This window comes from Streptomyces sp. NPDC041200, from assembly GCF_055591805.1.
In genome coordinates this window covers 57,672-221,551 of sequence record NZ_JBVIZF010000013.1, presented here as the reverse complement: position 1 = coordinate 221,551, position 163,880 = coordinate 57,672, and the positions used below count along the sequence as shown (strand labels likewise).

Here is a 163,880-nt window from a genome sequence, read left to right as displayed (position 1 = left end):
CCTTGGGGGTGGGGAAAGAACATTAGTTCTTCTTGGTTGGAGAGCTTTCCCATAGATCTTTGTCGCGGGGGGGTGTCTTGTGGGTAGGGCGGGCCCCAAACCGCTTGCGGCTCTGCCCGAACCGCCGAGACACCCCCTAGCCCCCGAGAGTCTAATGCTGCCCCACCGGAAGCCCTGGTTCGCCTCCGGGGCGCCTCCCCCTTTTTGTGTGCTCGGCTCGCCCGCACACAAAGACGCCCCCGGCGGCGGTCAGGTTGCTATCCGCGGCCCGCCGATCGCTGTGTCCTCCGCGACACCGAGTCGATGACCACGGCGGCCAGCAGCACCCCGCCTGTGATCATGTACTGCACGGAGTTCGCGACGCCCAGCAGGTTCATCCCCGACGAGATCGAGCCGATGACCAGCATGCCGAGCATCGCCGACCACACCGAGCCGCGCCCGCCGAAGAGGCTGGTACCGCCGATGACGGCGGCCGCGATGGCCTCCATGAGCAGGTTGCCGGTACCGGCCTGCTGGCTCGCGGAGCCGATCCGGGACGCGATCATGAGACCGCCGAACGCGGCCATGAGCCCGGACAGCGCGAACACCGAGATCCGTACGGCGACCACGTTGATGCCCGCGCGGCGGGCCGCCTCGACGCTGCCGCCCAGCGCGATCACCTTGCGTCCGTACGGGGTGCGGCGCACCACGAAGTCGAGGGTGACCAGCACCACCACGAAGATCACCAGGGCGAGCGGCAGGCCCATGTACTCGTTCAGCCGCCAGGCCGCCGCGTAGACGATCACCGCGAGCACGGCGGTGCGCACCAGGATCTCGCTCAGCGGCCGCGAGGGTATGCCGACCGCCTTGCGGCGCCGGCTGTCCAGGAACTGGGCCAGGAAGAACCCGGCCACCGCGACCGTGGCCGCGCCGTAGGCGGCGATGAGCTGGCTGAAGTAGTGATCGGTGAGCATGCGCACAAAGCTGTCGTCGTCGATGCCGAGGGTGCCGGTGGTGCCGAGCACCTGGAGCATCAGTCCGTTCCAGGCCAGCAGACCGGCGAGGGTGACGACGAACGCGGGGACGCCGATCCTGGCGAAGAAGAAGCCGTGCAGCGCGCCCAGCGCCGCACCGGTGGCCAGCGCCGCGAGCACGGCGATGCCCTCGGGCACGCCCTCACGGATGTTGAGCACCGCGAGGGTGGCAGCGGCCAGACCGCTGAGCGAGCCGACCGACAGATCGATCTCGCCGAGCAGCAGCACGAAGACGATCCCGACCGAGATCATGCCGGTGCCGCCGATGAGGATCGACAGGTCGGAGAGGTTCTTGGGCGAGAGGAAGGCGCTGTCCTTCCACTGGAAGACCGCCCAGATCACGGCGATGCCGACGATCACCGGGACCGCGCCCAGGTCGCCGCTGCGCATCTTGCGGGCGAACTCGTTGAGGTAGCCCTTGAACCCCTCCTGGCGCACCAGCAGCCGCGGATCGACCACGGTGACCGCGTCCTTGGCGACCGGGCTGGCGTCGGCCGGTCCGGCCGGGGCCTTGTTTCCGCCTTCACCACCGCTGGTCTTGTCGAGACGGGTGCTCACTTGGCGGCCTCCCCGCTGCGCGCCTTGCGGCGGGTCACGGCGTTGTCCGTGGCGCCGGTGATGGCGGAAATGATCTCTTCTTGAGAGGTGGTACGGACGTCGAACGTGCCGTTGTTACGGCCCAGTCGCAGCACCGCGACCCGGTCCGCGACCGCCTTGACGTCGGCCATGTTGTGGCTGATGAGGATCACGGCGAGGCCGCGCTCGCGCAGCCGCTCGACCAGGTCGAGGACCTGAGCCGTCTGCTCGACGCCCAGGGCGGCGGTCGGCTCGTCCAGGATGACGAGCCGGGGCTCGCCCAGCATCGAGCGGGCGATGGCGACGGTCTGCCGCTGGCCGCCGGAGAGCGAGGCGATCGGGATCCGCACACTGGGGATACGGATCGACAGGGTGCTCAGCAGCTCGCGGGCGCGGCGCTCCATCTCGACCTCGTCCAGCACCCCGGCGCGCAGGACCTCGCGGCCGAGGAAGAGGTTGCCGACGACGTCGATGTTGTCGCACAGGGCGAGGTCCTGATACACCGTCGCGATGCCCAGGTCCTGGGCGTCGTGCGGCCGGGCGATCGTGACGGGCTTGCCCTGCCATTCGAGGACGCCCTCGTCGGCGGGGCCGACTCCGGCGATCGCCTTGACGAGGGTCGACTTACCGGCGCCGTTGTCGCCCACCAGGGCGACCACTTCACCGGCGCGGACCTCCAGTTCGATGTCGGTGAGCGCCTGGACAGCGCCGAACCGCTTGGAGATCCCGCGCAACGCCAACACGGGTTCGTTTGGCACGATGGCCATCTCCGTTCCGGGCAGGGGCGGCCCCTGCTGTGTGACGGAGGGGAGAGAACTCTCCCCTCGGGTGGGGGTGTTGGGGATCGGCGGACGGGCCGCCGGCGAACGTCACGGCGGCCCGCTCCGGTCCGGCAGGGGGCTACTTGAGCCCGGCCGCGTCGCAGGCGGCCTTCAGCTTCGCCGTGCAGATCTGGCCGACCGTGTACAGACCGTCCTTGACGACGGTGCTCTTGATCTTGTCCTTGGTCAGCGAGACCGGGGGGATGAGCGTGGCCGGGATGTCCTTGGTGGTCGGACTGTCGACCGTGCTGGTCCCGGCGGCCTTCTCGCCGCGGCCGAGGGCGATGGCCATCTTCGCGGCCGCGGTCGCCTCTTCCACGTAGGACTTGTAGACGCTCATGTACTGCTCGCCGCTCACCACCCGCTGCACACCGGCGAGTTCGGCGTCCTGGCCGGTGACCGGCGGCAGCGGCTTGACGCCGCCGCTCTTGAGCGCGGTGATCGCGCCGCCCGCCATGCTGTCGTTGGCGGAGTAGACGCCGACGATGTTGCTCTTGCCGACGGACGAAATGGCGCCCGTCATGGCCTTGTTGGCCTCCTCGGCCAGCCAGCGGTCGATGTCGTACGACTTGGCGATGTCCACCTTGCCCTTGAGGACCGAGAGCGCGCCCTTCTTGAACATGGCGGCGTTGGGGTCGGCCTCCCAGCCGTTGAGCATGACGATCTTGCCGCCCTTGGCCTTGCCGCCCAGGGCCTTCAGCAGCGCCTCGCCCTGGACCTTGCCGACCGTCTCGTTGTCGAAGGAGGTGTAGGCGGAGATCGGTCCCTCGGCCAGCCGGTCGTAGGCGACGACCGGGATATTCGCCTCGGCGGCCTTCTTGACCGAACCGCCGATGGACTTGGAGTCCACCGAATCCAGAATGATGACGTCGACCTTTTTGGTGATCATGGAGTCGACCTGCTGCTGCTGTACCGACGGGTCCGACTTGGCGTTGGCATACTGGATCTTGCAATCGGAGCAGTCGGCCAGGATCTTTTCCTTGATCAGCGGCCGGTCGAAGTTCTCGTATCTCGCCGTCTGATCCTCGGGCAGAAGGAGCCCGATGGTCAGCGGACCGGTCTTCTTCTCTTTCTCGTCTTTGTTATCCGCTTCCTTCGCCGAACCACAGGCGGCGAGCGAGGCGGCCATCGATACGACAGCGGTGGCAATGGCGACGCGACGCATCGTTGCGTTCATAACGGGGGTGACCTCCCTGACGAGGCCGCGTCATTGCGGCCGAGGTGGCGTGAAGTCAACTCGGCCGCCGTCATGGCGTCAAGAAGTAAATCCTTAACGAGATGGCAACGGTGCCATTCGTTATCTGAGTGAACGCAGCCGGACATGCCCGAAGAGACACGGTGCGGCCGGACAAAAGCGGCTAAAGGCGGCGGGACTCAAGGCGCGGCAGTCAGGCGAGCGGAGGGATTCAGGCGAGCGCCGGAGTGCCCGCCGACAGCGCGCCCTCCAGCAGCGTCGAGTCGCCCATCTCGCTCAGCACCAGCGCGAGGGCGCCCAGCACCTCGGCCCGGCCGCCGAGCGCCCCGGGCATCACGGCCAGCTGACGGGCGGCGCTCGGGATGGCGTACCGCGCGACCGACTCACGGATCGGGCCCAGCACCAGCTCCCCCGCCTCGGCGAGGTGGCCCCCCAGCACCATGCGGCTGGGGTTGATCAGGTTGCACAGGTTCGCCACGCCGCTGCCGATGTGCCGGCCGACGTCCGCGATCACCCGGCGGCAGCCGGGGTCGCCGTCCCGGGCGAGCTGCACCATGCGCTCGATGGTGAGGTCGGCGCCATGGCTGGAACGCAGCAGCGGCAGGACGTACCGGGCCGCGGCGAACGTCTCCAGACAGCCGCGGTTGCCGCAGCGGCACACCGGGCCCGACTCGTCGAGGGTGATGTGGCCGATTTCGCCCGCCGTGCCGCCCGGGCCGCGGTAGATCTGGCCGCTGATGACCAGCCCCGCGCCGACACCGTCGGCGACCTTGATGTACGCGAGGTCGCCGACCCCGCGCCCGGAGCCCCACACCAGCTCGCCGAGCGCGCCCAGGTTGGCGTCGTTGTCCACGTGCACCGGCACCCCGAGCCGCTCGGCCAGGTCGTCGCGCGGATTGGTGCCCGCCCAGCCCGGCAGGATCGCGGTCGAGCCGAGCGTGCCGGTCTCCACGTCTATCGGAGCCGGGACACCGAGGCCCACGCCGACGACCTTGTCCCGGCTCAGCCCGGCGCTCGCGATCAGCCTGCTGACCAGCTGCTCCGCGCGGTCGAGGCCCTGCGCGGAGGAGGCGTCCACATCCAGCGGCTCGGCCTCCTCGGCCAGCACCTGGTGGGCGAGGTTCCCGACCGCGACCCTGAGGTGCGTATGGCCGAAATCCACGCCCACGACGATGCCCGCGTCCCCGCTGAGCGAGACGCTGCGCGCCCGGCGGCCACCCGCCGAGGTGGGCGTGACCTCGACCGTTCCGCCGTCCTTCAGCTCGCGCACGATGTTGGAGACGGTGGCCGCGGACAGCCCGGTGGACCGGGCGATCTCCGCCTGGGTGAGCGAGCCCGCCATACGCACCGCGCGGACCACCCGTTCGAGGTTGGCCCGGTGCAGCGACGACTGCGATCCCGGAGTCTCCACGCCCATCCACTCCCGCCTTGTCTCCAATATGTGAACTCTAAGCTGAGCCGCCTCGCTTGTGCCACGTCAAGACCTTGACATGACATTCGTTTCGTTCACATAAAAGACAGTATGCGGAATTTTATTTGAGCGCTCCCGCGGTCAGTCCGGTCTGGACCTGGCGCTGGAAGACGATGTAGGCCGCGAGCACCGGAAGCATCGCCAGCACCAGCCCGGCGAAGAGCGCCGACCAGTCGCCCTTGTATTGCTGGCTGGCCGCGAGCTGCACCAGCCCCTGGGTGAGCACCCGCTTGTCCTCGTCCGTGTTGAGCACCGTGGGCAGCATGTACTGGTTCCACTGGCCGAGGAAATTGAAGATGCCGACGCTGATCAGCCCGGGCTTCGCCATCGGCAGCATGACCTGGAAGAACGTCCGGGTCTGGGACGCGCCGTCGATCAGTGCCGCCTCCGCCACCGAGGTGGGCAAGGTCTTGAAGAAGGAGGTGAGGAAGAAGACCGTGAACGGCAGCGAATAGCCGATATAGACCAGAATCAGCCCGTGGAAGGTGTTGAGCAGGCTCATGTTCTTCATGACGAAGAACAGCGGCACCAGCGCCAGGATGACGGGAAAGCTCATCCCGCCGACGAACATGAAGTAGATGACGCGCTTCCCGGGGAACTCGAAGCGGGCCAGCACATACGCCGCCATCGCCCCCAGCAGCATGGTGCCGACCAGCGAACAGCCCACCACCAGAACGGTGTTGAAGAAGAAGTCGCCGATGTTGGACTTGCTCCAGGCGCGCGACCAGTTGTCGAAATGCAGCGCGGAGGGCAGCCCCCAGGGCGAGGTGAAGATCTCCTTGTCGGTCTTGAGACTGCTCATCACCGCCCACAGCAGCGGCATGGTGACGAGCAGCCCCCAGATCACCAGCATGCCGTGCGAGAAGACGTTGAGGACCTTGCCCTCGCTGCCGATCCGCCCCTCGGGGGTGAAGCGCGGCGGCTGCTTGCCGGCGGGGGCGGCGAGCGGCGGCTCGTCGTCCTTGGTGACGCGGGGGAGTTCCGAGGGCTCTGCTTGCGAGGTCACTGTGGTCCCCCCAGGTCGGCGGTCGAGCGGTGGTTCGCGGGTGCGGTCACGGTCCCCGGCATCAGTACTCCAGCCGTTCGCGCCGCCCGATCCTGCCCACGACGAGCGCGAAGACGAGGGTGACGATCAGCATCGCGACGCCGATCGTGGTCGCCCGTCCGGCCTGTCCGTCGCTGAACGTCTTGGTGTAGACGTAGAAGCCCAGGACCTGGGTGGAGTCGGCGGGCCCGCCCGGACCGATCGTCATGATCTGCACGACGGCGAACGCGTCGAGCGCGATGATGCCCATGTAGATCCAGCCGGTCTGGACCGTGTCCCACAGCAGCGGGATGGTGATCCGGAAGAAGGTGTGCACGCGGTTGGCGCCGTCGAGCAGCGCGGCCTCGTAGTAGTCCCTCGGGATGGCGCTCATCCCGGCGGAGAAGAGCACGACGTAGAAGCCGACGTTGCTCCAGATCATCACGACCATGAGGCCCCACAGCGCGAACGTCGGATCGGCCAGCCACTCCTGCTGCAGCGAGTCCAGGCCGATACCCCCGAGGAAGGCGTTGAGCGCGCCGTTGCGCGGGTTGTAGATGAACTGGAACAGCAGGGCGACGATCGCGATCGACAGCACCTGCGGGAAGAAATAGATCACCTTGTAAACACTCGACCCGCGCACGCCCGTGACGGCCGCGTTCTTCCTGCCGCGGCCGCCGACATTGAGCATGAAGGCGAAGAAGAGTCCGAGACCGAGCGTCACCAGCGGCACGACCAGCAGCAGCAGAACATTGTGGCCGACCGCTTTCCAGAAGAGGTCGTCCTGCAGCAGCCAGCTGTAGTTCCTGAACCCGACCATCTTGAAGTCGGAACTCAGGCCGGTCCAGTCCGTGAACGAATAGTAGATGGCCTGGACGAACGGCGAGATCACGAAGACCGCGTAAAGAATCACCGGCAGGGCCAGGAACCCCGCGATGAACCGGTACTTACCATGCTGCATTTCTACCGACCTCGGACTTCCCTCGCGGATAATGCCGCCGGTGACGCATCGAATCCCATCAGATGTGCCTCGGTCAGACGTGCTTGTACTTCTTGACGGCGTCATCCTTCGCGGTGTCGTCGGCAGCCTTCTGACACTTCTTGACCGCCTCGGCCGGGGTCATCCGGCCCGCCATCATCTCGCCCAGCACACCCACGCCGATCTTCTGCTTCTGCAGCGTCCCGTACCAGTCCTGCATCCGCGGGTTGACGACGTTCTTGCCCGCCTTCTCCAGCGCCTCCTGAGCGGACGCCAGACCGGACGGCAGGGTGAGGCCTTCGGTACCGCCGTTGAGGGAGGAGAGCGAGGAGACCTGCTTGATGAAGTTCTTGGTGGACTTCTCGCCGAGCATGATCCGCAGCAGCTCCATGCCGCCCTCGGGGTTCTTCGCCGACTTCGGCACGATGAAGGGCTCACCGCCGGAGGCCCAGAGGGTGCCGAACGGCATCTTGTCGCTCTTGTCGAGGCTGGAGGGCGCGCCCACGGCCATCTGGAAGTCCTTCGGCGTGGTCTTCGACGCCTCGTTCTCCACCCAGGAGCCGTTCGGGAGGAACAGCGCCTTCCCCTCGTTCCAGGCGGTCTGCGACTCGATGTGGGTCAGCCCGGGGGTGCCCTTGAGGATGTAGCCCTTCTTGTACAGCTCGTAGTACGCCTCGAAGGCGGCCTTGACGGCCGGGTCCTTCCAGGCGTTCGGCTCCAGGTTGTCGATGGCGTTCAGGACGTCGTTGCCACCGATCTTGCCGATGAACGGGTAGAGGCTGAACGGCACGTAGTACGGGTACTTGCCCGCGTACGTCCAGCCCGCGACGCCCTTCTTCTTGGCCTTCTCGCAGACCTTGAGCATGTCGTCCCAGGTCTCCGGGTACTCCTCGTCGAGCTTGCCGAGGTTGGTCTTGGAGTACCAGACGCCGTAGACGGTGTACGCGTAGTAGAGAACCCACACCGGCTTGCCGTCGAACTGGCCCATCTCCGCCACACCGGGGCGCAGCGTCTCGCGCACCGTCTTGTTCGGATCGTCCACGGACGGCGCGTCGAGCAGCGGAGTCAGATCGGTGAGCTGGTTCTTGCCGACCAGGGTGCCCATGTCCATCTGCTCGGCACCGTTGTTGTCCACGAGGTCCGGTGGGGTGCCACCGTTGAACCGCGGCTGAAGGACAGTCTGGATCTTCTGGGTCGCCGAGTGCTTGACCTTCCCCTTGACCTTCGGGAAGGCCGCGGCATACTCGGCCTCGGCGTCCTTGGCGTACTGCTGCCCGAAGCCGCCGTCGAAGATCATGACGTCGAGCGCGGCGCTCTCGTTGACGGCGAGCGGGTTCTTGGCGCTCTTCTTGCCCTTGTCGACCTTCTTCTCGCTGTCGCCACTGCCGCTGGCACAGGCGGAGAGCGCGCCCATCGCCGGCACGGTGATCAGTCCGAGGGCCGCCGACCGTTTGATCAGGTCACGCCGACCGAAATCTGAGATGGATCCCATGCTCAAGTCCTCGCCTTCGTCAGGACTCAGGCGGTGTAACGGTCTCCCGTACATGCTCGCCTCCGGGCGAGGGGCCCGACACCGCGGGTCAGTTGAAGCGTGAAGCGGGGTGGTGCTGGGTGTGCGCCGGGAGGGCTCAGAACCGCCGAGGCCAGCTCGGCACGGCCGCGGCACGGCCTCCCCCTCAGGCGAAAGGTATAGTCCACTGGGTATCGAGAGGGCAAGATCGAATGGTCATCGGGTGGGCATCTTTCCCGAGTTGAGACCTGTCCGACATACCGTGGGGGGCCCAGCCCGTACGGCACTCAGCCGTGCGCGCGACCCTCGAAGGGCGGTCCTCGTGTCCCGGAAGCAGCTCCCCCTCGCCACCAGTGTTGTCGTGGCCGCGACACTCACGCTCGCCGCAGGCTGCGGCACGGACCGAGGCGGCTCACCGGCCGGGGACACCAAGGGCGGTGCCGCGATCGGCAAGGGCATGGCCCGGCTCCCGGTGGAACCGACCGAGGAGCCGACGGAGGAGCCGACCGAGGACCCCACCGACGATCCGTCGGACGGGCCCACCGGCGGCTCCGGGCTGATATCGGCGGACGCCAAGATGGGCACGTGCGGCTGGAGCCCGGACGGCAAGCCGTACGCCAACGTGACGATCACCAACTCCAGTTCCTCCACGGCCTCTTACTTCCTCCTCGTCGGGTTCGTGGACAGCTCCGACGAGGTCGTGACCACGGGCTCGGAGTCCGACGCCTCGGTGGCGGGGAACTCCACGAAGACGGTCAAGGTCTCCGCCCTCCAGGCGGACTCCTCCAAGAAGGCGAAGAAGTGCCGTCTGTCGATGGCCACCAAGTCCGACTCTCCCGGCTGATCGCGACTGGTCCCGGCGGGCCCCTGCTGGTCCCGGCTGATGGATTATTGACCGCCCGTCATGAACAGGGGCCGCATCCCGGCGCGGGTGCGGCCCGCGTCGCGCGGTCGCCACCCCAAGATCACTCGCATGGAGTGCTCACCCGCACGGGTCGCACACTGCCGTCACCTTGACACCGCCCTCCCCACGGCGCCCTACTTATCCGTGCCCCACCCAATCGACAACGTTGTCAGACTCGTTGAGAGGCTGAGGAAGTATGCGACAGAGACGGCTCAGACGGAGACATACGTCCGGTCGAGCGGCCGCCCTGGTGGCGGCCGTTTTGCTGGCGGTGACCGCCCAGGGCGCGGCGACCGCCGTTCCGCGCGGGCCCGGAGCGGCCGCGGACCGCACCGCCGCGGAGTTCGCCTCGTCCTTCGAAGCGGACGATCCGCGGCCCGACTGGCGCAACACCGTCGAGACCACCCCGGATGGCGGGAAGAAGGCCGACGGGGTCGACGGCGGCTACAGCTCCGGCATCCCGGGGAACGTGACCGACAAGGTCACCGACGTCCGGGCCAGCGGCGAGTACGCCGACGCGGGCGAGACCAAGGAGAACCTGGTCGACGGTGACGTCACCACCAAGTGGCTCGCGTTCGACAAGACCCCCTGGCTCGAATTCGACCTCTCCGAGCCCGTCGAAGTCGTCCGGTACGCCCTCACCTCCGCCAACGACGCCCCGGAGCGCGACCCGGCCGACTGGACCCTCAAGGGCTCCGCCGACGGCTCCGACTGGACCACGCTGGACACCCGTAAGGACGAGGTGTTCGACAGGCCCCACCAGACCCGGGAGTTCTCGGTCGAGGGCGCCGCCGCGTACCGCCACTTACGCCTGGAGATCACCCGGAACAAGGGCGCTGACGCCACCCAGCTCGCCGAGACGCAGTTCGCGAACAGTGACACCACCCCGCCCGTCCCCGCCGATATGCGCAGCCTGGTCGACCGGGGCCCGGTCGGCTCCCCCACCGCCAAGGGGAACGCGGGCTTCACCGGCACGCATGCCCTGCGCTACGCGGGCACCCACAAGCCGGACGGCCGGGCGTACTCGTACAACAAGGTCTTCGACGTGAACACGGCCGTCACCCGCGACAGCCTGCTCTCGTACCGGATCTTCCCGTCGATGACCGAGACGGATCTGAGCTATCCCGCCACCCACGTCTCCGTCGACCTCGCCTTCACCGACGGCACCTACTTGAGTGACCTGCCCCGCGCGGTGGACCAGCACGGAGCCCGGATGAGCCCCCAGGGGCAGGCGGCCTCCAAGACGCTGTACGTCAATCAGTGGAACCACAAGGAGTCCCTGATCGGGGCCGTCGCGGCGGGCAAGACCGTCGACCGGATCCTCGTCGCGTACGACTCCCCCAAGGGCCCCGCGAAGTTCCGCGGCTGGGTGGACGACATCTCCCTCGCCCCCCGGGCGCCCGAGAAGCCCCTGAAGCACCTCTCCGACTACGCGGTGACCACCCGCGGCACGAACTCCAGCGGCAGCTTCTCGCGCGGCAACAACTTCCCCGCGACCGCCGTCCCGGGCGGCTTCAACTTCTGGACGCCGGTGACCAACGCGGGCTCCACCGACTGGCTCTACCAGTACGCCCGCGCCAACAACGACGACAACCTCCCCACCATCCAGGCGTTCAGCGCGAGCCATGAGCCGAGCCCGTGGATGGGCGACCGGCAGACGTTCCAGGTGATGCCGTCCGTCGCGTCCGGCACCCCGGACGCCTCCCGCACCGCCCGCGCGCTCCCCTTCCGGCACGGCGAGGAGACGGCCAGGCCACACCAGTACGGCGTGACGTTCGAGAACGGCCTCAAGGCCGACATCGCGCCCACCGACCACGCGGCGGTCATGCGGTTCACCTATCCGGGTGAGGACGCGAGCGTCATCTTCGACAACGTCAACAACGACGGCGGGCTCACCCTCGACCCCGAGCACGGCGTCGTCACCGGCTACTCCGACGTCAAGAGCGGAGGGTCCGCCGGCGCCACCCGGATGTTCGTCTACGGCGTCTTCGACGCGCCCGTCAGCGCGAGCGGCAAGCTGCCCGGAGGCGGCGGCAAGGACGTCACCGGCTACTTCCGCTTCTCGCCCGGCAAGGACGGTACCGTCACCCTCCGGATCGCCACCTCGCTCATCGGCGTCGACCAGGCGAAGACCAACCTGGAGCGCGAAATCCCCGCCTCGGCCTCGTTCGAGCAGGTCAAGCGGCATGCCCAGAGCGCCTGGGACGACATCCTCGGCCGTATCGAGGTCGAGGGAGCCAGCCGCGACCAGCTCACCACGCTCTACTCCAGCCTCTACCGGCTGTACCTCTATCCCAATTCCGCTTACGAGAACACCGGGACCACGCGGAAGCCGCGCTACCAGTACGCGAGCGCCTTCTCCCCCGCCGCCGGGGAGAACACCCCGACCCGCACCGGCGCGACGATCGTCGACGGGAAGGTGTACGTCAACAACGGCTTCTGGGACACCTACCGCACCACCTGGCCCGCCTACTCGCTGCTGACCCCGAAGCGCGCCGGGACGATGGTCGACGGCTTCGTCCAGCAGTACAAGGACGGCGGCTGGATCTCCCGCTGGTCCTCCCCCGGCTACGCCGATCTGATGACCGGCACCAGCTCCGACGTGGCCTTCGCGGACGCGTACCTCAAGGACGTCGACTTCGACGCCGAGGCCGCGTACGAGGCGGCGCTCAAGAACGCCACCGCCGTGCCGCCTTCGTCAGGGGTGGGGAGGAAGGGCATGTCCACCTCCCCCTTCCTCGGCTACACCAGCACCGAGACCCATGAGGGCCTGTCCTGGGCGCTGGAGGGCTACCTCAACGACTTCGGCCTGGCGAAGATGGGCAAGGCGCTCTACGCGAAGACGAAGAAGGCGCGCTACAAGGAGGAGTCCGAGTACTTCCTGCACCGGGCCCAGGGCTATGTCTCGCTCTTCGACGACAAGGCGGGCTTCTTCCAGGGCCGGGACGCGGCCGGGAAGTGGCGCGTGCCGTCCGAGAAGTACGACCCGCGCGTGTGGGGCTACGACTACACCGAGACCAATGGGTGGGGCTACGCCTTCACCGCCCCGCAGGACAGCCGGGGCCTGGCCAACCTCTACGGCGGCCGGGCCGGGCTGGCCAAGAAGCTGGACACCTACTTCTCCACCCCGGAGACCGCCTCCCCCGAGTTCAAGGGTTCCTACAGCAGTGTCATCCATGAGATGACCGAGGCCCGCGACGTCCGCATGGGCATGTACGGGCACAGCAACCAGGTCGCCCACCACGCCACCTACATGTACGACGCGGCCGGACAGCCCTGGAAGACCCAGGAGAAGGTCCGCGAGGTGCTGAACCGCCTCTACACCGGAAGCGAGATAGGCCAGGGCTACCACGGCGACGAGGACAACGGCGAGCAGTCCGCGTGGTTCATCTTCAGCGCGCTCGGCTTCTACCCGCTGGTGATGGGCGGCTCCGAGTACGCGATCGGCTCGCCGCTGTTCACCAAGGCCACGGTGCACCTGGAAAACGGCCGCGACCTGGTCATCAAGGCGCCGCGCAACACTCGGTCCACCATCTACGTCCAGGGTCTGAAGGTCAACGGCAAGGCCTGGAACTCCACCGCTCTCCCCCACTCGGTCCTCGCCCGGGGCGGCACGCTGGAGTTCGCGATGGGCGCCAAGCCGTCGAAGTGGGGCACGGGGAAGAACGCCGCCCCGTCCTCCATCACCCAGGACGACAAGGTGCCCACCCCGCGCCACGATCTGACCGTGCCGAGCGGTGGCACCGCGCTGCTGGACGACACGTCGGGCACGGAGACGGCGTTCGAGTCGGTGAACCTGCCGGTGACGGACGCGGGCCGCGCCGTCCAATACACCCTCACCTCCGCCGACCGCGCGAAGGCCCCCACCGGGTGGGTCCTCGAAGGCTCACACGACGGCGAGAAGTGGCAGGACTTGGACCGACGGTCGGCCGAGTCCTTCACCTGGGACAAACAGACCCGCGTCTTCTCGGTGCGGACGCCGGGTACGTACGAGCACTACCGCCTTGTGCCGGACGACAAGTCGACACTGGCAGAGGTCGAACTGCTCGGCTGAGCCAATGGGGATGGGTCGAGCCGGGCTCAGTCCCGGCGCGGGCACGTGGCCGGCGACGACGCGCCATCGGACGACGCGGCCCGGTCCCCTCCCCCGCCGTCTCGCGCCTGCGGCGCCTGGAGCATGCGGCGGCCCGGGGCCGGGTAGCGCGCCGTCGCCGTCGGGCGGGCCGGACGGGGCTGAGCGCCGTGCGCTCGGCCCATTGCGGTGAGTCTGGGCCGCCCGCTGGCCGCATGTGAACGAACCGACGGCGCATACTCACCGCAAGCGCGGCGACAGCCCGCCGGACGGCGCGGGCCCGGGGCGGGGCCCCGCCGCTGCTCCATGCGCCGCAGGCGCGAGACGAAGCCCGCGCCTGACAGCCGGTCTCAGGCCGCCTCGGCGCGCTCGAAGGCGGGTGCCGAGGGCGCGGCGAACCACACGATCCGCGCGGTGATCCCCTTCTCCCGCCCGAACCACCACGTCGCTCGTTCGGGTGAAGTGAGGCTGAGCCGGTGCTGCCCGTTGGCGGTGACCACGTGCGCGCTCCCGTCCTCGTACGCCATGCCCCACGCGGCGATTTCCCCGTCCAGGGCACCTGGTTCCACCTCGTATTGCACGGCCACGGCGAAGACGCGGGGCGCCGTGTCGAGTGCGAGATCGCGGAGTTCTTGGTCGAAGTCGAAGGCAGCCATGGAAGTCTCCCGTCAGGAAGGGGAATTGGGCCATGCACGCACAGTGACGTGGTTCACACCGTAGCGTGAAACATGGACTTCATCCCATGCTTTCAGCGCATGGAGACCAATAACCCCCATTAGGGTGACACCGTCCCGCCCAAACCCCGCAGGGAGACATCACTCATGGCCCCGACCAAGTACCCGCCGACCGTGCGACAGCGGCGCTTGGGCGCGGAGTTGCGACGGCTCCGCGAACGAACCGACCTGTCCGCTACCGACGCGGGTCGCCTCTTCGGCGCCAGCCAGTCACGCGTCAGCAGCATCGAGGCAGGGCGCTACGCCGTGAGCGCCGACCGGGTCCGACACTTGGCGAGCCTCTACAACTGCGCGGATCAGGCGCTAATCGAAGCCCTCGTGGAGATGACCGGGAGACAGACCCGAGGCTGGTGGGAACAGCAGCGAGAGGTCCTGCCCGCCGGACTACTCGACCTGGCCGAGCTGGAGCACCACGCCGCCTCCGTACGCGTCGCCACAATGATCCACGTACCGGGCCTTCTACAGACCAGGGACCACGCCCGAGCGCTCTTCGACTCGACGGTCCCACCTCTTCCGTCACACGCGGTGGAACATCGCCTCTCGCACCGGATCAAGCGGCAGGGAATCCTGTACGAGGGCAAGCCGACCCCGCTGACCGCGATCATTCACGAAGCCGCCCTACGGATGGGCCTCGGCGGTCCGGCCGTGGCCCGCGCCCAGCTTCAACACCTCATCGAGATGAGCGAACGCGCGAACATCACCGTTCTGGTGATCCCGTTCGGCACGGGGCCGCTCCCCGGCTCCGGCCAACCCATCAACCACTTCGGCGGCTCGACCCCACGACTCGATACGGTCCAACTCGACACCGATCACGGCAGCGAGCTACTCGACGCCGAAGCACACCTCGTGAAGTATCGGAGTGTGCTGGACCGTTTCGAGAGCTACGCCCTCAAGCCGACCGCGTCCCGCGACCTCATCCATCGCATCGCGCAGAGCATCTGAGAGGAAGCGCAAAGTGTCCGATCACGTCTGGCAGAAGTCGTCCTACAGCCACGAGGGAGCCAACTGCCTCTACGTCGCTACCCCGGCCCCCCACACCATCGCGCTCCGGGAGAGCGACGAACCGGACGTCATCCTCACCACCACCCCCGCAGCCCTCGGCACCTTCATACGCGCGGCGAAGGCCGGGGCGTTCGACCGCCTCACCGAGAGCCAGTAGGACTCGAAGACTGTGTGGGGCGGGTGATCGCGGTGAGGCCGTGGCGGAGGGTGGCATCGCCCGGTGGGCGGTCGCGCCAGCGGGCGCCGATGTGGCCGTCGGGCCGGATGAGCAACGCACCCTGCGGGCGGATACCGCAATGGTCGGCGTGTTCGTCGGGAAGGGTCTCGAAGCGCAGCGGCCATGGTGCGGGGGTGCGGGGTGCCCAGTGGGTGGGGTCCGGGGCGAGCAAGGTGAACCATTCGCCCAGGGCGTCGAGCGTCGATCGGTTGTGTGTGAGCCACAGGTGTGGCATACGACGGCCTGGTTCTGCGGTGGGGACATAATCCGTGGTCGTCTCGGATGGCTCGGGTGGGGCGTCGGTGAGGACGGCGTGGGAGCGGTAGGTGACACCGAGCACGAGACCGAGCTGGGCGAAGTACCGGTCCGACCAGGGCGGTTCGACGGGGGCCGGTGACGCATCGCTGAGTTGGCGCTTCTCGCGGCGCCGGTTCTGTGCCTGGAGCATGAGCCGGGTGTTGGCCACTGCTTGGCGGAGCGTCCGGTGGGCGACGGGTTGCCGCTCCGCCTCGTAGGCCTCCAACAGGCCGGGATCGGCCCACCCGTGGAGAACGCCCGCCAGCTTCCAGCACAGGTTGTGCACGTCGGCGATGCCGACGTTCATGCCCAGGCCGCCGATGATGGGGATCGCGTGGGCGGCATCGCCGGCCAGCAGGATCCGGCCGTGACGGAAGCGTTCGGCGACGAACGCGTTCATCACCCAGTGCTCGACCCGCAACGCGTCGGCTCGTACGTCGGCGCTTGGGCCGAGGGCGCGCGAGAGGAGTTCGGGCCAGTCGGCGTGCGCGGCGTCTTCGGGTGTGGGGATGGACCAGGCCCAGCCTCGTTCGGGGTACAGCGGGGCGAATAATCCGTGGGCGGTGAAGTAGACCCCGGCGGGCTGGCGGGCGCACCAGCGCTTGAGGTCGGCGTCGAACAGGACGGTGGTGAAGCCCCCCATCGCTCCGGGGCCGGTGGTGTCGATTCCGAGCAGTTGCCGGACGGTGGAGTTCGCACCATCGGCGGCGAGTACGTAACGGGCACGTACGGAGGTCGTGCCACCGCGTCGATGGTCGACGAGCGAGGCCACGACGCTGTCGGTTTCCTCAGTCAGGCCGATGAGCTCGACCCCGAACCGCACGTGCGCGTCTGCTGCGGCGAGCAGAGTGGGTTCCAACCGATCCTGCGAGGTGACCACACCGATCACGGGGCTCCCGGGTACCGGCGCGTTGACCCCGACCATCGCCGCCGTGGCGAAGTCGCGGTCGTGCAGGGTGTCACGGAAGCGGATGGGGCGTACTCCGGTGGGAACGCGTTGCCCGTGATCTCGGCGGCGAGTCCGAGCTGACGGTAGATCTCCATCGAGCGCACGTTGACCAGCCGGGCCCGGGGAAAGGGCGACAGCCCGCCGTGTTTCTCGACCAGCAATACCCGCACGCCCCACCGCTCCAGTAGCGCTCGGGCGGTGAGCCCGACTGGCCCAGCGCCGACGATCAACACAGCTACCTCGGTGTTTGCTACGGGCATGTCGAGCTCCTGCTGCTCACCTCGGATCCATCGGGGCACCCGGTGAGGTCAATCTGCCGCACCCGGTGGCCGGCCGCAATGCCAGCGCGTCGGCGTACGCCCGAACGTGCTGCGCGGCCACCAGTAGGGCACGCCGCGCCCTTCGCCGACTGGGCATCCGCGATACCGCAGCTCTCTGACGCCCGACGAATGCCAGGATGGACCGCATGGCTACCGTCCTGGCATTCCACGCCCACCCCGACGACGAAGCGCTGCTGACGGGCGGCACGCTCGCCCGGCTCGCCCACGAGGGGCACCGGGTGGTGGTCGTGGTCGCCACGGACGGGCTGATGGACGCCGCGCCAACGGAGGCCGAATCACCCCGCCTGCACGAGCTGCGCACCAGCGCCGCTCTGCTGGGCGTCGACCGCGTCGTCCACCTCGGCTACGCGGACAGCGGCCACGGCCCGCTGCTCTACCCCGACCCGCCGGACCGTGCGCGCTTCGTCCGCGCGAAGACGGAGGAGGCCGCCGAGCGGCTGGCCACGATCCTCCGCGACGAGGACGCGTCGATGCTGCTCCACTACGACCCCCACGGCGGCTACGGCCACCGCGACCACATCAAGGTCCACCAGGTCGGCCGCCGCGCCGCCGAACTGGCCAAGACGCCGAGGGTGCTGGAAGCGACGATGCCGCGCGACGCCGCCGAGCGCCTGATCCGCCTGGCCCACCGGCTGAGGATCCCCCTCCGCTTCGACCCCGAGGAGCTGAGCACCCGCTTCAGCCCCCGGTCGGACATCACCCACCGCCTCGACGTCCGCCGCTACGCCCGCCAGAAGCAGGCGGCCCTGGCCGCCCACCGCTCCCAGATCGACGGCACGGGCCGCATGAGCGCCGCCATGCGGACGATGCTCCGGCTCCCGGCCCCGCTCTTCGGCCTGCTGCTGGGCCGGGAGTGGTACATCGACGTCTCTCCCATCCGCTCTCCACAGTCCTAACCGTCGGCGAACAGATCCTCATCACGGGAGGCGGTCACGGCTCGGTCCAGCCACGTGTCGAGGACATCCATGTCCTTGCACGACTGGATGCGCTCACGCGTCTCGGCAGTGACCTCAAGCCCCCGAGCCTTGAGGATGCGCAGGATGTTTTCGGCGCACGCCTCAGCCCGAACCTCGGCGAGGGCTCGCTGGGCATGCTCGGAGCGGAAGAAGTTGAGCAGCACGCCCATCAGTCGAACAATTCCTCTGCACGAGAGACGGTCGCGGCCCGGTCCAGCCAGGTACCGAGGACGTCCATGTCCTTGCACGACTCAATGCGCTCACGCGTCTCAGCGGTGACCTCAAGCCCCCGAGCCTTGAGGAATCGCAGGATGTTCTGGGCATCCCTTTCAGCTCGGACCTGGGCAAAGGCTCGCTGGGCGTGCTCGGAACGGAAGAAGTTCAACAACGCGGACATCAGGTCGCTCCAAGTCTTTCGTGCCTGGGTGTTCCCGAGTCCCGCTGCGACGAGCTCGGCGTAGATGATCGCCTCTTCGAGAGGAAGGGTCTTGGTGAGTGTGGTCCCCAGCACCTTCAGTATGTCATCGACGTTTTCATCCCTACTATGCGTCATCGCAGAGAAGGCAGCGATCGGGATATCCCGGGCCACCTCTTTGGCATCAATGATGACGGGAACGTTACCGGGACCGAGAACGAGTGGGCGGACCGTCAGGGACGGATGGTCGGGGATGCCGAGCGAGATCGGACGGGCGGCCCAGCGGGCCGTAGCCTCATCCGGACAGAGCACGATCAGCACCGGCTGGTGACCGAACTTCGCGTGCATGTGCGAGAGATAGTAGGCCCAGGCCGCGGGCTTCTTCGGATCCCTCCTGCTCTGCGACTCGATGGCGAATAAGTAGGTGCCGTCATCCTTGGTCTCGACCTGGAGAAGGGTGTCCACCCGTCTTTCGATCGGCGCGATCTCGGTGAGGTCAGGGCTGACAACAAACGCCCTGCTCGCCTCCGGGAAGGGGACACCGAGCAGTTGATTGAGCGCCCGGATGACGGCCCTCGTGTCCTCCTGGAAAATCCGGTGGAGGGCTTCATGTGAGGAACTGACCATTCGTTGAACGCTAAAGTCACGACGGTATGTGCCGACGGCATTTGCCATCGCATCACCCGAACGAATGCAGTCACTATTTGCATTGACGTTGGGCGGCCAGCACCTCCGCCTCCCTCTCCGGCGCGAGGCCCACCGTCGGGCGGTCCGCACGCTGCGGCGCCCGGCCACCCTCGCCGCGCAGCCAGGCCCACGTATCGGCCACCGTGTCCCGGACCGGACGGCACCGCAGGCCCGCCGCGAGGGCCTTCGAGACGTCGGCGGCGTGCAGGGTGTCGTACAGGTCGCCCGGGGGGAGCCAGATGGGGAGGTCGGTCCAGGGGGCGATGTCGGCGGCCAGGATGCGGTCCGGGTCGGTCCAGCGCAGGTCGGCGTCGGCGCCGGTGGCGCGTACGCAGGTCTCCAGGAGTTCGCCCATCGTGGTGTGGCCCGGCGGGCTGACCAGGTTGTACGGGCCGCCGAGGCCGCGTTCGGCGGCGTCCAGGAGCCAGGCGGCCAGGTCGCGGGCGTCGATGTACTGCAAGGGCAGGTCGCGCGGGCCGGGGGCGAGGACCGGGCCGCCGCGGGCGATGCGGGTCAGCCACCAGGGCAGGCGGCCGATGTTCTCGTACGGGCCGAGGATCAGCCCGGCGCGGGCCAGCAGCGCGTGGTCGCCGAAGACGGAGAGCGCGGCGAGTTCGCCGCCCCGCTTGGCGCGGGCGTAGTCGGTGTCATCGGTGTCGTCGGGGGACGCCTCCACCAGCGGGCCGTCCTCGGCGAGTCCGGCCGGGGCCGGGTAGGTGTAGACGGAGCGGCTGGAGACGTACGCGTAGTGGCGTACGCGGTCGGCGAGGAGACGGGCCGTGTCGCGGACGGCCGAGGGGGCGCCGGACCAGGTGTCCACGACGGCGTCCCATACGCCGTTTTCGAGGGCGGTGAGCCCGTCGGGTGCGGTGCGGTCACCGTGCAGCGCGGTGGTCCCCGGCGGCGGGGCGTGGTGGCCGCGGTTGAACGCCGTGACCTCCCAGCCGCGGGCCAGGGCCTCCTCCGCGATCGCGCGTCCTACGAATTCCGTTCCGCCCAGCACCAGAAGTCTCATGACGGGGACTCTGCCCGCTCCGGGCGGCGCGCGCCCGGTGTCTTAGCCAGCAGCAGATTTCGCGCCATGATGGTCCGCATGATCCTCCGCCAGCTACGTGACACCCAGGGGGACGCCGAGGCGGTGAGGACCGTGGCCTCGGCCGCCTTCGACACCTCACGCGCCCTGCGGGGCGAACCGGCGGCCGACCGGCCGCCCGACCGGCTCGCCCGCATCGACAGCCGCAACCGCCATCTGGCGCGGACCGATCCGGGCGGCTGCTGGCTCGCCGTGGACGATGCCGGGATGCCGGTCGGCACGGTGCTGTCCACGCGCCGCGAGGGCACCTGGGGGCTCGCGCTGTTCGCCGTACTGCCCCGGGCCCAGCGGCGCGGGATCGGCCGGGAGCTGATGGCGGCGGCGCTGCTGTACGGGCGGGCCTGTCTGCGCGGGATCATCTGCGGGTCCCGGGATCCGCGCGCGGCGGCCACCTACCGGCGGGCGGGCTTCACCCTGCATCCGTCGATGCGGCTGCGCGGCATCGTCGACAAGGAGCTGAAGACCCGGCTGCCCCCGCTCGACGGCGCCGTCCACGAGGGAACGGAGCGGCACCGGGACCTGATGGACTCCGTCGACCGCCTGACCCGCGGCGGGGCCCACGGCCCCGACCACGAGGAGATGCTGCGCCACTCGCGGCTGCTGGTCGTCGACGACCTGGCCGGGAGCGGCTACTGCTACGTCGGCGCGGACGGGGATGTCGAACTGCTCGCCGCGACCTCCCGCCGTCTGGCGGCCCGCCTGCTGACCGCCGCCCTGCTCAGCCTCCCGTCCGGCACCGAGGCGTCGGTGGGGAACCTGACGGCCGAGCAGGAGTGGGCGGTGGACGTCGGCCTCGCGGCGGGGCTGGAGCTGTCCAACGCGGGCTACGTGTGCCTGCGCGGGATGCGGCCGCCGTCGCCGTACATCCCCTCCGGGGCGTTTCTCTGAGACATGCGGACGGGCCGCACCCCGGCGTGGGGTGCGGCCCGTCCGTGACGCGGAAGCGCGGAGGCGCGGAGGCGTCTCAGTTGCGGATCAGCGAGCGCAGCACGTACTGCATGATGCCGCCGTTGCGGTAGTAGTCCGCCTCGCCGGGGGTGTCGATGCGCACCTTGGCGTCGAACTCCACCTCACCGGCCTTGACCTTCACCGTCTCCGGGATGCCGCCGTCGTTGAGCGCGGTGACGCCGGTGATGTCGAAGGTCTCCTCGCCGGTCAGGCCCAGCGACAGCGCCGAGGCGCCCTCGGGGAACTGGAGCGGGAGGACGCCCATGCCGATGAGGTTCGAGCGGTGGATGCGCTCGTACGACTCGGCGATGACGGCCTTGACGCCGAGCAGCGCGGTGCCCTTGGCGGCCCAGTCGCGGGACGAGCCCGAGCCGTACTCCTTGCCCGCCAGGATGACCAGCGGGGTGCCCGCCGCCTGGTAGTTCTGCGACGCGTCGTAGATGAAGGAGACCGGGCCGTCCGCCTGGGTGAAGTCGCGGGTGTAGCCGCCCTCGGTGCCGGGCGCGATCTGGTTGCGCAGCCGGATGTTGGCGAAGGTGCCGCGGATCATGACCTCGTGGTTGCCTCGGCGGGAGCCGTAGGAGTTGAAGTCGCGACGCTCGACACCGTGCTCGGTGAGGTACTTACCGGCCGGGGTGTCGGCCTTGATCGCACCGGCCGGGGAGATGTGGTCGGTGGTGACCGAGTCGCCCAGCTTGGCCAGGACGCGGGCGCCGGTGACGTCCTCGACCGGGCTCGTCTCCATGGTCATGCCCTCGAAGTACGGGGGCTTGCGCACGTAGGTGGACTCGGTGTCCCACTCGAAGGTGTTGCCGGTCGGGACCGGCAGCGCCTGCCACTGGGCGTCACCGGCGAAGACGTCCTGGTAGGACTTGTTGAACATGTCCTCGCCGATGGCGTTGGCCACGACGTCGTTGACCTCGGCCTCGGTCGGCCAGATGTCCTCGAGGAAGACCGGGTTGCCGTCCTGGTCGGTGCCCAGCGCGTCCGTGGTGATGTTCACCTTCATCGAACCGGCGATGGCGTACGCGACGACCAGCGGCGGGGACGCCAGGTAGTTCATCTTGACGTCGGGGTTGATCCGGCCCTCGAAGTTCCGGTTGCCGGAGAGCACCGAGGTGACGGCGAGATCGGCCTCGTTGACGGCCTTGGAGACCTCGTCCGGCAGCGGGCCGGAGTTGCCGATGCAGGTGGTGCAGCCGTAGCCGACGAGGTTGAAGCCGACCTTGTCCAGGTAGGGGGTCAGGCCCGCCTTGTCGAAGTAGTCGGTGACGACCTTCGAGCCCGGGGCCAGGGTGGTCTTGACCCACGGCTTGCGGGTCAGGCCCTTCTCGACCGCCTTCTTGGCCACCAGGGCGGCGGCGACCATGACGTACGGGTTGGAGGTGTTGGTGCACGAGGTGATCGCGGCGACGGTCACGGCGCCGTGATCGATCTCGTACGTGGACCCGTCGGGGGCGGTCACCAGGGTCGGCTTGGTGGGCACGCCGTTGGAGACGGCCGGAGCGTCGGAAGCCGGGAAGGACTCCTTGCCCGCCTCGTCCTCCTCGGCGTCGGGGACGTAGTTGCGGACGTCCTGGGCGAACTGCTGCGCCGCCTCGGCGAGCACGATGCGGTCCTGCGGGCGCTTCGGACCGGCGATCGACGGGACGACCGTGGAGAGGTCCAGCTCCAGCTTCTCGGAGAAGTCGGGCTCGGCGGCCGGGTCGAGCCAGAGGCCCTGCTCCTTGGCGTACGCCTCGACGAGCGCGACCTGCTGCTCGGAGCGGCCGGTGAGCCGGAGGTAGTTCAGGGTCTCGTCGTCGATCGGGAAGATCGCGGCGGTGGAGCCGAACTCCGGCGACATGTTGCCGATGGTGGCGCGGTTGGCGAGGCTCGTGGCCGCCACACCCTCGCCGTAGAACTCGACGAACTTGCCGACGACACCGTGCTTGCGCAGCATCTCGGTGATGGTCAGCACGAGGTCGGTGGCGGTGGTGCCGGGCTTCAGCTCACCGGTGAGCTTGAAGCCGACGACGCGCGGGATGAGCATCGAGACCGGCTGGCCGAGCATCGCGGCCTCAGCCTCGATGCCACCGACGCCCCAGCCGAGCACGCCGAGGCCGTTGACCATGGTGGTGTGCGAGTCGGTGCCGACGAGGGTGTCCGGGTAGGCCTGGCCGTTTCGGACCATGACCGTGCGGGCCAGGTGCTCGATGTTCACCTGGTGGACGATGCCGGTGCCGGGCGGTACGACCTTGAACTCGTCGAACGCGGTCTGGCCCCAGCGCAGGAACTGGTAGCGCTCCTTGTTGCGCCCGTACTCCAGCTCCACGTTCTGGGTGAAGGCGTCGTTGGTGCCGAACTTGTCGGCGATCACGGAGTGGTCGATGACCAGCTCGGCCGGGGCCAGCGGGTTGATCTTCGCCGGGTCGCCGCCCAGCTCCTTGACGGCCTCGCGCATGGTGGCGAGGTCGACGACGCAGGGCACACCGGTGAAGTCCTGCATGATCACGCGGGCCGGCGTGAACTGGATCTCCTGGCTGGGCTGGGCCTGGGAGTCCCAGCCGCCGAGCGCTCGGATGTGGTCGGCGGTGATGTTCGCGCCGTCCTCCGTGCGGAGCAGGTTCTCCAGCAGGACCTTCAGGCTGTAGGGGAGGCGGGCGGCCCCCTCCACCTTGTCCAGCCTGAAGATCTCGTACGACTCGTCGCCCACCTGCAGTGTGCTGCGGGCATCGAAGCTGTTCGCCGACACGACAGTCTCCTTCATGCATGAATTACGCGCGTACCACCGCAATGCTGCCGCGACATGCCCGCGCCGATCCGCTAAGGTAGGGCTAAGTTAGGCAACCCTTACCGATGTGGCGCGACGGTGTGCCCGCCGACAGATATCTCGATGTCGAGATAACTCTAATACATGGCCCTCGCGGTGGTCAGCTCAGCCCTGCCACCGGGGCCGCGTCACGCCGGTGTGCGGCCCCTCCCCGAACGGGTGGCGGACCGCGGTCACCGGCGCCCGCCCAGCCGCCCCGCCACGATGCCCGGAGGCCCCTGAACGCTCCCGAACCCCCATGAACGCCCCCGCCGAGCCGCGATACTTGCCCCCATGGATCCGCATCTGCTCCGCACTTTCGTCTCCGTGGCCCACTGCGGCTCCTTCTCCGACGCCGCCCACCGGCTCGGCTCCACGTGGTCGGCCGTAGACCGGCAGATCGCGACCCTCGAAGCCGACCTGCGCACCCCGCTGCTGACCCGGCGGCCCGTGACACTCACCACAGCCGGGGCGCGGCTGCTGGAGCACGCGGGTCCCCTGCTGCGGCGGCTTGACGCGGCCCGGGCGGACGTCGAGCGGCTGGCTGGGCCCGCCGCCGCACGGCTGGCCCTCGGCGCCTCGCCGCTGGCCATGACGCCCGCGGTCGCGGCGGCACTGGACGAGACGCGCCGCTCCTGCCCTGACGCGGGCACCGCCGTACGGATCCTCGGCCGCCGGGAGATCCCGGCGGCCGTCGCGACCGGCGCGCTGGACCTGGGCCTGCTGGACGGCCCGGCGGCCCCCGGCGCCCCGCTGCCGCTGCCGCCGCCCGGCGCCGGGGCGCTCACCGCGGTCGCGGTGGCGGAGACGCCGCTGGTCGTGGCCCTGCCGCTCGGCCACCCGCTGGCCCGCCGCCTCGGTCTGCGGCTGGCCGACCTCGCCGACGCCCGCTGGCTGGACGCCCCGGACACCGCGATGCCGCTCGGCCCGCTGCGCGCCGCGAGCGGCACCGGCGGCTTCCGTGCCTCGCTGACGTACGAGGGCACCGACGTCCGCGCCCTCCTGGCCCTGACCGCGGCGGGCCACGGCCTGGCCCTGCTCCCCCACGCGGCCGCCGAGGACGCCCCCGGCATCGCCCCGATTCCCCTCACCGCACCCCGCCTGGTCCACCGCACCGAACTCCTCCACGGCCCCGCCGTAGACGGCCCGGCCCGCACCCTGGCGGCGGTCCTGACGGGAGACGGTCACCGGTACGGGTGATCACTGGGCAGATGTGCCCGGCCCGGTCAAGGATTGCGATAGACGTTGCGCTGTCGCCATGCTGCGATTGCGACGCCTGGTGGAGGACCGATGAGCGCGCAACCCCATGAATACACGGCTTCGTATGCGGTCGACGACCCCGAAACCGCACTGAAGTACGCGATCCAGCATGTCCGGGGGGACCGGATGCAGATCGTCGAGGGGGTCATCGAACAGTTGTCTCCGATCTGGGACCACGAAAACGCGGCTGATCTGATCCGCGAACAGATCGGCCCGATCATGCGCAAGCTCGACTGCAGAGCGGGCTCGGGAAACCTTGACCTGCCGGGCAGCAGCAACTGGTACGTGCCGGATCTGGCCGTCGTGCCGCGCGAGCTGGCAAAGGGCGGCGGAGCGCTCGTACCCGATCAAACCCTCCTCGTCGTCGAGATCACCTCGGACCCCAACAGGGACACCGACCACATCGTCAAGCGCCGCCGCTACGCCGAGTACGGCGCCCCGCTCTATCTGCTGGTCGACCGGCAGGAGCGCACCTGCACGCTCCATGCCGCGCCCGGGCCCCTCGGCTACACCAAGGTGGACGGCCCGCACCCCTTCGGCACTCCTCTGGCGCTCCCCGAGCCGTTCAACCTGGAGCTGGACACCTCGGAATTCTGACCCGGCTCAGCCGCCCGCCAGCCGGGTGCGCACCAGGGACAGGACCTCCTCGTCCGACAGGCCGAGCGACCGAGCCTCCTCCACCAGGTTCTGGACGCCCTCCAGGAGCCGGGCGCGGGCGGTGGGCTGTTGGCCGGTGACCACGGCGCCGCGGCCGCGGCGGAGGTCGATCAGGTCCTCCTCGCGGAGGCGCTGGTAGCCGCGGAGCACCGTGTGGACGTTGACACCGAGGGAGTCGGCGAGGGTGCGGGCGGCGGGGAGGCGCTCACCGGGGCGGAGGGTGCCGTCGGCGATCGCGCCACGGACGGTGGCGGCGATCTGGTCCCCCAGCGGGACCGGGGAGCCGAGGTCGACACGGAAGAGCATGGTCAGCCTCGCGCTCCGGTCGCGGTCCGGCCGCGCTCGACCAGGGTGTTGAGCAGGGCGGCCGCGGTGGCGGCGTCGTCCACCGTCACCACGAACTCCTTGCCGGTGGCCAGCCGCAGGAACAGCGCGTCACCCGAGCGCAGCACCAGGGCGCTGCGGCCCGGCTGGATGCGGTAGCCCCAGCCACCGAGACCGAGGGCTCGGGCCTCGCGGCTCGTGGCCTCCTCGATCCGGGCCAGCGATATCCGCAGCCGCGGGCGCGGGGTGAACCACGGCGCGACGGAGAGGCCGCGGCGGTCGACGGTGACCCGGCAGCGGCACAGCGCCGCCGAGATCAGCCCGACGACGATCAGCGCCGACCCCGCCCCCGTGTCCGTGACCACGGTGAGGATCACACCCAGCAGGGTGGTGCCCGCCCCGATGACGGCCAGCACGGGCGATCCGACACTGCGCGTCCAGACGGCGGCCTCGCCCTCGGCGAGCGGGAGCCGGGGCCCGGCCTCCTCCCCGGGCTCTCCGGCAGGGGCCGCCTCCCGGCCCGCCACCAGCCAGCCCACCCACCCGACGGCACCGGCGACGGCGAGGGACACCGCCAGGTGCCACAGGGGGAAGGTCACCTCGGCGGCTCGGGCGGCCCCGGCGTGGGCGCTCAGCAGCGCGACGAAGTCGTAGCCGAGCATTGCGGCCGTCCCGTATCCCATGGCGACTGACCCCCGCCGCGCGCCGAGTGCCGTACGCGAACGGAGGGCGAGGACCGCCGCGATGAGGCCGGGAAGCAGCAGAAGGGTGGTGACCACCGGGAGGAAGGCACCCAGACCGGTGAATCCGTCGACCTGCCCGCCGGGGCCGAAATGCGTGGCGAGCCGATCCGGCAGCCGGTCGCGCAGCGCGGCGAAGACGGCCAGCACAGCCGCCCAGGCCAGCACAAAGGGCAGAGCGACGACGGCCGCGCGCCGCCAGGCTCGGGCCACGACAACCTCCATTGTTCGCGTACTACTAGAACAATACCCGGCTGGACAGCGGCCACACCTCCCCTCCCCCCGGTCGCGTGCGCATCTCATATCTGAGATAGCCTCTTCTGCATGACTGACGACTACCTCTCCCGCATCGGCAAGCTCATCCGTGACGCCCGACAGCACCGTGGCTGGACCCAGTCACAGCTTGCGGAGGCGCTCGGCACCAGCCAGAGCGCGGTCAACCGCATTGAGCGCGGGAATCAGAACATCAGCCTTGAGATGATCGCCCGTATCGGTGAGGCGCTGGACAGTGAAATCGTCTCCCTTGGGTACGCGGGCCCGATGCATCTGCGTGTGGTGGGTGGCCGCCGGCTGTCCGGCGCCATCGATGTGAAGACGAGCAAGAACGCGTGTGTGGCGCTGCTGTGCGCCACCCTCCTCAACGCGGGCCGCACCACCCTGCGGAGGGTCGCCAGGATCGAGGAGGTCTACCGCATCCTCGAAGTGCTGGGCAGCATCGGCGTCCGCACCCGCTGGATCAACGACGGCAACGACCTGGAGGTCGTACCGCCCGCCGAGCTGGACCTCGGTTCCATGGACACCGAGGCCGCGCGCCGCACGCGCAGCGTCATCATGTTCCTCGGTCCGCTCCTGCACCGGATGGACCGCTTCCGCATCCCCTACGCGGGCGGCTGCGACCTCGGCACCCGCACCGTGCAGCCCCACATGACCGCGCTGCGCCCCTTCGGCCTCGAAGTGACCGCCACCGACGGCATGTACCACGCCCGGGTCGACCGCTCCGTCTCCCCGAGCCGCGCCATCGTACTGACCGAACGCGGCGACACGGTCACCGAGAACGCCCTGCTCGCTGCCGCCCGTCACGACGGCGTCACGGTGATCCGCAACGCCTCCTCCAACTACATGGTCCAGGACCTGTGCTTCTTCCTGGAGGAGTTGGGCGTGAGGGTCGAAGGCGTGGGCACCACGACCCTCACCGTCCACGGCGTCACCCACATCGACCGCGACGTCGACTACGCGCCCTCCGAGGACCCGGTGGAGGCCATGAGCCTGCTCGCCGCCGCCGTCGTCACCGAGTCGGAGCTGACGATCCGCCGGGTGCCGGTCGAGTTCCTGGAGATCGAGCTGGCCATCCTTGAGGAGATGGGACTCGACCACGAGCGCAGCCCGGAGTACGCGGCGGACAACGGCCGCACCCGGCTGATCGACCTGACGGTCCGGCCGTCCAAGCTCCAGGCACCCATCGACAAGATCCATCCGATGCCGTTCCCCGGCGTCAACATCGACAACGTGCCCTTCTTCGCCGCCATCGCGGCCGCCGCACAGGGCTCGACGCTGATCCACGACTGGGTCTACGACAACCGCGCCATCTATCTGACGGAGCTGAACCGCCTCGGCGCCCACGTCAAACTCCTCGACCCGCACCGCGTCCTGGTCGAGGGCCCCACCCGCTGGCGCTCCTCCGAGATGATGTGCCCGCCCGCCCTCCGCCCCGCCGTGGTCGTCCTGCTGGCCATGATGGCCGCGCCGGGCACCTCCGTACTGCGCAACGTGTACGTGATCAACCGCGGTTACGAGGACCTGGCCGAGCGGCTGAACTCGATCGGCGCGCAGATCGAGACGTTCCGCGACATCTGAGCAGAGCCGGACGGGGGCACCGCGACACCGCGCGCCCCTCCCTGCTCGTCATCGACTGCCGTCGCCTCGTCGCTCCAGGCGGAAGTCGAACGGCACCGTGCCGCCGTCGAGCGCCGTGACGCCGCCGTCCACTGTGAGGGTCGCGCCGTTGACGAAGGACGCGGCGGGGGAAAGCAACCAGGCGATCGCCTCGGCGACTTCGGACGGGTCGCCCGGGCGGCCCGCGGGCACCAGTTGGGTCGCCTCTTCGTACGCCTCCTCGATGCCGCCGTCCAGGTCCGACTCCTCGGCGAAGCGGGCCATGCGGCGGTCGGCCATCTCGGTACGCACCCAGCTGGGGCACACGGTGTTGGCCCGCAGCCCCTGGCGGCCGTAGTCGACGGACAGCGAGCGGCACAGCTGGAGCAGCGCGGCCTTGGAGGTCGCGTACGCGGCGTTGCCCGTTCCGTTGCGCAGTGCCGAGACGGAGGCGACGGCGACCACCGAGCCCCGGGCCTTCAGCAGGTGCGGGAGAGCCGCTCGCATCAGCAGGAAGGGGGCGGTCAGGTTGGTGCGGAGCACCAGCTCCCAGGTCTCGTCCGAGAGGTCGCCCACCGCTCCGCCGCGCCCGGCGCCCGCGTTGAGGACCAGTCCGTCGAGCCTGCCGTAGCGGGAGACCGTGATGTCGACCAGCTCGCGGACGGCAGCCGGGTCGGTGAGATCGGCGGCGTGGGGCAGGGCGCCGGTTTCGTCGGCGATCTGCTGCAGCGGCTCGGGTCGTCGGCCGCCGATGACGACGTGGTGTCCATCAGCGCGCAGCAACCGGGTGGTTGCCGCGCCGATGCCGGTGCCTCCACCGGTGACAACGACGACGCGCTCGTCAGCCATGATCGTCAGGGCTCCTCACCGGCTGGGGGAAAACTGGCGGTGCGATCTTACGCAGCGCCGCCCCCTCCCCGCCGTGAGGAGCCCTGATCCCATGGCTCAGGCCGCGGAGTCGAGGGCGCTGAGCAGCCGTACGGTGAGCGGGACGATCGGGTACGGCTTGCCATCGGCACCCCGGCCGAAGGTGTTCACCATCGTCACCGCGGCCGTCCCGCTGTCCCTGCAGAACGCCGCGAAGGTGGTGAAGCCGCCGGTGCCGCCGTCGTGCAAGGCCATGGTGCGGCCGCTGGGCAGCGGGGTGAGGTGCCAGGCGAGGCCGAGCCGGGTATCGCCGTCGGTGAAGTGGAGCCGCTGGGTCAGCTCGATGGCATCGCGCAACGGGGAGTGCTCGGGGCGGAGTTGGGCGGCCAGGAAGCGCAGCATGTCGTTGGCCGTGCTGTAGATGGAGGTTCCCGCGCCGCTGAGCACGCGGTCGCGCCAGTCGGGAACCGGTATTCCCCCGACGTGGCCCACGGCCTTGCGGAGGAGCATGTCCGGCCGCAGTGTCGTCGTGGTGTCGGTCAGCCGCAGCGGCGCGGCCACCCGGTGCCGCAGCATCTCGTCCACGCGGTCGAAGGCCAGCGCCTGGCCGAGGAGCCCGAAGCCGAGGTTCGAGTAGGCGTATGTCTCGCCCGGTTCGGTGGCCAGGGTGGTCTTGCCGAGGTCCGTGGCCAGGTCGTCCAGCGTGTAGTGCGCGTACGGGTTGTACGGGTCCGCGCCGTCGAGGAGGCCCGGCGGCAGCTTGGGCAGACCGGAGGAGTGGGTCGCCAGATCGGCCAGGGTGATCCGCCGGGAGCCCTTGCGGGGTATGGGGAACCGGGCGGGCAGGGTGAGCGGTGCGTCCAGCCGCGTTTCACCCCTGCTGACGGCGAGCGCGAGGGCGGTGGCGGTGAGCGTCTTGCCGATCGAGCCGAGCTGGAAGACTGTCCGGCCGTCCGGGGTCCGCTTCCCCTTTCCGGCCGCGCCCGCCACGTACGTCCGTCCGCCCTGGATGACGCCGCACACCGCGCTCGGGGCCCCGGCGGCCAGCGCCTGGTCCAGGGTGTCCCGCACCCGTGCGGGCAGGGCGTCGTCGGCCGCGGCGGCGGTGCCGGACAGGAGTGAGGCGCTCGTAGCCGCGGCGGTGGCGGCGGTCGCGGTGATGAATTTACGTCGGTTCATACGTCATTCCCCCGTTGTCGGATGGCCTGGTGGCACCACCGCGGACAGCAGCACGAGCAGCGGGACGACGCGGCCCGCGGGCACCTGGTAGTGGCCGCGCCCCTCGGCCTGGAGCCAGCCGGTCGCCGTGAGCTGCTTGAGGTGGTGGTAGAGCTGACCGGTCGTGTTCAGCCCGGCGGTCTCCTGCAGTTCGACTGCGGAGCGGGTGCCGCCCAGCACGGCGCGCAGCAGGGTGAGCCGCACCGGGTGGCCCAGCGCGGCGTAGGGCGCGGCGTGTTGGGACCAGTCCGCGTCCAGCAGCCCATCGGTCGTGGCGCCCTGCTGCCATTCGTAGCGCTGCCCGGTGGGCAGTTCGACGGCACCGGTGAACAGCACCTGCCCGTGTCCCGTGATCCGCCGACGCAGCCCCTCCAGGGCCCAGAACACCTCGTCCCGGGGGGTGTCCGGCGCTTCGGACTCCAGTCGCGACACCCGTTCCTCAAGTGCGGCGACCCGCTCGCGCAGGGACTCGTCGGCCATGGACCGCACACTACGTTATTCCGGAATAACGGAGCAGCCTTGATGGCCTACGGGAGCACCGCGATGCCGTCCAGTTCGACCATCGCCTCCTCGTCCCACAGCCGGACGATGCCGATGACCGCCATCGCCGGATAGTCGCGACCGGCCATCTCCCGCCAGATCCGGCCGAGTTCGGGGGCGCGGTCGCGGTACTCCGCGACATCGGTGGCGTAGACGGTCAGCCGGGCGAGGTCGGCGGGGCTGCCCCCGGCGGCCTGCAGCGCGGTGAGCAGATTGGTGAGCGCCCGGCGGAACTGGGCGGGGAGGGTGTCCCCGACGACCTTGCCGTCCTCGTCCAGCGCGGTCTGACCGGCCAGGAAGACCAGTTGTCCGCCGGTCGCGGTGACGGCGTGGCTGAATCCGGTGGGCGGGGACAGCTCGGCGGGGTTGATCCGCTGCAGGGGTTCGGTCATCGGTACAGCTCCTTCGCGATGATCGTGCGCTGGACCTCGGTGGCGCCCTCGTAGATCCGGGGCGCACGCACCTCACGGTAGAGGTGTTCCAGCACATGGCCACGGCGCAGCGCGCGGGCGCCGTGGATCTGGACGGCCGTGTCCACGACGTACTGCGCGGTCTCGGTGGCCAGCAGCTTGGCCATGGCCGAGCGCCGGGCGATGCCGGGCTCGCCGTCGTCGTACGCGGCCGCCGCCGCGTACACCAGCAGCCGGGCGGCCTCGGTGCGGGTGGCCATCTCGGCGAGCTGGTGCGCGACGGACTGCAGATCCTTCAGGGGCCCGCCGAAGGCGGTGCGGCTTCCCGCGTGCGCCAGCGAGGCGTCCAGCGCGGCCTGCGCCATGCCGACGGCGAACGCGCCCACGCTCGGCCGCAGCAGGTTGAGGGTGCGCATGGCGACGCGGAAGCCCGCGTCGGGCACGCCCAGCACGTCCTCGCTCGTGACCGGGACGCCGTCGAAGACGAGGCGGCCGATGGGGTGCGGGCTGAGCATCTCCAGGGGTTCGCCGCCGAGTCCGGGGCGGTCGGCGGGCACGAGGAAGGCGGTGACGCCGCGCGAGCCCGCGCCGGGGGTGGTGCGGGCGAAGACGGTGGTGACGTCGGCCTCGGGCGCGTTGGAGATCCAGCACTTCTCGCCGGTGAGCCGCCAGCCCCCTGCCCCGTCCCGATCGGCGCGCAGGGTGAGCGCGGCCGCGTCCGACCCGGCGTCCGGCTCGCTCAGCGCGAATGCGGTGACGGTGCGACCCGCCCGGACGCCGGGCATCCAGCGCTCGTACAGCTTCTCGCCGCCGGACAGCACGATCGGGTACGCGCCGAGCCCCTGGAGGGCGAGCGCGGTCTCGGCCTCGGTGCACTCCATGGCCAGCGACTCGCGCAGCAGACACAGGTCGAGCGCCCGGACCGGACCGTCCTTTGGGAACAACCGCTCCAGCAGGCCGAGTTCGCCCAGCGCCGCGGTCAACGGCCGGTTGATCCGCCCCGGCGCACCGGCGTCGGCGAGCGGACGCAAGCCTTCGCGGGCCAGCGCGCGCAGCCGCGCGCACCAGCGCCGCTGCTCCGGATCGAGTGCGAATGACGGCATCGGGCCCTCCCTCGGCCTCGGCGCGACCCATGTCTATCGCGAGATATTGACTGTCGTCACCATCACGTTACGCTGACAAAGCGGCTTCAGACAGCCATCCGGCAGGCACATCGGGCAGGCAGGGGGCGCATCCTCGATGAAGCTCAGCCCTTCGGCACACGTCGACACCTTCGCCCGTGACCATCTCCCGCCCGCGGACCAGTGGCCCGGGCTCCTGCTCGACCAGCCGGGGCCCCGCCGCCCCGACCGGCTCAACTGCGGGGCGGAGTTACTGGATCGCACCGTGGAGCGGTACGGACCGGAGCGGGCCGCCGTGCGCGACGGCTCCGGAGCGGTGTGGACGTACGGGCAGCTGCGCGCGCACGTCGACCGCATCGCGCACACCCTCACCACCACGCTCGGCGTCGTTCCCGGCAACCGGGTGCTGCTGCGCGGCCCCACTTCCCCCTGGCTGGCCGCCTGCTGGCTTGCCGTCATGAAGGCGGGCGCGGTCGCGGTGACCGTCCTGGCCGCCCAGCGGTCCCGCGAACTGGCCACCATCTGCGACATCGCCCGGGTCGGGCACGCGCTGTGCGACGCGCGGTGCGCGGACGACCTGGTCAGGGCGGAGGTGCCGGGGCTGCGCACCCTCACGTACGGCGGCGACGCGCCGGACGACCTGCTGCGGCTCGCGGCCGCCGCGCCCGCCTCGTACGAGGCCGTGCCGACCTCCGCCGACGATGTCGCCCTCATCGCCTTCACCTCGGGAACCACCGGGCGGCCCAAGGGCTGTATGCACTTCCACCGCGACGTCCTCGCCATCGCCGACACCTTCTCGGCGCAGGTGCTGCGGCCCACCCCCGACGACGTGTTCGCGGGCAGCCCACCGCTCGGCTTCACCTTCGGCCTCGGCGGTCTCGTCGTCTTCCCGCTGCGCGCCGGGGCGTCGGCGCTGCTGACCGACCGGGGCGGCGGTCCTGAGCGGCTGCTCGGCGACATCGCACGGCACCGGGTGTCCGTGCTGTTCACCGCGCCGACCGCCTACCGGGCGATGCTGCACCGGCTGCGTGCCGAACCCGGGGCGTACGACATCTCCTCGCTGCGCCGCTGCGTCTCCGCCGGGGAGAACCTGCCCGCCGCCACCTGGCACGACTGGCACGAGACGACGGGGCTGCGCGTCATCAACGGCATCGGCGCCACCGAGCTGCTCCACATCTTCCTGTCCGCCGCCGACGACGCGATCCGCCCGGGCACGACCGGGGTTCCGGTGCCCGGCTACGAGGCGCGGGTGGTCGACGCCGACCTGCGCCCGGTCCCCGACGGCGAACCGGGCCTGCTCGCCGTGCGCGGCCCGACCGGCTGCCGCTACCTGGCGGACGAGCGCCAGCGCGGCTACGTACGCGACGGCTGGAACCTCACCGGCGACACCTATATCCGCGACCCGGACGGCTACTTCCGCTACGTGGCACGCGCCGACGACATGATCATCTCGTCCGGGTACAACATCGCCGGACCCGAGGTCGAGGACGCCCTGCTGCGCCACCCCGACGTGACCGAAGCCGCGGTCACCGGGCAGCCGGACGCGGAGCGCGGCACGATCGTCGTCGCCCATGTGGTGCTGCGGGCGGGCGTCCCGCGCACCGAGGAGACCATAGCCGCCCTCAAAGCCCACACCACCGCCGAACTCACCCCCTACAAGTGCCCGCGCCGCTTCGTCTTCCTCGACGCACTCCCCCGCACCGCCACCGGCAAGCTCCAGCGCTACCGCCTACGCGACGGCTCTACAGTGACCCCGTGAACGGCCAGCACACCCCGCGCTCCCTCATCGTCACCCACTACGGCGCCTACGGGCGCGGCACCCCCGGCCGCCCGGCCGAGCCGGTGCCCGTCGCCGCCCTCATCCGGCTGCTCGGCGCGGTCGGCGTCGACCCGCCCTCGGTGCGCTCCGCCGTCTCCCGCCTCAAGCGGCGCGGCCTGCTGGTCGCCGACCGCACCGCCACCGGCGCCGCCGGGTACGCCCTGTCCGCCGACGCCCGCCAGCTCCTCGACGACGGCGACCACCGCATCTACCCCCGCCCCGCCGCCGGGCCCGACCGCTGGCTGCTCGCCGTCTTCTCCGTCCCCGAACAGGAGCGCAACAAGCGCCACTTGCTCCGCTCCCGCCTCTCCCGCCTCGGCTTCGGCACCGCCGCCCCCGGCGTCTGGATCGCCCCGGACCGCCTCTACGACGAGACCCGCCACACCCTGGAACGCCTCGGTCTCTCCTCGTACGTCGACCTCTTCCGCGGCGACCACGCGGGCTTCACCCCCACCGCCGAGGCGGTCAGCCGCTGGTGGGACCTGGACGAACTCGCCTCCCTCCACCACGCGTTCCTCACCACCCACGAACCGGTCCTCACCCACTGGATCCGGGGGCACACCCCCGCCCCCGAGGCCGCGTACCGCGACTACCTCCTGGCCCTCGACTCCTGGCGCCACCTCCCCTACGCCGACCCCGGCCTTCCCCCATCGCTGCTCCCGCCCGACTGGCCGGGCGCCCGAGCCGCCGAGGTCTTCACGGCCCTGCACGAGCGGTTGCGCGACGCGGGCGCGGAGTACGCCGAGGCCGCACTGCACGGGACGATCGACGCAATCCGCTAAGTCCGTTGATTTAATAAGACGATCGTCTTACGGTGCTCAGAGGTCCCCGACACCGGAGGAGTCCCCCCATGACTGAAGCCATTCCTGACTACCCCTTCGAGCAGCCGAACGTGCTGGAGCCCCCGCGGGAGTGGGCCGAGACGCGGGCCGGGTGTCCCGTGGCGCATGTGCGGATGCCCAGTGGGGATGTCGTCGGTCTGCTGACCGGATACGACGAGGTGCGCGGGCTGCTGACCGATCAGCGGTTCAGCCGGAACCTCGACCGGAAGGGCGCGGCGCGCATGTCGACCACCGAGGACGGTGGCATGTTCAGCCGTCCCTCGCCGGGGGAGGTGGACAACAAGGAGGGGCCGGGGCACCGGCGGTGGCGGCGGCTGATCAGCCGGGCGTTCACGGTGAAGAAGATGGAGGCGTGGCGGCCGCGCGTGCAGGAGATGGCCGACGCGCTGGTGGACGACATGGTGGCCAAGGGGTCGCCCGCGGATCTGCGCGCGGCGCTGGCGCTTCCGCTGCCGGTGCAGGTCATCTGCGCGCTGCTGGGCGCGCCGAGCGAGGACCAGGACCGGTTCGCGCGCTGGTCTGAGGTGCTGCTGACGCTGACGCGGTACACCCAGGCCGAAGTGGACGAGGCGCAGCGGGACTTCCACGCCTATGCGTCGGATCTGGTCGAGCGCAAGCGGGCGGAACCGGGCGATGACCTGCTCAGTGAGCTGACGCAGATCTCCGACAGCGAGGACGGGCGGCTCAGCCACGACGAGCTGATCTCCACCGCGGTCGGCCTCCTGCTGGCGGGGCACGAGACCACGTCCAACATGATCCTGAAGATGACGGCGATGCTGCTCTCGGAGCGGGAGCGCTACGAAGCGGTGCTCGCCGATCCGGGGCTGGTGCCGGGCGTGGTGGAGGAAGCCCTGCGGATGGACGCGAACGGCGGGGTGGGCATCCCCCGGTTCATCACCGAGGACACGGAGGTCGGCGGGGAGCCGGTGGGCGCCGGGAGCACGCTGTTCGTCAATCTGCACGCCGCCAACCGGGACGAGCGCAAGTTCCCCGAGCCCGACCGGTTCGATCCGCGCCGCGAGAACAATGCCCAGCACCTCGCCTTCGGCGCGGGACCGCACTTCTGCGTCGGCCAGACGCTCGCCCGGGTGGAACTCCAGGTGGTGCTGGGGACGTTCGTCAGGCGGCTGCCCGAGCTGCGGCTGCGGGACGCTCCGGAGACGCTCCGCGTCCGCGAGGGGGTCGCCGCGGGCGGGTTCGAGGACATGTGGGTCACCTGGTGACGGAGGGCGAGGAAGGTAGCATGAAGGTCACTGCTGACGAGGGGCTCTGCTGCGGCAGCGGGATGTGCGCGGTCAGGGCCGACCAGGTCTTCGACCAGCGGGAGGAGGACGGAATCGTGATCGTGCTGGACGGCGCTCCGCCGCCGGAACACCACGAAGCCGTCCGTGAGGCCGCCTCGGTGTGCCCGACCGGGGCCATCAGCCTGTCGGAATGATCCCCTCCAGCGGAATGACTCCTGCGGAATGACGCTTCCCGGCCCGGCTGCCCCGCCGTCCGCACGCTCGGTGCTCGCGCGGGACAAACTCATGCGCACCGCCGAGCGGCTCTACGCCGAGCGCGGCTTCGCCAACGTCTCGGTCAGGCAGATCAGCGAGGCAGCCGGGCAGCGCAACAACTCCGCTGTGCAGTACCACTTCGAGAGCCGTGACGGGCTCATCAGGACGATCCTGTCGACGCATACCGCTCTCGTCGAGAAGCACCGCATCGCCATGGTGGAGGCGCTGCGCGGGCAGGACACCGTGTCCTTGGAGGAGCACTACCGCTGCCTCATCCTGCCGACCGTCGAGACCCATATCGAAGCGGGCACCCCCACGTGGAGCGCGCGCTTCTTCGCCCAGGCCCTGGTCGAACCCGCGCTCCGCGACTATGTCGTACGGGAGCATCTGGACACGCCGTCGCTCCGCCTCCTGGGCGAGATCGGAGCCATTCGCCGGGACGACATCCGCCCCGATCTCTTCGCGCGGCACGGTGCCATGGTGCGCCAGCTCTCGGTGCACGCCTTCGCCGAGCTGGAGTACGACCTGGCCAACGGCCGCGTCGACCCGGCCGGGGCGGAGGAGTCGTGGCGCGTGCTGAGCCAGGACCTGATCACCGCGCTGTGCGGGCTCACCACCGCCCTGCTCGGACCCCTCTAGAGCGCGAGTCGAGGCCGCGGGGCGTCCGTGCGGCCCGTCGGGGGTGTGCGGCTGCCCGCCTGGTACGGGAGGGGCCATGGGGCGGCGGGGCCGGTGTAGTTCTGGTCGGCGGCGGCGTGCAGGGTCCAGTGGGGGTCGTAGAGGTGGGGGCGGGCGAGGGCGCAGAGGTCGGCGCGGCCCGCCAGGATCAGGGAGTTGACGTCGTCCCAGGAGGAGATGGCGCCGACGGCGATGACGGGGACCCCGAGTTCGTTGCGGACGCGGTCGGCGTAGGGCGTCTGGTAGGAGCGGCCGTAATCAGGGCTCTCGTCGGGGACGACCTGGCCGGTGGAGACGTCGATGGCGTCGGCGCCATGGGCGGTGAAGGCGGCGGCGATGGCGACCGCGTCGTCCGCCGTGGTGCCGCCATCGGCCCAGTCGGTGGCGGAGATACGGACCGTCATGGGGCGGTCGCCGGGCCAGACGGCGCGGACGGCGTCGAAGACCTCCAACGGGTAGCGGAGGCGGGCGTCGAGGGAGCCGCCGTAGGCGTCGGTGCGGTGGTTGGTGAGCGGGGAGAGGAAGCTGGAGAGCAAGTAGCCGTGCGCGCAGTGCAGTTCGAGGAGGTCGAAGCCCGCGCGGGCGGCGCGCTCGGCAGCGCGGACGAACTGGTCGCGGACGGCGGCGAGACCGGCGGCGTCGAGGGCGCGCGGGGTCTGGTTGACGCCGGGGCGGTACGGGAGGGGCGAGGGGGCGACGAGGGGCCAGTTGCCGTGCGGGAGGGGCGCGTCGATGCCCTCCCACATGAGCCGGGTGGAGCCCTTGCGCCCGCTGTGGCCGAGCTGGACGCCGACGGCCACGCCCGGGGACCGCTCGTGCGCGAAGTCGGTGACGCGGCGCCAAGCGGTTTCGTGCGCGTCGGCGTAGAGGCCGGTGCAGCCGGGGGTGATACGGCCCTCCGGGCTCACGCAGACCATCTCCGTCATCACCAGCCCGGCCCCGCCGAGCGCCCGGCCGCCGAGGTGGACGAGGTGGAAGTCGCCGGGGGTGCCGTCGTGGGCGGCGGAGTACATGTCCATGGGGGACACGACGACGCGGTTGCGGAGGGTGAGGCCGCGGAGGCGGAAGGGGGTGAACATGGGCGGGGTGGCGGCCGGAACGGCGGCCTCGCGCTCCACTCCCTCGACGAACTCCGCGTCACGCATCCGCAGGTTGTCGTGGGTGACGCGGCGGCTGCGGGTGAGGAGGTTGAAGGCGAACTGCCGGGGCGGCTGGTCCAGATACAGCTCCAGGTTCTCGAACCACTCCAGGCTGGCGCGGGCCGCCCGCTGGGTGGACGCGACGACCGGGCGCCGCTCGGCCTCGTACGCGGCGAGCGCGTCAGGGAGGGCGGGGTGCTCCTCGAGGCAGGCGGCGAGGGCGAGGGCGTCCTCGACGGCGAGTTTGGTGCCGGAGCCGATGGAGAAGTGGGCGGTGTGGGCGGCGTCGCCGATGAGGACCGTATTGCCGTGTGACCAGCGCTCGTTGACGACCGTGCGGAACGCGGTCCACTGGGAGTGGTTGCCGCGCAGCGGGTGGCCGCCGAGGGCGTCGGTGAAGAGCTTGGCGCAGCGCTCGGTGGACTCGCGCTCGGCGCACTGGTCGAGCCCGGCCCGCCGCCACACCTCTTCGCGGGTCTCGATGATGACGGTGCTGGCGCCCGACTCGTACGGATAGCCGTGGAGCTGCATGACGCCGTGCTCGGTCTCGGCGATCTCGAAGCGGAAGGCGTCGAAGGCGATGTCGGCGGCGAGCCAGATGTAGCGGCAGCGGTGGGTGGTGACGCGGGGGCGGAAGGCGTCGGCGAAGGCCTGGCGGGTGGCGCTGCCCGCCCCGTCGGCCGCGATGACCAGGTCGTACGTACGGGACAGCTGCTCGGCGGGCGGCGCCGGGGTGCGGAACCGGAGCCGTACGCCGAGGGCCTGGCAGCGTGCGTGGAGGATGCGCAGCAGACGGCGGCGGCCGAGGGCGGCGAAGCCGTGGCCGCCGGAGGTGAGGACGTGGCCGCGGTGGGCCACGTCGATGTCGTCCCAGCGGACGAACTCCTCACGGAGGGCGGCGTAGACGGCCGGGTCGGCGTGTTCGATGCCGCCGAGGGTCTCGTCGGAGAGGACGACTCCGAAGCCGAACGTCTCGTCGGGACTGCCCCGCTCCCAGACGGTGATCTCGCGCCGCGGGTCGAGGCGGGCGAGCAGGGCCGCCGCGTAGAGGCCGCCGGGGCCGCCGCCGACGACGGCGACACGGAGCGGGCGGCCCTGCTCGACGCGGCCCTGCTCGACGCGGCTCGGCGCGGTGGTCATCGGCCCTGCCAGCGCGGGGCGCGGCGGGCGGTGAACGCGGCGTGGAACTCGGCGTAGTCCGCGCCGGTCATCAGCAGCGCCTGCGTCGACGCGTCCATCTCGATCGCGGCGGACAGCGGCATGTCGAGTTCGGCGGTGAGCAGCGCCTTGGTCTGGGCGAGGGCGAGGGAGGGCCCGTCGGCCAGCCGCCGGGCGAGCGCCGCCGCCTCGTTCCCGGCCTGCCCCTCGTCGGCCAGCACGCTGATCAGGCCGATGCGCTCGGCCTCGGGGGCGCGGACCGGTTCGCCGAGCATCAGCAGCCGGGTGGCGTGGCCGAGCCCCACCACGCGGGGCAGCAGATAGGCGGCGCCCATGTCGCCGCCGGAGAGCCCGACCTTGGTGAAGAGGAACGAGAAGCGGGCGGAGGGGTCGGCGACCCGGAAGTCGGCGGCGAGGGCGAGGACGGCGCCCGCGCCCGCGGCGGCGCCGTGCACGGCGGCCACCACCGGGAAGGGGCACTCCCGCAGCGCGCGGACCACCTGCCCGGTCATCCGGTTGAAGTCGAGCAGCTGACGGGTGTCCATGGCGAGGGTGGCGCCGATGATCTCGTCGACGTCGCCGCCGGAGCAGAAGCCGCGGCCCTCCCCGCCGAGCACGAGGGCCCGTACGGAGCCGTCGCGGGCCAGCTCGGCGAGGAGATCGCGCAGATCGGCGTACGCGCCGAAGGTGAGCGCGTTGAGCTTCTCGGGGCGGGCGAGGGTGACGGTGGCGACGCCTTCGTCGAGGGTGAGGCGCAGATGCCGCCAGTCCTCGGTGCGGGGCGCGGAACCGGTGAACGGACTCATGGGGGCCATGGCCTCCTTCAGCCGGAGGGCTGGGTGTGCCGGGTGCCTTGCCTGGGTGTCTGCCTGGCTTGCCCTTCGAAGTTATCACCGCTCTGTGACTGTCGTCACGAGTGCGCGATAGGGCGAAAGTCCTCCCAAGAGTGGTCCGTGGTCCCTTCCGGCACTATCGTCCGCTTCATACCGTCAAGGGCTGCGGTATTTCCGCTCCACGCCGACCGTCTGGAACCCGTACGTGCCCGAACCCCTGCACGCCGCCACCTGGCGCTTCGCACTGCCGCACACGACGGCCGCGGTGCCGCTGGCCCGTGCCCTGATCCGCAACACGCTGGCGGACATCGGCGCGCCCGTGAACGGCGACACGGCGGAGCTGCTGACGGCCGAGCTGGTCGCCAACGCGGTGCAGCACACGGCCGGGGACGAGCCGATAGAGCTGGTGGTGGAGCTGGTGCCGACCGGCGACTGGCAGGTCGAGGTGCACGACCAGGACCCGACGCCGCCCGGCGGATTCAGCGGCGGGGACGGCACCCCCGTCCTCGACGGGAACGGCCCTGCGCCCGGCCGGGACGCCCCTGCGCCGGACGGGGACGGCCCCGCGCCCGAGGGGGAGGTCCCGGGGCGCCCCAAGGGCCCCAAAAGACCCGACAGCCTCGCCGAAAGGGGACGCGGGCTGCTGCTCATCCGCGCCCTCAGCGCGGACACCGGCTACCGCCCCACCCCCTACGGCAAGGCCGTCTGGTTCACGCTCCCTCCGGCGGAAGCCGCGGAACCCACGGGACCCACGGACGCCACGGAGGGCTGACCGCTACGCCCCGCCGAGCGTCGCGACCAGCACCGCCTTGATGGTGTGCATACGGTTCTCCGCCTCGTCGAAGACGACCGAGTGCTCCGACTCGAAGACCTCCTCGGTGACCTCCAGCTCGGTCAGCCCGTGCCGCTCGTAGATCTCCCGGCCGACGTCCGTACCGAGGTCGTGGAAGGCCGGGAGGCAGTGGAGGAACTTCACGGCGTCGTTGCCGGTGGCGCGCAGCACGTCCATCGTCACCGCGTACGGCCCGAGCAGCGCTATCCGCTCGTCCCACACCTCCTTCGGCTCGCCCATGGACACCCAGACGTCGGTGGCGACGTAGTCCGCGCCGCGCACGCCCTCTTCGACGTCCTCGGTGAGCGTGATCCGGGCGCCGGAGGCCGCGGCCATCTGGCGCGCCAGCTCCACGATGGTGTTGTCCGGCCACAGCAGCTTGGGCGCGACGATCCGGACGTCCATGCCCAGCAGGGCGCCGGTGACGAGGTAGGAGTTGCCCATGTTGTACCGGGCGTCGCCGAGGTAGGCGTAGGCGATCCGGTCCAGCGGCTTCTCGCTGTGCTCGGCCATGGTGAGGATGTCGGCGAGCATCTGGGTGGGGTGCCACTCGTCGGTGAGACCGTTGTAGACCGGCACTCCGGCGTGGGTGGCCAGCGCCTCGACGACGCCCTGGCCGTGCCCGCGATACTCGATCGCGTCGTACATCCGGCCGAGCACCCGCGCCGTGTCCTTGACCGACTCCTTGTGGCCGATCTGCGAGCCGGTCGGGTCGAGGTACGTGGTCGAGGCGCCCTGGTCGGCGGCGGCGACCTCGAAGGCGCAACGGGTGCGGGTGGAGGTCTTCTCGAAGATCAGGGCGATGTTCCTGCCCTGGAGCCGTCGCACCTCCGTGCCCGCGCGCTTGGCCGCCTTCAGCTCGGCCGACAGGTCGACCAGGTGCCGGAACTCCTCCGCTGTGAAGTCCAGCTCCTTGAGGAAGTGGCGGCCGGTGAGGTCAATCGCCATGGGGTGGGCTCCTAGATCGCGGCGGTCGAGCGGGTCGAGAGGGCCGCAGCGCACACCACTGCGGCCGAAAAACTATGGAAGCATATACGAGACACTGTATATATGCGGAGGCCGTGGGGTAACCCCCGGGTGGCGAGTCCGGTGATGCTTCCCTGGGGCTCCCCGTTACCGCTCCACGGCGTCCCGCTCGACGGGGCAGCTCATACAGCGCGGCCCGCCCCGGCCGCGGCCCAGCTCGCTGCCCGGGATGTCGATGACCTCGATACCGCGCTTGCGCAGGAAGGTGTTGGTGGTCGCGTTCCGCTCGTACGCGACCACCACGCCCGGCTCGACCGCGAGCACGTTGCAGCCGTCGTCCCACTGCTCGCGCTCCGCCGCGTGCACGTCCTGGGTGGCGGTGAGCACCCGGATGGCGTCCAGGCCGAGGGCGGCGGCTATGGCCCGGTGCATGTGCTCCGGCGGATGGTCGGTGACCTTCAGCTCCCGGCTGCCCGCGCCCGGCTCGATGGTGTACGAGCGGAGCATCCCGAGCCCCGCGTACTGGGTGAAGGTGTCCCCGTCGACCATCGTCATCACCGTGTCGAGGTGCATGAACGCGCGCCCCTTGGGCATGTCGAGCGCCACGATCGTACGGGCGGAACCGGCCTCGAAGAGCCGGTGCGCCAGCATCTCCACCGCCTGCGGGGTGGTCCGCTCGCTCATGCCGATCAGCACCGCGCCCTTGCCGATCACCAGGACGTCGCCGCCCTCGATCGTCGAGGGGTACGCGGCCTGGCCCTCCGACCAGACGTGGAAGTCGTCGTCCGCGAAGAGGGGGTGATGGCGGTAGACGGCCTCGTAGTGCACCGTCTCGTGCCAGCGGGCGGGCCAGCGCATCGCGTTGATGGCCACCCCGTCGTACACCCAGGCGGAGGCGTCCCGGGTGAAGAGGTGATTGGGGAGCGGGTTCACCAGGAAGTCGTCGGGCTCCATGGCGTGGAAGCGGATGGAGACCGGCTCGGGGAACCGTGCCAGATACTCGCGCTTCGTCATGCCGCCGATCAGCGCCTCGGTCAGCTCCGGGGCGGTCAGCTCGTCGAAGGCCTCGCGGAGCCGGTCGGTGGCCAGCGGGCCGTACTCCTTCTCGTCGAAGACCCGGTCCAGCACCAGGGAGCGCGCCACCGGCAGGGCCAGGCTCTCGGCCAGCAGGTCACCGAACAGATGGACCTCGACGCCCCGGTCGCGCAGCACGTCCGCGAATCCGTCGTGCTCCTGGCGGGCCCGGCGCACCCACAGCACGTCGTCGAAGAGGAGCGCGTCCCGGTTGGTGGGGGTGAGCCGCTTCAGCTCCAGATCGGGACGGTGCAGAATGACGCGGCGCAGCCGCCCGGCCTCCGAGTCCACATGGAATCCCATGATTCCATCTTCGCCGCTCCGGGCCCGGTGCGGATGACCCGCGACACAAGTCGTGACCAAGGCCCTGCCCGGGGCCCCGGCTAGACCGCGGCCAGGATGACGATCAGGACGAGGGCCACGGCCAGGAAGCCGAGCAGGGCCGAGACCCAGAGCTGACCGGGCTGAAGATCGATACGGCCGCCGTCCTCCGCCCCGCCGCGGCGGCGGGCAGGCCGCCGGAGGGGGCGAGGGAGGGGCCGACGGGCGTCGCGGGAGGCGGTCGCCGCGCGGGAGGCGGCTTCCGCTGGCTCCCGGCACTTCTCATGCTCCCGGCACTCCTCGGCCAGGCCGCCGAACAGCGCCTTCCAGCCCTTCTCGCCGAAGCCGGTGACCTGCCGCGTGGCGACGATACGGCGCACCACCTCGCGCCCCGCGCCGTCGCCCGCCGCCCACAGCCCGGGCAGGACGCACGCCATCAGCTCGGGGACGGCACCCCGGTCGGCGTACGGGCGTACCAGGCCCTCGTACAGCATCAGCGCGTTGCGCACCCGCAGCCGGCCGCCCCCACCCGGCTGATCGAGGTAGAGGTGGGCGATCAGCACCTTCTCGCAGACCGCGTCGGCGAGCCGTGGCCCGCGCTCGGGGGCGCGGCGCACCAGTTCGACGACGACGCGGGTGGCCCGGTCGGCGGGCAGCCCCGCGTCGAGCGCGCTCAGCAGCAGCCCGTCGTCGGCCTCGCGCAGCGCCGCGGGGAGGGCGTCGCCGCCGTGGCGCAGCGCCTCGTGCAGGGTGCGCAGGGTGCGTACGGCGCTCACCGGCGCGTGGTCGCGTTGCGTGTCCTGCGTGTGCTCGGTGTCCTGCGTGTGCTCCGTGTCCTGCGTGTACTCCGTGTCCTGCGTGTACTCCGTGTCCTTCACCATCGACGTCCCTCTCCTCACAGCGCTTCCAGCACCTCCTGGATCCGGGTGGCCGCCCGTACGTCGAGCGGTTCGTCACCGTCGTGCGCCAGCCGGGGCAGGAAGCCGTACAACACCGCCAGCTGGCGGTCGTCGCGGGCAGCCTGCCGGATCCAGCCGACCAGCGCGTCTTCGGCCGCGGCCGCCGACCGGGCCCAGGTCAGGGCGGCCCGCAGGAGTTCGGCGAGCCGCGGTGTGCTGTCCGGGCGGGCGGCCAGCAGCGCGGTGGCCAACGGCCAGGTGGCGTACGGCTCCAGCTCCGGCACCTCGCCCAGCCCCCACAGATGCGAGGTGCGGGTGGTGACGGCGCGCAGCACCGTCAGCAGCGCGAGGTCCCGGCGCGGCCGCCGGGTGTCGTGCAGCCAGTCGATGAGCACGCCGAGCACGGCGTCGGACTCCGTCCCGGCCAGCAGGCGCAGCACGCTGTACGAGGTGATCCGGCCGTCGTCCTCGTCCGCCAGCCGGGCCAGCTCCTCCAGGGACGCCTGGACGGAGCCAGCGGCGAGGCCGTAGCCGTGGGCGAGGACCGCCGTCTCGCGCTCGCGTGCGTCGTCGCCGAGCGCCCAGCCGCGCAACAGGCCGTCCACGGCGGGCCGTACGCCGTCGTCGCGGGACGCCTCGGCGAGCGCGGTGGCGGCCGCCATCCGCTGCACCGGGCTCTCGGCGCGGGCCAGCGGCAGCAGCAGTTCGACGAAGCCGTACAGATAGTCGCGGGCGCAGAGCACGCCCGCGGCGACCGCCGCGCGCACCCACACCTGGGGGCGCGGGTCGTCACACAGGGCGCGCAGCCAGCGGGCCATCGGGCCGCGGACGTTGTGGTGGCCGTCCCACGCCTCGTACAGCACCGCGGACGCCAGCCGCCGCCCCTGGAAGCGGACGGCGCGGACCGGGACCGACGCGTCGCCCAGGTCCTCCACGCCGTCGCCGCACACCGCGCGCGCCGCGGCGAGCCCGGCCCCGGGGCGGGCGGCGAACAGCAGGCGCCCGGGCGCGTACTGGGGGTCGAGCGTCACGGCCAGCTCCCAGGTCAGCAGCTCGGCGGCCTCGGCGGTGAGGCTGTGCGCTGAGCCGTTGAAGACGGCGAGCGCGATCCGCAGCGCCGCCGTCCGCAGGGCGGGCAGCGCGGCGGGCAGGGTTCCGGGGCGCCCCGCGCCGTCGAACCACGCGCGGGCCTGGTCCGGGGCGAAGGCCCGGCAGCGCTCCAGCAGCCCTTCGTCGGACAGCCGCCCCTCGGCGTGGGCGGCGAGCTGCCGGGCGAACCGGGCGGCCTCCCCGGGACGCGGCTCGTCCAGCCCGAGAGCGTCGGCCACATCGGGACGGGCGGCGGTGGCGCGGGCGAGGACCAGCAACTCGGCGGGCTTGTCGGCGAGCAGCTCGACCAGCTGCCGGTCCAGCACCTCGGCGGCGTCCGGGGGCTCGTACGGTACGGCGTGACGGCGGGCACTCAGCAACCGGTCGGCGACCGGACCACCCGCGACCAGAACGACGCCGAACGCCCCGCGCTCGGCGAAGCGGGCGCACAGCCGGTCCACGAGGGGCCCGAGGCGATCGGGGACGTCGTCGGCGGGGAGTTCGAGCAGATAGCCCCGGCCGCGCTCGACCTGCCGCCCGCCGGGAAGCCCCTCGGAGAAGAGGCCGAGGAGATCGCCAGCCCCAAGCCGAATGACGAGCGGTTCGGCCGGGTCGGCGGGTGCGGCGTGCCCGGCGGGTGCGGCGGGTGCGGCGGGTGCGGCGGGTGCGGCGGGTGCGGCGGGTGCGGTCGAGTCAACGGGCCCGGCCGCGCCAGACGGCCCAGCGGGCCCGACCGAGACGGCCGATTCGGCGGGCCCGGCCGACACGGCGGATGCGGCCGGGCCAGTCAGCCCAGCGAGCCCGACCAAGGCGGTGGGCGCGGCCGAGCCAGTCGGCCCGGCCGGACGGGCCAAGGCGGCGGCCACGTCCGCCGGTCCTCCGTGGCCCGTTGCCTCGGCGAGGAGTGCGAGGCCGGTCCAGGTGCGGCCGGTGCCGGGCTCGCCGCACAGGGCGAGGAGGTGGGTGCGCCGCAGCAGCTCCCGCATGTCGGCGTAGCCGGGTGCGGGCCGGTAGACCCGGCGCAGCAGCGCCAGCTCCTCGCGGGTGACCGGGCCTTCGGGGAGCGGACGGTGTTCGTCGCCGCCGAACGAACGCGACGGGCCGTCGGTCAGGCGCAGATGTGCGCGCGCCTCGCGCGCCGTGCGGGCGCCGCCCGCCTCGCCCACGCCGTCCAGTGGGCCGCCCCTCGGGAGGTCCAGCCGCCGCGGGCCCGGGTCCGCCGGGATGCCGATGCCGTCCGGTCCGCTCATCGCCCGCCGCCCTTCATGCCGTGGTCCCCGTACGTCCTCGGGGGTGGCGTCCTGGAAGGAGACCCGAAGCGGGCGGCGAGACCTCTCCCCCGATCCGTCCCGCCGCCCTTCTCCGGTGCCAGGCGCTGGGCCGTGTGCACCCCCGTCGCACACGGTCCCGTTCGCCTGTGCCTCCACCAGGGTGGGCCGGGGGCGGGACGGGGGCTGTAGCCGTTTACACAGTCGCGCGTATTCGCGGGACGTGCGCGCCCGCGCTCATTCACAGGGGCGCGCCGGGATGTGCTCCCCGGTCGCGCGCCCCTCGGCCAGCAGCCGCAGCAGTCCGATGTCCTGCACCTCGAAGCGGCGCGAGGCGGTCCGTACGACGCCCTGGTCGCGCAGCAGCCGCAGCGCCTTGGCGACGGCCTCCCGGGTCGACCCCACGGCGGCCGCGATGTCGTGCTGCGGCAGCGGCAGATCGACGGCGATGGCCCCGCCGGGACCGGCATGGCCGGTGCGTTCGGCGATCTCGACCAGCCGCGCGGCCAGCCGCTGGAGCACCTTCTCGGAGGCGAGGGAGCGCCGTTCGCCGTCGGAGCTGCGCAGCCGGGAGCTGAACTGACGCATGATCAGCACGGTCGCGACCGGCCGCGCGGCCAGATAGGCGCGGAACCGGTCGCCGGAGACCACGACCGCCTCCATCCGGCCGAGCGCGGTGACGGTGGCGCTGCGCGAACCGTGATCCACCGCGGCCTGGTCCCCCACCACCTCACCCGCACCCCGCAACGCCAGGATCAGCCGCACCCCGCGCTCGGTCTCCACGGAGACGGTGGCCCAGCCGGAGACGATCGCGACGACGAAGGTGGTGCGGTCGTGCTCACGCAGAACGACCTCGGAGGGGCCGTACGTCCGCGGGCTGCCGAGCGCGAGCAGGGCGCGCCGGTCGTCGGCGGGGAGCGCGTACAGAAAAGGCCGACCGTCCTCGAAAAGACTCATCCGCCCTCCCGCCTCACTGGGACACTCGTCAGGTTGCGGAGAACCGATGGGTATGGCGAGCACGCTAGGCAGATGGCACGGGCACGTCAATGGCCCCGGACGGAACCAGCACCCCCGGACGGACCTGCGGCGGAATCCGTTCGAACACCCCTGCAATCCCGGCGCTGTTCGCCGAGCGCCATCCGGACACCCACACCCGCCCCCGAACGCCGGCCCGGCGCTTCGAACGGCGCTTCGAGGCCGCCGCCGGGACGACGCCGCGGCGCTGGCCGCCGCGCTGGCCGCGGGGCTACAACCGTGGGTCCACCGGTTCCGACTCCAGGGCCAGCACCGCGAACACCGCCTCGTGCACCCGCCACAGCGGCTCACCGTCCGCCAGCCGGTCCAGCGCCTCCAGGCCCAGCGCGTACTCCCGCAGGGCGAGCGAGCGCTTGTGGCCGAGGTGACGCTGGCGCAACCGGTCCAGGTTCTCCGGGCGGGTGTACTCCGGGCCATAGATGATCCGCAGATACTCCCGGCCCCGGCATTTGACGCCCGGCTGGACCAGTCGGCCGTCACCCTTGCGGACGAAGCCCTGGAGCGGTTTGACGACCATGCCCTCGCCACCCGCCTCCGTCAGCTCCAGCCACCACGCGACGCCCTCGGCCACCGACGCGTCGTCCTCGGTGTCGACGACGAGGCGGCGGGTGGGGGCGAGCAGCGGACCGCCCTCCGGCACGGGCCTCTCCGCCTCGATCATGCGGTCGACCAGGGCGAGTTGCCGGTCGTGCGGGAGCGAGGCGAGGCTGCGGCCCTGGGCGGCCAGGATCTGGAACGGAGCCATCCGTATCCCGTCCAGCCCGTCGACCGGCCAGCAGTAGCGCCGGTACGCCTCGGTGAACGCGGCCGCGTCCACGGCCCGCCCGCGCTGCTTGTCGAGGAGCGCGGACACCTCGACGCCGCGCGCCGCCGCGCCCTCCAGCGCCGAGAGCACCCCGGGGAAGACCGCGCCCGAGGCCGCGCCCACCGCCGCGTACTGGTTGCGCAGCAGCCCCGCGGCCTTGAGCGACCACGGCATCAACTCGGTGTCCAGCAGCAGCCAGTCGGTCTCCAGCTCCTGCCACAGACCGGCGCCCTCGATGCCGCCGCGCACCCCGCCGAGGACGGACTCGGCCAGCCGCGGGTCGTCGAAGAAGGGCCGCCCGGTGCGGGTGTACACCATGCCGGATACGCCCTCGGGCGCCCCGAAGCGCTCCTTCGCCACCTCCGCGTCGCGGCAGACCAGCGCCACCGCCCGGGAGCCCATGTGCTTCTCCTCGCAGATCACTTGGCGCACCCCGTCCGCGCGGTAGGCGGCGAACGCCTCCGCGGGGTGCTCCAAGTAGCCAGCTTCACCAGAGGTGGCGGCGGGCGCCATGGTCGGCGGGAGGTAGGCGAGCAGCCGGGGGTCGACGGCGAAGCGGCTCATGACCTCCAGGGCGGCCGCCGCGTTCTCCTCCTTGACCGCGATCCGGCCCATGTGCCGGGTCTCGACGACACGGCGGCCGCGCACATCGGCGAGGTCGAGCGGACGGCCCTCGGTGCCGCCCTGGGCCTCGTTGCCCAGCGGTCTGACCGGCTCGTACCAGACCTGCTCGGCCGGGACGTCCACGATCTCGCGCTCCGGCCAGCGCAGCGCGGTCATCCGGCCGCCGAAGACACAACCCGTGTCCAGGCAGAGGGTGTTGTTGAGCCAGGACGCCTTGGGGGTGGGCGTGTGGCCGTAGACGACCGCGGCGCGGCCCCGGTAGTCCTCGGCCCATGGGTAGCGCACCGGCAGGCCGAACTCATCGGTCTCACCGGTCGTCTCCCCGTACAGCGCGTGCGAACGCACCCGCCCCGAGGTGCGGCCGTGGTACTTCTCCGGCAGCCCGGCGTGACAGACCACCAGCGCCCCGCCGTCCAGCACATAGTGGCTGACCAGCGACTCGATGAACTCCCGGGCCCGGTCGGCGAACTCCGGGTCCGCGGTGTGCTCGCGGTCCAGCTGCTCGACCGTCTCGGCGAGACCGTGGGTGAGCTTGACCTTGCGGCCCTTGAGGTAGCGGGCGAGCTTGTGCTCGTGGTTACCGGGAACGCACAGCGCCGTCCCGGAGGCGACCATGCCCATCACCAGGCGCAGCACCCCGGGGCTGTCCGGCCCGCGGTCGACGAGGTCGCCTACGAAGACGGCGGTGCGCCCCTCGGGGTGGACGGCGTCGGCCGGGCGGCCCTGCCCGTCGCGGCGCAGGGCGTATCCGAGCTTGCCCAGCAGGGTCTCCAGCTCGGAGCGGCAGCCGTGGATGTCGCCGATGACATCGAACGGACCGGCGAGGTGGCGCAGATCGTTGTAGCGGCGCTCGGTGACGATCTCCGCGGCCTCGACCTGCTCGGCTCCGCGCAGGATGTGCACCTTGCGGAACCCCTCGCGCTCCAGGGACTTCAGGGAGCGGCGCAGCTCGCGGCGCTGGCGCGGGATGACGTGGGTGGGCATACCGGCCCGGTCGGGGCGGGCCGCGTTGCGCCGAGCGCATTCGCCCTCGGGGATGTCGAGGACGATCGCGACCGGGAGGACGTCGTGCTCGCGCGCCAGCTGGATCAGGCTACGGCGGGCCTCGGGCTGGACGTTGGTCGCGTCGATCACGGTCAGCCGCCCGGCCGCCAGCCGCTTGCCCGCGATGTAGTGGAGCAGGTCGAAGGCGTCGGAAGTGGCGCTCTGATCCTTCTCGTCGTCGGAGACCAGGCCCCGGCAGACGTCGGAGGAGACGATCTGGGTGGGCAGGAAGTGGCGCCGGGCGAAGGTGGACTTGCCGGAACCGGTGGTGCCGACGAGGACCACGAGGGACAGGTCGGGCACGCCGAGGCTGGGCCTGTCGAGCGTCATGGTGTCGGTCATGCGGCGGCCTCCTTCGGTGTCGTGGTCGGTGTCGTGGTGGTGCTGGTCCGGGTCTCCTCGCCCTCCCGCCGGAAGAGCGCGAGCTGCGTCGGCGGCCCCACCTCGGGGTCCTCGGGGCCGACGGGGCGGAACTCCACCGCGTAGCCGTGTCGTTCGGCGACGCCCCGCGCCCAGTCGCGGAACTCCTCGCGCGTCCACTCGAAGCGGTGATCGGGGTGGCGGACCTGCCCGGCGGGCAGGGTCTCCCAGCGAACGTTGTACTCGACGTTCGGCGTGGTCACCACGACGGCCGTGGGCCGGGCGGCGCCGAACACCGCGTACTCCAGGGCGGGCAGCCGGGGCGGATCCACATGCTCGATCACCTCGCTGAGCACCGCCGCGTCATAGCCGGTCAGCCGGGAGTCGGTGTACGCGAGCGAGCCCTGCGTCAGCTTGAGCCGCGCCGACTGCCGCTCGGGCATCCGGTCCAGGCGCAGCCGCCGCGCCGCCTCGTTCAGCGCGCGTATCGACACATCGACACCGACGATCTCGGTGAACCGCGCGTCCCCCAGCAGCTCGCCCAGCAACTGGCCCTGGCCACAGCCGAGATCGATCACCCGGGATGCCCCGGCTTCCCGCAGGGCGCGGAGGATCGCCTCGCGCCGCCGCACCGCCAGCGGCACCGGCCGCGGCGTACTCCCCTCCTCCGGCTCCACTCCGTCCCCCTCCCCCTGCTCCGGCCGCTCGGGCTGCCGCGTCCACTCCGGCTGCCCTTCCTGCTCGGCGAACACGGCGGCGGACTCCTCCGTTCCGCCACCGATCACCGCGTTGTCGATCTCCTCCACCTCGGCGTCGTCCGTCTCCGCGAGCCGCGCCAGCTCCAGCCGCTCCATCGCGCTGCGCGTCAGCGACCAGCGGCGGGCCAGATAGCGGTTGCTGATCAGCCGCTGCTCGGGGTGGTGCTCCAGCCAGCCCTCGCCGGAACGCAGCAGCTTGTCCACCTCGTCCGGGGCGACCCAGTAGTGCTTCGCGTCGTCCAGCACCGGCAGCAGCACATACAGATGCCGCAGCGCGTCGGCGAGCCGCAGCGCGCCCTCCAGCACCAGCCGTACGTACCGCGAGTCGCCCCACTGCGGGAACCGCTCGTCCAGCGGCACCGGCTCGGCCGTCACCGCCCAGCCCAGCGGCGCGAAGAGCCGCTCGACCAGGGTGACGCCGCCGCGGGCGGGCAGGGCGGGCACCTCGATCCGGAGCGGAAGCAGCCGCTCCGGCAGCTCGGGCCGCGCCTTGCACTGTCCCCTCAGGGCGCTGGAGAAGACGGTGCTCAGCGCGACCCCCAGCAGCGAGGAGGCCGCGTACGGACGGTCGTTGACGTACTGGGCGAGCGCGGAGTCGGGCGCGCCGCCCCGCCCCTTGCCCCGGCCCCGCCGCACCAGCGCGACGGGATCGACCTCCAGCAGCAGCGCCGCCGTGCAGCGCTGCTCGTCCGCCTCGGGGTAGAGGACGTGCGCGGTGCCATGGGAGGTCGAGAACCGCTGCGCCTTGTCGGGGTGCTTGTGCAGCAGGAACCCCAGGTCGGTCGCAGGGCGCTCACGGGTGCCGGTGGTGGTTATCGTCAAGAACACCCGTCCGAGTATCGCCGGGTGGACTCCCCCTCACCTAATGGTTTCCCACCACGCCCGCCAGCTCCGCGATCCGGTCCGGACCCACCCGGCAGCAGCCGCCTATGAGCCGTGCACCCGCGTCCCGCCATGCCTTCACCCGTGCCGGGTCGAAGGTCGACCGCCCGCGCCAGCTCCGGGCCGCCGCGTCCCACTCCTCTCCGCTGTTCGGATACACGATCACCGGCTTTCCGGTGGCCTCGGCCGCTATCTCCACGGCCCGGTCCGCGTCGCCCGGCTCACAGCAGTTGACGCCGACGGCGATCACTTGCTCGTTCCCGGCGGCCAGGGCGAACGCGTCCCGGAGCGGCTGCCCGGCCCGGGTGGCCTCCCCCGCGATGCTGTACGACAGGTAGACGGGCACCCCGCAGCCCTCGACAGCCCGCAGCATGGCCGCCGCCTCGTCGGCGTCCGGCACCGTCTCCAGGGCGAGCACATCGGGCCCGGCCGCGACCAGCGCCTCGATCCTCGGCCGGTGGAACCGCTCCAGCTCGGCCACGCTCAGCCCGTACCGCCCCCGGTACTCGCTGCCGTCGGCCAGCATCGCCCCGTAGGGCCCCACGGAGGCCGCCACCCACACCGGGGCGGCGGGGTCGGCCGCTTCCCCGGCCGCGCCGCGCGCCAGCTCGACGCTGCGTCCCAGCAGCGCCGTGGCGTCCTCGCGCGCCACGCCCCGGTGGGCGAAGCCCTCGTAGGTGGCCTGGTAGCTGCTGGTGATGAGCACCCGTGCGCCCGCCCGCACATAGGCGGCGTGCGCCGCCTTGATCTGCCCCGGATCATCGGCGAGCAGCCGGGCCGACCACAGCTCGTCGGACAGGTCGCAGCCCTGGGCCTCCAACTGGTTGGACAGCCCGCCGTCGAGGACGAGGGGGCCACCTTCCATCGCGGTGGCCAGTGGCGTAGGTGGGACAGACATCACGGGTAACTCCTGGTGGTTCTGGTATAGCCGGTCAGGCCAGCTGGGCCTGGACCTGGGAGGAAATCAGCTCAAGGTGATCGAGGTCGTCGAGGTCCATGATCTGGAGGTAGATCCGGGACGCCCCGGCCTCCGCATAGCGGCCGATCTTGTCGACGACCTCGGCCGGGGAGCCCGTCAGCCCGTTCTCCTTCAGCTCCGGGACCTCGCGGCCGATCGCCGCGGCACGGCGGGCGACCTCGGCGTCGTCCTTACCCACGCAGGCGATCAGCGCGTTCGAGTACACCAGGTCGTCGCCCTTGCGCCCGGCCTCCTCGGCGGCCGCCCGCACCCGGCCGAACTGGCGCTCGGTGTCCTCGACCGACGCGAACGGCATGTTGAACTCGTCCGCGAACCGCGCGGCCAGCCGCGGGGTGCGGGTCGGCCCATGGCCGCCGATCAGCACCGGCACCCGGTCCTGGGCGGGCTTGGGCAGCGCGGGCGAGTCGGTGAGCTGGTAGTGCGCGCCGTCATGGCTGAAGGTCTCGCCGACCGGCGTCTTCCACAGGCCGGTGACGATGGCCAGCTGCTCCTCCAGCCGCGCGAACTTCTCCTTCGGGAAGGGGATGCCGTACGCGGTGTGCTCCTCCTCGTACCAGCCCGCGCCCAGGCCCAGCTCGACTCGTCCACCTGACATCTGGTCGACCTGCGCGACCTGGATCGCGAGGACGCCCGGCAGCCGGAAGGTGGCGGCGCTCATCAGGGTGCCCAGCCGGATCCGCTTGGTCTCGCGGGCCAGCCCGGCCAGGGTGAGCCACGCGTCGGTCGGGCCCGGCAGCCCGTCGACGTCCCCCATGTGGAGGTAGTGGTCGGAGCGGAAGAAGGCGTCGAAGCCGAGATCTTCGGTGGCCTTCGCGACGGACAGCAGAGTGTCGTAGGTCGCCCCCTGCTGGGGCTCGGTGAAAATGCGGAGATCCATGCCCCCCATCCTGCCTTCTCATGCCGCACCACCCCACTCCCCACCCCACTCCAGCCCCGTGAGATGCCTCAGCATCCCGTGCACCCGGTCCCTGGCCTCGTCCGCCGCGTCGATCGCCTCGACGCACTGCCAGTACAGCGCCTCCTCCTCTGTGCTGGAGGCGACGCCCACCAGCGCGAATCCCGCCTCCGCCAGCAGATCCCCCAGCGCCAGCAGCACCTCTCTGGGGTCCCGCACCTCCGACAGCTGAGCCGCCCGTAACCCCCCGCCGCGCAGCGCGGGATGGTGCAGCGCCGGGTGAAACAGCGCCCCGCGTGCCCTGCCGCCCGCCTCGCACAGGCCGCGCGCCTCCGCCCGCGCCGCCGCCGGGCCGCTCACCATGAAGTATCCGCCGACCGCTTCCGCCAGCGCCTGGACCTGCCAGGCCTCGGCCACGATGTCCTGCACGCCCCCGGCCTTCGCCAGGGCGTGCCGGGTGACACCGATCAGCCGCATCGCGTCCATGCCCCGAACCCCTCTCAACGGACTTTCCGCACCCGTTACTCCTCCACTACCCAGAGTGATGACTAACAGGCCGAAAAGCTAGGGGAATTCAGGAATCTGTTGACAACAGTTGCGCTGTGGATAACTCAATCACTACTGAGAGTGACGAATCGGGCCTCCAGGCGCCGCAACCGGGAACCGGCCCTCGTTGCGGTCGATCTTCGCGGCCAGCGCGGCGAGCGCGTCGATCCCCAGCACCTCGCAGAACTGGAGCAGATACGCCAGCACATCGGCGACCTCGTCCTCGACCCGGGCCGCCTTCCCCGGTTCCTCCATCACCCGCGCCGACTGCTCCGGCGTCAGCCACTGGAAGATCTCCACCAGCTCCGACGCCTCGACGCTCAGCGCCGCCGCGAGGTTCTTCGGGGTGTGGTACTGCTGCCAGTCGCGCACCGCCGCGAAGGCCGCCAGCCTGCGCTGCAGGCCCGCCACATCAAGGTCATCGGATCGTCGCTCACACGCCGCGGCACGCGCACCGGACTCGGGTTCAAGAGACTCGCTCACGCTCCAGGTTTACCACCGTGACGGGGGCGCCCCCGACCGCCCCCGTCACGTCCCCCACCGTCCCCACCAGCCGGATGTGCCCCCGTGCGCACATCCGGGCCGCCACCCCCAGCAGCTCCCGCGCCTGCCTCCGGTCCAGGCAGCGGTCGAAACCGTCCGCCAGCACCGTCAGCACCTGCCGCGCGGGAAGCACATCCGCCGCCGGTTCCATCGCCAGCACCCCCGGGCCGGTCAGCAGCACCAGCGCGAGCGCCAGATAGCGCAACTCCCCGTCGCCCAGCCGCTCCACGGGCATCGCGCCCAGCTCCCCCTGCTCCACCAGGGCCCGCACCCCGCCGCCCCCGGACCCCTCGGTCACCAGCCCCTCCACCGGCCCCGCGCACCCCGCCCGGACCGCCGCGACCAGCGCCGCGTGCCGCGAGACGCACTCCCGGCTGGTGCGCCGCAGCACCGCAGCCAGGTTCTCGCAGCCACCGCGCAGCCGCCCGTCGCGCGGCGCCGCCGGTGCCCGCATCCGGTCCGGCCGCGGATCACAGGGGAACACCGAGCGCAGCGCGATCACCACCTGCTCGGCGGCGGCCAGCGCGAGCCGCTGCCCCTCGGTGATGCCCGCCACCCGCAGCGGCAGCAGCGAGGTCGCCAGCCGGTCGTCGGGCAGCGGAGCCCGGGTGACCGCGACCGCCCCCGCCGTGTGCCAGGCCGCCTGGACGCAGCGCCGCCCCGGATCGCGCAGCGCCGTCTCCAGCAGCGTCTCCCCCGCCCCCGTCAACCGCTCGCCCACGATCCGCAGTTCGGGCTCGGCCTGTACGGCGACGTCGAGCCGCACCGGCCCGACCGGGCCGTCCACGGTGCACCCGATACGGAACCCGCGCCGCCCCTGCCGGTCCGGCCGCGCCCGGCGCGGGATGTACGACGCGGGCTCGCGGAACACCTCCGCGAGCCGGGCGCCGCCCGCCAGGCGCGCGAGCGCCCCGTACGCCTCCAGCACGCCCGACTTACCGCTCCCGCTCGGCCCGGCGAAGAGCGTCAGCGGCCCCAGGGAAAAGACCGCACGTCGATGGGACTTGAAGGCGGACAGCCTCAACTCGGTCACGGCGGGCCGCAGCCCGGATGCGCTCATGCCCGGAACATATCTGTGGCGCATACCGCCGAACCGTTACTCCTTCCGTATCTTCCTACCATCGGGGGATGGTGGCAGTGACTGAAGATGACCACGGGGGCACATGATGTTCGACAGCACGTTCTGGATCGCGGCCCTCACCGGTGGCACCGCCGTGCTGGCCAGTTGGGTCACCAGTCGCGGCAACACCCGGGCCGCCCAGATCCAGGCCGACACCGCGGCCCGCGCCCAGCAGGCGGAGCGGCTGCGCGACAGCAGGCGGACCGCGTACCTGGAGCTGATCGAACAGGTCCACAGCATGGGCGAGTTCTACTGGCAGATCTCCGCCGCCCAGCGCGCCGGAGACTTCCGGAGCCGCCCCGCCCTGCTGGACGAAACCCTGGAGCGCGAGCGCGACCACTACGGCAAGCTGCGGCGCTGCGCGCGCGTGGTCGAGCTGGAGGGCCCCGCCGCCGCGGGCGAGGCAGCCCACAAACTGCAGAAGTCGACCGGCCGCTTCCACCGCTCCCTGCAGGCGATGACCACCGGCGACGCGGAAGCGATACGCCGCTTCGACGACGCCTACAGCCCCTTCTGGGCCGCCCTCACGAACTTCGTCGACACCGCGAAGACGGCCCTGCAGGAGCCCTAGGCCGGATCGCCCGGCAGTGCGGCCTCAAGGGGGCAACCTTCACCTGGACTTGACTGTCTGTTTACGGTGAGCCGCGCTTCCTGTTGATCGAGATTCGGGGGACCCCGCATGAATCGCACCATCCGTACCGCCGTCTTATCCGTCGCCCTCACCGGCCTGGCGTTCGGCCTCTCCGCCTGCTCGGAGGAGGAGACCGTCGACACCGTCGACAAGGTCGTGGACCAGACGTACGAGGTCACCTACGAGGTGACGGGGAAGGACATCGAGTCGATCGAGTTCAACGGGGGCGGTGGCAAGGCCATGGCCCCCAAGACCGCCACGGTGAAGAAGCCCGCGCTGCCCTGGAAGAAGACGGTGACGCTGCGGGGCGTCATGCCGTCGGCGGTGATGCCGGTCTCCACCGACCCCACGGTGAGCTGCAAGATCGTGCACAAGGGCAAGGTCATCGCCGAGGAGAAGGGCGAAAGCCTGATCAACGCCGGTGGCTGCGTCGGGGAGTCCCCGATCGGCAAGTAGCGGGCCAAGACTGCCAGATCGCGTCTGCCCTCCGCCTGCCCGGGCTTGACTTGCCATGACGGCCTGGGTGGGTGCGACGGACCCTCCCTGCACCTCGCCCGTGGCCCTAACGTCGAGTCATGAACGATGACCAACTGATCGCGGACCTGCACGTCCGGTGGGTGTTCGGCTGGGAGCGCGACGAGGGGGACACACCGTTCGACTTCCGGCGCACCTTCGGCGAGTTCTACGACTTCAGCTCTCCGGACGTCCGTCTCTACGACGACTTCGCCCCCGAGCAGCGGGTGGCGACGACAGCCGCCGGGTACGGCTCGATCTGGGAGCCCGCCTTTCGCGAGATGGTTTCCGCGCATCATGTCGTCGACGACGGCCCGCACGTCATCACGGGCCACGATCTGGCCGCGTCCACCCTGACATTCCTCGCGCGGATCACCATGCCTGACGGCGCCACGAACGTGCGTACCACGACCTCGCTGGTCTGGCACCGAACGCCGGACGGCTGGCGGATCGTCCGCGAACACAACTCGACCAAGGCGCTGCCCGAAAGGGCCCTCAAGGAGAGGACTCGATAGCGCCGCCGCCTTCGCTGAGGCCGTACCGCGTGTGGAGTCCGCCCAGGAAGCCGGGTGCGTACCAGGCCGTGTGCCCGAGCAGACGCATCGCGGCGGCTGCACGATGCAGCCGGTGAACAGGAAGAGCAGCAGGAAGGTGGTGAGGACGATCGGTGTCAGGCTGCTCACCACGCTGATCCGCTGTGCCTCGGGCCGACCGAGAGCGGAGTTGGCCGGGCCGGTCGCCGCGGACTGGCCGATGACGATGTGGAGGGCCGACGATGTTCAGCAGCGGGCTCGCCGCCAGCAGCAGCACGGCGAGGACGGGCAGGGCCGTGAGCACGGGCCGCCGCATGACGGTCCGGGCGACGACACCGACTCCGGTGAACCCCATCGAGCGACGCTGGCGCTGCCGGAGCTGCTGATGCCGGTTCTGACGGCAGAGCCGGGCAGCGCGTCGGCGCGGGGTGTCCGGGCGCTCGGCGACTGGGCCGACGCCGCGGACGCTCAGTGGAAGCGGCGCGCCCTGCGGCTAGTCGGCAGCGCGGACGGCAGGGTGGGTGTCCTCGGTGGCCGCCCAGGCGGACAGCAGGCGCAATCCGTCGTGGGCCGCGGTGCCCGGCTCGGCGCTGTACGCGGTGAGGGTCAGCCCGGGTTGTGCGGGCAGGGCCATGGCATCGAAGTCGAGGACGATATCGCCGATCTCGGGGTGGTGGAACCCTTTGCGCCCGGTGTGGTGCAGACGCACGTTGTGCTTGGCCCAGGCGATGCGGAACTCGTCGCTGCGGGTGACCAGCTCCCCGATCAGCCGGGTGAGCTCCGCGTCGTGCGGGGCGCGTCCTGCCTCGGTGCGCAGCAGCGAGACGGTGGTGTTGAGCGAGGCGTCCCAGTCGGGGAAGAACCCGCGGCCGGTGGGGTCGAGGAACTGGAAGCGGGCGATGTTGACCGGGCGCGGGGTGCCGGAGGTGAAGAGCGGCGCGTAGAGGGCGCGGCCGAGCCGGTTGATGGCCAGGATGTCCAGGCGCCCGTTGCGGACGAAGGCCGGGCTGTCGGTCATGGAGTCCAGGACGCGCTGGATGCTGGCGGGGAGGGGCCCGCGCGGCTTCTTGCTGCGGCGGGCAGGGCGCGTGCGCTGGGCTGCGGCCAGGTCGTAGAGGTGGGCGCGTTCGGCCTCGTCGAGCTGAAGGGCGTTCGCGACGGCGTCGAGGACCTCCTCAGAGGCCCCGGCGAGGTGGCCGCGCTCCAGGCGTACGTAGTAGTCGATGCTGACACCGGCCAGTAGGGCGACCTCCTCGCGGCGCAGGCCCGGGACACGCCGGTTGCCGCCGAAGGCGGGCAGGCCCGCCTGCTGGGGGGTGATCTTCGCGCGGCGGGTGGCGAGGAACTCGCGGATGTCGTGGGCGGTGTCCATACAGCCAGGCTAAGCACGCTTCACCCGGCCAGGGGAGCCCTGTCAGTACCTGTAACGACAGTACCTTCCGCACGCCTGTGCCCTGCGGTTTCCTCGATATCGAAGGCAGCCGGTAGACGCCCCGGACCAGACCACGGAGCGCGCTGCGGCTGCCGGGCAGGCCCTTCCCCACAGAGCGGAACGGCCGATTACGCGTTCGCATCATTGCAAGGAGTCACCGTATGGCGAAGCAGTCCGCCCCCCAGGAGCTGACACAGATCGCGCCGAAGCTCGTCGAGATCACCGACAACGTGCTCTTCGGCGACGTGTGGGAGCGCCCCGGGCTCTCCCCCCGCGATCGCAGCCTGGTCACGGTGAGCGTGCTGGCTGCCCTGTACCGCAGCGAGCAGCTCCCGTACCACCTGGGCAAGGCCCTGGAGAACGGGCTGAGCGTCGAGGAGCTCTCCGAGGCCATCACCCACCTGGCGTTCTACGCCGGATGGCCCAACGCCATGACCGCGATCACGCTGCTGAAGAAGATCGCCGACGAGCAGTCCGCCTGACCGGCCCCTCCGCCTCACCCCCACACCGTCCCCCTTCGCATCCAGGAAGAGCCCGTGGAACACATCACGTCCACCCCCACCGCCAAGGCCCCGTCCGAGCGCTTCACCGGTGACGTCTACCTCAACCCGATCGGGGCGCCCTCCGCCCCCGCCCACCTGGTCGCTGCTCTGGTCCGCTTCACCCCCGGCGCCCGCACCAACTGGCACTCCCACGTCAAGGGCCAGACCCTCTACATCACCGACGGCGTCGGCCTGGTCGGCACCCGCGACGGCGATGTCGCGCTGGCCACCGCCGGTGAGACGGTCAAGTGCCCAGCCGGTGAGGAGCACTGGCACGGCGCCACCGACACCACGCTCATGGCCCACATCGCCATGCTCGTCGGGGACGAGAGCGGCGACGGCACCACCTGGCTGGAGCCGGTGACCGAGGAGCAGTACGCCGCGGCGCTGAAGTCCGCCGGCCGCTGACCATCCCTTCGAAGGCCACGGCGCGGGCCGGGCAGCCCCCGTATCCAGCTTGTGAAAGGTTTCCTGATGCGTGGAGCAATCCTTTACGCCCCCGGCGATGTGCGTTTCGAGGAGCGCGCCGAGCCGAAGATCATCGATGCGACCGATGCGGTCATCCGTACCGTCGCCACCTGTGTGTGCGGCTCGGACTTGTGGGACTACCGCGGCATCAACCCGGTTGAGCAGCCCGTGCCCTTCGGCCACGAGTACGTCGGCATCGTCGAGGAGGTCGGCGATGAGGTGAAGGCCATCAAGCCGGGACAGTTCGTCGTCGGCTCGTTCTTCGCCTCCGACAACACCTGCGTCAACTGCCAGAACGGCTACCAGAGCAACTGTCTGCACCGCGAGTTCGTCGGCGCCGAGGGTTGCCAGGCCGAGCGGCTGCGGGTTCCGCTGGCCGACGGCACCCTGGTCGCCACCCCCGAGGTTCCTGACGAAAAGTTCGTGCCGAGCCTGCTGGCCTGCTCGGACGTGATGGGCACCGGTTGGTACGCGGCCGTCGCCGCCCAGGTGCGGTCCGGTGACACGGTCGTCGTGGTCGGGGATGGCGCGGTGGGCCTGTGCGCGGTCATCGCCGCCAAGGAACTGGGTGCGACGCGGATCATCGCCATGTCCCGGCACGAGTCCCGCCAGAAGCTGGCCCGCGAGTTCGGCGCCACCGACATCGTCCCCGAACGCGGGGACGAGGGCGTGGCCCGCATCAAGGAGATGACCGGCGGGATCGGCGCCGACCGGGTGCTGGAATGCGTCGGCGACAGCGAGTCCACGCAGCAGGCCCTGCGCTCGACCCGGCCCGGCGGCAACGTCGGTTTCGTCGGCGTCCCCCACGACGTCGCCTTCGACGGCGAGGAACTGTTCTACTCCCACGTCGGCCTGCGCGGCGGCCCCGCCCCGGTCCGCGAGTTCCTGCCCGACCTGATCAACCGCGTCCTGTCCGGCCGCATCAACCCGGGCAAGGTCTTCGACCTCGAACTCCCGCTGGAGCAGGTAGCCGAGGGGTACAGGGCCATGGACGAGCGGCGGGCCGTCAAGGTCCTCCTGCGCCCCTGAGACCGGCGAAAAGGAAGTTTCCATAGTGAATCCGCAGTACCACTTCGAGGGCCAGGTCGCCCTGGTCACCGGTGCGGCCTCCGGCATGGGCCTGGCCGCAGCCCATGCCTTCACCCAGGCCGGCGCCGCCGTCGTCCTCGCCGACATCAACCTGAGCGCCGTCGAGAAGGCCGCCAAGGACTTGACCGAGGCCGGTCACCAGGCCCTCGGTGTCGCCTGCGACATCACCGAAGAAGACCAGGCGGCAGCGATGGTCGAGCGCGCGGTGAGCGCCTTCGGCCGCCTGGACATGGCCTTCAACAACGCCGGCATCCAGGCCCCGCCGAGCGACGCCGCCAGCTTCGTCGTCGGCGTCGCGCTGCCCGTCGACGGCGGGTACACGAGCCACTGAACCAGCCGCTCGCGGCTCTCACCACCTACTTGGACCAGCGCTGAACAGAGGAGATCGACCATGCACACACGTACGTTGGGCCAGGGTCTGCGGGTATCGGCCATCGGCCTGGGCTGCATGGGCATGTCCCAGGGCTACGGCCCCAACCCGGGCAGCCGCACGGACATGATCGGCGTGCTGCGAGCAGCCGTCGACCGCGGCGTCACGTTCTTCGACACCGCGGAGGTCTACGGGCCCCACGTCAACGAGGAGTTGGTGGGGGAGGCTCTCGCGCCGGTGCGGGACCAGGTCGTGCTGGCCACGAAGTTCGGCTGGCGCATCGAGAACGGCAAGTCGACCGGCCTCGACAGCCGCCCCGAGCAGATCCGGCGTGTCGCCGACGCCTCGCTGCGCCGGCTGCGCACGGAGACGATCGACCTCTTCTACCAGCACCGGGTGGATCCCGCCGTGCCGATCGAAGAAGTCGCCGGCGCCGTCGGTGAGCTGGTGCGGGCGGGCAAGGTGCGGCACTTCGGTCTGTCCGAGGCGGCGGCGTCCACGATCCGCCGGGCCCACACGGTCCACCCGGTGACGGCCGTGCAGAGCGAATACTCACTGTGGACCCGCGACCCCGAGCCCGAGGTCCTGCCGACACTGACCGAACTCGGCATCGGCTTCGTGCCGTTCAGCCCGCTCGGCAAGGGATTCCTCACCGGCACCGTCGACGCCGCCACCCCCTTCTCCGACGGCGACATCCGCACCACGATCCCCCGCTTCAGCGAGACGAACCGCGCCGCCAACCAGGCACTGGTCGACCACGTCGCCGCCCTGGCACAGGCAAAGAACGCCAGCCCAGGACAGGTGGCCCTGGCCTGGCTGCTCGCCCAGCACCCCTCGATCGTGCCGATCCCCGGCACCCGTCGTATCGAGCGGGTCGAGGAGAACACCGCCGCCACACACGTTGCCCTCTCCGCCGACGAGCGGGCGGACCTGGACGCGACAGCAAGCCGCCTCGGTGTGCACGGTGACCGCTACAACGAGACCCACATGGGCCTGGTCGGCAAGTGAACCGGCCACCGCCGCCGCCCCGGACGGCCACAGGCGCAGGCCGAGGCGGACGGCGGTAACCGGGCGCGCGCGGCCTGCTCAGCGCCGAAGTGGGGGCCTCCACCCCGACACCGACACCGACATCGACCTCACCAAGCCAGTCGACATCCCCGCCTTCGAAACGGCCTGGCACCAGTTCTTCGAGGGCAGCCCGAACCGCACCCGCCTCGGCGGCCCCTCACTCGTGATCGCGGCAGAGAACGACACAGTGGTCCCCGCGGAAGCGATCCGCCGCAGCGCCGCCCACTTCGGCTCCGACTACCTTTTCGTCCCCGGACGCTCCCACAACGTGCTCCTCGAACCGGGCTGGCGCGAAACCGCAGAGCGCATCGACACCTGACAGGCTCCGAGACAGCGGCGAGAAGGCGCATGGCCTGTCTCTGGAGACAGGCCATGCGCCTGGCGAAGCGGAGCAACGATGGCCCAGGACGCCACACCACCAACTCCCAGCAGCACTGACCGGCGATCACGCCGCCGCGTAACTCGCCCGGAACAGATCCTGGGCCCGCTCCACGTCCCTCACCGCCCGTGGCAGCGCACCGTCGATCAGGCCCGTGCGGCCAAACCTGCCCCACAGAGTGGCCATCAGAGCGCCTGAGCAGCGGCATAACGGGCCTGACGCCCCATCAGAACGAGCGTCACGAGCGTCATTTCAGCGTCAAGATGTCGCCCGCGACGCCCACACCGCACGTAATGCGCACGGGTGAATCCGCAGGTCAGGAGCCCTTCGCGGCCGGTTCGAGGATCGCCACGCACTCCACGTGGTGCGTCACCGGAAAGGTGTCGGCCTGAGCGATTCTCGGAAAAGGCCAGGTCAGGGCTCGTTTTTGGGCTCGTGGTACCGCGTGCTGGCGCCCAGAGCGTCAAACGAGCGTCATGACCAACAGTGAACGTTTTCAGCGTTGCCTCTCCAGGGTGAGGACGGCTTTGGCGATGACGGTCATGCGATTGAGGCTGATGCGGGATCTGCGGAAGATCTGCCAGCACTTCAGCCGTGCCATGGTGCGCTCGACCGGATCGCTTGCCTGGGCGAGTGCCCGGCTGACGGTGCGCTGGGGCGGGGTGAGTTTCCCGCCGGGTGGCCGTTCGCGTCCGGTAGTGCCCCAGGGACCGGCGCCGTGGCGCCGTGTAGGCGCGGTCGGCGAGGACGGGGACCCTGGCGTTCTCAGATCCGATGATGCGGTGGGCGCGGGCTGCGGTCAGGTCGTGGGGCGGCCCCCGGCTACGCTGGCGAGATCCGCAGCCGTCACAGTCGCCGTCTCTGTGCCATTCGGAGTGAAACGTGCGTGGGCGGGATCGCCTCGATCAACGGGCGCCGCACAGGCGCCCGTCGCGGGCTCACGGTCCGGGCTGGGCTGCGCCCACCTCTTGGGCCAGCTCTCGGAACCGAAGCCCGGCCTGGCTCTCGTAGCGGGGGTTCCAGGCGACCGCGAGGCCAAGTGGGGGCTGGGGACCCGTGGTGATCAGGTCCCGGAACTCCACGCCGTCGCGGCCTTTGCGGGCGGCGCTGGAAGGGATGAGGGCGACGCCCATTCCGCTGCCGACCAGGAAGAGGACCGTCTCGACCTGCACGGCCTCCTGTGCCACTTTCGGCGTCACCCCGGCCTGCTGGAACAGCATCGTGGACAGGGCGTGCAGGCCGGGGATGGCGTGCTGGGTGTAGTCGATGAAGGGCTCGTCCGCGAGGTCCTGGAGAGTGATTCGCTTCTGGCGGGTGAAGCGGTGTCCGGTGGGCAGTGCGAGGACGAAGCGGTCGGCCTCGACGGTGACGTACTGCAGGTCGCTGCGCCGGGTGAGGGGGACGCGGACGATGCAGACGTCCAGCGTGTGGCGTTCCAGGGAGTCGATGAGGCCGGTGTTGGTGTCCTCGGTGAACTTCAGCGCCACGCCCGGGTACGTGCGGCGGAAGGCGGGGAGCAGCCGCGGCAGCAGCCGGTTCTTCGCGGAGCCGACGAAGCCCACGCGCAAGTTGCCGGTGGCCCCCGCGGCGGTGGACTCCGCGACCCGTGCCAGTTCCGCCGAGTGGAAGATGACGGCGCGGGCGTGCTCCAGGGCGGCCTCGCCGGCCGCGGTCAGCTCGACGCTGTGGGTGGAGCGCTGGAAGAGCTTGGCGCCGATCTCGTCCTCCAGTTTGCGGATGGAGACCGATAGCGGGGGCTGTGTCATGTGCAAACGCTCGGCCGCCGTACGGAAGTTGAGTGTTTCGGCCACCGCCAGGAAGTGTCTGAGCTGCCGCAGCTCCACGGTGATACCTCACATGTATCAAGTATTGGCGATTTACCCTCGGGGATTGTATGGCCGTGACGGGGTCGGCATGGTGACTCGCACCACACGCACTGACAGAGCACCAAGGGAGCCGCCCCATGTCAGCCGTGCCGTCCACGCCCGTACCAGCGGGCTTCGAGCAGGCATTCCGCCCACGTTCGGTCGCCGTGCTCGGCGCTTCGGACGACCCCAGCAGGATCTCCGGCCGGGCACTGCACTACCTGCTCCGCGCTGGTTACCAGGGCGCCATCTACCCGGTCAACCACAAGCGGGCGACGGTGCAGGGACTGGACGCCTACCCGTCGCTGGACGCGGTGCCCGAGGTTCCGGACATGGTGCTGATCGGCCTCCCCTCGGGGCTGCTCAAGCAGGCGATGACGGACTGCGTGACGAAGGGCGTGGGTGCCGCGGTCATCTACGCGGCCGGCTTCGCGGAGACCGGCGAGGACGGCCAGACGCTCCAGGAGGAGCTGGCCGATATCGCGCGGCGCGGGAATCTGCGGCTGTTCGGCCCCAACTGCCTGGGTCTGCTGCACGCGGCCAGCGGTTTCGTCGGCACCTTCAGCAGTGCCTTCGACGAGGAGATCCCCACCGGCGGCGGCGTCGCGGTGGTCAGCCAGAGCGGCGCCTACGGCGGTCACCTGGCTTATCTGTGCCGCCGCCGCAACGTCGACATCGGGTACTGGGTGTCCACCGGCAACGAGGCGGGCACCGACGTCGCCGAGTGCGTCCACTGGCTCGCCCTGCAGGACGACGTCTCGGTGATCCTCGCCTACGCCGAGGGTGTGCGGGACGCCGGGCGGCTGCGCACCGCGCTGGCGGTGGCGCACGAACGGCGCAAGCCGGTGGTCTTCATGAAGGTCGGCGCCTCCGACACCGGTGCCGCCGCCGCGCAGTCGCACACCGCCTCCCTGGTGGGCAGCGACACCGTCTACGACGCGCTCTTCCGCCAGTACGGTGTGCACCGTGCCCGGACCACCCAGGAGCAGGTCGACCTGGCCTACGCGTGCAGCCGGGGCGTATTGCCGGCCGGACGCCGGGTGGGCATCGTCACCGTCTCCGGCGGCTTCGGCGTGCAGCTGTGCGACGCGGCCGAGCGCTACGGGCTCGATGTCGCCGGGCTGCCCGCGGAGGCCCGCGCCCGGCTGCGCGCGATCAACCCGATGGGCAGCGACGACAACCCGTGCGACACCACGGCCGGCTGGCTCAACGACATGAGTCTGATCACCGACACCTTCGGGGTCATGTACGCCCAGGGCGACTACGACAGTGTGATCGGTTCGTTCACGATGCTGCCGGACTCCCCCACCTACGGCGAGGGCATCAAGGAGGCCATCCGCAAGGGCACCTCCGACTTCATGGACCGGCCGACCGTGCTGTGCATGGAGGCGCGCCCCGAGGTGGTGCGGTCCTACGAGGATGCCGGCTTCCTCGTCTACGACGACTCCGAGCGGGCCGTCGCCGCGCTCGACGGGCTCGCCCGACTGCGGGAGGGGTTCGAGCACCCACTGCCCGCGCCCGGTGGGACGGACGCGCTGCGCCGCGAGCTGCCGGGCGGACCGCTGTCCGAGGCCGCCGCGCGGGAGCTGCTGGCCTCGGTGGGCGTACCGTTTCCCAAGTCCCGGGTGGTGACATCGGCCGCGGAGGCCACCGAGGCCGCGGCGGAGGCCGGCTTCCCGGTCGTCATGAAGATCGTCTCGCCCGACATCCCGCACAAGACGGAGATCGGCGGCGTGGTGCTCGGCGTCACGGACGCGGACTCCGCCGCGGCGGAGTTCACCGCGCTCACCGCGCGCGCCGCCACGGCCCGGCCCGACGCCCGGGTGGAGGGGGTGCTCGTCTCGCCGACAGCGCCGCGCGGAGCCGAGATCATCGTGGGCGCGCGGCGCGACCCGGTCTTCGGCACGGTGGTGATGTTCGGGACCGGCGGGGTGCAGGCCGAGCTGTTCCGCGACGTCGCTACCCGGGTCGGCGCCGTCGACCGGGACGAGGCGCTGCGGATGATCGCCGAAACCCGCGGGCACGCCCTGCTGACCGGCTTCCGCGGTCTGCCCGAGGCCGATGTGGAAGCCGTCGCCGACCTGCTGGTCACCGTCTCCGCCTTCGCCGTCGCCAACGCCGACCGGATCGAGACGCTGGAGCTGAACCCGGTGATCGTCCGCGAGGCGGGCCGGGGTGTGCTGGCGCTGGACGCCCTGGTGGTGCCGCGGGAGGGGACCTCATGACGATGGACCCGCACGCGCTGCTGCGGCGGGAGTTCACGCCGGTCCCGCAGCGGTACACCGCCCAGGACTCCCGCCTCTACGCCCTGAGCCTCGGGCTCGGTGCGGATCCGCTGGACGCCCGTCAGCTGGCATACGTCTACGAGGAGGGTCAGCGCGCGTTCCCCACCATGCCGAATGTCCTCGGTTACGCCGGCTTCTGGGCCCGCGAGCCGGACACCGGCATCGACTGGCGGCGGCTGCTGCACGTCGAGCAGTCGCTGACGCTGCACGCACCACTGGCGCCCGAAGGCGACGTCGTGGGCCACACCCGCGTCGCCGGCGTCGTGGACAAGGGCACGGAGAAGGGCGCGCTGCTCTACCAGGAGCGGCAGGTCCTGGACGCCGGCAGCGGGCGGCTCCTGGCCGAGGTGGGCCAGGTCAGCCTGTTGCGCGGGGACGGCGGCTGCGGCAGCACGATGGACACCGCTCCCCGGCCGCACCGGATGCCCGACCGGGCGCCGGACGCGGTGCACGACCTGCCGACCCTGCCGCAGGCGGCGCTGCTCTACCGGCTGAACGGCGACACCAACCCAGTGCACGCCGACCCCGCGACCGCACGGGCGGCCAGGTTCGAGCGGCCGATCCTGCACGGACTGTGCACCTTCGGCGTGGCCGTGCACGCGCTGCTGGCCGGTGCCCTGGACTGGGACGAGTCCAGGCTGCGCCGGCTGCGGGTCCGCTTCACCGCCCCCGTCTTCCCCGGGGAGACGCTGCGGACCGAGTCCTGGACCGATGGCGACGTCGTGTCCTTCCGCACCACCGCGGTCGAGCGCGGCACGGTCGTCCTGGACTCCGGCCGCGCCGACCTGATCTGACCTCACACGCAGGAGCCGCACCATGGATCTGGAACTCAAGGACAAGACCGCGATCGTCACCGGCTCGGCCCGGGGGCTCGGCGCCACGACCGCCCGCCGCCTGGCTCGGGAAGGCGTCCGCGTCGTCGTCACCGATATCGACGGACAGGGTGCGGAGGCGACCGCGAAGGAACTGACCGGAGACGGCCACCGCGCGATCGCCGTGCGCGCGGACATCACCTCCGGCACGGACGTCGATGCCCTGGTGGCCGCCGCCACCGAGGAGTTCGGCGGGGTGCACATCCTCGTCAACAACGCCGGCTTCCCCCGCGACACGCTGCTCACGAAGATGACGGACACCGACTGGGACTCGGTGATCGAGGTGATCCTCAAGGGATCATTCCTGGTCACCCGGGCCGTCATGCCGCACCTGATCGAGCAGCGCTGGGGACGCGTGGTCAATATCTCCTCACGCAGCTACCTGGGCAACGCGGGCCAGGCGAATTACTCCAGCGCCAAGGCCGGCATCCTCGGCTTCACCCGCGCGCTCGCCGCGGAGCAGGGGCGCTACGGCATCACCGTCAACGCCGTCGCCCCCGGCTTCATGGAAACCGAGGCCGTCCGCTCCCTGGACCACTACGAGAAGATCCGGGAGAAGGCAGTCGCCGCCCAGCCGCTGCGCCGCACCGGGCAGCCCTCGGACATCGCGGACGCGGTGGCGTTCCTCGCCTCGGAGCGCGCCTCGTTCATCACCGGCGAGACCCTGCACGTGACCGGCGGCCGCTTCGGCTGACCGGTCCGGCTCGGCCCGCACCCGGCCCGCCGCCCCCACAGCGGCCCGAACCCGTACTCCGCTCCCCGCTCCACCCGCCGGCCGAACGGCAGACGATCCCGCCCGACGGCCCCCGCGCGGCCCCACCGCTCCGGCCGCCCCGGCGGCCCCGCATCCCCCGGGCCGCCCGCACAGCTCAAGTCCGCCCCCGCACATCCGCAGGTCTCACCGCTTCCACCTGCCCCCGATGCACGCGATGTGCCGACTCCCCAGGCTTGCCCACAGATGTCAACGGAGATATCCCATGACCGCTTCCCGTGAAGCCGTCGCCGGGGCAGTACGTCCCGCCGGCTCCTCGCTGTCCCCCGGCCGCAGCAGAGTACGCTTCATGATCGTCGCACTGCTGTTCGTGGTCTCCACGCTCAACAACGCCGACCGCGCCATCCTGTCGATCACCGGTACGGAGATCCAGGGCGACATCGGGATCAGCGACGTCACTCTCGGCTACCTGTTCTCCGCCTTCTCCTGGGCCTACATGCTGGCCCAGCTGCCCGGCGGCTGGATCGTGGACAAGTGGGGCGCCCGCAAGGTATACGCGGGCAGTATCTTCCTGTGGTCGCTGGCCACACTGTTCCAGGGCGTGGTCCCGCTGTTCGGCATCGCCTCGGCGATGATCGCGCTGTTCGTCCTGCGGCTCGCAGTGGGCCTGGCCGAGGGCCCGGCCTACCCCACCAACGGCCGGGTCGTGGCCACCTGGTTCCCCACGGCCGAACGCGGCACCGCCTCCGCGATCTTCAACTCCTCGCAGTACGCGGCGCCTGTCATTTTCACCCCCTTCATGGCGTGGCTCACCCACGGCTGGGGCTGGCCCTCGGCGTACTTCGTGATGGGCGGCATCGGCATCGTCCTCAGCGTCTGGTGGTGGCGGGCCTACCGCCAGCCCCGTGCGCACCCGCGCGTCAACCAGGGCGAACTGGGCCACCTCGTCGAGGGCGGCGCGCTCGTCGACATCGAGGAGGCCGCTTCGGTCGGCACCAAGACCGGGGTCAACACCTGGTCCGTGGTCCGGCAGCTCCTCAGCAGCCGGATGATGATCGGCCTCTACATGGGCCAGTTCTTCATCGCCACGTTGGTCTACTTCTTCCTCACGTGGTTCCCGATCTACCTGATCAAGGAACTCGGCATGCCGCTGCTCGAGGCGGGCTTCACCGCGTCCATCCCGGCGCTGTTCGGCTTCATCGGCGGCATCCTGGGGGGTCTGCTCTCCGACGCGCTGCTGCGCCGGGGCAGGTCGGTGACCGCGGCCCGCAAGATCCCGATCGTCGCCGGTCTGGCCCTGTCCACCTGCATCATCGCGTGCGCCTGGACCTCGAGTAAGACCGTGGTCATCGTCGTGATGGCGATCGCGTTCTTCGGCAAGGGGCTGGGCAGCCTCGGCTGGACCGTCGTCTCGGACACCTCCCCGAAGGAGGCCGCGGGGCTCTCCGGCGGCCTGTTCAACGCCTTGGCCAATCTGGCGGGCATCACCACCCCGATCGTCATCGGCTACGTCGTCGACATCACCGGATCCTTCGACGGCGCGCTGTACTTCGTCGGCGCCTCCGGCCTGGCCGCGGCGCTGTCCTTCCTGCTGGTCGTCGGCCGCATCGAGCGCATCCAGCTGAAGGAGGTCACCCCGTGACGGACCTGAGCGATTACGCCTCCTGGACCGGCCGGCGCGAGGAGGCCGAGGACACGCTGAGCGCGGACACCGCCCTCGGGCTGAGCGCCGTCCTGGACCGTGTCCCGGACGGTCCGGACGCCGCGCCGCCCCTCGCCCACTGGCTCTGCTTCCTGCCCCGCACTCCGCACAGCGATCTCGGCCCCGACGGGCACCCCCGGCGCGGCGGCTTCCTGCCACCCGTCCGGCTGCCTCGCCGGATGTGGGCCGGCGGCGACCTGCGTTTCTCCGAGCCACTGCGCACCGGCGTTCCGGTCCACCGCACCTCGGTGATCGCGGACGTACGGGAACGAGAGGGACGCAGCGGGCCACTGGTCTTCGTCACCGTCGACCACGCACTGCGGCAGGAGGGCGTCCTCGTCCTCACCGAGCGGCAGGACATCGTCTACCGCGCCGCCCCCGACCAGGCCCCGGCGGCGTCAGGGAGCGCACGGGAACGGCCGGAGGAGCCGCCGCCGGGAGTGTGGCAGCGCGCTCTCGTCCCGGATCCGGTCATGCTGTTCCGCTACTCGGCGCTGACTTTCAACGCACACCGCATCCACTACGACCGCACCTACGCCCAGCAGGAGGAGGGCTACCCCGGGCTGGTCGTCCACGGACCGCTGACGGCGACACTGCTGCTCGACCTCTGCGTACGGCAGCGGCCCGGCGCCCGCGTCACCGGTTTCCGGTTCCGCGGCCTGCGCCCGGCCTTCGACAGCCGGAAGCTGACCCTGCACGGCACCCCGAGCACCTCCGGCGCGTCCCTGTACGCCGCCGACGACCGGGGCCGGACCGTGATGAACGCGGAGGTGGACGTCACATGAGCCACCGTACGAACACCCCCCACGTCGCGGCCCTGCACTCGCTGCTGTTCGTGCCGGCCGATGACGAGCGGCTGCTGTCCAGAGCACATCTGCGCGGTGCCCACGGGCTGATCCTCGATCTGGAGGACGCCGTACCGGAGTCGGACAAGGAGTCGGCACGGTGGGGGCTGCCTGCCCACATCGACCGGCTGGCCGCCGAAGGCCAGTACGTGGTGGTTCGGACCGGCTCGACGCGCGAGAACTGGGAGACGGATCTGAGGGCCGCGGTCCGCCCCGGCCTGCGGGCAGTGATGCTGCCCAAGACCGAGCGTCCAGGGCAGCTCACGGAGGTGGCCACGTACCTCGACGGCCTGGAGCGGGAACGCGGTCTACCGGCCGGCTCGGTCGGGCTGATCGCGCTGATCGAGTCCCCGGCGGCGCTGTTCGCGCTGACCAACCTGGCGGCGGCACCGCGGGTGTGCGCTCTGGCGCTCGGCAGCGAGGACTTCTCATCGGCACTGGGTGTGGCGCCGACACCGTTCATGCTGACCGAACCGTGCCGCTGGATCGCGCTCGCCGCCTCGGCGGCCGGAATCGGCTCTTTCGCGCTCCCGATGTCCCTCGCCGTCCTGGACCGTCCCGAGGACCTGGCGGACGCCGCCCGGCAGGCGCGGGAGCTGGGCGCCACCGGAGCCCTGTGCGTCCACCCGGCGCAGGTCGCCGCGGTCAACGCCGCGTACGCGCCCGGCGACGCGGAGATCGCCTGGGCGCGCCGGGTGACCGAGGCATGGGACGCCGCCGACGGCGAGGGGAGTGGCCCGGGCGTCATCCGCGTCGACGGCCTGATGGTCGACGCGCCCGTCCTGCGCCGCGCGCGCACCCTGCTGTCCTCGCCGAATGCCACCGGCCAGGCAGTGACCACCGACCATGGAGGTGACCGATGAGCGGCGCACATGTCCGCCTGGAGACAACGGGCCGGGTGGCGACCATCGTCTTCGACAACCCACCGCTGCACGTGTGGAACGCGGCCATGACCCGCGGCCTGACCGAGGCGCTGGACGCCGTGGAGGACGACCCGTCCGTCGGCGTGGTGGTACTCACCGGCGCCGGGGACAGGGCGTTCTGCGCGGGCTCGGACATCCCCGAGTTCGCCGCGATGCGCGCTCCGGGCGAGGCGGTGGCGAAGAAACTCCGCCCGCAGCAGGAGCTGTTCGCACGACTGGCGTCCTTCCCGAAGCCGACGATCGCCGCGCTGAACGGGCACACGCTCGGCGGCGGCCTGGAGATAGCGGTCTGCTGCGACCTGATCGTCGCCGAGGAGCACATCGGCATCGGCTCCCCGGAGATCAAACTCGGCGTCTTCCCCGGCAGCGGCGGTACGTTCCGGGTCGCCCGCCGCATCGGGGCCGGGCGCGCAAAGGAGATGCAGCTGCTGGGCGAACCGGTGGACGCGGCGACGGCGCTCGCCTGGGGCCTGGTCAACCGGGTCGCGCCACGCGGCGACGCACACGCCGCCGCACTGGAACTGGCGCACGTCCTGCTGCGCCGTCCGCCCCGGTCGATGGCGCTGTGCAAGTCCGTCATCGACGCCGCGCACGATCTCACCGAGGAGGAGCTGATCGAGACTTCGCTGACCGCCAGCGACGAGGCGTTCACCTCCGCCGAAAGCGCCGAGGGCGTACAGGCTTTCCTTGCCAAGCGCGCCCCCGACTTCCTTGCCGCGTCCCGGACGTCCGAGAACACCGTCGAGAAAGAGACCCTCGTATGACCCGCGCGGCGATCGTCGCCCCCGTCCGTACCCCCATCGGCGCCTTCGGCGGCAGCCTGCGCCCGGTTCCCGTCGAGAAGCTGGGCGCCGCCGTCGCGACGGCGGTCGTGGAGCGCGCCGGTATCGACCCGGCCCTGATCGAGGACGTGGTCTTCGCGCAGTCCTACGCCAGCAGCGAGACGCCGTGCGTCGGCCGCTGGATCGCGCTGGAGGCCGGTTTCCCGGTCGAGGTCGCCGGGATGCAGCTGGACCGGCGCTGCGGCAGCGGCCTCCAGGCCATCGCCACCGCGGCGATGATGGTGCAGTCCGGAGCGGCCGACGTCGTCATGGCAGGCGGCGTCGAGAGCATGAGCAACGTCGAGTACTACACCACCGACATGCGCTGGGGCGGACGCTTCGGCTCCACCACCTTCCACGACCGGCTCGACCGGGGACGGGAACGCGCCCAGCCGGTGGAGCGGTTCGGGGTGATCTCCGGCATGATCGAAACCGCGGAGAACCTGGCCCGCGACTACGGAATCAGCCGCGAGCGGGCCGACGCCTACGCCGTCCGCAGCCAGCGCCGGGCGGCGGCGGCCTGGGAGTCGGGCGCCTTCGCACATGAGGTCGTCCCGGTGACGGTGCCTCAGCGCAAGGGCGACCCGGTCGTCTTCGCCCGCGACGAGGGAATACGTACGGACAGTTCGGCGGAGAAACTGGGCCGGCTGCGCCCGGTCGAGCCCGGCGGGACCGTCACGGCGGGCAACGCCTGCCAGCAGAACGACGCCGCCGCGGCCTGCCTGATCGTTGCCGAGGAGCAGGCGGAGCGGCTGGGCCTGACCCCGATCGCCTACCTGAGCGGCTGGGCAGCGGCCGGATGCGAGCCCTCCCGCATGGGCATCGGCCCCGTACCCGCCACCGCCAGAGTACTGAAACGCCTCGGACTGACTCTGGCGGACATGGATCTGATCGAGGTGAACGAAGCGTTCGCCTGCCAAGTCCTCGCGGTGCTCGAGGAGTGGGGCATCGACGACGCGGAGCGGGTCAACGTCAACGGTTCCGGGATCTCACTGGGCCACCCCGTCGGCGCGACGGGCGTGCGCATCATGACCACGCTGTTGCACGAACTGGAGCGCCGTGACGCCCGGTTCGGACTGGAAACCATGTGCATCGGAGGAGGCCAGGGCATTGCAGCCGTCTTCGAACGCGCCTGAAGAGCACCGCGGTCCGCTGACCGGGCTGCGCGTCGTGGAGGTCTCGGCCTTCGTCGCCGCCCCCTTGGCATCCATGACGCTGGCCCAGCTGGGCGCCGAGGTGATCCGCATCGATCCCGTCGGCGGGAACATCGACTACCACCGCTGGCCGGAAACCGAGCACGGGGAGAGCCTGTACTGGGCCAGCCTCAACAAGGGCAAACAATCGGTCACCCTGCCGCTGGACACCCCCGAGGGGCAACGCGCGGCGGCCGACATCATCTGCGCGGGAGGCGACGGTGCGGGCATCCTGATCACCAACCTACCCGCCCGGGGCTGGCTCGACTACGAACAGCTCTCCGCGCGACGACCCGACCTGATCATGATGCGCCTGCTGGGCAACCCCGACGGCTCCCCTGCCGTGGACTACTCCGTCAACTGCGCCAGCGGCTTCCCGCACGCGACTGGCACCGGCCCGGAGCCCGTCAACCACGTACTGCCGGCCTGGGACGTGGCCGCGGGACTTTACCTGACGGTCGGTCTGCTGGCCGCCGAGCGCAGACGCCAGGCAACCGGACACGGCCAGGAAGTCACCCTCGCCCTGTCCGATGTCATGCTCGCCACCGTCGGCAACCTGGGCTACCTCGCCGACGTGCAGATCAACGGCGCGTCCCGGGAGCCGATCGGCAACAGCCTCTACGGCGCCTTTGGACGCGACTTCAGCACCGCCGACGCACGCTCGGTCATGGTCGTGGCCATCACCACCCGGCAGTTCCGCGCCCTGGGCCGGGCCACCGGGCTCACCGAGAAGCTGGAGATGACCGGTCCGCTGATGGACGTGGACCTGACGACGGAGGGCGGCCGGTACGCCGCCCGGCACGCCATCGCGGCGGTGCTCGAACCATGGTTCGCGGCAAGGACGCTGGCCGAGGTGCGCGCGGTGTTTCACGGCTCCGGGGTGCTGTGGGGCCCGTACCAGACATTCCGCCAGCTCGTCGAAGAGGACCCACGCTGCTCGACGCAGAACCCGCTGTTCTCATGGATCGACCAGCCGGGCATCGGCACGCTGCTGGCTCCCGGCTCACCGCTGGTGTTCTCCGGTGACCCGGCACCGGCGGCCGCTCCGGCACCCCGGCTCGGTGCGGACACCGATACCCTCCACAGCCCCGTTCCGCAGCCGGTCAGCGGCTGACGGGCGGGACAGCACCCGATAATGATGGGAGGGCCCACACCGCCCGGACTCCGCGGAGAAAGGGATCGCGGCCCGGCAGTGGCCGCAGCGGGCACAAGCGCATGTACTCGCGCTTCGTGGCCCGCGAATGCACGGAACGGCCACCGACTGCCTCACGTGGCTGCCGACGCCGAAACGGGGCGTGCCCTCTTCGTCCGGACGCCACAGGACTGACGGGCAGCCAGAAGAGCCTCAACATGGCCTGCGGCCGTGCGGGCCTCGATCGGCGCCCACTCGCCAGGACAGCCCCCTGGCAGTTCGCCTTCGGGCTGACGGAACGACAGCAACCTCTCAAAGTGCCACCGCTCCGTCGGGTATGCAAGTTGAGGTCAACCGATCCCGTAGAGGCCCGGCAGGTCGACCAGGAGCAGATCGTCGCGGCGGGCTGCGGACTCGATCAGGTCCGGGTAGAAGCCGTGCAGGGAGAAGAGAGCCAGGGTGGTGCCCGTGGTGTCGTAGCCCTGGTCGGTGAGCAGGCCACGGATGTGCTCCAGGCGGTGCAGGTCGCCGGTGCCACGGCGGGCGGCGGTGGCCTTGGCCTCGCCGATGAGGGCGATCCTGGCTCGGGGAGCTTGCGGGCGCTCGCCCAGGGCCAGGGCGATGACGTCGACCTCGTGCTTGGTGCGGGCCGCGGGGTCTGCCACTTCGGTGGTACCGACCGGGCCGGGCAGGCCGCCGGTAAGCAGGGTGTGGGCGTACCGGCGAGTGAAGGTGCGGGCGAGGTCCTCGAAGTGCGGGCCGAGGATCTTGGAGTTGAAGGTCGGTGCAGCGGCCTGCCATGCCTGTTCGGCGAAGCCCTGCTCGACGGTGGCTGCCTGCGGCAGTGTGATCAGTTGATTGAAGCGGATGATGGGGTCGGCCAGGGTGATGACGGGGTGGCGGGGACGCAGGATGTCCTGCTCGCGCCGGACATAGCTGGTGGACTCCAGGACGTCGAGCGGGTGGGTGACTGCGTTGCGCTGTCGTTCCAGGGCCGCCCCGATCTTGGTGGGCGTGGAGGCGCCCTGGGCGATCGCGGTGAGGATGTCGTAGTACAGGGTGTGCTGGGTGATCCGCGGATCCTCGCGCAGCAGGTACTCCGTCTCCGTCCGCGAGTACACCGCCCGCCCCGGGTCCAGGAGCGTCTGCGCAAGCCAGGAGGCGAAGCCGTCGTTCGGGTGCGGGCGGGCCGCCACCGGCCGGTAACCGGGAGCGCCACCGAGGACGGCGTGGACCTGCAGGGCGGTCAGCGGGTCGTCGATCTGCCAGAACTCACGGCTGGCCCGGTAGTCGAAGGCCCCCAGCCTCAGATCGATCACCGCACGGCCGCGCAACGGTTTCGTCCCCGACAGCAGTTCGTGCATGACGCTCATCGCGGACCCACACAGGATCACCCGCGCTCCGCGACCGGCCCCGGTGCCCCGCTGGCGCTCGTCATAGAGCTGCTGCAGCAGGCCAGGGATCTCAGGAGAGTGCTGGAGGAGATACGGCAACTCGTCGATCACCAGCAGCGGAGTCTGTGAACGCGCGGTGACATCAAGCGCGTTGGACAGGACCTCACGCCAGTCCGTCAACCGCAGCGTGCCGGGCCGCAGACCCGCGTGGGTCGCGATGGCGTCGCTGAACCGCTGGATCGCCGGCAGCCGTCCTTCCTCCCGCACCGCGGTGACGTACAGACCCCCGACCCGTTCCGACAGCGCCTGCAGAAGATACGACTTCCCGTGCCGCCTGCGCCCCGACACGATCCCGAGGCGCATCGCAGGATCCGGGTCGGTGACGAACTCCGTGAGCAGATCCCACTCACGATCACGGTCGACCACATCGTCAGGCTTGGCAAGCATGCTCTCGGCCACCGGCACTCTCCCTCGCCCTGATCCCTACGGCTTGTCTAACTCTACCTCGACAGAAATCGTCCAATCTCACTTGCTCGAATCGGGGCAACCGAGTTCGCTAATTACTCTGGGTGATCGCGGCAGCGCCGCGTCAGCGGGTTCCAGACAAGGCCATGAAGGCGAACGGCCCCCTCAAGCCGGCCTCACCGGTAGAGCGTTGAGCGTCGTACGAGCGTCAAAAGCGCCGAAAGCCGAGCACCCGTCCTGCCGCCCTACCCGTCACCCCACACAAAAACCGCAGGTGAGCCCGTGGCGAGGAACTCGACCTGTTGGACACGGTGAAACAGGTCGAGAAACGCCCCCGAAACAGAAACCCGAAGGTCAGGCACCCTTCCCCGCAGGCTCAAGCACCGCAACGCATTCCACGTGGTGCGTCACCGGGAACAGGTCGAACGCGCGCAGGCGGCGCGGGACGTAGCCCGCGTCGCGGAAGTAGGCGAGGTCGCGGGCCAGGGCGGCCGGGTCGCAGGCCACGTAGGCGATGCGGCGGGCGCCCAGGGAGGCGAGGTGGGCGACCGTGTCCTTGCCCGCGCCGGCGCGGGGCGGGTCGAGGACGATCAGGTCGGCCTCGGTGATGCCGGTGCGGGGCAGCACCTGCTCGACCTTGCCGTGTTCGACGCGGACCCGGTCCAGGTCCTCGAGGTTATGGCGGGCGTCCTCGGCCGCGCGCTTGCTGGACTCGATGCCCAGCACCGCGCCGCGCTCGCCGACCCGCTCGCCGAGGGCGCCCGCGAAGAGGCCGACGCCGCAGTAGAGGTCGAGCGCGGTGTCGCCCTTGCGCGGCATGAGGCCCTGCATGACGGCCTCGACCAGCAGGTCCGCGGCCTGGGGGTGGACCTGCCAGAAGCCGCCCTCGCCGACGCGCCAGGTGCGGTCCGCGGCCCGTTCGCGGACGAAGGGGCGGCCGTGGACGCGGTGCACGAGGCGGTGGCGTTCGCGGCCGCGGGACTCGCCGATGCGCAGGACGGAGACCGGGCGGTCGAGTTCGACGATCGGCAGCCGGCCGCCGGGGCGGGGGGTGAGGACGACCTGGCGGTCGGAGGAACCGGTGGCGGCGATGGCCTCGACGGTTTCGATCTGCGGCCATTCCCGCTTCTCGATGCCGAGTTCGGTGACGCTGGGCGCGGCGATCAGGCAGTGGTCGACGGGCTCCACCTCGTGCGAGCGGTGGCGGCGCAGCCCGGCGTGGCCCTGCGCGTCCACCGCGTACTGGAGCCGGGTGCGCCAGGCCGGGACCTCGCCGCGGGCCACCTTGTCGCCGGGAGCGGGTTCGACGGTGCCGTCCCAGCGGGCGTCCTCGGGGGTGAGCCCGGCCAGCCGCTGGAGCTGCTCGGTGATCACCTCGGCCTTGAGCCTGCGCTGGGCGCCGGGGGCGACGTGCTGCCAGTCGCAGCCGCCGCACCGGCCGGGGCCGGAGAACGGGCAGGGGGCCTCGACGCGGTCCTTGGCGGCGTCCAGGATCCGGACCGCGTCGGCGCGCAGGAAGCGCGCGCCCTCCTCGCCCTCGGTGACCCTGGCGACGACCCGCTCGCCGGGCAGGGTGTGGCGTACGAAGAGCACCTGGCCCTCGGCGGTCCGGGCGATGCAGTGGCCGCCGTGGGCCACCGGGCCGACCTCGACCTCGTACTCCTCGCCGACCAGCGACGCCTTGGGTTCACTTTGCATGGCGGGCTCGGCTCCGTAAGGGGGTGAGGGGGCAGTGCGGGAACAGCAGCCCACCAGTCTACGTCCCCGCACCCCCGGCCCTCACAGGGCTACCGCCCCGGCGTCCGGACGCCCGTCTTCTCGACCTTGCGCTCGCCCTTCGGCCGCTGCGGCACCACGGGCCCGCGCCGCACCGAGCCCGGGGCGTTCCACTCGGCGCGCTTGCGGGCGCGCTTGCGGGCCAGCTCGGAGGAGTCCAGCTGCCAGGGCACGGAGGTCACCATCACGCCGGGGGTGAACAGCAGCCGCCCCTTGAGCCGCAGTGCGCTCTGGTTGTGCAGCAGGTGCTCGTACCAGTGGCCGACCACGTACTCGGGGATGTAGACGGAGACCACATCGCGCGGGCTCTCCCGGCGCAGCCCCTTGACGTAGTCGATGACCGGGCGGGTGATCTCGCGGTACGGCGAGTCGAGGATCTTCAGCGGGACGTCGATGCCGCGCTCGCTCCACTCGGACTGCAGCGCCTTGGTCTCGGCGGGGTCGACATTGATGCTCAGCGCCTCCAGCCGGTGGGAGCGCATCAGCTTGGCGTAGGCCAGGGCGCGCAGCGTCGGCTTGTGGATCTTGGAGACGAGGACGATGGAGTGCACCCGGGAGGGGCGGACCTCGTCCTCGTCGTGCTGCTCCTCGGCCGCGGCCAGCTCCTCGGAGACCCCGTCGTAGTGGCGCCGGATCGCGGTCATGGTGATGTAGAAGACGGCCATGCCGAGCAGCGCCACCCAGGCGCCGTGGGTGAACTTGGTGAGCAGGACGACGACCAGGACCAGCCCGGTGAAGAAGGCGCCGAAGGTGTTGATCGCGCGGGCGCGGATCATGCGGCGGCGCGCGGCCGGGTCGCGCTCGGTGGCCAGATGGCGGTTCCAGTGCCGCACCATGCCGGTCTGGCTGAGGGTGAAGGAGACGAAGACACCGACGATGTAGAGCTGGATCAGCCGGGTCGAGTCCGCGCCGTAGACGTAGACGAGGACCGCGGCGGCCCCGGCGAGCAGCACGATGCCGTTGGAGAAGGCGAGCCGGTCGCCGCGGGTGTGCAGCTGGCGCGGCAGGTAGCGGTCCTGGGCGAGGATCGAGCCGAGCAGCGGGAAGCCGTTGTACGCGGTGTTGGCGGCCAGGAACAGCACCAGCGCGGTGGCCGCGGCGAGCACGACGAACAGGAACGAGCCGTCGCCGAAGACGGCGGCCGCGACCTGCGAGATCACGGGGTTCTGGGTGTAACCGGAGCCGAGCGCGGCGCCGTCCTTGAACAGGTCGCGCGCCGGGTCCTCGGCCATCTTGACGTTGGTGACCAGGGCGAGGGTGATGATGCCGACGAACATGGCGACGGCGAGGCCGCCCATCAGCGCCAGCGTCGTCGCCGCGTTCCGGCTCTTGGGCTTGCGGAAGGCGGGCACCCCGTTGCTGATGGCCTCGACGCCGGTGAGCGCGGCGCAGCCGTCGGAGAAGGCGCGCAGCAGCAGGAAGACCAGCGCGAACCCGGCCAGCCCGGTCTGCTCGGCGTGGACCTCGAAACCGGCGGTGGGGGCCTTCATGTCGTCGCCGAGGACGAGCCCGCGATAGGCGCCCCAGAGGATCATCACGAAGACGCCGCCGACGAAGACATAGGTGGGGATCGCGAAGAGCTTGCCCGACTCGCGCACACCGCGCAGGTTCATCAGGGTCAGCAGCAGGATGATCGCGACCGCGACGAGCGTCTTGTGCTCGACGATGAACGGGACGGCGGAGCCGAGGTTCTCCACACCGGAGGAGATCGACACGGCCACCGTCAGGACGTAGTCCACGAGCAGGGCGCTGGCGACGGTAAGGCCCGCCTTGGGGCCGAGGTTGGTGTTGGCGACCTCGTAGTCACCGCCGCCGCTGGGGTAGGCGTGCACGTTCTGGCGGTACGAGGCGACCACCGTGAACATGAGCACGATGATCGCGATCGTGATCCACGGTGAGTAGTGGTAAGCCGACGCACCCGCCACAGAAAGGACGATCATCACCTGCCCAGGCGCATACGCGACGGAGGACAGGGGGTCGGAGGCGAAGACGGGGAGCGCGATGCGCTTCGGGAGGAGGGTCTCCCCCAGCTTGTCGCTGCGCAGCGCGCGCCCGATCAGGATCCGTTTCGGGACGTCGGTCAGTTTGGACACGCTGAGGATCGTAAAGGGTGGGCGGGGCGCCCGCCCAGCCGCCCGCCCACCCGGAGACGGGCGGACGGCCGGGCGGCCCGTACCGCGGTCAGGACAGCCGCACCGGCAGGGCGCGGTGGCCGTTGGAAATGAAGGATTCCACCGGCTCCAGCGCCCCCTTCCCGGGCACGAGCGAGAGTCGAGGGAAGCGGTCGAACAGGGCCGGGAGCGCGATCGCGGCCTCCAGCCGGGCCAGCGGTGCGCCCACGCACAGATGGACGCCGTGCCCGAAGGCGAGATGGCTCTTGAGCTGCCGGGTGACGTCGAAGGCGGCGGCGTCCTCGCCGTGGATCCCGGGATCACGTCCGGCGGCCGCGTAGGCGGCGAGGATCGCGTCGCCCTTGCGCAGCACGACCCCTTCCTCCAGCTCGATGTCCTCGACGGCGTAGCGCAGCGGCAGGTTGGCGACCGGGGCGGAGTGCCGCAGGGTCTCCTCGATCACGTCCTCCCACGTGGCCCGGCCCTCGCGCACGTGGGCGAGCTGCTCGGGGTGGGTGAGGAGCGCGTGGATGGCGTTGTCCAGGAGGTTGACCGTGGTCTCGTGACCGGCGGTGAGCATCAGCGCGAGGGTGTCGCACAGCTCCCGCTCGCTCAGCGCCGAGTCCTCCTCGCTCCGCACGGCGATCAGCCCGCTGGTCAGGTCGTCGCCGGGCTGCTCGCGCTTGGACGCCACGAGCGCCGCCATGATGGCGTCCATCTCGGCGGAGGCGGCCGCGACCTCCTCCGGCGTGGTGGTCGTGCGGAAGGAGCTGTCGGCGAACCGGCTCATCCGCGCGCGCAGCCCCTCGTCGGTGAGCCCGAACAGCTCGTAGATCACCTGGAGCGGCAGGGGGTACGCGTACCCCTCGCGCAGATCGGCCGGCTCCCCGGGCGGGGTGGCGGCCAGCCGGTCCAGCAGGTCGGCACTGATCGCCTCGATGCGCGGCCGCAGGGCGGCGGTGCGCCGCGCGGTGAACGCCTTGGAGACGAGGGTGCGCAGCCTGCGGTGGTCGGCGCCGTAGGCCGTGAACATGTTCTGCACGGCCACCCAGTTGATCAGCGGCCAGTCGGAGGTGACCTCACCCTCGTTCCAGGCCCGCCAGTGCAGCCGCGGGTTCTTGGACACCCGCGGGTCGGTCAGCAGCTTCTTGAGCAGGCTCTGGCGGCTTACTGCCCACGCCACCAAGCCCCCAGGAAGCTCCACAGGCGTCGCGGGCCCTTGGGCTCGGACGCGGTCGGCTTCGGCGTTGATGTCGCTGCCGGTGGGGTCGAGGACGAGGGGACGGGGCTCGTGGACCACTGGTTGTCTCCCTGGGGCTCGGCGGGCTGTCGTGGAGCGGGCACGGCCGCGGCGGGCGGCATGGAGGAGGGTCCGGGGGTCGGCTTCGTGAGGACGGGGAACCGCACGGGCAGCGACGCCAGGGCGCGGTTGAAGGGGCCGGGGCGCCAGGTCAACTGATCCGCCGTCACCGCGAGTCGCATGTCGGGGAGGCGGTCGAGAAGCCGTTCGATGGCGACGGAGGCGATGACCCGGGCGGGCCCCTCGGCGGGGCAGCGGTGAGCGCCCACGCTCCAGGCGAGGTGGGCCCGGTTGCCCGCGCGGCCCTGCGAGGTCAGCTCGGGGTCGGTGTTGGCCGCCGCGTAGCTGGTGAGCACCGCGTCGCCCTTGCGCAGCCTCACGCCGCCCATCTCGACGTCGTAGCGGGCGAACCGGGTGCCGAAGTTGGCCAGCGGCGGGTCGGCCCACAGCACCTCGTCCAGGGCGTCCTGGACGGGCAGGCTGCCGCCGGACAGCTCACCGGCGAACCGGTCGTCCGACAGCAGCAGCCGCAGCGCGTTGCCGATCAGGTTCACCTGGGGTTCGGTACCGGCCGCCATGAGCAGCGCGATCTGCTGCATCAGCTCGTCGTCGGCCAGCCGCGAGGGATGGGCGATCATCCAGGAGGTGACGTCGGCGCCGGGCTTTAGGCGCTTGGCGTCGACGAGGCCCGCCATGTAGCGCGACAGGTCCTCGTTGGCCTGCGCCGCGTCCGCGGTGCTCGCGTCGAACATGATCGTGAGGATCCGGATCAGTTCGCTGCTCTGCTCCGGAGGGGCTCCGAAGAGCCGGTTGAACACCATCAGCGGGATGATCCCCGCGTACTCGCTCAGCAGCTCGGCCTCGCCCCGCTCCACGAAGGAGTCGATGAGCGTGTCCGCGCTGCGCTCCACGTAGTCGCTCAGCGCGTGCGAGTCCACCCGGCTGAGGCTGTCGGTGATCGCCCCTCGGTAGCGGGCGTGCTGCTCGCCGTCGGTGAACAGGGCGTTGGGCCGGAACTCCATCATCGGCAGCACGGGGCTGTCGGGCGGGAGCCGGCCCTCGGTGAGGGCGGCCCAGTTACGGGGGTCCTTGGCGAACCGCTCGGTGTCGCGCAGGACCTCCAGCGCCGTGGCATAGCTGGTGACCAGATACGCGTCGACCCCCGGGGCCAGCTCCACCGGGGTGATGGGCCCGGCGGCGCGCATCCGCGCGTAGAACCCGTGCGGATCGGCGGCGAAGGCGGCGCCGTACATCGGCACCCGGCCCCCCGGCCCGAGGGAGCCGACGGAACCGCCGGGGGCCACACCGCCTTGGTGCGCGGGACAGCCCGGCGGTGGTGCGGTTCCGGTGGCTGCCTCGAGGTCTGGACGGTGGATCACACATTCTCCTGGGACGTAACGCGAGCGTGCCGGGCCTGCAGATACTGGACGAGGGCGATCAGCGCGTGGGTGGAGGAGACCCGGTCCCTGGCGTCACAGGTGACCAGCGGGGTCTCCGGCAGCAGATCGAGCGCCTCCCGGACCTCCGTCTCGGCGAAGCGGGGCGCCCCCTCGAAGTGGTTGACGGCCACCGCGTACGGCAGCCCCTGCTCCTCCAGGACGGCCATCACCGGGAAGGACTGCTCCAGCCGACGGGTGTCGGCGAGCACCAGCGCGCCCAGCGCGCCGCGCGTCATGTCCTTCCAGATCCGGGTGAAGCGCTGCTGTCCGGGCGCGCCGAAGAGGTACAGGACCAGGGATTCGCTGAGGGTGAGACGGCCGAAGTCCATGGCGACCGTGGTGGTCGTCTTCTCCTCGATGCCCGCGAGGTCGTCGATGAGCGCGCCGGCCTGAGTCATCGTCTCTTCGGTGCGCAGCGGGCGGATTTCGGACAGCGAGCCCACGAAGGTCGTCTTGCCGACCGCGAAGTGCCCGACGACCAGCAGCTTGGCCGCGGTCCGTACGGTCTGGGGCAGATAGACCGCACCCCGGTCAGAGGCGAGCGCGGAGTCCATCGAGCACCTCCTGCAGCAGCTGGGTCTCGGGGAGTTCGGCGGGCGGGATGGGGGCCCGGGTGCTGATGTGGCCGCTGTCGACCAGATCGCCCAGCAGGACCTTGGTGACGCTCACCGGCAGCTCCAGATATCCGGCGACCTCGGCGACCGACAGCGCGCCGCCGAGGCAGAGTTCCATGACCGCCCGCTTCTCCGGGCTGAGACCGGCGAGCGGCCGGTCGGGGTGGGCCATGACCAGGGTCACCAGGTCGAAGGTGTTGCGGCTCGGGTAGGCACGGCCGTCGGTCACGACATACGGCCGTACCAGTCCTCGTTCGCGCCTGCCCGGACTCATGCGTGGCTGCCGATCCCCTGCCGGGTCACGCCCTGCCGCGGCGGGCTGGTCAGCTCCTTGCCCAGCCGGTCGACCAGCTTCTGCATCCGGTAGCTGACGCCTTCCATGTCCACGTTCTCGGTGGCGGAGACGGCCAGGTACGCGCCGGGTCCGGCGGCGATGAGGAAGACATAGCCGCCGACGAACTCGACCAGCGTCTGCTGCCAGGGGGTCTCCTCGCGGTCGCAGAACTCGGAGGTGCTGCGGCTGATCGACTGCAGCCCGGAGAGCGCCGCGGCCTGGCGCTCGGCCTCGTCACGCGCGATGCCCGCGGAGTGCGCCCGCAGCATGCCGTCGGCGGAGAGCAGGATCGCGTGCCGTGCCTCCGGCATCTTGACCACCTCGTCGAGCATCCAGCCCAGCTCGTTGTTCATGTGGTCGTTCATGCCTGGCGATTCCCTTCTTCGGTGTGAGGGGCGGCATCCTGTGTGACGCCACGGCCGGAGCGCGTACCGCGCGCGAACGCGCCCATACGCTTGGCGGTCTCTTCGGCCGAGCGGACACGGTGCGAGCCCGTGTCGGTTCCGGTGGCGCCGGACGGCTGTCCGGGCGCGGTGGGCCAGTCGTCCACCGGTGGGGCGGCGGTGGGCTGGCGGCGGCGGCGCTTGGGCAGGCCGCCCGCGGTCTCCCCGTACACGCGCGTCGCCTCGTCCTCCTCGGCGGGCGCCGGAGCGGGGGCGGGCGCCGGAGCGGGAGTGGGCGCCGCGGCCTGGACCGGGGGTGCGGAGGGCTCCGGGGCCTGTGCGGGGTCCTGGGGCGCGGCCCTGCGGCGGGTCGGGCGGGACGGGATGGTACGCAGCGGGGCGGCGGCCTCGGCCTCGTACGCGTCCTGGGGCGCGGGCGCGGCGGGCGCGTCCGCGTCGATGTGGGTGAGCAGCGCGGTGGGGAGGAACAGGACGGCGCGCACACCGCCGTACGGGGACCGGGTGTCCACCGAGACGCTGAAGCCGTACCGGGCGGCGAGCAGGCCCACCACGGCGAAGCCGAACTGCGGCGGGTCGCCGAGCCGCGAGACGTCCACGGCGCGCTGGCCGGAGAGCAGCCCGGCGGCCCGCTGGACCTCCAGGCCGTCCATGCCGACCCCGGCGTCGTCGATCACGATGCAGGCACCGTTGTGCACCGGCTGCAGGCTGACCTCGACGTTGGTGTTGGGCTGGGAGTGCCGGGCGGCGTTGTCCAGCAGCTCGGCCACCGCGAGCACCACGGGCTCCACCGTGCGGCTCACCACGCCGATGTCGATCAGGGCGTGCACCTGGACCCGCCGGTAGTCGCGGATGCGCGACTTGGCGCCCCGGACGACGTCGGTCATCGGGGAGGCGGTGCGCTGACGGCCGGGCCAGGAGCCGCACAGCACGGCGATGGCCTGGGCGCGCCGGCCGAACTGCGCGTTCGCGTGGTCGATCTCCAGGAGGTCGCGCAGCACATCGGGGTTGTCGTGCCGGTCCTGCATGTCCGAGATCGAGACCTGCTGCTCGTTGGCGAGTCCCTGGAGGGCGCGCATCGACGCCTTGAGCGCGGCCTTGGCGGAGGCGTCGGCCCGCGACTGCGCCTTGTCCACCGCGCGCGCGAAGTGCTCCATGACCGCGTGCAGGCTCTGCGCGTAGGCGGTCCCGGCCAGCTTCTCGTCCCGCAGCCCGGGCAGCGGGGTGGGGTGGCTCAGGGCGTCCGCGATCGCCGGGAGGCGGATCTCGACCAGATGCTGCACTTCCTCGTCACGGGCGCGCAGACTGTCCTCGAGCGTGGCGTTACGCCTGCGTACCCCGGCGGTGATCCGGCGCTGGCGCGTCAGAAGGACCAATACGACCAGGAGGACGACGGCCAGGCACCAGCTCACCGCCTCCGTTATGTGATCTGTCATCAGGAACCTCGTACAGAGAACGCGGGCGCGGAAGGAACGATTCAGTGCCCTGATGTCCCGTCCGGAAACGGAATACGGCGATCATCTTAGCCACGCCGTGACCTAGTGTCCGACGGCCGTAACAAAGTTCGAACTCATGGGACTCTATTGCCATTTCCCGTAACAGTTCAGTGAAGATCCTGGATATCGGGCAAAGATGAGGGGGACCCACCCCCGAAGGCGGCGCTCGGCGCCCGCCTCCCGACGATGGCCGCCGGGCCGCCCGCACCCCCTGTTTCCTCCCGGCCGGCGCACTCGGGCGCGGAATCGCCCTATGGGTATGGATACGGTGGGAACAGACGCCGTGGCGGACGACCTCCGTCGCCGCGCGGCACCGGCATCGGGGCCCTTGCCCCGCTGTCACCCCGTAGGTCCTGGAAGGAAGATGTGAGCAGGGTGTTTGCGCAGGTCAGCACGGTCATCAGGAGTGCGGGGTAAGACGCATGCATATCGTGATCATGGGCTGTGGCCGGGTGGGCGCGGCGCTCGCCCAGACCCTGGAGCAACAGGGACACACCGTCGCGGTCGTCGACCAGGACCCCACCGCCTTCCGCCGCCTCGGCGCGGGCTTCGGCGGCCGCCGGGTGACCGGCGTCGGATTCGACCAGGACACGCTACGCGAGGCGGGCATCGAGGAGGCCGGGGCCTTCGCCGCGGTCAGCAGCGGCGACAACTCCAACATCATCGCGGCCCGGGTGGCCCGCGAGATGTTCGGCGTGGAGAACGTGGCGGCCCGGATCTACGACCCGCGCCGCGCCGAGGTCTACCAGCGCCTGGGCATCCCGACCGTGGCCACCGTGCGGTGGACCGCCGATCAGATGCTGCGGCGGCTGCTGCCGTCCGGCGCCGAGCCGCTGTGGCGGGACCCGAGCGGCGGGGTGCAGCTCGCCGAGGTGCACACCTCCCCCGCGTGGGTGGGACACAAGGTCAGCAAGCTCCAGGAGGAGACCGGGGTGCGGGTCGCGTTCCTGACCCGGCTCGGCGAGGCGATGCTGCCGACGTCGCAGACGGTGCTGCAGGAAGGCGACCTGGTGCATGTGATGATGCGCACCGACGAGGTCGAGAAGGTCGAGGCGGCCTTCGACGAGGGGCCCGAGGAGACACGATGAGGGTTGCCATTGCCGGAGCGGGCGCCGTGGGGCGCTCCATCGCGGGCGAGCTGCTGGAGAACGGGCACGAGGTCCTCCTCATCGACAAGGCCCCCACCGCCATCTCCGTGGAGCGGGTGCCGCAGGCCGAATGGCTGCTGGCCGACGCGTGCGAGATCACCTCGCTGGACGAGGCGGCGCTGCAGCGCTGCAACGTGGTCATCGCGGCCACCGGCGACGACAAGGTCAATCTGGTGGTGTCGCTGCTCGCGAAGACCGAGTACGCGGTGCCGCGGGTGGTCGCCCGGGTCAACAACCCCAAGAACGAGTGGCTGTTCAACGAGGCGTGGGGCGTCGACGTCGCCGTCTCGACGCCGCGGCTGATGTCGGCGCTGGTCGAGGAGGCGGTGAGCGTCGGCGATCTGGTGCGGCTGCTGCGCTTCAGCCACGGCGACGCGAACCTGGTCGAGCTGACACTGCCGCCGGAGGCGGCCCTGGTCGGGACCCGGGTCGGCGATGTGGAGTGGCCGGAGGACACCACGCTGGTCACCATCATCCGGGGCACCCGGGTGCTGACCCCGAACAAGGACGACGTCCTGGAGGCGGGCGACGAGCTGCTGTTCGTCGCGGCCCAGGCGCGCGAGGAGCAGCTGGAGCAGCTGCTGTCCGTCCAGCGCCAGGACGCCGCGGGCTAGGCCACCGCGGGCCGGTCGTACGAAGCCCCGGGCTCCCTGTGCGGGAGCCCGGGGCTTCGTCGTACTCGGCGTCGTCAGAGCCGGGGCGCGCGCTCGCGCTCGCGCTCCTGCTCCGCCTTCTCCTCGGCCTCCATCTCGGCGATCACGTCGATCGGCGGCGGGGCCTTGGCGAGGAAGATCCACGTCAGGTAGACGCACAGCAGGAACGGCGGAATGCCCAGCGCCACCTTGACCCAGCCCAGCTGGGTGGCGTCCCCCCACCAGTAGAGCGGGAAGAGGATCGCCGACTTGGCGAGCAGGATCAGCCCCCACGCCCAGGTGGCCCGGGTGTAGGCGCGGAACCGGCCGGGGTTGCGGGTGCGCCAGGAGAGGTTCTCCTTGAGCATCGGCCCGAGCAGCACGCCGATCAGCGGATAGCGGAAGATCGCCGAGAGCACGTACGCGATCGCCAGGCCGAGCGTGTAGAGCATGCCCGGCAGGTAGAAGTTCTTGGCGTCGCCGGACATCATCGCGAAGATCGCGCCGAACGCGACTCCGAAGACCCCGCTGAAGGCGTGCTTCAGCGTCTCCTTGCGCGCCAGCCGGATCAGCCCCAGCAGCACGGTCAGACCGAGCGCGGCGATCGCGGCCAGGTGGATGTCGCGCTTGATGGTGTACAGCAGGACGAAGACCAGCCCGGGGACGGTGGTGTCCACCATCCCCTTCACCCCGCCGAACGCCTCCAGGAGCGCGGTGTCCGCCGCCGCCCTGCTCTGCGGGGTGCCGACGGCATCCTGATGAGCGGCGTCCTGATGGTCGGTCGGGGTCGTCTTGTCGTCAGACGTCACCGGCTACTCCTGTCCGAGCGGTCGGAGTTCGTACTTCGGATTGAACAGAACGCGGCGCCCGTGACTCATGGAGATCCGGCCGGTGGCGATCAGCTTGCGGCCCGGTTCTATGCCGATGATGGAGCGGCGGCCCAGCCACACCACGTCGAGGGCGGCGGTGCCGTCGAAGAGTTCTGCCTCCAGCGCGGGCACCCCGGCCCGCGGCCGCAGCGTGACCGTGCGCAGTGTACCCGTCACCTTGACGATCTGGCGGTCGCCGCAGTCGCCGATCTTGGTGCAGCCCGCGTCCTCAGCGTCCTGCTGCAGCTCGGCGGAGTGCAGCTCCTCCTGGGAGCTGGACAGCCGGTCGATCATCCGCCGGAAGCGGCCGACCGGCTTGTCACGCTTCCCGGGGGGCTGGGGTACGGAACTCATACGGCCAGCGTACCGGTGAGCCCCCGCCGAATCGTCGCGCTCACCGTTCGAAGCGGTACCCCATCCCCGGCTCGGTGACGAAGTGCCGGGGATGCGAGGGGTCGTTCTCCAGCTTGCGGCGCAACTGCGCCATATAGACGCGCAGGTAGTTGGTCTCGGTGCCGTACGAGGGCCCCCAGACCTCCTGGAGCAACTGCTTCTGGCTGACGAGGCGGCCCTCGTTGCGCACCAGCACCTCCAGCAGATGCCATTCGGTGGGCGTCAACCGGACGTCGCGGCCGTCGCGGTGCGCCTTCTTGGCGGCCAGGTCGACGCTGAACCCCTGGGTCACGACGACCGCCGCGGCGTCCGACGGACCGGAGGGCTCGGCGCGGCGGACCGCGGCGCGCAGCCGGGCCAGCAGCTCGTCCATGCCGAAGGGCTTGGTGACGTAGTCGTCGGCCCCGGCGTCCAGGGCCTCGACCTTCTCGTCGGACGTCTGGCGGGCGGAGAGCACCAGGATCGGGACCCGGGTCCAGCCCCGCAGCCCCTTGATCACCTCCACCCCGTCCATGTCGGGCAGGCCCAGGTCGAGCACGACCACATCGGGGTGGCGGGTGGCGGCGAGCTTCAGGGCGGTCGCGCCGTCCCCGGCGGCGTCGACCTCGTACTTGCGCGCCTTCAGGTTGATCACGAGGGCGCGTACGATCTGCGGCTCGTCGTCCACCACGAGCACCCGGTTCATCTGACGGCCTGCCTCTCCGTTGTCCCGTGCGGGTCGTGTCCCGGGCGGCCGGGGGCGGCCCTGAGGGTCAACACCATGGTCATCCCGCCTCCCGGGGTGTCCTCGGCGGCCAGCGATCCGCCCATCGCCTCCACGAAGCCACGGGCGACGGCGAGTCCGAGGCCGACCCCGGAGCCGCGCGGGGCGTCCCCGTAGCGCTGGAAGGGTTCGAAGATACGGTCCTTCGCGGCGTCCGGCACACCGGGGCCCCGGTCGGCGACGCGCAGTTCGACCCGCTCGCCCAGCGCGCTCGCGGAGACCAGCACGGGCCGGTCCCGCGGGCTGTACTTCACCGCGTTCTCGACGATGTTGGCGACGCTGCGCTCCAGCAGCCCCGGGTCGACCGCGACCATCGGCAGATCCTCGGGGATCTCCAGGGTGACGCCGGACTCCGGGACGCCGACGAGCGCCATCGGCACCACCTCGTCCAGGTCGATCTCCCGGATGAGGGGGGCGACGGTGCCGGTCTGCAGCCGGGACATGTCGAGCAGGTTCCCGACCAGGTGGTCGAGGCGGTCCGCGCCGTCCTCGATGCCCTCCAGCAGCTCGGCCTCGTCCTCCGCGGACCAGGCCACGTCGTCCGCGCGCAGGGACGTCACGGCCGCCTTGATGGCCGCGAGCGGGGTGCGCAGATCGTGGCTGACGGCGGCCAGCAGGGCGGTACGGATGCGGTTGCCCTCGGCCAGCTCGCGGGCCCGCTCCGCCTCCCCCACCAGCCGCTGCCGGTCCAGGACGACGGCGGCCTGGGCGGCGAAGGCGGCCAGCACCCGGCGGTCCTCGGCGGGCAGCACCCGGCCGGAGAGCGCGAGCGCCATATGGTCACCGACCGGCATGTCCACGTCCGCCTCCTCGGGCCGCTCCGGCGGCGGTACGCCCGCGGTGCCGCCGGCGCTGCCCGCGCAGGTCCAGGGCGCCACGTCGCCCTCCCGCTCCAGCAGGGCCACCGTGTCCATGCCGAAGGTCTCGCGGACCCGCTCCAGCAGCGCGTCCAGGCTGGTCTCCCCGCGCAGCACGCTGCCCGCCAGGAAGGACAGCACCTCGGACTCGGCACGCAGCCGGGCGGCCTGATGGGTGCGGCGCGCGGCCAGGTCGACGACGGAGGCGACGCTGACCGCCACCGCCACGAAGATCACTATGGCGACGATGTTCTCGGGGTCGGCGATGGTCCAGGTGTGGGTGGGCGGGGTGAAGTAGTAGTTGAGCAGCAGCGATCCGACGGCCGCCGAGGCGAGGGCGGGCAGCATCCCGCCCAGCAGGGCCGCCAGCACGTTGAGGAAGAGGAACAGCAGCACCTCGTTGGCGAAGCCGGGACCGGCGTCCGCGGTGAGCGTGGCGCCCGTACCGGTGAGCCCCAGGGTGAGCAGGACGGGCCCGGCGACCCCGACCAGCCAGCCCGCGATCAGCCGGGAGCGGCCGAGCCGGGCGCCGCGCGCGACCGGCAGCCCGCGCCCCTTGGCGACCTCGTCGTGGGTGACGATGTGCACGTCCAGATCGGGCCCGGAGTCCCGGGCGACGGTCGCGCCCACCCCCGGCCCGAAGACGTGACTCCAGGCCTTGCGGCGGCTGGAGCCCAGCACGATCTGGGTGGCGTTGACGCCGCGCGCGAACTCCAGCAGCGCGCCGGGGATGTCCTCCCCGATGACGTGGTGGAAGGTGCCGCCCAGGTCCTCGACCAGGGTGCGCTGGACCGCCAGCTCCTTCGGGGAGGCCGAGGTGAGGCCGTCGCTGCGGGCGATGTAGACGGCCAGGATCTCGCTGCCGGAGCCCTTGGCCGCCATCCGGGCGGCGCGCCGTATGAGCGTGCGCCCCTCGGGGCCGCCGGTGAGCCCGACGACGATGCGCTCGCGCGCCTGCCAGGTGGAGCGGATGCTGTGCTCGTCGCGGTACTGCTGGAGGTATTCGTCGACCCGGTCGGCGGTCCACAGCAGGGCCAGTTCGCGCAGCGCGGTGAGGTTCCCGGGCCGGAAGTAGTTGGACAGCGCGGCGTCGACCTTGTCGGGCGCGTAGATGTTGCCGTGCGCCATGCGGCGGCGCAGCGCCTGGGGCGACATGTCGACCAGCTCGATCTGGTCGGCACGGCGCACCACCTCGTCGGGCACGGTCTCCCGCTGCCGGACACCCGTTATCGACTCGACGACGTCCCCCAGCGACTCCAGGTGCTGGATGTTGACGGTGGAGACGACGTCGATCCCGGCCTTCAGCAGCTCCTCGATGTCCTGCCAGCGCTTGGTGTTGCGGGAGCCGGGGACGTTGGTGTGGGCCAGCTCGTCGACGAGCGCGACGCCGGGGCGGCGGGCGAGCACGGCGTCCACGTCCATCTCGGTGAAGGTAGCGCCCCGGTACTCCAGCTCCCGACGGGGCACCTCCTCCAGGCCGTGCATCATCACCTCGGTGCGGCGGCGGCCGTGGTGCTCCACGAAGCCGACCACCAGGTCGGTGCCCCGCTCGGCCCGCCGGTGCCCCTCGGACAGCATCGCGTAGGTCTTGCCGACGCCCGGCGCCGCGCCGAGGTAGATCCGGAGTCTGCCGCGTCCCATGCCCCTATTTTCCCCGTTCGCTCATTTTTCCTTGTCGGCGTCTATCCGCTGCGCGGCGCTGTCAGCGCCGGGTGAGCTGCCGCAGCGCGATGTTCAGCTCCAGGACGTTGACGTGCGGCTCGCCGAGGAAGCCGAGCTGGCGGCCGGCGGTGTGGTCCTCGACCAGCCGGGCGACCTCGGCGCGGGGCAGCCCGTTGGCCCTGGCCACGCGGGTGACCTGGAGACCGGCGTACGCGGGCGAGATGTCCGGGTCGACGCCGGAGGCGGAGGCGGTGACCGCGTCCGGGGGCACGGCGGCGGGCGGGACCCCGTTGAAGGCGGCGATCTGGGCGCGGCGGTCGTCGATCTGCCCACGCAGCACCGTGCTGTCGGCGGCGAGGTTGGAGCCGCCCGAGACGATGATCTTGTATTGGGTGTTGACGGTGTTGGTACCCGCCGCCGAGGGGCGGGGCTGGAAGTACGCCGGGTCCGGCAGCGGGTTCCCGTCCTTGTCCTTCCGGTCCAGGGTGTACGTCTGGCCGATGAGCGAGGAGCCCGCGGTCCTGCCGTCCGCCCGGACCTCCGAGCCGTTCGCCCGGTGCGGGAAGGCGGCCTGGGCGATGCCGGTGACGGCGAGGGGATAGAGCACCCCGCAGAGCACCGTGAGGGCGAGCAGGGCGCGCAGCGCGGCGCTCGCCAGCCGGGCGGTGGAGCGTGCTGTGCCGTTCAGAAGGGTCATGGTCGTCACGTCACCCGATGCCCGGTATGAGGGAGATGAGCAGGTCGATGATCTTGATGCCGATGAACGGGGCGATGAGCCCGCCCAGGCCGTAGAGCGCGAGGTTGCGCCGGAGCATCCGGTCGGCGCTCATCGGGCGGTAGCGCACGCCCCTCAGGGCCAGCGGCACCAGCGCGACGATGATCAGCGCGTTGAAGATGACCGCGGACAGGATCGCCGACTGGGCCGAGGCGAGGTGCATGATGTTGAGCGCGTCCAGGCCCTGGTAGCCCGCCACGCCCGCGAACATCGCCGGGATGATCGCGAAGTACTTCGCGACGTCGTTGGCGATCGAGAAGGTGGTCAGCGCGCCCCGGGTGATCAGCAGCTGTTTGCCGATCTCCACGATCTCGATGAGCTTGGTCGGGTTGGAGTCCAGGTCGACCATGTTCCCGGCCTCCTTGGCGGCCGAGGTGCCGGTGTTCATGGCCACGCCGACATCGGCCTGGGCGAGCGCCGGGGCGTCGTTCGTACCGTCGCCGGTCATCGCCACCAGCTTGCCGCCCGCCTGCTCGCGCTTGATGAGCGCCATCTTGTCCTCGGGCGTGGCCTCCGCCAGGAAGTCGTCCACCCCCGCCTCATCGGCGATCGCCTTCGCGGTCAGCGGGTTGTCACCCGTGATCATCACGGTCTTGATGCCCATCCGGCGCAGTTCGTCGAACCGCTCCCGCATGCCCTCCTTGACGACGTCCTTGAGGTGGATCACGCCGAGCACGCTCGGGCTGCCGGCGCCGTCCGCCGCGACCAGCAGCGGGGTGCCGCCCGCCGCCGAGATCGCGTCGACCTTCTCCTGGGCGTCGGAGGGGACGTGTCCGCCGCGTTCACGGACCCAGGCGATGACGGCGCCCGCCGCGCCCTTGCGCACCGCGGTGCCGTTCACGTCGACGCCGGACATCCGGGTCTGGGCGGTGAAGGGGACGAAGGTGGCGTGGCCCAGTTCGCCCTCGTGGCGGGCCCGCAGGCCGTACGCCTCCTTGGCGAGGACGACGATCGAGCGACCCTCGGGCGTCTCGTCGGCGAGCGAGGACAGCTGGGCGGCGTCCGCCAGCTCCGCCTCGGTCGCGCCGTCCACCGGGACGAACTCGGCGGCCTGCCGGTTGCCGAGCGTGATCGTTCCGGTCTTGTCGAGCAGCAGCGTCGACACGTCGCCCGCCGCCTCGACCGCGCGGCCGGACATGGCGAGGACGTTCCGCTGCACCAGCCGGTCCATGCCCGCGATGCCGATCGCCGAGAGCAGGGCACCGATGGTGGTCGGGATGAGGCACACCAGCAGCGCGGCGAGCACGATCATGGTCTGCTCGGCGCCCGCGTAGATCGCGAACGGCTGGAGGGTGACGACCGCCAGCAGGAAGACGATGGTGAGCGAGGCCAGCAGGATGTTGAGCGCGATCTCGTTCGGGGTCTTCTGCCGGGCGGCGCCCTCGACCAGGTTGATCATCCGGTCGATGAAGGTCTCCCCCGGCTTCGCCGTGATCTTGATGACGATGCGGTCGGAGAGCACCTTGGTGCCGCCGGTCACCGCGCACCGGTCGCCGCCGGACTCGCGGATGACCGGCGCGGACTCGCCGGTGATGGCCGACTCGTCGACGGACGCGACGCCCTCGACGACATCGCCGTCGCCCGGGATGACCTCGCCCGCCTCGCAGACCACCAGATCCCCGACGCGCAGCGCGGTGCCCGGGACCCGCTCCTCGCCGCCGTCCGCCAGCCGCCGGGCCTCGGTGTCGGTCTTGGCCTTGCGCAGGGTGTCGGCCTGCGCCTTGCCGCGCCCCTCGGCGACGGCCTCGGCGAGGTTGGCGAAGATCACGGTCAGCCACAGCCAGGCCGCGATCGCCCAGCCGAACCAGTCGCCGGGGTTCAGGGCGGCCAGCACGGTGGTGAGCACCGAGCCGATCTCCACGACGAACATCACCGGGGACTTCGCCATCACCCGCGGATCGAGCTTGCGGACGGCGTCCGGCAGTGAGGTGAGCAGTTGCCGCGGATCGAAGAGACCGCCGGAGACCCGGCCGCCGTCCGCGTCGTGCTGGTGCGGGCGCTCGCCGCCGGGAGCGGGGCGTACGGGGGTGGTCGTGCTCATGAGAGTCCCTCCGCCATCGGGCCAAGGGCCAGGGCCGGGAAGTAGGTGAGACCGGTGACGATGATGATCGCGCCGACGAGCAGCCCCGCGAAGAGCGGCTTCTCGGTGCGCAGGGTGCCCGCCGTCTCGGGGACGGGCTTCTGCTCGGCGAGCGAACCGGCCAGCGCCAGGATGAAGACCATCGGCAGGAAGCGGCCGAGCAGCATCGCGAGGCCGAGCGTGGTGTTGTACCAGTCGGTGTTGGCGTTCAGGCCCGCGAAGGCGGAGCCGTTGTTGTTGGCGCCGGAGGTGAAGGCGTACAGCACCTCGGAGAAGCCGTGCGCCCCGCTGTGGCCCGTCGCGTTCCCCGCGGTGTTGAGGATCGAGTCCGGCGGGGTGGACAGCACCACGGACAGCGCGGTGAAGCCGAGCGCCAGTGTCGGAGTGACGAGGATGTAGCAGGCGGCGAGCTTGATCTCGCGGGAGCCGATCTTCTTGCCCAGGTACTCGGGTGTACGGCCGACCATGAGCCCCGCGATGAAGACCGCGATCACGGCCATGACGAGCATGCCGTAGAGGCCGGAGCCCACCCCGCCGGGGGCGATCTCGCCGAGCATCATGCCCAGCAGCGCGATGCCGCCGCCGAAGCCGGTGAGGGAGGAGTGCATGGCGTCCACCGCGCCGGTGGAGGTCAGCGTCGTACTCGTCGCGAAGATCGAGGACGCGCCGATCCCGAACCGCTGCTCCTTGCCCTCCATCGCCCCGCCCGCGGCCTGGAGCGCCGGGCCGCCGTGGTGGAACTCGCTCCACATCATCAGCGCCGTGAAGCCGAGCCAGATCAGGCCCATGGCGGCGAGGATCGCGTACCCCTGGCGGACGTTCCCGACGAGCACGCCGAAGGTGCGGGTCAGCGCGAACGGGACGACCAGGATCAGGAAGATCTCGAACAGGTTGGTGAAGGCGCTGGGGTTCTCGAACGGGTAGGCGGAGTTGGCGTTGAAGAAGCCGCCGCCGTTGGTGCCGATCTCCTTGATGGCCTCCTGCGAGGCGACCGCGCCGCCGTTCACCTGCTGGCTGCCGCCGGTGAGCTGCCCGACCTCGTGGATGCCCGCGAAGTTCTGGATCGCGCCGCACGCCACCAGCACGACCGCGGCGATCACCGCCATCGGGATCAGGACGCGGACGGTCGTGCGCACCAGGTCGGCCCAGAAGTTGCCCAGCTCGCCGGTGCGGGAGCGGGCGAAGCCCCGGACGAGCGCGATGGCCACCGCGATGCCGACGGCGGCGGACAGGAAGTTCTGCACCGCGAGCCCGGCCGTCTGGACGACATGGCCCATGGCCTGCTCGCCCGCGTACGACTGCCAGTTGGTGTTCGAGACGAAGGACGCGGCGGTGTTGAACGCCTGCGCCGGGGTGATCGAGGAGAAGCCGAGCGAGAGCGGCAGGGCGCCCTGGACGCGCTGCAGCAGATACAGGAAGAGGACGCTGACGCCGGAGAAGGCGAGCACTCCGCGCAGATACGCGGGCCAGCGCATCCGGGTGTCCGGATCGGCGCCGATGCAGCGGTAGATCCACCGCTCGGCGCGCAGATGGTTCCCGGAGCGGTAGACGGCGGCCAGGTAGTCGCCGAGCGGCCGGTACACCAGGGCGAGCGCACCGATGAGCGCGGTGAGCTGGAGCACCGCGGCGAGTTCGGAACTCATGACGCCCTCAGAACCTCTCGGGGAAGAGGAGGGCGAGGACCAGATAGCCCAGCAGCGCGACGGCCACGACCAGGCCGACGACGTTCTCGGCGGTCACAGCTTCGTCACCCCTTTGGCGACGAGGGCCACCAGCGCGAAGACCGCGAGCGTGGTGACGACGAAGGCCAGGTCGGCCATCGTGGGCTCCTAGAGGATCGGTGGAGTGCTGACCTCTAGAGGAAACCCCTGTTCGGAGCGCGTGAGCCCGCCGTTGACGGCTCCCTTACGGCGGGGCCCGCCCTCTTGACGCCTCCCTGACGCCGGGGGCCGCGCGGGTGCCATCACGCGTACGTCCATCGGCGCACGCGCAATAGCCGGTGGGCCGTACTCCGCAGAGAAAAGTACGGCCCACCGGTAGAACGCTCACATCAGCCGAGCCTTACGCCGGGGACTCAGCCGGATGCGAGCGAGCAGCCCGCCAGGGCGTCAAGACCGGAGGGGGCGGTCGAGCCCTGGCGGGAGAATGAGATCTTGATGCGGTCGATCGTGGACTTCCGCTTGTCCGCCAGCGGGCCCAGGATCGCGTTCTGTACGAAGTTCGGGCCGCCCTGGCCCACGGAGGTCTCGAGTCTCTTGTTGGCCTCGCTGAGCTGGGTGTCCAGCAGCGCGAGGTTGCGGTCCACCTCCGCCTGGGCGGCGGCCGGCACCTCGCCGATCTCACCGGCGACGTCCGGGCAGCTGATCGTCTGGCCGGAACCGGCGCCCGCGCCCGCGTCCGCGCCTTCGTCGGCACCGGCGCCCGTGTCCGCACCCGCGCCGGTCTCCGCCGCGGGGTCGGCCGAGGCCGCGGCCGTCGGGTCCGCCCCGGCGCCCGACTCGGCACCCGCGCCGGCGTCTCCGCCGGACACCGAGCACTCGGCGAGCGCGTCCAGCCCGGTCGGCTTCTCGGCCCGCCGCCCGATGGAGATCGCGATGCGGTCGAGGGTGGACTTCCGCTTGTCCGCCAGCGGACCGAGGATCGCGTTCTGCACGAAGTTCGGGCCGCCTTCGCCCGCGCTGGTGCTCAGCCGCTTGTTCGCCTCGGCGAGCTGGGTGTCCAGGAGGGCGAGGTTACGGTCCACCTCCGCCTTGGCCTCCGCAGGGATCTCCGGGAGGGATCCCTCCACGGCGGGGCAGCTGATGGAGGACGCGGCCTTGACCGACGCCTTGTCCGTGCCGCTGCTGTCGTCCTGCCCCGCCATGGCGGCTCCCACCGCGACGGACGCACAGGTAATACCGCCGATCACACCGGCGACGACGATCCGCCGACGATGAAGTAACGGAAGGCCTCGGGACATTGATCACTCACCTCGTTGAGGTCGGACAGGGGTTGTCCCTCGTCGCGCCCGCTCTCCCACTACCGCGGGGCGCGCCGGGGGTCTCTCGCCCATCAGTACGCCCCGGACGGCACAGGTGTTCAACGTGGTGCGAAAAAAAGTCGAAGGGGCCCGGGGAGTCTCCCCCGGGCCCCTTCGGACCTCGGCTCACGCGCGTTGACAGGTGGCCTGCGCGCATCGGCCCGCGCGCGGCGCGGGCCTGGCGGTCAGCGCACCTCAGTGATCTCCGGACCACGCTGGAGCTGGTCGGCGCCGCCCGCGAACCGCGAGCCCTGCGCCTCGTCCTGCTGCACCCCGTCGGGCACCATCTGCGCGTCGTTCGGCAGCTTGAGCACGATCGGGTCGCGCGGGGCCATCGGGCCCTCACCGCGCACCACGACCGTGTCCTGGAAGATCGCCTCCAGCAGACTGCCGGTCTCGGGCTGCACGGCGCCCTGCCCGGAGATCACTCCGCGCAGGAACCAGCGGGGCCCGTCGACGCCGATGAAGCGCACCACCTGGACGCCGTTCTTGCCGTCCGGCAGCTGTACGGGCACCTGGGCCCGCAGCTCCCAGCCGAGCGGGCCCTCGACCTCGTCCACCACACCGCCCTGCTGGGTGATGCCCGTGGCGATCTCGTCCCGCACCTCGCCCCAGATGCCTTCCTTCCTGGGCGCGGCGAACGCCTGCAGCTGCACGGCGCTGTCCCGCAGCACCACGGTCGCGGCCACGATCGCGTCCCCCGCGACCTCGACCCGCAGCTCCATGCCCTCGACCCCGGGCACGAACATGCCGCCGAGGTCCACCCGGCCCTCGCCGGGTTCCCGCACCTCGGACACATCCCACGGGCCGTCGGGGCGCGGCGCGGGAGGCAGGCTCACCCTGGTGGCCTCCGCGTCGCCCTCGTCGAGGGCCGCCGCGTCTTCCGCGTCCTCCGCGTCCTCGGCCAACTCCTCGGAGGTCACGTCGAGCGACTCGACGTCCTCCTCGCTGCGCTTGCGGCGACGTCCGAACACGTCATCGTCCTTCCCGGTCGGAACCGACCGAAGCGTATCCATTCCCACCCGTTGTGCCGTCCACGGCGGCATGACCGCCGGTGGACCCGAAGCCCCCTTCGGCCCGCGCCGACCCGGGAAGCTCCGCCACCTCCTGGAAGCGCACCTTCTCGACCTGCTGGACGACCATCTGGGCGATCCGGTCGTAAGCCTCGAACCGCACGCTCTCGCGCGGGTCGAGATTGACCACGATCACCTTGATCTCTCCACGGTACCCGGCATCGATGGTCCCCGGGGCATTCACCATGGCGACCCCGCAGCGGGCGGCGAGTCCGGACCTCGGATGCACGAAGGCGGCATACCCCTCCGGGAGCGCGATAGACACTCCGGTGGGCAGAACCGCGCGCTCGCCCGGGGCCAGATCCGCCGCCTCGGTGGTGACGAGATCGGCACCGGCGTCCCCCGGGTGGGCATACCCCGGGATCGGCACCTGGGGGTCCACCCTGCGGATCAGCACGTCCACCGGTACGGGAGTCACGGATTCACCTCGAATGCGCGCGCGACCTTCACCTGATCCGGGTCGGAGAGCGCCGCGTTGATCTCCTCCGACCGGCCGTTCTTGATGAAGTGGTCGACCGGCACCTCTATGAAGAGGGCTTCCGCGCGCACCGCGACGGGCCCCTCGGGGCCCCCGATACGGCCCGTGGCCGCACAGTAGATCTTGCGGCCGTGCACGGCGGTCACCCGTGCCTCCAGGTGCAGCACGGTGCCGACGGGCACCGGCCGGACGAAGTCCGTCTCCAGCCGCCCGGTCACCGCGATCACGCGCTGCAGCCAGTTGAGTGCCCCGAGCGCCTCGTCCAGCGCCGCGGTCAGCACCCCGCCGTGGGCGAGGCCCGGCGCGCCCTGGTGGGCGGTGTCGACGGTGAACTCGGCCGTGAGGCCGACCCCCTCGCCCGCCCGCACCCGAAGGCGCAGGCCGCCGCTCTGCTCACCGCACCCGAAGCACTGCTCGTAGTGCGCGCCGAGCAGCTCCCCGGGCGCGGGCGCGTCGGGGTGGCGTACGGGTGCCGTGGCGCCGTCCGGCGGCTTCAGCACTGTCGTTCTTCCACTCACAACGGCTGACCTTACCCGCGCGAACAGCCCCGGCAGGCGGCCATGCCAAGCTGATACGCATGCAGCCTTACGACGAACGTCTCACCGCGCCCCGTTCATGGTGGTTCATCGCGATTCTGATCGGGTTCGCGACGGCGTTGATCATGCTGCCGTTCGGCACGCTGCCGATGCTCGGCGGCCTGATCGCGGGCGGGGCGCTGGCCTGTGTCGCGGTGAGTTCGTACGGCTCGGCCCGGGTGCGGGTGGTGGCGGACTCGCTGGTGGCGGGAGAGGCCAGGATCCCGGTGTCGGCGCTCGGGGCCGCCGAGGTGCTGGACGCCGACGAGGCGGCCGCCTGGCGGACGTACAAGGCTGATCCGCGGGCCTTCATGCTGCTGCGGAGCTACATCCCGACCGCGCTGCGGGTCGAGGTCACCGATCCGCAGGACCCGACGCCGTACGTGTACGTCTCCACCCGGAACCCGGAGGGGCTGGCGGCGGCACTGACGGCCGTACGCGCCTAACGGCCTTCCTGAGGGGGCTCAGGGGGCCCGGAGAGCTGAGGGGGCGGCAGTTCGCCGGGGGTGTCGCCGGGGGCTTCCAGGGACGGGGGAAGGGCGTCCCAGGGCACCTGGCGGTCGCGCAGATCCTTGCGGATCTTGTGCGCGAGTCTCTTGGTGTCGCGTCGGTTCATCGCGGCGCCGATGGCCGCGCCGACCATGAAGGGCGCGAGGACCGGCAGGTTCCGGAAGCTGCGTCTCACCACCTGCTGGCGCAGCTCGCGCTTCATCCGGACGTTCAGCGCGGCGTTGACGCTGCCGGGGACGGTGGGGTCGACACCGCGCTCCTCGGCCCATGCGCTGAGGTAGAACGTGGCCCGCTGCCGCACGGCCCCGGGCGCCCGCAGCCCGTAGACCTCATGCAGCTCGGCGATGAGCTTGAACTCTATGGACGCCACGCCGACGATCTCGGCGGCCAGCTCGGTGGGCATGGCGGGCGGGGTTGGCAGCATCGCCGCGGCACCGACGCCCGCGCCCACGGTGGAGGTGCCCTTCACCGCACCCGCCACCAGTTTGTCCGCGATCTCCTCCGGGCCGAGCCCGGGGAACTGCTTGCGGAGTGCCGCGAGGTCGCGGACCGGAATGCGTGGTGCGTTCGCCACGATCCGGTCGGCGACCGCGTATACCCCCGCCCTGGCGCGGCCACCGCCGTACCGAACGCCGCGGCCGAGGGCGGCCGCGAGCGAGGCCACCCGGCCCCGCTCGACATGCGCCTCGTCCGCCTCGTTCACGCCGCCGTGCCCCGCGTCCACGCCGCCGTGCTCCGCGTCCACGCCTGGCCTGCGGCTCAGGCCGCGCAGTCGCGGCAGATCGGCTGGCCGTTCTTGGTCTCGTTGGCCAGCTGGCTGCGGTGGTGCACGAGGAAGCAGCTCATGCAGGTGAACTCGTCCGCCTGGCGGGGCAGCACCCGCACGGACAGCTCCTCGTTGGAGAGGTCCGCACCGGGCAGTTCCAGGCCCTCGGCCTGCTCGAACTCATCGACGTCGACGGTCGACGCCGACTTGTCGTTCCGCCGGGCCTTGAGTTCCTCGATGCTGTCCTCGTTGACGTCATCGTCGGTCTTGCGTGGGGTGTCGTAATCCGTTGCCATGTCGCTCTCCCCCTCTGGGTGTCTGCGGTGTCTCAGCGCTCGTAACGCGTGAGAGGCCGGACTTGTGCCCGACCTGAGGCGGAGATTTTGCCTCACATCAAGGTCTGTTACTCAATCGACACCCAACCGCACCCCTGAAGAGGTGATCGGGTTGGATGGCCATCGGGACCGTACACGGTCCGAATGTCGCACTCTCGCGCGCCATGACGTGTACTTCCCGTGATCACGGTGCCTGAAAACCCGGATTTTTACGGCTTTCCGGCAACCTGCACGATCACGCAGAGTGTATGGCTTGAAAATCGCCCATGTGATCGATCACACACGATACAGGCGGTGGGCGGATCACGAAAATTCCGCCCAAAGCGAACACCCCACGAGGGTACTCCCCCTTTCGCCGTTCCGCGCTCAGACCGGGAGCACCACCCGCATCACCAGGCCACCGCCCTCCCGCGGCTCGGCCGCGATGCGCCCGCCGTGGGCGCGCGCCACCGAGCGGGCGATCGAAAGCCCGAGGCCCACGCCCTTGTCGCTGCCCGTGCGCTCGGTGCGGAGCCTGCGGAAGGGCTCGAAAATGTTGTCCATCTCGTAGGCCGGGACCACCGGTCCGGTGTTCGCGACCACCAGCACCGCCTGCCCCTGCCGTACCTCGGTGGTCACCTCCACCCAGCCGTGGTCGGGAACGTTGTACCGCACCGCGTTCTGTACCAGATTCAGCGCGATCCGCTCCAGCAGCACTCCATTGCCCTGGACCACCGCGGCCGCCCGGTCGCCCCGGATCTCCACCCCCTTGGCCTGGGCCTCGGCCCGGACCTGTTCGAGGGCCTGGGAGGCGACCTCGGCGAGATCCACCGGCTTGCGGTCGACGATCTCGTTGTCGCTGCGGGCCAGCAGCAGCAGACCCTCCACCAGCTGCTCGCTGCGCTCGTTGGTGGCCAGCAGCGTCTTGCCGAGCTGGACCAGCTCCGGGGACGCCTGCGGATCGGACAACTGCACCTCCAGCAGGGTGCGGTTGATCGCCAGCGGGGTGCGCAGCTCGTGCGAGGCGTTGGCGACGAACCGCTGCTGGGCGGTGAACGCCCGGTCCAGCCGCTCCAGCATCTCGTCGAAGGTGTCCGCCAGCTCCTTCAGCTCGTCGTCCGGCCCGTCCAGCTCGATCCGGCGGGACAGGTCCGAGCCCGCCACCTGACGCGCCGTACGGGTGATGCGGCCCAGCGGCGAGAGCACCCGCCCGGCCATGGCGTAGCCGAACGCGAACGCGACCACGGCCAGCCCCAGCAGCGCCAGCAGCGAGCGGCGCAGCAGCCCGTCCAGGGCGTAGTCGCGCTGCTGCGACATGCACTGGGCCACCGCCCGGTTGAACGCGTCGTTGTTGCCCTGGCTGGGCAGATGGCACGTGTCGGAGGGCTTGTAGTCGATCCGCACGATCTGCAGCGGGAACTCGCTGCCCCGGCGGATGGCGTCGGCCGCCAGCAGATAGATGATCGTCAGCAGCAGCACCCCGGCGATCAGGAACATCCCGCCGTACAGCAGGGTGAGCCGTATCCGGATGGTGGGGCGCAGCCAGGGGTTGGGCGGTGAGGTGTGCCGCGGGTCCCAGCTGGGCTTGGGCGGGGCCGCCGGGGGGAGTGGGGTCGTGGCCATGCCCGTCAGATCCGGTAACCCGAGCCGGGGACCGTGACGATCACCGCGGGCTCGCCGAGCTTGCGGCGCAGCGTCATGACGGTGACCCGGACGACGTTGGTGAACGGGTCCGTGTTCTCGTCCCAGGCCTTCTCCAACAGCTGCTCGGCGGAGACCACGGCGCCCTCGCTGCGCATGAGGACCTCCAGCACCGCGAACTCCTTCGGCGCCAGCTGGATCTCCTTGCCGTCCCGGAACACCTCGCGGCGGTTCGGGTCCAGCTTGATCCCGGACCGCTCCAGGACCGGCGGCAGGGCGACGGTGGTACGTCGGCCGAGCGCCCGCACCCGGGCGATCAGCTCGCTGAACGCGAACGGCTTGGGCAGGTAGTCGTCGGCGCCGATCTCCAGCCCCTCGACGCGGTCGCTGACGTCGCCGGAGGCGGTGAGCATCAGGACGCGGGTGGGCATGCCGAGTTCGACGATCTTGCGGCACACGTCGTCACCGTGGACGAGCGGCAGGTCACGGTCGAGGACCACGACGTCGTAGTCGTTGACGGCGATGCGCTCCAGGGCGGCGGCACCGTCATACACGACGTCGACAGCCATGGCCTCCCGGCGCAGTCCGGTGGCCACCGCGTCGGCGAGCAGCTGCTCGTCCTCGACGACGAGTACACGCACGTCGTTCGTCCTTCCCTCATGGCCGCAGCGGGCTCTCATGCTCCACGGCGTTCGGCGCCTCCATCCTGCCTCGAAGTCTCATAAACCGGCGGTAAGAGGTGCCCTGGCGGCCGACTTCAAGATCATCGAGAAACTTTTCGTGCCGGAGGTTTCCGCTCCGAGTGGGGTGGGGAGGACGACTGCACACCCCGCGATCACGCCCTGTATGTGGCTATCCCATGATGCCGCTGCCACCCTCAGGGATTCACGTACGTGATCGCTCCCGCCGTCGGCACACCCCCGTGCCACCGACCCACGACGAGGGGGCGCACCATGGACGCGTTCACCGCAGGCATTCTGCAGCGTATAGAGACCACCCAGTCCGACCTGACCCGCGCCCGTGAGACGGGCGACGAGTTCCTCGCCGATGTGGAGCTGGCGGAGCTGGAAGACCTCCGTCGGCTGGCCGCCGAACACGGCGTCGAAGTAAGCGCCGCTTGATCCAGGCTGCTTGATCCTGTGCGCCGCCCGGTGTTCCCGGCGGCTTGATGACCCGGTGTGACGGAGACCGATCCAGCTCCGGCATGCCGAACCATGAGCACAACCGGCACAATCCACGCCGAAGCGCCCCGGTGCCCTCCTGGCACCGGGGCGCTTCGCGTGCGCGAGGGGTCCGGCTCAGTCGTGCCAGGCGCCCAGGTCCTCCAGCAGCGCCCGTAGCGGCTCGAAGAGACCGGGGGCGGCGGCGATGGTCAGCTCCGTCGAGGCGGGTACGCCCGGCCGTCCGCCGGTGAGCGCGCCCGCCTCGCGGGCTATGAGCGCGCCGGCCGCGTAGTCCCAGGGGTTGAGCCCGCGCTCGTAGTACGCGTTGAGCCGGCCGCAGGCCACGTCGCACAGGTCGATGGCGGCCGAACCGCCGCGGCGGATGTCGCGCACCTGGGGCAGCAGCTCGTTCAGGACCCTGGCCTGCCCGACGCGCCGCTCGCGCACATAGCCGAAGCCGGTGCCGATCAGCGCCTGCTCGAAGGGCGGCGCGGGGAGCACCCGCACCGGTTCCCCGTTGGCGTACGCCCCCTGGCCGAGCACCGCGTGGTACGTCTCGCCGCGCATCGGCGCCGCCACCACGCCGACGACCGTCTCGCCGTCCCGCTCGACGGCGATGCTGACCGCCCAGGACGGGAGGCCGTAGAGGTAGTTCACCGTGCCGTCGATCGGGTCGATCACCCAGCGGACGCCGCTGGTGCCCTCGCTGCTCGCACCCTCCTCGCCCAGCACCCCGTCCTGGGGGCGGTGCTGGGCGAGGAAGTCGGTGATCAGCTTCTCGGAGGCGACGTCCATCTCGGTGACGACGTCGATCGGGCTGGACTTGGTGGCGGCCACGCCGAGATCGGCCGGGCGGCCGTCGCGCAGCAGGTCCCCGGCCCGGCGGGCGACCTCCAGGGCCAGATCGAGCAGTTCGGCGTTGAGCGAGTCGGTCATCGTGCTCCTTAGCGGATTACCCGTGCGTACTGCGTGTGGGCGTGCGACGGCGGTGGCACCGGCGCGGACATCGCCTGGTCCGGCCCGGCGGCTCGTCCGGCCCGGCGACTAGTCCGACCCGGCGGCGGCGGGGCGGGGCGAGCGGGCCGGACAGCAGCCCACCGGGCAGAGGTCGTGGCTGGGGGCCAGCGTGCCCAGCGCACAGCGCTCCGGGGCCGCCGGGGCGTCGCCCGCGGCGAACCGCTCGGCGGCCGCCCGCTCCAGCAGCAGATCGCGCACCGCCGCCGCGAACCGCGGATCGGCGCCCACCGTCGAGGCCCGGGCGACCGGCAGGCCCAGGTCGGCGGCCTTGGCCGCCGCCTCGGTGTCCAGGTCGTACTTGACCTCCATGTGGTCCGAGACGAAGCCGATCGGGACCATCACGGCGGCGGGCGCCCCCTCGCCGTGCAGCTCCTCCAAGTGGTCGCAGATGTCCGGCTCCAGCCAGGGGATGTGCGGGGCGCCGCTGCGGGACTGGTAGACCAGCCGCCAGGGGTGCGCCGCGCCGGTCTCCTCGCTCACCGCTTCGGCGATCAGCCGGGCGACGTCCAGATGCTGGGCGACGTACGCGCCGCCCTCGCCGTGCTGCTCGACCGGGCCGGAGGTGTCCGCGGCGGCAGTCGGGATGGAGTGGGTGGTGAAGGCGAGGTGGGCGCCCGCCCGCAGCCCCTCGGGCAGTTCGGCGAGTGCGGCCAGCGTCGCGTCCACCATGGGCCGGACGAAGCCGGGGTGGTTGAAGTAGTGCCGGAGCTTGTCCACGCGCGGCAGCGGCATCCCCTCGCCCTCCAGGGCGGCGAGCGCGTCCGCGAGGTTCTCGCGGTACTGGCGGCAGCCCGAGTACGAGGCGTACGCGCTGGTGGCGAGCACCGCGACGCGGCGGTGGCCGTCGGCGACCATCTCGCGCAGGGTGTCGGTCAGGTACGGGGCCCAGTTGCGGTTGCCCCAGTAGACCGGCAGGTCCAGCCCGTGCTCGGCGAAGTCCTTGCGCAGTGCGTGCAGCAGCTCGCGGTTCTGCGCGTTGATCGGGCTGACACCGCCGAACAGGAAGTAGTGCTGCCCGACCTCCTTGAGCCGCTCCCGGGGGATGCCCCGCCCCCGCGTGACGTTCTCCAGGAACGGCACGACGTCCTCCGGGCCCTCCGGCCCACCGAAGGAGAGCAACAGCAGGGCGTCGTACGGAGCGGGGGATGTCTGCGCTGACTGTTCGGGCATGGTCCCGATCCTGCCACCAGCCCCGGACAGGCGGGAAATGCCCCTGTGCGGGCCCCGGGGTGACCGTAAGCTGTATCAGCTTCAACGTTCCTTACCCGGCTTCGCCGACCTGCCTCTCCTCCACTTCCGCCGTCCTTCCGCCGTCCCGTCCTGCCGCTCTGCCCGCTCGCGGAGGCCCCTGCCATGCCCGGACCCAGTCCGTACCGTGTGATCTTCGCCGCCCCCGGCGCCAAGGCGTTCTCCGTGGCCGGGTTCATCGCGCGGATGCCCGTGGCCATGACGAGCATCGGCGTGGTCACGATGGTCTCCCAACTCACCGGCCGGTACGGGCTGGCCGGTGCGGTGGCGGCGACCCTGGCGCTCTCCGTCGCCGTCATCGGCCCGCAGATCTCCCGGCTGGTCGACCGCTACGGGCAGCGCCGGGTGCTGCGCCCCGCGGCCTTCATCACGCTCGTCTCGCTGACCGGGCTGCTGCTGGCGGCCCACCGGGGCTGGCCGGACTGGACGCTGTTCGCGTTCGCCGCCACGGCCGGGTGTGTGCCGAGCGTCGGGTCCATGGTGCGGGCCCGCTGGGCGGCGATCCACCAGGACGCCCCGCGCGAACTGCACGCCGCGTACTCCTGGGAGGCGATCGTCGACGAGGTCTGCTTCATCCTCGGGCCGGTGATCTCGATCGGGCTCTGCACCGGCTGGTTCCCGGAGGCGGGCCCGCTGGTCGCCGGGGGCTTCCTCGCCGTCGGCGTCTTCTGGTTCACCGCGCAGCGGGCCACCGAGCCCGCGCCGCATCCGCGCGGGACGCACACCGGCGGCTCCGCGCTGCGCTCGCGCGCGCTCCAGGTGCTGGTGCTCACCTTCATCGCGGTCGGCACGATCTTCGGGGCGGTCGACGTGGCGACGGTGGCCTACGCCGAGGACCAGGGGCACAAGGCGGCGGCGAGCCTGGTCCTGGCGGTGTACGCGCTGGGCTCGTGCGCGGCCGGAGCCGTCTTCGGACTGCTGCCGCTCAAAAGATCACTCTCTTTCCGCTGGTTGCTGGGTATTTGTGCGATGACCGTGAGTATGATCCCCCTCCAACTGGTCGGGAACCTTTCGTTTCTGGCCGTGGCGCTCTTTGTCGCGGGCCTGGCCGTCGCACCGACGATGGTCACGACCATGGCCCTCGTCGAACAGCACGTACCACGCGCGCATCTGACCGAGGGCATGACCTGGGTGAGCACGGGGCTCATGGTCGGCGTGGCGCTCGGCTCGTCGGCCACCGGAGGGGTGGTGGACGCCGCCGGGGCCCGCGCGGGGTACGCGGTGCCGGCCGTGGCCGGGGCGCTCGCGGCGGCGGTGGCGTTCCTCGGGTATCGCCGGCTCCGGCCGGCGCCACAGCGGGAGGGGTCGGGAGCGGATGGCCGTCAAGACCGTAAGAACCGAGCGAAACAGCGTGTGGCGTAACTGGGCGGGGAACGTCATCGCGCGTCCGGTACGGAGCGTGGCCCCCTCCTCCACCCAGGAGCTGGCCGAGGCGGTGCGCCGGGCCGTGGCGGACGGGCTGCGGGTCAAGGCGGTGGGCACCGGCCACTCGTTCACCACCACGGCCGCCACCGACGGCGTGCTGATACGCCCGGACCGCCTGGTGGGCGTGCGGGAGGTGGACCGGGAGGCGGGCACGGTGACCGTCGCGGCGGGCACCTCGCTGCGTCAGCTGAACGAGACCCTGTCGGCCCACGGTCTGTCGCTGACCAACATGGGCGACATCATGGAACAGACGGTGGCTGGGGCCACCTCCACCGGCACCCATGGCACGGGGCGCGACAGCGCCTCGCTCGCCGCCCAGATCAAGGGGCTGGAGCTGGTCACGGCGGACGGCTCGATTCTGCGCTGCTCGGCGACCGAGCACCCGGAGATCTTCGCGGCCGCCCGGGTGGGCCTCGGCGCGCTGGGCGTGGTCACGGCGATCACCTTCGGAGTGGAGCGCGAGTTCCTGCTCACGGCGCGCGAGGAACCGATGCCCTTCGAGCAGGTGATGACGGACTTCGAGCAACTCGTCGCCGAGAACGAGCACTTCGAGTTCTACTGGTTCCCCCACACCGGCAACTGCAACACCAAGCGCAACAACCGCAGCACCGGCCCCGCCTCCCCGGTCGGCCGGGTGAGCGGCTGGGTGGATGACGAACTGCTGTCCAATGGCATCTTCCAGGTGGCCTGCACGGTGGGCCGCGCGGTCCCCGCCACCATCCCCGGGATCGCCAAGATCTCCAGCCGCGCACTGTCAGCCCGCACGTATACGGACATCCCTTACAAAGTCTTCACCAGCCCGCGCCGGGTGCGCTTCCTGGAGATGGAGTACGCGGTGCCGCGCGAGGCCGCCGTCCCGGCACTGCGCGAACTGAAGGCCACCGTCGAGCGGTCGGGCCTGCGGGTCAGCTTCCCCGTGGAGGTGCGGACCGCCCCCTCCGACGACATCCCCCTGTCCACCGCCTCCGGCCGGGACACCGCGTACATCGCCGTCCACCTCTACCGGGGCACCCCGCACCGGGCGTACTTCACGGCCGCCGAGCAGATCATGACCGCGCACGGCGGACGCCCGCACTGGGGGAAGCTGCACAGCCGCGACGCCGCGTATCTCTCCGGGGTCTATCCGCGGTTCGGCGAGTTCACCGCGCTGCGCGACCGGCTCGACCCGGACCGCGTGTTCGGCAACGACTACCTGCGGAGGGTGCTCGGCGGCTGACGGGGCCGGGCGGGAGCGGACGCGATCCGAGCGGCGCGCCTCCCGCCCTCGCGTGGACATTCGTTCCCGCTCACAGAGGGAAGGGGACTATAACCGAAGCCGATCGTTCCGATTCTGACGTTTCTGTGAAAGTTGCCACCCAAATTGCGCCCCACTTCGAAGGATTCGGCGCCGGATCACCACGCCACGCCCGAAGTCTGCTGGCGCGCCGCTCCACCTGAGCGGCCCGAATGGAGTACTGTGGCGAGCCCTGGCCCCGCTTTCCCGTCCGGCCGCCCGGACCCAACGGGAGGGGCAGAGGGCGGCAACCAACCGGCCCGGGCAACTCGGCAAAGTTGTGGCAGGCTGCACCCGGGCAGGCCACACTCGTCTAGCGGGAGAGCAGCGACGCAACCGTGACGTCGGCAGGCACCACCCGGGAGGTCCCCATGCCCGAACTGCGTGTCGTGGCCGTCAGCAACGACGGCACACGGCTGGTGCTCAAGGCTGCGGACAGCACGGAGTACACACTTCCCATCGACGAGCGACTGCGCGCCGCGGTGCGCAACGACCGCGCTCGGCTCGGCCAGATCGAGATCGAGGTCGAGAGCCATCTCCGGCCCCGTGACATCCAGGCCCGTATACGCGCAGGCGCCACGGCCGAAGAGGTCGCGCAGATGGCCGGCATCCCCGTCGACCGTGTGCGCCGCTTCGAGGGCCCGGTGCTCGCGGAGCGCGCGTTCATGGCCGAGCGCGCCCGTAAGACACCCGTGCGCCGCCCCGGCGAGAACACCGGACCGCAGCTCGGCGAGGCTGTGGCGGAGCGGCTGCTGCTGCGCGGCGCCGAGAAGGACACCGCGCAGTGGGACTCGTGGCGGCGTGACGACGGCACCTGGGAGGTGCTGCTGGTCTACCGGGTCGCCGGTGAGCCGCACTCGGCGAGCTGGACCTACGACCCGCCCCGGCGGCTGGTCCAGGCCGTGGACGACGAGGCGCGGACGCTCATCGGCGAGGCCGACGACACGCCGGAGCCCAGCTTCCCCTTCGTGCCGCGCATCGCCCGGCTGCCGCGCGACCGGGACAAGGACAGAGACCGCGACCGGGACAGAGAAAGAGACTGGGAGCGGGGGACGTCCTCCGACCACGGCAACGACGAGGACGAGTCCGCGCTGCCGGTCCCGGCGTCCGCCTCGGTGGACGACGGCCTCGGCGGCGAGCGTGACTCGCTGACCAGCCTGCTGGAGGCCGTGCCCAACTTCCGTGGCGACATGGTCGTGCCCGAGGCACCGGTCGTGGCGCCGCCACCGCCGCCGGACGAGCCGGTGGAGGAGGCCGAGGCCGTCGAGCCGCCCGCCCCGGCGGCGAGCGCGGGTTCGGCGTACGCGGATGTGCTGATGCCCCGTTCGGTCGCGGGCCACCGCGACCGGCTGACCGGTACGACGGACCGCCAGGCGGAGGCGGACGGTGTCCGTCCGGGCCGCCGGGCCGCGGTGCCGAGTTGGGACGAGATCGTCTTCGGGACGCGCCGCAAGAAGCAGGAGTAGCCTCGCGGCCACTCGCTCTCGATGGGTTCCGGGCCCGTCACCGCAGGTCGGTGACGGGCCCGGAACGCTGTGCGGGTCAGCTCAGCCGCGCTCGGGGCCGGTGGCCACCGGGCGGCTGCCGTCGGCGGACCACTCGCTCCACGACCCCACGTACAGGGCCGCCGGAATGCCCGCCTCCGCCAGCGCCAGGACCTGGTGCGCGGCCGAGACACCCGAACCGCAGTACACCCCGACCTCGGTGTCCCCGGTGGCGCCGAGGCCCGCGAAGCGCTCGGCCAGCCGCTCGGCGGGCAGCAGATGGCCCTCGGCGGTGACGTTCTCGGCGGTGGGAGCGGAGACCGCGCCCGGGATGTGGCCGCCGACCCGGTCGATCGGCTCGACCTCACCGCGGTAGCGCTCGCCCGCCCGGGCGTCCAGCAGCACCCCGCGCCGGGCGAGCGCGGCCGCCTCGTCCGCCGTGAGCAGCCGCAGGGCGCCGGGCTCCGGGACGAAGTCGCCCTCGGGCTCGCCCGGGAGTTCGGTGGTCAGCGTGCCACCGGCCGCGGTCCAGGCGGGCAGGCCGCCGTCGAGCACGCGTACATCGGGGTGGCCCGCCCAGCGGAGCAGCCACCAGGCGCGCGCCGCCGCCCACCCCTGTCCGCCGTCATATGTCACCACGCGCCGGTCCCGGCTGACCCCGGCCCGGCGCATCGCGGCCGCGAACGCGGAAAGATCGGGCAGCGGATGGCGTCCCGCCGCCCCGGCCGGACTCGCCAGCTCGGTGTCGAGGTCGACGTATACGGCGCCGGGCAGATGTCCGGCCTCGTAGGCGGGGCGGCCGGGCGGGCCGCCGAGCTGCCAGCGCACGTCCAGCAGGAGCGGGGGACGCTCCCCCGCCTGTGCGTTCATGAGATCGGGTGCGGTGATGATGGCATTCATGGGAACCATCCTTGCGTAGATACCGCTGCGACGTTTGGACCCCCCGATCACCCACCGCACAGCTGATGGTCACTCAACGGCAAGCAAAGGGAAACGGATGTGCGGCAGTAAACCGGGCATTCTTCTTGCCGGGCGCGCATCGTGCGGCGCGGCCGGGGCGCTTGCCGCGGCAGGTGGTGCAAATATCGTTCGGGCCCCCCACAGCAGCACCTCCGCATCACCGCCCCGCGCCGCCGGCCGGCCGGGGCCGCACGGCCACGACGATGGTCCGAGGAGAGAGTGACGTATGACCGAGGCAGCGACTCGGCGCACACCGGGCACGCCCTGCTGGACGAGTTTGATGGTGCACAGCCTTTCCGCGACACAGGACTTCTACCACGCCCTGTTCGACTGGGAGTTCACCCCGGGACCACAGCAGCTCGGCGCCTACGTCCGCGCCGTACGGGACGGCCGGCCGGTCGCCGGACTGGGCGAGCTGCCTCCGGAACGACAGCTTCCGGTCTCCTGGCTGACCTATCTGGCCTCGAACGACGCCGACGAGACGGCGGAGATGATCCGCGCCTGCGGCGGCACCGTGGCCGTGGGCCCGCTGGACGCGGATGAGGCGGGCCGGATGCTGATCGCCGCCGATCCGGAAGGCGCCGTGTTCGGCGTGTGGCAGGAGGACGAGCACGCCGTCCTCCGGGAGGCGGGAGCGCCTGGCACCCCGGTCTGGCACGAGCTGACGGCCCGCGAGTCCGGGGCGGTCGCGAAGTTCTACCAGATGGTCTTCGGCTACGAACCGGACGGTACGGAGAGCGTGCCGCCGCCCGGTCCCGGCCGCCGGACCCTGCGTCTGGACGGGCGGCCGGTGTGCGCGATCCGGAGCGTGGGCCAGGCCCTGCCGCGCGACCGGGGCGCCCACTGGATGACGCACTTCGCGGTGGCGGACGTGGACGAAGCGGTGCGCCGGGTGGCCGAGTTGGGCGGCCGGGTCGTCGAGCCGCCGTCGGACCGGGCGACCGGGCGCGCGGCCCTGGTCACGGACCAGGAGGGGGCGGCCTTCACCGTCGTACAAGCCGCTGGGGCCTGCCCCTAGGGGACCTTCGGCCGGGCGGCGGGCCCGTCGACCGGCAGCACATCGGGTGACAGGCTGGCGGCCCGCGCTCCGGCGGCCGTCATCCGGCGCCGGTGGTGGCGGCGGCACAGCACCTCGTAACCCACCTCGCTCTCCGGGCGGTTGACGTCGCCCACGACGACCTGGGCGCCCTCGACGACCATCTCGCCGCCGACCGTACGGGCGTTGTGCGTCGCCCGGGCACCGCACCAGCACAACGCCTCGACCTGGAGCACCTCCACCCGGTCCGCGAGTTCGACCAGGCGCTGGGAGCCGGGGAAGAGCTTGCTGCGGAAGTCGGTGGTGATGCCGAAGGCGAAGACGTCCAGGTCGAGGTCGTCGACGATCCGGGCGAGTTGGTCGATCTGGAGCGGGGTGAGGAACTGCGCCTCGTCCACGATGACGTAGTCGGCGCGGCCCCCGGCCGTCAGCACGCCGACCACATGGGCGTAGAAGTCCAGGTCCGCCACGGCCTCGACGGCCTCGGTGACCAGCCCGAGCCGCGAGGAGAGCTTGCCGTGGCCCGCCCGGTCGTCCCGGGCGTAGATCATCCCCTGGAGCCCGCGGGCCGAGCGGTTGTGCTCGATCTGCAGAGCCAGGGTGCTCTTTCCGCAGTCCATGGTTCCGGAGAAGAACACCAGCTCGGGCATGGGGGTGGTGGAGCCTTTCGTACGGAAGGGGTCACGGAGAGGCGGGTGGCGGCCGGCGAGGCGGCCGCGCGGGGCAACGCGGTCGCTCAGGAGCGTACTTCGAGCAGGGGGACGAGCTGCTCCACCGGGGTCATCGAACCGTGCAGCCCGACCATCGCGGACTCCTTCGGCTCGGTCTCCGAGGCGACGATCGCGACATCGTCATGGGCGGCGGCCACGATGTCGCCGATGCGCCGGTAGACCCGGTCGTCCACGCCGCCGGTGCCGCCGGGCGGCCCGAACCAGCCCGCCTCGATGGCCTCGTCACGGCTGGCCACCCACATCCGCTCCCCCACCACCTCGCGCCATACGGCGAGCACATCACCGGCCGCGCCGGGGACCGCGTACAGATGGCGGGCCCGGCCCTCACCGCCCAGCAGCGCGACGCCCGCCCGCAGCTCCCAGTCGGTGTCGAAGTCGAGGCGCGACTCCGGGTCGAAGGGGATGTCGATCATGCCGTGGTCGGCGGTGACGTACAGCGCGGAGCGGGGCGGCAGTTGCTCGGCGAGCCGCTGGGCCAGCCCGTCGACGTAGCGGAGTTGGTCACGCCACTCGGCGGAGTCGACGCCGAAGCGATGACCCTTGCCATCCACTTCGCTGTAGTACGTGTAGACGAGCGAGCGGTCCGCGGCGCCGAGCTGCTCGGCCGCGAGGTCCATCCGCTCCTCACCGGAGAGCCGCCCGTGGAAGGTGCCGCCGCTCAGCGCGATCTTGGTGAGCGGGGTCTCGGCGAAGGTCGGCGCGGAGACCTGGCAGGTGTGCACGCCCGCCGCGTCGGCCAGCTGGAAGACCGTGGGATACGGCTGCCAGGCGTGCGGATCCGTCCAGGGCTGCCAGCGCAGCTGGTTCATCAGCTGGCCGGTGGCGGGGTCGGCCACCGTATAGCCCGGCAGTCCGTGGGCGCCGGGCGGCAGCCCCGTGCCCACCGAGGCCAGCGAGGTCGCGGTGGTGGACGGGAAGCCCGCGGTGAGCGGGGCGCCGGTGCCGTTCAGCGAACTGGACAGCAGGGAGGTCAGAAAGGGCGCCTCGGCGGGGTGGGCGCGCAGCAGCTCCCAGCCCAGGCCGTCCACCAGGAAGACGCAGACCCGGTCGGCCGGGGCGAGAGCAAGCCCGGACGCCAGCCCGGGGACCCCCTGACCTGCGGCGATCGCGGGCAGCAGATCGGCGAGCGACCCCGTGCCGTAGCGCGGCAAGGGAGCGGCGCGGGGGTCGAGGGGCACCGGCTCGGGCCAGGCGGAGTCGGCGGCGGTGGTCGGGCCGGTGGCGGAGCCGGGCATCAGCGGCCGGCGTCCGGGGTGGCCGCGGTGGCCTCGGAGAGCGCCTGGGCGAAGGCGAGGGTCTGGCGGACGGTGTCGGGGCCGTCGCCCGCCTCACTGACCCGCAGGCTCAGGTCGTCGGCGGTGGACGAGCCGGTGTAGCCGTGGTCGGCCTCGCAGTTGGGGTCGCCGCAGGCGGCGGGCTCCAGGTCGAGGCGGTTGACGGCGCCCCAGCCGATGGTCAGCACGACCTCGCGGGGCAGCGTGCCCGGGGTGTACGACTCGGGGTTGGCGACGACCCGGCTGAGCACGACCGAGGAGATCCGCTGGAGCTTCACGGACTCGGTGGAGGTGGTCGCGTACGGCGACGGTGAGGTGCCGTCCGCGGCCTGCTCGTCGGTGTGGCTGACGATGAAGCGGTTTCCGGTGAGGACCAGGACCGTGACATGGCGGCGGACCTCGTTCGCGTCGAACGTGGTCTCCTGATGGACCAGGTACGACACGATCGGCTCGCCGCCCACGGCGGCCTCCACCGCCTCGGCCACGAGTGCCGGGTAATAGCCGCTGCGCTCGATCGCCGCGCGCAGCCCCTGGGTCGTCGTACCGGTCTTCGCCATGGACACCATCCTACGGGGCGGCGCCGACACCGGCTCCCATGCCCGCTCCGGTCCGGAGCCGTCAGTAGGCGGGCAGATGGCGGGGGCCGAGATCGGTGCGCACGGGCGGCGGCGCCAGCCGCGCGGACGCGCCGAGCACGGAGAGGCCGCGCTGGGCGACGACCACCGGCTCCAGATCGACGGCGACCACCTCGGGATGGTCGTCCACCAGCCGCGACACCCTCAGCAGCAGCTCTTCGAGGGCCGCGGTGTCCACCGGTTTGGAACCCCGCCAGCCGAAGAGGAGCGGGGCGGTCCGGATGGACCGGATCAGCTCGGCCGCGTCCCGGTCGGTGGCGGGGACGAGCCGGTGGGCGGTGTCGCCCAGCAGTTCGGACGGGGCACCGGCGAGCCCGAAGGAGAGCACGGCTCCGGCGCCGGGGTCTATCGCGGCCCGGACGACGGTGTCGACGCCGCGCGGCGCCATCCGCTGAACGACCAGGCCCAACTCCTCGGCGGGGCCGAGATGGGCGGTCAGTTCGGCGTGGGCGCGGCGCAGTTCCGTCTCGCCGCCGAGGTCGAGCCGTACCCCGCCCAGGTCGGTGCGGTGGCGCAGATGCGGGGCGGTGGGCTTCAGCGCGACCGGATAGCCGAGCCGCCCGGCGGCCCGTACGGCGGTGCCGGGGTCGGTCGCGGGCAGCGCGGGCAGCACGCTGACGCCGTAGCGGGCCAGCAGGCGCTGGGTGTCGGCGGCGGACAGCTCGGTGCCGGTGCCGCCGGGCCCGTCCGGCGCGGGGGCCTCGGGCGGTGGGATGTCCTGGCGCGGGATTCCCCCGGGCGGGGCTCCCTCGGGCGGGGCCAGCAGCACCTCGATGTCGGCGGCGGCCCCGGCCTCGTCGATGTCGTCGTACTCCGGCACCCGGCCGGGCTCCCCGGCCTCCCGCCGCCAGCGCGCGTACCGCACGGCCTCGGCGAGCGCCCGCACCGCGCGCTCGGCGGCCGGGTAGGCCGGGATCCGGCGGGCCTCGGGCGGTGGTGCGGCGTCGGGCTCCGAGGCCGGGTCAGCGGCGCCCGCGAGGGCCTCCGCGAGGCCGGGGATCTCCAGGTGGACCACCGCCACCGGCTTGGCCGCGCCGTGCCCGGGCGCCTCGGCGGCCGCCGTACGGACGGCCGCGGCCAGGTCCGCGGCGCGGGCGTCACCGACCCAGGGGATAGCGGTGACCACGACCGCGTCGCACGCGTCGTCGCCGAGCGCCCCGGTCAGGGCACGGTGGAAGTCCTCGGGGGCGGCGGCCGTGGTCAGATCGCGGGGCGGCAGCGGGCTCAGCCCCTCGGTGAGGCAGGCGTCGTAGGTGAGCAGGCCGAGGGATTCGGAGTTGCCGAGGATGGCGACGCGCGGCCCGTCCGGGAGCGGCTGTGAGGCGAGCAGCACCCCGGCGTCGGCCAGCTGGGTGACGGTGTCCACGCGCAGCACGCCCGCCTGGCGCAGCAGGTCGGAGACGGTGGCGTCGGGGATGCGGGTGGTGGGCACGGCGTGCCCGGTGGGGGCGCTGCCGCTGTGCCGTGCGCCCTTGACGACCACGACGGGCTTGACGGCGGCGGTGCGGCGGGCGAGCCGGGTGAACTTGCGGGGGTTGCCGATGGATTCGAGGTACATGAGGGCGACATCGGTCTGCGGGTCCTCGTACCAGTACTGGAGGAGGTCGTTGCCGGAGACGTCGGCGCGGTTCCCGGTGGACAGGAACGAAGAGAGGCCTGCCAGACCGACCATGCCCGCGAGGCCCGCGAGACCCGCCGTCCCCTCGGCGCCGGTGGGCCGGGTGAGTCCGGCGCCGCGCCGGTGCAGCCCGGAGAGCAGGGCGATGCCGATCGCGCCGGACTGGGTGAACAGCCCGATGCGGCCGGGGACCGGCAGCCGGGGCGAGAGGGAGGCGTTCAGCCGCACGCCCTCGGCGGTGTTGATGATGCCGAAGGCGTTGGGGCCGATGACGCGCATGCCGTAGGTGCGGGCCTGGCGGACCAGGTCGCGCTGGCGGTCGCGGCCCTCGGGGCCGCTCTCGGCGTATCCGGCGGAGAGGACGACGAGCCCCTGGACGCCGTGTTCGCCGCAGTCGGCGACGACGGCGGGCACCTGCGCGGCGGGCACGGCGACGACGGCCAGGTCGACCGGTCCCTCGACCTCGCGCAGGGAGCGGTGGGCCGGTACGCCCTCGGGGTCCAGCCGTGTCCAGTCCTCGGGGAAGGCGTGGTTGACGGCGTGGACCCGCCCGGTGAAGCCGCCGTCGAGGAGGTTGCGCAGCACGGTACGGCCGACTCCGCCGGGGGCCCGGCCGGTTCCGATGACGGCGACGGAGCCGGGGGTGAGCAGCCGCTGCACGGAGCGGGCCTCGGCGCGCTGTTCGCGGGCGCGCATGACGGCCAGGGAGCGGTCGGTGGGTTCGAGGTCGAATTCGAGGCGGACGACACCGTCGTCGAAGCTGCGCTTCTGGGTGTAACCGGCGTCCGTGAACACCTTGATCATCTTGGTGTTGGCGGGCAGCACCTCGGCGGCGAAGCGGCGGATGCCGCGCTCACGGGCGACGGCGCCGATGTGTTCGAGGAGGGCGGAGGCCACGCCGCGGCCATGGTGGGCGTCCTGGACCAGGAAGGCGACCTCGGCCTCGTCGGCGGGAGCGCGACCGGTGTCACCCTCGGAGGGCGGCGGGAGATGGGCGGGCAGGCCGTTCTCGTCGATGCGGTCGTAGCGGACGGTGGCGATGAACTCGTCGCCGACGATGGCCGCGAGGCCGACCCGGTCGACATAGTCGTGGTGGGTGAAGCGGTGGACGTCCCGGTCGGAGAGCCGGGGGTAGGGCGCGAAGAAGCGGTAGTACTTCGACTCGTCCGAGACGCGTTCGTAGAAGCTGACCAGGCGCTGCGCGTCATCGGGGGTGATGGGGCGGATCTGCGCGGTGCCCCCGTCCCTGAGCACCACGTCCGCCTCCCAGTGGGTGGGGTACGCGTGGTGATCCGATGGGCTCGGCATGGGGACAGGGTACGGGCTGAGGACCGGGACGGAAGGGTCCGCATGACGGACACCCTTGCGTGAACGGGGGGTGTCGAGGGAAAGTCCGTATCGGACCTGTTCGGACATGACCGGACCCACTCGGGCCCGACCCGGGCGAGACCGGACACCGTATGATCTGGTCTAGACAACAGCACCCGCAGATCTGAAGGGCAACACCATGGCTGAGCGCCGCGTCAACATCGGCTGGGCCGAGGGCCTGCACGCCCGCCCGGCGTCGATCTTCGTCCGTGCGGCGACCGCCGCCGGCGTCCCCATCACGATCGCCAAGGCGGGCGGCACCCCGGTCAACGCCGCTTCCATGCTCGCCGTGCTCGGCCTGGGCGCTCAGGGCGGCGACGAGGTCGTGCTCACCTCCGAGGCCGACGACGCGGAGGCGGCGCTCGACCGCCTGGCGAAGCTGGTGGCCGAGGGTCTCGAGGAGCTTCCGGAGACCGTCTGATTCCGTCCGAATCGCATTTCGGCGCGGCGGGGCCGCGGTGAACCATTACGGGTCACCGCGGCCCCGTTGTTTTTCCGGAGACGGAATTCCCTTGAGCGCTTTACCGGGCGGCTGTTAATTCCGACCGCTCGCCGTGTTTACGGAGTGTTTCGAAGTCCTCACCTGGGCCGCGTTTCGCAGCCGGAATTCGGACAGCGAACGCTCGGTGTGCGCGGCGGCGAGCGCCCGCGCCCGCTCGGCGTCACCGCGCGCGACCGCGTCCACGATCGCCCCGTGCTCCGCCCAGGCCTCGACGGCGCGCACCGACAGGTCCCCCGCAGAGCCCGGTACGGCCTGCGCGGCCTGCCGGGCCGGATCCACCGCGTACACCCACGCCGTCTTGCGCCGCAGCTGCACCAGCAGACCCGACAGGCTCGGGCTGCCGGACGCCTGGGCGAGCGTCTCGTGGAACCAGTCGCCCAGCGAGCGCAGCTCGCCCAGCCGACCGCGCTGGGCCCGCTCCTGGCCGAGCCGGACCAGACCGCGCAGCACCTTCAGATGCCCCTCGGTGCGGCGCTGGGCGGCCTTGGCGGCACCCAGCGGCTCCAGCAGCGCCCGGATGTCCAGGAGGTCGGCCGCCTCCTTCTCGGACGGCTGCGCGACGCACGCGCCCGCATGCCGCCTGGTCGTGACGAAGCCCTCGGACTCCAGGGTGCGCAGCGCCTCGCGGACGGGCACCCGGGAGACCCCGTAGCGCCGGGCCAGCAGCTCCTCGGCCAGGCGGCTGCCGGGCGGATAGGCACCGGAGATGATGTCGTCACGGATCGCCGCGCACACCGCATGCGCCGAAATCCGGCGACCGCCCTGGAGTGCGGCCGTATCCCCGCTCATTTCCGGTCCCGCATTATCGAACCTCCGCCTCAACCCCGCGAAACGCATCCGCTTGACGCGCGTTCAGCGACTCTATTCGAAGCTGCCGGGATTTCCGATGGGCGAAGGAAATTCAGGGATATTTTTTGGTCACAGCGGCGCATCACGCCGAAGGCCCCGTCCGGAGCGGACGGGGCCTTTCGACAAGAGTGGGCGACGGGTCAGAGGTTGACGCCGTGCGAGCGCAGGTACGACAGCGGGTCCATGTCCGAGCCGTACTCCGCGGTGGTACGGGCCTCGAAGTGCAGGTGCGGGCCGGTGACGTTGCCGGTGGCGCCGGACAGGCCGATCTGCTGGCCGGGGGTGACCTTCTCGCCGACCGAGACGCCGACCGACGAGAGGTGGCCGTACTGGGTGTAGGTGCCGTCGTTCATCTTGATGACGACATTGTTGCCGTAGGCGCCGCCCCAGCCCGCCTCGACGACCTCGCCGGAGCCCACCGACTGCACCTCGGTGCCCGTGGAGGCCTGGAAGTCGATCCCGGTGTGACTGCCGGAGGACCACAGGCCGCTGGACGCCGCGTAACCGGTGGAGACGGAGGAACCGTCGACCGGCGAGACGAACGTGTTGAGGCGCTTGCGCTCGGCCTCACGCGCGGCGCGCTCCTTGGCATCGCGCTCCGCCTTGGCCTTCTTCGCGGCGGCCTCGGCCTTCCGAGCGGCCTCCTGGCGGGCCACGGCCTCGGCCTTCGCCTTGGCGGCGGCGGCCTCGGCGGCGCTCTCCTGGGACTGGGCCTGCGCGTCGATCTGGTCGGAGAGACCGTCGCCCATCACCATCGCCTGGCGGAGACCGGTGTCCTGGGCAGACGCCTCGCCGGTCGCGGCGAGGGCGGGGCCGGCGATCCCGGCTACGACGCCCGAGGCGACCGTGGTGATGCCAGCGATGTTCGCGCCGGTGCGGACGGCGGTCTGGCTGGGACGTCGGTGCTTCCCGGCGGCACGGGTGAACGCCATGGTGTGGCGCACTCCTTTCCTTCCTCTCGCCTACCGGGTTAGCTGACGGGTTCGGAGCAGGAAGGTCTCCTACGGGCCCCTCCCCCGGCCGGGGAAGGCGTCCGATTCACCCCAGGGACGTTTGGGTCCCCGGCTCCCCTGGCACTCGCACCATGGGACTCGGCGATGGCTGTCCGTGCCGCGGGTGCGGCGGTATCCGGCGAACAGCCGCACTGACGCTAGACGGGCCGTGTTTCGATCACCAAACGGTTACGGGTTTTTGTTGTTCTCGCCACAAACCAAACGCCCCGCGAATCGGACATATGGGAGGACCCCGGCGTCTCACTTGACGCCAGGGTCCTTGTGGGGGTGGTGCGTTGAGCGGCCTCAGCCGGCGATGACGGTCACCTCTCCGATGCCGAGCGCCTTCACCGGCTCCTCGATCCGGGAGGCGTCACCCACGAGCACCGTCACCAGCCGGTCGGCCGGGAAGGCGCTCACGACCGCCGCGGTCGCCTCCACCGTCCCCGCGTCGGCGAGCCGTGCGTACAGCTGCGCCTGGAAGTCGTCCGGCAGGTGCTGCTCGACCTGGTCGGCGAGGGTGCCCGCGACGGCGGCGGCCGTCTCGTACTTGAGCGGGGCGACGCCGACGAGGTTCTGCACGGCGACATCGCGCTCGGCGTCCGTCAGCCCCTCCTCCTTCAACGTCCGCAGCACCGTCCACAGGTCCTCCAGAGCCGGGCCGGTGACCTCGGTGGCCACCGAACCGCTGATCGCCAGCAGCGAGGCGCCCGCCGAGCCGCCGCCGGCCGGCGAGGGCGGCGTCGAGCGCAGCACCTGGCCGAAGGCGCGCACCCCGTAGGTGTAGCCCTTCTCCTCGCGCAGCACCCGGTCCAGCCGGGAGGTCAGGGTGCCGCCCAGGCAGTAGGTGCCCAGCACCTGGGCGGGCCAGACGCGGTCGTGGCGGTCGGCGCCGACGCGCCCGAGGAGCAGCTGGGTCTGGACCGCGCCGGGCCGGTCGACGATCACCACACGGCCGGTGTCGTCGGCGATGACCGGCGGGACCGACCGCTGCGGGGCGGGGCCGCCGGTCCAGGCGCCCAGGGTGTCGGCGAGCGCCTGGTCGAGGTCGACCCCGGCCAGGTCACCGACGATGACCGCGGTCGCGGTGGACGGCCGGACATGCGCCTCGTAGAAGGCCCGCACCGCCGCGGCGTCGATGCCCTCGATGGTCTCCTCGGTGCCCTGGCGCGGCCGGGACATCCGCGACTCGGTCGGGAACAGCTCCTTGGCCAGGGCCATCGAGGCGCGGCGGGCCGGGTTGGCCAGCTCGTGCGGGATCTCGTCCAGCCGGTTGCGCACCAGCCGCTCGATCTCGCCGTCGGGGAAGGCGGGGGCGCGCAGGGCGTCGGCGAGCAGACCGAGCGCCTTGGGCAGCCGGGAAACCGGCACCTCCAGGGAGACCCGGACGCCGGGGTGGTCCGCGTGGGCGTCCAGGGTGGCGCCGCAACGCTCCAGCTCGGCGGCGAACTCCTCGGCGGTGTGCTTGTCGGTGCCCTCGGACAGGGCGCGCGACATGATCGTGGCGACGCCCTCCAGACCGGCCGGCTCGGTGTCCAGCGGGGCGTCCAGGTTGATCTCCACCGCGACGACCTGCTGGCCGGGGCGGTGGCAGCGCAGCACGGTCAGCCCGTTGGCCAGCTCACCGCGCTCGGGCGCCGGGAAGGCCCACGGCTTGGGGGCGCCACCCTGCGGCTGCGGGTGGAAGGTCATGGTGGCGGTGACGGCGTCGCTCACTGGGCCGCCTCCCCTTCTGCGTCGGTGTCGGCGGCTTCTGCGGCATCGGCCTGGTCGGCGTCGTCGGCGCCCTGGACGGGCTCGTAGACCAGCACGGCGCGGTTGTCGGGGCGCAGCCGCGCCGCGGCCACGGCCCGCACCTCCTCGGCGGTGATGTCCAGCACCCGGCCCACGGCGGTCAGGGCCAGCTGCGGGTCGCCGAAGAGCACGGCGAACCGGCACAGCTCGTCGGCGCGGCCGCCGACGGTGGCCAGCCGGTCCAGCCACTCGCGCTCGATCTGCGCCTGGGCGCGCTCCATCTCCTGAGGGGTCGGACCCTCCTCGGCGAAGCGGGCCAGCTCCTCGTCGACGGCGGCCTCGATGCCGGGCACCTCGACCCCGCCGGAGGTCTTCACGTCCAGCCAGCCCAGCGACGGCGCGCCCGACAGCCGCAGCAGGCCGAACCCGGCGGCGACGGCCGTACGGTCACGGCGCACTAGGCGGTTGTGCAGCCGGGAGGACTCGCCGCCGCCGAGGACGGTCAGCGCCAGGTCGGCGGCGTCGGCCTCGCGGGTGCCGTCGTGCGGCAGCCGGTAGGCGGCCATCAGGGCGCGGGCCGGGACCTCCTCCTCCACGACCTCGCGCAGCTGCCCGCCGATGACCTCGGGGAGCGTGCCGTCGCGGGGCGGCCGCTTGCCCTCGTGGGAGGGGATGGTGCCGAAGTACTTCTCGATCCAGGCGAGCGTCTGCTCGGGGTCGATGTCACCGACGACGGACAGCACCGCGTTGTTCGGCGCGTAGTACGTGCGGAAGAACTCCCGGGCGTCCTCCAGGGAGGCGGCGTCCAGGTCGGCCATCGAGCCGATCGGGGTGTGGTGGTACGGGTGGCCCTCGGGGTAGGCCATGCCGACGAGCTTCTCGAAGGCCGTGCCGTACGGCACGTTGTCGTACCGCTGGCGGCGCTCGTTCTTGACGACGTCCCGCTGGTTCTCCAGGCTCTCCTCGTCCAGCGCGGTCAGGAGGGACCCCATCCGGTCCGCCTCCAGCCACAGCGCCAGCTCGACCTGGTGGGCGGGCATCGTCTCGAAGTAGTTGGTGCGCTCGAAGCTGGTCGTGCCGTTGAGCGAGCCGCCGGCCCCCTGGACCAGCTCGAAGTGACCGTTCCCCGTCACCTGGGCCGAGCCCTGGAACATCAGGTGCTCGAAGAGGTGGGCGAGGCCGGTACGCCCCTTGACTTCGTGGCGTGAGCCGACGTCGTACCAGAGGCAGAGCGCGGCGACCGGGGTCAGGTGATCCTCGGAGAGCACCACCCGCAAGCCGTTGGCCAGACGGTGCTCGGTCGCTTTCAGGCCGCCGGAGCCGGCCTGTTGCGTGGCCGTGTGACCCATGGGCATGTACGTCCCTTCGATCGCGTGATGGAGCGCGTGCGAACCGCTGTGATGAGCGCTTCTGTCACTGTATGCAACCGCACGGACATCTGGCGAAGTTCCCGTCACGCAAAGGTCCGGCCAAGGTCCCGCCGGGCTCCCGCGGACGGGCCGGGACGGCCGCCGGGGGGTGCTCACGGAGCCGCTGGGGGATGGCCCGTTCCACAGTTGTCGGCGGACGGGGCCACAATGGTCCGCGTCAGATCCCGCTCTGCCGTTGAAGGAGCCGCAAGCGCGATGGCCCGCCGCAGCACGAAGAGTCCGCCGCCGGACGACTTCGAGGAGCGCATCCTCGACATCGACGTCGTCGACGAGATGCAGGGCTCCTACCTCGAGTACGCCTACTCGGTCATCTATTCGCGCGCGCTGCCCGACGCCCGCGACGGGCTCAAGCCCGTACACCGCCGCATCCTCTACCAGATGAACGAAATGGGGCTGCGCCCCGAGCGCGGCTTCGTCAAGTGCGCCCGCGTCGTCGGCGAGGTGATGGGTAAGCTCCACCCGCACGGTGACGCGTCGATCTACGACGCCCTGGTGCGCATGGCGCAGCCGTTCTCGATGCGCCTGCCGATGGTCGACGGCCACGGCAACTTCGGCTCGCTGGGCAATGACGACCCGCCCGCCGCGATGCGGTACACCGAGTGCCGGATGGCCTCGGCGACCTCGCTGATGACCGAGTCCATCGACGAGGACACGGTCGACTTCTCGCCGAACTACGACGGCAGCGAGCAGGAACCCGTCACCCTGCCCGCCGCCTATCCGAACCTGCTGGTCAACGGCACGTCCGGGATCGCGGTCGGCATGGCGACCAATATGCCGCCGCACAACCTGGGCGAGGTGGTCGCCGCCGCCCGCCATCTGATCAGGCACCCGAATGCCGATCTCGACACGCTGATGCGGCATGTGCCGGGCCCCGACCTGCCGACCGGCGGTCAGATCGTCGGGCTCGCCGGTGTCCGGGACGCCTACGAGACGGGGCGCGGCACCTTCAAGATCCGCGCCACGGTGGCCGTGGAGGACGTGACGCCCCGCCGCAAGGGCCTCGTCGTCACCGAACTGCCCTTCACCGTCGGCCCCGAGAAGGTCATCTCCAAGATCAAGGACTTGGTCGGCGCGAAGAAGCTCCAGGGCATCGCGGACGTCAAGGACCTCACCGACCGTGCGCACGGCCTGCGGCTGGTGATCGAGATCAAGAACGGCTTCAACCCGGAGGCCGTGCTGGAGCAGCTCTACAAGCTCACGCCGATGGAGGAGTCCTTCGGCATCAACAACGTGGCGCTGGTGGACGGCCAGCCGCTCACGCTCGGGCTCAAGGAGCTGCTGGAGGTCTACCTCGACCACCGCTTCGACGTGGTGCGGCGGCGCAGCGAGTTCCGGCGCACCAAGCGGCGCAACCGGCTGCACCTGGTCGAGGGGCTGCTGGTGGCCCTGCTCGACATCGACGAGGTCATCCGCCTCATCCGGTCCAGCGAGAACTCGGCGCAGGCCAAGGAAACGCTGATGAACCGCTTCGACCTGTCGGACATCCAGACGCAGTACATCCTGGACACTCCGCTGCGCCGGCTGACCAAGTTCGACCGGATCGAGCTGGAGTCGGAGCGCGACCGGCTCAACGCGGAGATCGAGGAACTGACCCGGATCCTCGACTCGGACGCCGAGCTGCGCAAACTGGTCTCCTCCGAACTCGCCACGGTGGGCAAGAAGTTCGGCACCCCGCGCCGCACGGTGCTGCTGGAGTCCGCCGACGCCCCGGTGGCCGCGGTGCCGCTGGAGGTCGCGGACGACCCGTGCCGGGTGCTGCTGTCCTCCACCGGGCTGCTGGCCCGTACGGCGAACGGGGAGCCGTTCGCGGGCGAGGGGCAGACCAAGCGCAGCAAGCACGACGTGATCGTCTCGGCGGTCCCGGCGACGGCCCGCGCGGAGGTCGGGGCGGTGACGTCGACCGGGCGGCTGCTGCGGCTCCAGGTGATCGACCTGCCCCAGCTACCGGAGTCCTCCGCGACCCCCAATCTGGCGGGCGGGGCGCCGATCGCCGAGTTCCTGTCCCTGGAGGACGACGAGGAGCTGATCTGCCTCACCACCCTGGACGAGTCCTCTCCGGGGCTCGCCATCGGCACGGAGCAGGGCGTCGTCAAGCGCGTGGTCCCGGACTATCCGGCCCACAAGGACGAGCTTGAGGTCATCGGCCTCAAGGAGGGCGACCGGATCGTGGGCGCGGTCGAGCTGCGCACGGGTGAGGAGGATCTGGTCTTCATCACCGACAACGCGCATCTGCTGCGCTATCCGGCAGGGCAGGTACGGCCGCAGGGGCGCGCCGCGGGTGGCATGGCGGGCGTCAAGCTCGCTCCCGACGCGAAGGTGATCTCTTTCACCGCGATCGACCCGGCGGCCGACGCGGCGGTGTTCACCGTCTCCGGTACGCACGGCACGCTCGACGACTCCGTACAGCAGACGGCCAAGCTCACCCCCTTCGACCAGTACCCGCGCAAGGGGCGGGCCACGGGCGGGGTGCGCTGTCAGCGGTTCCTCAAGGGCGAGGACTGTCTGGTGCTGGCCTGGGCGGGCGCGACCCCGGCCCGCGCGGCGTCGGCCACGGGCGCCCCGGTGCCGCTGCCGGAGCCCGATCCGCGCCGGGACGGCTCGGGAGTGCCGCTCGACAAGCCGGTGGCGGTGGTCGCCGGGCCGGTGTAGGACCGGCGAGGAACGAATCGTCAGGGGCGCGGCACCGGATGGGTGCCGCGCCCCCGCGCATGCGGCCACCGGCGAAGGCGCGGCGCGCGGCTCAGTGTCCGGCTCCGTTGCGCCGGGCCCGCAGCTGCTGGAGCGCGAGCCGGGCGCCGGGGTGGCCGCGGTCGGCCGCCTTCCGGAAGTGCCGCTCCGCCCCGGCCGGATCGCCGCGGTCCAGGTGCAGGGTGCCGAGCACCACCAGCGCGGTGAGGTCCCCGGCGGCGACCGCCTTGCCGAGCCAGTGCAGGGCCTCCGGGTACGCGCCGCGGTTGCCGAGCCCGATCCCGTAGACCGTCATGCCCTCCCGGTCACCGGCGAGCGCCGCCTGCCGGGCGAGTTCCTCGGGGATCGGCCGCCCCTCTGCGTACGCCGCCCGCACCCTCGCCTTCAGCCCCGCGTCCAGCCGCCGCGTCCCGCGCTTCCCACGGCGTGCGCGCCACCGCGCCCACAGTCCGCGCATCAGACCCCCCTCCGCCCCCGGAGCGCCATTCTCCCGCCGTCCCCGCCCCCGCGGAACAGGCCGCGCCCCCCGGGGGAACCGGACCCTCTCGCTCCCCCGTCACCCGGATTCACCCGCCCGTGCGCGAAGCTGATCGACAGAGGTTAGGCTTACCTTCGTGAGCACGTGCACGACCGCTTCCCGGGATCTGTCCGAGCCGCTCGCCGGGACGGCGGCCACCGCCCCCACCTGGCTTCTTGTCGAGCAACCGGGCCCCTGGGGCACCGAGGCCCTCACGGCCAGCCGTCTGGACCCGGCCGTGGGGCGCGCCCTAGAGCGCGCCGCCGAGGGCACCGGTGTCCGGGTGGCGCTGATCCGCCGGCCAGGCCGCCACGCCGACCTGCACGCGGGCAGCCGTCACCGGGTGTTCGTGGCGCACACCCGGCCCGGCCGCTCCTGGATCCGTACGACAGCCCTCGCCGACCCGGGGCGGCTGCTCGGCCTGGACTTCGCCGCGCTGGGCGCGGGCGACCCGGGCGGGCTGGCCGGTGCGGCCGACGACGCTCCCGACGGCCTCTCCGACGACGTCCCCGGGACGTGGGAGGCGTACACCGGCGATCCGCTGGTGCTGGTGTGCACCAACGGAAAGCGCGACCGCTGCTGCGCGCTGCTCGGCCGCCCGCTGGCCGCCGAGCTGACCGCCGCCGGGGTGGAGGGCACCTGGGAGATCACCCACATCGGCGGCCACCGCTTCTCGCCGACGCTCGTCGTCCTGCCGCACGGCTACGCCTACGGCCGGACCACCGCCCAGGACGTCAAGGACACCCTGGCGGCGCTGCGCGAGAACCGGGTGGCCACCGAGGGCTGCCGCGGCCGCTCCGCCTGGGAGCGGCCCGGCCAGGCGGCCGAACTGGCGGTCCGCGAGCTGACCGGTGAGGACGGGGCCGACGCGCTGACCGTCATACGGACCGAGAGCGCCGCCCCCGCCTGGTCGGTGACCGTGGCGCACACCGACGGCCGGGTGTGGCGGGTGAGCGTGGCGCAGGTGGCCGCCGCGCCGCCGCGGCAGCAGAGCTGCGGTTCGCCGCTGGGCTCCCCGGCACGTATGGACGTGGTCGGCATCCACGCGGTGCGGCCCGCGCGCGACGGACGGACGGTGACCGTCGGCAGGCGCTGAGCGACCGCCCCCGGCCTGCCAAGGGCCGCCGGGGGTCCTGGCGGCGTTCCCGGGTCCTGTCCTTCGTTACCCTTCGTTGCCATGAGCGCCGCGATACCGCCGGGGCCGCCCTCCGCGGCCACAAGGTGGCGCATCGGCTGGCCCCGACGCGTCTTCTCCCAGGTGCTGCTGATGCAGCTGGCCATCGCCACGGGCGTCACCGTGCTCGCGACCGGGCTCTTCCTGCGCCCGCTCGGCTCCCAGCTCGACGACCAGGCCATGCGCCGGGCGCTGTCCATCGCACAGACCACGGCCTCCGAACCGCGGCTGGTCACGGCGCTGCAGCACACCCGCCCCTCCCCGGACGGCCCGGTCCAGGCCGCGGCGGAGCGGATCCGCCGGTCGACCGGCGCCGAGTACGTCGTGATCATGGACCGGCGCGGGGTCCGCTGGTCGCACACCTCCCCGGAGGAGATCGGCAAGCACGTCTCCACCAGCCCGGACGACGCCCTCGCGGGCCATGAGGTCATGCAGATCGACAACGGCACGCTCGGCCGCTCGGCCCGCGGCAAGGTGCCGCTGCGCGACCGGGACGGCCGCATCGTGGGCGCTGTGTCGGTCGGCATCGCGTACGAGACCGTGCGCGGCCGATTGCTCGGCGCGCTTCCCGGGATGCTCGCGTACGCGGGCGGCGCGCTCGCCATGGGCGCCCTGGCGGCCTATCTGGTCTCCCGCAGGCTGCAGCGGCGCACCCACGACCTCGCCTTCTCCGACATCTCCGCGCTGCTCGCCGAGCGCGAGGCCATGCTGCACGGCATCCGCGAGGGTGTGGTCGCGCTCGACAAGCACGGCCGCATCCGGCTGATGAACGATGAGGCGCAGCGGCTGCTGGATCTGCGCGCCGAGGACACCGGACAGCCGCTGGAGGCGGTGCTGCCGCCCGGCCGGACGACCGATGTGCTCGCCGGGCGGGTCACCGGCGCCGATCTGCTGACCGTCAGCGGCGGCCGGGTGCTGGTCGCCAACCGGATGCCCACGGACGACGGCGGCGCGGTGGCCACCCTGCGCGACCGCACCGAACTGGAGCGGCTGGGCCGCGAACTGGACGGCACCCGCGGGCTGATCGACGCGCTGCGCGCCCAGGACCATGAGCACGCGAACCGGATGCACACCCTCCTCGGCCTGCTCGAACTCGAACTCCACGAGGAGGCGGTCGAGTTCATCACCGAAGCGGTCGGCGTCCACCGGGCCACCGCCGAGCAGGTCACCGAGCGGGTGCACGATCCCCTGCTGGCCGCCCTGCTGGTCGGCAAGGCCACCGTCGCCACGGAACGCGGGGTGGCCCTGCGCATCGCCGGGGGCACCCTGCTGCCGGACCGGCTGGTGGACCCGCCGGGCCTGGTGACGATCGTCGGCAATCTGATCGACAACGCGCTGGACGCGGCGGTCGGTTCGGTTGGGCCGCTGGTCGAGGTGGAGCTGTGCGCGGACGACCGTACGGTGCTGCTGCGGGTCTCGGACACCGGACCCGGCGTCCCCGCCGACCGGCGCGATCTGGTCTTCACCGAGGGCTGGTCCACCAAGAAGCCGCCCGCGCACGGACAGCGCGGCATCGGGCTGGCGCTGGTGCGCCGCCTCGCCGAACGCCAGGGCGGCAGCGCGCGGGTGGCCGACCGCGACGGCGGCGGTGCCGAGTTCACCGTCGTCCTCCCCGAGGCGCTGACCGAGGAACCAGCCGAGGGACCGGCCGGGGACCCGGCCGAGGCGCCGCTGACCGCGACAGGAGAGCCCCGATGACATCGGACACCGGCCCGCGCGGCCTCATCGAGGTACTGGTCGTGGACGACGATGTGCGGGTCGCCCGCGTCAACGCGGCGTACGTCGGGAAGGTGCCGGGCTTCCGCGTCACCGGGCAGGCGCACACGGCCGCCGAAGCGCTGACCTTCCTCGAGCGCGGCCACGCCGATCTCGTCCTGCTCGACCATTACCTGCCGGACGAGACCGGGCTCGCGCTGGTGGGGCGGCTGCGGCAGCTGGGCCACCACACCGACATCATCATGGTGACCGCCGCCCGCGACATCGGCACCGTCCAGGCCGCGATGCGCCACGGCGCGCTGCAGTACCTGGTCAAGCCGTTCACCTTCGCCGGGCTGCGCGCCAAGCTGGAGGGCTACGCGGCGCTGCGCCGCGCCCTGTCGGGCGGCGGCGAGGCCGGGCAGGACCAGGTGGACCGGATCTTCGGCGCCCTGGGCGGCGCCTCGGCCGGCCCTGCCGAGCTGCCCAAGGGCCACTCGGCGCTCACCGCCGACCTCGTGCGGGAGGTGCTGCGCGGCGCCGACGGCCCGCTGTCGGCCCAGGAGGTCGCCGAGCGCGCCTCGCTCAGCAGACAGACCGCCCAGCGCTATCTGAAGCTCCTGGAGCGCACCGGCCGGGTGCGGCTCAGCCTCAAGTACGGCGAGACCGGCCGCCCGGAACACCGCTACGACTGGGTCTGAACCCGGGACCCGGCCAGGGCGCCCGCTCAGGCCGCTCCCGCCCCCGTGAGGGCCCGTACCTCCGTCTCCGCGTGCCGGGCCGCGTGCCCGCGGGTGTCCGCCGCCCCGCCGGAGAGGACCGTGCCGAGCCACCCGGCGAGGAAGCCGAGCGGGACCGAGACCAGACCCGGGTTCTGCAGCGGGAAGACATGGAAGTCCACCCCGGAGAAGATCGCCTCGGGGCCACCGGAGACCACCGGGGACAGCACCACCAGCACCACCGCCGGAACCAGCCCGCCATAGACCGACCACACCGCACCGCGCGTGGTGAACCGCCGCCAGAACAGCGAGTACAGCAGCACGGGCAGGTTCGCGGACGCGGCGGCCGCGAAGGCGAGCCCCACCAGGAAGGCCACATTGAGGTCGTCGGCGAGCAGCCCGAGGCCGATCGCCGCCGCCCCGATCCCGACCGCCGCGACCCGCGCGACCGCGACCTCACTGCGCGGTGTGCGGTCCTTGCGGCGGCTCAGCGAGGCGTACAGGTCGTGGGCGACGGAGGCCGAGGAGGCGAGGGTGATCCCGGCGACGACGGCGAGGATGGTGGCGAACGCGACGGCGGCGACGATCGCGAACAGCACCGTCCCGCCCGTCGACCCGGCGCCCCCGCCGAGGTCGAGCGCGAGCAGCGGCACGGCCGTGTTGCCCGCCGCGTTGGAGCTGCGTACGGCATCGGTGCCCAGCACGGCGGCCGCGCCGAAGCCCAGCACGATCGTCATCAGGTAGAAGCCGCCGATCAGCCCGATCGACCAGATGACGGACCGCCGGGCGGCCGGGGCGGTCGGCACGGTGTAGAAGCGCGAGAGAATGTGCGGCAGCCCGGCGGTGCCCAGGACGAGGGCGACGCCCAGGCTCACGAAGTCCAGCCGGGCGGTCCAGCCGTCCCCATAGGCGAGGCCCGGGGCGAGGAAGTCGGCGCCCTGCCCGCTGTGGAGCGCCGCGGTGCTCAGCAGGCTGTCGATGTCGCCGTGGAAGCGGACCAGAACGAGCACGGTGAGCGCCACCGCGCCGCCCATCAGCAGGACGGCCTTCACGATCTGGATCCAGGTCGTGGCCCGCATCCCGCCCAGCGCGACGAAGACCACCATCAGGGTGCCGACGCCGATGACCGTCCAGGACCGGGCCCGGGACCCCGTCTCGTCCAGCAGCAGGGCGACCAGACTGCCCGCGCCGACCATCTGGGCGACCAGGTAGAGCACGCAGACCGTGACGGAGGAGACGCCCGCGGCGATCCGGACCGGGCGCTCGCTCATCCGCGCGGCCAGTACGTCGGCGAGGGTGAACCGGCCGCAGTTGCGGACGAGTTCGGCGACCAGCAGCAGCACTACCAGCCAGGCCACCAGGAAGCCGACGCAGTAGAGCACCCCGTCGTAGCCGAAGAGCGCGATGAGGCCGGAGATGCCGAGGAAGGAGGCGGCCGACATGTAGTCGCCCGCGATGGCGAAGCCGTTCTCCATCGGGGAGAACAGCCGCCCGCAGGCGTAGAACTCCTCCGGGGAGCCCTGCCGCCGGCGGCTCGCCCAGGTGGTGATCGCGAGGGTGGCGGCCACGAAGACGCCGAAGAGCAGGAGCGCGAGGCTCTGCTGATTGCCGGTCACCGCCCGTGCCCCCGCATCATCTCCTGCGTCACCCAGCGCAGCTCCAGCGCGACCCGGTCCCTGCGCAGCCGTGCGTGGCGGGCGTACGCCCACGTCAGCAGGAAGGTGGTGGCGAACTGGGCCAGGCCCGCGACCATCGCGACATTGAGCGATCCCGCCACCGGACGGGCCATCACGCCGGGCGCGGTGGTGGCCGCGACCACATACGCGAGATACCAGAGCAGAAAGGCGGCGGCCGCGGGGAAGACGAAGCGGCGGTAGCGCCTGCGCACCTCCTGGAAGGCGGCGCTGCCGTGCACCTCCGTGTAGACCTCCTCGGCGGCGGGCGGGCGGGCGCGCCGGGGCGGGGCGGCCGTCTCGTCCGGCCCACCCCAGCCGGAGGCGAGCGCGTCGTACCAGGGATCGTCCAGCCGGGCCGCCCCGGCATCGCGCGCGTTGTGCATGTCCACCCGAAAGCTCCTTGTTCACTGCCGCGTTGGCGTGCCCAAGGATGGACAGAGGGAGAAGATCCCGGATACTCCAATACCGGACGTTCACCCCATCAGGTGACTGAGGTGATGAACAACCCGGAATCGGTGTCAGGTGGATTCCTGGTGGAAGCCGTCCCTCCACCCGGGGATGGAGAGACGGCCGCCTCAGGCGCCGGGCGGCTCAGACGTCGATGCGCGACCGGTCCAGGGTCGCCGCCGAGTTGGTGATGAACTCCTTGCGCGGCGCGACCTCGTTGCCCATGAGCAGGTGGAAGGCGTGCTCGGCGGCCTCCAGGTCGCTGATGTTGATGCGCCGCAGCGTGCGGTGGCGCGGGTCCATCGTGGTCTCCGCGAGCTGATCGGCGTCCATCTCGCCGAGACCCTTGTAGCGCTGGATGCCGTCCTTGTAGCGGACCCCGCGGCGCTCCAGGTCCAGCAGCGTCTCCCGCAGCTCGTTGTCGGAGTACGTGTAGATGTACTTCTCCTGGCCCCGCTTCGGGTTGACCAGCTCCACCCGGTGCAGCGGCGGCACGGCCGAGAAGACCCGCCCCTGCTCCACCATCGGCCGCATGTAGCGCTGGAAGAGGGTGAGCAGCAGACAGCGGATGTGGGCGCCGTCGACATCGGCGTCGGCAAGGAAGATCACCTTGCCGTAGCGCGCCTGGTCGATGTCGAACGTACGGCCCGAACCGGCTCCTATGACCTGGATGATCGATCCGCACTCGGCGTTCTTCAGCATGTCCGAGACGGACGACTTCTGAACGTTGAGGATCTTGCCGCGGATCGGCAGCAGCGCCTGGAACTCGGAGTTCCGGGCGAGCTTGGCCGTACCCAGCGCCGAGTCGCCCTCGACGATGAACAGTTCGCTGCGGTCCACGTCGTCGCTGCGGCAGTCAGCCAGCTTCGCGGGCAGCGAGGAGGACTCCAGCGCGGTCTTGCGGCGCTGCGCCTCCTTGTGCTGACGGGCCGCGATCCGGGTGCGGGCCGCGGCGACGATCTTCTCCAGGACGGCGCGGGCCTGCTGCTTGGCGTCCCGCTTGGCGGAGGTCAGGAACGCCTTCAGCTCCTTGGCGACCACGTTGGCCACGATCCGGGAGGCGGCCGAGGTGCCCAGCACCTCCTTCGTCTGACCCTCGAACTGCGGCTCCGCGAGCCGCACGGTCACGACGGCGGTCAGGCCCTCCATGACGTCGTCCTTGACGACGTCGTCCTCGGCGACGCGCAGCAGCTTGGCGGAGCGCAGCACCTCGTTCACCGTCTTGGTGACCGAGCGCTCGAAGCCGGAGACATGCGTGCCGCCCTTGGGGGTGGCGATGATGTTCACGAAGGACTTGGTGGTGGCGTCGTAGCCGGTGCCCCAGCGCAGCGCGATGTCGACGCCCAGCTCCCGGGTGACCTCGGTCGGCGTCATGTGGCCGCGCTCGTCGAGGACCGGCACGGTCTCCTTGAAGGTGCCCTGGCCGGACAGGCGCATCACGTCACAGACGGCCTTGTCCTGGGCGAGGTACTCGCAGAACTCGCTGATGCCGCCGTCGTAGCGGAACGTCTCCTCGACGGGCCCGTCCCGGCCCTCGAGGGACCGCTCGTCCCGCACGACCAGCGTCAGGCCCGGCACCAGGAAGGCGGTCTGACGGGCGCGGGCGTGCAGGTTCTCCAGGGAGAGCCTGGCGTCCTTGAGGAAGATCTGCCGGTCCGACCAGTAGCGGATGCGGGTGCCGGTGCGGGTCTTGGGGACCCGCTTCCCCTTGAGGAGGCCGCTGGAGGGGTCGAAGGGGGCGTCCGTTCCGGATTCGGTGAAGATCCCGGGAACGCCGCGCCTGAAGCTGATCGAATGGGTCTTGCCGTCCCGGTCCACCTCGACATCGAGACGGCTGGACAGCGCGTTCACCACGGAGGCACCGACGCCGTGCAGACCGCCGGAGGCCGCGTACGAGCCTCCGCCGAACTTGCCACCGGCGTGCAGCTTGGTCATCACGACCTCGACGCCGGACAGCCCGGTCTTGGGCTCGACGTCGACCGGGATGCCCCGGCCGTTGTCCCGCACCTCGACGGAGCCGTCGTCGTGCAGGTTCACCTCGATGCGGTCACAATAGCCGCCCAAGGCCTCGTCCACCGAGTTGTCGATGATCTCCCAGAGGCAGTGCATGAGACCGCGGCTGTCGGTCGATCCGATGTACATACCGGGGCGCTTGCGCACCGCCTCGAGCCCCTCGAGGACGAGAAGGTGCCGCGCGGTGTAGTTGGATCCGCCCCGGTCTGCTCCGGACAGCAGCGCAGTGGACGGCACGGACGTGTCGGCGGTCACGCGGTTCGCTCCTCGCTGAATTTCTGTTGGCCCAACTATGGGCACGATGGTGGCACGGGTCGCCCGTCAGAGCGTACCGAGGCCTGATAGAGCCTTCGTGCCGCCACCCGTGAAACGACCATCCTAGTCCAGGCAGCCCCCGTTTCGCTCGTACGTTCGATAGCCCGTTTGGCGTGAAGCACACATCACGTTCCATTGGAGGCATGAACCATTTAGGCTCCGGGCACGTCCTCATGAACAACCGGCAACCCGGCCGGGAGGACAAAATCCGACAAGCGACGTGAATCCGTAAACCAACGCACTACGGCTCATTCGCCGCCAACCGTCACCATCCGGCCCACTCAGAAGCAATTTTTGAGAAAGAGCCACGAGCGGGAACGATATCGGGCTGGTTGGATGTTGACCCTGGTACGACAGCTCGTCGAGCTAGAGAAGAGGCGACGTGACTACTGTTCTGACCCCCGCGAGCCCGCTGACGGCCGCTGACCGCTGCGACCGCTGCAACGCCCAGGCATACCTGCGCGTCGTCCTGATGAGCGGCGGTGAACTGCTCTTCTGCGCCCACCATGGTCGCAAGTTCGAGCCGGAACTCAAGAAGATCGCCGCGGAAATACAGGACGAGACCGAGCGGCTGACCGCCGCTCCGGCGTCTGCGTCGGACGACGAACGCTGACGCCTCGCGCCACGACGACGAGCGAAGCCGGCCGAGAGCCGGATGTCGGGCGGCCCACCCCAGCCAGGGGAGGGTCGCCCGCGCTCGTGTCGCGGCCCACCTTCACCTTCCCGCCCCAGAGCCCCTCCCAGGCCTCCCGGCGGGCCTCCTCGCAGGCCTCTCCGTAGACCTCGCAGACCTCCGGCTGGGCCTGAGGCGTTCGTCCGCCCGGCCGCCTCAGCCATACGCGGCCACCAGCGAGACCACCGCCGAGATCCGCGTGTAGACGCCCGGCCGCCCGGCCACCGCACAGCCACTCCCCCAGGACACCAGGCCCACCAGCCGCCCCCCGGCGACCAGCGGGCCTCCGCTGTCCCCCTGGCAGGCGTCCCGGCCACCCCCCGGAACCCCGGCACAGACCATCGAAGCCGACTGGTAATCGCCCTCCACGTTGCCGGGATAGGCGCTCCGGCACGTCGAGTCGGCCAGGATGCGCACCTGGGTGGCTCGCAGCGTCAGCGCGTAGCTGCCGTCACCGTCCGTGTCACCCCAGCCGTACACCAGCGCCTGGCCCCCGACCCGGTACGCCGGATCCCCGGCCCTCGCCATCGGGATGACGTAGGCGGGCGGCAGCGGTCGCCCCAGGGTGAGCACGGCGATATCACCGGCCCGGTCGTCGGCCTGGTAGGCCGGATTGACCCACACCTTCGCCGGTGCCATCTCCACCCCGCGGGCCCCCCGCAGATCGTTACGGCCGACGATCACGCGCAGGTCCCGCACCTCCTGCCACTTCTTGCCCAGTACCGCCCGGCTCAGGCAGTGCGCGGCCGTGATGACCTTCGTGGGGGTCACCGCCACGCCCCCGCAGAACTGCCCCGAGCGCTTGGCGCCGAACAGCTCCCGGCTGGCCAGCGCGATCGCCCAGGGCGCCTCGGCCGTACGGACCCGGTGCCCGCCCACCACGGCACGGTCGGCCGTCGCCGGGGCGGGCGCGACCAGCAGCAGCGCGAGCGCGGCGGCGAGCAGCATGGCGAAGCGGGTGGAGAACGAGGGCAGCGACCTACGCATGCAGCCTCCTGACGATACGGAGCGAGTCGCCCACCCAGCGTCACCCCGCCCGGCGCGGTCCGCATCCTGGAGTGGTCCAACCGGGGCGGCCCCGCCCTCGGCCAACCGGGTGGTTCACTCCACGGCAGCGCCCGAGCAGCTCCAGGGCAGCACTCGGACAGCACCCGGGCAGCACTCGGACAGCGCGAAGGCCGGGCCCTCCGAAGAGAGACCCGGCCTTAGTGCGGCGCTGTGCGCTGCGGTGGCGGCCCGTCTTAGTCCAGGTAGTCCCGGAGGACCTGGGAGCGGGACGGGTGGCGCAGCTTCGACATGGTCTTGGACTCGATCTGGCGGATGCGCTCACGCGTCACGCCATAGACCTTGCCGATCTCGTCGAGCGTCTTCGGCTGACCGTCGGTGAGGCCGAAGCGCATGGACACCACGCCCGCCTCGCGCTCGCTGAGCGTGTCGAGCACCGAGTGCAGCTGCTCCTGGAGCAGGGTGAAGCTCACGGCGTCGGCCGGGACGACGGCCTCGGAGTCCTCGATGAGGTCACCGAACTCGCTGTCGCCGTCCTCCCCCAGCGGGGTGTGCAGGGAGATCGGCTCACGGCCGTACTTCTGGACCTCGATGACCTTTTCAGGGGTCATGTCCAGCTCCTTGGCCAGCTCCTCCGGGGTGGGCTCACGGCCCAGGTCCTGGAGCATCTGACGCTGCACCCGCGCGAGCTTGTTGATGACCTCGACCATGTGCACCGGGATACGGATGGTGCGGGCCTGGTCGGCCATGGCGCGCGTGATCGCCTGGCGGATCCACCAGGTGGCGTACGTCGAGAACTTGTAGCCCTTGGTGTAGTCGAACTTCTCGACGGCGCGGATCAGACCCAGGTTGCCCTCCTGGATCAGGTCCAGGAAGAGCATGCCGCGGCCGGTGTAGCGCTTGGCCAGGGAGACCACCAGACGGAGGTTGGCCTCCAGGAGGTGGTTCTTGGCGCGGCGGCCGTCCTCGGCGATGATCTCCAGCTCGCGCTTGAGCTTGGGAGCGAGCTTGTCGGAGTTGGCGAGCTTGTCCTCGGCGAACAGACCGGCCTCGATCCGCTTCGCGAGCTCGACCTCCTGCTCGGCGTTGAGCAGCGGGACCTTACCGATCTGCTTCAGGTAGTCCTTGACCGGGTCGGCGGTGGCACCGGCCGCGGCGACCTGCTGCGCCGGGGCGTCGTCCTCGTCCTCGTCGGAGAGCACGAAGCCCGCGTTCTCCGGCTCGGGCTCGGCACCCTCGGGGGTCGGCTTGCCCGGCGCCGGCACCTCCTCGATGACGTCCTCGGCCTCGAGGATCTCGTCAGTGACGTCCTTCTTGGCGGTCGTCTTCTTCGCGACCGTCTTCTTGGTCGCGGTCGTCTTCTTCACCGCCGCCTTCTTGGCGGTGGTCTTCTTGGCGGCGGCCTTCTTCGCGGGCGCCGCCGAGGCGTCCTCGGCCGGGCCGCCCGCGGCGGTCGCGGGAGCGGCCGGAGCGGCGGGGGCCTTCTTGGCGGCAACCGTCTTGGCCGCGACGGTCTTGGTGGCGGTGCGCTTTGCCGGGCTCTTCGCTGCGACGCTCTTGCGGGTGCGCTTGGGCGCCTCTGCGGCACTGACCATCAGCGTCACACCCTCCTCGTCGAGGATCTGGTTGAGGCTGCGCAGAACGTTCTTCCACTGGGTTGGCGGAATCTGGTCAGCCTCGAAGGCCCGACGCACGTCATCGCCGGCGATCTGCCCCTCAGCCTTTCCCCGCTCGATGAGCGCCATGACAGACTCGGATTCGGCGATCTCCGGCGGGAGCGTACGGGATGTGCTGGCCGACACGAACAACCTCTCGGAACGTTGGAAACGGCTTCCGGCCCCGTCCGCTGTGGACCGGAGCCGACGACCGTCGGCAGGGATGAACCGACGGCGCGCGGGCGGAGTGCGGAGGACTACAGCGTCGCGACCGACATCCGTATTCCCTCCGCGGCTGCCACCTCTTTAATCATCGCGCTGCCCCAAAGAGCGTTACGCCCAATCGTCGTGGCCCGAGTCACACCACATATCGGTGTTAATACCCACCCAACGGGACAGATAACTCCGAGTCGATCACGCGCTGGCTCCCGGGCAGCTCTCCCGGTCCGCCCAACTGCGTCTCATGTCACGTCCCGCGCCGTCACGTTTTCCGCGCCGCGCCGCCGAACCCGCGGGCGGGATCCGGCGACGCCGCTCCGTACGCCGTGGGCCGCCGTCGGCGGCCCGCCGCCCGCGGCTTGCCATACGCCGTACGCCCCGGGCGCCGTGCGCTCCGACGCCGTACGCGCCGGGCGCCGACAGGCGGGGCCGGGTCAGTGCTCGCGCGGCGCGGGCACCCCGACCTCGGCGTGATCGAGGTCCGGGTGGACGGTGAGGAGCTGGCGCATCGCTCCTTCGGCCGCCGCGGCGTCGCCCGACCCGACCGCCTCGACGATCCGGCGGTGGTGGCCGACACTCGCCTCGGTGAGCCGGTCGCAGCCACTGGCCGGGGCCCCGGAGACGTGGAGCGCGGCGGCGACGATGCCCGCCAGGTGCTCCAGCATCCGGTTGCCCCCGACCTGGAGCAGCAGGGTGTGGAACTCGGCGTCGGCGCGGGAGAAGGTGAGGGTGTCGCCCTGGGTCAGCGAGTGCCCCATGATCTCGGCCATGTCGGCCAGCCGCTGCTGCACGTCTTCGCGGCCGTGCCCCGCGGCGAGGCGCGCCGCGAGCGGCTCGATCGTCCAGCGCAGCTCGCACAGCTCGCGGCGCTGGTCGTCCCGCTGTGGCCCGAAGGCGCGCCACTCGATGATGTCCGGATCCAGCAGGTTCCAGTCACTGACCGGACGGACCCGGGTGCCGACGTTGGGGCGGGCGCTGACCAGGCCCTTGGCCTCGAGGACACGCAGCGATTCCCGGACGACGGTGCGGGAGACCTCGAAGCGCTGGCCGATCTCCTCCGGGACCAGGGGGCGGTCCGCGCCCAGGTCACCGGAGACGATCATCTGGCCGAGCTGCTGAACGAGTTGGCCGTGCAGCCCGCGGCCCCGGTTGCCGGCCGTGCGACGGCCCACCCGGCCGATCTCCGCGTCCGCGCCGTCCCAGGAGGGGGCGCTGCCGCGGTCGGCGCCGGGGGCGTCGGCGTAGGAGTAGCGGTCAAGCTCGCCCGAGCCGGCGAGGCCGGAGTCGGCGGGGCGAGCCGCGGTCATGGTGGTGTGCGCAAGGGTACTCACGCATCCTTTGTCGGCGACGCTCCGGAGGCCCTTGAGGTCTTTGGTGAAAAGCACACGAAAGGGTGATCGCCCATTACCTCACAATTGACGCTGATTCGGACAGAAAGCAGCACCCTTCACCGAAGTCGCGACCACTCCATGAGCCGCATCCGCACAACCACTCCCGAGCCGCCTCCGGGTGCCGCCGGGGCACCGCCGCGACCACCCGCCGCGACCACCTGCCGCGGACCGGCCCCTGCGTTCCGGTCCGCGGCGTGGCCGCCTACTGGCGGGCTCTTCTGCCGCGCAGCCCGGTGAGGGCGTAGGCGAACAGCAGCACCGCCACCGACAGCATCAGGGCCTGTCCCACGGGCTGGCCAGCGAGCCGCAGCACGGCCGCCACGCCCCGGTTGAGCACGGACGGCGGACGGTCCAGCGCCACGGCGCGCAGCCGGTGCGGCAGCGCGACGAGCGCGTGCAGCGACGGCTCGGCCATCGCGCGCCGGACCACGGGTACCGCCAGGATCGGCACCGCGAGGAGCGTGGCCAGCCCGAGCGCGGTGGACCGGAAGACGCCCGCGGCGAGAAGTCCGGCCCATGAGCAGCCGATGGTGAGGCCGAAAACGCTCGCCATGAGCACCGGCCAGTCGCTCGGAAGCGGCACCGCGTCCCCGCCGACGAGCAGCAGCAGTGCCGCGCTGTCGAGGACGATGGCGCCGAGCGACAGCAGCGTGGCACCGACCGCGCAGACGACGAACTTGGCCGCCAGCAGACCGATCTGGTGCGGTACGGCGTCCCGGGCTGGAGCCAGCGCCGGATAGCGGAACTCGTCACCGAAAGCGAGGGCACCCAGCAGCCCGGCGGCGATCGCGATGGGCGGCAGCGGGAGGTCGGCGGGCCAGCCGGTGAGCCGGTGCAGCTCCCCGGCACCGCCCTCACGTGCGAGGAGCACGGAGGCGAGGAGCGAGATGGCGAGCGCCGCGGCACCGATCAGCCAGCCGCTCCGCACCCCGGTGGCGCGGCGCAGTTCGTAGCGCATCGGCCAGGCGGGGCCGGGGAGCCGGAGCCTGGGGAGCACCCGGGGTGCCGAGGCCTCGGGGTCACGGGCGCGGGCTCCCGCGGGGGTCGCGGGCCCCAGGTCGGCGGCCTCCTCGACCAGCCGGTGCACCACGATGCCGTGGCGGTAGGCGGCCTCGCCGACGGAGGCGCCGGGGAGGCCGTAGACGGAGATACGGGTTTCGTCGTCCCGCACCACGGAGAACGGGTCGGCGATCACCTCCTCCTCGGCCTCGGGCTCCCCGTCGGCCGCCACGGCACTCGCGGGGGCCGCGGCGGCGGGCGCCGGAACAGGCACAGAGGCGGGGACGGGGACCGTGGCGGACTCGGCATCCACCTCGGGAACGCTCACCCCCGTGGGCGCGGAGTCACCTTCGGCCTTCACCGTGTCCTTGGCCCGGCCCAGACCGCCGATCCTGGCCTTCACCTTGGCCTTGGCCTTGATTCCGGCCTTGCCCTCAACCTCGGCCGCGGCCTCTTCCGCGTCGGCGCGAGCCGCCGCTTCGGCCACCGCCGCGCGCTCCGCCCGCCGCTCGGCCTCCGCCGTCTCCCGGAGGGCGTGCGCCTCCTCCTCCAGGACGGCGGCCAGCCGTCCGGCGAGTGGCGAGCGGACGACGATGCGAGGACGCAGCCGGGTACGGGCGAACTCGTCGACCGCCTGATCGGCCACCAGCCGACCCGATTCCAGGGTGAGGACGCGGTCCGCGACCCGGGTGACCCCTTCGGCGTCCTCGGCGGTGATCAGCACGGCCCCGCCCTGTTCGGCGAATCCGCGCAGCAGTCCGTTGAGCCAGTCGGTCTCACGGGCCGACAGACCCCGGGCCGGTTCGTCGAGCATCAGGGTGTGCGGATCTCCGAGCAGCGCGGTGGCGATGCCGAGGCGGCGCTCCATCCCGAGGGCCAGGTCGCCGAGGCGCTCGTCGGCCAGGTCGGTGAGGCCGACGACGTCGAGGACGACATCGGCGCGGGCGGCGGGCACCCCGGCGGCGGCACCGAGCATTCTCAGATGGCCCCGCACGGTGCGTCCCGGATGGCCCGGGACATCGTCGAGGAGGACGCCGATCTCACGGGCCGGGCGCCGGATGCGGTGCAGGGGGCGGCCCCGGAAGAACACGGAGCCGTGACCCCGGTCGAGCTGCAGCAGCAGCCGCAAGGTGCTGGTCTTCCCGGCGCCCGGGCTGCCGAGCAGGGCGGTGACCCGGCCCGGTGGGGCCTCGAAGGTGAGGTCGTCGATGGCGGGCGCGTGGTTGCGGCGGCGGGCGCTGGTCAGTCCGGTGGCCTGGATCATGGCTTCTCCCGCGGGGCATGGAACCGCTCGGTGGCACGTGGGGACTGGTGACGTACCGGAGCACGGTAACCCGCTATGTCCTATTTCGTCGGCACATACACCCCCTGACGAGTCGTCGTGTCACAGGCCGTCACACCTCGGGACGCAGCATGGGCGGATTGAGCAGCGTGGCGCCCCCGGCCCGGAAGAGCTGAGCGGGTCGCCCGCCCTGACGGGTCGTCGTGCCCCCGGTGGGCACCAGGAACCCCGGGGTTCCGGTGACCTTGCGGTGGAAGTTCCGCGGGTCGAGGGCCACGCCCCACACCGCCTCGTACACCCGGCGCAGCTCGCCGACCGTGAACTCCTGGGGACAGAAGGCGGTGGCGAGCGAGGAGTACTCGATCTTGGAACGGGCACGCTCGACACCGTCCGCCAGGATGCGGGCGTGATCGAAGGCGAGCGGGGCGGCCAGGTCCGCGTCCCGGCTGAAGGCCCCTTCCTGGTCGAGCAGCGACTCGACCGGGGCCCAGCGGACACTGTGGGCGTCGCCCCCGGGCCGGGGTGCGGGCAGGTCGGGAGCCAGCGCCAGATGCGCGACGCTGACCACTCGCATCCGGGGATCCCGCTTCGGGTCGCCATAGGTGGCGAGCTGTTCGAGGTGGGCCGCGTTCGGCGGGACCGGGAGCGCCGGGTCATGGGCGAGCAGCCCGGTCTCCTCGGCCAGCTCCCGGGCCGCGGCGGCGGTGAGGTCCTCATCGGCGCGTACGAAACCGCCGGGCAGCGCCCATCGCCCCTTGAAGGGCGGCTCGCCGCGGCGCACGGCCAACGCACAGAGCGCGTGCCGCCGCACGGTGAGCACGACCAGATCCACGGTGACGGCGAAAGCCGGGAAGGCCGATGGGTCGTAGGGCATGAGTCGATCATAGTCGTCTGCCTGACGATAATCAGGCCGTTGAGCATGATCGGCAATGTTCCCGAAACCGCTCTCCCAGGCGTTTTCCCGTTCGGCCCTCGCACCTCCTTCCGTATGGGGCGATCACATCCGAGGCGTTCCTGACGGTCCGTCCGGCGCCGCCCTGGTCAGCGGCGGCTGCGCGTGCCGCGCCCGCCCGTCCTGCGCCGGGTCCGCGCCCTGCCCTCCGGCCGGCGCCTGGCACCGGACGCGCCCGGTCCGGTCGGGCCACCGGGGCCGGTGGTGCGACCGGGCCACCGCCGCCCGGTCCGCTCCGGAGGCCCTCCGCCGTCCGCCTCCGGCTCGGCCCCCGCGGGCTCCGGGGCCGTCTCGGCGGCCGCGCTCTCGAGACGCCGCAGCTCCTCGTGCACCGCGGCGTGGACCGCGTGATCCGCACCGTCCCGGCGCAGACACTGCCGCAACAGCTCGGGATCGAGCCCCTCGTTGCACGCCTGATGGAGCAGCTTGGCGAAGAGGTAGTGCGGATCGACCCGCAGCGCCCGGCCGAGCGCGACCCGGGCCGAGGGCTCGTCCCCGGATGACCAGGCGACCCAGCCCGCGAGGGTGAGCGGCGCCGCGGCGTGCTCCCCGTACGAGCCGACACAGCGGCGGGCCAGCGCGCGCCACAGCCGCAGCGCCGCCTCGGCGTCCGGCCCCTCCATCCACTGGGCGGCCCGGTCACGCGCCACCCGGTCCTGCAGCCCGATGATCACCGAGGCGGCTTCCTCCACGTCCAGCAGGCCGTCGTCGCGGACATCGGCCGCGCCCGGATCGGCGATCGGCGGCGCGCCGCGCAGGCGGTCCAGCATCCGGCGCGCGAGACCCAAGGTCTCCTCCCGCACGGCGGCACCGTCCACACCTCCCAGGATTTTCGGTACGAGCCGGCTCCCCGCCGTGTCCAGCGCCCGCTCCTGTCCCTCGGCGCGGGCCCCGGTGAACGGCGCGAGCCTGGCCTCCATCTCGCGCAGCGAACCGCGCACATGCACCCCCGCGAAGGTCGCCGCCGCGGCCATCACCGAGGTGCCGGGCAGGGCGAGCGGCACCCCCTCCGGCGGACAACAGCGCCGGTCGGGGCAGACATACGACCAGAACCGGCCGTCGGAAATGCACAGTGCTTCGAAGACCGGCACCTCGAAGCCGCCGCACGCGGTGCGCAGGCGCTGAGCGAGGGGTCGCAGCCGCTCCATCACCTCCCGCCCGGACTCGCCCTCGGCAGGCTCCTGGCACAGGAACAGCACGATCCCATCGGGCCGGTCGCCGCGCCGCTCGCTGCCCCCGATCAGGCACTCGGCGAGCTGATCGCACACCTCGGGCCACTCCTCGCGGACGCGGGGGATGCCGAGCCGGAGTCTGCCGCCGAACCGGCCGCGCGGTCCGTGCAACGCGATCATCACGACGCTGTCGTCGGGATGGAAGCCCAGCACATACGGCAGGGCGTCGGCGAGCTCGGCGGGGCTGCGGAGGGTGACCTGCTCCTGGCCGGACAGGCCGGCCGTGTCGTTGTCTCGAGTCATGACCAGACGGTCCCTCAGCCTCGTCGGCTGCGCCAGCCCTGTGGATAACGTTATCCACAGGCTGCGGGCCCCGTTCGCGCGTTGTCGGTGGGATCGGGTTGCATGGAGGCATGAGCGACGAAGACCTGCGCATCTCGGCCGACCGCGTCCTGGCCCGCCTCGTCGGGGACACCACCGGCTCCGCGCGGCTGCGGGAGGATCAATGGCGAGCCATCGAGGCGCTGGTCGCCGACCGCCGCCGGGCGCTGGTCGTCCAGCGCACCGGCTGGGGCAAGTCCGCGGTGTATTTCGTCGCCACCGCGCTGCTGCGCGAGCGCGGCAGCGGCCCGACCGTGATCGTCTCCCCGCTGCTGGCGCTGATGCGCAACCAGGTCGAGGCCGCGGCGCGGGCCGGTATCCGGGCCCGCACCATCAACTCCGCGAACGCCGAGGAGTGGGACACCATCCAGGCGGAGGTGGCCGCGGGCGAGGTGGATGTGCTGCTGGTGAGCCCCGAGCGGCTCAACAACCCCGATTTCCGCGATCAGGTGCTGCCCCAGCTCGCCGCCGCCACCGGGCTGCTGGTCGTCGACGAGGCACACTGCATCTCCGACTGGGGCCATGACTTCCGTCCGGATTACCGCAGGCTGCGCACGATGCTGGCCGACCTCCCCCAAGGCGTGCCCGTGCTGGCCACGACGGCGACGGCCAACGCCCGGGTGACGGCTGATGTGGCCGAGCAGCTGGGCACGGGCGGACGCGAGAAGCCGGGCGACGACGAGGGGAGCGCGCGGGCGCTGGTGCTGCGCGGGCCGCTGGACAGGGAGAGCCTGAGCCTGGGCGTGCTGCCGCTGCCGGATGCCGCGCACCGGCTCGCCTGGCTCGCCGACCACCTCCATGAGCTGCCGGGCTCCGGGATCGTCTACACCCTCACCGTCGCCGCGGCCGAGGAGGTGACCGCGTTTCTGCGGCAGCGCGGCCACACCGTCGCCTCCTACACCGGCAAGACGGAAAACGCGGACCGCCAGCAGGCCGAGGAGGACCTCCTGGCGAACCGGGTGAAGGCGCTGGTCGCCACCTCGGCGCTGGGCATGGGCTTCGACAAGCCGGACCTCGGTTTTGTGGTGCACCTCGGCTCGCCCTCCTCCCCCATCGCCTACTACCAGCAGGTCGGCCGCGCCGGGCGCGGTGTGGAGCACGCCGAGGTGCTGCTGCTACCGGGCCGCGAGGACGAGGCGATCTGGCGCTATTTCGCCTCGCTCGCCTTCCCGCCCGAGGAGCAGGTGCGCCGCACGCTCGACGTCCTGGCGGCGGCGGACCGGCCGGTGTCCCTGCCCGCGCTGGAGCCGCAGGTCGAGCTGCGGCGGTCGCGTCTGGAGACGATGCTCAAGGTGCTCGACGTGGACGGAGCGGTGCGGCGGGTGCGCGGCGGCTGGACGGCCACCGGCCGGCCCTGGACCTACGACGCCGAGCGGTATGCGTGGGTGGCGCGCCAGCGCGAGGCGGAGCAGCAGGCGATGCGCGACTACGCCTCGACGGCCGCGTGCCGGATGGAGTTCCTGCGGCAGCAGCTGGACGACGAGAAGGCGGCGCCCTGCGGTCGCTGTGACAACTGCGCGGGGGCCAGGTTCACCACCGAGGTGTCCGACGCCTCCCTCGACGCGGCGCGCGGTGAGCTGGGTCGGCCCGGTGTGGAGGTGGAGCCGCGCCGCATGTGGCCGACCGGTCTGCCCGCGGTCGGCGTCGATCTCAAGGGGCGCATTCCGGCGGGCGAGCAGGCCGCGACCGGCCGGGCACTCGGCCGCCTCTCCGACATCGGCTGGGGAAACCGGCTGCGTCCGCTGCTCGCACCGCAGGCCGCGGACACCCCGGTTCCCGACGATGTGGCGAGTGCGGTGGTGACCGTCCTCGCGGACTGGGCCAAGGGCCCCGGCGGATGGGCATCGGGCGCCCCGGACGCACCGGCCCGTCCGGTGGGTGTGGTCGCGGTCGCCTCGCACACCCGGCCCCAGCTCATCCAGAGTCTCGCCGAGCGGATCGCCGCCGTCGGCCGGATGCCCCTGCTGGGCACCGTCTCCTATAACGGCGCCGAGGCGGACACCCGCGTACCGCGCACCAACAGCGCGCAGCGGTTGCGGGCTCTGCACGGAGCCCTGACCGTGCCGCCCGTACTGGCGGAGTCCCTCGCCGAGGCCGGTGGCCCGGTCCTGCTCGTCGATGACCTGGCAGACACCGGCTGGACGCTGGCCGTCGCGGCCCGGCTGCTCCGCCGGGCCGGCGCGGCCGCGGTGTTTCCGCTGGTCCTCGCCGTGCAGGGGTGAACACGGCCGTGGCCGGGCGAGAGTGAGGAATATTGGAGGCACATCGCCTCAAACCGGCCGGGTGTGGCACCTGCTCATTGCCGCACGCGAGCGCTTCCCGCAAGAATTGTCAGAAGCTCCCCGCGCCGGTCCTCTCATGGTCCTGACGGGGCCGTGTCGTGGTGTGCGCCCGCGCCCGACCCTCGCACGGACCATGGGCGCGCAGACGAAGGGAGGACTGTGACCTTCGGCTTCGCTCCGCCACCGTCCGCCGACCCCGCTGTCCGGCTGGGCCGGATGCTCGAACCCGCCGAATGGGCCGCCGCGGGCATTCCGCTGCTGCGCAATCCGCGTGAGGTCGTTCTCGGGCTGCACAGCCGCCATCTGCCGACTCCCTCGACGGCCGTCGTCGCGGTCCTCGACCCGGAGGAACGCCTCACGGCAAGCGCCTCGTTCAGCCAGCACGGCTCCGCCGCCCCCGACGGATGGGAGTTCCGCAACGCGCTCCTGGCGCGGTTGCGCCGGGTGATCCCGCACGATCTGCGGCGCCGCTCGCCGGTCCGCACCGCCGTGCTGCTCTACTGCCGCGAGGGTGAGAGCCGGTGGACGGAGGAGGACGGTGCCTGGATGTGGGGGCTGCGGGATGCCTGCACCCTGCACGGGCTGCGCTGTGGTGCGTACATCACGCTGACCCGGGAGGGCTGGCAGGTCTTGGGAGAGGGGCGGGGCGGCCGTCGGCCGCACTCCGCTTCGCTCCGGACCGCGCTGGAGATCGCTCCCGCGCCCGAGGGCGACGCGGCGCCCCTGCCGCGGCCCCTGGGCAGGGCACACGAGGTGCTGCGCCGCTCAGCGGCCGTGTGACCGCCGGCCGTCCGGACGCCGGACAGCTCCTTGACGCGCGTCAGGGGCTGCCGGGCACCGGGCGTACGGGAAGTGCGGAATCAGACGCCCGCGGTCATGAGGGTGTTGATGCGCTGCGGGTCACCGCAGACGATCAGCAGCGCCGAGGCACGGCTCATCGCCTGGGGCAGCGCCCCGGCCACGGCATCGTCCGACCCGCCGTTGACGGCGACGACCACGACCGAACGGCCCTTGGCGCGGTCGGCCTCCGCAGCGGCGTAGAAGACGTCGTCACCGGCGTCGTGCTGCGCCCAGTAGGACGCCTCGCCGAAGGACAACTCGTGTGCCGCCCACGGATGCTGGCCCCCGGTGGTCAGCACCAGGATGTCGCCTGGCGCCCGGCCGGAGTCCAACAGCAGGTCGACCGCCTCGTCCGCCGCGTCCAGGGCGCCGTCCACCGGGGCGGGGATCAGCTGGATCTGGGGCGCGGCCGTCGAGGCGGGAGCGGTCTTGGCGGCCGAGGCCGCCGGTGCGGTCGGCGCGGGCTTCGCCGCGTCGCTCGTGGTGCGCTGCGACGGTGCCGACGAGGCCCCGGCGGGACCACGGTTCGGGCCGGGGCTACCGGGTCGCCGCGGGGCGGGCCGGGGGCCGGGACCAGGGACAGGACGAGGGGTCGGCGCGGTGCGGCCTGCGGCCGGTGTCGCGCGAGGACCCGGGACACTCTCGTGAATCTGAGGCTCCTCGGGGATGAGAGGCATGGGCTGATGTCTATCAAACGTCGGTGCGAGTCGCACCAGCGGGTGGCGGTTTGGACCGGCCAGTCTGCTCAGAAGTCGAAGCCGAGTTGGCCGCCGACCTCCAGCTCGACCGGTCCAGGTGTCGTGCGCACACGCTTGAGATGCCGCCAGCGGGGCAGCCCGTCCAGGTAGGCCCAGGACAGCCGGTGGTGGGGCGTGGGCCCCTGTTCCCGCAGGGCGGCGCGGTGCACGGGTGACGGATATCCGGCGTTGTCCCCGAACCGGAAGTCCGCGTGCGCGTCTCCCAGTTCGGCCATCAACGCGTCCCGCCGCACCTTGGCGATCACGGAGGCGGCAGCGACGGCCACACAGGACTGATCGCCCTTGATGACCGTGCGGACCCTCCACGGAGCGCCGAGGTAGTCGTGCTTGCCATCGAGGATCACCGCGTCCGGACGGACGGGCAGCCCGTCGAGAGCCCGGGTCGCGGCGAGCCGGAGGGCGGCCGTCATCCCCAGATCGTCGATCTCCTCGGGTGAGGAGTGACCCAGGGCGTGCGCGGTGACCCACGACTCCAATGCGTGCGCCAGCTCCGTGCGCCTCTTGGGGCTCAGCAGCTTGGAGTCCGTGAGCCCGGTCGGCGGGCGCCGCAGACCGGTAACCGCCGCGCAGACCGTCACCGGGCCTGCCCAAGCCCCTCGCCCGACCTCGTCGACACCGACGACGATCTTGGCTCCTGTCGTGGCGCGGAGCGAGCGCTCGACACTGTGGGTGGGCGGTTGGTAGGCCATGGCGAGGACAACATTACGCCGCTCACCCGGGCGCCGTGTAACCCGGATCAGGCGCTACGCCCCCGGGCCGCCGGAACGGGCCCTGCCACGGACGGCTCCGACGGCCCTCCGTGGCCAACCCGGCACGGCACGTGGGCAGTTCGGCGTCGCGGCGAACACGGTCGTGAGCTGGGACGACGCAGGTGCCGTTCGTCAGTCCGCGGACGGGACCCAGGCCGGGAGCGGCTCCGTGTGCTCCTGCCATGCGCGAGGCGGTGCGCCACGGGAACCGGACGCGACCACCCCGCCGGCGATCGCACAGGTGGTGTCCACGTCCCCACCGGCCTGCGCGGTGGTCCAGAACGCGTCCTGGAAGGAGTCCAGGTGCCGGGCCGCGGCCCACAGCGCGAAGGGCACGGTGTCGTGGGCGCTGGTGCGGCGGCCGCACCCCAGCACCGCGGCGACGGTACCGGCGTCCGCGTAGTCCAGCATGTCGCGGGCGCGCCGCAGCCCCGCCTGTACGGCGCTGCGCGGGACGGCCTCGACCACCCGGTCCAGCAGGGCCTCCGGCCCGCCGTGGCCCGCCGGATCGGCCACGACGGCTGCCGCGGCGGCCACCGCCATCGCCCCCGCCACGGCCTCCCGGTGCTGGTGCGTGGTGTACGCGGAGATCTCCGCCTGATGCGTCGCCTGCTCCACGTCGCCCGCGTACCAGGCGCCCAGCGGAGCGATCCGCATGGCGGCGCCGTTACCCCATGAGCCCTGGCCCTGGAACAGTCCGGCGGCCAGATCGCGCCAGTCGCCGCCCTCCCTGACCAGCCGGAGCATCCGGTTCACGGCGGGGCCGTACCCCCGGTCGAAGTCATGGCGCACGGCGAACGACCGGGCGAGAGCGTCCTGGTCGATCCGGCCGTACCCGGCCAGGACGGCCAGCACGGAGCAGCCCATCTCGGTGTCGTCGGTCCACTGCCAGGGGGCGGGCGGCAGTTCGCGGCGCTTGAGGAAGGGATAGTTGGCGGGGACGAAGAACTGGGAGCCGAGGGCATCGCCCACGGACAGCCCGCGCAGGCTCGCCAGAGCCCGGTGGCAACGGTCAGCGGTCATCGCTGCGCACTCTAACCGGTGAGCCCGTAGGGCTCGGGAGTACACCAGCGCTCGAAGGGGCGGTCGAGGTGGTAGCGGCCGTCGGAGCCCAGCAGCAGCATCCGCGTCTCGGCGTTGTCCGGGTTGGACAGTGACTCGAATTCGGCGACGCTCCAGTGCAGCCAGCGCATGCAGAACAGCCTCATGGTCAGCCCATGGGTGACCAGCAGGACGTTCGGCGGATGCGCCGGGTCCTCGAAGCTGCGCCACAGGCTCTCCAGGAACGCGTCCACCCGGTCATAGACGTCCGCCCCGGACTCGCCCTGCGCGAAGCGGTAGAAGAAGTGCCCGTAGGCGTCGCGGTACGCCTTCTGCTTCCGTACGTCCTCGCGGTCCTGCCAGTTTCCCCAGTCCTGCTCGCGCAGCCGCGGCTCCTCCCGGACCCGGGTGCGGGACGGGTCGAGGCCGAGCAGTTCGAGGGTCTGATGGGTCCGCCGGTACGGCGACACATAGACCGATACGCGCTCCTCCTCGAAGGTGGCACGCAGCCGGACGCCCGCCTCCTGTGCCTGCCGCCGCCCGGTCTCGGTCAGCTTCAGGGCATGGTCGGGCACGCGTTCGTACACCGAGTCATCGGCATTCCCCTCTGATTCTCCGTGCCGTATGAGGATGATGCGCCGGGGTCGTGCCATGCCGCCCACCCTAGATCGGGCGTGCGACGAGCGCCTCGCTCCCCCGTTCCGCCGCCCTCGACAGCCCGATCCAGCCTGTAAACACAACCACAGTCGCATTACCCTCGGAATGACAGCAGGAAACCCGCTAAGGCGACAGGAGTTGCAATTGCCGGAGAGTGCAGCCCACACCCCGGGCACCGTCCGCCCCGGCGGGCGCACCGCGCGCACCCGCGACGCGGTCCGCGACGCCGTGCTCACCGGCCTCGCCGAGCACGGTTACCCGGGCCTGACAGTCGAGTACGTCGCCGAACGCTCCGGCGTCCACAAGACGACGGTCTACCGGCGCTGGGGCGGCGTCGAGGGGCTGGTGGCCGACGCGCTCCAGCTCGCCGGGGAGGATTCCTGGACGCCCCCCGACACCGGCAGTCTCGACGGCGATCTGCGGGCCCTGGCCCGCGAGGTGACCGAGACCTTCGGCGACGCGCCTGCCGCGGCCGCGCCGACCGCCTTCGTCGCCGCCGCGTTCCATTCCCGGCGCGCGGCGGAGGCGCTCCGTGACTTCTATGCCGAGCGGTTCGCCCGGTGTGAATCCGTGGTGGCCCGGGCGGTCGACCGGGGCGAGGCACCCGCCGGTACCGACGCCGCGGCGGTCGTGCGGGCGGTGTCAGCTCCGCTGTTCTTCCGGGCGCTGATCACCCGTGAACCCATCGATGGACCGCTCGCCGACCAGTCGGCGGCAGCCGTCGCCGCCGCCGTCCGGGCCGGGGCATATCTCCCGGCCGGGTGACGATCGGGTACCTGCCTCCGGAAAGCCGCGCCGGGCGCGGTCGCGCCGTCAGACCGTCCAGGCGGACTCGACGCCCACCACGTCCCCGGCTATCGCGGCCACGTCCGCCTCCGTCTGGGCGCGCAGCCCCAGCCGCTCCACCCGCTCCACCCGGTACTTGCCGTGTTCGGCGGCCGAGTCCCACATCGACAGCACGAGGAACTCGTTTCCCGGTGCCTCGCCGAAAACTCCGCGCAGCATGCCGGGCGACCCGGCCATCGCCGGATTCCACACCTTCTCCTGCACCAGCGTGAAGTGCTCCACCCGGTCCGCGTGCACACGGCAGTGCGCGACCCGCAGCACGTCGGCGTCGGTGAACCGGGGCTGGAAGCCGACCTTCACATCGAAGCGATGCTCAAAAAGCCGGACTTGCATGTTCCGGTACGTGCCCGTCTGCGCGGCCGCCAACCGATTGTGCGACCGCGCCATGAAGGAGTCGTAGAACGCCCGGCTCTCCCAGAACGTGAAGATGTGCGCCACGTTCGGCCTTCCCCGACTCCAACCACCGCCCTGCCCCCGGAATCCCGGCTCACCGGGCATCCCCGCCCACTTCCGCTGTCCCCGCTCGAACCCCGGGCGGTCCACCACGGTGCAGCGAATCCACTTGACCAGCACCGCGCCATCCTACGGCCCCGGCGGTGGCCCGCATCACACAGGAATCGGTCCACCCCGCGCCTTGGAGGTGGACACAGGGCGCCGCGACGGAGAGCACACCAGCCTCTCCCGCAGGGCCCCGGTCAGCGCCGCCTGCGCCCCGTCCCCGGCCCCGGAAGCCCCGCCCCGGCGCCCTGCATGCCGCTGCCGGGGCCCGACAGCCGCATACCCGGAGTCGGCGCGTACGCCGTCTGCAGCTGCTGCCCTCCGGGCAGTGGCGCGTACCAGGCGCTTCCGTACAGGACGCTGCTGAGCCCGGACAACAGCCGTTGCACATCGGGTTCCGATCGCACCACCAGCCGCATGAACTGGCTGCTGCTGCCGAGCTTGTTGCCGCACTCGCGCACCAGCACGCCGTGCTCGGACAGCAGCCGGTCCCGAACCTGGACGCCGTCCGCCCCCTCCGGCAGTTTGACGAACACGAAGTTGCCCTGCGAGGGGAAGACGGTCATTCCCGGCAGACATCCCAGCTGCGACATCATTTCCTGCCGGTCGCGGGCGAGCATCCGCAGACTCATCTCGTAATCCTGCTGGTGGTCCTTGAGCATGAAGACGATGATCTCGGCGAAGGAATTGAGGTTCCACTTCGGCAGCCTGGAGCGGACCTTCCGGGCGAGCGAGGGGTTCGCCACCAGGTAGCCGAAGCGCACGCCGTGCAGGCCGAAGTTCTTTCCCAGGCTGCGCAGGACGACGACATTCGGACGCACCACGGCCTCGTCGACGACGCTCGGCCACGGACCGGATTCAGGGTCGACGAACTCCAGGAAGGACTCGTCGATGACGACCAGATCGAGGTCCGCGAGAGAGTCCATGAACGATATGACGGCGTCACGGGAGAGGAGGCCGCCGTCGGGATTGTTGGGATTGCAGATGACGGCGGTGCGTGACCCCCGCTGCCGAATGAACGACACGAAGGCATCGGGATCGAGGGCGAAGCCGTGCCGTTCCGGCAGCCGGAACATGTCCACGCGCTTGCCGGTTTCGTCCGGCTGGTCCGTCCACCGGCCGAAGGTGGGAATGGGCACGGCCAGGCTGTCCTTGACCAGCAAATGGTCGATCCAGGTGATGAGTTCCGTCGAGCCGTTGCCCATGGCCATGGTCTGTGGCTGGAGATCGAGCAGATGCGCCAGTTCGGCTGTGATCGTATCGGCGGAGCTGGGGTAATAGGTGAGAATGTCGCGCAGCATGGCCGACAGCTCGTCGAACATGCCGGGGGTGGGGAAGTAGGGATTACAGGGGATGCAGAAATCCACGATGTCCTGTCCGCCGCCCGCTACCCCCGCGCGATTCAGCATGAAGTACGACGGACTGTGGTTGGTGCCCCGGAAAAGCTGTGCGGCATTACCCGTGTTGCCGATGGCGGCGACAGTCACAGCAAGACCTCCTCGGTCACATGGGCCGTGCTGCGCACGACGTTCGACTCCGCTGCACAGAGCGTGGCGCACGAGCCACCGCCAGTCGGGGCGTTGCCGAATTTCATGGTGCGTGTGAGAAGTCGAGTGACAGGAGACACGGGAACCGCTACAGTCCCCCCTCGACTTCTGACCGCCCCCGCCCACGCGTGCGGGGCGCGGCCCGAAGGCCACGCCCCGCATCAGAGGTCACCCGCCAGGGCGGACGATCAGCTGCAGCCGCTCGTAGAGCCGCAGCCCTCGCACAGGTAGCAGCTGCCCGCGCGGCGCATCTTGGTGCCGCAGGAGAAGCACAGCGGTGCGTCCGCGTTCATGCCCAGCTGGATCTCGACCAGCTCGGTCGAGCTGTGGGCCTCCTTCGGGGCGGACGTCTCGGACTGGGACACGGCCGTGGTGGCCTTCGGGGCCTCCACGCGACGCGGCGCCGACTGGGCCAGGCCCTCGACATCGACGTCGTCCTCGGAGGCCTCGTACGAACCCGTCTCCAGGTGACGCTGGCGCTCCTCCGCGGAGTGGATGCCGAGCGCCGACCGGGTCTCGAAGGGCAGGAAGTCCAGCGCCAGCCGACGGAAGATGTAGTCGACGATCGACTGGGCCATCCGCACGTCCGGGTCGTCCGTCATTCCGGCCGGCTCGAAGCGCATGTTGGTGAACTTCGAGACGTACGTCTCCAGGGGCACCCCGTACTGGAGGCCGACCGAGACGGCGATGGAGAAGGCGTCCATCATGCCCGCGAGGGTCGAGCCCTGCTTGGACATCTTCAGGAAGACCTCGCCGAGCCCGTCGTCCGGGTAGGAGTTCGCCGTCATGTAGCCCTCGGCGCCGCCGACCGTGAAGGAGGTGGTGATGCCGGGACGGCCCTTGGGCAGGCGCTTGCGGACCGGGCGGTACTCGACGACCTTCTCGACCTCCGGCTCGGCCTGCTCAGCCGCCTTCTCCTCCTTCTTCTTGGCGGAGAGCGGCTGGCCGACCTTGCAGTTGTCGCGGTAGATCGCCAGCGCCTTGAGGCCCAGCTTCCAGCCCTCGAAGTAGATCTCCTCGATCTCCTCGACGGTGGCCGTCTCCGACATGTTGACCGTCTTGGAGATCGCACCGGACAGGAACGGCTGGGCAGCGGCCATCATCCGCACATGGCCCATCGGCGAGATGGAGCGCTCGCCCATCGCGCAGTCGAAGACCTCGTAGTGCTCGGGCTTCAGCCCCGGCGCGTCGATCACATTGCCGTGGTCGGCGATGTGGGCGACGATCGCCTCGACCTGCTCCGGCTGGTAGCCGAGCCGCTTGAGCGCCTTGGGGACCGTGTTGTTCACGATCTGCATCGAGCCGCCGCCGACCAGCTTCTTGAACTTCACCAGGGCCAGGTCCGGCTCGACGCCCGTGGTGTCGCAGTCCATCATCAGGCCGATGGTGCCGGTGGGGGCGAGCACCGAGGCCTGGGCGTTGCGGAAGCCGCTCTTCTCACCGAGGCGCAGCACGTCCTGCCATGCCTCGGTGGCCGCCGCCCAGACCGGGGTGTCCAGGTCGTCCACGCGCTTGGCGATGGCGTTGGCGTCCGAGTGCTGCTTCATGACGCGGTTGTGGGCGTCCGCGTTGCGGGCGTAGCCGTCGTACGGGCCGACGACGGCCGCCAGCTCGGCGGAGCGCTTGTACGAGGTGCCGGTCATCAGGGAGGTGATGGCTCCGGCCAGGCCCCGGCCGCCGTCGCTGTCGTAGGCGTGACCGGTGGCCATCAGCAGGGCGCCGAGGTTGGCGTAGCCGATGCCCAGCTGGCGGAAGGCGCGGGTCGTCTCACCGATCTTCTCGGTCGGGAAGTCCGCGAAGCAGATGGAGATGTCCATCGCGGTGATGACCAGCTCGACGACCTTGGCGAAGCGCTCGGCATCGAAGCGCTGGTTGCCGGAGCCGTCGTCCTCCAGGAACTTCATGAGGTTGAGCGAGGCCAGGTTGCACGAGGAGTTGTCCAGGTGCATGTACTCGCTGCACGGGTTGGAGGCGGTGATCCGGCCCGACTCCGGCGAGGTGTGCCAGTGGTTGATCGTGTCGTCGTACTGGATGCCCGGGTCGGCGCAGGCCCAGGCCGCCTCGGCCATCTTCCGGAAGAGGGACTTGGCGTCGACCTCTTCGATGGGCTCACCGCTCAGGCGGCTGCGCAGACCGAATTGCGAGCCGGACTCCACGGCCTTCATGAACGTGTCGTTCACCCGGACCGAGTTGTTGGCGTTCTGGTACTGGACGGACGTGATGTCGTCGCCGCCCAGGTCCATGTCGAAGCCCGCGTCGCGCAGGGCGCGGACCTTCTCCTCTTCCTTGACCTTGGTCTCGATGAACGCCTCGACGTCCGGGTGGTCGACGTCGAGCACGACCATCTTGGCGGCCCGGCGGGTCGCACCGCCCGACTTGATCGTTCCGGCGGAGGCATCGGCGCCGCGCATGAAGGAGACGGGCCCGGAGGCGTTGCCGCCGGAGGAGAGCAGCTCCTTGGAGGAGCGGATGCGGGAGAGGTTCAGGCCGGCGCCGGAGCCGCCCTTGAAGATCATCCCCTCTTCCTTGTACCAGTCCAGGATCGACTCCATGGAGTCGTCCACGGAGAGGATGAAGCAGGCGCTGACCTGCTGCGGCTGCTTGGTGCCGACGTTGAACCACACGGGCGAGTTGAAGCTGAAGACCTGGTGGAGCAGCGCGTACGTCAGCTCGTGGTCGAAGATCTCGGCGTCCGCGGGGGAGGCGAAGTAGCCGTTGGCCTCGCCGGACTTGCGGTAGGTGCCCACCACTCGGTCGATGAGCTGCCTCAGGCTCGCCTCGCGCTCCGGGGAGCCGACCGCGCCGCGGAAGTACTTGCTCGTGACGATGTTGACCGCGTTGACCGACCAGGAGTCGGGGAACTCCACGCCGCGCTGCTCGAAGTTGACCGACCCGTCACGCCAGTTGGTCATGACGACGTCACGACGCTCCCAGACCACCTCGTCGTACGGGTGCACGCCGGGGGTGGTGTGGACGCGCTCGATACGCAGACCCTTGTTCTTGCTTCCCTTGGAGCGGGAGCCTCGTGCGGGGCCGCTCGCCGTCTCTGTCATTCCGCCTCCCTGTACGGGCGAAAACGCCCTGATGTGCCCATTTCTTCCCGGGCACGGTGTCTCTTGTCTTTCACCCGGATGCGCGATGCGCCCCGGGCAGGTCTTCGGCCGCCGGTCAGTCGGCGGCGGTGACGGGCGCGGGGGCCTCCTCGGCCCCGTCGGCGCCGGGCCCGCGGTCGCGCGCGGGAGGCCGTTGCTGGTCACGCAGCTCCGCGACCGCGGCCTCGAAATCCTCGAGCGAGTCGAAGGCGCGGTAGACGGACGCGAAGCGGAGGTAGGCGACGAGGTCCAGCTCCTGGAGCGGACCGAGTATGGCGAGCCCCACGTCATGGGTGGACAGCTCAGCGCTTCCGGTGGCCCGTACGGCCTCCTCCACGCGCTGACCGAGCTTGGCGAGGGCGTCCTCGGTGACGGGACGACCCTGGCACGCCTTGCGGACCCCGGAGATGACCTTGTCGCGGCTGAAGGGCTCGGTGACCCCGCTCCGCTTGATCACCATCAGTGACGCGGTCTCCACGGTCGTGAAGCGACGCGAACAGTCGGGGCACTGGCGGCGCCTGCGGATCGAGCAGCCGTCATCCGTGGTCCGACTGTCGACGACGCGGCTGTCGGGGTGCCTGCAGAAGGGGCAGTGCATGGCTCCGTACCCTCCCTCACCCTCAAGAACGGCGCATGACTGATAAGCCCCGACCGGCCGTGCAGGCCCGTCGAAGCGACCACAAGCATAGGCGAAGATCTCGGCAACGAATCACCAGGGACCACAAGCTGTGGGTGGCTGACATCCATCAAACCACTAGATCTGGTGTCTGGCACCCAACCGCACCGGATGGCGTGTCATGGCTCGGGAGCAGGCACGAGACTACGCGAACCCCACGGGTCACGGCTCCCCAGGACCCGGGGTGCAAGACTGAGCCCCGCCGCCGGACCGGGCAGAAACGCACTCGCCACCCCGCACCGGGACCACCTCATACACCCAAGCCTGTGATCACGTCAGCTCATCTAGGATATTTCACTCGAACGTGTGTTTGGCGCAACCTTTCGAAAGCAACTACCGTTGTCCAACTAGGGAGAACATCTCGAGAGGGGCCGTCGTGACCACCACCGCAGAGAGCGCCACTGTTACCGCCCAGGAGCGCTCCCAGAGCCGACTCGAACAGACGCACGCGATGAATCAAACGCACGCGATCAACGACGCGAACACGAACCCGGAGGAACAGAAGGCGACCCGATCACTACCCGGGCGACCTCCAGGAATCCGGGCGGACAGCTCAGGGCTGACCGACCGGCAGCGTCGCGTCATCGAAGTCATCCGCGACTCTGTGCAGCGACGCGGCTACCCTCCGTCCATGCGGGAGATCGGCCAGGCGGTGGGCCTCTCCAGCACCTCGTCCGTCGCCCACCAGCTGATGGCCCTGGAGCGCAAGGGCTTCCTGCGGCGTGACCCCCACCGGCCCCGGGCGTACGAGGTCCGCGGTTCGGACCAGCCCAGCACCCAGCCGACGGACACCACCGGCAAGCCCGCCGCCTCCTACGTCCCGCTGGTGGGCCGGATCGCGGCAGGCGGGCCGATCCTCGCCGAGGAGTCGGTCGAAGACGTCTTCCCGCTCCCCCGCCAGCTGGTCGGGGACGGCGAGCTGTTCGTCCTGAAGGTGGTCGGCGACTCCATGATCGAGGCCGCCATCTGCGACGGGGACTGGGTCACGGTGCGCCGCCAGCCCGTCGCCGAGAACGGAGACATCGTCGCCGCGATGCTCGACGGGGAGGCGACGGTGAAGCGCTTCAAGCGCGAGGACGGCCATGTCTGGCTGCTCCCGCACAACGCCGCGTACCAGCCGATCCCCGGTGATGAGGCGACCATTCTGGGCAAGGTCGTCGCGGTGCTGCGACGCGTCTGAGCCGACGGACCGAGGCACGCCTCCTGCGTGCCCAACGACCGGGCCCCGGAACCACTGCGCCGGTTCCGGGGCCCTGCTGTATGTCCGCCCCCGCCCAATGCCCGCCCTCGCGCGCTACGCCCCCTCGGCCTTGGCCGCCGCGTCGATCGCGGCCAGGGAGCGGCGCACCTGGTTGCGGTCGGTCGTGTACCAGAAGTCCGGCATGGTCTTGCGCAGGAACGAGCCGTAGCGCGCCCGCTCGACCCGGGGATCCAGAACGGCGACGATGCCGCGGTCCCCGGAGGCTCGCACGAGCCGCCCCGCGCCCTGCGCCATCAGGAGGGCGGCGTGCGTGGCCGCGACCGCCATGAAGCCGTTGCCACCGGCCTCCTCCACGGCCTTCTGCCGCGCGCTCATCAGCGGGTCGTCGGGGCGCGGAAAGGGCACCCTGTCCATGACCACCAACTGACAGCTCGGGCCCGGCACATCCACGCCCTGCCACAGCGACAGCGTGCCGAACAGGCAGGTCCTGGCGTCGGCGGCGAAGGCCCGAATCAGCTCGCCGAGGGTCTCCTCGCCTTGGAGGAGGATGGGCACGTCGAGCCGTCCTCGCAGGTCTTCCGCGGCGGCCTGGGCGGCGCGCATGGACGAGAACAGCCCGAGCGTGCGCCCGCCCGCGGCCTCCACCAGCTCCGTCAGCTCATCCAGCATGTCGCCGCGGCTGCCCTCGCGGCCGGGCTGGGCGAGATGCTTGGCGACGTAGAGGATCCCCTGCTTCGCGTAGTCGAAGGGCGAGCCGACGTCGAGGGACTGCCAGCGCGGAGCGGCGTCCTCGCCGCCCTCGGGGTCCTGCGGGCTCTCGGGAGCGAGGCCGAGCGACGCGGCCACCCCGTTGAAGTCCCCGCCGATCTTGAGGGTGGCGGAGGTGAGGATCACCGAGCGGTCCTCGAACAGCTTCTCGCGCAGCAGACCGGACACGGACAGCGGGGCGACGCGCAGCGAGGCACCGAAGCGGTCGTGCCGCTCGTACCAGATCACGTCGAACTCGGAGGCCTCCACGATCCGCTCCGCCACCTGGTGGATGTTCTCCACCGCGCCCAGGGCCTGCTTGCGGACGGCATCCTCGTCCTGCACCGAGGCATCACGGGTGGCGCCGAGCGCGGAGATCACCGTACGGGCCGCGTCACGCAACGCCATCAGGGCATAGCTCAGGTCCTCGGGGATGGTCTCGAGGCGGCCGGGCAGCGCCAGCTCCATGATCCGCTCGAAGGTCTCCGAGGCGGTCTGGAGCGCGTCGGCCGCCTTCTCGTTGACCAGCTTGGCGGCGCGCCGCACGGCGCGGTTGACCTGGCCGGGGGTCAGCTCACCGCTGGCGACGCCGGTGACGCGGGAGACCAGCTCATGCGCCTCGTCGACGATCAGCACCTCGTGGCTGGGCAACACCGGGGCGCCCTCGATGGCGTCGATGGCGAGCAGCGCGTGGTTGGTGACGACGACATCGGCGAGCTTGGCGCGCTCGCGGGCGGCCTCGGCGAAGCACTCGGCACCGTAGGCGCACTTGGACGCGCCGAGGCATTCGCGGGAGGTGACCGACACCTGGGACCAGGCGCGGTCGGAGACGCCGGGGGTCAGGTCGTCGCGGTCGCCCGTCTCCGTATCGTCGGACCAGTCACGCAGCCGCAGCAGGTCCTTGCCCAGCTTGCTGGTGGGCGCGGCCGCCTCGAAGGGGTCGAACAGCCCGCCCTCGTCGGCGTCGTCCTGCGGTACCCCTTCGTGGAGGCGGTGCAGGCACAGGTAGTTGGACCGCCCTTTGAGCATGGCGAACTCGGGGCGACGGCGCAGCAGCGGATGCAGGGCGTCGACGGTACGCGGCAGATCGCGCTCGACGAGCTGGCGCTGCAGGGCGAGGGTCGCCGTGGCAATGACGACGCGCTCGCCGTGGGCGAGGGCGGGCACCAGATAGCCGAGCGACTTTCCGGTGCCGGTACCGGCCTGGACCAGCAGATGGGAATTGTCGTCGATCGCCTCGGCCACGGCTTCGGCCATCGCTGTCTGGCCAGGGCGTTCTGTACCGCCGACGGCGTTGACGGCGGAGTGCAGCAGGTCTGCGAGCGGAGGCGAGGACGTGTCAGTCATAGGGCTGTCAGCCTACGCGGCGACACCGACATCACTCCCGTCCACGGTCTCATCACCCTCCGCGGAGGGAACGCGTGGTATGGGCGGAACCTGGACGGGCCGAGCGGTGTATCACAGGAAAAGGCGGCGCTCGGAGGCCGTCGCGGAACACAGGGGGTCACGATGGCTCACAGCAGGTGGCGCAGGGCGCGGTCGCGCAGCATCAGTGCCGCGCGTTTCCCGGGGAGGTCCACCTCGGCGGAGAAGCGGAAACCGGCGCCGAGGAAAGCCGCGACGGAGGGGGCGTTGCGCAGATCGGGTTCCGCCACGACCCGCGCGCAGGACGGGCGGTGTTCGAGTACGAGGTCGGCCGCCGCGCGGAGCAGGGTCGTGCCCAGGCCCTGGCCACGGTCGCCGACCCGGCCGATGAGCAGGTGGACGCCGGTGTCGTGCGGCCGGGCCGGGTAGTGCCGGGCGAGCGGGTCGAGATCGGCGCGGTACACCTCCCAGTAGCTCATCGGGACACCGTCCAGCACTCCCAGGCAGGGCACGCTGCGGCCGTCACCGTCGAGCTGGCCGCCCAGATGGCTCGCCGTGATGTCGTCGGGGCCGCCGAGTTCCCAGAAGGCGGCCACG

142 protein-coding genes, 4 pseudogenes and 1 riboswitch (1 of these 147 only partly in view) are annotated in these 163,880 nt (G+C 71.3%); of the genes and pseudogenes, 51 read left to right on the top strand and 95 right to left on the bottom strand.

Translation table 11 applies throughout. The annotated features are described in order from the left end of the window. Positions 1-257: 257 nt before the first annotated feature. The 7 genes from ACZ6CL_RS26825 to ngcE all read right to left on the bottom strand — a co-directional run bounded on the left by ACZ6CL_RS26825 (position 258) and on the right by ngcE (position 8,571). Positions 258-1,571: a sugar ABC transporter permease gene (locus tag ACZ6CL_RS26825; protein ID WP_468939719.1), complete on the bottom strand. Its 1,314-nt coding sequence runs from the start codon at positions 1,569-1,571 to the stop codon at positions 258-260. Beyond that, positions 1,568-2,356 (bottom strand): ATP-binding cassette domain-containing protein, encoded by a 789-nt coding sequence (locus tag ACZ6CL_RS26820; protein ID WP_468939717.1) that lies wholly within the window; start codon positions 2,354-2,356, stop codon positions 1,568-1,570. The genes ACZ6CL_RS26825 and ACZ6CL_RS26820 overlap by 4 nt, the downstream gene beginning before the upstream one ends. Positions 2,357-2,489: 133 nt before the next feature. Continuing rightward, the gene (locus ACZ6CL_RS26815; RefSeq protein WP_468939714.1) at positions 2,490-3,587 is read right to left on the bottom strand and encodes a substrate-binding domain-containing protein; all 1,098 of its coding nucleotides are present in this window, start codon (positions 3,585-3,587) and stop codon (positions 2,490-2,492) included. A gap of 229 nt (positions 3,588-3,816) precedes the next feature. Next, positions 3,817-5,016: an ROK family transcriptional regulator gene (locus ACZ6CL_RS26810; RefSeq protein ID WP_468939712.1), complete on the bottom strand. Its 1,200-nt coding sequence runs from the start codon at positions 5,014-5,016 to the stop codon at positions 3,817-3,819. A 121-nt stretch (positions 5,017-5,137) separates the two neighbouring features. Further along, positions 5,138-6,082, bottom strand: coding sequence for a carbohydrate ABC transporter permease (locus tag ACZ6CL_RS26805; protein WP_468939709.1), 945 nt, complete (start codon positions 6,080-6,082; stop codon positions 5,138-5,140). Positions 6,083-6,143: 61 nt separating this feature from the next. Beyond that, entirely contained in the window at positions 6,144-7,061 is a 918-nt protein-coding gene (locus tag ACZ6CL_RS26800) for a carbohydrate ABC transporter permease (protein ID WP_468939706.1), read from the bottom strand. A gap of 73 nt (positions 7,062-7,134) precedes the next feature. Next, positions 7,135-8,571, bottom strand: coding sequence for an N-acetylglucosamine/diacetylchitobiose ABC transporter substrate-binding protein (gene ngcE / locus ACZ6CL_RS26795; RefSeq protein WP_468939704.1), 1,437 nt, complete (start codon positions 8,569-8,571; stop codon positions 7,135-7,137). Between the two features lie 340 nt (positions 8,572-8,911). On the opposite strand from ngcE, the gene ACZ6CL_RS26790 reads away from it, so the two are divergent. Beyond that, the gene (locus tag ACZ6CL_RS26790) at positions 8,912-9,433 is read left to right on the top strand and encodes a hypothetical protein (RefSeq protein WP_468939701.1); all 522 of its coding nucleotides are present in this window, start codon (positions 8,912-8,914) and stop codon (positions 9,431-9,433) included. Positions 9,434-9,689: 256 nt separating this feature from the next. Then, positions 9,690-13,547, top strand: coding sequence for a GH92 family glycosyl hydrolase (locus tag ACZ6CL_RS26785; protein ID WP_468939699.1), 3,858 nt, complete (start codon positions 9,690-9,692; stop codon positions 13,545-13,547). Positions 13,548-13,915: 368 nt separating this feature from the next. On the opposite strand, the gene ACZ6CL_RS26780 is transcribed toward ACZ6CL_RS26785, so the two are convergent. After that, positions 13,916-14,221 (bottom strand): hypothetical protein, encoded by a 306-nt coding sequence (locus ACZ6CL_RS26780; RefSeq protein ID WP_398297615.1) that lies wholly within the window; start codon positions 14,219-14,221, stop codon positions 13,916-13,918. 165 nt (positions 14,222-14,386) lie between these two features. On the opposite strand from ACZ6CL_RS26780, the gene ACZ6CL_RS26775 reads away from it, so the two are divergent. Then, a complete protein-coding gene (locus ACZ6CL_RS26775) occupies positions 14,387-15,241 on the top strand; it encodes a helix-turn-helix domain-containing protein (RefSeq protein WP_468939697.1) in 855 nt (284 codons plus the stop codon). Between the two features lie 13 nt (positions 15,242-15,254). Beyond that, positions 15,255-15,458 carry a DUF397 domain-containing protein gene (locus ACZ6CL_RS26770; protein WP_468939695.1) on the top strand — a complete coding sequence of 68 codons (204 nt, stop codon included), beginning with the start codon at positions 15,255-15,257 and terminating at the stop codon, positions 15,456-15,458. On the opposite strand, the gene ACZ6CL_RS26765 is transcribed toward ACZ6CL_RS26770, so the two are convergent. Both ACZ6CL_RS26765 and ACZ6CL_RS26760 read right to left on the bottom strand, forming a co-directional pair. Beyond that, on the bottom strand, positions 15,442-16,674 hold the full coding sequence (locus tag ACZ6CL_RS26765) for an FAD-dependent monooxygenase (protein WP_468939692.1): 1,233 nt from the start codon (positions 16,672-16,674) through the stop codon (positions 15,442-15,444). The two genes, ACZ6CL_RS26770 and ACZ6CL_RS26765, sit on opposite strands and share 17 nt — an antisense overlap. 26 nt (positions 16,675-16,700) lie before the next feature. Then, positions 16,701-17,024 (bottom strand): FAD-dependent monooxygenase, encoded by a 324-nt coding sequence (locus ACZ6CL_RS26760; protein ID WP_468939690.1) that lies wholly within the window; start codon positions 17,022-17,024, stop codon positions 16,701-16,703. A 206-nt stretch (positions 17,025-17,230) separates the two neighbouring features. On the opposite strand from ACZ6CL_RS26760, the gene ACZ6CL_RS26755 reads away from it, so the two are divergent. Next, positions 17,231-18,001 (top strand): PIG-L deacetylase family protein, encoded by a 771-nt coding sequence (locus tag ACZ6CL_RS26755; RefSeq protein WP_468939689.1) that lies wholly within the window; start codon positions 17,231-17,233, stop codon positions 17,999-18,001. On the opposite strand, the gene ACZ6CL_RS26750 is transcribed toward ACZ6CL_RS26755, so the two are convergent. From ACZ6CL_RS26750 to ACZ6CL_RS26740, 3 genes are all read right to left on the bottom strand, one after another. Continuing rightward, on the bottom strand, positions 17,998-18,231 hold the full coding sequence (locus tag ACZ6CL_RS26750) for a hypothetical protein (protein ID WP_468939686.1): 234 nt from the start codon (positions 18,229-18,231) through the stop codon (positions 17,998-18,000). The genes ACZ6CL_RS26755 and ACZ6CL_RS26750 overlap by 4 nt on opposite strands. Next, complete coding sequence (locus tag ACZ6CL_RS26745; RefSeq protein ID WP_468939684.1) at positions 18,231-19,103, bottom strand: hypothetical protein; 873 nt, start codon at positions 19,101-19,103, stop codon at positions 18,231-18,233. Before ACZ6CL_RS26745 ends, ACZ6CL_RS26750 begins: the two co-directional genes overlap by 1 nt. A 73-nt stretch (positions 19,104-19,176) precedes the next feature. After that, positions 19,177-20,178, bottom strand: coding sequence for an NAD-dependent epimerase/dehydratase family protein (locus ACZ6CL_RS26740; RefSeq protein ID WP_468939682.1), 1,002 nt, complete (start codon positions 20,176-20,178; stop codon positions 19,177-19,179). 78 nt (positions 20,179-20,256) lie between these two features. On the opposite strand from ACZ6CL_RS26740, the gene ACZ6CL_RS26735 reads away from it, so the two are divergent. Then, positions 20,257-21,144, top strand: a complete 888-nt coding sequence (locus ACZ6CL_RS26735; protein ID WP_468939679.1) for a GNAT family N-acetyltransferase — start codon at positions 20,257-20,259, stop codon at positions 21,142-21,144. Between the two features lie 76 nt (positions 21,145-21,220). Here the strand turns inward: ACZ6CL_RS26735 and acnA are convergent, their stop codons facing one another. Further along, a complete protein-coding gene (acnA, locus tag ACZ6CL_RS26730) occupies positions 21,221-23,938 on the bottom strand; it encodes an aconitate hydratase AcnA (protein WP_468939677.1) in 2,718 nt (905 codons plus the stop codon). Between the two features lie 351 nt (positions 23,939-24,289). On the opposite strand from acnA, the gene ACZ6CL_RS26725 reads away from it, so the two are divergent. Together ACZ6CL_RS26725 and ACZ6CL_RS26720 are read left to right on the top strand one after the other, a co-directional pair. After that, positions 24,290-25,195 carry a LysR family transcriptional regulator gene (locus ACZ6CL_RS26725; RefSeq protein ID WP_468939674.1) on the top strand — a complete coding sequence of 302 codons (906 nt, stop codon included), beginning with the start codon at positions 24,290-24,292 and terminating at the stop codon, positions 25,193-25,195. 90 nt (positions 25,196-25,285) lie between these two features. Next, positions 25,286-25,852, top strand: coding sequence for a Uma2 family endonuclease (locus tag ACZ6CL_RS26720; protein WP_468939673.1), 567 nt, complete (start codon positions 25,286-25,288; stop codon positions 25,850-25,852). Positions 25,853-25,858: 6 nt separating this feature from the next. On the opposite strand, the gene ACZ6CL_RS26715 is transcribed toward ACZ6CL_RS26720, so the two are convergent. Together ACZ6CL_RS26715 and ACZ6CL_RS26710 are read right to left on the bottom strand one after the other, a co-directional pair. Then, positions 25,859-26,218: a GntR family transcriptional regulator gene (locus ACZ6CL_RS26715; protein ID WP_468939670.1), complete on the bottom strand. Its 360-nt coding sequence runs from the start codon at positions 26,216-26,218 to the stop codon at positions 25,859-25,861. Between the two features lie 2 nt (positions 26,219-26,220). Next, entirely contained in the window at positions 26,221-27,189 is a 969-nt protein-coding gene (locus ACZ6CL_RS26710; RefSeq protein ID WP_468939667.1) for a DUF1648 domain-containing protein, read from the bottom strand. A 111-nt stretch (positions 27,190-27,300) separates the two neighbouring features. On the opposite strand from ACZ6CL_RS26710, the gene ACZ6CL_RS26705 reads away from it, so the two are divergent. Then, positions 27,301-28,830: a helix-turn-helix domain-containing protein gene (locus ACZ6CL_RS26705; protein ID WP_468939665.1), complete on the top strand. Its 1,530-nt coding sequence runs from the start codon at positions 27,301-27,303 to the stop codon at positions 28,828-28,830. A gap of 48 nt (positions 28,831-28,878) precedes the next feature. Here ACZ6CL_RS26705 and ACZ6CL_RS26700 read toward each other — a convergent pair whose 3' ends face one another. The 5 genes from ACZ6CL_RS26700 to ACZ6CL_RS26680 form a co-directional block, all read right to left on the bottom strand. Next, positions 28,879-29,697: an SDR family NAD(P)-dependent oxidoreductase gene (locus ACZ6CL_RS26700; RefSeq protein ID WP_468939663.1), complete on the bottom strand. Its 819-nt coding sequence runs from the start codon at positions 29,695-29,697 to the stop codon at positions 28,879-28,881. A gap of 96 nt (positions 29,698-29,793) precedes the next feature. Beyond that, the gene (locus tag ACZ6CL_RS26695) at positions 29,794-30,894 is read right to left on the bottom strand and encodes a serine hydrolase domain-containing protein (protein ID WP_468939661.1); all 1,101 of its coding nucleotides are present in this window, start codon (positions 30,892-30,894) and stop codon (positions 29,794-29,796) included. Between the two features lie 3 nt (positions 30,895-30,897). Next, the gene (locus ACZ6CL_RS26690; RefSeq protein ID WP_468939659.1) at positions 30,898-31,413 is read right to left on the bottom strand and encodes an ArsR/SmtB family transcription factor; all 516 of its coding nucleotides are present in this window, start codon (positions 31,411-31,413) and stop codon (positions 30,898-30,900) included. Between the two features lie 47 nt (positions 31,414-31,460). After that, positions 31,461-31,865 carry a RidA family protein gene (locus ACZ6CL_RS26685; RefSeq protein WP_468939656.1) on the bottom strand — a complete coding sequence of 135 codons (405 nt, stop codon included), beginning with the start codon at positions 31,863-31,865 and terminating at the stop codon, positions 31,461-31,463. Next, a complete protein-coding gene (locus ACZ6CL_RS26680; protein ID WP_468939654.1) occupies positions 31,862-32,986 on the bottom strand; it encodes an acyl-CoA dehydrogenase family protein in 1,125 nt (374 codons plus the stop codon). Before ACZ6CL_RS26680 ends, ACZ6CL_RS26685 begins: the two co-directional genes overlap by 4 nt. Before the next feature lie 136 nt (positions 32,987-33,122). On the opposite strand from ACZ6CL_RS26680, the gene ACZ6CL_RS26675 reads away from it, so the two are divergent. The 5 genes from ACZ6CL_RS26675 to ACZ6CL_RS26655 all read left to right on the top strand — a co-directional run bounded on the left by ACZ6CL_RS26675 (position 33,123) and on the right by ACZ6CL_RS26655 (position 37,803). Further along, positions 33,123-34,763: an AMP-binding protein gene (locus ACZ6CL_RS26675; protein WP_468939651.1), complete on the top strand. Its 1,641-nt coding sequence runs from the start codon at positions 33,123-33,125 to the stop codon at positions 34,761-34,763. Then, complete coding sequence (locus ACZ6CL_RS26670) at positions 34,760-35,605, top strand: PaaX family transcriptional regulator (protein ID WP_468939649.1); 846 nt, start codon at positions 34,760-34,762, stop codon at positions 35,603-35,605. The genes ACZ6CL_RS26675 and ACZ6CL_RS26670 overlap by 4 nt, the downstream gene beginning before the upstream one ends. Positions 35,606-35,673: 68 nt before the next feature. Next, positions 35,674-36,888 carry a cytochrome P450 gene (locus ACZ6CL_RS26665; RefSeq protein WP_468939646.1) on the top strand — a complete coding sequence of 405 codons (1,215 nt, stop codon included), beginning with the start codon at positions 35,674-35,676 and terminating at the stop codon, positions 36,886-36,888. A 20-nt stretch (positions 36,889-36,908) separates the two neighbouring features. Further along, entirely contained in the window at positions 36,909-37,103 is a 195-nt protein-coding gene (locus ACZ6CL_RS26660) for a ferredoxin (protein ID WP_468939645.1), read from the top strand. Between the two features lie 28 nt (positions 37,104-37,131). After that, complete coding sequence (locus ACZ6CL_RS26655; protein ID WP_468939644.1) at positions 37,132-37,803, top strand: TetR/AcrR family transcriptional regulator; 672 nt, start codon at positions 37,132-37,134, stop codon at positions 37,801-37,803. Here ACZ6CL_RS26655 and ACZ6CL_RS26650 read toward each other — a convergent pair. Together ACZ6CL_RS26650 and ACZ6CL_RS26645 are read right to left on the bottom strand one after the other, a co-directional pair. After that, positions 37,800-40,121, bottom strand: coding sequence for a bifunctional salicylyl-CoA 5-hydroxylase/oxidoreductase (locus ACZ6CL_RS26650; protein ID WP_468939641.1), 2,322 nt, complete (start codon positions 40,119-40,121; stop codon positions 37,800-37,802). The genes ACZ6CL_RS26655 and ACZ6CL_RS26650 overlap by 4 nt on opposite strands. After that, entirely contained in the window at positions 40,118-40,945 is an 828-nt protein-coding gene (locus tag ACZ6CL_RS26645; protein ID WP_468939638.1) for an enoyl-CoA hydratase family protein, read from the bottom strand. The genes ACZ6CL_RS26650 and ACZ6CL_RS26645 overlap by 4 nt, the downstream gene beginning before the upstream one ends. Positions 40,946-41,177: 232 nt before the next feature. On the opposite strand from ACZ6CL_RS26645, the gene ACZ6CL_RS26640 reads away from it, so the two are divergent. Then, a complete protein-coding gene (locus ACZ6CL_RS26640; protein WP_468939635.1) occupies positions 41,178-41,744 on the top strand; it encodes an ATP-binding protein in 567 nt (188 codons plus the stop codon). A gap of 3 nt (positions 41,745-41,747) precedes the next feature. On the opposite strand, the gene argF is transcribed toward ACZ6CL_RS26640, so the two are convergent. The 12 genes from argF to ACZ6CL_RS26580 all read right to left on the bottom strand — a co-directional run bounded on the left by argF (position 41,748) and on the right by ACZ6CL_RS26580 (position 56,952). After that, positions 41,748-42,752, bottom strand: a complete 1,005-nt coding sequence (gene argF, locus ACZ6CL_RS26635) for an ornithine carbamoyltransferase (RefSeq protein WP_468939634.1) — start codon at positions 42,750-42,752, stop codon at positions 41,748-41,750. A gap of 165 nt (positions 42,753-42,917) precedes the next feature. Continuing rightward, positions 42,918-44,147 carry an arginine deiminase gene (locus ACZ6CL_RS26630; protein WP_468939632.1) on the bottom strand — a complete coding sequence of 410 codons (1,230 nt, stop codon included), beginning with the start codon at positions 44,145-44,147 and terminating at the stop codon, positions 42,918-42,920. Positions 44,148-44,227: 80 nt separating this feature from the next. Next, entirely contained in the window at positions 44,228-45,046 is an 819-nt protein-coding gene (locus tag ACZ6CL_RS26625; protein WP_468939630.1) for a hypothetical protein, read from the bottom strand. 14 nt (positions 45,047-45,060) lie between these two features. After that, complete coding sequence (locus ACZ6CL_RS26620) at positions 45,061-47,403, bottom strand: hypothetical protein (protein ID WP_468939628.1); 2,343 nt, start codon at positions 47,401-47,403, stop codon at positions 45,061-45,063. Positions 47,404-47,658: 255 nt separating this feature from the next. Beyond that, positions 47,659-48,378 (bottom strand): Crp/Fnr family transcriptional regulator, encoded by a 720-nt coding sequence (locus tag ACZ6CL_RS26615; RefSeq protein WP_385440912.1) that lies wholly within the window; start codon positions 48,376-48,378, stop codon positions 47,659-47,661. 289 nt (positions 48,379-48,667) lie between these two features. Continuing rightward, the gene (locus ACZ6CL_RS26610) at positions 48,668-51,271 is read right to left on the bottom strand and encodes a polynucleotide kinase-phosphatase (RefSeq protein WP_468939626.1); all 2,604 of its coding nucleotides are present in this window, start codon (positions 51,269-51,271) and stop codon (positions 48,668-48,670) included. Then, on the bottom strand, positions 51,268-52,875 hold the full coding sequence (locus ACZ6CL_RS26605) for a 3' terminal RNA ribose 2'-O-methyltransferase Hen1 (protein WP_468939623.1): 1,608 nt from the start codon (positions 52,873-52,875) through the stop codon (positions 51,268-51,270). The genes ACZ6CL_RS26610 and ACZ6CL_RS26605 overlap by 4 nt, the downstream gene beginning before the upstream one ends. Positions 52,876-52,909: 34 nt before the next feature. Continuing rightward, complete coding sequence (gene mmuM, locus ACZ6CL_RS26600; RefSeq protein WP_468939621.1) at positions 52,910-53,827, bottom strand: homocysteine S-methyltransferase; 918 nt, start codon at positions 53,825-53,827, stop codon at positions 52,910-52,912. Between the two features lie 34 nt (positions 53,828-53,861). After that, positions 53,862-54,785, bottom strand: a complete 924-nt coding sequence (locus ACZ6CL_RS26595; RefSeq protein WP_468939618.1) for an LLM class F420-dependent oxidoreductase — start codon at positions 54,783-54,785, stop codon at positions 53,862-53,864. 18 nt (positions 54,786-54,803) lie between these two features. Further along, on the bottom strand, positions 54,804-55,289 hold the full coding sequence (locus ACZ6CL_RS26590; protein ID WP_468939615.1) for a DUF6099 family protein: 486 nt from the start codon (positions 55,287-55,289) through the stop codon (positions 54,804-54,806). Between the two features lie 132 nt (positions 55,290-55,421). Continuing rightward, on the bottom strand, positions 55,422-55,832 hold the full coding sequence (locus tag ACZ6CL_RS26585) for a nucleotide pyrophosphohydrolase (RefSeq protein WP_468939613.1): 411 nt from the start codon (positions 55,830-55,832) through the stop codon (positions 55,422-55,424). Continuing rightward, positions 55,816-56,952 (bottom strand): AAA family ATPase, encoded by a 1,137-nt coding sequence (locus ACZ6CL_RS26580; protein ID WP_468939611.1) that lies wholly within the window; start codon positions 56,950-56,952, stop codon positions 55,816-55,818. Before ACZ6CL_RS26580 ends, ACZ6CL_RS26585 begins: the two co-directional genes overlap by 17 nt. 106 nt (positions 56,953-57,058) lie before the next feature. On the opposite strand from ACZ6CL_RS26580, the gene ACZ6CL_RS26575 reads away from it, so the two are divergent. The 3 genes from ACZ6CL_RS26575 (at position 57,059) to ACZ6CL_RS26565 (ending at position 58,671) form a co-directional block, all read left to right on the top strand. After that, entirely contained in the window at positions 57,059-57,583 is a 525-nt protein-coding gene (locus ACZ6CL_RS26575; RefSeq protein WP_468939736.1) for a hypothetical protein, read from the top strand. Positions 57,584-57,691: 108 nt separating this feature from the next. Continuing rightward, entirely contained in the window at positions 57,692-58,099 is a 408-nt protein-coding gene (locus tag ACZ6CL_RS26570) for a hypothetical protein (RefSeq protein ID WP_468939608.1), read from the top strand. Positions 58,100-58,218: 119 nt separating this feature from the next. Next, entirely contained in the window at positions 58,219-58,671 is a 453-nt protein-coding gene (locus ACZ6CL_RS26565; protein ID WP_468939605.1) for a nuclear transport factor 2 family protein, read from the top strand. Between the two features lie 81 nt (positions 58,672-58,752). Here ACZ6CL_RS26565 and ACZ6CL_RS26560 read toward each other — a convergent pair. Together ACZ6CL_RS26560 and ACZ6CL_RS26555 are read right to left on the bottom strand one after the other, a co-directional pair. Then, a pseudogene (locus ACZ6CL_RS26560) lies at positions 58,753-59,026 on the bottom strand (hypothetical protein); the annotation flags it as partial. A 156-nt stretch (positions 59,027-59,182) separates the two neighbouring features. Further along, the gene (locus ACZ6CL_RS26555; protein WP_468939602.1) at positions 59,183-60,061 is read right to left on the bottom strand and encodes a helix-turn-helix transcriptional regulator; all 879 of its coding nucleotides are present in this window, start codon (positions 60,059-60,061) and stop codon (positions 59,183-59,185) included. Between the two features lie 221 nt (positions 60,062-60,282). Between ACZ6CL_RS26555 and ACZ6CL_RS26550 the strand changes: the two genes are divergently transcribed. From ACZ6CL_RS26550 to ACZ6CL_RS26525, 6 genes and pseudogenes are all read left to right on the top strand, one after another. Continuing rightward, complete coding sequence (locus tag ACZ6CL_RS26550; protein WP_468939601.1) at positions 60,283-60,603, top strand: carboxymuconolactone decarboxylase family protein; 321 nt, start codon at positions 60,283-60,285, stop codon at positions 60,601-60,603. 54 nt (positions 60,604-60,657) lie between these two features. Further along, entirely contained in the window at positions 60,658-61,071 is a 414-nt protein-coding gene (locus ACZ6CL_RS26545) for a (R)-mandelonitrile lyase (RefSeq protein ID WP_468939599.1), read from the top strand. A gap of 66 nt (positions 61,072-61,137) precedes the next feature. After that, the gene (locus tag ACZ6CL_RS26540; protein ID WP_468939598.1) at positions 61,138-62,160 is read left to right on the top strand and encodes a zinc-dependent alcohol dehydrogenase family protein; all 1,023 of its coding nucleotides are present in this window, start codon (positions 61,138-61,140) and stop codon (positions 62,158-62,160) included. A gap of 25 nt (positions 62,161-62,185) precedes the next feature. Further along, positions 62,186-62,497: pseudogene (locus tag ACZ6CL_RS26535) on the top strand (SDR family NAD(P)-dependent oxidoreductase); the annotation flags it as partial. A 114-nt stretch (positions 62,498-62,611) separates the two neighbouring features. After that, positions 62,612-63,598, top strand: coding sequence for an aldo/keto reductase (locus ACZ6CL_RS26530; protein ID WP_468939595.1), 987 nt, complete (start codon positions 62,612-62,614; stop codon positions 63,596-63,598). Beyond that, positions 63,555-63,977, top strand: coding sequence for a hypothetical protein (locus ACZ6CL_RS26525; protein ID WP_468939594.1), 423 nt, complete (start codon positions 63,555-63,557; stop codon positions 63,975-63,977). Before ACZ6CL_RS26530 ends, ACZ6CL_RS26525 begins: the two co-directional genes overlap by 44 nt. A 556-nt stretch (positions 63,978-64,533) precedes the next feature. On the opposite strand, the pseudogene ACZ6CL_RS26520 reads toward ACZ6CL_RS26525, so the two are convergent. Next, positions 64,534-64,855, bottom strand: a pseudogene (locus tag ACZ6CL_RS26520) (transposase family protein); the annotation flags it as partial. Between the two features lie 120 nt (positions 64,856-64,975). Beyond that, positions 64,976-65,881: a LysR family transcriptional regulator gene (locus ACZ6CL_RS26515; RefSeq protein WP_391182960.1), complete on the bottom strand. Its 906-nt coding sequence runs from the start codon at positions 65,879-65,881 to the stop codon at positions 64,976-64,978. 119 nt (positions 65,882-66,000) lie between these two features. On the opposite strand from ACZ6CL_RS26515, the gene ACZ6CL_RS26510 reads away from it, so the two are divergent. The 9 genes from ACZ6CL_RS26510 to ACZ6CL_RS26470 all read left to right on the top strand — a co-directional run bounded on the left by ACZ6CL_RS26510 (position 66,001) and on the right by ACZ6CL_RS26470 (position 76,369). After that, complete coding sequence (locus ACZ6CL_RS26510) at positions 66,001-68,127, top strand: acetate--CoA ligase family protein (protein ID WP_468939592.1); 2,127 nt, start codon at positions 66,001-66,003, stop codon at positions 68,125-68,127. Beyond that, the gene (locus ACZ6CL_RS26505; protein WP_468939590.1) at positions 68,124-68,981 is read left to right on the top strand and encodes a MaoC family dehydratase; all 858 of its coding nucleotides are present in this window, start codon (positions 68,124-68,126) and stop codon (positions 68,979-68,981) included. Before ACZ6CL_RS26510 ends, ACZ6CL_RS26505 begins: the two co-directional genes overlap by 4 nt. 22 nt (positions 68,982-69,003) lie before the next feature. Continuing rightward, positions 69,004-69,753, top strand: coding sequence for a 3-oxoacyl-ACP reductase FabG (fabG, locus tag ACZ6CL_RS26500; protein ID WP_468939589.1), 750 nt, complete (start codon positions 69,004-69,006; stop codon positions 69,751-69,753). A gap of 283 nt (positions 69,754-70,036) precedes the next feature. Next, complete coding sequence (locus ACZ6CL_RS26495; RefSeq protein WP_468939586.1) at positions 70,037-71,413, top strand: MFS transporter; 1,377 nt, start codon at positions 70,037-70,039, stop codon at positions 71,411-71,413. Beyond that, entirely contained in the window at positions 71,410-72,258 is an 849-nt protein-coding gene (locus tag ACZ6CL_RS26490; protein WP_468939583.1) for an HTD2 family dehydratase, read from the top strand. Before ACZ6CL_RS26495 ends, ACZ6CL_RS26490 begins: the two co-directional genes overlap by 4 nt. Continuing rightward, positions 72,255-73,181, top strand: coding sequence for an HpcH/HpaI aldolase/citrate lyase family protein (locus ACZ6CL_RS26485; RefSeq protein WP_468939581.1), 927 nt, complete (start codon positions 72,255-72,257; stop codon positions 73,179-73,181). Before ACZ6CL_RS26490 ends, ACZ6CL_RS26485 begins: the two co-directional genes overlap by 4 nt. Next, positions 73,178-74,005: an enoyl-CoA hydratase/isomerase family protein gene (locus tag ACZ6CL_RS26480; protein ID WP_468939578.1), complete on the top strand. Its 828-nt coding sequence runs from the start codon at positions 73,178-73,180 to the stop codon at positions 74,003-74,005. The genes ACZ6CL_RS26485 and ACZ6CL_RS26480 overlap by 4 nt, the downstream gene beginning before the upstream one ends. Continuing rightward, positions 74,002-75,198 carry an acetyl-CoA C-acetyltransferase gene (locus ACZ6CL_RS26475; RefSeq protein ID WP_468939576.1) on the top strand — a complete coding sequence of 399 codons (1,197 nt, stop codon included), beginning with the start codon at positions 74,002-74,004 and terminating at the stop codon, positions 75,196-75,198. Before ACZ6CL_RS26480 ends, ACZ6CL_RS26475 begins: the two co-directional genes overlap by 4 nt. Beyond that, positions 75,173-76,369, top strand: coding sequence for a CoA transferase (locus ACZ6CL_RS26470; protein ID WP_468939574.1), 1,197 nt, complete (start codon positions 75,173-75,175; stop codon positions 76,367-76,369). The genes ACZ6CL_RS26475 and ACZ6CL_RS26470 overlap by 26 nt, the downstream gene beginning before the upstream one ends. 368 nt (positions 76,370-76,737) lie before the next feature. Here ACZ6CL_RS26470 and ACZ6CL_RS26465 read toward each other — a convergent pair whose 3' ends face one another. The 9 genes from ACZ6CL_RS26465 to ACZ6CL_RS26425 all read right to left on the bottom strand — a co-directional run bounded on the left by ACZ6CL_RS26465 (position 76,738) and on the right by ACZ6CL_RS26425 (position 87,657). Beyond that, positions 76,738-78,228: an AAA family ATPase gene (locus ACZ6CL_RS26465; RefSeq protein ID WP_468939734.1), complete on the bottom strand. Its 1,491-nt coding sequence runs from the start codon at positions 78,226-78,228 to the stop codon at positions 76,738-76,740. A gap of 372 nt (positions 78,229-78,600) precedes the next feature. Beyond that, positions 78,601-79,944 carry a class I SAM-dependent RNA methyltransferase gene (locus tag ACZ6CL_RS26460; protein ID WP_468939572.1) on the bottom strand — a complete coding sequence of 448 codons (1,344 nt, stop codon included), beginning with the start codon at positions 79,942-79,944 and terminating at the stop codon, positions 78,601-78,603. Between the two features lie 89 nt (positions 79,945-80,033). Next, positions 80,034-82,115, bottom strand: a complete 2,082-nt coding sequence (locus ACZ6CL_RS26455; RefSeq protein WP_468939569.1) for an APC family permease — start codon at positions 82,113-82,115, stop codon at positions 80,034-80,036. An 88-nt stretch (positions 82,116-82,203) separates the two neighbouring features. Then, entirely contained in the window at positions 82,204-83,319 is a 1,116-nt protein-coding gene (locus tag ACZ6CL_RS26450; protein WP_468939568.1) for a cytochrome P450 family protein, read from the bottom strand. Then, positions 83,301-84,686 carry a cytochrome P450 gene (locus ACZ6CL_RS26445; protein ID WP_468939731.1) on the bottom strand — a complete coding sequence of 462 codons (1,386 nt, stop codon included), beginning with the start codon at positions 84,684-84,686 and terminating at the stop codon, positions 83,301-83,303. The genes ACZ6CL_RS26450 and ACZ6CL_RS26445 overlap by 19 nt, the downstream gene beginning before the upstream one ends. 122 nt (positions 84,687-84,808) lie before the next feature. After that, a complete protein-coding gene (locus tag ACZ6CL_RS26440; RefSeq protein ID WP_468939565.1) occupies positions 84,809-85,426 on the bottom strand; it encodes a GTP-binding protein in 618 nt (205 codons plus the stop codon). Next, on the bottom strand, positions 85,404-85,760 hold the full coding sequence (locus tag ACZ6CL_RS26435) for a DUF742 domain-containing protein (RefSeq protein ID WP_385440954.1): 357 nt from the start codon (positions 85,758-85,760) through the stop codon (positions 85,404-85,406). Before ACZ6CL_RS26435 ends, ACZ6CL_RS26440 begins: the two co-directional genes overlap by 23 nt. Then, positions 85,757-86,185, bottom strand: coding sequence for a roadblock/LC7 domain-containing protein (locus ACZ6CL_RS26430; protein ID WP_468939562.1), 429 nt, complete (start codon positions 86,183-86,185; stop codon positions 85,757-85,759). Before ACZ6CL_RS26430 ends, ACZ6CL_RS26435 begins: the two co-directional genes overlap by 4 nt. Continuing rightward, a complete protein-coding gene (locus ACZ6CL_RS26425; protein WP_468939559.1) occupies positions 86,182-87,657 on the bottom strand; it encodes an ATP-binding protein in 1,476 nt (491 codons plus the stop codon). The genes ACZ6CL_RS26430 and ACZ6CL_RS26425 overlap by 4 nt, the downstream gene beginning before the upstream one ends. A gap of 482 nt (positions 87,658-88,139) precedes the next feature. Between ACZ6CL_RS26425 and ACZ6CL_RS26420 the strand changes: the two genes are divergently transcribed. Both ACZ6CL_RS26420 and ACZ6CL_RS26415 read left to right on the top strand, forming a co-directional pair. After that, entirely contained in the window at positions 88,140-88,805 is a 666-nt protein-coding gene (locus ACZ6CL_RS26420; RefSeq protein ID WP_385440959.1) for a potassium channel family protein, read from the top strand. After that, complete coding sequence (locus ACZ6CL_RS26415; RefSeq protein ID WP_398297766.1) at positions 88,802-89,479, top strand: potassium channel family protein; 678 nt, start codon at positions 88,802-88,804, stop codon at positions 89,477-89,479. The genes ACZ6CL_RS26420 and ACZ6CL_RS26415 overlap by 4 nt, the downstream gene beginning before the upstream one ends. A gap of 74 nt (positions 89,480-89,553) precedes the next feature. On the opposite strand, the gene ACZ6CL_RS26410 is transcribed toward ACZ6CL_RS26415, so the two are convergent. The 12 genes from ACZ6CL_RS26410 to ACZ6CL_RS26355 all read right to left on the bottom strand — a co-directional run bounded on the left by ACZ6CL_RS26410 (position 89,554) and on the right by ACZ6CL_RS26355 (position 101,984). Further along, complete coding sequence (locus ACZ6CL_RS26410) at positions 89,554-90,306, bottom strand: DUF3159 domain-containing protein (protein ID WP_468939557.1); 753 nt, start codon at positions 90,304-90,306, stop codon at positions 89,554-89,556. A 3-nt stretch (positions 90,307-90,309) separates the two neighbouring features. Continuing rightward, positions 90,310-90,720 carry an OB-fold nucleic acid binding domain-containing protein gene (locus ACZ6CL_RS26405; protein WP_184503503.1) on the bottom strand — a complete coding sequence of 137 codons (411 nt, stop codon included), beginning with the start codon at positions 90,718-90,720 and terminating at the stop codon, positions 90,310-90,312. 40 nt (positions 90,721-90,760) lie between these two features. Beyond that, positions 90,761-91,444: a response regulator gene (locus ACZ6CL_RS26400; RefSeq protein ID WP_468939554.1), complete on the bottom strand. Its 684-nt coding sequence runs from the start codon at positions 91,442-91,444 to the stop codon at positions 90,761-90,763. Beyond that, positions 91,441-94,020 (bottom strand): DUF4118 domain-containing protein, encoded by a 2,580-nt coding sequence (locus ACZ6CL_RS26395; protein ID WP_468939551.1) that lies wholly within the window; start codon positions 94,018-94,020, stop codon positions 91,441-91,443. The genes ACZ6CL_RS26400 and ACZ6CL_RS26395 overlap by 4 nt, the downstream gene beginning before the upstream one ends. Before the next feature lie 61 nt (positions 94,021-94,081). Then, the gene (kdpC, locus tag ACZ6CL_RS26390; protein WP_468939549.1) at positions 94,082-94,738 is read right to left on the bottom strand and encodes a potassium-transporting ATPase subunit KdpC; all 657 of its coding nucleotides are present in this window, start codon (positions 94,736-94,738) and stop codon (positions 94,082-94,084) included. 10 nt (positions 94,739-94,748) lie between these two features. Continuing rightward, positions 94,749-96,857 (bottom strand): potassium-transporting ATPase subunit KdpB, encoded by a 2,109-nt coding sequence (gene kdpB, locus ACZ6CL_RS26385; RefSeq protein ID WP_468939546.1) that lies wholly within the window; start codon positions 96,855-96,857, stop codon positions 94,749-94,751. Beyond that, positions 96,854-98,539, bottom strand: a complete 1,686-nt coding sequence (kdpA, locus tag ACZ6CL_RS26380) for a potassium-transporting ATPase subunit KdpA (protein WP_468939544.1) — start codon at positions 98,537-98,539, stop codon at positions 96,854-96,856. The genes kdpB and kdpA overlap by 4 nt, the downstream gene beginning before the upstream one ends. A 7-nt stretch (positions 98,540-98,546) precedes the next feature. After that, positions 98,547-98,636: a K(+)-transporting ATPase subunit F gene (gene kdpF / locus ACZ6CL_RS26375; protein ID WP_037817630.1), complete on the bottom strand. Its 90-nt coding sequence runs from the start codon at positions 98,634-98,636 to the stop codon at positions 98,547-98,549. Positions 98,637-98,970: 334 nt separating this feature from the next. After that, positions 98,971-99,855, bottom strand: coding sequence for a hypothetical protein (locus ACZ6CL_RS26370; protein WP_468939543.1), 885 nt, complete (start codon positions 99,853-99,855; stop codon positions 98,971-98,973). A 245-nt stretch (positions 99,856-100,100) separates the two neighbouring features. Continuing rightward, positions 100,101-100,889: a DUF3710 domain-containing protein gene (locus tag ACZ6CL_RS26365; protein ID WP_468939541.1), complete on the bottom strand. Its 789-nt coding sequence runs from the start codon at positions 100,887-100,889 to the stop codon at positions 100,101-100,103. A 1-nt stretch (position 100,890) separates the two neighbouring features. After that, positions 100,891-101,406, bottom strand: a complete 516-nt coding sequence (dut, locus tag ACZ6CL_RS26360; RefSeq protein ID WP_468939539.1) for a dUTP diphosphatase — start codon at positions 101,404-101,406, stop codon at positions 100,891-100,893. Next, entirely contained in the window at positions 101,403-101,984 is a 582-nt protein-coding gene (locus ACZ6CL_RS26355) for a PaaI family thioesterase (RefSeq protein ID WP_468939537.1), read from the bottom strand. The genes dut and ACZ6CL_RS26355 overlap by 4 nt, the downstream gene beginning before the upstream one ends. Positions 101,985-102,043: 59 nt before the next feature. On the opposite strand from ACZ6CL_RS26355, the gene ACZ6CL_RS26350 reads away from it, so the two are divergent. Continuing rightward, entirely contained in the window at positions 102,044-102,487 is a 444-nt protein-coding gene (locus ACZ6CL_RS26350) for a DUF3093 domain-containing protein (protein ID WP_468939535.1), read from the top strand. Here the strand turns inward: ACZ6CL_RS26350 and ACZ6CL_RS26345 are convergent. The 4 genes from ACZ6CL_RS26345 to ACZ6CL_RS26330 all read right to left on the bottom strand — a co-directional run bounded on the left by ACZ6CL_RS26345 (position 102,484) and on the right by ACZ6CL_RS26330 (position 105,913). Continuing rightward, complete coding sequence (locus ACZ6CL_RS26345) at positions 102,484-103,296, bottom strand: hypothetical protein (protein ID WP_468939532.1); 813 nt, start codon at positions 103,294-103,296, stop codon at positions 102,484-102,486. The genes ACZ6CL_RS26350 and ACZ6CL_RS26345 overlap by 4 nt on opposite strands. 14 nt (positions 103,297-103,310) lie before the next feature. Further along, on the bottom strand, positions 103,311-103,613 hold the full coding sequence (locus ACZ6CL_RS26340) for a DUF4193 domain-containing protein (RefSeq protein WP_014175864.1): 303 nt from the start codon (positions 103,611-103,613) through the stop codon (positions 103,311-103,313). A 405-nt stretch (positions 103,614-104,018) separates the two neighbouring features. Beyond that, complete coding sequence (locus ACZ6CL_RS26335) at positions 104,019-105,254, bottom strand: sensor histidine kinase (protein WP_468939529.1); 1,236 nt, start codon at positions 105,252-105,254, stop codon at positions 104,019-104,021. Positions 105,255-105,259: 5 nt separating this feature from the next. Continuing rightward, a complete protein-coding gene (locus ACZ6CL_RS26330) occupies positions 105,260-105,913 on the bottom strand; it encodes a response regulator transcription factor (RefSeq protein WP_358620699.1) in 654 nt (217 codons plus the stop codon). A 312-nt stretch (positions 105,914-106,225) separates the two neighbouring features. On the opposite strand from ACZ6CL_RS26330, the gene ACZ6CL_RS26325 reads away from it, so the two are divergent. Then, a complete protein-coding gene (locus ACZ6CL_RS26325) occupies positions 106,226-106,393 on the top strand; it encodes a hypothetical protein (protein ID WP_167542486.1) in 168 nt (55 codons plus the stop codon). A gap of 177 nt (positions 106,394-106,570) precedes the next feature. On the opposite strand, the gene ACZ6CL_RS26320 is transcribed toward ACZ6CL_RS26325, so the two are convergent. Beyond that, positions 106,571-107,371: an inositol monophosphatase family protein gene (locus tag ACZ6CL_RS26320; protein ID WP_468939527.1), complete on the bottom strand. Its 801-nt coding sequence runs from the start codon at positions 107,369-107,371 to the stop codon at positions 106,571-106,573. 108 nt (positions 107,372-107,479) lie between these two features. Next, positions 107,480-108,622, bottom strand: a complete 1,143-nt coding sequence (locus tag ACZ6CL_RS26315) for a ferrochelatase (RefSeq protein ID WP_468939524.1) — start codon at positions 108,620-108,622, stop codon at positions 107,480-107,482. 183 nt (positions 108,623-108,805) lie between these two features. Between ACZ6CL_RS26315 and ACZ6CL_RS26310 the strand changes: the two genes are divergently transcribed. From ACZ6CL_RS26310 to sepH, 3 genes are all read left to right on the top strand, one after another. Beyond that, positions 108,806-110,062 carry an MFS transporter gene (locus tag ACZ6CL_RS26310; protein ID WP_468939521.1) on the top strand — a complete coding sequence of 419 codons (1,257 nt, stop codon included), beginning with the start codon at positions 108,806-108,808 and terminating at the stop codon, positions 110,060-110,062. Beyond that, the gene (locus ACZ6CL_RS26305) at positions 110,016-111,341 is read left to right on the top strand and encodes a D-arabinono-1,4-lactone oxidase (protein ID WP_468939518.1); all 1,326 of its coding nucleotides are present in this window, start codon (positions 110,016-110,018) and stop codon (positions 111,339-111,341) included. The genes ACZ6CL_RS26310 and ACZ6CL_RS26305 overlap by 47 nt, the downstream gene beginning before the upstream one ends. Positions 111,342-111,736: 395 nt before the next feature. After that, on the top strand, positions 111,737-112,864 hold the full coding sequence (gene sepH / locus ACZ6CL_RS26300) for a septation protein SepH (protein ID WP_468939516.1): 1,128 nt from the start codon (positions 111,737-111,739) through the stop codon (positions 112,862-112,864). Positions 112,865-112,945: 81 nt separating this feature from the next. Here the strand turns inward: sepH and ACZ6CL_RS26295 are convergent, their stop codons facing one another. Beyond that, the gene (locus ACZ6CL_RS26295; RefSeq protein WP_468939514.1) at positions 112,946-113,782 is read right to left on the bottom strand and encodes a sulfurtransferase; all 837 of its coding nucleotides are present in this window, start codon (positions 113,780-113,782) and stop codon (positions 112,946-112,948) included. Positions 113,783-114,068: 286 nt separating this feature from the next. Here ACZ6CL_RS26295 and ACZ6CL_RS26290 point away from each other — a divergent pair, with 286 nt between their 5' ends. Continuing rightward, positions 114,069-114,860: a VOC family protein gene (locus ACZ6CL_RS26290; protein WP_468939511.1), complete on the top strand. Its 792-nt coding sequence runs from the start codon at positions 114,069-114,071 to the stop codon at positions 114,858-114,860. Here the strand turns inward: ACZ6CL_RS26290 and ACZ6CL_RS26285 are convergent. The 4 genes from ACZ6CL_RS26285 to ACZ6CL_RS26270 form a co-directional block, all read right to left on the bottom strand. Further along, on the bottom strand, positions 114,857-115,528 hold the full coding sequence (locus ACZ6CL_RS26285; protein WP_468939508.1) for a thymidine kinase: 672 nt from the start codon (positions 115,526-115,528) through the stop codon (positions 114,857-114,859). The genes ACZ6CL_RS26290 and ACZ6CL_RS26285 overlap by 4 nt on opposite strands. Positions 115,529-115,614: 86 nt before the next feature. Further along, positions 115,615-116,844: an alkaline phosphatase family protein gene (locus ACZ6CL_RS26280; RefSeq protein WP_468939505.1), complete on the bottom strand. Its 1,230-nt coding sequence runs from the start codon at positions 116,842-116,844 to the stop codon at positions 115,615-115,617. Then, entirely contained in the window at positions 116,844-117,440 is a 597-nt protein-coding gene (locus tag ACZ6CL_RS26275) for a DUF5998 family protein (RefSeq protein WP_055549785.1), read from the bottom strand. Before ACZ6CL_RS26275 ends, ACZ6CL_RS26280 begins: the two co-directional genes overlap by 1 nt. 61 nt (positions 117,441-117,501) lie before the next feature. Beyond that, positions 117,502-120,444 (bottom strand): bifunctional acetate--CoA ligase family protein/GNAT family N-acetyltransferase, encoded by a 2,943-nt coding sequence (locus ACZ6CL_RS26270; RefSeq protein ID WP_468939501.1) that lies wholly within the window; start codon positions 120,442-120,444, stop codon positions 117,502-117,504. A gap of 199 nt (positions 120,445-120,643) precedes the next feature. Here ACZ6CL_RS26270 and ACZ6CL_RS26265 point away from each other — a divergent pair, with 199 nt between their 5' ends. Then, positions 120,644-120,925 carry an HPr family phosphocarrier protein gene (locus ACZ6CL_RS26265; RefSeq protein ID WP_385441018.1) on the top strand — a complete coding sequence of 94 codons (282 nt, stop codon included), beginning with the start codon at positions 120,644-120,646 and terminating at the stop codon, positions 120,923-120,925. A 114-nt stretch (positions 120,926-121,039) separates the two neighbouring features. Here ACZ6CL_RS26265 and ACZ6CL_RS26260 read toward each other — a convergent pair whose 3' ends face one another. From ACZ6CL_RS26260 to ACZ6CL_RS26245, 4 genes are all read right to left on the bottom strand, one after another. Beyond that, positions 121,040-121,795 carry a GntR family transcriptional regulator gene (locus tag ACZ6CL_RS26260; RefSeq protein WP_468939498.1) on the bottom strand — a complete coding sequence of 252 codons (756 nt, stop codon included), beginning with the start codon at positions 121,793-121,795 and terminating at the stop codon, positions 121,040-121,042. Positions 121,796-121,995: 200 nt separating this feature from the next. Continuing rightward, the gene (locus ACZ6CL_RS26255; RefSeq protein ID WP_468939495.1) at positions 121,996-122,787 is read right to left on the bottom strand and encodes a M23 family metallopeptidase; all 792 of its coding nucleotides are present in this window, start codon (positions 122,785-122,787) and stop codon (positions 121,996-121,998) included. Positions 122,788-122,799: 12 nt separating this feature from the next. Beyond that, positions 122,800-122,962: riboswitch (cyclic di-AMP (ydaO/yuaA leader) on the bottom strand. 191 nt (positions 122,963-123,153) lie between these two features. After that, positions 123,154-124,539, bottom strand: coding sequence for a M16 family metallopeptidase (locus tag ACZ6CL_RS26250; protein ID WP_468939729.1), 1,386 nt, complete (start codon positions 124,537-124,539; stop codon positions 123,154-123,156). A 20-nt stretch (positions 124,540-124,559) separates the two neighbouring features. After that, entirely contained in the window at positions 124,560-125,936 is a 1,377-nt protein-coding gene (locus tag ACZ6CL_RS26245) for a M16 family metallopeptidase (protein ID WP_468939492.1), read from the bottom strand. 270 nt (positions 125,937-126,206) lie between these two features. Here ACZ6CL_RS26245 and ACZ6CL_RS26240 point away from each other — a divergent pair, with 270 nt between their 5' ends. Then, a complete protein-coding gene (locus ACZ6CL_RS26240) occupies positions 126,207-128,660 on the top strand; it encodes a DNA gyrase/topoisomerase IV subunit A (RefSeq protein WP_468939489.1) in 2,454 nt (817 codons plus the stop codon). Positions 128,661-128,751: 91 nt separating this feature from the next. On the opposite strand, the gene ACZ6CL_RS26235 is transcribed toward ACZ6CL_RS26240, so the two are convergent. Beyond that, on the bottom strand, positions 128,752-129,156 hold the full coding sequence (locus ACZ6CL_RS26235) for a tetratricopeptide repeat protein (protein WP_468939487.1): 405 nt from the start codon (positions 129,154-129,156) through the stop codon (positions 128,752-128,754). 157 nt (positions 129,157-129,313) lie between these two features. Between ACZ6CL_RS26235 and ACZ6CL_RS26230 the strand changes: the two genes are divergently transcribed. The 3 genes from ACZ6CL_RS26230 to ACZ6CL_RS26220 all read left to right on the top strand — a co-directional run bounded on the left by ACZ6CL_RS26230 (position 129,314) and on the right by ACZ6CL_RS26220 (position 132,786). After that, positions 129,314-130,312, top strand: coding sequence for a sucrase ferredoxin (locus ACZ6CL_RS26230; RefSeq protein WP_468939484.1), 999 nt, complete (start codon positions 129,314-129,316; stop codon positions 130,310-130,312). An 81-nt stretch (positions 130,313-130,393) separates the two neighbouring features. Further along, complete coding sequence (locus tag ACZ6CL_RS26225) at positions 130,394-132,088, top strand: ATP-binding protein (RefSeq protein ID WP_468939482.1); 1,695 nt, start codon at positions 130,394-130,396, stop codon at positions 132,086-132,088. Further along, positions 132,085-132,786 (top strand): response regulator, encoded by a 702-nt coding sequence (locus ACZ6CL_RS26220; protein ID WP_468939480.1) that lies wholly within the window; start codon positions 132,085-132,087, stop codon positions 132,784-132,786. Before ACZ6CL_RS26225 ends, ACZ6CL_RS26220 begins: the two co-directional genes overlap by 4 nt. 26 nt (positions 132,787-132,812) lie before the next feature. Here ACZ6CL_RS26220 and ACZ6CL_RS26215 read toward each other — a convergent pair whose 3' ends face one another. The 3 genes from ACZ6CL_RS26215 to ACZ6CL_RS26205 all read right to left on the bottom strand — a co-directional run bounded on the left by ACZ6CL_RS26215 (position 132,813) and on the right by ACZ6CL_RS26205 (position 137,195). Continuing rightward, positions 132,813-134,420 (bottom strand): solute symporter family protein, encoded by a 1,608-nt coding sequence (locus tag ACZ6CL_RS26215; protein WP_468939477.1) that lies wholly within the window; start codon positions 134,418-134,420, stop codon positions 132,813-132,815. Further along, positions 134,417-134,869 (bottom strand): DUF485 domain-containing protein, encoded by a 453-nt coding sequence (locus ACZ6CL_RS26210; protein WP_468939474.1) that lies wholly within the window; start codon positions 134,867-134,869, stop codon positions 134,417-134,419. Before ACZ6CL_RS26210 ends, ACZ6CL_RS26215 begins: the two co-directional genes overlap by 4 nt. Before the next feature lie 202 nt (positions 134,870-135,071). Beyond that, complete coding sequence (locus ACZ6CL_RS26205) at positions 135,072-137,195, bottom strand: DNA gyrase/topoisomerase IV subunit B (RefSeq protein WP_468939471.1); 2,124 nt, start codon at positions 137,193-137,195, stop codon at positions 135,072-135,074. A gap of 442 nt (positions 137,196-137,637) precedes the next feature. On the opposite strand from ACZ6CL_RS26205, the gene ACZ6CL_RS26200 reads away from it, so the two are divergent. Beyond that, positions 137,638-137,868, top strand: a complete 231-nt coding sequence (locus ACZ6CL_RS26200; RefSeq protein WP_009714566.1) for a DUF7455 domain-containing protein — start codon at positions 137,638-137,640, stop codon at positions 137,866-137,868. A 216-nt stretch (positions 137,869-138,084) separates the two neighbouring features. On the opposite strand, the gene ACZ6CL_RS26195 is transcribed toward ACZ6CL_RS26200, so the two are convergent. From ACZ6CL_RS26195 to ACZ6CL_RS26170, 6 genes are all read right to left on the bottom strand, one after another. Then, positions 138,085-138,915: a S1 family peptidase gene (locus ACZ6CL_RS26195; RefSeq protein WP_468939468.1), complete on the bottom strand. Its 831-nt coding sequence runs from the start codon at positions 138,913-138,915 to the stop codon at positions 138,085-138,087. Between the two features lie 254 nt (positions 138,916-139,169). Further along, positions 139,170-140,741 carry an RNA polymerase sigma factor gene (locus ACZ6CL_RS26190; RefSeq protein WP_468939465.1) on the bottom strand — a complete coding sequence of 524 codons (1,572 nt, stop codon included), beginning with the start codon at positions 140,739-140,741 and terminating at the stop codon, positions 139,170-139,172. A gap of 500 nt (positions 140,742-141,241) precedes the next feature. Next, the gene (locus ACZ6CL_RS26185; RefSeq protein ID WP_468939462.1) at positions 141,242-142,192 is read right to left on the bottom strand and encodes a FadR/GntR family transcriptional regulator; all 951 of its coding nucleotides are present in this window, start codon (positions 142,190-142,192) and stop codon (positions 141,242-141,244) included. A gap of 208 nt (positions 142,193-142,400) precedes the next feature. Further along, on the bottom strand, positions 142,401-144,461 hold the full coding sequence (locus ACZ6CL_RS26180) for an ATP-binding cassette domain-containing protein (RefSeq protein WP_468939460.1): 2,061 nt from the start codon (positions 144,459-144,461) through the stop codon (positions 142,401-142,403). Positions 144,462-144,591: 130 nt separating this feature from the next. Then, on the bottom strand, positions 144,592-145,353 hold the full coding sequence (locus ACZ6CL_RS26175; RefSeq protein WP_468939457.1) for an NUDIX hydrolase: 762 nt from the start codon (positions 145,351-145,353) through the stop codon (positions 144,592-144,594). A gap of 167 nt (positions 145,354-145,520) precedes the next feature. Next, entirely contained in the window at positions 145,521-146,906 is a 1,386-nt protein-coding gene (locus ACZ6CL_RS26170) for a DUF4192 domain-containing protein (protein ID WP_468939454.1), read from the bottom strand. Between the two features lie 110 nt (positions 146,907-147,016). Here ACZ6CL_RS26170 and ACZ6CL_RS26165 point away from each other — a divergent pair, with 110 nt between their 5' ends. Both ACZ6CL_RS26165 and ACZ6CL_RS26160 read left to right on the top strand, forming a co-directional pair. Then, positions 147,017-149,206 (top strand): DEAD/DEAH box helicase, encoded by a 2,190-nt coding sequence (locus tag ACZ6CL_RS26165; RefSeq protein ID WP_468939451.1) that lies wholly within the window; start codon positions 147,017-147,019, stop codon positions 149,204-149,206. A 219-nt stretch (positions 149,207-149,425) separates the two neighbouring features. Next, the gene (locus tag ACZ6CL_RS26160; RefSeq protein ID WP_468939447.1) at positions 149,426-150,046 is read left to right on the top strand and encodes a hypothetical protein; all 621 of its coding nucleotides are present in this window, start codon (positions 149,426-149,428) and stop codon (positions 150,044-150,046) included. Positions 150,047-150,126: 80 nt separating this feature from the next. Here the strand turns inward: ACZ6CL_RS26160 and ACZ6CL_RS26155 are convergent, their stop codons facing one another. The 4 genes from ACZ6CL_RS26155 to ACZ6CL_RS26140 form a co-directional block, all read right to left on the bottom strand. Further along, on the bottom strand, positions 150,127-150,783 hold the full coding sequence (locus ACZ6CL_RS26155; protein WP_468939445.1) for a hypothetical protein: 657 nt from the start codon (positions 150,781-150,783) through the stop codon (positions 150,127-150,129). A gap of 68 nt (positions 150,784-150,851) precedes the next feature. After that, a complete protein-coding gene (locus ACZ6CL_RS26150) occupies positions 150,852-151,553 on the bottom strand; it encodes a ribonuclease HII (RefSeq protein ID WP_468939443.1) in 702 nt (233 codons plus the stop codon). A gap of 192 nt (positions 151,554-151,745) precedes the next feature. Beyond that, entirely contained in the window at positions 151,746-152,636 is an 891-nt protein-coding gene (locus ACZ6CL_RS26145) for an ADP-ribosylglycohydrolase family protein (RefSeq protein ID WP_468939440.1), read from the bottom strand. An 11-nt stretch (positions 152,637-152,647) separates the two neighbouring features. Further along, the gene (locus ACZ6CL_RS26140; RefSeq protein WP_468939439.1) at positions 152,648-153,307 is read right to left on the bottom strand and encodes a histidine phosphatase family protein; all 660 of its coding nucleotides are present in this window, start codon (positions 153,305-153,307) and stop codon (positions 152,648-152,650) included. Positions 153,308-153,416: 109 nt separating this feature from the next. Here ACZ6CL_RS26140 and ACZ6CL_RS26135 point away from each other — a divergent pair, with 109 nt between their 5' ends. Beyond that, positions 153,417-154,076, top strand: coding sequence for a TetR/AcrR family transcriptional regulator (locus ACZ6CL_RS26135; protein ID WP_468939436.1), 660 nt, complete (start codon positions 153,417-153,419; stop codon positions 154,074-154,076). Positions 154,077-154,124: 48 nt separating this feature from the next. Here the strand turns inward: ACZ6CL_RS26135 and ACZ6CL_RS26130 are convergent, their stop codons facing one another. The 4 genes and pseudogenes from ACZ6CL_RS26130 to nrdR all read right to left on the bottom strand — a co-directional run bounded on the left by ACZ6CL_RS26130 (position 154,125) and on the right by nrdR (position 159,892). Beyond that, positions 154,125-154,730 carry a YdbC family protein gene (locus tag ACZ6CL_RS26130; RefSeq protein WP_468939434.1) on the bottom strand — a complete coding sequence of 202 codons (606 nt, stop codon included), beginning with the start codon at positions 154,728-154,730 and terminating at the stop codon, positions 154,125-154,127. A 137-nt stretch (positions 154,731-154,867) separates the two neighbouring features. Continuing rightward, a pseudogene (locus tag ACZ6CL_RS26125) lies at positions 154,868-156,064 on the bottom strand (pyridoxal phosphate-dependent aminotransferase); the annotation flags it as partial. Positions 156,065-156,390: 326 nt separating this feature from the next. After that, positions 156,391-159,255, bottom strand: a complete 2,865-nt coding sequence (locus tag ACZ6CL_RS26120) for a vitamin B12-dependent ribonucleotide reductase (protein ID WP_468939431.1) — start codon at positions 159,253-159,255, stop codon at positions 156,391-156,393. 115 nt (positions 159,256-159,370) lie between these two features. After that, complete coding sequence (gene nrdR, locus ACZ6CL_RS26115) at positions 159,371-159,892, bottom strand: transcriptional regulator NrdR (protein WP_468939429.1); 522 nt, start codon at positions 159,890-159,892, stop codon at positions 159,371-159,373. Positions 159,893-160,346: 454 nt separating this feature from the next. Between nrdR and lexA the strand changes: the two genes are divergently transcribed. Beyond that, a complete protein-coding gene (gene lexA / locus ACZ6CL_RS26110; RefSeq protein WP_468939426.1) occupies positions 160,347-161,150 on the top strand; it encodes a transcriptional repressor LexA in 804 nt (267 codons plus the stop codon). Positions 161,151-161,264: 114 nt separating this feature from the next. Here lexA and ACZ6CL_RS26105 read toward each other — a convergent pair whose 3' ends face one another. Together ACZ6CL_RS26105 and ACZ6CL_RS26100 are read right to left on the bottom strand one after the other, a co-directional pair. After that, the gene (locus tag ACZ6CL_RS26105) at positions 161,265-163,265 is read right to left on the bottom strand and encodes an ATP-dependent DNA helicase (protein WP_468939424.1); all 2,001 of its coding nucleotides are present in this window, start codon (positions 163,263-163,265) and stop codon (positions 161,265-161,267) included. Positions 163,266-163,432: 167 nt separating this feature from the next. After that, positions 163,433-163,880, bottom strand: the 3' portion of a protein-coding gene (locus ACZ6CL_RS26100; RefSeq protein ID WP_468939422.1) for a GNAT family N-acetyltransferase. Its footprint extends 239 nt past the window's final position; only the last 448 of its 687 coding nucleotides appear in the window; the start codon falls outside the window, past its right edge — the gene reads right to left on this strand; it ends in the stop codon at positions 163,433-163,435.

Bases quoted from the DNA above. Each gene is read 5' to 3' on its own strand.
- ACZ6CL_RS26820 (WP_468939717.1), bottom strand. From the start codon at position 2,356: ATGGCCATCGTGCCAAACGAACCCGTGTTGGCGTTGCGCGGGATCTCC.
- ACZ6CL_RS26815 (WP_468939714.1), bottom strand. From the start codon at position 3,587: ATGAACGCAACGATGCGTCGCGTCGCCATTGCCACCGCTGTCGTATCG.
- ACZ6CL_RS26800 (WP_468939706.1), bottom strand. From the start codon at position 7,061: ATGCAGCATGGTAAGTACCGGTTCATCGCGGGGTTCCTGGCCCTGCCG.
- ngcE (WP_468939704.1), bottom strand. From the start codon at position 8,571: ATGGGATCCATCTCAGATTTCGGTCGGCGTGACCTGATCAAACGGTCG.
- ACZ6CL_RS26785 (WP_468939699.1), top strand. From the start codon at position 9,690: ATGCGACAGAGACGGCTCAGACGGAGACATACGTCCGGTCGAGCGGCC.
- ACZ6CL_RS26780 (WP_398297615.1), bottom strand. From the start codon at position 14,221: ATGGCTGCCTTCGACTTCGACCAAGAACTCCGCGATCTCGCACTCGAC.
- ACZ6CL_RS26775 (WP_468939697.1), top strand. From the start codon at position 14,387: ATGGCCCCGACCAAGTACCCGCCGACCGTGCGACAGCGGCGCTTGGGC.
- ACZ6CL_RS26760 (WP_468939690.1), bottom strand. From the start codon at position 17,024: ATGCCCGTAGCAAACACCGAGGTAGCTGTGTTGATCGTCGGCGCTGGG.
- ACZ6CL_RS26755 (WP_468939689.1), top strand. From the start codon at position 17,231: ATGGCTACCGTCCTGGCATTCCACGCCCACCCCGACGACGAAGCGCTG.
- ACZ6CL_RS26750 (WP_468939686.1), bottom strand. From the start codon at position 18,231: ATGGGCGTGCTGCTCAACTTCTTCCGCTCCGAGCATGCCCAGCGAGCC.
- ACZ6CL_RS26745 (WP_468939684.1), bottom strand. From the start codon at position 19,103: ATGGTCAGTTCCTCACATGAAGCCCTCCACCGGATTTTCCAGGAGGAC.
- ACZ6CL_RS26740 (WP_468939682.1), bottom strand. From the start codon at position 20,178: ATGAGACTTCTGGTGCTGGGCGGAACGGAATTCGTAGGACGCGCGATC.
- ACZ6CL_RS26735 (WP_468939679.1), top strand. From the start codon at position 20,257: ATGATCCTCCGCCAGCTACGTGACACCCAGGGGGACGCCGAGGCGGTG.
- ACZ6CL_RS26725 (WP_468939674.1), top strand. From the start codon at position 24,290: ATGGATCCGCATCTGCTCCGCACTTTCGTCTCCGTGGCCCACTGCGGC.
- ACZ6CL_RS26720 (WP_468939673.1), top strand. From the start codon at position 25,286: ATGAGCGCGCAACCCCATGAATACACGGCTTCGTATGCGGTCGACGAC.
- ACZ6CL_RS26715 (WP_468939670.1), bottom strand. From the start codon at position 26,218: ATGCTCTTCCGTGTCGACCTCGGCTCCCCGGTCCCGCTGGGGGACCAG.
- ACZ6CL_RS26705 (WP_468939665.1), top strand. From the start codon at position 27,301: ATGACTGACGACTACCTCTCCCGCATCGGCAAGCTCATCCGTGACGCC.
- ACZ6CL_RS26700 (WP_468939663.1), bottom strand. From the start codon at position 29,697: ATGGCTGACGAGCGCGTCGTCGTTGTCACCGGTGGAGGCACCGGCATC.
- ACZ6CL_RS26695 (WP_468939661.1), bottom strand. From the start codon at position 30,894: ATGAACCGACGTAAATTCATCACCGCGACCGCCGCCACCGCCGCGGCT.
- ACZ6CL_RS26690 (WP_468939659.1), bottom strand. From the start codon at position 31,413: ATGGCCGACGAGTCCCTGCGCGAGCGGGTCGCCGCACTTGAGGAACGG.
- ACZ6CL_RS26685 (WP_468939656.1), bottom strand. From the start codon at position 31,865: ATGACCGAACCCCTGCAGCGGATCAACCCCGCCGAGCTGTCCCCGCCC.
- ACZ6CL_RS26680 (WP_468939654.1), bottom strand. From the start codon at position 32,986: ATGCCGTCATTCGCACTCGATCCGGAGCAGCGGCGCTGGTGCGCGCGG.
- ACZ6CL_RS26675 (WP_468939651.1), top strand. From the start codon at position 33,123: ATGAAGCTCAGCCCTTCGGCACACGTCGACACCTTCGCCCGTGACCAT.
- ACZ6CL_RS26665 (WP_468939646.1), top strand. From the start codon at position 35,674: ATGACTGAAGCCATTCCTGACTACCCCTTCGAGCAGCCGAACGTGCTG.
- ACZ6CL_RS26660 (WP_468939645.1), top strand. From the start codon at position 36,909: ATGAAGGTCACTGCTGACGAGGGGCTCTGCTGCGGCAGCGGGATGTGC.
- ACZ6CL_RS26655 (WP_468939644.1), top strand. From the start codon at position 37,132: ATGACGCTTCCCGGCCCGGCTGCCCCGCCGTCCGCACGCTCGGTGCTC.
- ACZ6CL_RS26650 (WP_468939641.1), bottom strand. From the start codon at position 40,121: ATGACCACCGCGCCGAGCCGCGTCGAGCAGGGCCGCGTCGAGCAGGGC.
- ACZ6CL_RS26645 (WP_468939638.1), bottom strand. From the start codon at position 40,945: ATGAGTCCGTTCACCGGTTCCGCGCCCCGCACCGAGGACTGGCGGCAT.
- argF (WP_468939634.1), bottom strand. From the start codon at position 42,752: ATGGCGATTGACCTCACCGGCCGCCACTTCCTCAAGGAGCTGGACTTC.
- ACZ6CL_RS26630 (WP_468939632.1), bottom strand. From the start codon at position 44,147: ATGGGATTCCATGTGGACTCGGAGGCCGGGCGGCTGCGCCGCGTCATT.
- ACZ6CL_RS26625 (WP_468939630.1), bottom strand. From the start codon at position 45,046: ATGGTGAAGGACACGGAGTACACGCAGGACACGGAGTACACGCAGGAC.
- ACZ6CL_RS26620 (WP_468939628.1), bottom strand. From the start codon at position 47,403: ATGAGCGGACCGGACGGCATCGGCATCCCGGCGGACCCGGGCCCGCGG.
- ACZ6CL_RS26615 (WP_385440912.1), bottom strand. From the start codon at position 48,378: ATGAGTCTTTTCGAGGACGGTCGGCCTTTTCTGTACGCGCTCCCCGCC.
- ACZ6CL_RS26610 (WP_468939626.1), bottom strand. From the start codon at position 51,271: ATGACCGACACCATGACGCTCGACAGGCCCAGCCTCGGCGTGCCCGAC.
- mmuM (WP_468939621.1), bottom strand. From the start codon at position 53,827: ATGTCTGTCCCACCTACGCCACTGGCCACCGCGATGGAAGGTGGCCCC.
- ACZ6CL_RS26595 (WP_468939618.1), bottom strand. From the start codon at position 54,785: ATGGATCTCCGCATTTTCACCGAGCCCCAGCAGGGGGCGACCTACGAC.
- ACZ6CL_RS26590 (WP_468939615.1), bottom strand. From the start codon at position 55,289: ATGGACGCGATGCGGCTGATCGGTGTCACCCGGCACGCCCTGGCGAAG.
- ACZ6CL_RS26580 (WP_468939611.1), bottom strand. From the start codon at position 56,952: ATGAGCGCATCCGGGCTGCGGCCCGCCGTGACCGAGTTGAGGCTGTCC.
- ACZ6CL_RS26575 (WP_468939736.1), top strand. From the start codon at position 57,059: ATGTTCGACAGCACGTTCTGGATCGCGGCCCTCACCGGTGGCACCGCC.
- ACZ6CL_RS26570 (WP_468939608.1), top strand. From the start codon at position 57,692: ATGAATCGCACCATCCGTACCGCCGTCTTATCCGTCGCCCTCACCGGC.
- ACZ6CL_RS26565 (WP_468939605.1), top strand. From the start codon at position 58,219: ATGAACGATGACCAACTGATCGCGGACCTGCACGTCCGGTGGGTGTTC.
- ACZ6CL_RS26555 (WP_468939602.1), bottom strand. From the start codon at position 60,061: ATGGACACCGCCCACGACATCCGCGAGTTCCTCGCCACCCGCCGCGCG.
- ACZ6CL_RS26550 (WP_468939601.1), top strand. From the start codon at position 60,283: ATGGCGAAGCAGTCCGCCCCCCAGGAGCTGACACAGATCGCGCCGAAG.
- ACZ6CL_RS26540 (WP_468939598.1), top strand. From the start codon at position 61,138: ATGCGTGGAGCAATCCTTTACGCCCCCGGCGATGTGCGTTTCGAGGAG.
- ACZ6CL_RS26530 (WP_468939595.1), top strand. From the start codon at position 62,612: ATGCACACACGTACGTTGGGCCAGGGTCTGCGGGTATCGGCCATCGGC.
- ACZ6CL_RS26510 (WP_468939592.1), top strand. From the start codon at position 66,001: ATGTCAGCCGTGCCGTCCACGCCCGTACCAGCGGGCTTCGAGCAGGCA.
- ACZ6CL_RS26505 (WP_468939590.1), top strand. From the start codon at position 68,124: ATGACGATGGACCCGCACGCGCTGCTGCGGCGGGAGTTCACGCCGGTC.
- fabG (WP_468939589.1), top strand. From the start codon at position 69,004: ATGGATCTGGAACTCAAGGACAAGACCGCGATCGTCACCGGCTCGGCC.
- ACZ6CL_RS26495 (WP_468939586.1), top strand. From the start codon at position 70,037: ATGACCGCTTCCCGTGAAGCCGTCGCCGGGGCAGTACGTCCCGCCGGC.
- ACZ6CL_RS26485 (WP_468939581.1), top strand. From the start codon at position 72,255: ATGAGCCACCGTACGAACACCCCCCACGTCGCGGCCCTGCACTCGCTG.
- ACZ6CL_RS26480 (WP_468939578.1), top strand. From the start codon at position 73,178: ATGAGCGGCGCACATGTCCGCCTGGAGACAACGGGCCGGGTGGCGACC.
- ACZ6CL_RS26475 (WP_468939576.1), top strand. From the start codon at position 74,002: ATGACCCGCGCGGCGATCGTCGCCCCCGTCCGTACCCCCATCGGCGCC.
- ACZ6CL_RS26465 (WP_468939734.1), bottom strand. From the start codon at position 78,228: ATGCTTGCCAAGCCTGACGATGTGGTCGACCGTGATCGTGAGTGGGAT.
- ACZ6CL_RS26460 (WP_468939572.1), bottom strand. From the start codon at position 79,944: ATGCAAAGTGAACCCAAGGCGTCGCTGGTCGGCGAGGAGTACGAGGTC.
- ACZ6CL_RS26445 (WP_468939731.1), bottom strand. From the start codon at position 84,686: ATGTACGGCGCCGCCTTCGCCGCCGATCCGCACGGGTTCTACGCGCGG.
- ACZ6CL_RS26440 (WP_468939565.1), bottom strand. From the start codon at position 85,426: ATGGACTCCGCGCTCGCCTCTGACCGGGGTGCGGTCTATCTGCCCCAG.
- ACZ6CL_RS26435 (WP_385440954.1), bottom strand. From the start codon at position 85,760: ATGAGTCCGGGCAGGCGCGAACGAGGACTGGTACGGCCGTATGTCGTG.
- ACZ6CL_RS26430 (WP_468939562.1), bottom strand. From the start codon at position 86,185: ATGAACGACCACATGAACAACGAGCTGGGCTGGATGCTCGACGAGGTG.
- ACZ6CL_RS26425 (WP_468939559.1), bottom strand. From the start codon at position 87,657: ATGACAGATCACATAACGGAGGCGGTGAGCTGGTGCCTGGCCGTCGTC.
- ACZ6CL_RS26420 (WP_385440959.1), top strand. From the start codon at position 88,140: ATGCATATCGTGATCATGGGCTGTGGCCGGGTGGGCGCGGCGCTCGCC.
- ACZ6CL_RS26415 (WP_398297766.1), top strand. From the start codon at position 88,802: ATGAGGGTTGCCATTGCCGGAGCGGGCGCCGTGGGGCGCTCCATCGCG.
- ACZ6CL_RS26405 (WP_184503503.1), bottom strand. From the start codon at position 90,720: ATGAGTTCCGTACCCCAGCCCCCCGGGAAGCGTGACAAGCCGGTCGGC.
- ACZ6CL_RS26400 (WP_468939554.1), bottom strand. From the start codon at position 91,444: ATGAACCGGGTGCTCGTGGTGGACGACGAGCCGCAGATCGTACGCGCC.
- ACZ6CL_RS26395 (WP_468939551.1), bottom strand. From the start codon at position 94,020: ATGGGACGCGGCAGACTCCGGATCTACCTCGGCGCGGCGCCGGGCGTC.
- kdpC (WP_468939549.1), bottom strand. From the start codon at position 94,738: ATGACCCTTCTGAACGGCACAGCACGCTCCACCGCCCGGCTGGCGAGC.
- kdpB (WP_468939546.1), bottom strand. From the start codon at position 96,857: ATGAGCACGACCACCCCCGTACGCCCCGCTCCCGGCGGCGAGCGCCCG.
- kdpA (WP_468939544.1), bottom strand. From the start codon at position 98,539: ATGAGTTCCGAACTCGCCGCGGTGCTCCAGCTCACCGCGCTCATCGGT.
- ACZ6CL_RS26370 (WP_468939543.1), bottom strand. From the start codon at position 99,855: ATGTCCCGAGGCCTTCCGTTACTTCATCGTCGGCGGATCGTCGTCGCC.
- ACZ6CL_RS26350 (WP_468939535.1), top strand. From the start codon at position 102,044: ATGCAGCCTTACGACGAACGTCTCACCGCGCCCCGTTCATGGTGGTTC.
- ACZ6CL_RS26340 (WP_014175864.1), bottom strand. From the start codon at position 103,613: ATGGCAACGGATTACGACACCCCACGCAAGACCGACGATGACGTCAAC.
- ACZ6CL_RS26335 (WP_468939529.1), bottom strand. From the start codon at position 105,254: ATGGCCACGACCCCACTCCCCCCGGCGGCCCCGCCCAAGCCCAGCTGG.
- ACZ6CL_RS26325 (WP_167542486.1), top strand. From the start codon at position 106,226: ATGGACGCGTTCACCGCAGGCATTCTGCAGCGTATAGAGACCACCCAG.
- ACZ6CL_RS26320 (WP_468939527.1), bottom strand. From the start codon at position 107,371: ATGACCGACTCGCTCAACGCCGAACTGCTCGATCTGGCCCTGGAGGTC.
- ACZ6CL_RS26315 (WP_468939524.1), bottom strand. From the start codon at position 108,622: ATGCCCGAACAGTCAGCGCAGACATCCCCCGCTCCGTACGACGCCCTG.
- ACZ6CL_RS26310 (WP_468939521.1), top strand. From the start codon at position 108,806: ATGCCCGGACCCAGTCCGTACCGTGTGATCTTCGCCGCCCCCGGCGCC.
- ACZ6CL_RS26305 (WP_468939518.1), top strand. From the start codon at position 110,016: ATGGCCGTCAAGACCGTAAGAACCGAGCGAAACAGCGTGTGGCGTAAC.
- ACZ6CL_RS26295 (WP_468939514.1), bottom strand. From the start codon at position 113,782: ATGAATGCCATCATCACCGCACCCGATCTCATGAACGCACAGGCGGGG.
- ACZ6CL_RS26290 (WP_468939511.1), top strand. From the start codon at position 114,069: ATGACCGAGGCAGCGACTCGGCGCACACCGGGCACGCCCTGCTGGACG.
- ACZ6CL_RS26285 (WP_468939508.1), bottom strand. From the start codon at position 115,528: ATGCCCGAGCTGGTGTTCTTCTCCGGAACCATGGACTGCGGAAAGAGC.
- ACZ6CL_RS26280 (WP_468939505.1), bottom strand. From the start codon at position 116,844: ATGCCCGGCTCCGCCACCGGCCCGACCACCGCCGCCGACTCCGCCTGG.
- ACZ6CL_RS26275 (WP_055549785.1), bottom strand. From the start codon at position 117,440: ATGGCGAAGACCGGTACGACGACCCAGGGGCTGCGCGCGGCGATCGAG.
- ACZ6CL_RS26270 (WP_468939501.1), bottom strand. From the start codon at position 120,444: ATGCCGAGCCCATCGGATCACCACGCGTACCCCACCCACTGGGAGGCG.
- ACZ6CL_RS26265 (WP_385441018.1), top strand. From the start codon at position 120,644: ATGGCTGAGCGCCGCGTCAACATCGGCTGGGCCGAGGGCCTGCACGCC.
- ACZ6CL_RS26260 (WP_468939498.1), bottom strand. From the start codon at position 121,795: ATGAGCGGGGATACGGCCGCACTCCAGGGCGGTCGCCGGATTTCGGCG.
- ACZ6CL_RS26255 (WP_468939495.1), bottom strand. From the start codon at position 122,787: ATGGCGTTCACCCGTGCCGCCGGGAAGCACCGACGTCCCAGCCAGACC.
- ACZ6CL_RS26250 (WP_468939729.1), bottom strand. From the start codon at position 124,539: ATGACCTTCCACCCGCAGCCGCAGGGTGGCGCCCCCAAGCCGTGGGCC.
- ACZ6CL_RS26245 (WP_468939492.1), bottom strand. From the start codon at position 125,936: ATGCCCATGGGTCACACGGCCACGCAACAGGCCGGCTCCGGCGGCCTG.
- ACZ6CL_RS26240 (WP_468939489.1), top strand. From the start codon at position 126,207: ATGGCCCGCCGCAGCACGAAGAGTCCGCCGCCGGACGACTTCGAGGAG.
- ACZ6CL_RS26235 (WP_468939487.1), bottom strand. From the start codon at position 129,156: ATGCGCGGACTGTGGGCGCGGTGGCGCGCACGCCGTGGGAAGCGCGGG.
- ACZ6CL_RS26225 (WP_468939482.1), top strand. From the start codon at position 130,394: ATGAGCGCCGCGATACCGCCGGGGCCGCCCTCCGCGGCCACAAGGTGG.
- ACZ6CL_RS26220 (WP_468939480.1), top strand. From the start codon at position 132,085: ATGACATCGGACACCGGCCCGCGCGGCCTCATCGAGGTACTGGTCGTG.
- ACZ6CL_RS26195 (WP_468939468.1), bottom strand. From the start codon at position 138,915: ATGCGTAGGTCGCTGCCCTCGTTCTCCACCCGCTTCGCCATGCTGCTC.
- ACZ6CL_RS26180 (WP_468939460.1), bottom strand. From the start codon at position 144,461: ATGATCCAGGCCACCGGACTGACCAGCGCCCGCCGCCGCAACCACGCG.
- ACZ6CL_RS26175 (WP_468939457.1), bottom strand. From the start codon at position 145,353: ATGCCCTACGACCCATCGGCCTTCCCGGCTTTCGCCGTCACCGTGGAT.
- ACZ6CL_RS26170 (WP_468939454.1), bottom strand. From the start codon at position 146,906: ATGACTCGAGACAACGACACGGCCGGCCTGTCCGGCCAGGAGCAGGTC.
- ACZ6CL_RS26165 (WP_468939451.1), top strand. From the start codon at position 147,017: ATGAGCGACGAAGACCTGCGCATCTCGGCCGACCGCGTCCTGGCCCGC.
- ACZ6CL_RS26155 (WP_468939445.1), bottom strand. From the start codon at position 150,783: ATGCCTCTCATCCCCGAGGAGCCTCAGATTCACGAGAGTGTCCCGGGT.
- ACZ6CL_RS26150 (WP_468939443.1), bottom strand. From the start codon at position 151,553: ATGGCCTACCAACCGCCCACCCACAGTGTCGAGCGCTCGCTCCGCGCC.
- ACZ6CL_RS26145 (WP_468939440.1), bottom strand. From the start codon at position 152,636: ATGACCGCTGACCGTTGCCACCGGGCTCTGGCGAGCCTGCGCGGGCTG.
- ACZ6CL_RS26140 (WP_468939439.1), bottom strand. From the start codon at position 153,307: ATGGCACGACCCCGGCGCATCATCCTCATACGGCACGGAGAATCAGAG.
- ACZ6CL_RS26135 (WP_468939436.1), top strand. From the start codon at position 153,417: ATGACAGCAGGAAACCCGCTAAGGCGACAGGAGTTGCAATTGCCGGAG.
- ACZ6CL_RS26120 (WP_468939431.1), bottom strand. From the start codon at position 159,255: ATGACAGAGACGGCGAGCGGCCCCGCACGAGGCTCCCGCTCCAAGGGA.
- nrdR (WP_468939429.1), bottom strand. From the start codon at position 159,892: ATGCACTGCCCCTTCTGCAGGCACCCCGACAGCCGCGTCGTCGACAGT.
- ACZ6CL_RS26105 (WP_468939424.1), bottom strand. From the start codon at position 163,265: ATGACTGACACGTCCTCGCCTCCGCTCGCAGACCTGCTGCACTCCGCC.